The following is a 230686-nucleotide window of genomic DNA, read 5'->3' on the forward strand; positions in this document are numbered from 1 at the left end:
TTTTCCCTGTTCCTTCCAGTGGGCGATTATTCTTCGCAGATCCATGATTGAAGCTGCATCCAGATTAGAAGAGGGTTCGTCCAGGACAAAAATATCCGGTTTCATAATAGAAACCCCTGCACAGGCAATCTTCTGCTTCTCTCCACCTGAAAGCTGAAAAATATTGCGTCCAATCAATTTTTTCAGATGCAGCTCCTGAATTGTAGCCTGCAATCGATCTTTGATTTCTTCCTTTGGCATTCCAAGATTTTCACATCCAAAAGTAATCTCGCTTGTTGTATCTACATTAAAAAACTGTGACCGTGGATTTTGAAAAACACTTCCAACAATTTTTGCTGTATCATACAGTGGCTGCTGCGAAACATTTATCCCATTTATCCATATCTCACCAGTTAATTTTCCTTCATAATAATGTGGAATCAACCCATTGATCATTCGAGTGAGTGTTGTTTTTCCACAACCGCTCTCCCCACATAGCACAATAACCTGACCATCTTCTATCTCCAGATCAATATCCCGGATTCCCACAGAATATTCATTATTTTCTCCATATGTAAATGTTGCATGATCTATTTTTATCATAATGTACTACCTCAAAAAACAATATACTGATGCAAAAAGAACAATATAAAGCATGCAAAGCAAACAACAATGGCACTAAAATCCTGTACATGAAAGCCAATCTCGCAGACATTGGTTCTTCTGACCGGTGCACCAAGTCCCCTTGTTAGAGCTGCTGCAGACAGCTCATCACCAATTTTTATTACGGATACCATCAATGGTATCAGCCGGTATTCAATCATAAGGAATGGATTTTTACCACCAAAACGGATATTTCTCATTTTCATTGCATCCCGGATTGCCTGATATTCTTCCTTGATTGTAGGAAAGAAACGGAAAATAACTGACAACGGTATTATGATTTTTTCTGTGACATGCATCCGCTCCATTGCACTGATAAACTCACTTACAGATGTAGAAGAAATCAGATATGCGCCTGTCATAATTCCCGGTGCAAAACGCGTCATAATTGATGTTGCTGCCAATATCAGAAAAGAAATCATACCACTCCAAACATTCAATGCCAGCCGCTCCAGTACAAAGCATACCGCATAGAGAACTGCATATTTACCGGCTGTTTTGAATTTGTGCTCTGACAAAATCAATGCAAATGGTATAAGGCTTAGTATTGGTTTCACTATATTCATGATTCCATCATTGCTGGTACTGAACATCAATGTTGTAATCGTTATAAGCATAAACAATTTTGTTCTAGGATCTAAAACAATTCCATTTCTGCTGTCAACAGTAGCAGATAATATCTCATCCATTACACGATTCCTGCTTTTACAAAGTGTTTTTTGAGCAACGCTTTTCCAATCATTCCTCCAATGATTGCGCAGATAAAGATACCTGCAATCACAAGAACAATGCTCCACATAGGCATGACAGCCATTACTTTATCTGCATACTCTTTACCAAAACTGGCTGCGAAGCTGGCTCTTGAATCTTCTACCATGAAGTACATTGGAATATATGTACCAACCATCCAGAGACTGAATACTGCATATCCAATCAGGCTCCTTTTAGCACTTTTATAATTGCCAAATTTCAGAATCAAATCTCCCAGCAGCCCAAAGATAAGCCCCAAAGGTACACCCCAATATCCCATTCCGGTAAGTCCCATCAAAAGGCCACTCAGAATTGCCATCAGCGTTACCATACCAAACTTCTTTACCCTTGTCAGGAATAACATAAATGGAATTCCTGTGATCAGTGTCCACAATGCACCAAGAATCGGAAGAAATATCGGAACAAAGCCAATCGGAATTGCCACACAACATCCGAGTACAAAATAAAGGACTGTGAAAAGTCCCAGATTAATCAGGTCCTTCGCCTGTAATTTGTTATTCATACAGAATACCTCCCTTGTATAATTAGCTCTATCTAACTACTCCATAAAATACCATATGTTTTGTTATATCTCTACAACCAAATATCATTTTAGCTCCAAACAGCATTGGGTTTTATTGTTGACTCTGCTCTCTTCAAATCCTATAATATTATCTGTTACAGGGCAAAAGTACTTATATCAGGGAGATCTTCTATGAAAATTAACGACGTGATCAAAAAATGTATCAAAATACCAGGTATATCCATAAAACAGGCTGAATATAGTATGGAGCTTATATTAAATACGAAGGAAGGTAAAGGTTCGATGACCTTTTTTTCACTTTTTCCCGGTCTGTCTCTGGCATATATTTTTATAAATTCTCCAACCTGGACGGCTCCCGACCTTCGATCAGACAGCTCCATTACAAAAGGTCCATTGCTTCTTAACTATTGTGTGACAGGTCGTTGTGAAATGATCCTGAACAACAAAAATTTTGTCTACATCAAAGACAGAGAACTTTCTCTCACAGAATGCTTCGCCCAAAAAGAATATGTTTATCCAAAGCGCATCTATGAGGGGCTTGAATTCTTTATTGATATAGATACATTTACTTTAGAAAATACATGGGTACAAAATGAATTTAGCATTGATTTCAGAAAAATCTCAAAGATGTTTTGTCCTCATGGAAGCACTTATATATCGACAGCGACCCACGAAACTGAGGAAATTCTCAAAAAACTATGGGAATTATATGATTTTCCGGCCTCTTTTGCAGTCATTCAAATGAAAATATATACGCTCGCTTTATTCTCAGTACTACAAAATTTGGAGGCTATCCCTAAGTCTCAGGCCTGCACTTTCTTTACTGAATCTCAGGTTAATATTGCTAAAAAGGTCGAAAATATCATCACCTCAGACCTAAGGCTGCATCATCCTGCGTGGGAATTGGCTGAATATTTTTCTATCAGCGAAACCAGTCTAAAAAATTATTTTCGCGGTGTTTACGGACAGAATATTTCTGTCTATCTGCGTGAAATGCGTATGAATAAAGCAGGCGAACTGCTTGCCTCAACACGACTGTCTGTAGCTGAGATTGCAGCACAGGTCGGATATCTGAATCAGAGCAAATTCGCCTCTGTGTTTAAAAAGCATTTTGGTGTATCACCTTTGGAATATCGCCGCACCAGACATTTAGACTCCTAAACTCTCCATTTTGTTGCCTCTCTTCTTTCAACAATAAAATGACGATAAATCCCATCCTGTCTCACAAGTTCTTCATGTATTCCCTGCTGTACGGTTTTCCATTCTCCAGAGCGAAAATCCGTTCAGCTTTCTGTACTGTTTTTAGGCGGTGTGCAATCATAATAACAGCTTTATCATTTGTCAAGTACCACCCACTGGTCATTAAAATAACAAATTACATATAATCAAACTTCTTCCGAAGATATATTCTGAGTAGCATGATACCCATATTAATGAGTATAAATAGCAAAATCAAATTCACCGGCAGATATTTTCTAGTTACATCCCCAAGCACTGCTATCCCTGAAAGGCTTCCAATCAAAAACATTTGTGAAATTTCGTTCCACATTTTTTTGTATTGTTTTATTGTTTCCATAATTATCACCATTATGATTCCCATTATGAAAAGCACAGCTACGATTGCCAGAATCCTGATAACCCATACTTCCCCACCTGTATATGCTATTTTCTGGTTAAATCCATTATCATAAGTTGGATATACCAGCCATTTACAAAATCGAACATACCACATGAATGGAGCCATAAAAAAATCTATGAAATCATGTTGAAAAGCACCATTCTGTAGAATTGCAAACAGGACTACCGTAATGTATCCCATTCCCCAGAAATATTCTATAGACTTCATGCTTTCCGTTCTGTCCTTTACTTCTTTTTTCGCTTTACGAATTTCCAGCTCAGCACGTTTCTTTTCGTTACGGGCTTTGGATTCTGCCTGCTCTATCTTTTTCTCTGCTTCTTTTTGTTTCTTCTGTGCTTCATCTACTGCTTCAACAGATGATTTATTAACCTGTATCTGCAATTTAGAGTTCTGGTCCCGAACGTCTTTTATTTCTTCTTCGAGCTGCTCTTGCTCGCTCCTGCTCTTCAAGCCGTTTCTGTTCCTCAAATCGTCGTTGTTCTTCTGAAGCGATTGATTCAGCTTCTGCGTTTCGGACAGTTCGGTTGTCAAACGATGAATTTCGTCGTTTAATTTCCGAATTTCGTCTTGCATTTCGTGATTCTCGAAGAATAGCTTCTGTTTTTCCATTTTCAGCTTGTGTGTCCTTTCCTGAAATTTCTGGATAAACTCGTTCATCTTCTGATTTCTCACCTGTAACTCGTCTCTCTCTTCCGTCACTAGCTCCAGTGACGCCGCCTGCTCCTTCGCAAGCTGCTTCCACTTGTCGGTAGTATCCGGCAAGTTCTTCATCTGATCTGCTGTCTCTGTTGGCTGAATCTCTGGCTCTTTTCCTATTTCCATTAAATTCATTCTCTAGTCCCTCCTTGCTGATATCCAAATGAAATGTTTTGAACAGATTACTGTCACGTACTTTCTTTCCCTCTTGGTTCTGAAAAGTAATGTGCTTCCGTTTCTCTGTCCAGTTTACGTTCCATCCGAACTGCTTCATTTTTTCTATAAACTTTTCTTTGCTGATACAATTTTCCAGTGCTTTTAACACTGCCATTGCACAGTCCGCTACAAAGCTATCCTTTACCTGCTGACGGAACAGATTATATTTGTCTTTGCTCCATGCAATGACTTCCCCTTTTTCAATCTGACTTCCATCAAAATGCTTTCCTTTTTCGGCAACGGTCAGTCCTCGTTCCCGGCACATCTGATTGGTAAGCTGTTTCATACGTTCCAGATCTTTTCTGGTGTTATGCAGCTTTCTCCCATCTTCATAACTCACTGAATTAGTAACCAAATGGCAGTGGATATGGTCTTTATCCTTATGCACAGCCACTAAGGTCTGGAATCCACTGAACCAATTTTCTGCAAACTCTTTTCCAAATTCAAATGCCTGCTCCGGGGTGATCTGCTCATCCTTATGCCAGGAAATAATGTTGTGGGCATACATTCTCCCTGTATCTTTATTCCACATCTTCTTTTCTTCCAAAAAGGTTCTGTACACCAGATCATAATTAATTTCATTGTGACAGTACGGGCCTGTTATATAAGTAAGCAGCTCACTTGTCTTGTCCTGTCGTAAAACATATTCAATACAATTTCTCATTGCTCCATGTGTATTTGTCCGCTTATTAATCGTCTTATTAACTGCCATATCCTTTCACTCTCCTTCCGATACTTGAGAATATTTTTATTGAGGAAATACAACATACTGTCGTTTGGGATTTCTCCATCTGTATGCAGTTTTCTTGCAATCTGGTTGATATTTGTCGTAGCTCCCCGGAGCTGACAAAGGATATCCGCAAACATCTGGTTCAGTCTTTTCAGTTCTTCTATTTCCTCTGCCGTTGCTATCTTCAAGTCTGCGATTGCTTTTATCACAACTTCCTGCTGTGTTCTTCCGGATTCTTTAACCTTGCTCTGAAACAAATCGTATTCCTCTTTATTCATCCGTATGGTTACTGTATGATTTCGTTTTCTCATAGGCTTTTGTCTCCTTTCATTGCTTGATTTTCATTCTTTGTTAACAGCCACAGCGTTCTGGCGGCATATTGGTAGGAGATTTATAAGAGAGTGCAACGCTCTCTTATACAGGTGCAGGACAGCGTCCTAGTCAATCAGTAAGTGTTCCGTAGGAATGTCCGGTGGACATTTCGCAGGAATACTTACGCCATTGACGTGCCGGGGTTCCAAGGGGCGGAGCCCTCTGGCAAGTTTAGGAACAGCCCAAAGGCTGGCTCCGGTGCATAGTGGCTTGCCACTTTGCGAAACTTGCCTGTCATCTCCCCACCACTGAATCGACACCCGCCAGGCAATATTTTCCACCCTACATTATCAAATCCAAATGGAGATGACGGTGGGTTTGTGGTGCAGGAGCCGACTGCGGAAGAAAAAGAAAAGCTCCACCTTTCATAGATTTTCCCTTTCTGAAACAGGCTGGTCATGCACCACTCCGATGCGAAGTATCGGACAATCATGTGCCGTATCCGGCACCCTATATCTTTTCTTTGCCTGTTTGTACACCCCTCTCATCTGCAAACACCTTTCTGCCATATTTCCCTGTTATTTCTGTCTTTCTTTTTCTGAACTGCTTTCTATTTCTGCTGAAAGGCATAAAAATAGCAGTCATGAACATTTCTCCAACTCATAATGTCTGAAATGCTATCACTGCTATTGTCTTTTTCTGCTATTCTGTTTTCGTAAAACTATTCTTTACTGTCAGTCCTTTTTCCTGTTACTGCTATTTTATTTTGTCGCAAATTTCAAGCAGGTCATGTAATAAATTCTCCAGTTTCATAAGTCTGCGATGCTGATACCAGATCAATCCTGGCAATCCCGCTGCAAGAAAGAACGAAGCACACAAAATCTTTATTGCCTGTCCTCTGCTGCTTATCCCTCCATATCCAAATCCACATACCAGATTCACGAATAAAACATAGAAATATCCACAAAATAAGACAAACTCAAAAATCCACACCAGCACCTTTTTCACTTTCTCTTTCACTCTGTACTTCTCCCTCCTACATTTTTAAATTCAGTGTAGCGAATTTCCCGCTATATTTCAATAGTGAATATCTCGCTAAGTTATTATTATGCTAGAGGTGAAACACATGTATCAGAGAATACGGGATCTGCGTGAAGATCGTGACCTTACGCAGAAGAATATGGGTGAAATCCTAAATTGCAGTCAGCGTATTTACAGTAATTATGAATGTGGTGATGTCGATATCCCTACTCACATTCTGATTAAACTGGCTGAATTTCATAATACCAGCGTTGATTATCTGCTAAACCTGACAGATGATAAACGTCCTTACCCAAGAAAAAAGAATAGCTCCACTTAAAGCAGTCTGATTTATTTTATGTAAGCCAGACTGCTTTTCTTTTATAATCAGCTAAAAACTGTCTGCAAAATCCAGTGCTGCATCCATATCAGCTTCTTTCTCCCAGTCCAGATTATCTTCTGCGATCTCTTCATCCGTTTTCTCCATTGTTAGTGTTCTGTCTGGCAGATTAATTTCTCCTACCGATTCTTTTACAAACGGTACAAGCATTTCCATCAGATTCTTCGCTATAGCCATCGGGGCAGATTCTTTCACTCCATCCCGGACAGCTGTTTCCACTCTTTCCAGAAAAGCATCTTCCTTTTCTCTGGTTTCCAGATACGGATCTGCTTCATTCCTGTACTCTCTGGAAAAATAATCGTTTAAAGCAACTACAACTGCTCTGGTGTACGATTTATATTTTTCCCTGTCCATCGTCTGCAAATATTCCCATGCCTGCCTGTCCTGTTCATCACAAAGATTCAAACGGATATTTGTGTTGATGATTTTCCGTTCTTTTCTCATACAAGCATCCCTCCGTTTCTCTGGATTTTCCTTACGCTCATTGCTTCATAGCCTTTCGCTGTGGCACAGATGTCCCGTACAATTGTCACCCGGCTCTTGTCATATTCTCCAAAATTCTGGATCATACAACCGCCACCGCCGACCACATACAGACGCATCAGTTCTGGATTATATTCCCGTTCTCTCAGCTTATGAAAGATTTCTTTCGTATAATCTCCGGCAGCTTTACGAATGACTGTCAGATATTTCTCACCAATATCTGCTGTCCCGGTACGGATCACCTGCTCAATCACCAGATCATCCACCACTGTTCCCAGTTCTTTCAACAAAGATTCCCTGACTGCAAGCACACACTGGTGCGTTCCATATTTCTCTGTAAAGCATTTCTTCTCTAATGGACGGGAATTATTGATATACATGATGTTCATAGTCCCGTTTCCAATATCCACAAGCATGTTGATTCCTTTGAAATCCTGTAAACGGTAAAAAGCTGCTGCAAATCCCTGTGGGTAAATATCAGCTCCTGCAAACTCCACACGATATTCTTTATTGCGGAATGTAAAATCCACACATTCATTCTGGAGAAGATATTTCTGGAAATCTTCTTTCTGTATAGCTACCCAGGTAAGTGGAAGTCCGGCTGCAATGTGTACCTTTGCCCGGTTCATACCTTTCCCATCCAGTTCCCTTGCGATAGCCGCCAGTGTCAGCACATAATAGTCCTCGTCCTGCGTTTTCTCTGCACAGAACTCCTTGTGTTCCTCTCCGATCTGGTAATACATGTCATTGTAAACAAGAAGATTATTCTGGAAGATTGGCTCCTTGTCATATCTGGCTACACCGGATGGAAAGCATCTGGTGGCTGTTTTCATGTTTCCATACCCATGATCAATCCCGATCACCATAACTGTCTCATTATTGTTGTTTTTCATCATTCTCATAATCATACCTCATACTTTCTTAATATTTATTTTTGACTTTCTCCCAAATTTGGGAAAAACCTATATTTGTATCAGCTAAAACGTTGATACATGAAAAAGGGCAGTCAGTGTAAAAAAAGCAAAATTTTATGTACTCTGGCAGCTATCTTTGTTATTTCTCCTGCTCCGGTAACATTTCTTTTTGCTTATTTTGCCCTAAATGCCCTTAATTTCCTGATTCATATTTAATTGTAACTGTTTATAATCTATATCTGTTTCTTCAAAAGGTATTCTTTCTTCTGGATCTACAGGACAAAAATCTTCTTCCTTAACTGCAATATCCTGATAATAAAACTCACCATTGTACTGCTTCAGAAGGAAACCTTTATCTGTCATATTTCTGAAAAAGTTGGATTTACCATGCCCCTGTCTGCCATTCTCTTTACAGTATTCCTCATACATATGGAACACTTCACTTCGTTTCAGACGTTTTCCTTTGGCACGCACCAATGACTCATCAATAAAAGCACAGATACTATCTGACGTCCGTTGCACTTCTCTTACACATTCTTTGCTGTGTTCGCTCTCCGTGAACTTTCCCTGTTCGTACAGATTTTTCAATGCAATCATCGCCATATGAATTGCATAATCGGATTCTGCCTGTACCTTTTCCTTTAAGTGCAGATCTTTTTCACCACTTTTTACTACCCGGTTCATATCAAGAATCAGTAGTCTACGGTAAAAAGCATCTGACTTATCCTCAAGATTCTGCGGCATTTCATTGGTAGAAAAAAGCAGCTTCGCATAAGAGTGGAAATGAATTGCATCCTGTCCTTTTTTCTCATAAATCAGTGTGTCCTCACCGACTGCTTTCTTTAATACATCTGTGTTCTCCATTGCTTTGCATGGAATATCTGCACAGGCATTTAACAGCTTTCCATACATTCCAGTCGCATAGAATCGTTTATTTAAATCCTGTAAAGAAATACTGGACATATTGGTGATTCCAACTACATGCTGGATCAGCGATACTGCCACAGACTTTCCGGTTCCACCATTTCCTTTCAGTGTAAGGAATTTCTGAAACTGCGTATCCTGTGTCATGCAGTATCCAAAATACTCCCAGAATGTCTGCTGTTCTTCTTTGTTAGGAAGAGACGATGCCAGATACTTTTTTATATTTTCTCCACCTTGTAACACCTGCTCACAATCTTCTGGATAATAGGGAAATGGTATCTGATTGATTGTCAGATAATCTGGATTGTGTTCCAACATTTCGCCTTTAACCGGATCATAATATCCATTTTTGAAATTGATCCACCGCACAGGTTGTTTATTTAGTTCATATGCCTCTCGGTGAACTTTTGGCTGTGCGATCAGTAGATTATAGATTCTTTTGATCACTCCACTCTGTACCTGATCACGATAGATCAGCTTCTGGATACGGTATTTCATTCTTACCCCATCATGGTCTTCCAGGAAAACACCATGCTCATAATAATACGGTGTGATTCCCACCACAAAAAACTGAACATTCTCCACCAGGTAATCTACAATCTCCATATCCCGGACACCTTTCACATTCCCTTTTGCATCAAATAAGTGAAAACGGCTCAGTTCCGGTTCTTCTTTCGGATCTCGCTCAAACCGAAGAATATACTGTTCCAGTAATTTCTCAACTTCTTTCTGATTATCCAGTTTGCCAAGGTACTCCTTCTCTTTGAACAACTGCCAGCCTGCTTTTCCGTCAAGACCAGCGTCTTTGAAAAATGTCAGTATCTTATCATTTACCCACTTCACCGTACAGGAAGCCACATAATGATAGGCACTCTGACAGCTTCCAGTAAACTGAATAGATCTCATTTCCTCTATAAAGGAATCTGCACTGAAATAATATCCGTCATCTTCCTGCACCAGACAAAGTGCCTGATAACCTGACATCACAATATTCAACGCTATATCCTGATTGTCCACCAAAAAGATATAGGTCTGTGCTGTCCCTTCTGGATTGGTTTCCATATAATGCTTCAAAAACTTCTTGTTCAAACTTATCACTTCCTTTCAGGCAAAGAAAAAGACGCAAGCCATATCTTATGACTCACGCCTTACTTCGCTCACAATATTCTATTTTTATCAGTTACCTGCCAGATTAGTTACTGACAATCCTTATACATAAATCAATTCTTTCAGGATAATCTCTTCTGCAATCGCTCTGTGCTGATTGGCAGCTCTTACCCATGCCATCTGATTTTTCTCCTTATCCGGCAGTGGTTCTTTTTCTTCCAACTGTTTCAGAATCACTTCTTCCCGTTCCCTGGCTGCCTTGTCCACTTCCAGAAGATGCTCTCCAATCGTATCCTGCAGAAGCATCACCTGATAGGTTGAATTTCGATGGTTCTTCAGATAATCTCTGCGTAAGAATCCATATTTGCCAAGCTGCTCCATCTGCTCACCGGATTTATAGGTGAGGTTCGGAATCAGGTATCCATTTACATTTGTATAAGTCAGTTTCATATCCCTATGACCTCTCTTTCGTTTAAACTGTTGTCTGTAACAGAACCAACTGTTCATGTTACGTCATTGCTACAAATCTTTCTTTCCATATCATTTTGAATCCAACCCGGGCAGATTTTCTTCAAAATCATGGTAAAAGTGCTTCGTTTCTGTGTTGGGAAAATGAACGGAAACACTTGATTTTACTGACTTTCTTCAATGTAACCTTATTATAACGTCCTCCCCATACCCTACTGCCTCATTTGGATACTCCTCAAATCCCGGCATCGGCTTAGCCCCTCTTCTCAGATAAGCCTTGACCTTCTCCCCATATAAATAAATATCATTTTCTCTTACAATTCCCCACTCCATTAAAAGTGCCGCACTCCCCGTAACAAACGGTGTGGCAAAGGATGTTCCACTGAATTCTGCAACTCCTCCACCGACAGATACTGTGTTCACATTCACTCCCGGCGCCACAAGGTCTGGTTTGACTGCACTTGCACTTTCTCCGGTCAGTGGTCCACGCCCGGAAAAATCTGCATAGGAAAATGTCAGGCTGTCATATGCTCCCACTGTGATTGCCCGGATTGCGGTTGCCGGATTTGTAAGTGTCGTGCTGCTTACTGGTCTGAGAAATCCGGTTCCCGGATTCAATGTTCCTTCGCCTGGGATCCACATTTCATAATGTCCATCCACAATTTTTCTCGGTGTCAGAACCATTTTCCACACTCCGCTGTTTATATAGCTCCCGCGTGGGAGGAAATCCAGATAGATCTCCTGGTTTGTACTAAATGGACTTGGCTCCCCGTAATATAAAAGTATTTCTGTTGCATCGACAGTAAATCGCTGTGTTCCAAGCTGCTCCTTGACTGGTCCGATACGTGTACCTGTAGGCGATACAATTGAAATATCTATCTGATCTACATATCTTTTCCAAATCTGAGCATTTAACGATGGCTGTTTTTCCTGCACTGCCAGCTCTATCTCCTGCTCTGTATTTGCTCTGACATTTTCTAATAGATTCCTGTTCCCTATATTTTGCTCTTCCACAGTCTTTTCTCGTAATCTCCCCGATGTATGCCCTGCGGTTGCCCCTTCATTTCCAGTTCCGATACAAATGCAGCTCTTCCAGATATTAGAAATGTCATCAATAAATCGCTCTAATAATGACGTTCCGTCTCTGGCTCCGTATGTATTGCCAAAGCTGATATTCACAGCCACCGGCATTCGCAGCTCTTGTGCTTTGCGTATAACATAATCAATTCCCTGCATAAGCTCCGTCGTCCTTGGGAATCCCCCAGACATAGGATTTCCAAGTTTTACTACAATGAATTCGCTTTGAGGGGCAACTCCTGCATAAACACCGCCGCTTCCTCTTCCATTTCCAGCCGCAATAGCGGCTACCGCCGTTCCGTGTCCTGAAATATCACGCGTACGGATAGTTATCGCTCCCTGTGTCACTATATTTTTCGGTGTTATTACATGATAAAAATCTGGAAAAGCAGCATCTATCTCTTCCTTTGTATACTCCACTCCCATTCCATATCCTTTCGGCACATGCTCCCCCTCCACCGCCTTTAATGACTGATCCCACAGATAACGGATTCTTGTTGTCCCGTCTTCATTCCGAAAATCAGGTAGTGTGTAATCAACCCCGGAATCTATGACTGCCACAAGTACTCCCTGTCCCGTAAGCGAAAAACGGGCGTCCTGTACCTCATTGATACAAGACACCCGTTTTCCATTTCGTACCTGGAAAAATAATCGTTTTGGTTTTTCCACATATTCTACTTCTACAATCTGCACCAGATCCGGTATCTGTGACTGACGTATATGAATAATAGCATATTCATTTAACAGCTCTGTGACTCTCTCAGAAATCTGTCGGACTGTCTCCAAATTACCGGAATATTTGATAATCAACTCCCACATCTGGTCCACAGGATTATATCCTACATTCAATTCCTGAGATCGTTCACGTTCACTTTCCGTGGCATTCAATGCCTGATTCAAGAGATTTTCTAATTTCTGACTCTGCATTTCTATTCCCTTAAATGAGCTCAGGCATCAAATATGGTGCCAATTCTACCGGAATAAAATAACCTCGATCATAATGACAACTTGGACATACAGGTGGTGCCATTTTCCCTTTTTGAATATGTCCGCAATTCATACACATCCATTCTCCTCCATCTGGATTTTCAAAATACTGATTTTTTCCAAGCAGTTCTGCAAGCAACGCAAAACGACGTCCATGCACAGCTTCTACCTTTGCGATCATGTCAAATGCTCCTGCTGCCTGGTCAAAACCTTCTTCTTTTGCAATTTTAGCAAATTCCGGATAAACGTCTTCAAACTCCTGCATTTCATTATGCACTGCACTTTTCAGAAGATCTGTCACATTTTCTGCAAGATTTACTGGATACCCGCCACAAATTTCAATCGTCTGCTCTGTCTGACCTCTCAATAATTCATAAAACACTTCCGCGTGTGCCCGCTCCTGATCTGCAGTAAATAAAAAAATCTGGCTAATGGAATACAGATTATCTCGACTCGCCTGCTTTGCCGCAATTGTATAACGATTCCTTGCCTGACTCTCTCCTGCAAATGCCCGCATCAAATTTTCTCTTGTCTTACTTTTACTAAAATCAACAGCCATGGTACATACTCCTTTCTTACTTCTATAAGTAGTATGCTCCATGGCTGTACAATTATTCCTTCTTATTCTCTTTACAGTTCACTATATAAATTCCGGCACACACCAAAATCAATGCTGCCAGACTCCCAACATTAAATGCCTGTTTCACCTCTCCAAGTATCAGTGCTGATAAAATCACGCCACAAAGCGGGTTCACAAATCCAAAGATAGCAACTTTGGAAACATCGTTCCAGGCAAGCAGTACGGACCAGAGCGTATATGCCACTGCCGAAACCATTGCCAGATAAAATATAATTACCACACCCCCTGTAGTAACATTTTCCAGATGTCCACCCATTCCTGCTCCAATCAGCATCAGAACGATTCCACCCATCGTAAACTGCGTTCCGCTCAATACAACCGGTGATACTTTTCTGGAAAAAAGGTTGATCAACACTGTAGAAATTCCATAGGATAGCTGCGCGATCAGAACAAACCCCTCTCCGATCAGCTTAAATCCCATATCCAGAGAGTTCCCCAGCAAATTAATTACCACAACTCCGGCAAATCCCAGAACACATCCTGCAATTTTTCTTCTTGTCATCCGTTCATTTCGAAAAACAAGGCAAGACAACAAAATTGCAATAAAGTTTCCAAGTCCGGTAATGATTCCTCCTTTTACTCCTGATGTATTGGCAACACCTATGTAAAAGAAGAAATACTGTCCTACCGTCTGAGCTAGGCATACCGGAACTGCATATTTTAAAATCTCTTTGTCAGGAATCATCACTTTCTTTTCTCTAATAGATGCAAAAATCAATACCAAAATTCCTGCCAGCGTGAATCGCACTCCTGCAAAGACAATCTGACTTGCAATATCAGAAGAATCTACATGCAGGAAACGATAGCCTGTCTTGATTACCGGAATCGCACTCCCCCACAAAATACAGCATACACACGCAAGAAGTGCTACAATACCTGTTTTTGTTAATATGTTTTGTTTTTGTGTCATTCTCATACTTTTTCCTAATTAAATCCTATAATTCTTCTTGCCACACTGTACGCAAGAGAGGATATCTTTCGTCCGGATCTTCCCGGAATATTCATGGTCTGTCCAAGTATTCCGTAGCGGATCTTCATAAATGTCTTGAAATCCTTCTGTTTCAGATATATCCACAGTTCTTTTTTCTTCTCTAGGTTCTCTGCTTTCTTAGACCGGATACACAAAATAGAAGAAACAGTCATCATGATTGCGAGATAATTAAGCATATAATTTCTCAGTTTCTTACATTTTACATTTTTTAATTGGTACATATCAATCATTGTCTTTGTAACAAAAATCTGCTGATCCAGTCTGGATATCATAACTTTCTCATTGACGGACTGATCTTCTCTTCCAATATAATAACGATAAAAATCTACATCCAGGTAATACACTTTTCGCACAAATGGCAACGGATAATACACATAAATATTATCTACATAAAATGTATGTTTTGGAAGCTCTAACTGGCTGAGCTTAAGCATCGCTGTCCGATAAATAACAGAATGCATCAGAATGTACTGATCCAGATGGAACCGTCCGATTTCTTCCCATTTGAAAATCTTATTCTGCGGAAGCACATTACGGTAGTGAATACATTTCTTATGGGTTGCTCCTACTTTCTCATAAACATAATTGGAAATGAGCATGTCCACCTCTTCATCTTCAGATTCCAGCTTCTTAAGAAATTCCAGAATCTTCCGAAGAGCCTCGGCATCTACCCAGTCATCACTGTCCACAACTTTAAAATACTTTCCGGTGGCATGTGTAAGTCCTGAATTCACAGCATCGCCGTGGCCTCCATTCTCCTTATCCACCGCCTTGATGATCGTCGGATATTTTTCCTCATACTCATGTGCAATCTTAGAAGTATCATCGGAAGATCCGTCATTTACAATTATAATCTCTACATCTTCCCCGCCCACAAGAATACTCTCAATGGCGTGAGACATATATTCCTGTGAATTGTAACTTGGTATTGCAAAAGATATATATTTCATGCATCTTTCTCCTTATATCACATCTTTTTGAATTTATAGTTTCTTTCTTATTATGTCACTACTTACCCAAAGCAGAGCCTTAGGAATCTTTTTTAGTATATAGCATCTGTGCACTTTTTCCAACCAAAATTTTTGTGTCTTTTTTGCAATCTCCTTGTAAAAAATGCTATGATTCGATATAGTAGAGATAAAATTGATAATTTTTCAACAAAAGGAAGGTACACATATGAAAAAGAATCTGATTGTCGGACAATCCGGCGGCCCGACTGCGGTCATTAACGGAAGTCTGTATGGCGTAGTCACTGAAGCCATGAGACACACTGAGGAAATCGACGAAATATACGGTATGATTAATGGAATTGAAGGATTTTTAAACGGACATATGATGGATATGCGTTCACTCATTGAAACGAACGAACTCTCCTTACTCCGTACAACACCCGGCTCTTACCTCGGGTCATGTCGTTACAAGCTTCCCGAAGATTTAAATGATCCTGTTTATCCATTGTTATTCAACAAGTTTACATCGCATGGTATCGGTTATTTCTTCTATATTGGGGGAAATGATTCCATGGATACTGTAAGTAAATTATCCCGATATGCCAAAATGATCAACAGCGATATTCGCTTTATCGGTGTTCCGAAAACCATAGATAATGACCTGGTCCACACAGATCACACTCCGGGATTTGGAAGTGCTGCAAAATATGTTGCTTCCATGGTCCGCGAAGTTGCCATTGATGCAAGTGTTTATGACAACAAAAAATCTGTCACTATTGTAGAAATTATGGGGCGTCACGCCGGCTGGCTCACTGCCGCCAGTGCCCTTGCCCGCAAATATGATGGTGATAACCCACGCCTTATTTATCTGCCGGAAACTGCATTTGACCAGGAAGCATTTCTTAAAAAAGTACAGGAAATGCTGGAAACAACCCCAAACTTAGTTGTATGCATCTCTGAAGGAATTCATGACAAAAATGGAACCTTTGTCTGCGAACTTGCCGGTGATATTGGAACCGATACCTTTGGTCATAAAATGTTGACCGGATCCGGAAAATATCTGGAAAATCTTGTCAAAGAGCGAATCGGCGTAAAAGTCCGCTCCATTGAGTTGAATGTATGCCAGCGCTGCTCCAGCGAATACCTGTCAGCTACAGATTTAAATGAATCTGAAAATGCCGGAATCGTTGGTGTTCAGGCTGCATTAAAAGGAGAGACAGGCAAGATGATCACATTTATCCGAAACGGTGATCTTCCTTACGAGCTCTCCTACGAAACTGCCGATGTAAATGAAATCTGTAACATGGAAAAAGCCGTACCATCTGATTGGATTACCGAAGACGGCTGTGATGTCACAGAAGCATTTATACAGTATGCAAGACCACTGATCCAAGGAAAAGTAGTCTTGCCGGAAGAAAACGGCTTACCGCTTTTTGCTTACCGGAAATAGTTTCCCTACTATAAGGCACAGAATAATCGTGATCAACATATCAGGCAGTGTATTTCCTACCGGCATATCGATATTCATCAGAATTCGATACGCAATAAATCCTATCACCCAGATAATCATATTCGGTACATGCACTGCCTGATTACTCTTATCCAGTTTCAGCAGGAAGAAGTCTGCAATCTGGATTGCAATCATCGGTGCAAATACGGAACCGATGAGATACAGAAAATCTGTAATATTATCCATCGGGTATACAATTGCTGCAATCGTTCCAAGCACAGTTACCACGATTGCCACATGTTTTCCATTCCATTTGTTCACAACGGTTTCACTGGAAATTCCTGCGGAATATGCATCCAGAAATGTTGTTGTAACTGTTGAAAATACGATGATCAGAAGTCCGGCGATTCCAAGACCTGCTTTTAGCATAATCTGTGCAATATCATACTCTCCGGTAATAATTGCTGCTCCCATTCCGATCACATACATCCAGCAGCTTACAATACCATAAGTAATTGCGCTGACTGCTGTTGCTTTTACCGGCTCTTTTGCTTCTCTTGTATAATCACTGATCAGTGGAAGCCAGGATAATGGCATGGCAACGGCAAGTTCAACTGCTGCACCAAATGTCATGCTGTCATCAGATGGTACGCCTGCTCCGCTTCCTGTGAAGATAACTTTGCAAAGAATCAGTGTCAGGATAAATAATGCTGCCATAGCAACCGTGTTTATTTTTCCAAGATTTGTAATTCCAATAACAATCCACAGAATGATCAGCGCTCCGATGACCAGGCACCAAATCCAGCGTCCGGTATTCATGACACCATCTGCTGCCAGTGCACCATCATAAATCATAATTGCCGTCCAGCCCACAAGCTGCAGCACATTTAACACTGCAAACAGAATACTTCCCTTCTGTCCAAAACTCATTTTTACAGTTTCCATTGCACTTTTTCTGACTTTACCACCGATTACACCTGCCAGGAATAACATAAGGCAGCCGATGATATGTCCTACGATAATTGCGAGAAGTCCTTTCCCCATTCCAAGTGGTGCCAGATAAGTTCCGGTCAGAATCTCCGCGATAGAAACGCCTGCTCCAAACCAGATCAGTCCATTTTCAAATAAACCTGTTCTTTTTTCTTCCATGATGTCTTTCCCTCTTTATGCTTCTTTCTTATATTCTCCCGTAATTGCAAATCCGTGATCCATAGGTCCACTTCCTTTTCCGAGATCCAGCATCGCAGCCAGCGCTCCGGAAATATAATCTTTTGCACGCTCTACGGATGTGTCCATATCAAATCCTTTTGCAAGGTTCGATGCAATGGCACTGGAAAGTGTGCAGCCGGTTCCATGTGTATTCGGATTATCAATACGTTTTCCGTTGAACCAACGATAATCACCGTCACGATAAAGCAGGTCATTTGCATCATTCAACTTATGTCCGCCCTTGCAGAGAACTGCGCAGTGGTATGTATCACTGATTTTCTTTGCAGCCTCGATCATATCATCTGCTGAGTGGATCTCCATTTCCGCCAGAACTTCTGCTTCTGGAATATTCGGTGTCAGAACACTGGCAATTGGAAGAAGACGTTTCTTTAAAGTTCCGATTGCCTCATCACTGATCAGCTTCGCTCCACTTGTTGCTACCATAACTGGGTCAACAACGATATTTTCTGCTTGATACTCCTTCAGTTTATCTGCAATTTTCTCAATCAGCGCACTGGAAGATACCATTCCGATCTTCACTGCGTCCGGATAAATATCTGTAAAAATGTTGTCTAATTCCTCACCTAGAAATTCTGGTGTCACTTCCATAATCCCTGTCACACCTGTTGTATTCTGTGCGGTTAACGCTGTGATTGCACTCATAGCATAAACGCCATTTGCAATCATTGTCTTAATGTCTGCCTGAATCCCTGCTCCACCGCTGGAATCACTTCCGGCAATTGTTACTGCTGTTCTCATTGTTTTGCCTTTCCTTTTCTTATCTATTCAAAAAACACATCCGCCTTCAAAAAGCTTTCCATATAAATGTCTGCTTCTTCGCGGATCATTTCCTGATCTTCTTTACTTTCTTCGTCATACACGCCAACCGTATGATATCCTGCCAGTTTTGCTGTCTGGATCGCATACAATGCATCTTCAAAAACATACAGTTCTTCCGGATTCCTGCCTAAAAACCCAGCTGCCATATGATAGATTGCCGGACTCTGCTTTCCAGCTCCTGCCTGCGCGCATGTAAAAATATATTCAAAATATTGACGTATTCCAAGACGTGTAAATGCATGTTCCAGGTGATCTTCATCACTGGCTGTCGCTGCCACGACCGGAATCTTTCTATCTGACATTTTTTGTAGAAATTCTTTTACTCCGGCTTTTAACGGTGCCTCGTAATAATAGAAATCTCTCACTACATCTTTGATCCCCTGACTGATTTCTTCTACAGATTGTTCAAGCCCATAGCGTGTCCGCATATATAATGCAGCCTCCGGGATAGACATATAATAAATCTTCTCGGCAAGTCCAGGCTCTGCTTCAATCTGCTGACTCGCAAGGTATCTCACTCCTGCGTCCTGCCAGATGGACATAGAATCCAGAACTGTCCCGTCTATGTCTAAGATAACACCACCCATATTCTGTACAGGAACTTTTCCACAACATTTCTGCTCTGATGCATTTTTCTCCACGTCAGATTTATTTTCTAACATGCTTTCACCATCTTCTCAGTGGCTGCTTTCAGCTCTTCTGTCGCTTTCTTAATATCCGGTTTTGCGAAAATAGCGCTGATAACTGCGATTCCACAAAGTCCACAGCCTGACAACTCCTGCACATTATCTTTTGTGATGCCGCCAATTGCGATAACTGGAATATCTACAGCCTCACAAATTGCTTTTACCATCTCATGGTCAACTTCTACTGCGTCATCTTTGGAACTGGTCGGAAATACGGCTCCGACTCCAAGATAGTCTGCTCCGCGCTCCTGAGCTAGAAGTGCCTGCCCCACTGTCTGTGCTGAAACTCCGACAATCTTATCTTCACCAAGCTTTGCCCGGACATCTCCTGCTTCCATATCACTTTGTCCTACATGAACTCCGTCCGCGCCAACTTCCAGTGCAAGCTCCACATCATCGTCCAGCACAAACGGTACCTGGTACTTTGCACACAATTCCTTGATTTCCTTTGCCTCCTGAAGAAAAGCATCGTGATCGAGATGTTTCTCACGAAGCTGTACAAATGTGGCTCCACCTTCCAGTGCCTTCTCAACCTGACTGTAAAGTGTCTCTCCATTCAGCCAACTTCTGTCTGTCACTGCATAAAGCAGCAAATCTTTTTTATCGCACTTCATATTTTGCTCCTTCGTCTAACTGCTCTTTTGTCATGTTATAAATAGCATCAATAATTCTATTTCTATAGGTAGAATTACCGTCACCTTTCTGCATGTAACTCCAGCCAATCTCACCGGCAAGTCCCATCGTACAAACTGCCGCTGCTGCCGCCTCAAGCTTCTGCTCAGGATTTGCAACAAGATATGCTGTCATCAGTCCGGATAACTGGCAGCCTGTTCCTGTAATTCTTCCCATTTCCGGACGTCCATTACGGATCACGTAACATTTTCTGCCGTCGCTGACAAGATCAATTGCTCCTGTAATTGCAACTATACTTCCGGATTTTTCAGAAAATGCTTTTGCAAATGTAACTGCTTCGTCCAGATTATCTTCTGTCACTGCGTCAGCTACATCAGCGTCAACACCCTTTGTAGTACCGCTTCCTGCAGCTAATGTCTTGATTTCGGAAATATTTCCACGGATTACATCAAACTTTATTTCCTGCATCAAGTTGACAGCTGTATTCGTTCTAAGAGAACTTGCTCCTGCACCAACCGGATCAAGCAGAACCATGTGCTTTAATTCATTTGCCTTATGACCTGCCGCCAACATTCCTTCAATCGTTCTTACATTCAGCGTTCCAATATTGATGTTCAGGCCTCCACAAATTGCAGTGATATCCTGCACGTCCTGCGGCTCATCTGACATAATTGGGCTTGCACCACACGCAAGAATCACATTTGCTACATCATTGACCGTAACATAATTCGTAATATTATGGACAAGCGGTCCTTTTTCTCTAACGTTCTGTAAACATGTACCTAGCATAATTCTCTCTCCTTTTTGTGTTGTGAACATTCGCTGATTTTTACATTGCTAACATAAATAGCAGATATACCTAATAAAAGATATACCTGCTAACATTTACGCATCTTTTTCCCTACGTTGGCATTATCCAAATCAGGTTGCAGGTCAGGGCATTCAGCCCAATCTCAGCCTGCTTGATACGCAAGCCCCCTGTTGTTCGTTATTCGTTTCATATATATTATACATAATAGACAAAATTTTACAAGTTTATTAATTATAATACACTTTGTTCTTATAGTATATGCATATTTCCTTTGCAATATTCTCAAAAATATTTTTTTCACTTTTACTAATATTTTCTTAACGTATCATGACTGTCATCAGTAGTTTTATCAATCCTCTTTACTACTACATAATATCCGTCATCTCCTGCCGGTATTTTCACGCGGTCACCAACTTTATGTCCAAGTACTGCTTTTCCAAGCGGCGACTCGATGCTGATCAGTCCTGCCAGGGAATTTCCTCGGACACTTGTCACAATCCGGTATGTCTCCACTTCTTCATCATCTTCAAAATAAAGATCCACGGTATTATTAATTCCTATCTCGTCTTCTTTTGAATCATCAGACACAATGTTGGCAGTTTTTAACATTCTCTCTAGATAACGGATACGGCTTTCGTTGCGGTTCTTATCCTGCTTCGCTGCTTTATACTCAAAGTTCTCGCTCAAGTCTCCCTGTGCTCTTGCCTCTTTTACTGCTTCCAGCTCTTTTTTACGGACAACAATCTTTCGGTACTCAATTTCTTCCTTTATTTTCTTTACATCACTTTCTGTCAGTTGTTCTCCCATATGATACAGTCCCTTCTATATTAATTGATAATGTTTCATTGCTTTTTCAATTCCGTCATTCATCACACTGTCCGTCACATATTCTGTATATGGATCCAATACAGAATCATGCTCTTTCATCGCTACTGTATGTGTGGCGTATTCGAACATCGCCAAATCATTGCTGCTATCTCCAAATACATATATCTGATCCATGTCATAGCCAAGATATTTCCTCATATACTCAATCCCGGTCGCTTTTGTATATTGCTTTTGAATACACTCATAACTTCCATGTCTCCGATCGATGACTGCCAGATTGTCACGGACTTCCTCTATGAATTTTACTACATCACTTGTCTGATCAGAGAGTAAGAACATTTTATCATAAATGAATCCGCCATCCTCTATATATTTCTTACAGCCTAATCCCCAGGCTTTTCCCATGCGCTGCCTGATATCTTCGATTTCCGGAAAACGGGAACTATTTTGGGGAAAATATAGATCGTCACTGGCTTCCAGAACTCCTTCCATATGACACTCCTGAATCACCTGTATGTAACGTCTGCATTGCTCCTTGGTCAGTGTACTGTGCATCAGCACATTTCCCTGATAAATGATTTCCGTTCCACAACCGCACACATATCCGTTTACCGGTATGTGCTTCATAGAATCCAATGTATTACAAGATGTACGACCTGTATTGATAAACACAAGATGTCCGTTTTCTCTCGCCTGCTTCAATGCACGAAGTGTACTTTCCGGCACTATCTTCGTCTGTTCGTCAATCAATGTACCATCTACATCAAAAAATAATGCTGCTTTTTTCATCTGTCAAAACTCCCTTATCTCGCAATTCCAAAATACTGATCCACGCCATTGGCAATCCCGGTTACGATCTGCCACTGATATTCGTCTGTCGCCATCTTCTGATCTTCCGTCGGATTACTCATATATCCCATCTCCACAATGGTCGTCGGAACCTGTGCCCAGTTGATTCCACTCATGGTATCTGTCTCCCAGACACGCTCTCTTTTTGCTCCGGTTGCTGCTACCATCTGATCTAAAATATCTGTTGAAAGTGCCTGACTTTGGGAATATAGATTTCCATTGTATGGATTGGAAGCAGTCTGACAGATCGTCATCATGCCATTGGCACTGCTGCTATCTGAACCATTGGCATGGATGCGGATAAATGCATCGGCATTGGCATTGTTTGCAATCTGTGCACGCTCTGCATTCGATACATTTACATCGTTCGTCTCTCGTATCATCAAAACATCATACCCACGGTTCATCAATTCTTCTTTCAGCTTCATAGAAACAGCCAATGTCAGTTCATATTCCTGAAGCCCTGATGTCTTGCCACTTGTCCCGGAAGCCACCTTTGCTTTCATTTCAGAAGAACCTGGACCGACCGGTTCTTTCTCGCTATTCCCCTTTGCCTGATGTCCTGCATCAATCGCAATCAAATGTCCATTTTTCTGCGGCTGTTGTTCATTCGCCTCTTCTGCCTGTGATTGTCCGTCTGGCTGTGAAGCCTGTTCCTGCATATCTGTCTGTTCCTCTTGTATATTGTCTTCTTTTTTATCTTCTATATTTAATACCAGTTTGTCTGGATCTTTTTCCTTTGTCTTCGTTTCTTTTTCTGTTGTCCCACAGCCTGTAAGTACCATAAGCACTACAAGTCCCAGTAACAATACTCTTTTTTTCATATTCCACCTCCGTAAGTACTATTCTACCATAACTTTATTATTTCTTAAGTGGTTTTTTATAAATTTTCGATTTGTTTAAGAGTTTCAACATACTTTCGTCACATTTTCCTCTTATACTAAATGACAGATAGTTGAGAAAGACATCAGCTATCACCCCTCATAGAAGTGCGAAAAGCACTTACTCTCATTCCTTTAGATAACTATAAAACAACGAAGCCCGTTAGCCCTTGTGGTTAGCGGGTTTTCGCTGTTCTGTACTTGTTGCAAAATCCGCTTCGGTCAAATCTCGGTCAAATAATTTTCTAAAGAAATGTTGCACCTTTTCTATTCTCTTTCTTATTCTTGTTCTGATTATATGATTTCCTTATACAAATTCTGTAATTTATCCATTTCCGATTTTGCTTTATCATCTGTGACGTGCGTATACAAATCCAGTGTGATTGCTATGGAATAATGTCCGAGGAATCCTTGTACTACCTTTGCGTCAATCCCGGCTTCAAAACAACGCGTTGCAAAAGTATGACGAAGTGCATGTGGATAAAAATGCGGAATCGGTATAAACACTGTCTTGTTTTTCTCTGCCTGCTTTTTTCGTTCCTTATTGATAGATTTTTCTATCCAGTCTAACGTCACTTGAAAGGTGTGTTCTGTAATCGGTTTTCCGTTCTTTCCAACAAACACAAGATTTTCAAATCCCTCTAATGGTTGCCATTCACTAGCTGACAACTGCATTTCTTTCAACTGAATCCACTGACGTTTTAAAGCCTTATACACACTGTCCTGCATGGGAATCGTCCGTATACTGTTCTTTGTCTTTGGTGTCTGGTACTTGAATACATACTTCTTTGTTTCCTTATCTTTGATATACACCAACGTTTTATTTACAGAAATTTCCCGTTTCCGAAAATCTACATCATCCCATGTAAGCCCAAGCAGTTCTCCGCCACGCATTCCCGTTCCGAGTGCTACCTGTATGAGATTCTCGTGTATTCTCTCCTTTGCGTGTTCCAATACTTCCCGTTGTTCTTTCACAGTCAGTACCCGTATCTGTTTTGTCTTTGTTTTGGGAACTTCCACTCCTGCACATGGGTTGAATGTAAGAATCCTGTTATGCACTGCATATTTGAACATAGCATTGAGAATATTATACACATCCCGTATAGTCTTTGTGCTGTAATCATCATCTGCCATATTCTGAAGCAGACGTTCCAAAATAATCGGATTAAAATCTGCCACACGTTGTTTTCCTATCTGCTTCTTTATGTAACGTCTGTAAAAATCATCATAACGTACTTGTGTACTCTCCTTGATAGTCCGCTTCTTATGGGTATTCAGCCAGATATCAAACCATGTATCCAGAGTGATATTATCGCCCTTTCCTTTCAACCCATGCTTGACTTCATAGCGTAAATCTTCCATTTCTTGAACTAACTTTTTTAAGTCCGCATTATCTTTTGTATACGTTTCTCCTTTGTAATAAAACCGCCCTCTGTAAATTCCGCTTTTTCTCTGCATAATTCCCGGCGGTAATGGATTTCCTTTTAAGTCCTTGCCCAATCTGCACGCTCCTTTCCGTGCAAGGACTATCAGAACTGGTCTGACAGTATTATATGCTTATTTGTGTTTATACTGCAATTACTTCATATTTATTTTTCAGATTATGCCCTTCGTTTTTCTTCAAAAACTGGTCTAAAACCTCAGAGAGTATAAGAATCTTATTTCCAATCCTTATGACCGGAATCTTCTGCCATGTAATCAGCTTTCGCAGATTATTTCTTCCAATTCCCGTATACTCTGACGCTTCATTCACTGTAAGGGCTTTCTTTGTCTGTATCGTGTTCTGTGTATGTTCTGTCAAAGATTCTCCTTTCTTCTTCCCTCAAAAGGAAAGATTTTTTATAGTCCTCATATATGCGTTGTTGTTCTTCGTTCATCTGCCCCCGTTCTATTAGCTGGCGGATATAATCTCTGTTATCCAGTTTTCCGATTTTATCCATTAGCTTTAAAGAGGGCGAAACTGCTACGTTCAGCCACTGCCATGTTCGTTCCAGTGTCTTTTTCTCTGGATTCATGGTCAACTTTATCTTCCCTACATCCTGCATGAGTTCTTCCCACGGGGGATAAGTAGGATAAAGCCGTTTTCTTGTAACCGTGCTGTTTTCCGGCTTCTGTAAAAACCGCACTTTCTCGTTTAATACAGACAACGCAATCCGTGCCACATCCCTGTCTTTCAGAAGTTCTTCTACTAATCTGACCGCTTTTTTGTGCCGGAATCGAAGTTCATATCTGTTCCAGTCCGGGTTGAGTTCTTTTCCGAACTTTTCTGCCTGTTCATATCCCTTTTCATAGAATGTAATCCGAAAATCACTGTGTTTACTGCCGAGATATAGTGTTTTTCCCTGCGCTTCTATTTCATCCTCTTTCAGTCTATCAGAACGATTCTCTGCTGTATCACGCAACTGACTAGATATCAGCCCCTCGTTTTTCAGACGAATCAATTCCGGGATAGACAGATAAGGCTTTGTATCGTCGATTGCCAAGTCTATCCTCGGAAAATTCACCGGGTATCTGCAAACTCTTTCCAGAAAATCAAACCATGTTTCCTTATTCATCATAAGGAAATTTTCATAATTCCTGCACCCCGAACCACTCATAAGAATCTGAAATCCCTCATACTGTGCATTTCCTGTCGGTTTCAGAATCTTGATATTGTCAAATCTTGCTATCAGTTCGTGTCCAGCAATTCCTTTTTCCTTACCATGCAGTTCCATAAAACTCAGTGGAATCCGCAAGATATCTTCTATGATTATGAACACGTCTACACCTTTGACAGTAATCTGACACCAGTCAATCAGTGCTGTCAAATCTTCTTTCTGACGAGTTACCCCCCTGTTAGTATAGGGGGGTTCTGAAATTTTCATTACCTCTGTTATCATCATCCCTGCCTTTCGTAGTATGCCGTGGCTTTCGCCACGTTCCCGGAACTTCCTCTACTCCCTTTGCTCCTTTCACGCTGTACGGAGCAGTCCGCAGAGAATTTCCGGGAACAGTCTCTACACGTTTCCTTTTCCGGTAACAACACGGATACCCTTGCAGGAGATTCTGTCCACCAATACCGGGAAGTTTCCCCTCTGCACATAAGGGGCATATACCGCTTCTTCTAGTTCTACCACTGTGTAAGGCTCTACCTTTGGAAGTTCTGTTGCTTCCAGACGGATATCTACGCTGTTTCCAAGTTTCATGCTTCCGAGGTGAAGTTTCAATGCTTCCACTTCCTCGGTTTTCTTCCGGGTTTCCTTATCATACTTGTAGCAGTAGTCTGCTCCCATGTAACGGAGTTCCCCGAACGCTTCTCTGACCTGTTCTTTTGTCAATGTAATCTGCATGCTACATTTCTCCTTTTTTGAAATCATGGTGAATGAGTGTCTGGTAAGTGTGACAAGTCCTTTTCATATCCACGTCTATATTTATTTCATTACTTTTCTCCTTACCTCTTAACCTCATCATAGACCTGTTTTTTCTTCTTGTCAACAATTATTTTACTTTTTCCCTTACTTTTTATTTTTGTATTTCAAACGCTTAACTATATCTTTTTATAACTTATTATAATTTTACCCTTACATTTATCCTTATCTTGTGTTATGATGAAAACAGAAACGAGGTGTGCATATGTTTGTGAATAAAGAAGCAGTAGGAAAACGAATTTTACAGATACGCAAGAAATACGGTTACAGTATGCAGAAGTTTGGGGAAATCATAGATAATGCCCCGAAAGGCTCTGTAAACAGTTGGGAAAAGGGTGTGAATCTTCCCAATGAGAAACGCTTGAAGCAGATTGCCACGTTGGGCAATATGACGCTGAATGAACTTCTGTATGGTTCATTTAAAGAATATGTAGATATGCTTATCACAGAAAAACTGGGGATTGAACTGCCGGAAGAATTTACCAGAACTTTCTATTCTCTTTTAGAGCAGAACGGATTTACCTACGGGGATGATATCGAGATTGTCCGGCTTGTAAACGGCTTTCTGACTTATCATAACCTTACAACAAAAGAAACCGCCATTTTCTATCAGCCAACTGCATACTCCGGCGATTATTTTGACGGTATCATACAAAAAGCGGATTCTTCCGTTCTGGTCTGCCGGGCATATGCAGATAAGGCAAACAACACCTTACATATCATTCCGGCTTTTGAGAATGGACAGACTGAGGAAGTAGCAGACTTCTTTCATGCACTGAAAAGCATAACCGCTCCACACAACAACAATTATTTCACTTCCGGCTTTCTGACACTCGGACTGGCATTGAGAGATTCCAAAGTAATTATCTATGGAATTGATGAAAAACAGGGAACAACACAGGTAATCCCTTACGAATATGATTGCGAATCAGACGCTTATATCCAGAATGAACATCTGGCATATACCAGACAGGATAGCTTTTTCCGAGAAGCCACGAAAGAAGCGGTCTATCGGAAAATGCAATCCGACAGAAGTAACCCATAAGATAAACAAGAGGACTTGCAAGGTTTGTGACCTTTCAAGTCCTCTTATGTATCATGATGGTATTGGCTGTGTCCGTTCCGTAAAGGACTGCCCTACGGCGTCTCGGCTTCGCCTTGTTCCTTTACCTCACTAATAATAATGTTCTGATAGCAGAACTCTTACTTATACTTTTATCTTACTATTCTTTCAATTTTTACCGTTTCACCATCAATATTATACTTAAAAAAATAAAATTTAATAACATTTCCTTCTGATACTTGTTCTAGATCACCTTTACACTTAGTACAATCTAAACTAACTTTTGTCGTATCAAAAAATAGACTACTTTCTTCCTTCTCATTTAGTTCTATTAAAAGTGTATCAAAAGTTTTCTCTACAACAACCCCACTCAAATGAAACCAATGAGAATTATCATCTCCACTAGAACGCAACTCCATATTTTGACGATTCTCCTTAAAAACATTTCCTTTTACGCCAAGCACAATTAATACTATTGCAAGCAAAAGTATGATTAACAAAATCAATCGTTTCTTATCCATTAAATGTAGTCCCCGATATGTCTGTCCAACTATCAAAATCAAAATTCAAATAACGTACTGTATCCCCCCATCCATCAAATACCATCAATGTATGTACTGTATTTCCAGAATTATATGCTCGCAAAGTTGCATATCCCTCTGCTGCCATTGAATGCCCCGCACGTTCTCCAGTATCACTGCTAATTATACCACAATGGACAACTGCTATATCTCCTCTATCAATGCAATTAGTGAAAAAATTATAATTGGGACTATAGTCAGTATTTTGTGTTACAGAAACATTCTTTCCAGCACAAAAGTCCACAAATCCAGGTCCAATATTGCCAATAGTTGTTGAACCATATGTTATTCCTCCACTCTCCGATGAAACTGTCGTTCCTGTTGAATCCCAAATATCCATATAATCACCTGCAATATCTGTATAATCAACAGCATTATAATATGCACCACATGCTAATAATGCACTAACTGCACATGCATAATGTCCTGTTACACTTTCTATATACGGCTCATTAAAGGAAATAAATTCTTGAAGATGATTTGTTGAAACAAGCGTGTAGTTTTCATAAACTTCATCAATATCTAGCAAAACCTCATCCCAAGTAGCTGGGTCTTTTCCCCTACTCTCATTCAAGGACAGTACTGTTTTTTCTAATGTTTCACCATAATTCGTTCTAATCTTTCCCAAATTATCAACAATACCATATTCAAACGGAGCTATTTTATATATTTCAGAGGTATTTGCTTTTTCACTAAATACATTTGCTTCACTTTGATAAATCACCTCATATGGATTTGCTGAATTATTACCAAATGAGTATTCTGATATCAAAGATTCACACGTAGTATCAAAAACTACATATCCATATGGTTTGTTTTCTAAATTGTAATTTACAATATATCCAATAGCTTGACCTGTTGTATCATAAAATTTTCTCGGATTATTAGCAACAATATTGCTATTTTCTCCTATTCCCTTTGCAAAACGTTCTGCCATCTGTATCGCCAAATCATCCGTAACATTTACAACAGAAGTATTCTCCGATGCATGGACAGGAACTATTGACATAATAGTCAATATAAAGATTGTCAAAAGTGAAGCAAATCGTTTAAAAATTTTTCTCATAAATATCCTTCCTCCTTAGATTATATATTTACTTTAATATTATATCTTATTCCCTATTTTGTCTATATTTTTTTATGTTTATTTCAAATATTTCATTCTATTTTATTTTTATCAAACTATTTTCAAACAAATCCAAACAAAGAATCTCGGGGCAAATTTCGGTCAAATCAGGATAAATAAATATAACACTTTATATGTAAGTCAATTTTAAAAAAGCCTGTAATTCCGGGCTTTACAACACTTTGTAACACAATATAAACCAGTTCGATAATCCCTCATTCCTTTATATAACTATAACAGCACACGAAGCCTCGCCGGGAACGCACCCGCGGGGCTTCGCTGTGTCTAGAACACTCCTTTCATATCTACTCTTTTCAAATTTCCGTAAACCATGTACAATAAGAATAATGGTATTATCATTCATTGAGAGATTTACCAATTCAAGAATGTTAAAGGAGTGTCTATTATGTCTGGGGAACGTAAAAACACTATAACAAAATCTGCAACTGCTAATACTACAACGAAAAAAGGGCTGTCACAGGGACAGGCCGATATTCTGATTGCCATCGTTGCCATGACATGGGGAAGTTCCTATCTGATGATGAAAATCGGGTTGACTGGAATGCCGCCATTCTCTATTATCGCACTGCGCTTTTGCATTGCATTTATTACTGTTGCACTGGTTTTCTTACCGAAAATGAAACTGATGAACCTGCGCACTCTTGGATATGGAAGTATTCTCGGGCTGCTTCTGTTTGGTGTGTTTGCTTTTCTTGTTCCGGGAATGAAATACACGACCGCTTCCAATGCTGGATTCCTGGTTGGTATTGTGTCTGTATTCGTACCGGTAGTACACAGCTTTTTAAAACACAAACTGCCATCCAAACGTACAACTCTTGGAGTCCTTTTGGCTTTACTTGGAATCTGCCTGCTTACATTTCTCTCCACCTTTACAATTAATCTTGGAGATATTTTATGTATCCTCAGTGCATTTTCCTACACCATCCAGATTATTCTGATGGATCATTTTACAAAAGAAACTGACAGCTTTCTTCTTGGAATCTGGCAACTTGGATTTACCGGTCTGTATGGTGTGATCTTTACATTTTTATTTGAGACTCCCTCACTTCCAGGCAGTGGCGCGCAGTGGGGTGCAATTCTTGGTCTGGCGATAATCTGCAGTGCTTTTGGATTTATCGTTCAGCCAGTTGCTCAAGAATACACATCTCCGGAACATACCAGCATGCTTTTCGCACTGGAACCAGTATTTTCTATGATTTTTGCCTATATTTTTCTCCATGAAAAATTATCTCTGCAAGGAGCAATTGGGGCATTTCTGATTATGGTCGGTGTCGTGATTGCTGCAAGCACCCATGAAGAGTGATTACTCCCTCTTTTCCCGGAAATTTGTTTTATTTTCCTATTCAAGAATGCCTCGGCATTCGGTTTAATGCGCAAAAAATGAGATTACAATTAATCTCCAACATTGCACTTCTTGATTATTTATAGTATAATTCTAAGTATACTTATTATTGTACTTAAAAGAAAAAATTTGATCATGGAGGTCATTATGAATAAAAATCAAAAAGACGGCAATTTTGAAGAAAACCTTGGCTCCCGCGTGAAGAAATTACGCCAGGAGATGAATCTGACACAGGCAGAGGTCGCAGATGCCCTGCACGTAACACCAGGATATATCAGCAACGTAGAGAACAATCGTACAGCAATGTCTCTTCGTATCCTGATCTACTATGCAAAGCTTATGAATACAACACTGGATTCTCTTGTTGGTTCTCTGGAGCCTGCTTATAAAGAGAACGCTCTGGACAATGAAGTTATGCATCTTGTAGCTCAGATGAATGATCTGGAAAAACAGAAATTGATCAATACATTAAGAATCTGGATTTAATTTATACTTATTGATTTTATAAGATGCCAGAAATCTGTGTTTTTACCACGCAGATTAACCTGGCATCTTTTTATTGCAATAAGATAAATAATATATAAAACCAACCGGGTATTCTTATAAATTTATTTCATTGCTTCTTTAATCGCACTTAACAGTTCATCATATGTTTCATATGCTGGGATCTGTGGATAGTCTGCTTTGATCTTATCGGTACTTCTGAATAAAAATCCAGCTTTACTAGCCTGAATCATGCCAAGGTCATTATAAGAATCTCCACTTGCGATTGTGTCAAATCCGATAGACTGCAGTGCTTTGACTGTACTGAGTTTCGACTGTTCTACACGCATCTTGAATCCGGTAATCTCTCCATCTTCCGCAACCTCCAGTGTGTTACAGAACAATGTAGGCCATCCTAATTTCTCCATCAGTGGTGTTGCAAACTGTGTAAATGTATCACTGATAAGAATCACCTGACTAAATGTACGGAGCTCATCTAAGAACTCTTTTGCTCCCGGAAGCGGATCGATCTTGGCGATTGTCTCTTGAATTTCCTTCAGTCCAAGACCATGCTCCTTTAAAATGTCAAGACGCCATTTCATAAGTTTGTCATAATCAGGCTCATCTCTTGTTGTCTTCTTAAGTTCCGGAATATTACTTGCCTTGGCAAAAGCAATCCAAATTTCCGGTACTAATACTCCTTCTACGTCTAAACATGTGATATACATCATTCTTTCCTCCTCTTTATATGTCATAAGATGATGTTGAGTACAAAAGCCTTCAATTATATTTTTTTACTCTACACCTTGTGATACCTTGAAATCGCACGAAGCACCTTCTCCATCTCAAATGGCTTCGCCAGATGCTCATTCATACCGGCATTTTTTGCTTTCTGAATATCGTCAGCAAATGCATTTGCTGAAATTGCAATAATCGGTACAGTTGCCCCCCGTGGGTGAGTGCATGTACGAATTCTTCTGGTCGCTTCGAGACCGTCCATGACTGGCATCATAATATCCATCAAAATCAGGTCAATCTCCTGTTCCCTTGATTGTTCAAAGATATCCAGTGCCTCCTGTCCATTTTTTGCAGCTATCACCTGTACTCCTGCTTCTTCCAGAAGATACCGGGCAATTTCCAGATTCAGCTCATTGTCTTCTACAAGCAATACATGCATACCTTCCACATTGGGTGTCTCCGGCTCTGACTGTACACTTGCATTTTCATAATCCTTGTCAATTGCAAATGGAAGAACTAATATAAATGTACTTCCTACATTCTTTTTACTCTTTATCTTAATCGTGCCGCCCAAAGCGTCCACCAGTTTCTTTGCAATTGCCATACCAAGACCGGTTCCTCGATAAACCGTACGCGCTCCTGTATCCTCTTGTGTAAATGTTTCAAAAATATGTTTCTGAAATTCTTCATTCATTCCAATTCCAGTATCCGAGACAGAGAATCGATACACTACATCATCTTCTGTCCGTGATACCATATCTACGCGAAGTGTGATCTTACCATGGATTTTATTATATTTTACTGCATTACTAAGGATATTTGCAAATATCTGCCGGAAATACATCGGACTTCCCACTACATGTGGACATTCAATTTCTGACACTCCACTCTTTTCCAACTCCAGTCCCATTTTCTCTGCCTGGGATTCCAGATCTGTCCAACAGCCTCTAAGTACTTCCCGGATATCAAATGGCTTATGTTCTACTTCCAGCCTGCTTGTCTCCAATTTGTTCATATCCAGCACATCATTTACAAGATGCAGAAGATTACCTGCTGTCACTTTCATTTTTTCATGGCATTCTTTCAATCTTTCTGGATCATCCCAGTTTTTCTCTTCAATATCCAGCATACCCATGATGCCATTGATCGGAGTCCGGATATCATGGGACATTTTCCGAAGGAATTCTGCCTTGGCATCATTAGCAATTCTTGCCTCTTTCAATGCTTTAACCAGCTCTTGCTGATAAGCCAGCTCTTTCTGCTTATAATCATCAATAATCTGCGTCACATATAACACTTCTGTTACGGATTCTGTCGGAACTTTCTCCTGCGCGATAAATAATGCACATCTCCAGATTCCCTGCTTATTCGGATATTCCCGGCTGACAAAGTTCTTCTCTTTTAACCGTTCCCCCAGTGTTGACAAGTCAAAGAACTTTCGCATTTCTTCCTGATAATCTTCATGAATCTGAAATGTACAAAATTCCATCAGCTTTTCAGATGCAATTCCTCTGTCATTTGCAATTTTGTACATTTTATTTGGTTCAGAAATCTGCTCCATATAATCTGTGTTCAGATTTATATTATAGATTGCATAATAAATCTCACTTGTTGCATCTTTTAGACTTCGAAATCGCATTTCCCGCTCGATGTTCTTAGTAATATCCTGATGATAACCACGTATGCAGACTCCGATTCCCTCATAATCTTTCGGCCGCACTCCTCCACATCGGATCCAGATTTTTCCACGAGTCGGATGGTGCCACGGATAAATGACGTCAGCATATCCTTTTTCCAAAGTTTCTTTCACACAGTTGTCCACTTTTTCCGTATATTCCGATGGAATATTGTCTCTCCATATGCGGTAACATTCCTCACTTGTGGTACCTTTCGTCAGCCCCAGAAGCTCACGCATATTTGCATCGGCCTCCATTACCGGTTCTTTTCCCTCTTGCTTAATAATCGACCAGATACCAATCTGTGCTCCGCAAAAGATTTCTTCTATATTCCTGCGGTATTTCTGTCTGGACTTGATAGAGGCCATCTCAAGCTTTGTACATTCTTTCTTGTAAGCATCAACTGCCACTCCGATATAATAGCCCAACAGGGAAAGCAGCCTTCGAATCAGTCTGGATTTCTTCATATCCGGATTATCTACGCCCACAAAACCCATTAATTTTTCATGGACAGAAATTGGAAATGCAATCAGTGTCTGAACATTCTGGAACTTTAAAAGTCCGTATTCCTGGGGCATCTCTGCCTTAATATCTTCCAGTTCCTCAATCAGGATATTTTCCCCCTGCAGGAACAGATGTATCCAGTTCGGCATACTCTCGAATGGAATTCCTTTTAGATTATCAATCTGTGGTGTCACCCCTTCTTTACACCATTCATATGTATTGGTTGTTGTATAATCTTCATTAATTTCAAATACATAGGCACGGTCTGCGCATGTATACTCACCAACTTTGCATAATACGTTATTGATTCCATCGTCGATCAGTTCTGTACTGCTGAGACTTGTAATCAGCTCAAGCATAAATCGTTCCGCTTCCAGTTCTGCGCTTAACTTTCCATTTTCATACAATAATTCCGCTATTGTATGATTCTCTGTCAGACTCATAAGGCCACCTCTTTTCATATCTGGTTATCTGTTTTTGTCTGCACGTGGTCTTTCTTTTCTCATGCACCGTATTCTCTCTTACTTTTATGAATCGGTAAGCTCTTCCAGCATCTGTCGTACTGTCTTTCCATTTCCCGGGTGCCGTTTGTATGGTGCGATTTCCTCCAAAGGCTCCAGTACAAAAGAACGTTTATGCATTTCAACATGGGGAATGCATAAGTCATCCTCCTGACTGATCAGATCATCATAAAAAATGATATCCAGATCCAGCGTTCTTGGTCCCCAGTGAATGATCCGCTCTCTTCCGGCTTCCTTTTCGATCCGGTTCAGTTCTCTAAGGAGTTCCTTCGGATAATAAAGAGTTTTCATTCTCAGACAGCCATTCAGAAAATCCGGCTGGTCTGTCACACCGTACGGTGGGGTTGTAATAAATCCGGAGACTTTTTCCACTTTGCTTGCAGGAAGCGCGTCAATTGCTGACACTGCATCGTCCAGGATTTGTCTGCTGTCTCCCATATTAGATCCGAGGGCAATGTAAGCCGTGTGCCAGCTTCTTGTGATTCTGACGCTGACAGTTTTAAGCGGAAGTCCTACCGGTGCCCATGGTTTCTGGATCTCCAGTGTTACTTTTTCAAGCCCGTCAAACTTCTGAAGCATATCTTCTACCAGTTCTTCGGCCACGCGCTCCAGTAATTTGTATGTATGTGATTTTACAAATTCTGTAATAAATGCACTGACTTCTCCGTAATGGATCGATGCCGTCAGCTCATCAGTCTTTCCGGCTTTTCTTGTGTCTGTATAAAGTGTTGCGGACACGATGAACTTCTGTCCCAGTACATTTTCTTCTGGAAATACGCCGTGATTTGCGAATATTTCCAGACCTTCAATTTTAATCTGATCTAATTCCATCCTCTATACCTCATGGTCACGCATAAGCGCTTTTGCCATCTGAATGGCTCTCTTATTCTTCTTTACATCATGGACACGCACAAATGCACTGCCTTTTTGAACACCGTATACCGTCGTCACGAGTGTTCCTTCTTCCCGCTGATCGACTGGCAGATCCAGTGTCAGACCAATGACGGATTTTCTGGAAGTTCCAAGAAGGATTGGGTAATTGAGCTTCTGCATGATTTCTAATTTGTCAATAATCTCCAGATTCATCTCGTAAGTCTTTCCGAATCCAACTCCTGGGTCCAGAATAATCTTATCATCTGCAATCCCTGCTGCCTTTGCCAGACGTATACACTCCCGCATATCCTCCATAAAATCATCCAGGAAATTGCTATATTCTGTATTGTCACGGTTGTGCATCAGGCAGCAGGCAACGTTATATTTTGCAATGACACCTGCAATCTTCTTGTCGTATTTCAATCCCCAGATGTCATTCACAAGATCTGCTCCTGCCTGAACTGCTGCTTCCGCCACCTTACTTTTATAAGTATCAATGGAAATTGGCACATCAAACTCTTTTTTCAGTTTCTCAATGATAGGAGTCACTCTTGCAATTTCTTCCTCATCCGTGATCATTATATGTCCCGGTCTTGTAGACTCGCCTCCTACATCAATGATGTCTGCGCCGTCCTCGACCATCTGTCTTGCATGCTCCATTGCCTGATCCATGCCATTATATTTTCCACCATCAGAAAAGGAATCCGGTGTTACATTCAAGATTCCCATAACATAAGTTTCATGCTCTACGTCAAATTTCTTTCCGCCAATAATCATATCTTTATCTCCATATTCTTCTCTTCTTCGCTCCAATTACACTGCTCTTTTACCGGACACGCAAAACAATTTCTGGAACGCTTGTCACACTCATAAAATAGTCTTGCCACCTCCGACATGCCGTTACATTTTCTGCGATGTCCGCGCACAGCTTCTAATATCCATGCCCGTTCCGTCTCTGAAAATGCATCATTTTCCGAAAGTGTATCTAAAATCTCGCCTGCGATCTTCTCACCTGCAATTTCGTGAGGAATCTTGTCCGTGTACTGCAAAGCTTTTCCAATGTCATGTAAAATTGCTGCTGTGTAAATTAACTCCTTATCAATGCCAAGACCTGCTTCCAGATTCTTAATATACGCAATCCGCGCTACATCCAAAAGGTGTGTAATCTGGTGACAACAAAATTCACGGTCATGCTCCATTTTTTCATTTTCCCGGTAATACTTCTGATAAAGTGGATGATTCCAGACTGCATTGAGGCGCGGCATCTCTATATACTTTTCCATCAGCATCGCTATCTCTCCAACATGCGGAAAAATCGTTCTTCCAGTGCCGGGTCTGTCTCGAAGACTCCACGTCTTGCCAGCGTCACTGTCTGGCTTCCCGGCTTCTTGATTCCACGCATAGTCATGCACATATGCTCCGCCTCGATCATCACGATTGCGCCTTTTGCCTGCATATGCTCCATCAGCGCATCGGCAATCTGTCCCGTCAACTGCTCCTGAAGCTGCAGTCTTCTTGCAAATACTTCTACTGTTCTTGCAAGCTTGCTCAGTCCTACGACTTTTCCATCCGGGATATATCCGATATGTACTTTTCCGTAAAATGGCAGCAGGTGGTGTTCGCATGTGGAGTAAAATGTAATATCTTTTTCCACAACCATCTCACTGCTGTCTACTGTAAATGTCTTGGACAAATGTGTTGCTGCATCTTCTTCCATGCCGCCGTATATCTCTTCATACATTCTTGCAATCCGGTCCGGAGTGTCAATAAGCCCCTCCCGGTTCACATCTTCACCTATTCCTTCTAATAAAAGCCGAACTGCCTGTTCTACTTTTTCATGATCTATCATTTTTATTCGCTCTTTTCTATTTTTCTATTTTCTTCCACAATCCGCTTCACTTCTCCCAGATAAGAAAGTGAACCACATGCGATGATTACCTGATTATTCATTCCTGCACCACATGCTGCTGTCGCTGATTCCACCGCCGACTGAATACTGTCTTTTGCTTCTGCTTCTTCGCAATATTTTCTGGCACAGTCCGCAAGTTTCCCGGCACTTAAGCTTCTGGCTTTGTTCGGAAGTTCTACAGTGTAAACCTTCTTTGCCAGCGGGCACAGGATACTTGTAATCTTTTCATACTCCTTATCCTGAAATACTCCCATAATAAGCTGGATTTCCTTTCCTTTAAAGTATCGCTCAATGGATGTTCTCAGTTTGATCGCAGCGTCCTCATTATGTGCTCCGTCTATGATAAAAACCGGATTCTTTCTAAGGCAGGTAAATCTGCCTTCCCACACGGTTTTTGCAAGCCCGTCCCGCACTGCTTCATCCGGGATCTCATATCCAAGCGTTCTTAACTGCTTTACAATCTCAAGCGCTGTGGCAAGATTCTCTCTCTGGCACTGCCCCGCAAGATTTGAATGCATCTTTTCAAACTCTTTATAAGAAAATGTGATTCCATCGTAACTGTCCGTCAGAATTTTCATTTTCTTTGGCTCTGCCTCTACATAAGAGCAGTTCTTCTCTTCTGCTTTTTTCTTCAGGACATTTCTCACAACGTCTGTCTGTCTCGCGGATACTACTGCACAACCAGGTTTGATAATGCCCGACTTCGTCCGGGCGATCTCCTCCAGCGTATCTCCAATCACACCAAGATGATCGACGCTGATGGTTGCAAATGCTGCACAGATGGTATTCTTCACAATATTCGTCGCGTCCGTCTCACCGCCAAGTCCGGTCTCAAGTACGACCATGTCGCAATGCATTTTCCGAAAATACAAAAAAGCCATTGCCGTCTCTGCTTCAAATAACGTCGGGAGAGGTTCTCCCTTTGCTTTCAGACTGGCAATCGCTTCCTTTATCTTCTCTACACTCTGTGCAAAATCCAATTCCGAGATCCATGTTCCGTCCACCTGGATTTTCTCCAGATAAGACATAACGGTCGGAGAAACATATCGCCCGGTTCTGTAGCCAGCCTCACTTAATATAGTCGAAGTGTACGCAAGCACAGAGCCCTTGCCATTCGTTCCTGCAATATGTATGAACTTAAGATCGTCCTGTGGATCACCAAGCTCATGCAACAGACCTCGAATCGTATCTAAGCCAAGTACACTTCCGTATTTCGACATCTCGTCCAAATATACCCTTGCTTCTTTGTAGGTCACGTTTTTTGTTCCCTTCTTTTTTATAAAATTTACTATGATATTTACATATTAGACTTATCATACCACTGTAAGCGCCTGATAACAAGCGAATCTTTTCGAAAAAATATACCATAACTTTTTCCATTTGTAATGGTATATTTCATCACCTCAAGATTCCCGAATATCGAATCAGTGTAAGGATTACCTGCACTGCAAAAATCGCCGGAATCCCATACCGGAACTCGTTCTTTCTTGTCTTATGATGGAATACATACATTCCGATCCATGCTCCCACAGAACCACCGATGCATGCAAACCCAAGAAGAGTCTTCTCGCTAGTTCGCCACTCGTCATTCTTCGCTTTCCATTTGTCCTGGCCAAATGCCAGGAATGTAATGATATTAATAACACAAAGATAAATGATAAAATTTTTGTTCATGTTTTTTATAAAAAGACGAAATCCCAAAATTCCGCCCTCTTTTACCTCTCGTAATTCTTATCTGTTTTTATTATTTTACCACATATTCCGTAATCTTTTCAAACAAGATTTCACCATCTCATGGCTGATATATTTTACTACCCTGTCAAACAATTCCCCCGCCCAGATGTATGACACCTGAGAGGGGGATAAAATCTTTTGATATCTGTACCGATACGCCCTTTTGTTATTTATTTTTTTCTTCTTATAACCGTCACACTGATCACAACTGCTGCAATTGCTGCCAGTGCATAAAGCATCGGTCTTGCTTCGTCTCCTGTGACTGCTGCTATCTTGTTTTTCAGCTTATTTAACGGTGTCTTTTTTTCTGATTCATGTCCCTTTCCAGTGCCCGGTGTTCCTTCATTCGGATCTTTATCCTTATCTGGATTTTTTCCCGGATCTTTATCCTTATCCGGGTCTTTGCTTTCGCCGCCGCTGGTATCTTCTGCTGTCTCAATGACCAGTGTCAGATCCTCGCAGACTTCTTCCAGTGTCAGATATCCGTCCTGGAACTGTTCCGTAACGTCTTCCCCGTTCAGAAGAATCCTTGAAACCTTCCATCCTTCTTCCGGTGTGATCCATATCTTCGGCTCGGCAAAACGATCCACAACAAAGTTATCTATGTTGCCTTCTATCTGATCTTCTTCCCCTTCTATCACTACATCTGCGTGACTTTTTTCCACACGGATATTATGGGAGTCTGGCACGGTTGTACTAATGGTGCTCTGGGAATTCGATGAGCTTCCTGCATCTGCTGCCAGAACGGACATGGTCGTAAAAAACATTGCTGCGATTGCAGCCAGCATAGTCATCACTGTCACAAACACTGCCGTTGTAATGCGGACAGTCTTTTTATCCACAATGATATCCAAATTTTCTGTCTTTTTCCTCATATGCACGCCCCCTTACTCACTTTTGTCCATGTATGATATAGTAAATTTCACCGTATCTGCGTACTCTCCGGCTGCCGCCTTCTTCCAGTCTTCTTTTTTACGGCTCCACCATCTTCGATGTGTAAATCGTCTCATCTGTGTCGTTAAGTACGATTTCAAATGTAAAGTAACATGGGTTTCCTTCCGGATTCATCAGGTTCATCTGCACGTCTTTTTTGTCTGCCTCGATCGTAATGGACGGATAGCCCGGTATCCGGATTCCTGTCGGCTTTTCCCCGGTATCGTCTGCCGTCTGGGTCTTCGCATTTGGATCCTGATCCGGCATATTCGCTTTGTACTCTTTCGTACATTTTGCATCTGTATACCAGCCTGCAAATGCATAACCGACTCTTTTTTCCGGATACAGACTTCCAAAACTCCCTGAAGCAGACCGTGATACTCGATAAATGGCTCCATGAATTTGTCAAATCTTGCCCACTCCCATGCCTGGCTCACCGTCTGAATCGCCTCTTCTTGTTCTTTCAGATTGATCTGACACATTGCCTGCACACAGCCCAGATAAATCATGGAGATTGGGTATACTCCGTCTGCCATCAGAAATGCACCCTGCACAACACCTTTTGCCTTAGCATAATCCTGTCTCAGATAAATCTCATGCGCCAGAAGGCTCACCGCAAATAACCGCTGTCCGATTGGCAGATACGGAATGTACTGCTGAAGCGGCGGTGTTCCTTCCTCCGGCGGTATATGAAGAAATATGCTGATTACATAAAATGCGAACAGGCAGGCCGCTTTTACATTCACAGGTGCATCCTCCTGCATTGCCTGGGTCAAACACTGATGTACATCTTCCCTTGTACGCTGTGCTGCCTGAGGATCTCCAAGTGTAAGATTCGCAAATGTGTAAAGCATATCCGCCGATAGCCGGAGCATCACATCATCGTGATCCAGATAATCTTTTACCGTCTCCACACATTTTTCCGCCTGCGCCGAGAAGAAATAATATTCTCCCTGTGCAATCTGCGCCAGTTCCTTATCTTCTATTTTCTCAATTGCTTCTGCTGCTTTTCCCGATTGAAAGGCACTTCCAGCTGATATAACCTTTATCAATGAAACTTTTCTACATAATAATTCTGTATATCTGTTAAAATATACGCCTCATAATATTCTACCGGAATCTCCTGATTGTCTTCCAGACAATAGGAAATCGCTTTAATTCTCAATAAAGGCTGACTTTCGTCCCGTTCCAGCAACCGGCTCACCGACACATCTGCTGTTGTAGCTTCCAGTGTCTGTCTCACCCTGTACATATATGTCCCATAGAATGAACCAAGCACTTCATATAAAGACCGGTTATTGAAGTCAAAAAAATCTAACTTTTCAAATCTTTTTGCCGGTAATACTGCTGTATTTAAACTATACGGAATACCATCTGCATAATAAAGGCTGCGGATTTCAAAAATCTCTTCTCCTTCTTCTATCTGAAGTTTATCTGCCAGATACGTATCTGCTTCTTTTTTTTCTAAAGACAACTGCTTCTTGCCCGGCAACTTTCCTTCGTTCCTTACAGCCTCTGTAAAACTATAGATTCTTGATCTTTTCTGATCTGCCAGTTCTCTCACAAAGCAGCCCTTTCCCTTGATCCGGTACAAGATCCCTTCTGCACACAATTCATCAATTGCTTTTCTCACCGTCACACGACTGACTTTATAACACTGGCACATTTCATTCTCGGATTTGATTACCTGATTGGGTTTTAAAATATTATCTTTGATCTGTTCTTTTATCTCTTGCTTGATTATTTCGTATTTGGTCATCTTACTTTCCACCTGTTCGCCATAAAAAATAACTTTGGCTTATCGTTAACGCAAAAAGCCACAGATCTCATACTCACATGAAATCCATGGCCTTCTTGATCTTTTATTATTTTAACATAAAATCCTCTATTTTTGTCCGTTATTATGCAGTTTCTTTTGCAATTTTTCTCCAGTTCAGGAAACCGTATGTGGAGTTGATGAAGTTGATTGTCTTCATAATGATAATCAGCAGTGCAGAGGAATCTCCCTGCATAAATACCATGATCCACATCACAATTGAAAGTGCATTTACAATTGCCCACATTGCCCACTGCTCTGAGAAACGAAGCAGATACAGGAAACTTGCCACAACCGATACGACTGTTGTCAGAGAATCCATAAATGGAAGATTTCCACCCATCCATTTCAGAATCTGCATGTATCCAAGTACTCCGATAATTGTCACTGCTACTGTTGTGAGCATAATCTTTGGTGTCATCGTACGGAATTTTACTTCTCCACCCTTTGTCATGTTCTTTTTCCATGTGAAGATTGCAATAGCACTGACCGGAATTGAGTAGATTAAGTTGTACATGACCTCACCGTAAAGCGGAATACCCATACAGTTAATCGCATATAATGCACTGTTGATAATTGCAAAATACAGACCGGCAACTTTACCTTTTGCTCCAAGTACCAGGTTCAGACTACTTGTCAACGTCATGACCAGCATAAACAGACTTTCTTTCTGAATTGCCCAGGCTACTGTCTGTACAATCAGTACAAATGCAAGCCATGCTTTTTCTTTCCAGCTCCAATCTGTAAAAAATTCTTTTATTTTATTCATTTTCCCATTCCTCCGAAATCTTCTGAAATTCCTCCAGGTCCATAACCGGTCCGGACGTTCCTACAATTGCCGCTGCCGTACGATTTGCAAGTAATACGGCATCTTCTACTTTCATTCCCTTTGACATTCCTGCAATAATCGCCCCGATATGACTGTCTCCGGCTCCTACAGTGTCCACAACATTGGTCTTAACAGATGCGACCCTTCTCATTTCTTTTCCATCATAGAACAAGGTTCCTTCTGCCCCAAGCGTAACAAATACGAGATTGCCACTCTTCTCATAAAGGGCTCTCACTGCTTCTTCTACATTTTCCTGCTGTGTATAACCCTTTGCTTCTGCTTCATTAATATGTAAGATTGGCTTTAATGCAAAAAGGTTTTCCATTGTTTCAGATTCGATTGCCGTAATCATCGGTCCCGGTGCGAAAAAGATATGCTTTTCTTCCACATTTTCCACTGTTTTCAACCATTGTGAAATGATTTCACCACTTTTTCCACAAACCTGATAGCCTGCGATGTAGATATTCTCATAGTTGTCCATGTCGATTTGCTCAAACCATTCCTTTTTGAAGTGGCATTCCGCTCCCTGCACTGTGATAAATGTTCTTTCTCCATCAGCCTCTACAAGACTCAGGCAATAACCGTTATCCTCTCCCGGTTCTTCAATCATCGGCTCATATCCTTTTTCCTTCATGCCTCTACGGATAATATCTGCAAATGAACCACTTCCCACCGGCACACACAAATCATGTTCACATTTCAGATTTCTCAATGTGTTGGCAACATTGTACGCACAGCCGCCAACTACCGTTTTCGTCTCCTTGCAGGGAATATCCTCCCCACTCTTTGGGAGACGTTCAACCTTCATCATCAGATCAACAATCGCAGCTCCGACTACTAGCGTCCGCATCCCAACAGCTCCCTTCCTTTTTCAAGAATATTGATATACTCCTCAAAATCTGTCTCCGGGTTTTGAACTCTTAAAAGTTCTGTGTACTCTGGATTAATCTTTGAATAACCAACAAATGCCCCACATATAGCTGTTGCCATCGCTCCGATTGTATCTGTGTCACCGCCAAGATTTGCACACATCAGACAACATTTATTTGGATCCTGTGTGTAATATGCAATGGAAACCGCTGCCGGAACAGATTCAATAATTCCAACTCCTGCTCCAATTACATCATAGATTTTCTTAGAAAATGCATCTTCATCGTCTGCATATTCTTTTGCAATCTGAACACCAATCTTTACTCTCTCTGCAAGTCTCGGGCTGAATGTCTCACAACCTTTTTCGTATCCGGCTTCTTCTACAGAAAGAATATCACTTAACACCTGCTCGAAATCATCATTGACAATTGCAGATGCAACACCTTCTGCAATCATAGCTGCTCCGGCGATTGTAACATCACTTGTATGTGTTGTCTTGGAAACTCCGTACACATAATCTATCAGTTCTTTTCTCTGATCTGGTGTAAAGAGGCAGCCGATTGGTGCAATTCTCATAGAACTTCCATTGGATAAAGCTTTGTTCGTTATCGCACTTGCATCTACTCCATCTCGGAAATTCGCCAGTGCAACCTTAGAGGTCGGTCCTAAAATATTATTTTCAAATGCATTCTCTTTTTCAGCCCATTCCAGCATACGCTTTGCTATGTCTGATGCGTCCGGTCTATAATCTGTCGCCTTCAATGAATCCAAAAGAACCATTGCCTGTCCAGTATCATCCGTGAACTGAGCTTTATTATAATTAAATGCAACATCATTCTCTTTGGGTCCGTCAATAAATTCTGTAATCTTTCCGCCAAAGAATTTTCTTGCTCTTTCTCGGCCCCACAATTCTGCCGGCATTCCCATCGCATCACCAAGTGCCATTCCGTATAATGCTCCGGCAATTTTATCTCTTAGTTCCATGTTTCTTTGCTCCTTTCAGATACATCTCGATAGTACAACTTGTATTATTTCTTGTTGCGTTTATTTTATACATATCGGTTATTTATGTCAATATACTTTCATTTTTTTACTACTTTTCAGCACTTTTGTCAATTTTTATTGTTTTTCGAATAAATACAAGTCTGATTTTTTGTCTAAAATAACAACACCGTATCCGGTACTGTGTTTCTATTTCGTAATCTTCAAAAAAGCGCCAGAACCGACATTTGCCGGAACTGGCGTTTCTTAATCCGAGAGCTTATTATACTCCCATTTTATTCTTTTATCATTTTATGAATTATTTTCCTAGGCTGTCACTTTTTTATCTTCCGACTTCTCAAGGAGTTTCTTAATTCCCTGAATTGCTACAAGCACTCCAAGGATTAACAGAAGTACTGCAAAGATAAGCTGCAATGTATTTCCAAAATCCAATCCTGTTGTCATGAATGCCTTTGTAAGTTTTACAATTGTCATTCCAAGTGCCGTAAATGTAACTGCCATCATAAATACCATTGGTCCCCAGAGCATGAATCCCTGACGTTTTGTCTTCTTTAAGAATACTGCGCAGGCTACAAGTGCCAGTACAGATAACAGCTGGTTTGCAGAACCAAACAGTGGCCAGATCTCTGCATATCCGACTTTTGTCAGGAAATAAGCAAGTACCAGTGTAATGATTGTTGCAAAATACTTGTTCGTTACTACCTTTAAGAAAGGACTCATATTCTCATCTTCCACATCTGAATCAATCCAGAACTCCTGGAATGACAGACGTCCGACTCTGGCTACTGAATCCAGAGATGTCAGTGCAAATGCAGATACTGCAAGGTTAATCAGTGTAAATACAAGTGAATGTGGCAGACCGATGGCTGACAGGAAGTTCGCAATTGCTCCTGCAAAAATCTGTGGCTGAGTGGTCAGTCCCTGTGCTGCTGCCTCACCTTTTCCAAATGATGCAACGGCAATCAATGCCAGAACTGCAAGCATACTTTCCATTAACATGGCACCGAATGAAACCGGAAGCATGTTTTTCTCATTTTTAATCTGCTTGGAAGCAGTACCTGATGATACCAGTGAATGGAATCCTGAAACTGCACCACAAGCGATTGTTACAAACAAGATTGGGAACATATACTGCGGATTTCCATTTGCATCCGGTATCGAGAATGCTGTAAATGCTTCAAGATTACATGCCGGATTTGCAACAAATACACCAATAACAGCACCAAGGATCATAAAAATCAACAGATAACTGTTCAGATAATCACGAGGCTGAAGTAATGCCCATACAGGTGTTACACTGGCAATTAAAATATAAGCAAAAATAATAAGATGCCATGTACCAAGGCTTACATAGATTGGGAAGTTAAGTCCAAGTGCAATTGCAACTACCAGTAATATAACTGCTACTGCTGTATTTACCCATTTATTAAATTTTGAATATTTCAAGAAAAATCCAAGTGCCACTGCTTCTATGATGAATAACATAGAGGTTGTTGCAACAGCTCCATTTGCCACTACTTTTGTAACTGCTCCTGATTCACTTGTTGCGAATCCATTAAATGTTCCGGCTACGACATCAGCAAATGCTGCGACAACCAGAATACAGAACAGCCAGCAGAATAACAGGAATAATTTCTTACCTAATTTTCCAATGTACTCTTCAATGATGTAACCAATTGTACGGCCTTTGTTCTTTACAGATGCATACATAGATGCGAAATCCTGAACTGCTCCGAAGAATACACCACCAATTAAAATCCATAAGAGAACCGGAAGCCATCCGAAGATTGCTGCCTGAATTGGTCCGTTGATCGGACCTGCTCCTGCGATTGATGCAAACTGATGACCAAATACTACGTTAGTATCAGCCGGTACATAATCCACTCCGTCTTCTAATTCATACGCCGGAGTTTTTGCATTCGGGTCAATGCCCCATTTGTTTTGGAGATAACGGCCATACAGAAGATAAGCTCCTCCGAGCACTACGATGGCAATTATCATCATAAGTATTCCACTCATAATAATCCCTCTTTCTTTATATTTTGATTATATATTAATCTCAGGAACACCAATCAGCATTTCTGAAATTATTATCGATCTTGCGTATATGTTTCCATACAATAAAAAAACGCCTTCGCTATCCTTTCGGATAACAAAGGCGGATTTATCTTCCGTGGTACCACTTTGTATTACTGCATTTATCACTAACTACAGTCTCTCATCACTGTCATTCTCAAACAGTTTCTTCTGTAACGTGAAGATTACGTCCCTGCTTACTTTAGCTCTGATGTTAAATATGTTAAGTATTTCAGAGGGATGCTCCCGGGTGATATCACAAAATCCGTTCTGTCGCTTCGCACCACCCAACGACTCTCTGAAATCGCGTTCTCTTTTGTGACGTATCCCTTTCACTGCATTTCTTTTCTTTAACTATATTATGTTTTACACTTTTTTGCGTTAAAGCGCAAGAGACTATTTTAACATAATTAACAATAATACAAAGGACTGTTTGTGCAGTTTTTACAATTCCATTTTTTTGATATGAAATCTTGTTATATTTTATTAAATATCTCTACTGCCTTTTGTGCAAAGCGCTTCCCATAAATATTAAAATACTCTTTATAATTTCCCATTCCATTGAACTTTTCCATATTATTATTTACTCCGACCGGTCCAAGATGAATCACTGGCTTTCCACAAGCCATACCGCCTGAATAGCACAGCATTCCCTTTACCATCTCAATTGTCAAAATAGACTGAATGACCTGAGTTCCGCCACCATGTGTGTACTGCTCTGTTGCAAATGCGCCACCCATTTTTCCCGGAAACTCTAACTCTCCTGCTTTTTCAAACAACCAATTATGAATCTGCGGTGTCATCTGTGCCATATATGACGGAGAGCCGACTACGATTCCTTTTGCTTCCTTTACAAAATCTTCATCCACTTTTTCAATAGAAAATGCTCTGGCTTCTACTCCTGAGACTTCATTCATTCCATCGGCAATCCATTCTGCTGCCTGTTTTGTATTTTCAGTTTCTGAGTGGTAAATAACTGCAAGCTTCATAATAATTTCCTCCATCATTTGTGTATCGGTTTATATAGGTTTCATCCCTTGTTCAAACGCCCCCTCAGAGGTCATGTTGCAAGCGAGATGTATGTTTAGAAGATTAAACGTATTTCTTTATTTCTTCGATCACAATTTTCAAAGCTTTGATCCGGGCATATTTCTTATCTACGGATTCCAGAATATGCCACGGTGCGTATTCTGTGTTCGTCTTTTGAAGCATTTCATTCACCGCAACTTCATATTCATCCCATTTTTCCCGATTTCTCCAGTCTTCATCGGTACTCTTCCACTGTTTCTCCGGATTATTTTGCCGCTCTTGAAATCTCGCCAGCTGGGTATCTTTATCGATCTGTACCCAGAACTTAATAATCACAGCGCCCCAGTCTTTTAATTCTTTTTCGAATTCATTGATTTCATTATAGGCACGCTGCCAGTCATTTTCACTGCAGAATCCTTCCAGGCGTTCTACCATCACTCTGCCGTACCAGGTTCTGTCAAATATCGCAATATGCCCACTTTTTGGCAGTCTCGTCCAAAAACGCCACAGATAATGTCTTGCTTTTTCATGCGGTTCCGGGCTGGCAATCGGTTGTACCTCATAACCTCTTGGATCAAGCGCCTCGGTAATTCGTTTGATATTGCCGCCTTTTCCTGCTGCATCCCAGCCTTCATATGTGATAATGACCGGAATCCTTTTCCGATAAAGTTTATTATGCAGTTTTCCTAATTCTATCTGAAGCTGTTTTAATTCTTTCTTGTATTCTTCGTCATTCAGTATTTTGTCCTGCAAATCAATATCTGCAAGACGTGGAATTGGTTCCAGCGGAAATACATTCTGCAAGATTGGCACCGAATGCGCCTGATTCTGCAATGCCACTTCAATGTTGCTCACCAGCGTCTCCATCACCTGCAGCTCTGCCCACTTCTGGTCACCTGCATCAATGATATACCATGGTGCGGAAGATGCATTTGTATCTGACATGTACTTTGAAAATGCCTTTTTGCATTTTTTATAATGTGCATTTTCCCACTGATCGAACAGGGAAACGCGCCATTTTGTATCCTTGTTTTCCAGAAGTTTCTGCTCCCGTTCTTTTTGTTCTTTCTTCTCTATCTGCATAAAAAACTTCAAGACAAGATAACCGTTATCTGTCAGTTGTCTTTCAAAATTGCGGACACTTTCTATACGAGAAGCATATTCTTTTTCATCTGTTTTTCCCTCTAAATGCTCTCTGCAAATCTGCTCCAACCAGCCAGAATCCAGGAATGTGAATTTCCCTGCTTCTGGAATCTCCTTAAAAAATCGATATAAAAATGGATATCTTAGTTCCTCATCTGTCGGCTCGGACATTGTCACGACCTTGAAAAAGCGTGGATCAATATTCCGGATCACCTTCCCAATCGTGCTTCCCTTTCCGGATGTGCCCCAGCCTTCAAAAAGCACAATTACCGGAATCTTATGTTCCTTGATCTTCATCTGTAAATCATACAACTGCTTTCTGGCTGTAGACAAACGAAGCTTCATCTCATCCTTTTCTGGCATACGTGCCGGATTCCAATTCATCAACATATCCGAGTCCTCCTTATTCTTATCCTTATCCTTGTCTCTCTCTGTATCGTCCGATACCGCTAGATTTCATCCATTACTACGTCATTGATTACATCGTACGCATCTTCAAGTGCATCCAATGCTTCCGTCAAAGTATCCGCTTTCTCCTCAGCTCCCTCTTCCTCATACTGATCCAGTACTTCCACAAGCGCATCTTTTACCTCCTGCAGCGCCTCCATGATTTCCTGCAGATTGTCTTCTCTATTTGCCATTGGTAAAATATTTATAATTTTTCCCATGTTATAATCTCCTTTTCCAGACCTTATAATAACTTTTCCGTCCATTCTTTCTCTTTAAATCCCGTCAACACAAGATTTTCTTTCACGATCAATGGTCATTTCACAAGCATTCCGTTTGTCGCCAGAAGCCTCAACTGCTCTTCCTCGCTCATGTCAGGAAGCTTGTCTTTTAATTTTTGCTCTTTATAAAGCATACCACTTGTATTAAAAAACTTCTTTAGCGGTAAATCCCCATTCTCATACCACTGCTTCAGCTCCTCGTAAGTTGGATTCTCCTCCACAATGTGACGCTCCTCATAAGAAATGTGATTGGCATCCAGCCATTTCTTTGCCTTCTGGCAAGTAGAACATTTTGGATAATATAAAAATAACATCTTTTCAATCCCTCCGTAATAATTTTTACTTATTTTTGCTTCTTTCCCAGCTGCCAAAATGCCACCGCACTTGCCGCTGCTACATTTAATGAATCAACGTCATGTGACATCGGAATCTTGACTGTGTAATCACACATCTCAATTGTCCTATCCATCAAACCTTCGCCCTCGGTTCCAAGAATAATTGCCAGCTTCTCTTCCTGCATAAGTTCCGGATTGTCGATTCCGACCGAATCATCTGTCAGCGCAAGCGCTGCAGTCTTATAACCCATTTCCCGAAGTTCTGTAATCGCCTGCCTGGGCCAAAGTATCTCCCGCTGGCAACGCATTTCATTATTGTCCTGAATAAATGTCCACGGAATCTGAAAAACCGTTCCCATACTGACTCTTGAGGCTCTCCTGTAAAGTGGATCACTGCATCCAGGAGTCAGAAAAACTGCATCCATGTTCAAAGCTGCTGCCGACCGGAAAATTGCACCGACATTCGTCGGATTCATTACATTTTCCAAAATGACTATTCTGTCTTTTCCTGCACACATATCCTGATAATTCAAGAGGGGCTTACGCTTCATAGCACACAGCATCCCCCTGGTCAGCTTGAATCCTGTCAATTTTGTTAATACTTCAAACTCCGCTGTAAATATCGGGACATCTGAACCTTCAAACCTCTCCAGAATCTGCCTTGTCTCTTCATTTTCTTTCATCTGATGCTTTTCGACCAGAGCCGATACCGGGATATAGCCCGCATCTAACGCTCTGCCAATTACCTTCGGACTCTCCTCGATAAATAATCCAGCCTCCGGATTGTCCTTATTTATAAGCTGCGCCTCGGTACGTCTCGCATAAATATCAAGCTCCGGTGCAGAAAAATCATTGATTTCTAATATGTTTAGCATTTTGTCTGCAATTCCTTCCCCATACTATTTTCTTCTATATGCTACTGAATTTTTCGAAAAGTGACAGATATTCTTCTTCAACTTCTTCAAATGGACGAACCGTATAATCTAAGTCAATATGTAACTCTGGAATTTCTCCGTATTGTATTTCTCCAAGTAAATGTTCCAAGTCATACCATAGCATTGCATGATCTATTTCTTTGAGTTCTTTCTGTTCTTCCTCCGTCAAATCTGAGCCCAAAAATTTTTCATAAATTATGCCAAGCAAATGTTCTTCCTGCTCCTGATATTCCGGTAGTTCATTCTTAAATGGTGTTGGAACATCGGACATATAGCATTCACTTGCATCATGAAGCAAGCATGCAAGTACCATTCGATTTGACAGACCACGGGCTGCTGCCTCCCTGGCACAGCAAATACAATGCTGTCCCACCGACCAAAATGTCTTTACATGTCCATTTCCACGGCAAATCATTGAAAGTGCATGTGCAATATCCTCAATCCGAATCAACTCCGGATCCGGATTTGTTGGTTCAAAATGTTGCCCTGTGTATGTAGTAATAAATTCACCCATCATTTTCTCCTGTTATTCCATAGCCTCATACTAAAATTATTTTCTATGTACATATGCCTTGAAATCAATCACCTTTGCTGATTTCCCTTTTGGGACAATTCCTAAACGTTCCATGTCTAATTTAGTATCTTTTTTCCATCAGCCACTTGATTCCTTTTGCCAGACGCTTCCCAGAATCCGCAAAATGTCCTCCGGGATTCCATTCCAATACTACCCGCTCGGCAAATGGATCTTCCAGCAACAATTTTTCTTGTTCCCTAGTGCGGTCTCCCACAGTTGCCATTACCGCATTCTTCGTCTTTTCTTCCTTTCCTCCAAGGCTCAAGTATACGCTGCATTTGCGCTTCAATATATGTTCTCTCATGTAAATATCCCAATTCTTGAACCACAGAGAACCAGAACAACACGCGATTCCAGAAAATGTATCGCATTCATATGCCGCCCACAACGCAAATAATCCTGCTAAGGAATAGCCTGCCAGCCAGTGTTCCTGTTCTTTCACATGATATGTCCGGTCAATATATGGGACTCCTTCTTCAAGTAACCACTTCAACGTCCTTGCGCCTTGTCCATCAAATGCTTCCGTTCCAAATGCCGCCGGTGCTTCCCAGGGTGAAAAATCCCGGTTCCAGTCTTCCACCTGAAATGCTACTAAAAGAAATTTCTGTTCCGGCACAAGCTCCATCAAAGCTTCCCAAAAATGTTCTACTTCTCCTCCCTGATGCGGATACATGCCCCAGAAAATAACCGGACCTCCCGATCCATTCTGTACGATATGTAATTGTATATCTGCTACGATTGTCTCTGTCACATTTATCTTCTTCATTTTCATCACATTTCTGATTCCACTGCCATCCTTATCATTTTCTCAAATGACTGCGCAAACCGCTCATCATCTTCCTCAGTACGTTTCTTCGGCCCTTTTATATGATTTTTATGAGAACTTCTTCTCGCCTTCTTATTCAAATGTCGCTCCATAAGCATCTGATCAATATTGTCATTGGTGTACCATTTGCCAGACTGATGAATAGCAAATGCACCCTTTCCCAACGCCATCGCTGCCACTCCATAATCCTGTGAAACCACAATATCTCCCCTGTGACAAATGCTGATCAACTTATAATCAACAGCATCCGCTCCGGCACCCACAACAATCACTTCACTGTACTCAGATGTCAGGACATGATTTGTGTCACATAATAAAGTCACCGGAATGTTGTATTTTTTTGATATGTTCTCAACTATGCTGACCACCGGGCAGGCATCAGCATCAATGAATACTCGCATGTTTCTCTCCTAAAACTCCTAATTTTTCTATTTACAAATAGTGTACAAATATTTATAATAAGACAATAAGATATTAAGTGCTGATAGAATGGTGTCTATATTTAGATGCTTTAATCCTTAGGTAACGATATCCTTTTGCCCATAGAGCCTTTTGCAATGTAACTTCAATTGTTGTATTCTTCCCTCTGATTTTACTCATCGTTTTTCTACGCTGTTCAGTTACATTATTAAAAACTCTTTCTTTTGCTTTCATTTACTTATTTCCCTAACATGTAATTTTTTATATTATACCATAAAACATGTTATAAAATGTATGTATCCTTATTTACACTTTATTGTTCTCTCCATTTTTCAATCATTCTTTCAGCATCTTTCTGACTTACTTCCCCTTCATCATCACTTTTTCCAATACTATCCAAATAAAATGCCGCACAATACTCTTGATTTTTTTTAGATAATCTAAACATCTCACCTGTTGCTTGCGTATTTTGAATTGCATCTAAAATACGTTCTTTTGTTAAATATTTTTCGTATTCCTTAGATACAGCATACTTAATACCGTTTCCAATCCAAGTAAACACTGTACTTTTGAGAAAACATAATATGTGTATATCGTCTTTTAACTCCTGTTGAATTCTTTGCGTCATAAATTGGGAATCAAAATTTTCCATAAGGTATAAAATCATTCTATAATCAAAAAAATCAAAAATACTATTTTCTTTTAATATTGTCTTTACTTTTTGCTTAAATACTTGTTCTACATCTTCTAATTCTTCAATTGATATAATCCTTCCCTTACTTTTTTCCCTTCCTTCTGCCGCTAATCTCCCATAACCCAATTCTATTATATTAATAACATGTGCTATTGACGGTAAAGAATCTAAATCTCCACTATTAATTAATTGTTCTAAAAAGTTCTTTCTATTTACTTTCTCAATTTGTTCGAACAAATCGATAACCATACGCTCTGCATAATCTCTTGAAGATGTCATTAGTAAATTACCCGTAGATTTTTCCTCCAATTTATAAGCACTTTTCAAAATACTTGTAACAATTATTTTTGCTCTTTCTTCTCTAATATTAGGTATCGCAGATTTTATTTCGGATAAAAACGCATAACTTTTTCCTTCCTGATTCAATTCCAAAATATATTTTTCCAGTTCACCGCATCCTAATTTTTGAATCGCCCTTGTAACCTCAAAAGATTTTATATCAATCTCTTCAATATTAAAATCAAAATACCTTTCAAATTTGTCTGGATGTGCAATACGATTGCTCCTCCTAAGCAAATCAGAATCATACCATTCTGTTATTTTCCCAATCTCATCTCCGATATATGGAAAAAGGCATACTAAAATGTCCATTATCTTTTCTGCCTCTTTCTCTTTCCCCACCTTCACTAAAACTCCCTTTAATTCATTTAAATACATATCATACAGTTCTTTTTGTCCTTTATTATTGGCCATATACACTCTTTTGCCACTCAGTTTACCTGTTAAAAAATTTTTATTGTACTTTATCCATTCATAAACAGTTGGATAGTACATTTCTATTACAGATATAACCACCATATCTGTAAAATCTACTTCTGTTCCTATACCAGAAAACTTAAACTGTACCAAATTACACAGTCTATTTACATCTCTCATATTTTTCAACAACGGTATGACACAAGTATCTGCCAATCTCTCCCAATGTTCTAAATTTATTTTTATACCTTCTTGCTCTTTTACTATGTTATATAATCGTTCAAATATAATACCTCTAAATTCAGTCGAACATATATCTGGTATTTGAATTGGCATTTGAATTATTTTTTCCAAATACTCTTCACCACTTCCTTCTTGAATCTTCTCCAATGCTTTTACAACAATCTCTTTATCAAATACCAATAAATATATCATATTAGGGAATTTTGCCACTGACGTAATCAACTGAAAGACTTGTCTTATTTGTTCATTGTTAAGCCTATCAATATCATCTATAACCACTAGAATTCTTTTATTCTGGCCCTTCAACAGCTGAACAACTTTTTCCTTCTGGCACATAATATCATTTTTATCCAAATTATTCTGTATTCGTTTACCTATACCTTTAGAAATTCTTTTCCCCAAAAAAGATATCGCTCCTCCAACATGTGGAATAACTTTCGCAAAATCAAACGCATCTGAATACCGTTCTAAAGCGTTACCTACCTCTTTCAATGTTTTATCTTTTGTCCAATGAAATTGATTTGCCAAATGAACAAAAAACTGTTCTAATAATTGATTTGTACTCGAAAAATTCCAAGGTTCAAAACGAACAATCACTACTTTTTCATTTTCTTTTATTTCCTCAAGAATCATATTTACTAGTGATGTTTTCCCAATTCCCCATTGCCCATACAGTCCAATAGTAAAAGTATCTTGACTATTCAAATTTTCCAAAGATTTAGCCACTAGTTCCGCAAAATACTTTCTTTTTAAAAAGTCTTCCTTTTTGCTTAAAATCGGTTTATCTGAATAATACATTTTTATTACCTTTCTTTTCATATCTAACTTTTAAAATCATATAATATATTTTGAGAATAAAAATGTTTGTAACTTTCTCTTAATATTTATCATTCCAACTCGTAATCATAATTTATTGCCATAAATAGCACTATAATGTCCCAATTTATAATCTCATCAACTTCACCGCGTACCCTCAAATTTCTTTTCCTGGGTAAATTAACCTCTTATTCCCCATACTGCTCTACCAGCCTCTTCGCTTCTCCCCGCATCTCTTCTACAACGTCCTCTGGCGAGAGTATTTTTACCTGTTCGCCTAGTGAAAATACCCAGCCCAGAAACTGCTTGCTGACATGTACATCCACATTTACTGTAAAATGATTTTCGTCTGCTGGTATGAACATAATGTCTTTTCCGAATCGGTCGATGATAACTCCTGCCAGGCGATTATCTACCAGAAGCTTTACAGTCTTTTCTTTTCCGCCGAACATTCCGAAGCTTTTCTTGGTATAATCTGCCATGTCCAGTTGTTTAAAATGTTCTTTTCCCTCGCGTGTTTCTGTGGACATTCGGATATGAAGCATTTTGTCTACGCGGTAATGCTTGATCAGCTCTGCTTCTGAATCATATCCCACGAGATAATAATTTTCATCGTCCCATGAAAGTCCCCACGGGCTGATATGATACCATGCGCCGTCATGCCGAAGCTCCATTTCTTTTTTCACATTCCACTGATAATACTGGAACTTGACTTTCCGGTTCTCGGATATGGCATTATGAATCGCATCGACTGTATAATAAATGCTTTCGTTCATAGCCTTGATTCTGCCGGACACGTAGACTTGCCGCTGCAGCTTCTGCGCATCATATTTACTGACCAGTTTCTCCAGCTTTTTAATCAGTGTATTTGTCTTCTTTTGAGTGACGAATTTCGACGACTGAATTGCATCTACCAGAAGTTTTAATTCCGGAAGTTCAAACGGGCGCTCTACTACGTGATAATGATAACGGTTCCCCACCGGCTCGCCTTCAACTTCTATCCCCAGCTTTTCCAAATCTTTCAAATCATTATAAAGGCTTTTCCTGTCTGCAGTGACTTCGTATTCTTCCAGCTTTTCTTTAATCTCTGGCATTGTGATATAGTGATCTTCATCAGTATTTTCCAACATAATCTGTGCAAGTCGATATAATTTGAACTTCTGATTCTTTCCTTTTGGCATCGCAGTCTTCCTCCTCACCTGATGATAGTTTCATTGTATCACAGGTGGGGAGAATATGGTACAGCTATGTATTTGGTCTGTTGGATTCTTACGCCAGCTTAAGCTCCATACCAGCAAATACTTCTCCAAGTGAACTACTAAGATGTTCGGAAGATTTCTCTGGCATCTCATAACTTACCAGTTGATAATCTGGATTTAATTCTAACTTTTCAATCAGCAGACCTGTATTGACCGCATCGTTTAGCCCATCGTGGAATCTTCCCTCCGGATCTATGTCAGCCCGTCCCAATGCTTCTTCCAGACTCATTTTTCTGGACATCTCATATCTCTTCATAAATATATCCTGATAGTCTACCCATCTGGATTCTTCCATAAAGGACGCAATCTTTTCATCTACAATATTTTTTGCTTTTATCTCATGAAGAATCTGGGCACGGTCACTTCCACTCCAGGCATAGACTTTATACTCTCTGTCACCAATCCAGTTGAGCATATGTAATAACGCTTTCTGAAGTCTCGGCGTATGCTTCACCTGGCCGTTCTTGATACCTGTCAGATTTTCAATAAAATAATCTATCACACCATGTTCTGGGTGTACGAACTGACTGAGTGTTCCAATTCTCTTGAACTCCTCGTCCAGAAGCACCGCACCAATTTGTATCGTTTCATTCGCATATTTGTATCTTTTACTACGATAATCTCTCGGCACCTTGCACATTTCTAAATCAATAACCAGATAATTCATATAACATTCTCCCTTCTGAATCTTACAACATATGGTATTTTACTCAACTTCTCGCTTTTACCTATCATTTACAATATTCTCCCAAAACAGGTGGGGTATAAAATTCACAGCTCCACTTTATTTTCATTTTTTTAAGTTTCGGATTTTTAAACCAATTTTGCTAGTCTTCTATTCCTTACAATTTATATCTTGACTTATTCTTCTTTTTCTATTAGTATAAATATAAGAAATGGGTTTGTTACCGCACAGCTCTAGCTCAAACGGGGTGCTCGTTTCTTTTTTATTTCCCCCATACATAAAAACAAGCTGACCTTTCGGCCAGCTCATTTCTTCTTACTTTTATTATTCTCTTTTAATCCAGTGAGACTACCTTGAATCTATTTCACTGCTCCACCTTCTACAACCAGTTCCTCTTCGTAGTCTTTTCCGTAAGTGTCTACAAGTGTCTCTTCGTAATCTTTGTGGAAGAACTGTTCATCACCAAGTGATTTGATTTCCTCATTTACCCAATCAAGCAATGTATCGTTTCCTTTGGATACTGCCGGTGCGATGGTGTCTTTATTTCCAAGTTCAGAGATTCCAACTGTGTAACCTTTGTTCTGAAGTGCAAATGCGATAACCTCTGTGTTGTCGTTTGCCCATGCTACACCATTTCCATTTTCCAGAGCGTTCTTTGCTGTTGCGTAGGAATCATATTTCTGAAGTGGAATGTCCGGATAATTCTCTGTCAGGTAAGTCTCTGCTGTTGTTCCGGAGATGACGATCATCTGGTCTTTACTGTTCCATTTGTCCAGGCTCTTGATAACGTTGCTGTCCGGAGATACAACTCCAAGTGCTACGTTCATGTATGGAAGTGCGAAGTCTACTTCTTCTGCACGCTCGTCTGTGACTGTGAAGTTTGCAAGGATCAGATCAACTTTTCCTGTCTGCAGATACTCGATACGGTTTGCAGCTTCTGTGGATACAAAGTTGACTTTTACACCGAGATCTTCACCGATTCTGTTCGCGAAGTATACATCATATCCCTGATATTCACCGTTTTCATCAACATATCCAAATGGATTCTTATCGGAAAATACTCCGATATTGATTGTTCCGTCTTTTTTGATTTCATCTAATGTACGATAAACAGTTCCGGAATCTTTTTTTGCTGAGGAATCGCTTCCTTTAGAATCATCGGAGCTTGAGCTTCCGCATGCTACAAGTGCAAATGTACTTGCGACTACGGTTGCCAGTGTAATTAATTTTTTCAGTTTTCCATTTTTCATAATACAAACTCTCCTTGTCTCATTTCTTATATCAAAACTCTTATGAGTCTTGCTTTTTCTAAAAATTTCCTGTTACAGATTGATTCAAATATCTCTCTTTACAGACTCAAATGTAAATGTATTCAAGAATTTCTTCGCCCGATCTGTCTTCGGGTGTTCGAAAAACTCATCTGGTGTTTCATCTTCTTGTATTTTTCCGCCTTCCAGAAATATGATCCGGTCTGCGACAGCTCTGGCGAACTGCATTTCATGGGTAACAATTATCATCGTTCTGCCTTGCGCTGCCAAGTCTAAGATTACGTCCAGTACTTCACGGACCATTTCCGGGTCAAGTGCTGCTGTTACTTCATCGAAAAGTAAGATTTCCGGGTGCATGCACAATGCACGGACAATTGCAACTCGCTGCTTCTGTCCTCCGGAAAGCTCTCTTGGATAACTTCCGGCTTTTTCTTCCAGTCCAACTCTTCTAAGAAGCTTCATGGCTTCTTCTTTCACTTCATCTTTTGAGCGTTTTTGGACTTTCGTAGGTGCCAGTAAAATATTATCTAATACAGTCAGATGTGGAAACAAATCATAGCTTTGAAACACCATTCCTATTTTCTGTCTGAGGCGGGTCAGAGATTTGCTTTTCGGGTCAATGACCTCGTCTCCCAGTTTAACCACGCCGCCCTGGATTGGCTCCAGGGCATTGATACATCGAAGTAATGTACTCTTTCCACAGCCACTTGGACCAACTACCACAATGACTTCGCCTTTCTTTACGTCAAGACTTACATCATCTAAGATGACTTGATCTCCATATTTTTTTATCAGATGTTCTACTGTAAGTAATGTCTCTGCCACAATCTATCACCTCCATCTTCTTTCCAGATATTTTGCAAGCATACTGATTGGCCAGCATGCGAAAAAGTATAATAAAAATACTACAAGATAAATGCCAAATGCAGCATTTGGACTGCTCATTCGATTTGCTTCGATGATCTGCTGTGAGACTTTCAGCACTTCCACCACACCGATCATCAGGATCAGGCTTGTAGTTTTGATCATTCGTGTGATCAGATTGATGGATAGCGGAATGAGTCTGCGAAGTGTCTGCGGAATGATAATGTACCAATAAGTCTGCACTTTGCTCAATCCTAATGCCTCGCTGCTTTCATATTGATGTTTCGGGATACTGATAAGCGCCCCTCTTACCAGGTCACTCATTTCAGCTGCTCCCCAGAATGTAAATACTATAATTGATGCATTTTCTCCTGATAAGTCCCAGCCAAACGCTCGCGTTGTCCCGAAAAATACGAGAAATAACAGTACCATTTGTGGCATGATTCGTACAATTTCCAGGTAAATGCGAAGAATCGCTTTGGTAATTGGATTTTTCCAGGTCATCAAAACTCCCAGTACGATTCCAAGTGGAATGCTTATGACTACGGAAATCAGGCTAATCTTCAGTGCCACTCCAAGTCCTGCCAGCATTCGCATGAAGTTCTGTCCTTTTAATAAAACACTAATCCCCAAATCCGGCATAACGCAGCCTCCTTTCCAAGAGACTTCCCAATATCGAAATTGGAAGTAAGATCAACAGATAAAAGACTACCAGTAAAAACAGGCTTTCTGTTGTCTTGTAATAAAGTCCGATTAAGTCTTTTGCGGTAAACATAAGGTCCATAAGACTGACTGCACTAAAGACACTCGTTTCTTTCAAAAGAAAGATTACATTTGCCATAAAGGCCGGTACACTTATTGAAAATGCCTGTGGCAGTACCACGTACCTCATAACCTGCAGACGGTTCATGCCGAGGCTCAATGCGCTTTCTGTCTGAATTGCTGCGACTGTCTCCAGTCCGCTTCGAAACGCTTCTGCCATATAACTTCCTCCAAGAAATGTCAGTCCTGCGATTCCACATGTCTGCGGATCTGTCTGGATTCCAATCTTTGGAAGTCCATAATATATAAAAAATAATTGTACAAGCAGTGGTGTATTTCGACTGAGTTCGATATAGACCGCTACAATTTGTCTTGCGACCGGTACTTTTTCATATTGGATGATTGCACAGATCAGTCCGACGATAATCGCACAGATAACTCCGGCTAATCCAAGTTTTACAGTCAACAAGGCAGCTCGTTCATACATTGGCAAATATTTGATAATAAAATCCCAGTTCATTGCCTTACCCCTCTCTCACGATTTTTAATCTCTTGCTCCTTTCGATTTCATGAAAGCAATGTTATCACTCTTTTCCTAGTCAGTCAATAGGTTTTGTATGAAATGTTGGATTTTGCCCAAATCTATAATTAATAGCTAGCTATAGATGGCAACTATATCTAGGTAATACATGGTCTTCATCGCTGACAGTGTAACTGGAGTTTTTTGCATTGACATTACCTTATTCCATTATATGTATGCGGTGAAATGTATGTTATGAATACAAAAATAGCCGTCCTAATCTTTTGTGGTCACCTCACAGTCACCTCAAAGTTCAGGAACGGCTATCTCCGTAATAACTAATTATTTATTTCTGCTTTTTTTATAATTCCAACCCCTATTGGATATGGTCCTGTGTGTACTCCAATCGTCGCACCGATCTGATGGATTTCAATCTCTTCGATTCCGAGACGTTCTTTTACGAGATCTTTTAACATCTCCCGGAATTTGACTGCCTCTTCATAATCATAGCCATAGCCGATGCAGAAGCTGTACTCGCCAGGTTTTGCGTTGATTTCATCCAGATAATCTTTTGTCATCTCCACAACCTTTTTCATAGATTTGATGCGGTTTCTTGCGAGTCCGGAACTGAAGATTTCCCCTTCTTTCAATGTGATCATCGGTTTTATCCCCAGTGCACCTGCTGCTATCCCCGCAAGTTTTCCGATTCGTCCGCCATGCCTTAAATAATCAATGCTTCCGATTGTAAAGAAGATCCGGCCGGTCTCACGGATAGGAAGGATTCTTTCAATGATTTCCTCATAATCCAATCCCATGTCACGCATTCTGCATGCCTCCAGTACAAAAAGTCCCTGAAGAACGGTATTGACCGTGGAATCAATAACTGTGATCCTGGCTTCTGGATATTCGTCCTTTACCATCTCTTTTGCAACCGTTGCAGATTGCAGGGAGCCACTGAATTTTGTCGTAATACAGATGCAGATCACCGGAATATTTTCCTTTGCACTTTTTACAAATGTCTGATAAAAATCATCTACTGACGGCATAGATGATTTTGGAAATACATCCGGGTGGTCTACCATTTCCTGATAAAATTCCCGAATTCCAATCTCTTCTATTTCTTTCTGATAAGTCTCACCGTTAAATGATACATAAAATGGTACGACTTCTATATCATGTGCATCTGTGATTTCCTGTGGAAGATCCAGTGATCCGTCACTGACGATCTGAACTTTCTTTTGCATAACTACTACCTCTTATCTCATGAAATTACGATTCTATATTGTTCTGATTTCCTTTGCATACCCCGAAAATATCAGGCTTACAGAATGAATTATTCTAATACATAGTTTCTAATACTACTTCTTATAGAAACGTAAAACAGTATAACACAAAGGCAATATTATGTACACGCTTTTGGCAAATAATTTTCTAAAATTTTAGAATTAAACCGTATGCTTTAAGTTTGGATCTCTTGTCACTTTATACTTGATTTATAAATCTTAAAAATGCTTCTTTTCCTTCTGGTGTCCGTTTGTAAACTCCGGCCTGTTCCAGAACTTTTGAAAAGACAATTCCAGTCTCTTTCTGAACGATTTCTTTTACATTTTCTGCTGTAATTTCGTAGTTCGCTGCAATATCTGCCGCCCACTTCGCATGAGACTTGGTCAGCGAATCTTCTGTCATATCCTCACCGGAAAGGAGTTTTTCTTCCACTGCCTCCAGCTCTTTTTTCAGACGTCCCGGAAGGATTGCCAATCCCATAACTTCAATCAGGCCGATATTTTCCTTCTTAATATGATGGAACTCTTCATGTGGATGATAAATTCCAAGTGGATGATCCGGCGTTGTCAGATTGTTTCGAAGCACCAGATCTAATTCAAAATCTTCTCCTCTGCGACGGGCAATTGGGGTGATTGTATTGTGAGGTTCTCCATCTGTCTCTGCAAGAATCATAGCTGCTTCATCTGTATACCCACGCCAGCTTCCAAGAATTTTATCCGCAAGATCAATTAATCTTTCCGGTTCTTTTGCATTTAAACGAATAACAGACATTGGCCATTTTACAATTCCTGCTTTTACATCTTCGTATCCTTCAAAAGAAATCTCCGTCTCAATCGGTGCGCGTTCCATTGCAAATGTATAATGTCCGCCCTGGAAATGATCGTGCGCCAGAATGGATCCTCCAACAATCGGAAGATCTGCATTGGAACCAACAAAATAATGCGGGAACTGTCTTACAAAATCTAATAACTTCGCAAAGCAGGCTTTATCAATTTTCATCGGTGTATGCACTTTATTAAAACAGATGCAGTGTTCATTGTAATATACATATGGAGAATACTGCAAATACCAGTCAGTATTGTTGATTGTCACTGGTACAATACGGTGATTCTGTCTTGCCGGATAATTGAGTCGTCCGGCATATCCCACATTCTCCTCGCAGAGCATGCAGCGTGGATAATCGGAAGCTGGTTGGTTTCTTGCTGCTGCGATTGCTTTTGGATCTTTTTCCGGTTTTGACTGGTTGATGGAAATGTCAATCTCACCATATTCTGTCTCGGTCTTCCAACGGATATCTTTCGCAACTCTGTCCTTTCGGATATAATTCGTGTCCTGACTGAACTGATAATACCAGTCCGTTGCCCTCTGGGAAGATTCTTCCTGAAGTTGTTGAAACTTCTTCATCACCTGTACCGGTCGCGGTGTCAGGCTGCCCATGAGTTTTGTATCAAAAAGATCGCGGTATACGACTGAATTTTCTTCCAGTACGCCACGCTCATATGCATCATCGATCAATGTGTCCAGTATCTCTGTCAGACCAGCTTCTTTTCCCTTTGCTGACTCTTCCCATGAGAAAGAATCTGCCTGCATAACCTCCAAGATCCGGTTTACTGCCCATACTTTTTCTTCCTGCTCGATCAGCTCTTTCTCCAATGCATAATTCACTAACGCAGTAATTGCTTCATTTCGATTCATCTCATTTCCCCCTCATTCTTTAAAGGATAAGTCCACCAGCCGGACGGATACTCAATACATGACAGCATCCTTCACTCAACATAGTTTCCATCGTTTTCTTAAATTCACACACATCTTCCACCGGGACAAATGCCTGGATTGTTCCGGCAAATCCACCTCCATGTACGCGGCATGCGCCCTTTCCATTCAGCGCTTTCTCAGCCACGGCCAATGCCACTGCCATGTCCTGATGTGTGATGGCTGCTGCCGGTGTAATATTCTGAAGAAGTTCCCATGAAGAACGTCCTGACTCTTTTACAAGATTTAAAAACGCCTCTTTATCTTTCCGCTCCAGTGCATCTGCTTCCTCTGCTGCTCTTCTGTCATCTGCATAGAAATGTAAAGCCCTGAGAACTGCCCTGTCTCCTGCTTCTTTTCTGACCTGTGCCAGATCTGCCAGCAGATCTTCTTCTTTGACTTCGCGAAGTACTTTTTTACCAAAATGCGCTGCCACTTTGCTCATTTCTTCCGGAATAGACGCATATTCATTGGTAAGTGCTGCATGATCCGCACCACAGTCGATGATACAAAGTGCAAGTCCCAGTCCTGTAAGATCCGCATTGATGGATCTTACTATCGGGTTTGCCGGATCTTTAAAATCAATGGCTACTGCATCTCCCACGGAAGAAGCAGTCTGATCCATCAATCCACACGGCTTACCAAAATATTCATTTTCTGCTGCCTGACCGATTTTTGCGATTTCTACTGCATCAAACTTGTCCTGACAAAACAGATGATTTCCCGTTGTTCCAATCAGCACCTCACACGCTGCGGAGGAAGACAGTCCGGATCCAGGCAATACCGTTGATGTCACATACATATCAAAGCCTGCTACCGGATATCCTGCTTTATGAAGCTTGGCCAGCACGCCTCTTATCAGAGAAGCAGTTGTTTCTTTTTCTTCTTCCTTCACTTCCAGATCAGCAAGATTAACACTTGTCATTGGCCAGCCTTCTGACTGAAAATGCACAACACTCGTTCCGTTTAATGCGACACATGCCAGAAAATCCAGATTCACTGCTGCGGCCAGCACTCGTCCATGCTGATGATCGGTATGATTTCCACAGATTTCTGTACGCCCAGGCGCAGAACAAAGTGCGACCATCGTATCTTCTGTTGCTCCAAAGCTCTCCTTAAATCCTTCCATCACATGTGTGGCTCTTTCTCTTGCTGCCTTCAGATTCTCACACCCGGTCTTCAGAAGTGACGCGTCCAAATCTCCATTTTTTACCATCTGATATACATCATTCCACTTTTTCAAAATATAATTCCTTCCTTTCCCTCATAATGATCTATGTTAATATTTAACATGCTTATTTTTTACATGCTTATTTTTTCAGAAAATGTTCCCGGTTCGGGTATTCCTGACGAAATGCCTGAAGTGCCGCCTCCTGTAGAAGAGCAAATTCTTTATCCATGTGCAATGCATGGGGTGCCTGAAATGCAATGGCGCTGATCTGTTCCGCGATTTTTTTCACAACTCCTTCATCCGATAGCTGTCCCATTCCAAACACAAGTGAAGTAAATCCTCTTCCGTCTCTGCTGACTTCCATAAATTTCAAAAAGACATTTTTTAATTCCAGCAGAAGATTTTCTCTTAATTCTTCGTCCAAAGAATCTGCATCTGCCAGACATAATGTACTAATAATCTTTGCTGCCTGTTTTCTTCTTTGTCCGCCAAAATCTAACGATGTGCCTTCTGCCAGACATTTCAGTTCCATCAGGCTTCCTACGAATGCATCTTTTGTCGGTTTTCTCTTTCCATATCTGGCGACCCATAATTTTTTTCGGAACACATCCGCCTGCGTTAATTCATTTTCTGTATTCTGTTTTAGTAATTCCAGCCTTTTTGGCGCATCTGTCTCCTGATAAAATGTCTCGATCCATGCTGCTTCCATTCACTTCTTACCTCGTCTGTCGTTTTATAAAATCTTCCACATTACTGCTGTATACCGGCTGATACTCAGAAACATAATACCTGCCTTCTTTTAACTTGTTTCGGTTCACATCTTCTCCTCGGAAAATCTCTACAGCTAGCTTCGCTATCTGCAACGCCTGATCTTCTTTATCATTATACACTGTTCCCTGCATTTCACCAGTTTTTATTGCTTCCAATGCATCATCTAATCCATCAATACCGAAAATAACCGGCCACTCTGCCTGTTCATATCCGGCTTTTCGATATGCCTCCACAGCTCCAAGTGCCATTTCATCATTGTTAGAAATGACAAGTTCAATTCCATCTTTATACTGACTGATCAGGCGGTTCATCCGGTTTTCGGCCTGTCCCCGGTTCCAATCTGCGAACTGATAACTTAATTTTTCCAGATTTACCTCTTTCTCGATCAATGTTTTTACAGAGAAATCCGTTCTGCTGATTGCATCCTGATGCCCAGCTTCTCCTTCCAACAATACATATTGTATTTCACCATCCTGATTCTTGTCTACTTCCGGATGATTTTTAATATAATCTGCCGCTATCTCTCCCTGCATCACTCCAGATTGTTCTGCGTCACACCCTACATAATACAGGTCTTCCCACTGCATCAAATCCTCCCAGACCGGTTCCCTGTTAAAGAAAATAATCGGGATGTCATTCTGTTTTGCCAGCCTGATAATCCGTGACGGATCAGTTCTGTCTACCAGATTGACGCACAAAACATCACAACCGGCATCAATCATCTCTTCCACTATATCATTCTGATCCTGCTGATCATCATTTCCATTTTTTACAGATACGGTAATCTTCATATCTTCTGTTTCCATAGATTTCAGATTTTCTTTTAGCTTATCTGCCAATGCATTGATAAAAGGATCATCCTGTGTATATGTTACAACACCTACACGCAACACTTTATCAGATTTTATTTTTCCTGATCCACAGCCGGAAATACACAGCATCGCTACCATTACAACAACTGCACAGACACTTTTTTTTCTACATTTTTTACTCATAGGAATATAAAAACCTTTCTATTTCGTCATCTAAAAGCTTAGTATCCTGATCCATAATCTTTACTTCCGTTTCGTGACTTTCCATTTTGTAAAGTCTGTTTTTTAGTTTCTTTGCAATTTCTTCTACACTTTTATATCCTATCTCATATCCATCCAGTACGACAAGCCCTTGTGTCTTTCCGTAATCCTGAAGTGCAATTGCTTTCATACTGCTTCCGATCCCATAAATCTTCGTTCCTGCTCCCTGTTCTTGTGTTTCTTCCTGTGCTTCCTCCTGCGTTTCTTCCTGCGTTTCTTCAAACTGGTCTCCCAGTTGATCTAATGCACCGGGATCTAACACTACCAGCGTATCTACTTTTGGCTGTTCTTTCACTTTCTCGCAGACATCCTGGTCTTTCTCCTGATAATAATGCCATAGGATCTGACAGTCGGAACCTTCCAGTGCATCCGTAAGCCCGCGGACTGCACTGGCTGCCGCTTCCGTATCTTTCCTTCCCACAACAATTCCTATGGTCTGTTTTCTTGAATTTATCTGTCCGCCAATATATTTTCCCATCTCATAGTAATCTGGTGCGACTACCGAAAACTTCGATGTTGCTTCTGCGTCTTCGGTATACAGATCTTCCACGACCAAAATAACCGGAACATCTGAACATTCTTTTGTCAACATCTCTTTTGTATCTGTTCCAGGTGCAGGAAGCACAATAAATGCATCGATATGATTATTTTTCTGCTCTTCGATAGCTTCCTTTTCTGCTTCTGCATTTTCAATATCATCTGTGTTGCAAATGACCAGATGTATATGATTCTCTTTTGCCGACTGCTTCATTCCTTTGATCAGAGAATCCCATCTCTGGTCTCCGGATTCCGGAAGTATTACGGCTACTCTTTTTTCCGGCACGTTCTGAATAAAAATCTTCCACACAAAAAACAGTGCCAATACAAGAAGAATCAATTCCATAGCAAAGAATGTTATTTTATTCTTTTTCATGTGCATTCCCCCTCTGGCTGTATTTTTGCATTTCCAGCTTTTCTGCATTTTCTTTTGTGTATGGGATTGCCGGAATGTGAATAACGACTTTCGTTCCTTCATCAGGTTCACTGTAGACAGTAAGTCCGTATCCTTCACCAAACATCAGTTTAATTCGGGAATGAACATTAATAACTCCGACTCCTGACCCATGTTTTGGAACTTTGTTGTTATCTGTCAAAATATTTTCCAACACTTCTTTGCGCATTCCCATTCCATTATCTTCTATACTAATGTATATATCATTGTCTTTCTTTTCCCCGGATACTACAATTCTTCCATCATCGTCTTCATCCATATGTCCGACTCCGTAATAGATCGCATTTTCCAAAATAGGCTGGATGACCAGCTTTACAATACAGTAATTATAAAGTTCTTCATCTATCTGAAAATCTATCTTAAATCTTTCTTTATAGCGTACCAGTTGAATATTCATATAACTACGGCTATGCTGAAGTTCATCCTTGATCGGAATAATCGTCTTGCCCCTTGACAGGCTGACTCTCAACAGTTTTGCAAGCTCAGAAATCATAATGACCGCTTCTCGATTCTTCTGTGCTTCTACCATCCAGGTGATAGATTCCAACGTATTATAAAGAAAATGTGGATTAATCTGGCTCTGAAGCGCATCCAGTTCACTTTTTCTCCGCTCGTTTTGCTGACGCATAATTTCTTCCATCAACTGTTCGATCTGTTCATATGATTTCTGCACGGAATGTCCAAGATGTCGTACTTCCAAAGATCCCCCGATATAAATATCCGGTTTTTCTCCGGCTTCATAAGCCTTCACAGAAGCATCTAATTCACGGATTGGCTTTGATACTTTCTGGGAAATTAACCGGTTTCCCTCCAAAAGCAGCATCATCAATATAATAATCGTTGTAAAAATATAATATCTGAAGTTGTTAATATTGGCTGTCTGCACACTTTCCGGTATCACACCGATCAGTTTCCAGCCTGTATAGGAAATACTTCCGACAATAACATTTTCTTTACCATTGCCAGACGATATCTCATAGACTCCATCCTCATATCCTGCTGCCTTAAGGCTGTTCTCTTTGAATAATTCACGGTCTATCTCTGCTCTTCTTGGATGGTAGAGAAGTTCCCCGTCCCGATTACAAACATAATAGTAAACTCCGTCCGAAGACTCATTGATCTGCTTTAAAACATTTTCAACAACAGAATATTTCATATCTACCAGAAGCACTCCGCTCCCCGGTCTATCTCCGTCATTAATATCAACCGAACGGCTGAGCGAAATGACTCGATGATACCGATAAGTTCCGTCCTGAAACAAGTTCTGTACATGAGGCATGGAAAAATGAATATTTTCAATCGCATTTTCCGCATTCTGATACCAGTCCTGGTTTTTAATCTCTACATTTTCTTTTTCTAAAGATACCGGCTCTGAAGCAATAAGATTTCCGTCACTTCCATACAATGCCATACTCTGTATCTTATCTGAATTCGTCTCATACAGCAGACTGAATTGCTTTGCAAATTCCTGACTGGAAATATCAAATTCCTGAATAATATTGTAGTTAGCCGCATTAAAAATCTGTCTGATATCTAACAGATCAGAATTCAACCGGTCCACGCTGCTTTCGACCGTTGCTTCCGTATTCGATATAGCGGTATTATCCATTGCCAGTTTGAATCTGTGGTAAAGTAGCAATCCCATTATAGTAATTGTAATCAGTGTCGATGCCATAAGAACAGACATGATAATGGATTGTATGTTAAATCCGCCTTTTCTTTTCTTCACGCTTTCTTTTCCCCTCATATGGATTATTTCTTTAAATGTTCATTCCGATATTTTGAAGGTGACATCCCAAATCTCTTTTTAAAAACATAGCTGAAATAATTTGCATCCAGATATCCTACTTTTTCTGCAATGGTATAACTCTTTTCTGTCGTATTCAGTATCATCTCTGCCGCAATATCCATCCTGTAATCAGTCAGATAAGAAATAAAAGATTTTCCCATCTCCTTTTTGAATATGGAAGAAAAATATGAATTGGAAACTCCAAGTGCTGAACACACATCGTCAAGTGTGATCTCTGACTCCATATATCTTTCTCTCACAATATTCTGAGCCTCTGTCACAAGACGTCTTGACGTACTGTTTCTGGCATTTTTCAACTGTTCGCTGATTTTCAGCGACATACCTATGATCCAGGATGTCAGTGCACTTTCATCCATCTGGGATACTTTTTGATATAAATTCGGTACATTTCCGGACATTTCATTAAAATCCAGTGAATTATTGGAGCAGAATTTAAAGTAGCCGCTTACGATCTCCATGGTAGCAAGATTGTACTGTCCAATCGTCTTTGCATTTTTATGAAGTTTTTCAATCTCTTTTCTGGCCGCTTTCTCAATCTCTTCCTCATCGCCTACATGAATAGCACGAAATAGCTCATGCATTCTCGCTTCTTCCTGCTGCGTCTGGATTTTCGATTCTTTTGGTACGATTTCTCCAATATTGATTGCCCGCTTTGTTCCATACAAAACTCTATAGGAAACTGCTTCTCTGGCGCCTTCGTAGGATGTACTGATATCATAAAGACTTTCACATGTCGTTCCTACTCCTGCTGTGACAACTGCTCCCATAATCCGATAGGCCCATCGACAGAACCTGTCACATTCATCGGTAATCTGAACAAGATTCTCCTCCGTGTCCACTTCCAGTACTAAAACTGTATTACCAAGATAGATAAACTCCTGACACTTCCATTTTTCTGCCAGCCTCTGCTTGATTTCCCGGTCTACCGACATGGACAAAAGCAGCGAATCCATCCCCTCCGGTACATGATTCGCCGAAGTATGAAATACAACACAGCAAAAAAGCGGTCCCTTCATATCGATCTGATATGCTGTCAGAAATCTCTTGTAATCTTCTTCACTCACTCTTCCTTCAATCAGTGAAATCAAAAAATTAGATTTTAATGCCGGGAGCGCTTCCTGGAAATAATCTTCCAGTTTCTTTACATTTAACTTCTCTTCCCGTTCTTTATCTAACGTATCTTTTAACCTTGTCAGACATTCTGATAATTCCACCGCATTGATCGGCTTTAACATATATTCCTTGATCTCAAGATGTACTGCTTCCTTCGCATATTCAAACTCATCAAAACCGGTACAGAGCATAATGTATATATTCGGATAATCCGCACGCACTCTTCTGGCCAGTTCCAGTCCGTCCATATAAGGCATCTTGATATCGGTTAAAACGACATCCGGCTGAAGCTTTTCTATCAATTCTAATGCCTTCACTCCATTTGTCGCGCTTCCTACTACTTCAAACCCTAATTCATTCCAGCGAATCTTTGCTTCCATGACATCAATAACTTCTTCTTCATCATCCACAAGAATTACTTTATATCGTTCCATCTTAATCCCCTTTTTGTCCCTATTTCAAGTTTTTTATCATAAATCGAGAACTTTTAATCCCCATTCATTATATCAAACATTTCCCGGATTCTAAACAATCATTATACAACTGCCAGCGACTTTTATAATATAGCAGGAATTCTCTTAAGACTCCTGTTATATTATAAAAGCCGCCCCTTTCATCTATAAGACGAGCAGGGCAGCTTTCACCTTTTATGTTTACCTGCGTAAACAGCCTTTTTTAACTATTATTTTTTCTGTACATATTTCAGACAGTCAAGTGTAACGGCTGCCAGAATAATGATACCTTCAAAGATAAACTGAAGGTTTGTATCAATACCAAGAATTGTCAGAGAGTATGTCAGAGATGTAAAGATTAATACACCCGTTACAACTCCTGAAATTTTACCGATACCACCAGTAAAGGAAACTCCACCAACTACACAGGCTGCAATAGCGTCCATATCCCAGCCCTGTCCATAAGCTGCACTACCAGATCCAACCATTCGGAGACACTCGAGCCAGGAACCAAATCCATAAAGAATACCTGCCATGATAAATGCTCCCATTGTTACTTTGAATACGGAAATACCGGATACGGTTGCTGCCTCCGGGTTTCCACCGACTGCATAAAGGTTCTTTCCAAATGTTGTCTTGTTCCAGATGAACCATACAACAACTACTGCGATGATTGCCCATAAAATAATCATTGGGAATCTTCCTGCCTTTGGAATAAAGATATTCGGAATTGCCGGATCAATTGCTCCAAAAGAAACTCCCTTTGTTGCATATGTAACAAGACCGAAGATAATCAACATGTTCGCCATTGTTGAAATGAATGGATGCATCTTAAATCTTGCCATAAAGAATCCGGCGATCATAGCAAATACGGTTGTAAGAATGATACATACACCTAATGCTAATAATGCTTTTGGAATTGTTCCCATATTGGAAAAATCAAAAATGTGACCAAATACACCACCGGTGTTAATTCCGTTATGCATAATAATGGTTGCTGTAACCATACCCATACCAACCATACGTCCTACAGAAAGGTCGGTACCTGTTAAGAGGATCAGGCCTGCAACACCAAGTGCGAGGAACATTCGCGGTGAAGCCTGCTGTAAGATATTCAGGATATTCGTTACTGTAAAGAGCTGTGTATTTTTCACAATTGGTGTAATGATACACAGAGCAATAAAGATCAGAATAATTACAATATACAGACCATTCTTATACAGGAACTGTGTCATATTGAATGTATATTTGTAATTTTCAATTTTCTGTGCCTGTTTCTGAGCAAATGTGTATTTTGACATTCTCAGAAGATCAATCAAATGGAACTTATGCATAAATGCATCATGTTTTCTGTCCTTGATTTCCTGAAGTCTGGACTCATGTGCCATCTGCGCATCATATAATTTATTCTTATATGTATACTTCTCTGCTTTGATCTCTTCTGCATCTTTCAGGCTTCCAAGTGCTTTCTTATGCTCTTCCTGAAGCTGTGTTTTAGTTTTTTCAAAGCTGCTGTTCTCTGCTTTCTTCTCAGCTTCACAACTCTTGGCAACAATGTCATAATATTCACTGCTGTAATGCTTGGAAAGATAACCTTCTGCATCTGCAATCAACTTTGTAATCTGCTCTTTATTTGCAGCCTCTGTTGCTTTTGCTTTCTCCAGTTGTTTTTTGCTTTCCTCAATAATCTTGTTCTGCTGCTCTTTTGTTAAATTCTTATTCTCTTTTGCAATTGCAATCTGATTTTTTAAACTATTGACTTTGTCAGATCCTTCTACACGAAGTGCATCGATCTGAGCCTGTATCTTACCAACATATTCGTCAATCGGCTTTAAAAGCTTCGCTTCTTCTTCAGCCGAAATAATTACGTTGTTCTCTGCCATATCTAATACTCCTCTCTGTTACAAATATTTCGCACTGAGTCTCAATAATTCTTCCTGATCTGTCTCTTTTGTATTTACGATTCCGGCCAGACGTCCATTTGACATAACGCCAATTCGATTCGTAATTCCAAGAATTTCAGGCATCTCTGAAGAAACTACAATAATTGTCTTTCCTTGCTTTGCCATATTGATAATCAGTTCATAAATCTCGTATTTTGCACCTACATCAATTCCTCGGGTCGGATCATCCATCATGAATACGCTCGGTGAACGCTCCAGCCATTTACCGAAGATAACTTTCTGCTGATTTCCTCCGGAAAGGCTTGTGATCATATCATCTGGTCCCATACACTTAGTATGCATGATCTTGATCTCCTCTGCGGTCGCACGTACCATTCTGTCATGAGACAATGCAACGCCGCTCTTATAATGACTCATATTGGCAATGGTAGTATTAAATGTAATATCACCTTTTAAGAACAGACCATTGGCTTTTCTTTCCTCTGTAATCAGAGCAAATCCATGATCCATTGCATCTTTCGGAGAGGAAAAGTTCATAACTTTTCCATCATAAATTACATTTCCTTCTGCTCTTGTACGTATTCCGAAGATTGTCTCCAGAAGTTCCGTACGTCCTGCTCCTACCAGACCATAAAATCCGAATATCTCTCCTTTTCTGATATCAAAGGATACATTCTGAATCTTTGGTGCATATTTTGTTGAAAGATTTTGTACAGAGAGAATTTTCTCTCCCGGTTCATTATCTACAGGTGGAAATCTATTATCCAATGAACGGCCAACCATCGCTGCGATCAGCTCATTCATATCAGTATCTTTACTATCCTTAGTCATAACAAGACTTCCATCTCGAAGAACTGATATTTCATCACAAATCTCAAAAATCTCGTCCATCTTGTGTGAAATATAAATCAGTGAAATTCCCTGTGCTTTCAACTGACGCATCATTTTGAAAAGCTTTTCTACCTCTGGTGCTGTAAGTGATGATGTTGGCTCATCTAATACAATCACCTTAGAATGATATGAAATTGCTTTCGCGATTTCACACATCTGGCGCTGTGACACAGACATTTTCTTCATTGGCTGAGTCAGGTTCACAGTTATTCCAAGTTGACGGAACAGATTTGATGTTTCCTTTTTCATTCTTGCTTCATCAACAACTCCAAAAGAGTTTTTTGGATATCGACCAAGAAACATATTGTCGATAACACTTCTCTCCAGACACTGGTTCAATTCCTGGTGTACCATCGCTACGCCATTTTCCAGTGCATCTTTCGGTCCAGAAAAATTCACTTCCCGGCCATCTAATATAATTGTCCCCTCATCTTTCTGATAGGTTCCAAAGAGACATTTCATCATTGTCGATTTTCCGGCACCATTTTCACCCATAAGTCCCATAATGGTTCCAGGTTTGACATTCAGGTCAATATGTTTTAGAACCTTATTTCTGCCGAATGACTTACTCATACCTTTAATCGATAAGATGTATTTATTCTTATCCTCTGTCATAGCCCTGCTTCCTTTTCTTAGCGAAAGAAGGGTATCATCTCTGACACCCCTCTTTGTTTCATTAATTTACTGGTAATCAATCTCTTATTATTTAAGAAGTGATGTATAAGATGATGCATTGTCTGTTTTAACCATGTTAATTGCAAATGCATCGTACTCGCTTGGATTTCCAAGACGGTTTGTGATGTTAGACTCTGTCTGTCCATCTCCACCGATGTAATCAACTGTCAGGTTCAGAAGATCATCATAATTCTCAAGCAGTGGCTGATATGTTGAGCTCAGGAAGTTATCTGATGCATTGTAAATGTCAAGCCATACTTTCTTAGATGGACTCTTAGAAGAATCAAGCTGTTTGGAAACTTTGTCGTAAACCTTTGTTGAATCTGTAAAGTCTTTGTAGTTGTCAGCTGTTACAGCTACGTTTAATGCGTAGTATGATCTGTCCTCTTCACTGTATCTGTAGTCTTCACCTTCTGTCAGGCAGTTACCAGCATCATCTGCTGTACCGATACCTGTATCAACATCTACTCCGTCAAGTGCGTTACGAAGAACTCTCAGTGTCAGGTAAGCCTGTACATCTGCATGCTGTGAAATTGTTCCGCCGTATCCTTCAGCAATTGCTGCTACAGCATCACTGTTAGCATCATATCCGAATGTAGGAACTTTGTTGTCTTTTGCCCAAGCGTTGAACATTGACATTCCCATACCGTCATTGTTAGAAACAACAACATCGATCTGCTCTCCGAAAGAAGCTGACCATGTTCCGATTGCGTTACCAGCTGTAGCTGCATCCCATGTAGCTCCTGCTGAGTTCTTCATCTCCTGAGAAGCAAGCTCACGAATTGTATATGTCTTTCCATTTACATCAAGAGTTGCATCTTTAACAACTTTTGCTTTTCCGTCTACGTTAGTTCCTGCTGGTGTAGAATCAACTTCACCGTTTGCATCAATACCTGTTCCAAGAGCAGAACGAACACCACGTGTACGAGCGATAGAATCGTTATGTCCGATATCACCAATTGCAAGTACATATCCGATTACTCCGTCACCGTTTCTGTCAATCTTGTCTGCATTAGCTTTGATGTAGTCAACAACCATCTGTCCCTGCAGTTCAGCTCCCTGGTTAGCATCAAATCCTACATAGTATGTATCATCATTGAAGTTCAGAGCCTCTTTGTCAAGTTCGCCCGTAGAACTGTTAGATGGCTGACGGTTGAACCAGCAAAGCGGTTTGTCTGCATTTGCTACAGAACTGTCTGATGATCCTGATGATTTAGAATCTCCTGAGGATCCACCACAACCTGCAAGTGATAACGCAAGTGTAGCTGTCATAATTGCTGCTAATACTCTTCTTTTTTTCATTTTGTTTCCTCCCATTTGTTCATTTTGCTTCAATTTTCCTTGAACCAATTAACTAATTCCATTATAATCACTATGCTCTGTTTAGAACATAGAATATTTTTGTATTTATTATCAAATTTCTATGGTAATCAGTGATTTTTTTATGCATTTTCCTTATATCTACTTTTTTCGGCATATTCATCGCAACACCCAAATCTGCACATTTAAAACAAATCTACTGTTTTCATTCAAGCGAAAAGAGCTTCACACACAACTTTCCAGGCTGTGTATGAAGCTCTTTATATTGTATTCTCTTCTATAATTTTATTCGATTACTCCACCGTTGGCCTCGATCAATCCATTAATATAAGCTGTTCCGAGTGCACGGTCATATAATCCGTAACCTGGTTTTCCTGTTTCTCCCCAGATCATACGTCCGTGATCCGGGCGGAAATATCCGTCAAATCCAGTCTCTACCAATGCTTTCACAATTGCATTCATATCAAGAGAGCCATTCTGTGTCAGATGTCCAGACTCTTCAAATGATGTATCCGGAAGGATCTTTACATTTCGGATATGCATAAATCCAATTCGATTCATTGAAGAATATTTGCGTACCATAGCCGGGATATCATTTTTCGGCGAACTCCCCAGGGATCCTGTACACAGGCACAAGCTGTTAGCCGGGCTGTCCACAATAGAAAGATATCGATCCAGATTCTCCTCGCATGTGATCACTCTTGGCAGTCCAAAAATCGGATACGGAGGATCATCCGGATGAAGCGCCATGACAACGCCGCACTCTTCCGCTACCGGAATGACACGTTTCAGGAAATATTCAATGTTTTCCCAAAGCCCTTCTTCTCCTATTTCACCATAGGCACGGATCAATTCACGGACTTCATCCTGTGTATAGCTCGAATCCCAGCCCGGAAGATGAATGTCATCTTTTAATGGGTCCAGACCTTTCATCTGTTCCCAGTACATTACAAGACTTGTGGAACCATCTTCTGCTTCTTTGTCAAGCTGTGTTCTTGTCCAGTCAAATACCGGCATAAAATTATATGTCACACATTTAATCCCGTATTTTGCACATCTGCGGATAGACTCGCAATAATTCTCAATGTGACGGTCTCTTTCCGGTCTTCCAAGTTTGATCTCTTCCGTTACCGGAATGGATTCTACAACATCAAAAATCAATCCATGCTCCCGGCATTCATCTACCAGATGTTTGATACTTTCTTCCGGCCATACTTCTCCCGGTTTTACATCATAGACAGCGGAAACGATGGAACGCATCCCCGGAATCTGACGAATCTTATCTAACGTTACCGGATCACTGTCTCCGTACCAACGAAATGAACTCTTCATTGCATTTTCCTCCTATTCAAGAATGCCTCGGCATTCCTGCTCAGTTATTTTACAGCTTCACTTTTACAACAATTTTCTTCACCGGACACGGACCATTCTTTGTCATACGTCTCGGCGCATGTCCGTCTTCCGGCGGAACAATGGCAAAATCTCCAGCCTTCAGGATTACAGAGCCTGCATCGTCTGGCTCATTGTAGAAAATCAGGTCTCTTTCTGCATCATAGTCCATAGAAGGTGTCAGATTTTTCACCGGCTCATACCCAAAGCATTCTTCTCCTTCTACCACATACTGTACATCAAAATATTCCAGATGACTTTCAAATGCACATTCTTCTACAGTCATAGTTGTATAGCTCTGCACACTTGCATAAACTTCATCTCCATCAATCTCTGTTCTTCCGATCGGAAGTGATGCAAGATCTGTTTCTCTTAAAAATGTAAATGCTTTTTTAAACTTATCACTGAGGTAATCATACTTCTCAGCTAATGTAATATTAGTTGTTAACATTTATTTCCTCCTGCAGTGTTTACTGCTTCTTTGTCATATTCATGATTTCATCGTATAGTCCCCATGCTGCATTCTTATCATAAGAATACACGAGAAGTACATCTAACATATACGGGGACACCTTCAAATCCAGAAGTTTCCCTGCGAATGCCATAGCCGCAATCTCAGAAAGACAGGAAATCGTAGATTTATTGGAAAACGGTTTTCTCCAGAGTTCTACCCTTTCTGTTCTTGTATAGATTTCTTTCACGTGCCGCTCCTCTACTGCATGAAATAATTCATGAGCAAGTAATGTATTGGTAAGATTTTCTCTGCGAAGCAGATCGCATCCACATTCTTCTTCCAATTTTGAAGCTTTATCCACACAATCCGTAAAAATAGTGATCTCATCCGGTTCTACAAATTGAGCAAAAAGTACCAGACCGCCTCCTACCGGGACTTTTGGAGTTTTTACTTTCATCCCAAGTTTTTCAGCTAATTCTCTCGGATTTCTCGTTCCATACTGCCTCGCGATTTTTTCAGCCCACTCTCGACCGCAATCATTCGCTTTGTGCGTATACTGCATTTTCTGCTCGTTACTGAACCTTCCTTCTAAAGGCTCTCTGCTAAATGCATATTTTCCCCAGTCTTCCTCTGTCAAAGCCCCCAGTTTCTCTATCATTTCCGGAAACGGAACTTTGGGATATTCCGGCATAGAAAAGGCAGTACCCTTTCCTGAAAATGCGTCTATAAGTCTGTTCCACTTTTCCTGTCTTCCCATATATTTTATACCTCTGCATCCTTAGATGCCACGGATCATGATTGATCTATAAACTGTTCTTTGCTCCTACGATGATGACATCATCACCTGGATCTATCATCTGCATTTCCACTTCCATCAGCATCATGATCTTATCAAGGTCTACAGAACCTGAGAAATCCATGACACGCGCACCGGCACAAATGTAATAGTCCGGGCGAAGGATTGCGTCCTGCTGATAAATTGCAAGCTCTTCCCATAACTGAGATACGATATTACGATAGCTTCCGGCTTTACAAAGAATTGCTTTTCCGTCATTTCTCTGAACCTTGATAAATCCTTTTTTATCCAGAATACGAACCGGATGTTTTCCTTTTCCTTCTATAGCAAATACATAGAAGTTCTTTGTTGCACATTCTTCATTTACTTCTGATGGAGCAACCTTCAAGTCTTCAGCTGCCAGTTCTCTTGCTTCCTTAGCTGTACACTCTTTTAAAAGGTCCGTTGTCTTAACTTCTGTTGATCCAAGGGCAATGGCTGTCAGTTTTGATGTCTGCGGATCGATCTCAATATGTACATCTACGCTGTCTGCTGCCGCACCACTTTCTACAGCCTTATCAATTGCCTCAGCTTTGATGGAGCGGATATCTTCCGGTGTCGGGTTCGGAACAACACGTTCTACAACGTCTCGTACCATTGCAAGCGCAACTCCGATAGAAGAAATAACTTCTGCATTGTCCGGGATTGAATAGCGCAGTCCCATTTTATCAGAACAGAATCCGATAAGAGCCGCTGCTCCTCCACCAACTCCGACCAGACTGATCTGGTCTTTTTCCAGACGGTATTTGTCAGCCAGATCCATAATGATCGGCTCAATCTTTTCGTAAGCCCTTGTCAGGATCTGAGTTGCAACTTCTTCTACAGTTTTTCCCATGTAATCTGCCAGCGGCTGCATTGCCTTTCTTGCTGCATTCGCATTTCCATATGCAAAATATTCCGGCTTAATAAGACCAAGCACATTGGCTGCACATGTATTCGTAATGGTGATACGTTTTCCATTCTTTAATTCGATTGCGACATAGTCCTCCGGATCTCCTTCTTTCGGGCTGAAGAATACAACTTTCGGATCTACGATTTCTTCTTCCGGTGTAAATACTGCATAATCAAGACCTGCGATATGTGCGGAACGTGGTCCTACATCTTTTACTCCGTTCTTATCTGCACGAACCATACTTCCTCCGGCAACACCGAGAACTCGTACATCTAAGCTGCTGATATATGTACGATGTCCGCCAACTACAGAATAGTCGATAGCAGGACGTCCATCTTTGATAACACCGATATTGGTCGTTGTTCCACCTACTTCAAAGTATACACCATTAGAAGCACGCAGATACATCAGACTTCCCATAACAGATGCGGCCGGACCGGATAACATGGTCAGTACCGGACGTTTTTTCATCTCACTGATCTCCATAACTCCACCGTCACCACGCATGATCATCAGCGGAACTTCAACACCTGCACTCTTAACACTTTGCTCTGTAGAGTTTGCAGTGTTAAGCATTTTCGGAAGAATAGACGCATTGATCGCTGCTGTACGGGTACGTCTTGTCAGTCCGTAAAGTTTTGTGATCTCACTGGCTGCTGTTGCTTCAAGTCCCATGTCTTTTGCAATCTTGCAGATGCCAGTCTCATTTTCCATATCATCTACGCCGAAAGACTCACTGGCAACGATAACCTCTGCGCCATCTCCAACTAAAGATTTAATCGTGTCTGTCACAGCCTGGTCGGACAGTTTTTCATCACAGATGTAACGATTCTTAAGACGGATAAAACGTCCAGACCCAAGATTGATGTCTTTCATATTTGTCTGAGCTTTTGCAATGAGTCCGCCGATTCCTTTCGGACCGACACCAACAACACCAACCTTTGCAACGTCACCTTCGATTAAGGCATTGGTTGCCTGGGTCGTAGAATGTGCTACGAAAATGACATCTTTCGGGTCAATATTATTTTCCCGCAGGCAATTCTGAAATGCTGCTACAACACCGGCTGCTACGCCTGCTTTATCATCGTGAGTTGTCTTTACGGAAGATTTTCCAATTATTTCATGTGTGGCATTGTCAATGGCAACCGCTTTTGTATGTGTTCCACCTACGTCAATACCCATACGTACTTTTCTATCACTCATTTTTTCACGCCCTCCTTAACCGAACATAACATATGTGATCGCCTGCATAATGATACATACAAGCCATGCATATGGCAGTGTCATCTTCAGATGTTCTCTTGTGGATACTTTTGAGTAGCTTACTCCCCATGCAATCCAGCTCTGTGTCATACAGATCGATACATTCATTGTAATAGAAGGAATGACCATCAGTGCATACAGATATGGTGTTGGGAATCCGATTCCTTTCAGGATTCCAAGTGTTGCAGCTCCGCAGCCGAACAGTGTAAATGGTCCACGGAACAGTCCAAGTGGCGCAAGAATTGCAAATACAATGCTGATAACCAGTGTATTATTCGGAATAATATTTCCAAGAAGTGCATTAAAATATGGCACACAAAGCTCTGCTGCTTTGTTGAACATCGGAATCATAAGCAGGAATCCTACCAGCGGTGCAGTGTCAACAACACCATCATAGAAATCCTTATTCAGTACACGGCATGCACCGCGAAATGATGTCAGTTTCTTACATACGAATAATGCGTAGAAACTTCCAATTGTAAATCCAAGAATGATCGGTACATTAAACACTACAAGAAGTACAACCGGAATGATCGGTGCGATCAGAGCAATTGTCGGAACATATCCCGGGCGGGCTTTTCTTGCTGCAGATGCGCTCCATGCATGAACGGTTTTCTTCTTTCTAAGTGTCACAACACACATAACAATTACTACAAGAAGCTGTACTGCAACTCCGATGATTGCCCAGTGAAGACGTGCAGGATCATCATAAGTGATGAGCTGTTTTCCATCTTCTCCAAGGAAGAATCCAAGGAACTGTCCGGTAAGTACCGGATTTAAATACATTCCGGCTCCGACACTCATCATGAAGGATCCGATGGAAAGTGTCTTAGGAATACCAAGACTCATAAGGATTGGAAGAATGATCACTCCAATCGCTACAACGGCACCTGCGCCAAATAATGTTGAAAAGATTGCTGTTGTAACTGTAGAAAGTAATACACAGATGATAACTGGTTTGTCTCCACCAAGCTCAACCGCTTTACGGATCAGTGCATCTGCAATACCTGTCTGAAGAAGAACACGTCCAAACCATGCACCAAATACAACATTTACAAGTACATTTCCCCAGCCTTCCGGACCGGACTGGAAAACTTTTGTAATTGCATCAACAACACTGATATCCGTGATTCCCGGATAAGAACCAATAAATTCCGGATTTGTCGCAAATGTATTTCCAATAAGTGGAAGCACTGTCCAAATAATTGCCATAATCAGCATACCCATCATCAGGTTACCGCCGCGCACTGCGTATACGGCCAACCCTACAAATGAGATGAGCAGCAGGATTCCAATAATATATTCCATGATATTTCCTCCTGTATCAAAGATTCTTTATGATTTCTATAACCTCTTTTAAATTCGAAACTTTCGCATCCCACAGGCCTTCTTCTTTCTTAGGTGCCGGGGACAGATCTGGGATTACAATCGCTTTGCAGCCAGCATTTTTTGCAGCTTTCAGACCATTTGGGCTGTCTTCCAAAACAAGACATTTCTCTGTCGAAACTCCCAGTGCCTCTGCCGCAGCTATGAAGATATCACCGGCAGGCTTCGCTGCCTTCACTTCATCACCGCACACTGATGCACTGAAATATTCTGTTACATTTGCCATATCCAGATAACCCATCGCTTTCTTGCGGTTTGTCGAGGTTGCGAGCGCCGCCGGAATATTTTCTCTTTTCAAATACTCCAGCAGCTCCACCAGCCCTTTCTTTACCGGAAGCCCATTCTTATCGATCCATTCTTTTGCATATACCGTCCGAAGCGTAAATGCTTCATCATACAGCTCTTCACTTCCAAATGCTTCTTTGAAATGTCTTCGCTTTTCTTTTTCTCCGGTTCCGCGAAAAGAAGCGATCAATTCATCTTTCATATGAATGCCAAGCTTTTTTCCTGCATATTTCCAGCCTTCGTATCCGATTCTTTCCGTATCGAACATAAGCCCGTCCATATCAAAAAGTACTCCCTGAATCATTGTTTCTTCCTATTCTATATTTCCTAATTATTATTACATCTTCAGAACAGATTCCCATACTTCTTCAACAACCGGGATTCCCTGTTCTTTGTTCTCTTTGATGTTCTTAAGCTCTAACTCTCCCGGATAAAGAACTTCTCCGTCCTCTTTGATCGGCTCAGAAGATTTCACATCTGCAAGAATCTCATCTACAATTGCATCTGTCTGCTCCACTGTGTTGAACTTTGTAGGATCTACTGCAATCATAATCTGAGTAAGTCCAATCTCGTCACCGAATGTTCCGATTTTTGATACAGAGTTTCCATCTGTAAGAACTGTTGCGATCAGATCCAGCACGATGGAAAGTCCACTTCCCTTCCAGTATCCCATCGGAAGCACACGCCATGTCTTCTCGATTTCTGAAGGGTCTGTTGTGAGTTCTCCCTTTGTATCATATCCTCCCGGCACCGGAAGTTTCAGTCCTTTCAGACGGCAATCTTCAATCTTTCCATAAGAAAACTGAGATACAGCACAGTCGATCATTGCATGTTCCCCATTAGAACGAGGCACTGCCATGATCAACGGGTTATTTCCGATCTTGCGGTTCAGTCCACCCCATGCAGGCATGTTCGGCATTGTATTAGACCAGCAGATTCCGATACAACCATGATCTGCTGCAAGCCAGCCATATGTACCACCACGCATCCAGTGGTTATTATTTCCAAGAGCTACACAACCAATTCCATTCTCCTTCGCAAGTTCGCATGCACGATCCATTGCACGTTTTGCATTCAGAGGTCCAAATCCACGATGTCCATCCCAACGTTCAATCGCTCCCATCTTCATCTCACAAGTTGCTCTTGCATTCGGATCAATCTCACCTTTCTCCAGGTAGCTGACAACTCTTGGAAAACGGTTCAGTCCGTGGGAGTATACACCAGCCAGACTGTTCTGTGCGAAAATGATTGCCGCATTCTCGGCATCTTCATGAGTGAATCCTTTTTTCTCTAATACTCTTGCAAACTCCTGCACCATTACATCATATTGAACTCTCATATTAATCTCCTTTCAATTTTGAGAAAATATTATTGAAAATTTATAGAAGCGCTTTCTTTACTTTTCATTATATTTATTTCACTCGTTTTGTCAATTTCATGCGCATATTTTTATTTTTTTCGGCATTATGTTCAAATTCTAGCATTTATTTTAGTACAAAATAACGATTATTTTTTAACAATCTTTCATATTTATGCAAGCGCTTTCAGTTTATTAAAGATTATGAAGAAAAAAAAAGCAGAGGTACTTTCAGTTTTTCTTTCTGAAAATCCTTCTGCTTTTCATAGCTCTATCTGCAATCTTTCACCTATATCGTCTTTTTTTGTTGTCTTATGTCAGCTTATGTTGTCTTTCCTTCCACCAATTCCGGCTGGATCACACAGGAAGAGTACACATCCGTCTGTTCAATCAAACTTGTAAGGAGCTGCACGCTCATCATCGCAACCATCTCCGGCTTATTGTCAATAGTCGTAAGACGTGGTTCACAGATTCTTGCATATTCTGAATTATTGTACCCGGTAACCGCTACATCTTCCGGTACTCGAAGTCCGGCACGCAATGCCGCTTTCACCGCTCCCGTTGCTGTAATGTCTTCTCCACAGACAATGGCTGTAAATTTCTTATTCTCGGCAATCAGTTTTTCAACCGCTTCGATTCCTCCACCGATACTTCTGTCCGTATCGATCACATATTGCTTCGCGTCACTAACACCGTGACTTTCCAATGCTTTTATAAACCCTTCACTTTTTAACCTGGCACTGACCGTATCCATATCCTTTAGATAGTACATATCAAGGTGCCCTCTTTTTAGCAGATGTTCCACTGCCAGAGAAACGCCATACCGGTCATCAACTAAGACAGAATAGGAATTCGGCAGTTCCAGTTTTCCATTCGCAAGCACTACCGGTGTATTCTTAATCATATTTCCAATTTCATCTTTTTTGCAAAGTGTATTAAAAATTGAACCGACCAGTACGATTCCGTCTACTTTTTTCTCAAGCATTGTCTTTAAATACTTGGCTGTCTCTTCCAACTCACCACCCGTATTACAGATTGCGACCTCGTACCCTCTGTGGCTAAACTCCCGTTCAATTGTATAAACAGTTCTCGCATAATGCGGCACGCGGATATCCACAGTCAGTACTGCAACCGTCTTCATTGTTTTACTTACCATACCACGCGCAATCGCACTGGGCGTATAATCATGCTTGTCCAATATTGCTTCTACTTTTTTTCTTGTAGCAGCATTCACATTCCCTTTGTTATTCATAACACGAGAAACCGTTGATATAGAAACTCCGGCTTCTTTTGCTATATCATATATATTCATCTTTTTCCTCTTTTCACTGCTTTGCATTGCATACCAAGCTCCTATGAAAGCGCTTTTATACTATGAGGATACGTGATTTCAAAGGGATTTGTCAAGAGATTATTGATGAAAGTAATTTTTCAAATTAATTTCGCTATAACACACTAGTCATAAAATCCAAGAACGTCCATGCTGTCTCACTTTTACAACCGTTTTATTCTTACCTCAACTGTAAAATCAATGAATAGAGCAAAAAATGAGACAATCTCATTTTTCAATTACAAAAGAGAGGAGCATTTATATGCCAAAACCAAAGACAGCCACCGGAGAAAAGAACTTAATCAGTAAAAGACTCATCGAGCTTCGTGAGAAAAACCATATGTCCCAGCGGATGCTTGCCCATCAGCTTCAACTGCGCGGCTATGATATGGACAAAAATGTAATTACAAGAATTGAAACAAATAAGCGCTTTGTTACTGATGTTGAAATCAAAGCATTTTCTGAAGTTTTCGAAATATCTTATGAATATCTCATTGATGGAAAAGAAAAGTAATGCGAGTGGCTTCGCATTACTTTTCTTTTCTCTCATATCCATTCTAAGATCAGTGTCCTGATCAAATCAAGTCGAACGTCCGTGAGACTTGGCGCGTGATTCTGGTCAGAAAAGCTGACATATTCCTATCAGAATCACTGCGCATCCTCGCGGATCGTTTATCTCATCACTATACTTTTTAGTATTGGTATTATGGTTCTATTTGGTTTTATATGTGTTCCACTGTCCTAAATCCATAGGCTGTACTGAACGGTGTTATCAATTTGTTATCACATCTCTGTTATCAATCAAAGATTCTCGTGATATCCTGATATCGGTTAACTACACGATAAACCTCTACATATTCTTTACTGATCTTGTAAATAATCACATAATCTTCCCATATCGCATATTTATAATCTGTCCGAAAGCTGACCCGTTTGGAGAGATCCGCCCCCATTCCCGGAAACATTTGAAGATTTTCAAATTTACCATAAATCTCTTTTATCGTCTTCGCAGCATATTCCTCGTTGTCTTCGGCAATATAATCCCGGATGTTCTTCAAATCCTTTGCAACAATCGGATTGATCCGCAGTTTTAACATCTTATTCCCCCACAAGTGCTTTTAATTCATCCAGATCCAGCCAGCCTTCTCCGTCTTTCACCGCTTCTTCAGCTTCCTGCAGCTTCATCAGAAGCTTTTTCTCTGCCCGGTCACGCTCATAATCTTCAATATCCATGACTACGAAACGTCCTCTGCCATTCTTAGTCAGATATACCGGTTCTCCTTTATGACAGTTTTTCAGGACTTCATTATAATTTCTCAAATCAGATACTGGTAAAATATTTGCCATATTCTTTCAGCTCCTTCCTTTGATTTTAAATTGTTTCTGCTACTTTTATTATACACAAAAAGCTGTAAAATTCAACGTAGATTTTTACAGCTTTAATTTTGTCATTCTATATATTTTTATCGCAATCTATTTCAAATATTGAGAAAAAATCGCCTCCAATTCTTTATTTCCTTTCAAAAATTCATACTCTTCTTTATTTTCAATTTCTGTAGCTAATGCACGAACAAAATTATTTCCAACACCTGAAAAAGACTTTCCCTGCACTGTATCCACATATCTGTAATATAAAGGTGATTCCACCATCTTCCATGGCTTCTGTGACTCCATCAGCACTTCTTTTATCAACTGAATACATTTTTCTACATCCTTTCGATACACGGCAATCAATAGATATGGTACTACTTTACCGTAATCCCACAGACCAAATAACGACACCATATGTTCTGTGATTTCGGCAATCTCCTCTGCTTTACAATGATTTCCGGTTTCTTCTTCCATTTCTATCAACTTATACAGATAGTTTTGTATATTCGTAACTGTCTGCATCAGTTTTCCCTCTAAAAAGAACGCTGCAATATCTGTCCCTTCCTGGTGTGCTAGCACCTTCGTTTTCATAATTGTGGCATCTATCACAGTATCTGGAATTTTATCCAAAAAGATATTTGCTTCTTTATATTTTTCCATTTGTATATATTTCGCTGCAAGCATAAAAATACTGGAAATCCTTACCTTTTCATTCGGACTTTCAGCAGTTCGTTCCAGCCATTCAACAATCACATTATTGCATTCCAACTTTTTCTCATCATCGACATCGGATAAAGTTAACGCTGCATTTAAAACAGTAGCAATTGAATAAATCAACGAATCACAATGAGGATATTCCTTTATTTTATTTTTTCCCATCTCAAAAGCTTTTATAAAGCTATCCAATGAAACTTCCGAAAGCTCATTCACAAATTGTCCAATCTCTTTTTCTGTCAATTCTTCACGAAATGAAAATAGTTCATTCATATCAATTTTTAATAATCGAGCAATTGCCGGAAGTAATGATATATCTGGATATGTGTTTCCTTTTTCCCATTTATTTACCGCAGGAGTAGAAACGTCCAAATAATCCGCCACCTGTTCTTGTGTTAATCCCGCAGTTTTCCGATAGTTTTTTATCTTCTCACCAATTTGCATTGTTCCTACCTCCTGTTTATATTCTCATTATAGTATTTCTAATATGTGTTTACAATTGAGCCTTCGTTTAATTATGGCTTCGATTTCTTAACTACCGGTTAAAATCTGCGAGAAAAATGCTCTATTTTATAATTCTACAAATCAAAATATCCTTAAATTTAATTAATTCAAGAATACGTGCATCAGTACTCCAATTAAGAAGCAAATCATCGCTGTAACACCCGCACTGATAATAACCTTTAATATATTTTGATAAGGACGTTTTCCCACTTCAACTGCCTTATGAAGTTCATCCAATTTTTTTCCCTCCGTAAATGCAACAATTTCCTTATAGGTTTGTATATCATTTTTCTTTTTTAGTTTTTCAACCTTTAACGCCCAGTACATTGTAATAATAAATAAAATCCCAAACGGAATATACGCATACCTTCCGAGCCACATAAACAAAGGTACTGCCGATATAATCAACACGGCCAAATGAACTGTATAGATGGAACCATAATAATTAAACTTTTTAATTTCTTGCTCGCTAATAATTTCTTTCATTTTCTCTATATCTCCTTTAATTAATTGATCGAGAGATACATTAAACAATGAACTAAGAAGTAACAAGCTATGAATGTCAGGATAACTCTTTTCGTTTTCCCAATTAGAAATTGTCTGTCTTGTTACATATACCTTTTCTGCCAATTCCTCCTGTGATAGATGAAGCTCTGTTCGGTATTTTTTTATCTGTATACTCAGCTCCATATAATTTCCTCCCTTCGCAAGTAATTTGTTCTCTTGATCTGAGCCAAGAATAATCATTTTTTCATTATCTGTCTATCAAAGATATTTTACTTAACGGAAAACACAATGTCAAAAGAGTTTTACACTACAACACTCATGCCTTTTCAGCAATTTTTATTTTCATCTTTGTAAAGAACAGCCTTTCGATCACCCTTTCTACTCACATATATACCCTCTCTTTCAACACAATTTCTTCTGCACAGGCTTTGATGCTATTCATTAAACCAACCCATTTCATCTGATCCTGCATTTTCATTTGTTCCGTCACACCCTGTTTTTCCGCCATCTGCTTCAGCATAATTTTCACCTGTTCTCTGGCTTCCTGAGCAACTCGATTCAAGTGTGTCGTCAGCTCCCCCGTCATCAATAAATACTGATATCGTGCCGGTCTATGCACTTTCAGAAACTGTTTTCGCAACATTCCGTATTTACCATATGTCGGTTCTTCCTCATTCACTACCAGATCCGGCAGATAATAATCTCCATGCATTGTGTAGCTCAATCTATTACTTTCTTCATAAATATGCTTTTTCATCGTCTCATCTCTCCATTCCTCTGTTCTTTGTTTTATTTTTCTTACGTTGCTGGTTCTCCATCTCACTTTTTCTGGCACCCCAAGCCAATCTTTCGTGAATACTTCCTTTGGGCATTTGCTCCACTTGCCGTTTTTCTTCTAATGCTTTCTGCTCCTGTATATCTTTCTGTACCGCATCCTCTACAACATTTTCTCCAAGAACACGCACTCCCCGGTCACATCTGTCGGAAACGCCCTGCAATTGTTGCTTTTCCTCAGATAACTGCTCTTTTTCTTCTCCGTGCCATGCACCAACATGGACTGAAGACTTCTCCTGCCACCACCGGCTGCTCTTATTATCTGTCAGAATGTATGGAGAAACATTTACCTCGTTTTCTGGAAAATGGAACAACAGCTATCATCTGCAGCCAGGATACCCTTGTGAATGCAGCTCTTATCCAATGCCAACAGCTCGGATATCAGGTTCCTGATGATGTCAGCATTATCGGATTTGATGATCTGCCAATCGCTGCTTATACATCACCTCCACTGGCTACAATCAGACAAGATCGTATTGAACTGAGAAAAAGTGGATTCTTTGCGTTATCCAGTCTTCTTAATGGCGTTTCAATCAGTACATTTTTATTGCATACACAGCTGATTGAAAGGAAATCTACAGGAAATGTTCCTGTAGCATAAAATTGCCTGATTATTTATTGATTGAGCAGACTGATAACAGCTCTATACAACAAAAGGTTAGGAAACTCCCTTTCAGGTGTTCCCTAACCTTTTGTTTGTAACATCGTTTATGTTTCTTTCACACTCCGCTAAATCCATGTACTCGGCTCATTTTTTCTATATTTTAACGGAGACACTCCGTATGTTTTTTTGAAGCTTCTGATAAAATAACTTACATTCTGATAGCCACTGAGCATTGCAACCTCTGTAACTGGAATGTCCGAATTTTGTAACAACTGTTTTGCATGCTCCAACCGCAAATATGTAACATATTTTGAAAGCGTAATATGAAAATGTTCTTTAAAATATTGCGATACATATTTTTCAGAAAGATGGAACTGTTCCCCAAGTTCCTTTAATGATATCTCCCCTGTAAAACTCTGCTGTATGTATGAAATCATCTCTTTTTCTACAGTATTTCTTCCACTTTTATCATTTTCGATTATAAATCCATTCTCCCACATGTGAAGAATAAATTGTAAAAGAATTATTTTTGTCTTTATCTGAACAGCTATTTCCAACTTCTTTTCATCATTTTTTGCCATATATATTTCGGCCAACTGCTCACACAACTCTTTTGCTGCATCCTTGATCCTTGGTCTTATCATCAAATGACCATTTTTTAATGGAGTAAGCAATTTATCATCTAACATGTCATCTGTGCAAAAAGAGATATATTCAAGTGGAAAAAGGAAAGTAAAATAATCCACTTCTCCAGCCTGTGAACCCATGAAATGCAGATTGCCCGGCGACACTACAAAAGCATCCCCGGGGGTTCCAATATAATTTTCTCCTGATATACTTACAGTCAAAAACCCACTTTTTACATATATAATTTCCAGTTCATCATGCCAATGTACCGGTATCTGAAATGATCGTCCCTCATTTTTTATATGATATGTACTAAACGGATCATCCTTTGTACCATGCGGTTTATTTTCCTTTAATTCAAAGTACATAATCTCTCCTATACTTCTATAAGACCTTTACTTTTCCATTTTCCACTCTTCCATCTAAGTACCATTCCCACAGCTCTCGCACATTCGTCACCTGCCATAGCAATATATGATCCTACAGCCAGAAATCCCATATGTATTCCGAGAAAATAAGTTCCGCCAACTGCAAACAAATACATAAATATTGCACCTAGTATAGCCGGGAAAAGTGCGTCTCCACTCGTTTTTAATGCCTGACCATATACAAGGTTTGTTACCCTTCCAACTTCAAGAAAGACATCTACTATTAACAACTTTACCACAAGATTTATCATCTGTGTATCATCAGTAAATATATGCACGATAAAATGTCCTGCCAATGCAAATGTCACGGAAAAACAGGTCGCTGTGATGATACCGTATATCGCAGCTTTTCTCGTTCCCCTGTTACATTCCTCAAACTCTTTTGCTCCAATTCTCCAACCGGTCATAATTGCATTTGCCTGAGCAAGGGCAGCTCCCACACAATATGAGAAATTTGCAATCTGTACAGCATATGAGCGTGCTGTAACATTCATTCCATCCACATCCATCTGATTCATAAAACGCACAATAAAGGTCATTGCGATGTTGTAAAGTGCTGTTTCAAGCGCAGAAGGAAAACCAATCTTAACAATCTGCGCAAATATCTTTCTTGATGCAATTCGCTCAGGACTCTGTTTTGCTTTTATAAGCACAGCCCCCATACCTGCTACAATAATAAGATTTACAACTCTTGAAATAACCGTGGCAACAGCAACTCCCATTACACCCCAGTTGAATACAAATAAGAATACTGAATTAAGTATTATATTGAGAACATTTCCAACAACAGTTCCTATCAAAGAATGTTTTGTATATCCAAACACTCTCAAATAACTGGAGAAAATAGGAATCAGTGCATTTAAAAAACATGCGCCGCCAACAATTCTAAGATATATTTCAGCCGGCTCAAGCAAAGCCGGAGCAATACTTACGATTCGAAGTATCCCACCAGAAAAAGTAGCAAGAATGACAGACATTACGATACCTATCAATGCGTTGAATATAAGTCCAAGTTGTCTTGCCTGATACGCTATCCCCGGTCTTCCGGCTCCGATATTTTGTGACATAACAGCTATCATACCCGACGATATTACGCCGAACATGATAATAAAAACACCTATATATGTATTTGCTGTTCCCACTGCTCCTACAGCCTGGTCGCTTACAGATGATAGCATAAGCGTATCGACCATACCTGAAAGCATATAAAAAAAAGTTTCTAAGCATATTGGCACAGATAACTGTGTTAATGTTTTTCTTTCAGCTGCCATAGTTTTCTCCTCACATACAATTCAAGAATACTATATCAATAATACGATATATTTCTATGTAATTCTTGTATAATATCCTGTGAAAATTGCACTATTTCTACTTTATCTTAAAAAGTACTAGATTGTGTTACTGAAAAATGGACCGCAAAATACCCGAATTCTATGAAACACTGGTATGATAACTGGGATGCAATAACGCCGATTTTCAAGTTTTCACCGGATGTCGGAAAGGTTATTTACACGACCAATGCAATTGAAAGTCTGAATTCTACCTACCGTAAGCTCAACCGTCAGAGAAGCGTATTTCCAAGTGATACAGCACTCCTGAAAGCCCTGTATCTGGCAACTTTTGAAGCCACAAAAAAATGGACTATGAGCATTAGAAACTGGGGACGGGTCTACGGTGAACTCAGCATTATGTATGGGGGACGACTCCAAGAATAACAAAAGCTATATGCATGATGAGAAGGACGTTTTTGACGTCTGCTCTTGACATGTCCGAAATCATGTCGTATATATATAGCAAAAGCTGGAAGCTCTAATTTAGCGCTTCCAGCTCAATCATTATCATAGAAGATTATTATTTACAGACTTTTCTTCATAGTCTCAGCTCCGCCGACTCACGCCTTCACAGGTACGCACAGTTGAAGCTATTATAGACGAATGTAACAATCTATTTAATCAAAAATAACTCTTCTCTCACGTCAAAAAAGGAATGAAAGCTACCAAAACAGTAACTTCCATTCCTTTTTCAATTATCTCACACCAAAATCAGCTCCTCTCTCCGACTTATCTTTTCCCTGTTTTTCTTGAATAATCTTCTTATTGATTTCAAGCCGTTCATGAATGGATAATTTCTTATCTTTTCCATCTACCGTCTGCTTCTGCTGTGCCGTTTTTCTATCTGTCTTTCCTGCCTCCTTAACCACTGCATGGCATCAAGATCGGAGAGATTGACGGAGAACTCTGCCTCCGACTTGACCGGGAACACAGAGAATATCAGCATCTGTTTGAACCTTTTCATGCATGGCAGCAAATGGCTGCAAAACTGGAATCCGGAGAAATCAGCCAGGAAGAATACGATAACTGGCGATATAATTATCCGGAAATGGACACCTCAGAGATTCGGGCAAAGGTTCCGTCTCAGGAACTCTCTGACGAACTCATCAAGGCACTGAAAAAAGAGAATCAATAAAGAAATGCAAAAAAACCTTACTGACTGCTCTTTCCAATTTTGGAAACATCTCATCAGTAAGATTTTTATGTTATAGAAATATAATTTTATTCAAGGAATATTGCAAAAAGTGTTGCCAATCCGTTGCTACAAATTAACGTAATTTGCTTGGAATACGCATAAACATTGGGTTTATTTTTACAAAACCCTACTCAAACTCGCAAAGTCTGGTTTGATTTTGATTATTTCAGTGCAGTTATCTATACCGTTTTGTATTGATAACTCATACTTTTTCCACACGTTATTCTTCGTTTCACATATTTTTAGTACCAATCCAGTACCATTGCTATATTGTCATTATTGTGTGTAGTTCCGGTGGCTTGCAGGTTTGTTTACTATTCACAGAATAAATTTCTGTCGGTTTGCAAGTCCACCTATGGAAACTATAATCTCCAGCCAATATTTCTACAAGAAAACAATCGTGGTACTAATCGTTAGTACCACGATTGTTTTCTATGTACTGAGCAAAATCAATTACCTTTGCTGGCTTTCTCTTAGCAGCAATCCCTAATCGTTCCATGTCTAATTTAAAAAGTTCACTCGGATATCCATACGCATCAAATCCCTCTGGCTGGCAAATATCTCTGTTCAGATACTCACTAAGTTCCCATTGACACTTTGCTTCTTTCTCCAGCTTCTTACCAAAATACTGTGCATCCATTACCATTCTGTTAATGCCACCAACCGATTTCCTACCATGAGTTTTTGTTACAGTTGTATCGCCTGACATTTTAAAATACTGCCCTATCTGTTCCTCGGAATATCCCATTTCCTGCATCACGCCATGAATCACACTGCGGATATACATTGTATAGTAATTCCAGTTTCTTGGTTCAATATCTGTCATTGCTATTGTATAACGATTACTGGCATTCACAATAAACAAGACATTTCTTCCTTTTATTTTCGTCAAATGTGTGTCCCAGCATATTTACTGTCATTCACTTACTTAATTTTCCATTTACCACCATTATCTGGACCTTTTCGTTCTATGATACCTTTATCCTTTAATTCTGATATATATCTAGCAATTGTTCTATCTTTGACATCTAAGGCTATTCTTAATTCATCAATAGAAATATTCGGATTTTCGGAAATCATTTTTAGGATCTCACATGCTTTAGTAAGCTTCTTCTTAGAATACTCTGGCATTAACTGCTTCATTTTTTCTTCCGAAATTTCTATGACATTTTCTATGACATTTTCATTCACCTGTGTTGCATAATTAGTGCCATAATTCAGATTATACAAAGTCAATGTAAAATCATCATTATCTGCATCAAAGACTGGCATCTTGGTCTCATCAAATTCTACTTGTCCCTCATAATCTGCCAATATCTTCTTAAATCCACTACCTCTACGATCCATATATTTTAAACGGCTGAATATATCAGCTAATATCGGATTTCTTCGCTTTGACGGAATTTTCAATAGATTTTTCCCCTCAAGAGATATTCCACTTACCATTCCACCGGGTGAATATATTTCAATTCTATCATCGAACATATCTATATGGACTTCACTACCTATCTCCAGATAATTTCTATGAATCAATGCATTTACTACACCTTCAAGCACTGCTCTATCCGGATAATCAGGCATTTCAATTCTGCCGTCACCAACCTTACGCCATGCTTTCTTGGAATTATTTCTCACAAAATCAGTTCCTGCCTGCAACAATGTGACAAGACTGCCAGTATATTCCTTATCATCAAGTGCATCCACTATTCCTGATGCTTTAGTAAGTCCATTCCATCTTGTACAAAACAATCTGGAATGACGTACCGGTGATTCATCTGCCAAAAGTGCTCCAGCATTCGTTAGATTTCCTTTTTCATCAATCAGCCCAAAAGATTCATAATCTGTATCTTCAAATGTATTCCCCGTTCTCTGTTTATATACTGATTTTAATTTTGTAAATGACATATTGGACAAGACACATTTATTAATATGATTAATAGTGTCCCCCCCAAAAATATGTTTTGTACAGCAGCAACCAATGATACCCCAAAATTAAAATTTTGTACCCAAATCGTACCCATCGCCATCTAAAAAATCCCTACAATGCCCATAAATACAGGCTTTGTAGGGATTTACCTTTTTATTCAAACTCTTCTTTGTAAAGTTGTTATGTGGTGTTTTTCGTTGATTTTTAAGGCAGGAATCAAGGAGTTTTATATGGTTTCTACATATTGCGTAGATTTTCTAGGGATTGTATTGTCATTTTGTTGTCAGTATTTCACTCCCGCTCCTACTTCACAAAGGGACATTATCATAGCCTACCTATTTTTCATTTGTTATCCTATAGATTAGTATCATATTATATAATGAATCCCATAATAATGTTGACTTTCCAAGTTTATCAGGACTATTCCCAAATTGTGCCGAACTTTCCAAAACCGATGTGACAATCTGCTCCTTTTTCTCATCCCATACATTAAACGGAGAAATAGTCCAATCATACCGCCCATCCTTTTCGCACACTAACGCTCTGAATGCTCCAACAACTGGATACATAATTCCTTTTGGTACGGTATAATCCATCTCAACATTCGAAAACATAGATATTTTTTTCACATTATCTTTACCATAATTTGAATACGGCTTGCTTCCATACCTTCTATTAAGTTCCTTAGATACTTTAGCAAAATTAACCTCTATATCATCCCAAAGTTTAAAAATATCTGGAATAATTTTCGTCAATTTCTCAATTACTGCTTTTCTATACTCAGGGTCTTCTTCTTTAACTCCTGGAGGAGACATTTTTAAAAATTTATTCAAACTTGCTGCCTTACCTGTATATGACTGAATAGGATGAGTAGGCGTCATCGGATCATACAATATAGGGTTAAACATATTAATTATAGATATAATTTCTCTAACATCTATAATATTATTAACATCCTTATTTCCCCAGAATTCGTTTTGTCTAAACGAAATTCTATCAAAATATTTTTCACCCTGAATCCTTTGATTTTCAATAATTTTTTTGATGGGGTCAAAAGTACCTCTTAATTCCTCTATAGATTTATCATCAACTGCCACAGAATTATTTCTTGCTTCGGCTAGTTCTTCTATACTGTCAAAACTAGTAATTACCTCTACTTGCACATATTTTTCATATATTGGATTTATCTCTTCCTGATATTTTAATATTTGACGATATGTATGTCCACCATCTACAATACCATGCATATTGGGATTAAGAAACTTAATTGTAGCCATCTTTTCTTTGTTATCAAAAGTTACCTCTTCTGCCGAGAGTAAAATTCCTCTATTTAACACATGAAAATTCTTTTTACTACTACGTAATGATTTTGCAATATCTCTAGCAACATCTGTGGTAAGTTTCTGTTCTCTTGGATTAACCGACAACCACTCCAACCATTCAGAAGGAATATCTGCAACATTAACAAAGAACTGATACTTTGCAGCCATAGCTTTTGAATCATATGGATTGTCAAACTTTTTAAAAGATTTTACTGGAATTGTAATTGTGAGTTCTTTCATAACTCATACCTCCTTAAAATAAAAAATTCGCTCCTGCTGAAAGGTAGCGAAATAGAAGGCACATATGTATCATTTCAATGTGTCACTATCTATATCTTAATTCAGCAGATAATAGAATGTTACAAAGCGTAAAAGCTACACTTTGAACAGACATCTTCAATATATCTCTTTTATCAGTTTCTGTCAAGATATGCAAATAAATTTTATGTTAATTCGGCACAAGCTCTGGTAAAATAAATAAATCATACATCATATCTAATTTATACAATTCCATTAAAAACGAAAGCGGATACTCTGCATCAAATTCTTCCACTGCACTATAAAACCGAACATTTCTCCCCCTAACTGTAATCTCGTATGTTGGAAGACTCTGTTGCAATTCACTCTTCATTAACTCTACATCAATATCCTTATTTATCTTTTTTGCGAACATGACAGCTACTTCATAAGGTGTTTTATTGGTCAAGTATCCCTGCGTTTCCGGAATACCACACAACTTTGTATCATCTAAAAAAACAGGCAACAAATACTCCGTTTCACTATTAAACATTCTTTCATTAATGAATTTAAACTCATGCTTAGTCCAACATTTCTTAACATAGTGCTGCGATATAAAAACAATTGCATATCTCGCTTTATTAGAATATATATCTGCGAGAAAAGTATATAAATCTTTTCCCCATAATACATCTTGCTCATACGAGTCATAAAAGACCTTAATTCCAAGTGCGGTCAATATATCCGCACATTCTTCCACATATTCCCTATCTTCACCAGCAAAAGAAAGTACTACATCATAATAATATTTCATATGTCCATCCCTTCTATCACAAAAATAATTCTAACATTATCCCATTCTCCATATCATCAATACTATAAATCGTATCCAAGACCTCAAATGTTTCCCTCAAATTACCTCTCGCACTTTTCCAACCTATTCCATCCGTAAACCAGACGAATGTAAATCCATCTATAGTATCTGCCTCCTGCGAAAGCATTTTATAACTTCTTGCAGTTTCATTAAGTTTTGAACCACCGCCACCATAGAAGTTTGTTTCAATACCATAAATCATCTTATCCGTCTTGATTACAAAATCAAATCGCTTTGCAGCTTTGCCCTGATTTGAAAGTGCGGATAAATCAATATTCCATTTAGCTTCAATGTCCTTCAAATACATTTCTTTGAAGTAATTCACATTCTTCTTGAATCCTGCTGCCACAATATACTTTTCAACAAAATCTTCCATTTGATGCCCACCACGATTTTTACGTCCATTAGAATCCAATCCTGTTTCAATTCCCAATGCATAATCAACTAAGTTATTCACAAGATGATTTGCAATCATATCAAATAAGCCTGTTTTACGCATAAAAACCTTATATTGCTCTACATCATAATTCATAGTTTTAAAATTATATAAAAATGCACCATCTTCATCCTGTGCATAAATTTCATTGCCACGAACTGCAAGCAATAACGGAACACATTTTAATGTTTCCGGATACTTTTTTACTATCGCTTCAAATTCTTCTTCAATGTTCTTGGAACCAATAAGTGAATTTAATATATTCAATTCCACCTTGATTTCTTCAACATTCTTAACAACCTTCTCAAAATCTATGTAATAATCGTAACTAGAGATACTAGCACGAAACTTACTAAGCCATTCATCAAAATCTCTCATCTATCAATGCTCCTTTATAGTAATATCTATTTTATCCTCAGAAAATTTCCAAATTGCCTTACATGGATTGTACGAACCATCCTCAGCAATTAATCCAGATTCCTTATACAAATCTGTTACACCTGCAAGATATCCTCTATTCTTTGCTACCGTTAATTCTTTAGGTGACAGTCCATTAAATATCACCTTAACTTTATGTGCGTCTTCAGGTAACAGATTTGTAATGGCTTTTGGTAATCTTAATATTCTTGCTCGAATGTCATTAGCCGAAATCTGCTTATCTACGACCAGCTTAACCCCTTCATTTGTTTCATCTATTGTTCCATCTTCTTTTACCAAATCATCTGTTTCATCCTTTAATGCATCCATTGCATTTTTACTGAATACGGGTGTAAATACAAAACCAATCTCGTTATCAATGCAGCTTTCAACAAGTGATTTTCCATCGATAAGAATTATCGGACGTGATGGGTCTGCATCTACAAATTCTTCTGTCTTTTTTGAATAGTTTGCAGTTGTAATAAATATCCCCTTACTACCCGAAGGCATCACGCCTCTAAGTGCCCTGACTTTTTCAATAGGTATTGTCGTTCCAGGTTTATTTCTCTTTGCCTGAACGAAATAATCAACAGCATCTGCCCCAGCAAAGCCACCAACACCATATCTTACAGCCGCCACGTCAATTCCGCCATCCGAAGAACGCTGTGTGACAACAACCTCATCAAGACCAATCTTTTCAAGATACACTTTTAAAAATTCCTCAAATGCATATCCACTTTCAAAATATCTATAAAACTGTTCCAAAAACTCACTTATCTTCTCATCAGATATTTCAATATTCTTTCGCATCTCCGTAAACCTTCTCCAATCTCCTCTTGGATATCTCCAAGTATTCTTCACTTACATCTATTCCGATAAATTTTCGTCCAAATCGTACCGCCTCTACTCCTGTAGTTCCTGAGCCACAAAAAGGATCCAAGATAACTTGTCCTTCCTCCGTCGATGCCAGTACAATTTTTTCAAGCAAATATTTCGGTTTCTGCGTAGGGTGCTTACCTTCTGTTTTCTCCGAAGGTTTCGTCAATGCTCCTGTCCACACATCCTTCATCTGCTTTCCACCGTTCATTTCTTTCATTTTCTGATAATCAAAAAAATGCCGAGACTTCTTATCATTCTTCTTTGCCCATAAAATTGTTTCCGTAGAATGTGTGAAGCATCGACATGCTAAGTTTGGCGGTGGATTTGTTTTCTGCCATGTTATGTTATTGATTATCTTGAATCCTTCTTGCTCCAATGCCATACCAATCGAATATATATTGTGTAGTGTTCCTGATATCCATATTGTGCCATTCGGCTTTAGTACTTTCTTACATAACTTAATCCACTTTCTGTTAAACTTGTGTTTTTCTTCGACGCTGGTTCCACTTTCCGAAAGTTTATCCCATGAGCCTTTATTTACTGAAACCATCTTTCCACCCTGACAGGTAATGCCGTCATTACTCAAAAAATAAGGCGGATCTGCAAATATCATATCAACAGATTCCGGTTCCATTTTTGTTAGAATCTTAAACGAATCACCCACAATTAACTGTGATTCTTCCGTCTCGAAATATAATGGCACTTTCTTTGTGAATAAGTTTTCCATTATCCCGACTCCTTTAATATATCTACTATTTCAATAAAACTTTTTCATACGAATAAGTCTATATTAATTTTGTTTATTACTTTTTCTCACCCCAATTTATTGAACACAAAAAATCTAACAATTTTCCATACTCTGCATTTGAAAAGTCCTCTTTGAAATTAATTTCAATGCTATATTGGGAGCTATTATCATATAATCTCCATATCCAACCATTAGTATAAATCACTTTATCATAAACATCCAAGTAACCTTTATTTTGTGGAGTGGAACATAGCCTATCCGGATTCTTTACATCAACATCTTTGTATTTCACTTCAACGCATCCAAGAATATCATCTGAATCTTGAAAACCGTCGAAGGAATATCCTTTTCTTGTAATAACAAAATCTGGTACTGCAATAGCATCACTAGGTGCTGTTGCCTTATTTATTGTTCTCTTCAACGTTGAAGTATCTACAATAGAATATTTTTCATCATCTAATGTAAGTTCAAATATCTGATACACAATATGGCTGTAGGCATTTTCTAAACAGCTTTTTTCTATTACTTCATTTAATTTTCTAACATACAAATTAAAATTCATTACTATCCTCAATAATTACATATAATCACTTCTTCACCAACCCTGTTGGATGCATCCGAATTAATCATACGCTTAACACTTACAACATCTATTTTGTAGCCTTTGTTCCCATATAGCTCATTTATCAACTCTGTATTATGGTTTGTGAGCATGCAATAGCAATCTCTGGCTGTTAATTCATCATAAAGCTTCGCCAATCGTCTATGGCTTTCTATATCAAATCCCTCTTTGGTATATGATTCAAAAGATGTTGGATTCAATGGTGCATACGGACTGTCGATAAATATAAAGTCACCTTTTTTTGCATCCTTACATGCTACTTCAAAATCACCATCTATAATGGTTACGCCTTGCAAATACTTTGAAGTCTCCATAATAACCTCTTCATCAACAGAAGCTCTGCGACTATTGTTATACGGAACATTAAATAATCCTTTACCATTTACCCGGTACAAACCATTAAAACAATGCTTATTGATAAATACAAACAACGCAGCCAACTCCACATCATATTCTGCTTTCATCAGCTTATCATTGTAATGCTCCCGCAGAGAATAATAGTATTTCTTGCCATCTTCCCACATTTCTTTATCAAGCTTATTTACAGCCCTTAAAAATGCTTCCGGTGCATTACATATCTGCTTATACGCATTTATTAACGCCTTGTTGATATCATTTATCAGAGCATTTGTAGGCAGCAATTCAAATGCAACTGCACCGCCACCTACAAATGGCTCATAATAATCCTTATACTGTTTAGGCATTCTTTCCTTTATCTGTGGAATCAACTGACGCTTACCACCAGCCCATTTCACAAATGGAGCAACACTTGAATTACTCATTTTGATTCCTCTTCTCTATGTCCATAACGGGCAATCTTTTACATATCCATTATACTTACAAACATACAAAATAACAACCAAAACTTTCACTCTTTGTGAATTATCTTACTTCTGAAAAATAAATATGTACTCGTGTGCCAAAAGTAAAAAATTATTATTTTGTGTCTCCCAATAATCAGTAGAACGACAATTGTGCTGTTCTTTAATAATAATCTCTTTATTCACAAATCCTGCCTGTAAAAAGCATTCCATCATACGAAATCCTAAAGGAATTACGTTTCCATATTTTCTTACATCCCCAATCATAACTGCACACATTTTACCTTTTTTCAGAACCCGAAATGATTCCTCTGCTACCTTTTTCATTTCAGATAAAAATTCATCTACAACAAGCAATGAGATATCCCCTTCTATCCCTTTACTGTATTTAATGATATTTGCATATGGTGGATGCATACAAATAAAGTCAATTCGACTATCTTTAATAAAATACAAATCTGTGGCATTCCCATTTCGTGTAAATATTTTTGAATTGGATTCATATTGGAATTGTAAATTTGTTTCAGATATTGAAACAGATTGCGGATTGATGTCAACACCTACCGCATGACGATTGAGTAGCTTTGCCTCAACTAAGGTTGTTCCACTACCCATAAATTGATCTAAGATCCAGTCTCCCGGCTTTGAATAACTAAGTATCAGATTTCTTGGTACATACGGAGACCAATTACCTCTATACTTTCCTGAATGCGTTGCCCAACTTCCTCTGTCCGGAAACGACCAGACTGTTGTTGGTTCAAGCCTAAAATTATTTGGTTGTAAACTTATAAGCCATACCTCCTTCTTTTATTTTGATTTATCTATTGTAACTCAATTTTTCTGGAAAATCCATAGCAATTTTCTTTCACTATAAGTGAATTTGTTTGTACTGTATTTCATGCGATAATATTCACAAATAGTGAAAGAGGTACTGATATGCATTTTGAAAACGATACTGACTTATATCGCGTTATAGGTGCAAATATAAAACATTACAGAGAACAAGCAAAATTAACACAAGTGCAACTTGCAGAGCGGGCAAAGATCAGCATCAGCTATCTATCAAAAATCGAGGCCGCCGGCTGTGATAAGAGTCTTTCTATATCTGTATTGAACCAGATTGCAAATGTACTTAGTGTTGATATTAATGAATTTTTTAAGGAGGTATCCGAATCATGAAACTTATCGAAGCACAGACAAGAATAGAAAAACTTGCCTATATTCCCTTCAAAGAGTATCTGTCCCCTGACCAAGTTCAAGATGCCATGATGAAAATCAATAAAGGGAAGACCGGACAACTTTTGGAATTGACCATAGGATTAAATCTTTCCAATACTACTCTTGATTTTGAAGACGGAGAATTAAAAACCAACAAGTGCGACCGAACCGGCAAGCCATTAGAAACAATGTTTATCACACAAACCGCCTCTATTATCGACGAGTTATTATCCAAACGCAGATTTCAAGACACTAAGTTATATAAAAAATTCCAGCGTTTATTATATGTTCCTATCAGTAAGGATGGAAATCCTGCAGACTGGATGTACTTAGCTCCAATTCAGGTTGACCTATCTCTACCGAAATATCATGTTCTTGCTCAGCAACTTGAAGCAGACTATTACTACATCTGTGACCAGTTAAATCAACAATTATCTGAATCTGTCAGATCGACTTTACATACTGCAAGTGGCGAATTCATCCAAATTCGTACAAAAGATTCAAAACCATATCATCCTATATATTCCAGTATTTATGGTCGTGAAATATCTGATAAAAACAGAGCATTTTATTTCAAAAAAGAATTTATGAAATATATTACATCTATTGAAGATTAATAGGGGCGGAGCCTTAGCTCCACCCTACCTTCCTCTCCCAACATCCTTTACCCTCTCCCCAATCCATTCAAAAAACTTCTCCAGCAGATTCATCCCACCAATCACAAACTGCTTCATAAACGCATACGCCTTTTCCAGCTTATCCTTCAGGCTTCGGTTCTCCTCCCGGAGCATCTGATTCTGATATCTCAACTCTATCACCTGCTCCCTCAGATAATCATCGCCATCTACGGTTTTCAGAAGTTCCTTCTTAAGCCTTTCTGCCTCCTCCGGTTTAATCTGTGCCTGCTCCGTCTGCCACTTTGCGGTGTCCATTATCATCATCCACTTGTCAGCCTCTTTTTGAGCTGCCTCAATTTCCTTTTGTTTATCAGCGAGCTGATCCAGATTATCATAATATTCCAGCCGTAATTCAGAATTCTTTAAGCGTAAATCCGTTGTTTCCAACTGCAATTTCCGAGTTTCAGCCTTGGTATCATCCAGCATCTTTTGAGCTTCGGATTGTTCTTTTCGAATACTGACATGCTTATCCTCTATTTCCTTGTCCAGAGATTCAATCCTTTCCTCTTTTAATTCAAGAACAACTTGTGCACCCTCCAGTTCATCCTCAAGAGCAGCCACTTCCTTCACCCGCTCCTGCTTCTTATAATCCAGTACGGATAAATACTGATTATGCGTGTTTTTCTTCTTCCAGTCAATCCCGTACCGACGCATGATAAGAGCAATATCATCTTTTTCAGCCTCTGCCCACTGCTTCCATTCGGTGTTCCCTTTACCCTCGCTTGCAAATCCTCTGGTAGCAAGTGCTGCCTTAAGGCTCGTCTTTGTTTACAGTCCTCTCTTACAGCCGGATACCCACGGAACGAAATTCAGATGCAAATGCGGTGTTTCCTCATCCAGATGAATATAAGCACCTATCACATATAACTGCGGATTACGATGCTGGAACATTTTTACATAATCCTTCAACACCCACGTTGCAACCTCAGCAGCTGAACTACCCACTCCGGTGTCATCCTTATTGCCAATCTGAACAATCACCTCATAAAATAATTTTTCCTGCTTACTCCGGGATATCTTTTCATAATAACTATTAATCTGCCTGTCCTTGCGTTTCTGCTTTGCATTGTATTCGTCCAACGCCTTGTCAAACAGTTTATGATAGACCTGCTTAATATCCTCGTGGATAAGTGTAACACTATTCTTGGTGCGACTGGCATCCACATTGTCGGCGATAAAGCTTCTTGTGTTGTGTCCGATGGAACCCTTCCCATTCATAAAACTGATTGTTCTTTCCATTGTAAAAATCCTCCTCTTTCGTCATGTATGTAAGCATTTCTTTCGTATCCGTAACGAGTGCCGGATACGGCACGGGATAGTAAATTTCTTTGGGAAGGTTTTGTTACTTTTGTCAAAAGTAACGCAAAAGCACTTTTAACAGCTTCGCCATCAAAAATGCAGACCCGCAAGCGGGTTTTTCGCTCCTCGCCGGAGTGGCTGTACGGCTCTGCGAGCCGGATAAAGCTCCCCTGTGGAAGCTTATGAGCCGCAGATATGCGGCATATCTTTTACCATACACAGCTCTTAATGAAAACTGTTCACCACCTCATGCAGCACTACCTCCTCTGCTATCATTCTTGCATGTGTTCGTAACCGATACATTTCCACAAAAGAATTTGCCTGTTTCGGCTTATGTTCGCTCATCCATTCCTTTTCAATATCCTCCAGCAACTCATAGGCAACATCATTTACTTCTGCTGCCTTATCATGTAATTCGCTAAACCGCACCAGACTTTTGTATCGCTGTGGATACTCCGTCCTTATGTAATCAATCCACATGTGACCATATTTCCCAACATCTGTGTTTTTCTCCTCACCACATAATGCAATCAACGGATAAAAGATGCCGTCCTTTTCTATGTATTTCACACCTAATTTTTCAAATAATGTTTCTTCGCTCATAGCCACCACTTCCTTTCTAAAATATTTTTCTATTCTTCATTCGGTACGGTAAGTTCCTTCATACCTGCTAATGTTCTCGGTTGCTCCTTGAATCCTTCCAGTATTTCCAGCATGGAGCGGATGGGAGTTAGCAACTCCCCATCCATATCCGATGCCTTTTCAATTCTTTCAAGCTCACGCTCTATCTGTTGCAGATTCTTCCGAAATTGCACCAGCATCAACGGATTGCCCGTTGCAACCACCTTCTGATGAAGAACACTCTGGATAATATAATCCTGCTTGGTGCGAAATCCGCTGAGTTTCACCCGGTTATTTAGTTCTTCATTCTCCTCCGGTGACATGCGAAATGCGATTGTCACATTACGCCATCTGTTTTTATCATCTCTATTCTTTTCTGACATTGACCAACGCCTCCCTTTCTGTTTCCAGTTGTGCTGCCATATCCGTCTGCACCATTGGAAATAAATGTGCATAATGATAAGTGATATCTACCGCCTCATGTCCGACTCTTTCCCCTATTGCCAATGCTGAAAATCCTAAATTGAGTAACAGGGAAATATGCGAATGTCGTAATCCATGGATTCGGATTCTTTTCACTCCTGCAAGCTTTGCTCCCCTATCCATTTCGTGATGCAGATAGCTTTTTGAAATGGTAAAAATTCTGTCATCCATCTTGATTCCGTATATGCTTTTTATAAAATCCTCCATCTCTATAGTAAGGAAATCCGGCATGACAATGGTTCTGTTACTCTTTGGTGTTTTCGGGTCTGTAATTACATCTTTACCTTCCAGCCTCTGATATGACTTGTTTATCCGAAGCGTTTTCTTTTCAAAATTGAAATCTGCCGGTGTCAGAGCAAGCAGTTCACCTTCACGAAGGCCTGTCCAATAAAGCATTTCAAATGCATAATACGAAATAGGCTTATCTGCAACACACTCCAAAAATGCCTGAAATTCCTCCTGTGTCCAGAACTCCATTTCCTTATTTTCTTCTTTACCCATGGTTCCTGCTTTTCGTGCCACATTATCTTTCAGACCATACATATTTACCGCATGATTTAATATGGCACTAAGCTGATTATGAATGGTTTTCAGATAGGTAGGGGAGAACAACTCCCCATTATCCTTTTTCAGCTTCATAATCTCATTTTGCCACTGGATGACATCCGAGGTTCGTATATCATCCAGTTTTCTTTTTCCGAAATAAGGCAGAATCTTTGTCTCAATAATGTGCTTCTTTGTCAGGAACGTATTGCGTTTTATTCTCGGCTCCAAATCCGTCAAATAAATATCCACAAAGCTTTGAAAGCTCATACTGATACTCTGATTCTCTTTCAGCTTGAAGTTCCGCTCCCATTCAAGGGCTTCGCTTTTCTTCGCAAAGCCCCTCTTGGTTTTCTGTTTCCTTGCTCCAGTCAAATCCTTATAATAGGTTCTCACCTCCCACATTCCAGTCTTATTATTCTTGATAACCGCCATCTATCCCACCTCCTTATCCGTAGATAGCCCGTAGATTCGTTTCATAAAATACTGTGTACTTACACGCCCTTTTATTGTCACGAATCCATCAGCCTCAAGTTCTGCATTCAGCCGCCGTATCAGCTTATATGCATAGGATAGTGATACGTCTAGCATTTCCATGACATCCTGCGCTGTTAAAAATCGTTTGTTCTCCATAAGCAAATGCCTCCTCTCTTTCGTTTTATAATTCAGTTCATTTCTGAACTGTTTTGATGTGTTTTATATTAACAGTTCACTTTTGTACTGTCAATACTATTTATCAAAAAACATTTCATTTTTGCACTGTTGATGATATAATATACACAGATGCATGTTTTGTACCTCGTGTCTTCGTGCATGCTACAACACTCATTCCACAAATAAGGAGCAGTTAAAATGGGCGAGAAATTTACCAGCCGGGTAGGCTATTTGATTCGAAATTTCAGAATTGCATCTGATATGACGCAAAAGGAATTAGCAGATAAATGTGGATTAAATGAATCTACTATTAGAAACTATGAACTCGGAAACAGATATCCGGATGAAGCAACTTTATTAAATATTGCAAACAATCTGGGGGTCAGCTTTTATGCATTATCTGACCCTGATGTAGCAAATATTTTCAGTGCACTTCATGTGCTGTTTGACATTGAATGGGCATACGGACTACGACCTACTATGAAAGATGGAGAAATATGCTTCAAATTTGAAGAGCGGCTTCCAAGTGCTGGTCCCCGTCCACAGGAAGACCTTAATAACTTCCGAAAGATGGTTGAGTATTGGGCACGTTTACGAGACAAGCTAGAAGATGAAGAAATATCAGAAACGGAATATTATCTCAAAGAGGTAAAGTACCCAATGAACCCAACAGACCCCAATAAAGAGTATACTGTTTCGTTGAATCTTGATGATGACGACCAGCTACTTGTTCAAAATATGGATGAATATGACGATGTAGAAGAAACTGCTGAATTGTTAAAAGACTTGTTTCCGGATTTCTCTTATGTGAAGAGGAAAAGGAAACCGAAGAAAGAGTAGTTCAACCATAATCATAGGAAAGGATTTATTATTATGAGAAGATTTATATATTTAGATACTGATACACTTAATTCATATATTGCACAAATATATGATGGCTTAGTGCAAACACAAGAAACAGAGACTCAATCTAGTCAAGCAACTGATAAGCAATCTGAATATACATCTGACTTAGGAGCAGATGCAGATTTAAAAGTATTTGGAAAAGGCATTGAAGGCAAAATGGATTTTACATATCGCCATTTAAAAGAGACCTCTAACACTGAACTTATTAGCGATGTACAGACTAAGCTTTTACATGACAACGCATTCGAGCAACTCATGAATTATTTAAACAAAAACGAACATTTATCAAATCACAATATTGGTGACTTCATAGAAATCAATGACGAATTTTATATTATGGATTTAGACTATTATAAAAAGATTTTTAACGACAAAAAATTTTTGGATTTTATGAAGAAAAACGACCGCGACAAAATACAAGCCTTGCTTAAAATACAACAAGATATTGAATTAGAGCAGGAAGGCGCTAATTCTAATGAAATCAAGAAAATTTATACTAATCTTGCCAAAAGCAAATGTGCAGAATCTGATAAAGGCTATGATGATACAAAGGACATAATTGAAATGCTTTGCACACTTGTTCCATATCGAAGAACCTTATGTATTGCAGACAATATGGTTGTACTAAATGACAAATATATGCGCGATAGCATTGATATGACATCTTTTAAATTCGGCGGTAAAATCAAAGTTCTTGGATATATCACTAACAAAATAACAACAGATACTAATGACAGTACAAATATTTCTCCATTAGCTCAAGTTGGCATCGGGTTGAACCAAATCATGCTTTCATTCTTTGGTCAACAATCATCCTTAAATATTGTACATCCTATTGCAATATACTACGAATAAAAATGAGATATTCATATGAGATTTTGTGACTTATTTATCAGCTATAAAATTGGATTAAAAAGTATTAAAAGCACTATTCCTTTTACAAAACTTTCCCTTTACCGAAAGATTTTTGTAATCATCCTTTTTGCAAGTGCTATTATTAGTGGTATCTTATTAATTTTTAAGCAAACTTGGGCTTCATATATCCCGATGGCATTAGGTATTATATCACTTATAATTTTCTTTATAATTGATTCCATGAAAAGGAATCTTAAAGTAATGCTTCAGCAACACTATGCCCCTTATTCCGAAAAACGAATGAATATGACCATTAATGTATTAAAAGACTACGGAATAGAAATTCAAAATTTTGACTCACTTGATATGTTAATTGAGGAAGCAAAACAGGCACAAATCCAATGTGACTACATAGCCCCTTTAAAGAAACCATTTAAGACATTAGGTGCAATAATTATTCCTATTGTTGCATTTGTAGCACAAAAGATTGGAAATGCTGCTTCACAAGACGAAATGATTACCATGGCATTACAAGTTATAGTTCTTGTGTTATTAACTTTTTCACTAATTTTCTCATTAACACCAATTATTAAAGATATTCTTTATAGAGATTATAATAAATACGATGATTTTATTTATGATTTGAGACAAATAAAACTTTTCTATGCAAAAAAAAATGCTACATATTCAAATCCGATATGAGCACATACTAATTTCCAAAATTATTGTCATTTGATTGTCACGCAACCAAAAACGAGCCAAGAAACGCCTTAAATTCAGCATTTCTTGGCTCATGTACATTATTCAAACTCCAGACAGACAGTACGGAGTATTAACGCATATAGACGATTTTAAAGGCTTTTTAACCAGTTAAGAGCAACATAGCCACATAATCTAAATTTTAAAAATGCAATAAAAATGCAATGAGTGACACGACTACTTGCTATACTTCCATCGGCTTCTTCTTGATACCAACACTATGAAAAGTCCGATTACAATTAAATATACTTTGAAAGGAAGATCACCATGAATTACAAATTAGAACTCAAACAAATCGTGGAATTTCCACGCTGTCGCATTTACCGTGACTTCATACAAACTTTAATCACTACCAAGAGCATCCGAACTACCGGGGGCTCTTTTCTTTTTTATTATCTGGTATTATGCTCCTATGCAAATTACCGCACATCCTACCGCCGGATGGAACACATTACCTATACCATTGGTCCAGGAGAGTGGATCTGCACAGTCACAGATCTTCAGGAATGGTTTCGCTGCCGTTTCCAACATCAAGCGTTGTCCATCCTTCGATTTTTTGAAGAGCAGAATTACATTACCTACTCTCTTCTCGGCAAAAACCGCCTGGTCAAATTCAAAATATCAGACTGGCCCAAAGACAATACCGTATTGGAATACAACTATCCCTGTAAAAAAGATACAGGGTTTTTCTTTTTCCCGATTGCCAAAGTTCACGAACTAATTGGCATTGGAAAATGCTCGGAAATGGATGTTATTCTGGATCTGTGGATTCATGCAGTTTACAACGATTCCTCTGTCCTGGGATCTGATTCCGGTCCCATTGTCTATTACCGGGATAATACCGGAAATCCCCTTACCAGCTTTAATGAACTGGGTGAAAGGTGGAGTCTGTCAAAGGCATCGGTATCACGACTCTTGAAGAAACTGGAGGAAAAAGAATACATTACACTTATCTCATTTACAGGAAAACACGGAAGCGTAATTTATCTCAACAATTACCTGTCCGTGATGTTTAATATCAGCGACGTTATGATTGACAAGGAGGAGATCGCTATGAAGATGCAATTACCAATCCATGTACCTGAAGAAATCACTATTGAGGATTCTGCTTCTGTTAGCGTTTCAGAAACTGTCACAGACTCACAAATCACCGTTACAAAAAATGATTCCTGCGTTCCAGATTCACACATGAAATTTATCGTGCAAAAAGTCGCAGAACTATTGGATTCACAAGGGATTCCATGTTGCCACTGCTCCAAAACCCGCTATATATTATCTCCATTATCAGCCTGCAAAGATATATTTAATACATTTACTCTAAATATTATCTGTCCCTACGGAAATGCCGCTTATCGGTTTGAGTTGTCCGTAAGTCCAGGGGATGAGTCTGCCCAAAAGATGCCTGCCGTGGCAGAGCCTTCTGCACTGAAAGGGGGGGAATAGACATGGCAAACCGCAATACACAGGGATTTCCTTCACCCGAAGAAGATCCACGTTTTCACGACACCTATCAGTTTTTACGCAGATACCGGGATGCAACCTACAGCCTGAAGGTAGTCGTACACCAGATGGAGCACCAGTTTAAGCTCCAATACGACAATGACATCGACAAATTTCTGGACTCCATCTATGCTGCCGGGGCTGATCTTACCGGAAGCGACATCGAACAACGGGCAAAAAGTATTGCCAGAAGCAACCAGATGCTGAAGCTTTTGGAATCATCCATCGATCTCCTCCGGAACAATCACAAGCATGGGGAACAGTATTACTGGATTCTCTACTACGCTTTTCTCTCTCCACAGGAAATGAAAAATACAGATGAGATATTGGATAAGCTGGCTCACCACATCACCAATATTTCCTACCGCACCTATTACCGGAAACGCAGGGCTGCGATTGAAGCACTCAGTACCATCCTTTGGGGATTTACTGCAAAAGAGACATTGGATACGCTCAACAAGTTCTTTCCAGAGTAATACATATCGCCTATCTCCTCGGCTTTTCGTAATATCATAAAAATGTTATACTAAAAAATGCAAAATATATATTGACTCTCACGGAACGTCATAGCGTACAGTTATCTTATCAGGAACAGGAGGTCAGCAACTATGAGGACAGTCAAAGAAATATCAGAACTTACAGGTATCAGCGTTCGCACGCTTCACTATTACGATGAAATCGGGCTTTTAAAACCAACACAAAAAAGTGATGCGGGATACCGGCTTTATGACGATAGGGCATTGGAAATATTACAGCAGATTCTGTTTTTCCGTGAGTTTGACATTCCTTTGAAAGAAATCAAAGCTGTTCTGGAGAATCCTGCTCTTGAAAGGAACCAGATCTTGCAAATGCAGAGAAAAATGTTGGTAGCAAAGAAAGAACGTATGGAACATCTGATTGCCAGCATTGATGATATCCTGAAAGGAGAGAATAAAATGGATTTTGCGATTTTTAGTAAAACGGAAGTTGAAGAAATGTTCCAAACTATGTTTGAACATATGCCTGACAATATGAAAGAACTTGCTGTAAAAGAGTTTGGAAGCATTGAAGAATGGAAAAAGCATTATATTAAGACAGTTTCATCAGAAGAAATGCAGAAAGGCTATGCTAAAGTTGTTGAGTGGTATGGAGGAAAAGAGCAATTCCTGTCTGTTGCCAACAATCCTATTAGCAAAGAGGCTGCAGAAAGTTACAACCAACAATTTGACAATCTTTTATACAAATTAGCAGCTAAAAAAGTATGTTCACCAGATTCTTCTGAAGTAAGAGAACTTGTTTCCGAATACGGTTTTCTTATGAAACAACTTTCACAGATAAAGAAAGAACACGGTCTGATGGTTGCACAGGCTCAATATTACCGTAATGAAAAAATCAAACCTATGATAGATGAAAAATACGGCAATGGTACAGCCGAATTCTTCGCACAAGCTTTCGAAGCATTTTATAAAGACAAGTAATCATTAGAACTACACAAAAGCACAACAATACACCATGCAGGGAATCAAAATGGTTTCCTGCTTTTTTTATGCCAACCAGTGAAAATGGCACAGAAATGACCTGCTTCTGCGATTGAAGCGTAAAATTACCCATGCTACAATAGGTATTGCTTATAGTTTTCCTTATTTCCAGCACCCATAGATGGTGCTTTTTTTGTACCTGTAAATTCAATCGCTGACAGCAGGTTCTATGTACTTTGTACGTACACTATACTTACAATACCAAACGTATCCTGTACGTACAGCCATATGTATAAAGTTTCCTATTATATATAGAAGGGAGTCAATCATGAAAACAAGGAACGAAATCTATCAAGGAGAGGGAGCCAAGCTCTTACGGTTCATTACCACTTACCATACTCTGAGGTATGACCAGGTTTTACAACTTTTCTCCCGACATGAGCAGTCTATCAAGTCATTGATTACCAGCCTCATCAAACAAGGGCGCATCATTTACGATAAAGAGCATGACCTTCTTTGTGACAGCCAGCAGTCTGCTGAGAATCCTGACTATGCTATAATTACATGCTTCTGGGTACTGCTGGATTTTAAGAAAGGTGTTGTATACCACACCAGTGGCGAATTTCCAATCAAGCTCAATTTCTTTTCGCAAGATGAACAATACGAAATCATCTATATCGGTGAAGAACAGGAGGCTCTGATCAATCATGTGATGGAAAGTATCCCATCACATGGTTCCAAACGCCTGATTGTCTTAGAATCCGAAAGCCAGGCTGCCAAAATCACCATTGATGATGTAGCCGCTTACTGCCTTGTAAATGAATCCGGTGCTGTCAGTTACTACATGAGAAAGTAGGTTATTATGACGCAAAATACACCAACCATTTACCAGCGGCTTGAAAAACTGGAAGGGGAGCTGCAAAAACTGACGAATACCGTTTACGCTCTGAAGGTCACTGATATCCAGAATTATGATAAAAATTTTGAGGAACTGAGCGTCAGTGCTGCTCTTCGGGCGGAGCGGATTGCCTGCCAGATGCGTAACCTTGTCTGTCCGGCTCTCTCCCCAAATCAAGCAGCTTATCTTCCCAAAGCGGCAGATGCACAGGGAATGCGGATTGCAGAACAGCAGGGGATTCTCACCATTACGCTTCCCGGACTGCTTCCGAAACGAAGAGTCCACACAAACACTGCATTTCTCCATGAACCGCTTAATTATATGCTTCGGGAGTATGTAAAACAAAATGCCCTGCCCCTCTATCGTGACTGCGTGATATGTTTCAGTCAAATATATGACAGGGAACTTCCTCAAAGACGTATCCGGGATTATGACAATCTGGAGTTTAAACAGATTCTGGATACACTTTGTACTTATGTTCTGACAGATGACAGCGGCTTTTTCTGTGATTCCTACTACACGACACAGCTTGGCTTAAAGGACTGTACACTGGTATCGGTTATGGAAAAAGCTGACTTTCCGAAATGGCTGCAGAACCAGAAAAATCATCACGAAAGCATGTCGGAAAATCTCCTGACTTCTCAGGCAGAAATCCGACATCGGTAAGAACCACCGCAGGGAACTTTGTTTTCTTGCTTTTTTTATCTCCAAACCACCGGAGATTTACCCAAGTATAGGCTTGCATGGGTAAGAACTGAATTGAGGTGATGCTTATTTGATAAGACCTGACACTACGAAATACCGCTTACTGGAAATGATAGGGATGTGCGGGGAATTTCCCGCAGACCAGCTAAACAGACTCATCCCAAGTGCCTCCTATGCGGAAAAACTCATTACGGATTTGAAGGCGGAACACCTCATCCGTACCCACTACCGGGATGCTCTCAGAGGCTACCGTCTTACAAAAGCTGCGAAAGAGATGCTGTTATCTGTCTCGCCGCTACGCTTCCAGTGCTATCTGACCGGCAATACCGAGACGAACCTCATCCGAAGTGAAGTATCCCGACGTATCCGCTTACATCAGAAAGCCGAAACGTATCTGACACTCCTTCATGCCGGGATTCCCTTTTATCCGGATGTAAAACCTGACATCTTCTGTAATCACCGCGAAGCTGGTTCCATCGGTATGCGAAGCCTTCCTCTTTTTTACGCTTCCAGAGAAATTAAGGAATTGGGCCCGGAGACCACGAAGATTAGGAACTCCCGCAGCATGGGCATCCTGATGGCACCGCAATGTGTCTATGTCCTTTATAACACGGGAAACGGAGTCCTGAAATGGGAATATCGAACGGAAGTCCGCTTAAACGCCTTCCTGCAGCATTACCTGCAAGGCTACCCTTACAACGGACATCCACAGATCCGGGCAATCATGACCGGAACCGACATGGAAATGGCTTTCCGGCTGTTTACCAGTACCGGAGGCTACAAAAAGAGCCTGTTTATGCTGGACACCTCCTTCGAGCATTTCCATTACCTTCCCAATACTCCGGAAGGGGAAGTGCTTTTAAAACTGCTGGTTCACCCTGAGATCATGGAAAAGCTGGACAACCTCCTGCTGTCCGATCTGGGCTGCCGCAGCGATTCAATTCCACTGGAACATGATGCCACGGATGCTTCCGGGAACCCCATCCTTCTTGCTTATGATTTTGACATGCAGCGAATCAACCGGTTCAATACCGGCTTAAATGTATACGGCAGATCCGGGAACCTGATCTGTTTCGATTTTCAGATTCCGGTCCTGAAAAAATACTTAACTGCCACAATCCATTTCTCCAGTATTGACCTTTGCAAATTCAAAAGGGGGTTTTTACATGAACCGTAAATGGTGGAAGCTCATTTATATGCTTCCGATCACCTTCTGCACCCTCTATGCAGGAGGCTATGTTGCTCAATTTATCCGCAACTATCAGACCTGGGAATCTGCCGGCAATTTTGCCGGAAACGGAACTGCCCCGCAGATCCCCTCCCCGCACCCGCTCGCCTGTCTGGATGCCCTGACTGCTTTCCCGTACAATCTGTATGGGATTTTTCTATGTCTGGCAGCTTTTGGACTCCTGACCTTCCTTCTCATGCGTATGGGATTTGACCGAAACGGGGAAATAACAGACCGGGGCCGGAACCTGAATTATTCCACAAAGGGAACCTATGGGACTTCCGGTTTTATGACTTTGGAGGAAATGCATCAGGTACTGGAGCTTACGAATGATGTCAAGAAACACAAGGGAACCATTCTTGGAAAACTGAACGGAAAAGCCGTTTGTCTCCCGAAGGATACCCGCATGAACCGGAATATTGCCGTTTACGGTGCCAGCGGTTCCATGAAAAGCCGGGCCTTTGCACGCAACATGATCTTCCAGTGTGTTGCCCGCGGGGAAAGCCTCATCATCACCGATCCAAAATCGGAATTGTACGAAAGTACAGCCACTTACCTTGAGAATGCCGGATATATCGTGAAATCCTTTAATCTTGTAAACCCGGAAAACTCGGATAGTTGGAATTGTCTGGGTGAAATTGGCGGACAGGAAACCATGGCACAGGTATTTGCTGATGTCATCATCCAGAATACCGGTTCTGCCAAAGGCGATCACTTCTGGGACAATGCCGAGATGAACTTATTAAAAGCTCTGATTCTCTATGTGGATCAGGGATTCCCACCGGAGGCAAAGAATATCGGACAGGTATACAAACTCCTGACCATGAGTTCGGAAAAAGAACTGAACAGCCTCTTTGACCTGCTTCCGGTCTCCCATCCGGCAAAAGTCCCCTACTTCATCTATAAGCAGGCAAGTGACACGGTACGTTCCGGCGTCATCATCGGACTCGGTTCCAGACTTCAGGTATTCCAGAACAAGCTGATCCGCCAGATCACTTCCTATGATGAGATCAACCTGACGCTGCCGGGAAAAGAAAAATGTGCATACTTCTGCATCACTTCGGATCAAGACAGCACTTTTGATTTTCTTTCTTCCCTGTTTATGACCTTCGTATTTATCAAACTGGTCCGTTATGCAGACACCTATGGGGAAGATGGAAAACTGCCGGTTCCGGTACATATCCTGGCTGATGAGCTGGCGAATACGGGAGCAATCCTATCGCTCAACAAAAAGATTTCCGTGATCCGAAGTCGAAACCTCAGTATTTCCTGCATTTTCCAAAACCTGCCTCAGATGCAGAACCGGTATCCCTTAAACCAATGGCAGGAAATCATCGGGAACTGCGACACTCAGCTATTTTTAGGCTGTACGGATGAGGTAACTGCTACATTTATCTCTAACCGCTCCGGTGATGTGACCGTTGGTGTCAGCAGCGAAGCCAAACAATTAAATAGCTGGAGGGTATCCGATTATACACCGGAATACCGCCAGACCAGATCCATCGGGAAACGAAAGCTCTTAACTCCGGATGAGATCCTGCGGCTCCCGCTGGATACTGCACTGATTATCCTGCGTGGTCAGAAGGTACTGCAGGTAGAAAAATACGATTACACCCTGCACCCGGATGCCCAAAAACTCATTCCCCGGAAGGCTTCCGAACATATTCCGGAATGGAGAAAAGGAGCATGTAGTGAAGAATATACGTACACTCCAACTATTCCTGCTTCCCACCCGAAAAAAACCGCTTCTTATGGAAAGCAGAAAAAGAAAAAAGCTGAACCGCACTTTGACCAGCAAAGCGTTTATCAGGAACCTGGCTATCACGATTTCCCGGATGACTTCTCAGCAGATAACTATTCGGATCACACAGACATGGTTCCTTTAGATAAAGATTCTATCATGTCATAATTTGAAAGGAGACACTATGATGCCAAACGAAACAACCAACACACCTATTTTAACTCTGGATTCCGATGCGAAGCTGGAAACAGCCCAGTCCATTTCAGACCTTACCTGGCATGAGATCCAGAATGCCTACCGTACCCGCCGGATCTTAACCGGAATGCTTGGCGGTATCGAGAAAACAGAAAACGGCAGCCTCATTGCCGTGGTTTACTACAAGGATTTCCGTACTGTCATCCCAGTAACTGAGATGATGATCCATCTCATGCAGGATGAAGCACACGATTATGGGGAGCTTGCTCTGCGGCAGAACAAAATCCTCAACAATATGCTTGGATGTGAGATTGATTTTCTGATTAAGGGATTAGATCCGAAGACACGCAGCATTGTCGCCAGCCGGAAAGAAGCGATGCTGAAGAAACGCCAGATCTTCTATCTGGATAAAGATGCTTCCGGAATGCCGAAAGTTTATGAAGACCGTATCGTGCAGGCAAGAGTCATTGCTGTTGCGGAAAAGGTAGTCCGGGCAGAAATTTTCGGTGTGGAAACCTCCATTCTTGCCAGAGACCTGTCCTTCGACTGGATGGGTGATGCCAGAGAACGCTTCCAGGTAGGCGATCACATCCTGGTACGCATCCTGGATGTGCGGGCAGACTCACCGGAGCAGGTCATTGTCCACGCAGATGTCAAAAGTGTGGAAGGCAACACCAGCAAGGAAAACATGAAAAAATGTAAGATTCAGGGAAAATACGCCGGAACTGTGGAAGACATCCATAAAGGCACCGTCTTTGTCCGGCTCTCCATCGGTGTCAATGCCATTGCCCACTCCTGCTATGACAGCCGGACAGTCGGGAAAAAGGATCAGGTATCCTTTGTGGTGACGCATATTGATGAAGAGCGTAATGTTGCCCTCGGCATCATCACCCGCATCATCAAGCAGACCATATAAGGCTTCCACCTTATTTTTAAATAGCTTTTTTTCATATACAGCACCAATTAGTCCAGCAAATACTCACGATACAGCTACATAAGGTGACAGAATAAAGTATTTTTCAGACCATTACCTTATTGTACTGAAAACGGTAACGTGTTATACTGATTCGGTATTACTGAACCGGAAAGACGGATGCATTTCGATTTTGCCCTCTAGTATCCAAGGAGGGTGATGCCCATGAATACAATGGAAGTATTGACTTTACTATTGGTAATTTTTGCGGCTTTGACTTATATAGATCGACATAATAAGAAATAGCATCCACGACCCTAGGAAAGTTTTGGATGCTATGACTTATACATAGAATATAAAATTTAACTGAGGGCATCAGATTTTGCATCTGAATACCTTTCTTGAGTTCATTATACACTGGGGGATTTGAGAAATCAAGTCCCCCTTTTTATTATGACATTGATTAGTATCTGCATTAAACATCAGAAATTTATATTCTTACTCACTGAAACGAATTCTCTCTATCAATGAATCTTTCCTTACTGACTTTGCAATGAATATTGCCAATAACATCTGTATCACAAACAATGTTAAAATTATAATAATAGCTGCTGTTACCGGATAATGGTATGTGCTGATATCAAACATTCCTGTACGCTTTGCATATAAAAACAACGGATATCCTGCAAGACTTCCCACTCCGATACTGATAATAAGAGTGCCTACTGTATAGAATATACCTTCCAACTGGAGCATCTTCATCAACTGACGGTCCGACATTCCGATTGCCTGCATCATGCCAAGCTCCTTTTTTCGCACATGGACACTATTGATCATTGTGTTAATCAAGTTCATAATGCTGATTGCTGCCAGAATGATGATAAATGCATAACATGCACCTCTAGTCATCTGTATGGCATTTTCCCATGTATCGTACTCATTCTTCCAGGTACGCATCTGCAGTCTGCCTGATCCATCCACAATAGCCTGTAGAGATGCTTCCAGTGCCTCATCATAATCCTTATCTGCAATCACCTGAAAATAGCTGGAAGAATTATTTATGGTAAGTTTCTCTGCCCCTTCTTTTGCCATGATAAGACAGTTATAGTTTGTCAGACCTGTTCCATATTCACCAATTGCTGCCACTTCAATCTCTTTTTGAAAGGTATTATCTCCATCATGAATATTGAGTTTCAGCTTATCTCCCACTTTAATATCTGGATACCAGTGAAGTAGCGCGCGGTCCAGAATCACTTTATCCCCGGATTTCAATTCCTCGTATGTGACATTGCCTTCAGTGATTCCTTTTTTCAGCTCTTCTGCGTATTCTTCCGGCACTCCATTGATAAATTCGGTTCCAATTTTTTCTTCAAAAGGTCCTCCTGATACCTTCAACGCGGTAAACACATCTACCCGCTCAACACCGTCAAGCTCCTCTATCTGCTGCTTTAGTCCTTCATTTAATGGATTATTCTTTTGAACCTCCGCCCATTCATATTCAGGATGCTCTTTATTCCCGGATTCCACAATTGGAGAAATCTCATATTGCCCCACAATCGAACTCTTTGCACTTTCCATCGGATTTGCACAAGACAGCACCGTTGCTACCATCATGACAAATATTCCGGTAACGGCCATAGATACAATCGTGATAGTACTCTTCTTTTTATTCTCTGCAAGATTTCTCTTGGTCAGTCGTCCGATATTCAGAAATTGATATCCCTTCCTGCTGCTTTTCTGTCGCTTACTGCCTCCCTGGTAACGCATAGCTTCTATTTCTGATACCTTCGCCGCCATACGCATAGGCTTCATCAGTGACAGATACACTGTACACAGAGTCACTGCAATTGCCAACAGATAAATCCACCAATAATAAAGTTGGACTTCTCCTTTAGCTACAACCTTGTATGCCTCTGTTATAAGTACGTTTGAATCCTTTGCATGTTCTACAAACTGGAGAAGTACAACTTTCACAGCAACTGTTCCGATCAAAAGTCCTATCGGAATGGCAAACAACGCCACTCCCATTCCCTCTCTTAGTACGATTTGTCTAAGCTGCCGTTTCGTAGCCCCGATTGCCTTTAACTTTCCAAATTCCCGAACCCTCTGGTTCATAGATACATAATAAACACTATAAATTGTGATAATGCCCGCCAATACAACAATAAGCATGATTCCTACAATCACCGGAATTGTAGCCGGATCCACATAATTTGCTGCAAGATACTCTTTATTAATATTCATGTCATCCTCGGAAATCCCGAACTGTCTGGCAATATTCTGTATCGTCTCTGTATAATCTGCAGTCGTATTTCCTTTCTGTCCATTCACCTGAAGTAAAAACCGATATTTCACCTGTTCTACCGGTATCTCCGCTTTCAGAAAGGCCTCTGAAACCAATGATGTATATTGTTTTTGTTCTTTGCTGCTCTCATTATCTGCTAAAAAACCACAGATTCGAAAGTCTTTCTCCTTCGTATAATCCAGTCCGTCATCTTTCAGAATCTGATAAGGTACTGTGATAGTGTCACCGATTTTCCCATTCTGTCCTAATGCTTCCAGTATTCCTTTTGAAACCACAATATCATTTTCTTTCTGCGGAAGTTGCCCCTCTTTCAGCTTCACTTTATAAAGTTCCATCCCTGTTCTGTCCATATACATCATGGAAACCGTCGCATCTTCCAGATTCATGTACCCCGCATCGCTGCGGAGTCCGTAAGTTTTCACATCATGATGTGCCGCCAGTTTCATAACTGTACTCTCGTCCACGTTCCGATAAAGGGCATGCCATGTTGGATAAATCTTATTGATTACCGCAAAGTTCACTTCCACCATATCTTTTCCGATTGATGGGATTACGAACAGCAGTAATGTTGTCAGGATAATGGCAATTCCAATCAGTATGTTTTTGCTCTTATAATGCCGCATATTGCAATATGCAACTCTGGTCGTCATCTTCATTATCTTCTCACCGCCTTGCCATCTTCAATGATAATCATTTCATCCGCCATCTGGGCAATCGTTTCATCATGGGTAATCATGATAAGCGTCTGCCCGAAATCCGACACGCAGCTTTTCAATAGGCTCATAACCTCTAGCTCAGTCTGGGAATCAAGGTTTCCCGTCGGCTCATCCGCCAAAATTATCGCCGGTCTTGTCACCAATGCCCTGGCTATCGCAGTTCTCTGTTTCTGTCCACCAGACAAAGCAGACGGCATCGCATCTTTCTTATCCTGCAGTCCGATTTTTTTGAGAATATCTTCCACTTCCCGCGGCTTTACCTTGCGATTATCAAGTCCCAGCGGAAGAACGATATTCTCCCACACATTCAGCGATGGAATCAGATTAAAATCCTGAAAGATAAATCCTATCTTCTTTCTTCGAAACTGTGCCAGTTTATCATCTTTTCGAGAATAGATATCGGTTCCATCAATCCATACTTTGCCGGAATCCGGTCTGTCAAGCCCTCCAATCAGATGCAGAAGTGTAGATTTTCCGGAGCCGGAACGTCCTACGATAGCTGTAAACTTGCCTCTCTCTATCTGTAAACTTGTATGATCCACGGCTCTCACCTGATTCTCGCCTTCTCCATAATACTTTACTAGATCTTCTACTTTTAAAATACTACTCATATCTTCAAGTCCCCTTTCCATTTCATACCCCTACTATAACATTCCTGCATTACAAAACCCTTACAACAACCATAACAGTTTTGTAAGGGTTCCGACTATTCTCCTATTATGAGCGGCAGTGTCACTTTAAATATCATACCTTTCTCAGCCTTTCTTTTGGCTGCTATTGTCCCCCCCTGTTCTTCTATGATCTTTCTGGCAAGATACAGACCGACACCCGCTCCGTCTTTTACCTGTTCCTTTGCTTTCCTTCCCCGGTAAAATCTCTGATAGATCTTATGCAGTTCCTCCGCAGGAATGCCCATTCCTTCATCTTCTACTTCAATAAGCACATTGCTTGCTAGCTCCTGCGTCCTCACTGTAATCGTTGTATGTTCCGGTGAATATTTGACTGCATTCTCAAGGATATTCGTTAATGCTTCTACCGTCCATTTTGAATCATGGTTCACAACTATATCATCATCCATCTCCACCTGAATGGAAATATCTTTTCCTCTTGCCTTCATATAAATCTGACTGACAGCCTCTGTTAGCGTTTTCTTCAGGCTTTCATGAAGCGAATGTATCTGGATCATATGTGTTTCCAGCCTTGAAAGATTTACCAGTTCATTCAAGAGCTGTTCCAGTTTGGTAAGTTCCTGTGATTCCTGCTCCAGAAACTCCCTCTGTTCTTCTCCTGTAACCCGATTTTCTGCCACCAGCTCATGACTCATCCGGAGTGATGCAAGCGGAGTCTTCAACTGATGGGAAATATCTGTAATCAGACTCTTCGTACCATTTTCTTCCTGCTCCAGACGTTCCTTCAAATCTTCGAAATATTGCCCCAGCTCCTTTACAGATTCCCACACCTTTAACCATTGTTCCGATTCTGATGTTTCTTCAGGATATGTTTGGAATTTTCCTTTTCTGAATTCCTGCAGACATTCATATAATTGCTGTAATTGTTCCTCATCACCGTATCTGCTCCAGTTTTTTCTTCGGTCCAGGTACAAGAACAGGCTACATACTATGACTCCCACTAGTAATCCAATTCCCCAGATAATCCTTATAACCACATCTGAAGATCCACTCCCTGAGTGATAACCATAAGTTTCTTCCAGCATCTGTACGACTCTTTCTATCTTCTGATCGTCCCGGTCTCTTATAAAATCTACTGTTCCTGACTTTTCCCAGATTGCAACTATTTCCCCTTCCAGTTCAGGATGTTCTGCAAGGAGCAGTGCTATCTGCGTTGCTTTCGCATTTTCCTCATACTTTGTTATCAGATACATTCCTACTGTAAAAAATACTGCAAAGATTACATATACGATAAAATACCGTTTTAATTTTTGTTTACCTTTCCGGTCCATATATATCCCAGTCCTCTCACATTCGCTATCTCTTCTGTTCCAAGTTTATTCTTCAGTCTGCTTATATTGACAGTAACCGTATTATCATCGACAAATTGACCGTCTATATCCCATACATGCTCCAGGATACTTTCTTTTGAAACAATCTGTCCTGCATTCTCCCAGAGATACAGCAACAGAGAGAATTCTTTCTTACTTAAAGTAACTGGTTCATCCCCTTTATACACCTGCATCGTTTTCATATGCACCGTAATCTCTCCGGAAGACATAATCTGTGCCTGTACCTTAGAAAGCCGTCTCATCAATGCGTTCACCTTCGACACCAAAGCCATCAGTGAAAATGGTTTGGTAATATAATCATCTGCCCCTGTATCATAACCATTTACAATATCTATTTCCTGATCCAAAGCCGTAAGATAGATAAGATATGTATCTCCACCTGCACGTACCATCCTTCCAAAATCCAGTCCTGTACCATCCGGCAATGTAATATCGCTGATAACAAGAGCATAATCTCCTTTTTGAAATGCTTCTTTTGCTTCCTTTATTGTATAAACCTGACGAACCTCATACCCTTCCCGTGAAAGTAACAGGGCAATTCCCCGATTTAGATTCAAGTCATCCTCCAGTAATAATATTTTCTGCATCAAATACTCCACCTCTATTTGTAATAACCTGTTCTTTTATCATATCAGTCCTATCTTTTGTCTACAATAAAAATAAAATTAACATACATACTTTTCCTTCATATGTTCAAGGATTTCACCGGATACTGCTTCAGAAATCGATCAATCCATTTCTGATTGCTTCTCTGTAACATCCGAAGTCTGGATAAAAGCTGTAGACAACTGCAGCTCTATGTTACTAAAGTCCTATCCATCAATACAGGAGTTATAGAATGCCGTGAAGATACCGTCAAATTCCATTTCAATAATATGTAGGCTGTCCATTGTGTGCTCCAGATAAGTCAGTGTTCCTCTATCCAAATCTATACTCGGCTTTCCTAGTGAGTTTGCTATTACATCTGGATTTGTAATTCCAAACATCTCCTTTATATCCGGCATAAGATAATCCACGATATCCGGCAGCCTTTTCTCATACGCCTGTGCCAGTTCAACTGCATGCTTCTCATAATCGGAATGTATACTGTCACAGACAAATTCAATCCCGTTTATTTCCATCTTATAGTAATCATTATTCTCATCATAGACAAACGCTGTACCCTTACTTTTTTTATTTTTTTCCAAAATCCCCATGATATATCTACACTTTCCCGGTTCTTCCGCCATACACAGTCTAAAAAACTGTAACTTAATGCTTACGTTTGTAAAAAATAACTCCTGCCAAAATCAATAAAATAATTCCAACTACAATCATAAAAATAAAATTATCACCATTTAACTTCCCTGCTATGAAAATAGAAGTCGGGCCATCCGCACCACCAATAACAGAAACGGCTGTGTTTTCTTTCTGCTTCAGTACAATGCCAATGACTGCCAATACAATTCCTAAAATTCCGGCTATGATTCCCAGTCGCTTTTTCATTGCTACCACCTCAAATCATTTTTATCTGCTCAATCAAATGTAAATTGTTATGCAAGTATTTCTATGCAAATGAAGCATAGATAACCCATATTTCTGCAAACATTACCAATAAAAGTACACCATCTATCATCCAATTAAACTGAATGTCCGTTAAGAAAGTTTTTGAATGTGTCAGGCAATATTTTACTTTTTCTCGTCCAGTCAAAAAAGTGATAAGCACTTGTAATATAGGAAATAAAAATATTTGTATTTTTCTTCCATAATCATCCGCAATCCCATTTGCAAAATGTACTGGAATAATACTCGGTAAGAAAAATATACTTACAAGAGCAAGCAAAAATCCTATTATACAAATTATCCATGTGAATTTTCTAGTATTGATAAATTTCATAACAATCCTTCTTTCTGCTAAATTCAAGTTTTTCCAATACATAACACGTACTTACATTATACTCCTCACCAATGCAAACCTCAATTTATTCTCCATCCTTTTTCCCGTTATTAAGCTTCGGGCAGTAAAATGCCTTTACTTCCACCCCATCTTCCTCCGACTCAATTTCCACATAATAATCCCGGATAAAGTATCCCGCATTATGCTCCTGAATGGCGTACAGCTCCAATGTCTGAAAATCCACCAGTACCAGATCACGGGGCTTGGGTTTTTGCGTTTCCTCACAGAATACCTCCATGCTTTCCACCAGCTTATCCAGGCATTCCTGACACAGATGGTTCTGTACTTTTTTCACATCGAAGATACTATCTTCCCCGTAATCCACCGATACTTCGGAAATCCCGTAATCCGACATCTGCTCCGTATGGAAAAAGCAGCCGCCTTCTCCTGTCCCGGTATAACCCATATGCCCGTTTCCCTGCGGGCCGGTAAGATTCCCGTCCTCATCATGATTCCGGATATGCATATCCATCACATACCAGTGATTGGTACAGATCACTCCCAGATCGTCAAACTTCCGGAAATAATCCATCATACTCCGTTCATCGCTTCCACACAGCCAGCACTGTTTTGGATCTTTCAGCTTGCTTTCTACTGATTCAGGCACCTTTCTTTCTACCGGGTGATATTCCTGCTCCTGTGTTTTTTCAAGATAACCTGTCAGATCCAGCCGGCTGATTCCCAGTCCGATCAGAATTCCTGACGCACATGCCAATAATCCCACATATCCCTTTTTCATATTATAGTCATCCTTTAAGAATTAGTTTTATAATGCTTTTAGGATTACTATATCAAATCTTGCAATCACTTTCATCATAAATCGCATATTTTTATGTGTTTTATTGCATATACAGCTTTCAAAAAAACTGCCTGCGGCAATTTCGCAGACAGCTTCTATTTCATCATCTCTTCAATTATCACATCCAGCATCCGAAGCACGCTTTCCTGCTTCTTCGGTGTGAGCCTTTCCAGCTTTCCTTCCACTACAGAAGTATGTTCCATTCTGGTAAGAGGAATCACTTCCTTCAGCACTTCATTCGGTTCCGCACCTAATACATTCAACAGCTTTACAAATGTTTCCATCGTAGGTGTTTTCACTTCCCGCTCAATCGCACCCAGATGGTTGGTACTGATATCCACCAGTTCAGCCAGTCTCTCCTGCGTAATTCCTGCCTCTTCCCTGTACCTGCGGATTGCCTTTCCCATTCCTTTCACACGCACACCTCCTCCTTCCAGTATTCACTAACGCTTAAAGCATTAGTCATGTAAATCCAGTATAATTGGTTGCAAATCACGCTTACAGTATCCATAAGGATTGCATTTATAACGCTTTTAGCGTTGGTCACATTTTTGGCACTCCATCGTCTGTAACTGGCACAGTCCTGCGATTGTAGCGGTAATTTACCCATGTTAAAATTGATATTGTCAAAATTATATGCAGAACGAAACGCAGCACTGCCGTATGGGAAGCCTCTCCTGCGGCAAATAAGCTGCGTTTTTTCTGTAAGATAGGAGGATCTTTACAATTTCATACTTTGATTTAGGACGCAGCCTGCATTGACCGGGCTGCGTCCTTTCTTGAGGCAGGAAAACCATAAGCAAAGGCAGGGGAGGTAATTCTCCTGCCGCTCTTATAAAAAGGAGGTACTTTTACGTGAAACACAAACTGAAAAACGCTCCGCCGGACACAAAACGGCATGTCAATTATGGCAGATGCCTGTATGCTGCATTTCTGGCTGTCACAGTCCTCTGCGGATACACACAGCCGGTTTTTGCCGCTACCATCTGGACCAAAGCCAATGAGATCATGAAGGATGTCTATAACCAGATTATCCTCATTTCCACCATTGCTGCAGTCGTAACGGCATCGGTTGCCCTTCTGATGATGAATTTTTCCAAAAGCGGAAAAACCGTGGACGAATCACGTGCATGGCTCAAGCGTATCGTCATTACCTGGGCGATCTTAAACGGGCTTGGCTTTATCATGGCTTACATCACCCCGTTCTTTGCAGGCGGAAAATGGAACGGATAGACGAAAGGAGATGCCACTATGGGAATACTTGACGGAATCGTGGAATGGATTGCCGAACAGGTCATGAACATTCTGGATCTGATCACCACTTCAGTCCTCGGTGCTCTGGGCTGTTCCATGGATACGTTTCTTCGCTACTTTCCTGCTGCCGAGACCATGTATCAGGTCTTTCTGGCACTGGGCATCGGGCTGATCCTCTTAAACTGGGTATGGCAGCTCTTTAAAAATTACTTTATGGGAGCCGGTATCGAAGCGGAAGATCCCATTAAGCTGTCCATCCGTTCCTTCCTCTTTATCTTTCTCACCTTCTATGCGAAAGATATTGTGGATCTGCTCCTGAAGATTTCAGGAACACCGTACAACTGGATTCTGACGGAAGACCTGCCGCCTTTAAAATTTGCGGATTTTAACTCCGTAGTCACAGTCATCCTGGGAGTCTGTGCAAATGGGGCGGTAGCCATCATTGCACTGATTCTGGTACTGATTCTGGCGTGGAACTACATCAAACTGCTCTTTGAAGCGGCAGAACGCTATATTCTTCTGGGGGTACTGGTCTACACAGCCCCGGCAGCTTTTTCCATGGGTGCCAGCCAGTCAACCGGAAATATCTTCAAAAGCTGGTGCCGGATGCTTGGCGGCCAGTTCTTTTTGCTTCTGATGAATGCGTGGTGCCTGCGGCTGTTTACTTCTATGGTCGGCACCTTCCTTGCCAATCCGTTATCCCTATAAGAAAGGAGGACCAAAATGAAACTTAGAAAGAAACTCATACCATTCCTGGTACTAACTGCCTGTCTGGTACTGTTTTGCTCCATGCCGGTCTTTGCAGCGGAGCTTACGGAAGCAGACGTGGAAGCGGCAGTTGCCAGTCAGGGAAAGGAAGCGGTAACCGGAAATGTCTTCGTCTGGTTCCTGTGTGCCATTGCCTTTTTAAAGGTATCCCAGAAAATTGATTCTTTTCTGGCATCGCTTGGCATCAATGTCGGCAATACCGGAGGAAACATGATGGCTGAACTTCTGATTGCAGGACGGAGCCTGACCGGTTCCATGCGTTCCCATGGTGGTGGCGGCTACCACAAAGCCTCTTCTCCCGGAAGTGCGGCTGTCGCAGGAAGCTTCCTATCCGGCGGGCTTGCCGGGGCAGTGGGAAGACAGGTACAAAGAGAAGCGGTCAATTCCGCAACCGGTTATACCGAACACAGCAGTATCGGAAACATGCTCTACCAGTCATCCCTGAACAAAGGCGGAGACTTTGCCAATCAGGTCATCAGCAACATTGCACAGGGAAATTACGGTCAGGTAGGTTCCATCAAGGGAGCAGACGCACAGAAAGCCTTTACTTCCTATATGGGCATCAATCCGGGCGGCGGTTCTTCCTATGATAATGTAGAAATCGGTGGCGGAAGGATCACCGGTACCGAAACCGGAAGCTCCGGAAACCGGGATTTTGCCCTGTACCATGCCGACCAGTATGCAGCTCCTACTCAGGGCTCCTACTCTACGGTACAGTCCGTGGATGGTTCCACCTGGTACAAGCAGTATGCACAGGATACGGTCGAAAAAACACCATATACTTCCGGCAGCGGCAAAGTAGCCTACAATGAATCCATTGTCCAGAAACTGCCGCCAGCCCCACAGCGAAAGGAGCGTATGTAACATGCCAAAAACAGCCTTGATGGGCAGTCCTCTTGCTGTCATCGGTACAGTATTCCGGCACAGGCGCACCCTTGCGAAAACTGGAGCAGCCGTCGGCGGTGTACTGATGCTTCCCATTCTGTTCCTTGTCATGCTTCCGGGACTCGTCTTCGGAGACCTCTCTGAAAATACCGGAGCACTGACCAGCAACACGGTAATCAGTGAAAATATCCGGGCTTCCAATCAGGCAATCGTGGAGGTGCTTCAGGAAAGCCATGATGCACTGCTTGCTAAGATCAATGCGGAAATTGCCAGACTCCCGGAAGGAGATACTGCCTCTATCAGCGATCCTTACGCTTCCAGTATCATCGTAAATGCGAACCAGCTCATCGCACAGTTTTGTGCCAGCCAGGATGACTATAAAAATATAAATATCAGCAAACTCAAAAGCCTGATCCGGGAAAACGAGGACGGGCTTTTTTCTTATGACGTTACTTCAGAAACGGCCACGGTGGAAGTTCCGGCGGAAGAGGAAAATGCACCACCCAGAAAGGTTACTTTTACCCGCCATACCTACACGGTCAGCTATGCCGGAGATGCCTACTTTGCAGATCACGTCTTTCATCTGACCGATAAGCAGAAAAAAACGGCAGACAGTTATGTGGAAAACCTGACCATGTTCTTTGGCGGCTCCGCTTCCGGTCTTGCCATGGCGGTAGGTGTCAGCGATGAGGTGCTGGCTTACCGGGCTACCATCCAGCAGGTCGCACAGAAATACGGCATGGAAGCTTATGTGGAACTCCTCATGGCAGTCATGATGCAGGAAAGCGGCGGGCGTGGAAGCGATCCCATGCAGGCGGCAGAAGGCGGCTTTAATAAGAAATACCCCCATGTCCCCAACGGCATCACCGATCCTGCTTATTCCATCGAATGTGGGATTCAGGAATTAAAGTATGCACTGGATAAAGCAGGATGTACCGGACCTACCGACCTGGACCGCATCAAGCTGGCGCTTCAGGGTTACAATTACGGCTCCGGCTATATCGACTGGGCAATGGAACGTGACGGCGGTTATACCAAAGAAAACGCCATTGCTTATTCGGATATGATGTGTGCCCGTCCGAACTGGCATTATGACCGGTATGGGGACAAGGAATATGTGGAGCATGTTCTCCGGTATTATCAGATTACCAATACCGGCGGAAGCTATCCGGCAAACGGAATGCAGATTCCGCACTATCTCCAGACCGATTACGGGAACATTCCTTATGGCGGCGGCTCCATCGCATCTTCCGGCTGCGGGCCTACCAGCTTTGCCATGATCGCCAGCTACCTGACCGGGAATACCATTACCCCTCCGGATGCGGTGGCATGGTGCGGGAATTCCTATTACAAGCCGGGAGTTGGAACCTACTGGAGCTACTTTCAGGCTGCAGCCAGTCATTTCGGCTGTGGCAGCGTCACACAGACCAGCAATGCCAATACGGTACTTCAGGCACTCTCCGAAGGCTGTCCGGTCATCTCCTCTCAGCGGGCAGGACTTTTCACCAGCGGCGGACACTTCATCGTACTCCGAGGTGTTACGGCAAACGGCAAGGTACTGGTCAATGATCCCAATGACAGTGACGCAAAGAACTATATTAACCGTGAATTTGATATGATGTCGGAAATCCATGCTACGGCAAATGCCTACTGGATCTTCGACAAAAAATAAAGGAGCCATTATGAACAGAACAAAAGTGATTCTTTCCATTTTTCTGATGCTGTTTCTGCTGCTTGCCGGACTGGTTCTCCCCAGTTTCTGGAAAAGCCAGAAAAAAGAAGCTTCCGGAAACAAAGGCAGGGAACCGGCAAAGGAAACAACAGAAACAAATTCTGATACCCCCATGCCGGAATATCTGGATTTTGATGCTTTAAAAGCATTTTTCTCCGACAGCCAGATTGCTTCTCTCAAAGGGCAGTTTCCTGTCTACCTAAAAGAGTATGTCAAAAAAGAACAGACAAGCATCACCTTCCTGCCGGAAAAAACCAGCTACCCTACCGAAACAACCGTCTGCCTGATGTTTTCACTTTCCGATCAGGATACGCTTCCGGTTACCTATCACACCCCGACGGGTGTGTTTTTATTTGGAGAAGACGGGGTACAGGTCTCTGCAGATACGACTGTTTACGAAAAGCAAACCGATGATTCCCTGCCGTCCCTGACTTCGCAGGACATTGAACACCTGCAGGAAGGCGGGTATCCGGATACTTCTGACAGCCCGGAAGCTCCGGACACAGAATCCGGCAGTGCCTCTGTGCCTTCCGAAGATGCGAAAGATACGAAAAAGGAGGTGCAGCCATGACACAGCCAGAAGAAACACCGGTTTCCTTTATCCCTTCCAACTTCATTGAGAAAGGCAAGATCCTAAACGGAACTTTTGACATCCGCAATGCCATAGAAAGCATTGTTCTTTCCCTGGCAATCGGTATCCCTGTTTTCCACCTGCCGCTGTCCCTGACTGCCCGCATCATCATTCTCTGCATGACCGCACTTCCAGCGGCAATGGTAGCCCTGATTGGAATCGGCGGGGAGAGCATCACTGCCTTTTTGATGAATGCCCTGCGTTTTGTAGTGAACCGCAGGGTAATCTGGAGGTCCGACAGTCTTCCGGAAGGAAAGCCACGCAGGAAACCACGTTTCAAAGAGCCAAAGACAAAGAAACACCGGAAAGCAGAAAAAATGGCAGAGCCTTCCAAAGTAATGGCATCGGCTCCCCCACAGTCTGAACCGGACGCACCAGCTCCGCCAAAAAGTAAAAAAAAAGAACACCGGCAGTTTGATACCTCCACCAAGCGGGGCATCAAAAAACAGGCAAAGGAAGATATCCGTTATCTGAAGTGGGAGCAGAAAGAAGCCAGCCGACAGAAAAAAGAGGCGGCGAAACAGATAAAAATACAGAAAAAAACGGAAGCCCGGAGACGAAAGGAGGAAGAAAAACGGGCAGTTTCCGAAAAGCGGGCTGCAAAAAAAGAGCAGAAAAAAAAGGTGGTTTCCAAGGAGGACACCTCATCTGCCACGTCAAAACCCGTTTCCCGGAAAAAGCGAAAGAAAGACCAGACCTTGGAGGATTATCTTCCGGTGGAAAAAATCGCAAACGGAATCGTCTATACCACAGACGGACGGTACGTGAAGATCCTGGAGATTGAACCAATCAACTTTCTGCTTCGAAGTGCCAGGGAACAGCAGGGCATTATCTACAGCTTTATCAGTTACTTAAAGATCAGCCCTGTCAAACTCCAGATCAAGATGATCTCCAAAAAAGCAGACATCAATAAGCATCTGGAGCAGTCCCAGCTGGAGCTGGAGCGGGAAACCGATCCCCACTGTCAGGAACTGCAGCGTGACTACATCCAGTTTGTCCAGAACTTAAGTTCCAGAGAAGCAGTATCCAGACGGTTCTTTCTGATCTTTGAATATGAACCATTCAACGCAAACCGAAAGGAAGAGGAACGGGAAATCCTTGCTGCTCTTGAGACAGCCTCCCAGACCGCCAAAACCTTTCTATACCAGTGCGGGAATGAAGTGGTCTCCCATGACAATGAGGATGAATTTACTACGGATGTTCTCTACACCCTTTTAAACCGTACCCTTTGTACGGAGGTTCCGCTTTCGAACCGGATCAGCACTGTACTGTCCGCCTATACAAAGGAAAATCGCATGGAGGAACTGGATCACATCCGGATCAACGAGTTTCTCGCACCGGAAAGTGTGGATTTCAAGCACTCCCATTATGTGCAGATCAATGGGCTTTACCATTCCTACCTGCTTGTGCCGTCTGACGGCTACAAAAACCGGGTAACTCCCGGATGGCTGTCACTCCTTGTCAATGCCGGGGAAGGGATTGATATTGATTTCTTTCTCCAGAAACAGCCAAAGGACAAGATTCAGCAGCGTCTCGGTCAGCAGATCCGTATCAACCGTTCCAAATTAAAGGATGCGTCCGATACCAACACTGATTATGACGATCTGGATTCTGCCATCCGCTCCGGATATTTTCTGAAGCAGGGACTTGCCAACAACGAAGATTTCTATTACATGAATCTTCTCATCACCATTACTGCTTCCACGTTGGAAGAACTGCAGTGGCGGATTCAGGAAATGAAAAAGCTCCTGATCTCGCAGGATATGAACTTACACTCCTGCTACTTTTTACAGGAGCAGGGATTTTTATCCTCTCTGCCGCTGGCAAATCTGGACAAGAAGCTTTTTAAGCTGTCCAAGCGGAACGTACTGACTTCCGGGGCGGCAAGCTGCTATCCCTTCGTCAGCTACAGTATCTGCGATGATAACGGAATCCTCTTTGGGGTAAACAAGCATAACAATTCCCTGGTCATTGCGGATATCTTTGATTCCAGGCAGTACAAGAACAGCAACATCTGTATCTTAGGCTGTTCGGGAGCAGGAAAGACCTTCACCATGCAGACCATGGCACTAAGGATGCGAAGAAAAGGCATCCAGGTGTTCATCATCGCTCCGCTAAAGGGACACGAATTTTACCGGGCTGCAAGGAATGTCGGCGGAGAATTTATCCAGATCTCTCCTGCCAGTAAGAACTGTATCAACATCATGGAAATCCGGAAGGTAGACAATTCTGTAAATGAACTGCTGGACGGACCGACACTGGATGCCTCCGCACTGGCAGGCAAGATCCAAAGGCTTCACATCTTCTTCAGTCTGCTGATCCCGGATATGTCCCATGAGGAGAAGCAGCTTCTGGATGAAGCCCTAATCAAAACCTATGCCAGAAAAGGGATTACACATAAAAATGAATCCCTGACAGATCCGCAGCATCCGGAGCAGTACAAAAAGATGCCCATTCTGGAGGATGTCTACAATGTCCTGCTGGAAAGCGAGGATACCAAACGTCTGGCTCATATCCTGAACCGCCTGGTTCACGGTTCTGCTTCTTCCTTTAACCAGCAGACCAATGTGGACCTGACCAATAAATATACGGTACTGGATATCTCCGAACTGACCGGTTCCAGCGATCTTTTAACGGTCGGCATGTTCGTTGCCCTGGATTATGTCTGGGATAAAGCGAAGGAAAACCGTACCGAAGAGAAAGCCATCTTTGTCGATGAGGTCTGGCAGCTCATCGGTGCATCCAGCAACCGGCTTGCAGCGGAATTCGTACTGGAGATTGCCAAGATCATCCGTGCTTACTCCGGAGCCGGCATCTTTGCCACACAGGATTTAAACGACTTCTTTGCTCTGGATGACGGGAAGTACGGCAAGGGTATCATCAATAACTGCAAGACCAAGATTATCCTGAACATGGAGGATGAAGAGGCACAGCGGGTGAAGACTATCCTGCATCTATCGGAAACAGAAGTAATGAACATCACCCATTTCCAGCGGGGCAACGGTCTGATCTCAACCAACAACAATAACATCACTGTGGAATTTAAGGCTTCCAATCTGGAAAAGGAGCTGATTACCACAGAGCGGCAGGAGCTTCTGGAAATCCTTGCGAAACAGAAGAAACAGGCTGTGTAACTTTTGGCAGCACTGACGCTGCCCTTTTCATTTGAACTTCAAGAAGGAGGAGACTTATGTTACAGACATACAAATCCTATACCAGACGGACGCTGGCTATGCTGCTGGCAGTCCTTGTCGCAGTCGGCGCATTGTTTTCCGGCAGTTTTCCGGTTCATGCAGCCGACGGCACCATCAGCTATAAGGCAGGTGCCAATATCCCTTACGGCAGCTATTTTACCTCCCGCATGAGCTTTGACGGGAGCAATACTGCCTACTGCGTGGAACCACTGAAGAAAACACCTTCCTCTGGTTCCTATTCCTATGACCTTTTAAGCCAGAACTCCCCGCTCAGAAAAGCGCTCTACTACTTAAACGGCGGTTACGGCTACGATAAAGTCGTCAAGGATAAATATTTCAGTGGCTGGAGTGATGATAACAGCTATGTCATCGGACATCTGGTTGTCGCTTACATCTATGCCGGTAATTCCGCTGACACCGGAGCTTTCCATGGCGCCCCGCAGTCCTATATTGATAAAGCACTGGAAGTAGCCAGTGCCATTCAGGGACTTCCGAACCCGCCGGAAGGCTTCCGGGCATTCATCGTTCCGGGACAGGGCAGCCAGACCATTGCCGGAAGCTGGTATCAGGTTCCAAACGGCTGGATCGAACTGAAAAAATCTTCTGCCAACGGAAGCGTATCGGACGGGAATCCGAATTACAGCTTAAAGGGTGCTGTGTATGGGATCTATCAGGGTGAGAAGCTCATCCAGAAACTGACCACTGATGAAAACGGGTATGCCAGATCCGGCGAACTGGAGGAAGGCGATTATACCATAAAAGAGCTCTCTGCTTCCAAAGGCTACATTGTAGACACCAAAGCTCACAAAGTCACCGTAAAAGCAGAACAGACTTCTGCTGCAAACGTAACAGATATTCCGCAGAATAATCCCATGAATCTGGTGCTTGAAAAGCTGGATGCCGAAACAAAGAAAGCCTCCCCACAGGGAGCAGCTTCCCTTGCAAACGCAGAATTTACAGTCAAGTTCTATACCGAGCAGTCTGACAGTGATCCTGCGGAAGCTGGAAAGAAACCGGCACGTACCTGGGTATTAAAAACAGATGTTTCCGGAAAGATGCATTTTACCAAAGATTCCTTTGTAAGCGGCGATGCCTTTTACTATACCAGTGATGGCAAGACCGTCTGTCTTCCGCTCGGTACCATAACGGTACAGGAAAGCAAAGCCCCTGCCGGATACCAGCTCAATCCAACTGTCTTCGTACAGAAAATTACAGGTGACGGTAAGCAGGAAATGGTTTCGGTATACCAGTCTTCTACCATAGAAGAATCTGTCATCCGTGGCGGAGTGAAGATCCAGAAACGTGACAGCGAGACCGGAGAAGCAAAACCGCAGGGTTCTGCCACTTTGGAAGGTACTGTCTTTGCGATCACTACGTTAAATGAAAATCCGGTATTAGTAGACGGAACATCCTACACGAAAGATCAGGTTGTCCTTACACTTACTGCCGATAAATCCGGTTCTGCTGCAACTGCAAAAGATGCTCTCCCATTCGGACATTACCGTGTGGATGAAACAACTGCACCTTCCGGTTATCTGAACAGCGGAAAGATCTCTGTAGAATTTGACATCACAGAACAGGGAAAAATCGTGGAACTGACTGCAAAAGACAATTCCATCTCCAATCAGGTCATCCGCGGGGATCTGGAATTTGTCAAGATTGCTGACGGCAGCCAGAACCGTCTGGCAAATGTGCCATTTAAGATCACTTCCAAAACAACAGGCGAAAGCCATGTGATTGTGACAGATGCCAACGGTTATGCCAGCACTTCCTCCAAATGGAACAAACATACCGCAAATACCAACCGGGGTGAGTCTTCGGAAGACGGCATCTGGTTCGGCACCTCCAAACCGGATGATTCCAAAGGCGCTCTCATTTACGATACTTACACTCTGGCGGAACAGCGTTGTGATTCCAACAAAGGCATGGATCTTTTAACCTTTGAAGTCAAGGTTTATAAGGATTCTGTTCTGATACAGGTTGGAACTCTGACCGATGATGCCATTGAGATCGGCACGACTGCTCTGGATGCCGAGACCGGTACACACATGAGCCAGCCGGCAAAAGAAGTGACCATTGAAGACGTTGTGGAATACGAAGGACTGAAAAAGGGCCAGAAATACAAACTGACTGGAACCTTAATGGATAAAAAAACCGGGGAACCAATCCTTGTGGATGAAAAACCGGTGATTTCTGAAACTGAATTTACTGCAAAGAAATCCTCCGGCTCCGTCAAAGTAACCTTTACCTTTGATGCAACTTCCTTAAAGGGAAAAACAACCGTTGTCTTCGAGGAATTATATCAGGATGAGATGCAGCTTGCAGTCCATACCGACATCAACGATGAAGACCAGACCATCTATTTCCCGGAAATCAAGACTACTGCGAAAGATGCGGACACGAACTCCAATATTTCCTGTGCAAAGGAAGAAATCACGCTGGTGGATACGGTTTCCTTTAAGGGGCTGGTTCCTAACCAGAAATATGAAGTGACTGGAACTCTGATAGATAAAGAAACAAAGAAACCAGTCGAAGCAGACGGAAAACCGGTGACAGCAAAAGCATCCTTCAAGCCAAAAGAATCCGCTGGTACGGTAGATGTTACCTTTACCTTTGATGCCAGCTCCTTAAAAGGGAAAACAGTAGTTGTCTTTGAATCCCTGGCTTACAAAGACAAGGAAGTTGCCGTACACACAGACATTGCGGATGAAGGACAGACTATTTACTTCCCGGAAATCAAAACCACTGCAACAGATGCTGCTTCCGGCACACACTATGCAAAACCGGAAAAAGAACTGACGCTTACAGACCTTGTGGAATACAAAAACCTGATCCCAGGCAAAGAGTACAAGCTGACAGGAACACTCATGGATGCGGAAACCGAAAAACCTTTCGATGTGGATGGCAAAGCTGTGACTGCAGAAACAAGTTTCACTCCGGAAGAAGCTAACGGCAGCGTAGAGCTTTCCTTTACCTTTGATGCCTCTGCACTTTCCGGAAAAACGCTCGTGGCATTTGAAACAATGACTTTTGAAGATCACGAAGTAGCGGTACATGCGGACATCAAAGATGCCAACCAGACCATCTACTTCCCGGAAATCAAAACCACAGCCAAAGACGGCAGTGACGGGGATCAGGATGTCTCTGCTTCCAAGGAAGCGACTATCGTAGATACGGTCACTTATCATGGTCTGATGCCTGGATCTGAGTACAAAGTCATCGGAACCCTGATGAATAAGGAAACCGGAGAGGCTTTGTTAAAAGACGGAAAACCAGTTACCGCTCAGGCAGAATTTAAAGCAGAAAAAGCTGGCGGCTCTGTGGAAGTTACCTTTACCTTCGACGCTTCTGCTCTTGCCGGACAGGATGTGGTTGTCTTTGAAAAGCTCTACTATACAGACGGAAAAACCGAGCATGAGATTGCTTCCCATGAGGATCTGAAGGATGAAGGTCAGACCGTACACATGACGGAGCTTCCGAAAGAACCGGAGACGCCTCCGGTAGCTCCGCCTGTAAAGACCGGCGATGAGACGCCGCTTCTCCTGTATGCCGGAATCGCCATAGCTGCACTTGCAGGTGCAAGTGTCCTGGGCATCGTTTACTTCAAACGCAAAAAGAAACATCAGTAACTCATAACGAAGACTCCTGCAGGCAGCTCCCACATGGAACTGCCTGCTTCTTTAGTAGGTGATGAATATGAAACACCCCCACTGCAAGACAGATGCCAAGCACATCCGTCATTTTCTGAACCTCTGTGAAGGGAACTGGCACTCCTGTATCTACGTCTGGTGCCGCACTTGTAACGCACAGGAAAGCTGTGAGAACTCTGGCTTTTTATTCCATCCGGATGAAACGGGAAGCCCCTGCATCCTCCCTCTTTCAGATGCAGCGCTTTTGTTTCCCCGGATACCGGAGCCAACCGAATGTACCGGAAGCATGAGCATTGCTGCTTTTACAGAGCTTTATCTGCCCTATCTGGCCGCTCAGAAGCTGCCTTTAAAGCCATGTCCCATTCCGGCACTGCTCCGGCTTCAGGAGAACCAGCAATATGACTGGTAACAAAAAGTTGCACTTTCAGGCTCTTATACGTACAGGATATGTAAAGAAAGGAGGCACTGCCTATGTTAAACGTAATTTCAATCATCCAATGTATCGATCAGGTCTTTACGAACCTGATATTTATTCCCATGATTTTTGTCCTGTATGTGAAATTCCGTCCGAAAAAGCCATGGACCAGAAGGCGCAGGAACACTTACCTGCTCTGTCTGGTACTGATCAGCTTATTCCTGCTACGGATTTTCTGTGAGAAGTTCATCTTTACACCGGTTAATTATCCACGTTTCACAGACAGCGGCTTATTCCCGCTCATCCGAGCAATTTTCTATCCCGGCATCTGAAAAATGGGGATTCGTGCCATTTAGTCCGAATCTGGGATCAGTATCCGCTTGCGTCCTATGGGAATTCATCACCTGCTTACTTACAATATAAGTATACAGTACGTACTGGTTATTCACGTACACGTTACGTATCGTGTATGTACAAGCGAGGTGAAAACAGATGAAGAAACCAAAAATCATCCGCTGCCCTTACTGCGGCGGAACAGCAATATTAAGAGATGCATCCTTTGTATATGGAACGCATTCTCATGGCGGACAGGTTTATGTCTGCTCCCACTATCCATCCTGCAATTCCTATGTCGGGGTACATCCGGGAACCAAGATACCAAAAGGAACGCTCGCCAACCGGGAGCTTCGTCAAAAGCGGATTCAGGCACATCGAATTTTCGATCAGATCTGGCAACAGGGCATCCTTTCCAAACCGGAAGCATATCGCTGGGTGGCAGATAAGTTCTGTCTGACAGATAAGCAGGCTCACATCGGACAGTTCAGCAACTATATGTGCGACCAGCTCATTCGGGAATCCGCAGATGTTTTAAAGAACAACCATATTCCCTTCCGCCTCCGGGCAGCCAGCTGAAAGGCGGTGATTGATGATGACCTTACCACTAAATAAAAAGCAAAAACAACTGGTGGAAAAATCCATGGATCTGGTTCCGATCATGATTCGTTCCATGACCCGCACCGCTGCCTATGTAACTGAGGAAGAACAACAGGAATTATGTCAGATTGGATATCTGGCTTTGTGCCGGTCGGCTGTCGGATTTGAGGAAGGAAGATCATTCCAGCCTTATGCCAAAACTATCATCCGTCATGCCATCTTTGACTACTGGCGGAAAATTGCCCGTGACCGCTCCATGCTCTGTTCTCTGGACGAAGCATCATCTGAAGATGAACATCTCCATTATCGTGATTTGTTTTCCTACGAGGATACACAAACAACTCACCCGGAAAAGGACACAAACCAGACCTTGCTTCTTGAGCATTTAACCCAGCTTGGCACCGGACAGTCCTCAACTATTCAGAAGGGAATTGTAGCCCTCTATCTGCAACAGCAGGGATATACCAGCTTTGACTTGGCAAAACACTACCAAGTACCAGCCAATCGTGTACGGGCATGGCAGAGCAAAGCACGGAAACTATTACAGCAGGATGATGCACTCTATGCACTTCTGACTTAACCTTGAAGGAGGGAACTTTTATGCTGACACTTTATACTGCTGTCGGAACCTTAAAATTTCAAAAAACGACAGGCGGAAAATCCATTCCTCTTGTAATCAACGATGGACAAGAATATGGACTATCGGATGACGAGCTGCTGCTCTGGAGCTGTCTTGCCTTCCAGATTCTGACGCTCCATGAACTCCAGGATGCCTATACCCTGCGCCAGATACAGAAAGAAGGTCCGAAAGGCTTATCCTTCCAACACTATCTGAACCGACTTTCCTTACGCGGTCTGGTTGTAAGCGGAATTGGACTGACAGGGGTGGATGCCTTATATCGCCTTCTCGGCAGTCTGACCATTATTCCCTTGAAGGATACCTTTCCCATCCGGCTCTTTGGCTGCGTTCAGCTTTATCTGGAAGGAACTATTGGTGCAAAAGAGTTTGGCAGATATTTAAAGAAGAAACCCTCTTCACCGATGGAAGATACCATTCTGAAGCTGGCTGATAAGGTATCCCTCACGACCGCTGAGCTTGTCACAAGTATGGAGCAGGAAAAAGTAATCCACAACGAATCGGATATTATGGATGAGTTATACACAGAACCGGAGACAACTTACCAAACACTTGTGGATGATGTCCAGATTCACCATACCCAGTATCCAGTGCTGCAGGCTATTGCTAATTTGTACCTGAATAAACAAATCACATTTCATACATGTTAAAGGAAGGAACCTTATGCCAAAACCATTTTTCACAAAGCTGGTTGCCATCAGTGCAATCGGCTTTTTCTGTGTACTTTTTGGGTGCATCTTCGGGATCGCCACCCATGACCGGCTCTTTATCCTCATGAGCCTCCTCATCGGAATCTGCAGCATCTTGCGTGCACTCAGTTTCTACCACCTGATCCATACACATGCTTATCTGTCACTGGACGTAAGCTGCACGAAACGGGAACAGACACTCTTCGGGAAAAACCAGCAATATTGGTTTGCCAGTGATAACGGAAAGGAATACGCCTTCTCACTGGAAAAGAATATCAAACTCCTAGAGGGACATCGGTATCGGCTGTACTTCCGGAAACCACAGCAGGGAACAGGGCAATCGATGCCATGTGCCGGAGATATTCTCGGATATGAAGAACTCACCGATCAACTGCCGGAACTTCCGGATACATCCGTTTAGATAGAAAATGAGCCGCCCGTACTGCATCACCCCTACAGTTCTGGCGGCTCATTTTATTATAAATAACCTCTCTTATTTCTATCAAACAATAGTGTTTGTATCCGCTTCAATGCCATGAGCATTTGCTCCGGGAATGTCTTAGTTAAACTTGAAAGAATTAGATTTTCATTCTCATTACACAAATATTATTAGATAACCAATTCAGAAATATCAATGCTCGTTTTATAGTTTTGTTTTACTCCGCCAGGAGAAGTAATAAAAATCGTAGCATATTCCCCATTTTCATAAAGGGTAATTTCTTTTATATCTTTTTCTTCATCTTGGTTCGTAGTATCGCAATAAAATTTTATGGTATATTTAGGGTTCATACCTATGCTTTTTTCTGTCTCTTTCCATGATTTTATATTTAAAGCAGAAATAACCTTGTCTATATTATGCTTATCATCATACTTTACCAGCAATTCCTTATTTGCGGCATCATATATCTCTATAACTTTTACACCTTTTACATAATTGTCCATTCTCTGCCTTTTTCCGCCCCGCCAGATACCTGTGCCGGTATTTCAGCTCTGCATACTCTGTGATCCGTTTCATGTAGACTGCATCATAAGCTCCGCCTACAGCACCAACCACCGGAATTCCCTGTAAGAACTTCATATACAGAAGCTCTTTTGACAAAGCTCCCGCCGTTTGTTCGATCTGCTCCTTATCCTGATACTCTTCCGGCAGTATTCCGTTTCTGATAAATTCATTTACTTTCCCGTCAATCTCACAAAGTGTATCCCCATAGGATACTGCTCCCCGGATCAATAATAAGATAAAATATTTTTCTTCCCTGCTTTCATAGCTGTATCCATACTGCAGAGCAGTCTCATAAATATTCTTTAAAATCATCCCTGTAAATACCGGAATATCCGGCAGACCGATTCCCAATACGCCCATCCCGATTCCAGACACACCGGATAGCAGTAAATTCTTTGTTCCCGTATCTCTTGCCTTTTTAGAAAAAGAGCGGAGGGATTTGGAATTCTGCTTTACATCCGCCATATACTGCCGCACCTGATAATCCTGCTCCAGTTTTGTCCGCTGATACGTCTTTTCAATAACCCCGGTTCCTTTCTCGAAAATCAGAGCAAATGCCTTCGCAAAAGCGGTATCCAATGTTTTCTGAAGTTTCGGCGGTATCTTTTCCTCCAGTTTCTGATTCAGAATGCTCTCCCTTTTCTCTGAACGCTTCTGAAGGAATCTCTGCTCCTGTACTTCCAGCTTTTCCCACTCCTTCTGAAGCGGTGTCCTTTTATCAAATAATCGCATCTTAATACACCTCCGCACCAAACGGCATCAATGCCAGTTTCGCCAGTTTAAACTGCTGTAAACCAAACGGGATTCCGATAATCGTCACACATAAAGCTGTACCCAACGCCAGATGCTCCAGTGCAAGAGGCAGACCGGATACAATCAGCCAGATGATATTCAAAAGGAACGAACCAGCTCCGCCACCATACTGCACCTCTTTTCCAAAGGGGAAAAAACTAAGCGCCGCAAATTTAAAACACTGCATCCCCACCGGAATCCCCACAACGGTAATACACCAGAGACAACCTGCCAGACACCAGCTCAGCCCACTGACTGCGCCGCCAAACACAAACCACAACACATTTCCCAGGCATCCCATATGCTACACCTCCCCATTCATCCGATTTTTCACATCAGCAAGTATCTTTTCTATCCGGTTGATGGCATCATCCACCTGTTCTCTTGCATCTGCAATCTTGCTCTGCACCATATAATCTGCCACCAGCCCGTCCAGAAAGAAATCCGCAAAGGAAAGGAAGCTGCCGATTTCCATGCGCAGATCCAAGGAAACCTGCACATCTCTTAATTCTCTCTGAAAACGCTGAATATCGCTTTTCGCCTGTTCCATCAACGCAGCTGCGTCATTCATTTTAGAATGCTTCACAAAGTCACTGATAAAGCCTCCTCCAAGCATATCAAAAATGCCCCAGTTTCTCGCACTTCCCAACTTATCCCTTGCTGCGTAAAGGCTCTGAAGCGCCCGCTCCCCTGCCTGTACTGCTTCCTGCATTTCCCGTTTCATCATTTCGTTACTCATCGTTTATCCTCTCTTTCTTTTTAGCAGACTATTGCGGCAGATTTTCTATATTTCATAATAAAAAAAGACTCCTATCATGACCTCTGCCACAATAAAAGTCTTGCTATCTCATTTGCTACGGGTATCTCTCGATACCGGTTGTCGGTTACAAAACCACCTCTTTCAAGGCGTTCAGCTACTCCCTTTTTTGCTTGAGATGAATATAACATATTGGAAATAATTTGTCAAATCATGCATTTTTCTTTTCCAACCGTTCCGCTTCTCTGGCAAATACATGCGAGATATCAAACAGTTCCGGTACATCTGATATGGTACACACATTCACACAATAATTGAGCCATGGAAATTCTTTTGTCATCTGATAAATAACTGCCATGGCTTTTGCTTCTGACATTGCTTCCACCGAATGATATCCCGATCCCTGAATATGCTCAAATCCGTTTGCTTCAAAAAAGTCCCTTACATCCGCATATGCATTATGCCAGTCACCTTTCGGATAATATTCCTTTAGTGCTTGTGTATTCAGGTCAAAATTGATGCCTTTCCTCTGTAAGCTGTCCATCTGTTAGTTCCTTATAAAGTCTGTAATCAGGTTCTCCTTTTCTGTTCCGTTATACCAGAAACACTCTAACAAATTCTCTGCAATTCCTACGGAGTTTTTCAACTGAAAGATTGCTGCCCAGAATCTTCCATAGTCCTGCTTGCGTCCCCGGTCAAGATAAATCCTGCTTCCAAGGGCTTTGACTGCACAGCTTAAATCCTCCTGCTCAAAAATCTGATCTGCCTGTTCACACATCTGATTTACCGTTTCCGGAGCGAGCTTGCTTGTATCAAATTTAAGTTCTACTTTATACATTATACTCATCCTTTCATACAACAAATGACTGAGTGACTCTTCTCTTTCTACTGTAATTCTACCATGAAACCTATATAAAGTCATTCCCCATTTTCACTTGCTTTAATATAAATTTTTCCTTTTATTTTGGAAACACAATCTCCACACAGAACTCATTCCCTTCTATCCGGGCGCTGATTTTCCCATCCATACGAAGTACCAGCTCTTTCGCAATTGATAAGCCGAGACCGCTGGAAGTCTTACTGCGTGCTTCATCCGCTTTATAAAACCGTTCAAACACCTGATCTACATTTATTTTTTCCACATGACATACTTGATTTTTTATCTGTATCCGGATGTTGTTTTCAACTTCTTCCAGTGAAATACTGATTTTCTTCTCCCCGTGATCCAGTCCGTTTTTTATGATATTCTGAAAAATTCTCTGGATTCCCTGTTCATTTCCGTTCATAAACAGCAGTTTATCTGTAATCTGTATCTCCGGTTCAATTCCTCTGCCCGTCCATTCATCGTAGTAGGAAAATATGGTATCTTTCAAAATCTTGTTGATACAGCAGGATGACATTTCCAGATGAAAAGAATCGTTTTTAAGTTTTGTAAAAGTAAATAATTCTTCCAGCATTTCTTTCAGGCTGCCGATTCTCTCCTGTATGATCTTCATATACCGTCTCTGCTCTTCCTGGTCTTCACAGGTTTCCATTAACTGAAAATATCCGTCAAGGGATGTCAAAGGAGTACGGATATCATGTGAGAGATTTGTATATGTATCCGAAATCATCTCCTCTTTCTTCAAGTATTCCTTCTTTTCCCTTCGCTTCAGTTCCAGCCATTCGTTTAAAACATCTGCCAACTCACCAATGCCTCCAAAATCCATTTCTCTGGTAATCAGCATGTTGCTGTCGTGCTTCATCAGAAACGACAACTGGCGGCAGATGTCTTTCACCTGCCGCTGGTATTTCCAAAATAACATTCCTTGTACCAGTATCACTGCTATCAATAGCACGAACCCTAGTTTTATCATTTAGATATCTCTCTTTCTGAATACCCATGCTGTCAGTAATGTAACCACGATTCCGAACGCCGCCGCAATCACAACTGCCGTCAGGCATTCCTTATTGGTCGGTGACATGGATAAAAGTGCAATCTTTCCTGTCACTGTATATTTCAAAATCTGGAAATTCTCCACACCTGCCTTCTGGATCAAATGATTGATCACTCCGTATAAGACAATCATGGTATTCATGCACAGGCAGATAACAATCGTCATGCTGAACACGTTGCTGTTCAAAACCACCGCAATCGCCATACTGATTAGTACCAGTGCATAATGAAGCAAAATCTGAATACCAAAGTATCTCAGCAACTCGCTTCCATTCCCCCACTCCAGATATCCGAAGTACATCTGCTGTGCAATAATCTGAATGATGAAATAAAGCAGCATGGTAACAGTCGTATACACAAACAACACGGAAGCTTTGGAAAAGATCAGGTTTCTCCGGCTCCTTACCTGCCCGCCGATATTTTTAATATAACCGCTTCCTATATCTGCACTGGAAAACAGCACTGTAAAAATCACCAGAAACAACGCCACAAACTTCGCCTGCAGGTTTGCATATACCTGATCAAAGACCGTTACTTTTTCTCCCGGCTGTGTCGGCAGGAATACGGACATTCCCATATTGATGGTTTCTGGTTTCACTGTTTCTGCAATGTTTTCTGTCTGCTGTTGTTCCGCTTCCTTGTTCATCGTATCAATATCCAGTTTCGACATGGATGTGGAGAAGAATATAGCTGCCGCCATCACAATCCATACCACATACATACTTTTTGTCCGGACCATCCGGTACAGATCCATTTTTATCATATTAAGCATTTTGATTCCCTCCTGTCAGATTCAAGAAATAGGTTTCCAGTTCTTCACTGGTAATGGAAATTCCATTGACCAAAATTCCTGCTTTTGCCAGTTCCATATTGACATTGGCGCTTTCATTCAATCGTTCAAATATATGGATATGGCTCTTATCTGTAACCTGATAGTTGGTAAATCCCATTCTGTCCAGAATCGGGACTGCCTGCTCCGGATGGATTAACTCTATTTCAATCCGTTCACTGCAGCGTTTCATCAGTTCTTCGCTTGTCAGCTCCTGCAGAAGACTTCCATTATGGATAATTCCATAATCCGTTGCAATCTTAGATAATTCCTCTAAAATATGACTGGATGTCAAAATCGTCATATTCCGTTCATCTCGCAGTCTCTGTATGGTATCACGCACCTCTGCAATTCCCTGGGGATCAAGCCCATTGATCGGTTCATCAAGGACCAGGAGATCCGGCTCCCCGACCAGTGCCAGCCCGATTCCGAGACGCTGCTTCATTCCAAGGGAAAAATGTTTCGTTTTTTTCTTTCCGACACCTTCCAGTCCGACCGTCTCTAAGATATCTTCGATGTATCCCTTTTTCCGAATACCAAACAATTCACATTTTATTTTCAGGTTTGTATATGCATTCATGTTGCCATACAGCCCCGGTGCTTCAATCAGACACCCCACACGAGAACGAATCCTCTCCAGTTCTTTTCCTTTACACCCGAACATCTCAATCTCTCCGGCTGTCGGTCTTGCAAGTCCACTGATCATCTTCAGGCAAGTCGTCTTTCCCGCACCGTTCCGTCCGATAAATCCATAGATAGCACCCTTTTTTATGTGAAGGTTTACTTTATCCACTGCCTTATGATGACCATACTGCTTCGTCAATCCATTTGTACTTAATAACAATTCACTCAATGCTTTCATCTCCTTTTCTTATCTGCTGTTATCATATCGGATAAATCCTAATCAAACGCAAATAAATAGTAAAAAAAGAGTAAAGATTAAGAATGCAGACGGTAGCCGATTCCCCATACGGTATCAATATATTCCTCCTGCGTTACTGCTTTTATCTTTTTCCGGATATTGCTGATATGTACATCCAGTGTCTTTGTCTCTCCCATATAGTGTTCATCCCACGCATATTCAAAAATCTCTTCTTTGCTGAAGACCTGTTTCGGATGCTCCAGTAAAAGCTCCAGAATTGCAAATTCCTGCTTTGTAATTTTGGGAAGCAGCACTCCGGCAATCCGGACTTCAAAGCGCTCACGGTCCAGTTCCAGGTTTTTATATGACACGCTTTTATGTTCCGGCTCCTGCTGCATATGGCGGAGCTGAACCTGAATCCGGGCAAGCACCTCCTGTATCTCAAACGGTTTTGTAATGTAATCATCTGCCCCACTGGTAAGAAGCCCGATTTTTTCATCCAATCCGTCTTTGGCTGTCAGGACAATAACCGGCGTATTGCCCTGTTTCCGAATCTGGGCAAGCACCTCTTCTCCTGAAATTCCCGGAAGCATCAGATCCAATAGAATCAAAGAAAAGCCCGCCTTATCCATCTGGAACAGCATCCTCGCTTCCGTCCCGGAAAAAGCCTGTACCGTCTCATACCCTGCTTTCTGTAATGCCGTATATAAAAGATTATTGATATCCGTATCGTCTTCTACAATCAGAATTCTGTTTTTCTGCTCCATTTTTCTCATCCTTCCATTTTCCGATTTAAACAATATTATATTGCACTTTTATAACTATGTCCAAAATTCTTTTGATATTATCCTTCCACCTCGTCTACATATGCTATATATAGTTCTAATTCTTTTGACATATGCTATATCTTGTGTTAATATAATCTTGTATTTAAGTTTTTGTGCTGTCCCGTCATGGGAGTCTGGACCATTCATCCAGAAGCATATGCAGTTTAAGTTTGGAAAATCGTGTCATTATACTGCCGTTTTATACGGTGCTATAATGGCACTTTTTTTATTTTAATCTATTTTAACGCCCAAAGAGGCAGAAAGGAGAATTTTTATGTCAGCAATTTTAACAATTTTAGGGAGGGCCACAAGAGATCCTGAGATGCAGCAAGGAAAAAATTCCGGTACGGAATATGTTTCTCTGGACATTGCAGTTTCACAGCGAGGCCAGGATGGAAAGGAAGAAACCATTTACTATCAGTGCTATTTTAACAAGTTCCTTGCAGAACGCTTAGCAAAAGCAGGCGTAAAGAAAGGAACCGGGCTGATGATCTATGGTGATCTGGAGCTTCATCCGTTCATTTATCAGAAAGGAAAGAATGCGGGGCAGGCAAATGCCGGTCCGAGGATCAATGTCAAGGACTGGCACTTTGTACCATCCAACCGTTCTGACAGCAATACCGGACATCCGGGTGCAAACCAGAACAGCCAGCCGAATGGTGGTGCGGCAACGCCCGGTGCAGCCGGCAATGGCAGCTACCCAATGCAGGGAAATCCCAATGGCAGCTACCAGAATCAGGCAATGCCTGGCGGCTATCCACAGCAGGGAATGGCTCCTGCTAACGGTGCCTACACGCCTCCTGCAAATGGCGGACAGTATCAGGCTCCGCCAAACGGAACCGGTCAGCCACAGAGCAGCTACCCGCCGCAGGGCAGTTATACCGGAATGCCAAATTACGGAGGTATGCCGGGCAGTCAGCCAACTGACGGCTTTCAAAATGTGCCGGAACAGATGGCATCCCAGTTGCCCTATTAACTCTCAAGGAACCCTATGTTGAGGAATTGCATTTATCATCTTTGTGATGATGCAGTTCCTCTTTTTCATGTCCGGAAGCGGCGATTTCCCATCCAGCTTCCGGGCTTGTCTAAGAATCATGAATCAGAAAGGAATCAGCTCATGAAAAAATCAAATCGAAAAAAATTCTTACAGTTTGTCGTGCTTGTACTGTTTCTTGCAGCACTTTTCGTACCACAGGATGCCAACCGGCTTCTGATTGCAGGCATTGCCCTGATCGGTATCGGAGTCACGCTGTTCAGTTATCTTCTCCCGCTTTTCACGGAACGCCTGAAAAACAGGGAGCATAAGCTACGAAAACGCCCAGAAAGAACTCGTCATCTGGAAGGAACACCTGATCTGGAAACCATTCTCTGGAGACAGATCAAATTCCAGATTACCGGAAAGCTCAAGGAAGCCTTCCCGGATGCCACATGGGATTTTGTGAAAGAACCACCGCTCTCCCAGATACTGGATGGGGAACCATTACGGATTCGCACACGGAATACCGGAAGTTATAATTTTGCGGAAATTCTCATGGATGCCCGTGGCAGTCTGACGCTTCAGATGATGACCATTGAATCCTTACATAAAAAGGAACCGTCAGAAGGAAATCCGGATTCCAGACCAGCCGTTAATCCCAAATCATGGTATTCCCTGATTGGGAAACCGCTACTGATGGAATTGGTCGGTGACTTACAGGCAAGGGGCTATGAAAAGCTGTTTATCAACGAGCAGGGAGATGTCTATATTCTGAACGGCACTGAACCGGAAGTCCGGGGAAAGCTGGAACATTTCCCGCCCAAAGATTACTGGGGCGAATTGACGGAGATTTTTACTGAAGATGAATTGACCACAGAAGAGACCGAGCAGGCACTGGAACTGTCCTGGATCTCATAAGAAGGAGGAACGAATCATGGCAAATAACATCGTAGCAACCTGGGGGTTCAAACGCAAACTCCCGGAACCATTTGAGGATTATACGGACCATGCAATCTTTGATGACATTGCATCCAAATACTGTACTCAGCCACGGAAAAAATCCACGCTTCATGCAGCTACCCTGCGGGCAGTCCTTGCTTATCTGGAGCTGGAAAACCCGGTTGGCAGTACCCCGCCGGAAAAGCTTGGGGCGGTCGGTACCCAATCCAACAATTTTGTTGTGGCGGAATATCCGAGCAAAACCGGTGATCTTCAGGTGGTTGTCTACAACCAGCTAAACGGAAAGTTTTACGGAGGCTGCTATACTCCTCCGCCGGATGTGGAAAGCACACCGGAAAAATACGAATTTAAAGACTCCAAACAGTCCGGTGCGGCTCTGCTGTTCGCACTGATGCCGGTTTTTCTGGCAGATGAAGAGTGTAATGAAAAGTATCAGGAATTAAAAGCGCACCGGGACAACGGTTATCCCGATCTGGACGCCGCTGCGGAAACAGCAGCCGTTCTCTGCGACAACATTTACCGGAGAACCCGCTATGCATCAGGTCTCCCGACCGGTGGTGTTAAGATTGACCTTCCGGCAAACGGCGTATTGTCGCTGATCAAACCGTTAAATATCCAGAAGGGGGTCTATGCACCAACCGAAGTGCTCCATGGAGACTTTCAGGTGTTACGTCCAGGAAGTGGATTTAAGAAAGCACAGGCAGCCATTTCCAGAGATGATTTTGTTGGGAAATTTATCCTGACCGCATCCCGAAGGCTGTCTCCGGAAGAGGAGGTATCTGTTCCGACATTGGCAGAGTGGTACATCATCCCTCCGGAAATCAAACGGATCTGCGAACACGCAAAACTGACAACGGATACCACACAGCCGATGCGGAATTTTCTTTTACGGGGACCGGCAGGTACCGGAAAGACCGAAGGAGCCAAAGCCATTGCTTCCGCACTTCACCTTCCTTACCGCTGCATTACCTGTTCCGCAAATACAGAGGTATTCGACCTTTTAGGTCAGATTCTTCCGGATGTGGACGGAAAACGCACCCGGCTTCAGCGGCAGTACCCGTCTTTTCAGGAAATCCAGTTAGATCCCTCCGGTGCCTATCAGAAGCTGACCGGAAACTATGATGAAGAAATTTCTGCCGAGGACACCTACCAGAAGCTGATCGATACGATTTTTGATGAAATGCACAGCTATTATAAGGAACACACCTCCGGACAGAACTTCCAGTATGTGGATACGCCTCTAGTCGAAGCCATCCGCTATGGGTATATTCTTGAGATACAGGAGCCTACGGTCATTGCTAATCCCGGTGTACTGGTTGGACTTAACTCCCTTTTAGACCGCTGTAACAGCGTATATCTTCCAAACGGAGAAACCATCCACCGTCATCCGGATACGACCATCGTAATCACCACAAACAATGACTATGCAGGCTGTAAACAGATGAACCAGTCTGTCATTTCCCGAATGAACCTTGTGATTGATCTGGATGAACCGGATGAGGATACACAGGTAGAACGTGCCATGGCTGTTACCGGATGCAAGGATGCAAAAACGGTACGTCTGATGACACGCATTGTCAAATCCATGGCTGTCTACTGCCGGGAAAATCTCATTACAGATGGCTGCTGTGGCATGAGGGAGCTGATTTCCTGGGTGCAGTCCTACATGGTCTGCGGGGATATCCGGGAAGCGGCCCGTTACACGGTGCTTGCCTCTGCCTCTGCCGATGCTGAGAACCGTACGGAAGTGGAAGAAAGCTGTCTGGATACTGTGCTTGCTGCGTAGGACACGCCTATGAGAAAAGCAGCACTCACAGAAGCCCAGATCCGAAAGCATCTGGCAGATAATCTGTCTTATCTCCGGCAAGCCAAAACACCGAAGTTATCACAAAAGGCAGTTGCCAGAATCTTAAATCTTCCCCCGAAAACCATTATGAATTATGAAAATGCAAACTCCTCCCCGATGGCTTATGCCGTCCTTCGCCTTGCTGTGTATTACGGCTGCACGATGGAGGAACTGCTGACAAAAAATCTAAGAAAAGAAAGGAAGAATATCACGTGAATCACAGCCAAAGAAATTTAAAGAAACTAATCCGGGCAAAAGAGGATTCCATTGCGGATGAGGAGTTATTCCTCTCCGCTGCCTATCAGAAGTACCAGACCTCCCTTGCCAGAGCCGTTACCGGACGTTACCGGTATGGACTGCAGGTACTGCTGGACTGGGACATTTCCGAACAGGCAGGCGTTGCATATACCGACAATTATAAGGTACATCTCAACGCAGCGAACCCGATCACCCAGTCTTTCCCCACCCGTTTCTTACGTTCCCAGAGCCTGACAGGGCTCACCGGGCATGAAGTGGGGCACTTACTCTATTCTGATTTCACAGCCCACGCTGTTCATCTGAGGAGTCTGGAAAACGGTTCCTTCTATCCGAAGGAGCCGGAGCTATCCCTTCCAGCTTATCAGACAGCACTGGAGGAGATCAAAGAAGTGTTAGAAGAAAAGGACAAAGCCGGATGCCTGACACTGGCACGATGCGCCGCAACTTTTCAAAACATTCTGGAAGACATCCATATTGAAGACCGTATGTGTGAGGAATTCCACGGCACCTTCCGACAGGGGATTGAACTCAATAACCTGCGTATGTCCGAACAGATTCCTTCCATACAGGAACAAATTGACAAAGAATACCAGCCATTTTCCATCATTGCCAACCTGATCCTTTCCTATTGCCGGACCGGAAACATCAACAATCCCACCGGCTATCAGGGGGATTATCTGGATACCATTTCCGATTGTACCGATCTTCTGGATACGGCAATGGAATCGGAAAAAGGCACTGACCGGATGCTGGTTTCCAATGCGCTCTTAGCCCTGACCTGGAACTATATCCAGCCGCTCATCGAAAAAACACGGGAGGAATTGGAAATGCATGGCGAGGATTCCGCTGCCGATGCTCTGGAAGATCTTCTAGGGGATGAAGTCAGCAGCGGCGCTCCTCTTCCGACCGGAAAAAGCGGTGCCATTCCAAAGAATATCAAACCAGCTTCCCCAAAAGGAAGCGGGAATGATGAGGGCAATGCTCCTTCCGGTCCACGTACCAAAGAGGATGCTATAGAGGAAGCCAAACAGGTGCTTTCGGAAGAAGGCGGGCGCATCGCTCTTACAAAGACCAATACCATTCTGGATGAAAACAACCCCGGCGTCACTTATGTCAGTCAGTATCAGGGCAGCGGCTATGAGCATGCTGCAGAGGATCTGTTCCGGATCTTGAACGATGTGGCTGCAGAAAAGGTGCAGGAAGACTGTCAGACGGAACTGACCGAGGAACTGCAGAAAACAGCCAATGATATTCATTACGGCAATGCCCATGCAGGCATCCATGTTACCATCCATCGCCTGACCAGTGTTTCCGATTACCTGAAGAATGAATACCAGACAGTTGCTCCCCCGCTCCTGCGGGCTTCCAAAAAGCTGCAAAGCACCATCCTGCCGCTTTTGAAAGAAGAACAGCAAGGCGGAAAGCAGAAGAATCTCCTGTTTGGAAAACGTCTGGACTCCCATGCTCTCTATAAGACAGACGGAACCATCTTTACCAGAACCAGACTTCCAGGAGAGGAAAAACGTCTGGCTGTTGCCCTCCTGATTGACGAGAGTGGTTCGATGGGTTGGGGTGACCGGATGACACATGCAAGAAAGACTGCCATTGTCCTTTATGATTTCTGTAAAAGCCTCGGTATCCCTATCACCATTTACGGGCATTCCACGGATGCAGGCGGCGTTGCTCTTTACTCCTATGCAGAATTTGATTCTGTGGACAATGAGGACTGTTACCGGCTGATGGATATGTGCGACCGCAACGGGAACCGGGACGGCGCAGCTCTCCGCTTCGTAGCAGAGCATTTGTGCACACGCCCGGAGCTTCAGAAGCTGCTGATCCTGATTTCTGACGGTCAGCCAGCCGATTACGGCTACAGCGGAACGGAAGCAGAGGCAGATCTGCGGGGCATCAAGAAAGAATACGAAAAACGGGATGTCATCCTGTTTGCGGCTGCCATTGGTGACGATAAGGAAAATATCCGCAGGATTTACAAGGACGGATTCCTGGATATCACGAAACTGGAAGAGCTTCCAAAGAATATGGCACAGCTTGTCAAACAGCATCTCAAATAAAGGAAGGTGAATACTCATGAATGAAACTTATCAAAACCGGATTACCGACCAGATCTGCAAGATCCAGAATGACCGGGCACTCATTGCCTTTTATGACCGGCTCCGCTACGCACCACTCGGCAACTATGCACAGCTACATGCCAAAGGGGAATATCAGGAAAACGGGCATAAAGTACATTCTTTAATCTGCATCACCATTCAGGATTATTCCAACGGTACCGGAGACCGGAATATCATCACCCGTTTCAACCTGGCACCGGAACAGATCCAGTTCCTCTTAACCCGGATCACTTCCGGTTTTCAGGAATTTGAATGGAGCCAGAGCAAGATCTACGGCAATCCCGATCAGAACGGTTATTCCACAGCCCAGATGTTTTATATCTCCAGACATCCCTATGATTCCAAAGGGCAGCCTATGAAAAGCCCATGGAAAATCCAGATTGTAAATGGGAAAGGCATCAAAGCACAGAATAAGAACGGTGGTTCCTACATGCAGCCACGCAGCTTCCAGTCCGAAAAGACGACAGCCATCCAGCTTACCGACATGGATCTGTTCACGCTTCTGAAGCGGACGGATTCCTATATTTCCAACTGGGAAACGGTGATTGCTGCATCACTGATCAATAACGGAAAACGGATGCTGGCAGACCAGCAGAACAGTCAAATGCAACAGACAGCACAGGCTCCGCCTTACGCTGCCTAAATTTTCAGAAGAGAAGCGGTACTTTACTGCTTCTCCTCTTTTTAAGAAAGGAGACTTTAGTTATGAATATTGCACTCATCCGGACCATGGACTCTCAGGGGCGTATCGTCATCCCTGCAGAAATCCGGAAACAAATGAAGCTCTCAGACGGAGATGCACTGGAACTGGAAAATGTGGGAATGGAGCTGCTTTTACGCAAATGCCCTACCCACTTAAACGGAAAAGAGGAAATGGCTTCCTATCTTTCCGTCCTCTACAGTGTCATCCACTGTGGTATCGCAATTTGCAGTGAGGCTCACATACTCGTATCTGCGGGCATCTATCTTCCGGAAGGCACTCCCGTTACAGAAGAACTCGCCGAATTGGTTGCGGACGGCCAGGAACTGATCTCTGCTGAGAACTGCCCTGTCTACCCGGTATCCAACACCCGTCAACCGGTTTGTGCTTTTTTCCCGATTTTAAGGGAAGACAGAGAGCCGCTGGCACTTCTTCTCTGTTCCAGAACCGGACAGCATTTATCCGAGATGGAATTGGGATGCGCTAAACTGGTCGCTGCCGTAATTGCAAACAAAATTAAGTAAGGAAAGGAGCGTGAAATCAATGAAGAATACAAATATAACCTTACACACCACCCAAAAGAAAGAATATGTCCTCACCGGAATCCTGTCCCTGCCCCTCCATCTGGGAGAACGGGCGTGGATCTATAGTTATAACCAGACCTTTGCTACCAGTCCGGTGCAGAGTATTCTGGAAGTATCCGAAAACGGTGTGGTATTTGAGACCTGCAACAGTATTTACCGTCTCAGCTACACCCGTGTTCCGATGGAGCTGGAGGCGATGTGTGCTTGACAAGAATGGAAGAACTGGAGAGCTGCCTTTCGGGGCTCCTCTCCACCTTAAAGAAGAACCGGGAACATGTGCCTCTGGAAGTGCTGAAGACACAGTATAAGCAGCCGTATGAAGAACTGGTCAGAAACATCAACCTGACCGCTTCTGCCTATGCAAAATCTGTGCTGCTCCACCGGCTGGTCCTGAATCCGGATGCAGATGTGGAGGAACAATGTACCGTCATCAACCAGATGATACAAACTTCCGGGATGCTGAAGAAAATCAGCTCCTGCATGTCCAAAACCTATGATGTAGGACAGATATATCCTCTGATACTGGAACTACGCCATATGGTCGAACAGGCACTCTGGCCCTATGTGAATCAGGCAACTTGTCTGGTCGCAGATCTGGATGATATAGAAAAAGAACCGACAATTTACAATTTTTTGACACATGAAGTTTATGAAAATGATACCTGGATTCACCGAGAAATCGACCTGCGCTGGAAACTACTGGTACATCTTACTCCCGAACAAAGAGAATCCGTACCACCAGCCAATCATAGTATGAATGGAGGAATTTACCATGAAAGAACAACCATCTAATCCTTGCGAGAAAGTCTCATTTATTTTGACCTATGACCAGCTTGAAGCTGCTTATAACATCTACCGGGAACAATTTATTTCCTGCGACTTCATCCGCCGCTCCATGGAACGTCTGGAGGAAAGAATCGGACTCTGCAACCTTCCATATGAAACGCTGCGTGATGATCCAAGCCTTCTTCATGAAGCATACCTGCAGTTTCTCCGACTGGAAGACTGCAATGTGGCTTATAACGACACGCTGGAGCAGGTAATTGATGCAATCGAACAATGGCTTGCCTCTGGCACCTTATCCCCTGTAAACCTTACGGTTTCCAACCAGAATATGGGTGAAACTTTTGGAACGGAGGTGGATGTGTAATGGCAAATATCTGCTGTGATGATGTGATCTTTTATACAGAAGGAAATCCGGAAGGACTATATGACTTGTGGGAGGACCTGGAAACCTACATCATTCTGAACCAGAATCCTGATTTATGCTGGATTGGCAATTTATTTTCCCACAAGAAAATAGATTCCACCGGAATATCTCTTCGTGGAAATGTCAGCTACATGGAATGGAATGATACGTATATTCTACTTTCTTTAGAGACAGCATGGACTCCACTTTATGAAGCATATCAGGCGATAGCCGCTGCATATCATGTTCCCTTTGTGATGCAAAGCATAGAACCTGGAGAACGAATTTATTATAACACGGATGAAGCACACCTATTTTTCCCTGACCGATATTGTGTCCGCTTATATGAAGAAAGCCTATTGACTCCATGTGGCTTAATAATCGGAGAAAAGCTGGAAGACGGTGAACCATTTGAAACGGAAACAGACGTATTAGAACGATTCAGAGATTGCGGATATCCAGCAGCTACACTAAAAGAGTTGGAGCTCATGTTCGATGCGGATGAACTTATTATTTTTGAATTTACAAATCCATATTTGGATCTGGAGCAGAAAAATGCTTGTGCATGAAACTTCTCCCCTCCACACCAAAGACGATTATCATCAGATTTAAAGGAGGAACACCATGACTGATTTGGAACTGGATGTCTGGGATGCATGGCTCAGGGAACGTCAGGAACATCTGGAAGAAACCCTGTCCAATATCTCACCATCGGAAGAACCCTGCAGATATTACCTGCTAACCGGATATATTCAGGGAATGCTAGAAGCTCTTACCATGCTTACGACTGTTGAGGATGGGAAACGCTTCAAGATCAAACTGGAGCAATTTCGCCAGAATCTGCTCCTCTCTGGAGATTACGATGCTACCGGTAACTATAAACAGGCAGTGAAGAAAACTGCTGTTTAAATACTTCGAGCCGCCCAATCGGACGGCTCTTTTTATGCCCGAAAACGGTAGCCTACACCACGTATCGTTTCTATGTAGTGCGGTTCTTCCGGATTTTCTTCTATTTTCTTTCTCAGATTCTTGACTAACCCATAGACACGGTTATCCACTTCTGACTCCACATCCTCATAAATATGCTGGTAAATCTGTTCTTTTGTAAATACCCGATTGGGGGATAAGGCCAGATAAAAAAGCAGGTCATATTCATGTCTGGTAAGTTCCACAACCTTACCATCTTTGATTACGCTCCGCTGAAGCTGGTCTATTTCCAAACCTTGGAATGTCAACTTTTCAGAATTTGTAATCTCCATAACTTCTAACGTACTTTCGCAGGCTAGAACTGATTTAATTTTATTCAGGATTCCCTCTTCGGAATCAGAAATGGTAAGAATCATCACTTTCCCATAACATCACCTGCTTTTCTTAGCATTTAGCTTTCACTCCTCATTAACAATGTTTATCGATTGGTTACATAGATATATGCATCTTCCAAAGTTACGTCACAAGCTATACATCCACTTTCTGACGGCATATTCTCCCCTAACAGTCTTAATCTAATTCCTTCCTCCGTATACTGCTTACTGGAAATATGATATTTTCTTTCTAATTCTCTTGCAAGGCTTTCGTCCTCTGTACAGCATTCCCATACATGCCCTCTTGCCTTATTCAATAATTCCCTCATTGTTCCTGTATAAAGGAATCTACCTTTTTTCATAACCGCAAGCTGATTACAGGTTGCCATCAGATCCTCCACCACATGCGTTGAAAATAATACGGTGCGTTCTTCTGCAAAATCTACCAGTAAATTACGGATACGGATGCGTTCCTCCGGATCGAGCCCTGTTGTTGGTTCATCCACAATTAAAAAATCCGGCTCATGGAGTAATGCCTGCACTAATCCAACTCTTCGCTTCATTCCACCTGAAAGCTGCCGCATTTTCTTTTTCTGATGGTCTGCAAGACTGGTCTTCTCCAGATAGTAATCAATCCTTTTCTTGCTTTCTCTTTTCTCAATTCCAGCCAGATCTCCCATATACTCCAGACATTCTCGAACAGTCAAAGACGGATACAGATCAATTTCCTGTGGCAGATACCCAATCTTTTTCTGTATCTTTTCGTAATTTGCTTCGCAATATAGCGTACCATCTAACAGAACTTTTCCACTTGTGGGTGCAAGCACCGTTGTAAGCACCCGCATCAACGTTGTTTTTCCTGCACCATTTTCACCTAACAGACCAAATATCCCATGTGGGATTTCCAGATCCACATGATCTACCGCTGTCACTCCATTTTTAAATGTTACTGTTAAATCGTCTATTCTTATACTCATAATCTTACCCTCTCTTCTTTAATATCTTAGGAACAAATGCAAGCATCATCCCCGCAAATACCACGCACAGCACCTTCCCGCCAAGCCATCTCCACTCTGTCAGCTTACCGAAATCACAAGTTCCGTAGGAAAATGGTCCCCAGTTTTTCAAAAACTGAGTTGCCTTTCCGGAAATAGAGAAAAACCAGAAAAGCAGCACGACACCCATACCAATCCATCTGTTTCGAACCAGATTGCTGACAGTTACGGAAAGCACACTCCAAAACAAAACAGTTCCGGGAATCGCAATACAATAAATTCCAAACAAGGCACCGCCATCTAATTCTTCTGTCAGATTCACCGGTTTCTGCCAATAAAAGAGTCCATATGCCAACAAACTGATTCCAATCAGATAAGCTACCTGCACAAATAGTCTTTTATAAACTACCCCTGCCTGCTTTTTTAGATTATAAAGGCAGAATACTTCCGAGCGTTTGCTCTGCACTTCCACCAGATAAGTATCTGCACAGAAAACGACTGCCAGAAGCGAAACAGCTCTTTCTACTGCCTGCCCGATTTCATTCGCATATACAACAGGCTGGATTGCACTCAATATCACAACAAAAGCGATTGAATATGCAATTTTATAATATGGCATACATATTTTTACTTCTTTCTTCAATATACTCTCCTCCTTTTCCACATCCACACCGCTATAAACATGAGCAGTATGGATGCTGCCACAAGAAGCAGTTGATTGAGATATACCTGATGTGGCAATTCCGTTTCAAAAAAATTCCCCGGAAATCGAACCATAATAGAGAATGGTCTTGCATGACACTGTCCTTTGCTATCCCATGTCAGCATATTAGAATAAATGATATAAAGAACCAGCGCCGGAACCGCTGGAAGCGGATTCTTAAACAGCAGCGCTGTAACCGCATACACACAGCAGATCATCAGGATGTTCGGCAGGACATACAGGATCGAATTCTGAACAAAATCCAGTATGTTCATAGCAAATCCTGATTTTACTGCCGTGGCGTAACACAAAATGATAAATACGATATTCATAATGACCAGTGCCGCCGTCATAATGAGAAATCCACTGCTTATTTTCCCGGCAATATATTGAAAAGCCGTCATCGGTTTGGTGTGCAGCAATTCATAAGTATTTTTCCTCATATCCTGGAAAAATAAAAACGCCAGCAGAACCGTTGCAAAGAATGCCATATGCAGGCTTGCAAAATCTGTAAATTTTCTTCCGAAATAATAGGAGAATGGATGTTTCTCAAGATTTTCTCTGATATACCGGTTGACTTCCTCCGGGCTTCCCTGATACCATGAAACGTCCTCATACACATAATTGGCACCATTAAAGTGGTATTCCGTTTTCAGATACTGACACGCCTCCGTAATCTTCATCTGTTTCATCTCAGATATCACTGCCTCCGCCTCTACTTCCGACATGCCAAACCCATTCTCTGTGTCCTGAAGTATCTTTACAATCTCTTTCTCCCACAGTTCTCTCTCCTTATCCGGTGTTGCCGGAATACATCCCTCCATAACATCCCCATCGGAGGCCATTTTTACCTTCCTGAAGGTTTCATCCGACTTCACGTAATGAATGGACAGATAGGGTGCAAGTGTCTGGTACATACTGATTAAAACAACAATCAAACCGATCCAGAATATCGGATTTTTAAGATAATTTTTCAGATTCCTTTTTATGATTGCTTTCATAAGTCATCCCGCCTTTCTTTTTTCTACAAACAGCATAGCCTACAAATCACAACAAAAAAACAACAGCCATTTATTTCTGCTGTTGTTCTTCTAATACATAATTTTTAAACACTGCCTCAACTTCCGCACCGCCATCTGCTACATTTTTTATCAGCAGTTTCCCACCATGCCGTTCGCAGTAGATACGGCTGATATACATACCCATTCCAAAATGCTTTAAGTCATCCTGTGGATTCTCATGATAAAACGCCTGTGTCACCCTGTCGATATTTTCCTGAAATCCAATTCCGTCATCCCTGATACTCATTTTCAGATATTGGGGTGTCACTGTCAGCTTCAGCCTAACTTCCTGATTGGCATAGCGGAATGCGTTAGCCAACAGATTATCCGCTACTTCCATGATGATTTCCTCATCCGCAGTCAGTATTTCAGATTCTCTCACTGTCGTCACTGTAAAATTCTTTTCTGATTTTTCCACCACGACTTCTGCCAGAGCTTCTATCTGGTTTATCAACTGCCGGATATCTACCACGGAACAGTTTAATTCCCGTTCTTCCAATTTCGTCATCTTCCTCATACTATCAATAAAATGGTTCATCCGTTCAATCTGAAGCATACCGCCCCTTAACATCTCCATCATTTTCTCTTGATCAAGCATATCTTCCGGAACAAATTCCAAAAGCATTTCCTGATATCCCCGCATGATTGCAAGCGGCGAGCGGATATCATGGGCAATCGCTGCACGCAGTACCCGCTCATCTTCGATCATCTGCCAAAGTCTACGGTTATTTTCTTCCAACTGCCCACGCATCCTTTCAAATTCCCTGCACAGCATCCCCATCTCGTCCTCGTTCTCATAAGCCATATGAAAATCCAGATCTTCCTCCGCAATCATCTGTGATGCCATCTTCAGTTCCTGAATCGGTCTCTTTAATTTATTTTTGTAAAACAGGCTGACCGCAATTCCACATCCGGCAAAAGAAAAAAGCAATACTCCGTACGTCCGAAGGAAATCACAGGTTTCTGAAATATGCCAGTCCATTCTGCTCATTTTACTCTGATTCGGTCTCGGTACCACTACCTCAAAATTTTCATTGCGGTCATTCATTGCCTGATAATACTCGTCCTGATCCACGTACTTCCACCAGACCTCCTCCTGTATCTGCCCGGCAATCTCAATAATTGACACAGAAAGAAAAAAAGTGACAATCAAGCTGAGTATCGTATATAAAACCATTGTCTTTTTCAAGGATAAATTTCTTATCTTTTCCATCGATACCCCATCCCCCATACTGTCTCAATGTATTCTGTCTGCGTATATTCCGCCAGTTTCTTTCTCACTCTCCGGATCAGTTCCGTAACAACACGGCTGTCACCTTCCGCATCATAACCACACACCTTTTCGTATATCCGCTCCCTGTCAAAAACCTGTCCTGGATTCATGGACAAAAACTCAATGATTGCATATTCCAGCTTCGTAAGCTCCAAATCATTTTCACCGATCTGAACCCTCTTTGCTCCATAATCAATACTGAGGTCTCCGTGGAATCTGTATTCAGACTTCCCTTTATGACGCTCCTCACGCTTCAAATGTGCAATAATACGAGCATCCAGTTCTTTCAGACTAAACGGCTTCAGTATATAGTCATCCCCACCGGATAAAAGCCCGTTTACCCTGTCCTGCTCCTCCACTTTTGCCGTCAGGAAGATAATGGGACAAGTTACTTTGCCCCGGATACGTCTGCATACTTCTAATCCGTCTATTTTAGGCATATTGATGTCCAGCAAGATAATATCCGGTTTCTTATGGATTTTTTCCAAAGCATCTGTGCCATCTTCTGCCATCATTACATCATATCGTTTGATTTCAAAATAGTTCTTTAACATCTTTAATAATTCGATGTCATCATCCACGATCAAAATTCTATATGCCACTTTTATCACCTCGTTTTATCAGTATACAACGAAAAAAACAATAAATAAACAACAAGAGAAACACTTCGAGCCGCCCATTGCCGGACGGCTCCTTTTATGCCCGAAAGCGATAACCAACACCACGTATCGTTTCTATGTAGTGCGGTGTTTCCGGATTTTCTTCTATTTTCTTTCTCAAGTTCTTAATCAGACCGTAAATTCGGTTATTCACTTCTGACTCCGCTTCCTCATAGATATGCTGATAGATCTGTTCTTTCGTGAATACCCGATTAGGAGATAAAGCAACCACAGCGATTTGCTTCAAAAGTCTCTTTCGCCTGGTATACCGTTTATAACTTCTCATGTTTATCACCTTCAATCTGCTTTCAAATTTAATAATCTATATTTTATGACAATTCAGCATATAGAAAAGTTAGTTATTCGTGAAAATTATTTTTAAATTTAGAACTTGCATAACCACTACGATGTAAAAACAGTTTAGAGGCATTTATGACAGAGATTGATTTTATCTGGTTTTCGACTTTCTCCACGAAAGTGGCAAAAAATACCTGGCTACGAATTCCTTCGCTTAGGGCAAATCTGAAATCCTGAACGCTTTTATTCCTGTAGCCGACAAATTTGTCATCAACATAAGGCAAAAGCTTCATTGAGGAATCTATTTCATTTGACATATACTACATCTAGTGTTATACTGTTCTTATATCAATTATTTGTGTCAATCCGGAAAGGATTTATCACACGCAGTTTAGGTTTGAAACGTAGTCAGGAGTTTTCCTATGCCCAACAAGCAGCAGGGACTTCTGGCTTTTTTTATTTTGCAGGAAACTGCATCTATTTTGAGAATGAACATAAGCGTCATTCTCTTTTTTTATGCCTGAACGCAGGGAAAGGAGGATTACGGAAACAAATGATTCCGGAACTGGCACGCCACAAAAGAAAGGAGACTCTATGTCAGTCAAAAGAATTAAGAATCTTGTAAAACAACTCAATGAATACCGTCATGCCTACTACAATCAGGATGCCCCTCTGGTATCTGATGCCGAGTATGACCGACTCTTTGACGAACTGAAGGAACTGGAGGAACAGACTGGTTTCATCCTGTCAAATTCTCCGACACAGACGGTTGGATATTATCCGGTCAGTGAACTTGCCAAAGTCACCCATCCGATTCCACTGCTCTCGCTTGAGAAAACAAAACTGATTTCAGAGCTTTTAGATTTCATGAAAGGACAGGAAGTTCTCTTTATGCTGAAACTGGACGGTTTGACTACCAAACTCATTTACGAAGATGGCAGACTGATTCAGGCTTCTACCCGTGGAGATGGTGAAGTGGGGGAAGATATTACACACAATATCCCGGCATTTTTAAATGTACCGCTTACCATTCCACACAAAGAACGTCTGGTCATTACCGGTGAGTCTTTTATACCAACCAATGATTTTGAACGTCTGAAAGATACTCTGCGTGATGGAAATGGAAAACCTTATAAAAACGGACGTAATTTTGCTTCCGGATCAGTACGAAGTCTTGATCCGAAGAACTGTATCGGACGTTGTGTTCGCTTTCTTCCGTTCAATGTATTAGAAGGAATGGAGGATGTTCCCTTCCCGGACAGCAGAGCCTGCAAATTAGAAGGTTTAACACACCTGGGCTTTGGTTACTGCCCGTTTTTCTCAATTTCAGGAACCGGACTTTCAAAAGAATATGCGGAGAAATTCATTCAGGAATTGGTATCCACAGCAGCAAATTTACATCTTCCTATCGATGGCATTGTCATGATTTTTGACAGTCTCAGCTACTCCAAAAGCTGCGGAAAAACCGGACACCACTATAAGGACGGCCTCGCCTATAAGTTTGAGGATGATACCTACGAAACTTTCTTGCGTGAAATTGAATGGACACCGACCAGATTCGGAGAGATTGCTCCGGTCGGCATCTTCGATACCGTGGAGATTGACGGCTGTGATGTTTCCAGAGCTTCCCTTCATAATCTGACCTTTATCAAAAATCTGGAGCTTGTACCCGGATGCCGGATTCTTGTTTCCAAACGAAACATGATCATCCCACATATAGAGGATAATCTGGATCGTGGAAGGTATACCGACATCACGCCTCCGGTCTGCCCTTGCTGTGGTTCCAAAACCAGAACCTACAGCCGTAAGACCAGCGACGGTCGCACCGTAGAAACTCTGCATTGTGATAATCCGCAGTGCGACAGCCAGATCACAAGAAGGTTTGTCCATTTTGCCAGCAAGAAGGCAATGAACATCGAAGGACTGTCAGAAGCCACTTTAGAAAAATTCCTGAATCTGGGCTATCTGCACTCTTTTCAGGACATCTATCATCTGGAGGAACACCGGGAAGATATTGTGGCACTGGACGGATATGGTGAGAAATCTTTCGACCGCTTGTGGGAATCCATCAACGCCAGCCGGAGGACCAGCTTTGTCCGCTATCTGGTTTCCATGGATATTCCTATGATCGGCAGAACCAAAAGCCGGATTCTGGACACCGTATTTTCCGGAAATTTAACTGCATTTGAACAGGCGGCTGTCGGAGATTACGACTTCACTCAGTTAGAGGATTTTGGCGAAATCTTAAATCACAACATCCATTCCTGGTTTGCAGATGAAGCAAATCTTGATTTATGGAAAAACTTACAGAACGAATTCACATTTGAACAAAGAAAGGAAGAGACCATTATGACAAAAGAAAACAAATTTACAGGATGTACCATCGTAGCAACAGGGAAACTGGAGCATTTTACCAGAGACGGTATCAACGATAAGATTCTGGAGCTTGGTGCCAAACCTGGCAGCTCTGTAACAAAGAAAACCGATTACCTGATCTGCGGGGAAAAAGCCGGCAGCAAACTGGCAAAAGCCCAGAGCCTTGGTATTCCAATTCTTACAGAAGCTGAATTTTTGGAGATGATTGCATAACCATCTCTGCAATAGATGAGAATTATTTTGAGGTGTGGCTGAAAGGCCGCACCTCTTTTACAAAGGAGGAATTTATAATGAATCAAACAAATACAAGCAAGCGCATACCTACACAGATCAATGAATTTCGGGGAGATTATGCTTTTCTAAGCAATTTCTATCCGGCACCGGTCTCTTACATGGGACAAACCTATGCAAATAATGAAGCTGCTTTTCAAGCGCAGAAAACACTCTCTGCGAGAGAGCAACGCAAATTCTGTATTTTTCGGATGCATAATCCTTCTGATGCAAAGAAACTCGGCAGAGATCTTACATTACGCCCGGACTGGGAAAAAGTGAAAGTCCGGCTCATGTATGAAATCTGCATGTGCAAATTCATGCAGAACCCGGAACTCCGGGATAAACTTCTTGCAACCGGAGAGTCCACACTTATTGAAGGAAACAACTGGGGTGACTATTTCTGGGGCAAAGTCAATAACTGCGGAGAAAACCAGTTAGGAATCATCCTGATGGATGTACGTGCGAAGCTGCAGTGGAATGCAGAAACAGCGCCCAATAATATACCTCAATGTCTGCAATAAAGGAAAGGATGGTCTAATAGAATGAATGAAAATGCAAAAACAAAATTAGTGCTTGAGTATACTGGCATGGATGATTTTTCCTGTCCGGTATATAAGGACCAATTCGGAAAGTTGTGGAAGGATATTGACCTTGGCAAAGAGCCTGAACCGAATCTTTATTCTTTATCTTTTAACCATATTGATGGAGAACCTTCCCATCCCATACAGCAGGAGTACACATTTCATCCGGCTCCGTATCAAAGAAGTTCCTATGAATTCGAGTACCGGATGTTAAGTAAATTACAGTCTGACTGTGAATACTATCTGGGCTACGGAAATCGCAGTCCGTCTATCCTATGCAATCATAGCGTTCAAAACCATATTGCCCGTATGAAAGAATTATGGAATGGTTTTCCCACAGATCAGAAACCGGAATGGCTGACCTGGGAACAGCTTCTTCAGTACGAAAAAGTAATGACAGAAACCGGAATACCCGTGAAGAACTGCTCAGACTAGACAATTCATCATTTATCAGAAATTACCCTCTATATTATCCATTCATATTTTGATATAATAGGAACAGTTGAAAGAAAGGAGCATTTCCCATGTATCTGAAAAGAAAAGTTTACGATCAGCTTCTGGATTGGAAAAACGATACCGTCCACAGCACCTTGGAAGTGAATGGTGCCAGACAGGTCGGAAAAACATATATTATCAATAAATTTGCGGATGAGAACTTCAGGCACAAGATCTACATTAACCTGTTTGATTTGTCCGGCAAACAATTTATGGAATGTTACAAAAAAGCCACAGACTGGACTCCCGGTACAAAACGACCGGAGCAGCCGCTTCACGATGCTTTTAAACTCTTCGATCCGGATTTTGAAGATACCAACGATACAGTCATCATTATTGATGAAATTCAGGAATCCTCAGAGATATTCAACCGTATCCGAGAATTTACCCGCTATTTTCAAGCGCATTTCATTGTAACTGGAAGTTATCTGGGACGTGTACTGGAACCGGAATTCAAATTCTCCAGTGGAGATATTACCAGTATCCGTATTTATACCCTTTCCTTTAAAGAGTTTTTGGAAGCATTGGATGACCAGCTTTTTCAGAAGTATCTATCACTTCCACTGGATCATGCAGATGACACCGTACCGGAACTATATGACGAATTAAAGAATGTTTACGACATCTATAGACAGATTGGCGGCTATCCAAAGGTTGTGGAAACATACCTTAACACAAAAGACGTGGAAGCAGCTCAAAAAGAGCTTGTTAGAATCATCCGCATTTTCTTAAACGAATCTATGCGGTACTTTGATGACATCACAGATATTAGTGTTTTTACCAACATCTTTTTAAGCATCTGCCGTATTCTGCTTCGTGAAAAGAAAGGATTAGATGAGGACAGTATAAGTGAAGAACTGCAAAAGCTCGTTACAAAGAATTACTCCAGTAATCTTTCTAAAGCAACCTGCTATCGTGCTATCAACTGGCTTTACCATTCTGGAATCATCGGTTTCTGTGGCAAAATCACAGAACTGGACATCTTGAATTTCAAACCGGGAAGCCGCTGCTTCTTCATGGATCTTGGAGTTGCATATTATTATCTCTCCAGAACTGGTGCTACTGTATCAACTATGGATGGCTCATTGAACGAAAACTATGTTTACATTAACTTGTCCAAACGCCAGGAATTCCCGGAAGAAATTATCTTTGAGACACCGGCTTTTGCTACTTATAAAGGTGGTGAAATTGATTTTGTAGCTCAGACATTGAAAACTCACATCCGCTATCTGATTGAAGTTAAAGCCGGTAAGGGAACTGCATCTACTGCCTTGAAGGCATTGGAACAGGGGAAGGCCAATAAACTACTATATCTGAAAGGTGATACCAAAGGCGGAACCGTTGGAAACGTACAAACACTTCCTATCTATCTGCTAGAACAATATCATTTTTAATCAAAGAAAGAATACTTCGAGCCGCCCATCCGGACGGCTCTTTTCATCTATATTCTTGTATATTTATTTTACTAACAGCGCATCATTCTTTGAAAGAAGATATATACAGTATTGATTCATACTGATGCCTTCTTTTTTTGAGTGTTCCGCCAGATCCCGGTGTAAGCTGCGTGGCATCCTTATTTTAAACTGTCCCGAATACTCTTCCAGGCTTCCCGGTTCGTGAATCTCAATCCCTTCTTCCAGTGCAGCTTCTAACCATGCTTTTTTTGCATCCGCTGCATTTTCAACTGCCCTTTCTATCGTCTCTCCACAGGTGATGCATCCCGGCAGTTCCGGATAAGAAACCACAAATCCACCTTCATCCTTATCTTCCACAATTTCCATGCGATAGGACATTGCCAAATAATCATTCAGTGTCTTCATCGTTTTTCGCCTCACTTTCTACAATCTGCTTTACCATTTCAACATAAATTTTCTTGATTGGTTCGTGTTTCGGTATTGTTATCGGCTGGCATCCCGCTTTACGGAATGTATAATGGCTGCTCCCACTTCTCGGAGCATTTATCTCATATCCATAACTTTCTAATACTTTTCTTAGTTCATCAAAACGAAGGTCTTTCGATAATGAGCAAATTCTTGTCAATAGTTTATCCCATTTCGACATCTTTAATGCCTCCTATCTATAGTATATGTGGTGTCATATGTGGTGTCAATCTGTTTTTCATCTTTCTTGGTCAAATAAGGCTGCAGCTCTTTCTTAGCAGCCGTCACAAATTCTTCTTTTCTCGAACTTACCATATAAATCTTCCAGAGCATCAGATTCAGCTTTTCCGCATCCACTGCTTTGCATTTCTTTTTAATCATGCGGATAAACGGATAGATTACCGTATCCGATAACTTGTTCCCAGCAATCAACATCGTTCCATCCGTTCCATATACCTCATACAGACATTCCAAAATACTCCCCAAATCTGTCACCAATCGGAATGCCGGCTTTTCATATTTCTTTTTAGCTTCCATCATATGCTCCTCCTACATTCGAACCGTCAGTCCACTGAGACTCGTCTTAGGAAGCCCTACCAGATACCAGTCTTCATCCATTTCAATCCGAACCGGAATCCATGCATCCTTTACCTTCACATCAAAACATTCTCCGCAATGAAGACCTCCATAATAAGATTCAATCCCAAACCGGATATCAAATCTTCCCATTGATGGATCATAAATTAAAGTACCTATTCTCTTTTCACTCATATTTCTTTCCTCCTGAAATTCTTTGGTCTATATAAGTAATAGGACTTTAATTTGCAGAATTTGAAAGTTCCGGGTATTTTTCATAAAAAGTTTTTCGATAGCGATAAAAAGTTGAGTGCGTCATTCCCAAATTTTTACGAAGCTGTGTAGGTGTCGTTTCTCCAGAAACTACGCTTTGAAAGTTCTCATCAAAAGTTTCCTGCTTCATCACACTTGGTCTTCCATAATCATCCCATTCGCCCCGCAATTTCTTCGCTTCTATCCCTTCCCGCTGTCGCTTCTCCTTTTTCTCCAGCTCTGCCTGCGCCATAGAAGCATAAAGCTCCAGCATCATGTTATTGATTGTTTCCAGCATCATCCTTGCCATCGCATTATCCATCACAGATAAATCCATAAGCGTAGTCGGCAGTTCCAGAACCATAAGCCGCACTCCCATGTTCTTAATCCGCTGGATCTGTTGCATGGTGTCATACTTGTTTCTTCCCAGTCTGTCCAATTCTGTAACAATCAAAATATCTCCCGGCCGCAGGACATCCTCCACTAAAACGGTATATCTCGGACGATTAAAATTCTTCCCTGTCTCCTGATCCGTAAAAATATTCGTAAGTGCCATCTCATGCTCGTTACAGTACCGCTCAATTTCCTGTATGCCACGGTCAAGATGCTGCTCCTTTGTACTGGTACGGTGATATCCATATATCTGCATCCACATTTCTCCTTTCCATGTCCCAAAATATCCACACTTTTATTGGTATATTTCAAAACTGTGTGTGTAACCTTTTTGAAATATAATCCCTCTTTCCGGAACGTACTTCTAAAATGTATACATTTTGGGATATGTTTCTTTTCTATTTCTGTACGTACCAGAGCCGAAAAGTGCAACAAATATGACAAAAAACTCCCAGAGGATGTTACTCCCCTGAGAGTGGTTGAAACTTATAGCCCACACCTCGGACGGTGCGGATGTAATTCCAGTTCCGTGAATCTACTTTTAACTTTTTACGAAGCTGGCTAATGCAGCACATAACCGCATTAGCACAGTCAATCGGTTCTTCCTTCCAGACATTACGATAAATCTCCTCGTGAGAGAATACCCAGCCAGGATGTTCTGTTAGATATTTTAGTACCGTAAATTCTTTCAGACTCAATTCAATCTTTTGATCATTCATAAAAACAGTATGACAGCGAATATCTATCTGTAGGTTTTTGTCTTTGTAATGCAATTTACTTTCCTCCTAATCTGTTTCACCTTATCACAGCTAATCTAAAATGCTATTATTAGACTGCCAAAACTCAAATTCAAAACCAGAGCAATGCTTTACCTGCAAATAGTCTGGTAATAGACCAGTAGAATCGCAATAGCTGCAAGAGCCAGAAACGGCAAACACATAATTACCGGGGCAGAGTGAAGTGATAAATAAGAACCACTGATTTTTTAGCATTTCAGCCGGATATACAAGCCATCCCCATAGATTGGTGACCGTTACTGTTAAAATTACAGCACTGCCTATATATGTGGCAGCTCCTTTCCGGGTAAAGTTAAAGTCGCAGACCTTTACGACCTACGGCTTAATAGTACGAAAAGACATTAACTTTTCTGTAAAAGAATTTGATGTACTTTATATGCTATATTCTAATCCAGGGATGGCTTTTACTAAACAACAGATTTATGAAGCAGTTTGGCATGAAAAAGCAAATGGTTATTTCCACGCCGTGGAAAACACTATTTTTCAAATACGCAAGAAGATAAAAAAGTATTCCAGCGACAAGAATTACATAAAAACAGTAGTTGGATATGGGTATAAATTTGAAGTTTAATCTGCAGGATATAAGGAGCACCGGGTTTGAGGGAGATTCCCCACTAAGAAAATTTCTATGTTCTGGCTACAAAGCCGGAACATAGGTCGGCATCCATCCCTGTTTCTTCCCAATCCTGCAGACCTAATAAGAAATCAGCTAGTGACTTCTTCATCAAAAGTCTTTTTTTAGAGAAATAATCCATTTTTCAATAGCATCCGCCAAAACTATCTGCTGTTGCAATACTGCCATACCAGTCTTAGGGATTTCCGGATCATTCTCTTTCTCTCGAAGATTTTCCTCCAGATAAGTTTTTAATATTTCAATATTTTCCTCAATACTGGCAATACATGATTGTTGACTTTCAGGCGGTAACTTATCCAAATTTACAATTACTGCATTAAAATCTAAAAAAAAGTGAATGGGTTTAGAGGCTGTTTCCATCATAAGCTTTACAAATTCTTTTTCGCCTTCATCTGTTAATGAATAAACTGCTTTTTCAGGCATCTTACCTTCTTTCACAATTTCTCCTTTAATGAAGCCTTTTTCCTCCAACTGAATTGCTTTTTTGTAAATGGATGGTGTACTGATTTTTACCCATTTTGATATATTACGATATTCCACTAATTTTTGAATATCATAGGCTCCCATCGGTTCCTTTTTCAATATTCCTAACACAATTAAATCTATTGTAGCCATAGTTCACCCACTTTCTATATCCACGAAAGCTATAAAATACTTACGGTTATATATACTGTAATTTATAGTATTTGATTTTATACCTCTTGTCAAGGAAATTGCAGGATACACGCTTGACAACTACTATAAATTATAGTAGTATTCTCTCACGTAGTATACTATAATTTATACTACTATAATTTATATTCTTAATTGAAAGGAGTATTTGAAATGAACAAGAATAACAACAAAATGGATTTATTAGGAAATGCACCTGTTCCCCAAGCACTAATGGCTCTTGGTATACCGATAATGATTGGTATGCTTATTAACGCTCTCTACAATTTGGTGGATGCTTATTTCATAGGAGGACTTGGCGAGAGTCAAATGGGTGCAATTTCCATTGCGTTTCCTTTAGGACAAGTAGTTGTTGGTTTAGGTCTGATGTTTGGCAATGGTGCCGCCTCCTACTTATCAAGACTTTTAGGGCGAGGAGATAGGGAAGCTGCAAGTAAAGTCGCCAGTACTGCATTATACAGCAGTGTTTGTATTGGCGCAGTTATTATTATCGGAACTGCAATTTTTTTGAAACCTATTTTAACCATGTTAGGTGCAACAGACACGATTATGCCATACGCCCTTTCTTATGGAAGAATCTATGTTATTTCATGTATTTTCAATGTATTTAATGTAACGATGAACAATATCGTTGCAAGTGAAGGCGCCGCAAAAACAACTATGTGTGCATTATTATTAGGAGCTGTATTGAATATTGGTTTAGATCCTATTTTCATCTATACTCTCGACATGGGGGTTGCTGGTGCGGCAATCGCTACAGCAATTTCTCAAATGGCTTCTACTCTTGTATATTTAATTTATGCATTACAGAAAAAAAGCGCTTTTACATTTTCCATTAAGGAATTTTGTCCTTCTAAGCAGATCATAACTGAAATTCTGAAAATCGGTATACCCACATTGACTTTCCAGCTTCTTACAAGCCTTTCTATCGCATTCATAAACCGGGAAGCTAATATCTATGGAGATGCTGTTATCGCCGGAATGGGCGCTGTTACAAGAATCACTTCAATGGGAACTCTGGTTGTGTTCGGCTTCTTAAAAGGTTTCCAACCAATTGCCGGCTTTAGCTATGGTGCCAAAAAGTTTGATCGGCTCAGGGAAGCAATTAAAACTTCTATCTTATGGTCAACAATATTTTGTGTAGTTGTGGGATTGACAATAGCCCTATTTTCCACACAGATTATTTCGCAATTTACAGAAGGCAATACAGAGATGATTTCTGTAGGTCAAAAATCGCTAATGGCAAATGGATTTTCCTTCTTCGTATTTGGATTTTACACAGTGTATTCTTCTCTGTTTCTTGCACTTGGAAAAGGCACCGCCGGATTCGTTCTTGGGGCTTGCCGACAAGGTATTTGCTTTGTTCCGATCATTCTGTTGCTCCCATCATTCTGGGGCATAAATGGAATACTATATGCACAACCGATTGCCGATGTAATTTCTGCTATTGTTACTGTGTTTATGGCTCTACATCTTCATAAAGAACTGGCAACAACAAAAGAGCATTAAAGCATCAGGCAACATAATAGATCAACACCGTCTGCCGCTTCGAACTGAGGCAATATCACCCTTCAAAAAACAATCACTCCCAGAGGATGTTACTCCCCTGAGAGTGATTGCAGCCTTTGTTTAAGATAACTTACTCAATTATCTGGAATCTCTGGATACACTGAAGCAATGTACTTACCAGTTCCTGATACAGATCTTCATCAAATCTGCCATTCACAATCGCATTCTTAATTAAAAGCGGCTTATATATCTCTAAAATCTTCAGTACCGCATCTGCATTTCCTTCTTTTGCCTTTAAAAGTAATCGTTCAAAATTCATTAGTTTTCACCTCCCATCACCTTGCGGATCTTCCGGATTGCATAATAATAAATACCCTTGCATCGCTCCTCTGATAACCCGTTTAGCCTGCTCATTTCCTCAAAAGTACGTTCTTCAAACACATGCTGGTAAATCAGCTTCCGTTCTTCATCCCGCAGCGTATGAAGCGCTTTCATCAGTCTTTCATCTGACATCTTATTCCATTCTGGATATTTCCCCTGTGCCTCCTGCAATAAAAGCTGCTCCCTCGTTTGGTTCTCCAGCAATTCTTCGATTACAATTCTTGCCTCCATCTGTCCAATATCCTCCAACAGTTCTTCTGCATCAGCCATCTGGATTTTCTTCTCCAGATAATCATGTCGTTTTCCACGGACAAACTGTATCAGATATGCTGTAAAGTGATTTTGTATCTTTGATCCTGTATATGTTTTTTTGTTCATTTGTTTTATCCTCCGAAATTTTTTATCACGTTCCAAAAAATTCCGAGGATGGCGGTGAGCGGCAACAAAACGTGACACTGCCTTCATTTTTTCGAAAAAAAGAAAGGCTGGACCACTCTATTCGTAGTCCAGCCGATACTTCTCTTTCTATGTAATTGTGTAGGATATGCGATGATAGTATCTCATATACTGCATATTCTAACTTCTCTCCGACACATTGTATGGATAAGATTTTTTTAACAGATTCAGTTCCTCTTTGGCTTTTATCTTATGCTGTCCATTCATGTCTGTCGTACTTACTTCCATGTTTCTCTATTTGTGCATGTGTTATCCTGCTTATCATAACGCACTTTAACGCATTTCGTATAGTGTTAATCTACGATAAAATATATGCATTAAGTGAGGTGATATAGATGGTGAAAAAATTATTGGGAGATGCAGTCAGGGAAGAACGTCTCCGCCGCAATCTTTCGCAAAACAGCCTTGCGGAACAGGCAAAGATTTCTTTACGGACTGTCTCTGATATTGAAAACTATATTGGCAATCCACAGTTGGAAACACTTTATGCCTTGGCAACTTACTTACATATTTCCATAGATGCTATATTTTCTAACCAGAAAACGAACCCGGATTCTACCATGCAGCAAATCATGGCAGAACTAAATTCCTGCCCGGAGGAGCAGAAACAGCTTGCCCTTTCTACACTGCGTGGACTTCTGGATGGATTCAAGAACCTAAGTTAAGGCTCTCCCGTATCCTTCATCATCTACACATTATACAAAGACAATCTGTGAGTAATCTGTGAATAGTCTGTGAGTTTTCTGTCTATTCCCATTCTGATACAAAGAACAGGAGAGTACACTGCCATAAGCATGTGTATCTCTCCTGCTTTTTTATGCCCTGCGAAATGCACTGATAGCATCCACTACATTCTGTCTCATAGTCTGATCCATCCGCAGCGGTTCTTCTTCCATCAAATCAACTTCTGTGGGCATTTCTCTATTTATCTTAGAAACGTCCTGCCCTTCCAATACCTTTCTTACTTCTTCCCGGATGATTTGCTGCATCATTGGCCGGAGCATATCCGGTTCCATGCTTATACTGCCATTACCTGTCTCATCCGTTCTTCCCGTATATGCCAGAATTGCCGCAACGATCAGTTTTGCTTTTTTCTCTGTCGTATTCAGAAGTTCTGTCACATACACGTGATCTGGATCCGACTTATCAAAACCAATAGTGAATACAAACGGATTTTTCTTTCCCATAAAATCACACTCCAGCCTGTGTCATGCGATACAAAAGATCATATCCATCGGCATTTGCTTTCATATCCCGGATAAAGGTATGTTTTCCCAACCGGTCTGCCTGCTCCAGAAATCGTTCCAGAAGCACTGCTCCGCCGCCGATAAACACCGTATAAGTAGATTTTGTATCAATGCCCCGCTCTCGGATGCTGTTCAGAAGATCGGTAACAAAATTCTGAACCATGGTTTCTACTGCCTGTACAACAGCTTCCTCATAATACTGCGTTTTTCCCTTGATGATACTGTCGATATCTGCCTCCTCCAGAAGCATGTCATATTCACTGTTAATACTGGAAATGATATCGTTATACATGGTAATCACACCTTTTTCCAGAGAATCACAATAATCCATATCCGGTCTGCCACTTCTCATCAGAAGATAATCAGAAGTAAATCCGCCAATATCAATCCCTACGACTTTCGGAATCTCACGGATTTCCATCATCCTCGTCATCATGGCTGCATAATCCTGCGGAAACGCCATTACATTCTGTATACAGAGGTGATAGACTTTATCGTTGAAGCACAGTTCCTGCACCTTCCCGTCCCCTTTGAAATAGCGTTCATATCTCTCACAAAGCTCTGCAAAATGCTTCGGCGGAAGCCCAATCGGAAGTTCCACCTGAATGACATCCTCCGGCTGGATCTGGCTTTTCTGCTCCAGCTCCATTGCAATGGCAAATAAAGTCAGAATCCAGAATCGGTTCCGGCTGTCCTGCGTCTTGTCCCTCTGGTACGGAATCCGCTTCTCACTAAGGGTATAATACTTTCCCTGATATTTCAGATACTTCTCTCCCCTGGCAGGCTTTTTATCCTGTTCCGTCAGTCCTGTGGTAAAGATAAAATGACAGGTTTTCATGTTCCGGTTCCCGTGATCCACGGCTACTCTTAATTTTTTAATCATAATGATTTCACTCCTTTGTATTTGATACTTATTCTGTACGTAGGAGGTACCTAGAGTGCAACTCTTTATAATCCATTTTCTTATTTTACCAATCAAAAAATTCAAAAAACAAAAATTAAAAATTATCTTTTTTAATTTTTTAAATAAATGCAACCGTTACAATATTTACTGTGTATCTTATTACAAAGGGAACCTTGGAAAGGAGTCGTGTACATATATGAAGGCTTATAAAAAAATAATCAGTTTTATCCTAACACTCGTTATGATGCTGTCGCTAAGTGTTAATGTTTTTGCAGCAGAGCCGCTTACAGATGACCCTAATATGATTGAATGGAAGTACACTGTGTTTGCTAACGAAAGCCTGCAGAAAGTTGTTGAAGAAGGTGTTATTCCAAATGCATATGCCCGATATACTTGGCGCGGAATCACATTGAAAAATGGCGAAGTCGCCATATTAACACCATCAAATAACAGTATGGGACTTTATTGTAATAGCGGCAGATACATAACTATAAATTACACTTTGAGCCGTTCTGCTTTTCATCGTTCAAGAGTACGCGCATACGTAGCTGGACCTTCATCAGAATTTGTGCGTGAGATTACAGCAAGTGGTTTGCGTTCAGGATTTACGACACAGGCAACAGATTACTATTACGGCATGGTAACTAATCTGTCCTCTGATGCCTTTACAATCAAATCATTTTCTATTACATTTTAATAGTGGAAAATATTTCAAGTGCTGGTGAGTACTTATCCTGATTTTAATTGAAGCTTTTTAACTTGGTTTCTCGGTTCCCTTTTTTGAAAATACACATTCCCATTATTAAACCACTGCTATAGTATTCACTGAATTTATGAGGTAGAAGCATGTTATTTAACATAGATGAGAAACAACTGATGCTCGAACTAAAAAATAAAGATGAGCGCGCTTTAAAAATATGTATGAACAAATACTACAGATATGTTGTATACATAGTCGAGAATATTATTGGAAGTGCTTTGCCATATGAAGACAAGGAGGCGGTCGTGTCTAATGTTTTTGTAGCTCTATGGAATTACAGTGCAGATTTAGATACAGATAACTACAGCACATTCAAACCCTATTTAGGAACAATCGCAAGAAACATGGCAAAAAACGCATTACGAAAAACCTCTAAGATGCATTTTGAAAATTACGAAGATGCGTTTCAGGTTGGAACGAACGAACATATTGAATACGGGCCGTTAAAAGAAGAAGTAATCAAATGCTTAAAAGAAAGCATATATGAACTATCAGTTGACGAAAGAAAATGTTTTATCTCGTACTACTATTACACTAAGACAATCGCTGTAATAGCAGAAGAAACCGGATTAAAAGAATCTACAGTAAAATCCAAACTGTTACGCGGACGTAAAAAATTAAAACTAAAAATGGAAAAGAAGGGATTTAGATATGAAGACTGTAAAATTTTCTTTGAATGAGTTAATGAGTGAAATTGATGAATCTTTTATTGAGGAAGTGTATTTTCATGATTGCAATAAAATACTGAAAAAATATTCCAAACAAAAGATACGTCAAAATGTATTTTGTAAAACAGCTTCAAAACATAAGCCTTTAAAGTTCACTTATAGAACTGCAATTATTGTAACTGTGGTTTCAGTGTTTTTGTGTATGCCTGTATATGCTGCAATCAGTCATCTGTTAACATCGGCTTTAATTGATGACAGCAATCGACATTTAATCGGGACAGAAACCAATGATAGAAGCTACATCATATTAAAAGACGGTGTATATACCAATGAAAAGGGGAAAGTTGTTGATATTGAGGAATTAGCCAAATCTTCATCAGAATTTCCTGAAAGCAGAATTGTTAAAAGCAGTCTGATGCCTAATTTCATACCATCATCAATAGTAGAGATTCCTACTGATAAATCAGATGAAATGTATATCATTCCAGAAATAATTCTAATCAACAATTCACTTTGTGTACTTACACAAGACAATGGAAAGGGATGGGAACTAACTGATAAAGATAATATAGTCATTTCGTTTGATAAATATAAATCAGACATTACAGTATCCCAAGATTTGATTATCGGTTATGTAAAAGACGGGATAATGTATGAAGGAGAAGTGTTCGATGAACTGAGTGGAAAATATAGTTTCTCACCAGATGAAAAAGGGGAATATTTTTTCTATCTGCTTAGCGGAAGTTCCGATTATCTATCTCTTAAAAGCGGTAATCTGGAGGTAAATTAAATGTTGCTTTTGCGGGACTTCAGCATACCAATTAACTTTAGTATAAGGACAGGAAGACCTCTTCCGTACAGGAATAGGTCTTCTTGCTGTCTCCGTGCATGCTTTAAAGTATAAATAGGCTTTAATCTGGATACAATTTCAACTGCATCGTTGATACACGCTGTGTTTATCTCGTTTACTGTATCATTCATAAGAATTTAATTGGTTATGTTTATTGTGATGATAGAGTAGCCTTTGTTTTGAACATCTTCCTTGAAAGATTTGTAAACGATACTGTAGATTATCATATTCATTATGTCGGCGTAGATTCTTTAGATGAAGAATGTATTGAATGCAGAAAATACTCTGATTATTGTGAACATATTTTACCTGCTTTCTGGATAGATGACGATTTTTGTGAATAATGAAACACTGGTGTTTGGTTATTCAAAATTTAAGCTGATAGATACTGGTGTTAAGTATATTAATCCGAAGCATTTTTCCGTAAAAAACTTTGTAAAGTATTGCAGATTCAATAAAGAGTGAAATTACAGTAAAATAAAAGATAGTTTTTTCGTTCCTTTGTTATGCCATTGTTCTACGCCGGAATCTTTTCTGCCATCTCCGGCAGGCACTTCTCAAATAATTCCCGATATCTTCGATACCCTTCATCCCGGAGTGGACCTTGCAGTGATGTCAGAGACCAAAGGAGAAGCTCTTCCTCTTCCACAGCATACGGAGAGGTATAGACAAATTTTTTCCCGTCAAAATGCGGTTTTGATAACTTCAGTATTTCCGTAATCTCTCCTTTTGTTTCCGCCTGCATAATCATTTCCACTTTCTTCCGATGGAACTCGCAGACGATGCTCTCCAGAAATCCCTGCTTCAGATAAAATTCCGCCCTTCTATAAAGTTTTACAAGAGCCTCCACTCTTTCATCAAATAACTTGTCCTTTTCACTGACTATCATCTGTGCCAGTGCGTTTGCATGTTCCATAACCAATGCTGTTCCCATTACATTTCCTCCCATAATAAAAGCTGGCATAAGAAATTTCTTCTCACACCAGCACGATTCTTTTATTCCTCTGTGATGATCTCACTGCTTAATTTTCCATGTACCAGATAGCGATAATTCCGTCTGGAATTGACACAGGTAGACAGCGTAACTATCCGATCCGTTGCCGACAGCTCGGTGCCGGTATCATAATCCCTATAAGAAGACACCGTATCCAGAAACGTCTGAAAATCTTCCGCTTCCGGGAAATGATACCTATATCCCTCACTTCCGGTTCTTCCCGCATAGCAGGAAAAGATACGATACTTGAGGATCTTGTCCGGCAAATAGAGATAAAACTCCGGATGTTGTTCAAATAGCTCTTTGTCTTGGTACTTATCCAGAGTTCCGAACATGCTCCCGTTTTTCATATTATGCCCGTACACGATCGTATTCTGATCCGTAAAGTCCGGCTGATTATGGCAGTCCACAAAGATGCTCCCGTTGATATTGGATTCTCCCGAAAAAAGGTGATGAAGATAATATGCATTATCTTTCCCCTGTACCACCGGATAACTAATATCCAGTGCCGGAATCTGAATCCACGCTATGACATCCGGATTAACCGCTTTTAAACCTGCAAAATCAATTTCTAGATACCTATTCTTAGGTTCCTCCTTTTCTTTCTCAGACTCCGGTGATTCTTCTTCCTCTGGTTCCTGAACATATTCCTGCAGTTTCTCGTAACTTACGTCCCCTTTCTGATACTTCAGATAAGCACCAAAGAGTTTTCCTGCCGCTGCGAGAAAAACAAGCAACAGGCAGATAATGAGTCCTGCAAGAACCGTATTTCCTTTTTTTCTCATGATTGTTCTCCTTTCGGAAGAGCCGAAGTCTGTGCCCCGGTTCCTTCCTTCTGTTTGATGGCGGCTAAATAGTCATCAATCCCCTTGTGTTTCCCGTTCCACTCCCCGCTCTCGTCCATATCCCAGACCATCCGGTTCATCGGCAGGGAAAGCTCCCGGCAGATTTCATAGACCTTATTGCAGCCGTTCTGGATAATCCTCCGTTTCTCCGCCTTATGCTGGCAGATAACAGGGGAACGCTCAAAACAGACCGCACACTTACTGTCATGCTTATTGCAGGCTACTTTCATCTTCTTATCCATGTCATACGCCTCCAAAAGCTGTTTCATCCCATATCCTTTCATCCGCTCCAGCACCGGTTTCAGATTCCGGTACTGGTTCACTCCGGCAACGCACACAAAGGTAGCGCCGGACAGATAATGGGCTATGGTCCCTTTTAAGGCTCCTTCGGTCAGATAGACACGTTCTGCGGCAAGATCACCGATCACATGTACCGGACTTCCGGAGGAAACTCCCTGGTCATAATTGACACTGGACAGCCAGATATATTTTTTCGTGTCAGTCACATGATCTACCCGGATCTGAAAACCCTGGATGAACCCGTCCAAAGAAACTATGGGAATCAGGATTCCTGAGTTTTCTGCTTTGAAGTTAATCGTCCAGTTTCCGTCTGTATCCCGGTAGAATCCCGGCACGCCTTTCACCATATATCCTTCTTCTGCCAGCCTTTTGACCAGCTTCTTCATTCCAAACAGCGGGACACTCCGGTAACGCTGTGCTTCGATCTGTTCCGGTTTTAATCCTCGTCTTTGCAGATCCTCCTGATGCTTCCTGTTAAGCGTGAGCATGGACAGCATTCTCTGATACGTCCGGTGGATTTCCTCTATGGGTGCAAGCTCTGCCGTTGCCTTTTCTTCCTGTACCGGCGTTGCTTTGATATAATCCGTCCGGTATTCTCCTTTTCCTAATGCTTCCCGGATCTGCTGATTTGCTTCGGAGAGTGTAACATTGTGCAAATCCGCATAAAGCTTCAGCATCCCCCCGGACGCATCACAGCGGTTGCACCGGAATACATTCTTTTCCACATTGATATTCAGTTTTCCATGCGTCTCTCCACAAAACGGGCAGTCATAATAGTTTCCCCGCCGCTTTCTGAGATGCAGCACCTGCACCACATCCAGTATTCCATAATCAAACCCAGACATATCATAATACATCCCGGTCTCTTCCTCCTTTCCCCCGCAGAAAAAAGCTCTCTGCGGGGTTCTTCCTTAACCAGCCATCGGCATTGCTTTTTGTAAAATTACCTTTGCTGCCGCCGGAACCAGATTGTTCGGTCCGGAATATTGCTCGGCAAACCACTGGATCGTTGACGGGCTTTCAACTGCCACCTGTCCCATGGTCTTTCCGCCGTATTTTCCCTTTCCCGGAATCACAGTCCCGACTGCCATTTCATAGTTCATGTGTTTCATCAGTTCTTCTACCGGAAGGGACGTATCCAGATTCTGTAATGCTCCCTGCAGCATCTGTCCGGTCTTTGGCGGCGTAGAGGCAGCCGGAGCGGAACCGTAGCCAGGCATTTGTCCACTGCCATGGTAAATGGTGCTTCCCGCCGCCTGTGCCTGCTGATAGAACTGATTCATCATCTGCTGGCCTGCATATTCCGGCTGACCTGGCATCTCTCCATAAGTTGGCATAGGGGCATTTGGCATGACACCCGAATCCGGCATGGCTGCATTTTCCATGGCACCTGAATCCGGCATCTGTGGATTCTGATATGGAATTCCGGCATCTACCTGTGCAGGATCATTTTCCTCTCCCACATCCGCAAACTGCACACCATATCCGGCATCCGATAATGCCCTTCCTACGGCTGCTGTTTCTGCCATTTCCAGAAATTTGTCTCCAAACTTCGGGTCATCGCTCCGGAATTTCTGCGAAAAGGAATTGGCTACATAATTGTCTTCCTGATCACATTTATCCAGATAGATACGTGCTTCCACAACTGCCATGTTCTCTGTGAAAGTGATAATCCGGCTGATGATCTTTCCTGCCGGATTGACCAGACGAAACCATAGCTTCCGGTATTTCACATCCAGATAAAGCTGCTCCTCCTGCCCTTCTTCTCCAATCTTTCTTGCCAGTTCCATCGGATGGAAGCCATCCACACGGTTCAAAGCGGCAACTGCCTCTGATTTCTTATACAATAATTCTTTCATTCTCTGCTCCTTTCATTTAGAAAAGCAGACGTTCCCCTATATAAGAGTAATAGTCCGCTTATTTCAAAAATTGAAAAATATTTTTAAACAACAAGTTTTAACTGCTCCATTTCCGGTTTCTGTTCACTCTGATACTGATCGTAATACTGTACGATCCGCTCACTCAGAATGGTGTTCCTTGTCCCGCTGTCATCCGTATGGATTGCCTGACAGACTGCAGCCCATTCCCCTACCAGATAAACCTTGCTTTTCGCTCTGGTCACTCCGGTATAGAGAATATTGCGCTTCAGCATCATATAAAAGGCTTTTACCCAAGGGATGATGACAACCGGACATTCGGAACCCTGTGCCTTATGGATGGTTGTTGCGTTAGCATGTTCGATCATTTCCATCTGGTCAGCTTCATATTGCACCTGCCGCCCATCCGGGAATCCGATCACTGCCCTGGCATTTCCATCCTCATCCGTGATACAGTCCAGTATCCTGCCCAGATCGCCGTTACTCGCCATCTCGGTATTTTTATTCTGTAAAATCTTATCGCCAACCCGGAACACCTGACTGCCGATATGCAGTTCCTTCTTCCCTGCGATTGGCGGATTTACAAAATCCTCCAGAGATTTGTTCAATTCATCCACTCCGGCAGCACTGCGTTTCCGATACGGAGTCAGGATCTGTACCTGATCCATGCCGTTTTTTGCAATCTCGTCCAGATAAATCCTCCGGACAATCTCTGCCGCTTCATCTGCTCCTTTACAGGCAATGAACTGAAAATCCTCCCCAAAGCTCAGATTAGTCTTATTCTCCTGCATCAGTTTTGCATTATAAGGTATGCTGCTCAAAGCGCCCTGCCGGTAAACCAGATCCAGTACCGTGACCGGAATCAGCCCGCAGGCAATCAGTTGCCGGAACACATCCCCGGCTCCTACGGATGGAAGCTGGTTCTTATCCCCGACTAAAAGGACTCTGGCATGTCTGCTAACCCGCCGGAAAAATTCATAGGCAAGATGCATGTCCACCATGGACACCTCATCTACATTTAGAAATCCGGCAGACAGGTACTCAAAATCCGGTTCAAAATCCGTATCATCTCCCAAAAGCCCCAGGGCCAGATGCATCGTGGATGCATTTTCACAGCCGGTACTCTCCACCATACGTCTTGCCGCACGTCCGGTCGGAGCCATAAGCTGTACCTCTGACCTGCATAACGCCTGATGGATATAGAGAATCACCTTGAGAACCGTTGTCTTTCCGGTTCCGGGACCTCCGGTAATAATACTGATGGGATGTGCAAACACCATCCGCACTGCCTGTTTCTGTGTTTCTGACAGCGTGATCCCCAGTGTCTTCTGTGCCTTTTCCAGCTCCGGTTCAATGGACAGCAAAACCGGCTTCTCCAAAAGCCGTCTGGCTATCATGGAAGCGGTCTGTGTTTCTTCTTCATACTGCCGGATAGAATAGATCCGTTCTTCCTCCACAACAATGCTTTTTTGCAGCACCAGCCGGTAAAGCACCTGACTGACATCCTGCTCCGATACTGCCATGACCTGCAGATCCCGGTTCAGCATTTCCAGTGCTTCCCTGATAACCTCCTGACGCTGCTTAAACAGATGTCCTTCTTTCATTGCCTGATTCATGATATGTCCGATGCACCCGGATATCCGCATGGGATCATTGAGTGCACAGCAGCACTGTCTTCCGATCGCATCCACAGTCAGAAACCCGAAGCCTTTGACTGCACTCAGCATGTAAGGGCGGTGCCGGATAATATCCACCGATTCATTTCCGAATTTCTTCAGAATCATATTCACTTTTTTGGGTGTTACCTTAAAAGGCGCCAGAAACGTCATCAGTTCCCGGAACACCTGGTTTTTTCCATAGGACTCCACAATAGCAGCCAGCTTCTTCTCGGAAATTCCACGGATCTTCAAGAGTTCCTGCGGGTTGTTTTCCATGATTTCCAGTGTCTGAAGCCCAAACTTCCGGAAAATAGTATCTGCCATCTTGGGACCGATACCTTTGATTGCACCGGAAGAAAGGTATCCTAAGATACCCTCCTTTGTCCGTGGTACAACCTCCATGAAATTTTCCACCTGATACTGAGTTCCATGCTCTCCGCTCTCCCATCTGCCTTCCATCTCAAGCTCAATCTCGTCTGTAAGCGGAAGACCGAATCCAATCGCTGAGAAGCCGATGATATTCCGGGATGCCAGATATTTGTCTCTGGCTGACAGGGGGACAGACGTATCCTGTGTGGTGAATATGGCAATCGTATACCCATTCTCCTCATTCTGGAAAATCTTATGTTTAAATCTGCACCTCATTGTTTATATCCCTCCAGCTTTTTATCCGCATCCGTTCATTTGGTTTTCTCATTACGCCGCCTCCTTCTTAATTCGGAAAGTACGGCTCTCCGTTGTTTTTGTATATTCCTCATAGATATCCGGATGCTGGTTTTTCAGCTTCTCCATCTGGTCTTTCCCAACCGAAGTACGTCTGGTCGGATTATAGGTAATACGGTAACGGTTCGTACCGTCCTCCAGCACTGCCTTGCAGCCCTGCCCCAGCTGTTCCACAAAAGGAACACTGATTGCCCGCTGTTCTGCTTCGATTTCCTTTTTCCGTTTTTCCAACTGTGACTTTTCCTCCGAAAGGGTAAGATACTTCTCAAGATTTTTTGATTCCAGACCGGAAAGCACAATTTCCGGAATAGATTTGTCTGCAAAACCACCATAATTACGGATATTTGCCAGAACCAGATCGGAATTCCCGTTATGCGGCGGTACTACATTTTTCAATACATGTTCCTGCCAGAAATACGTTTCCTGATCAATGATGTCTTCTTCCTCAATCAGATCACGCTCAATGGTGCGATACACAAACTCATTCTCGTTATTTCCATACAGGCATGCGATAAAGGCTTTCTGCATATTCATCACAGACAGATAATGCCTTACCTGCAGCACATAATGAGCTGGAATACCCTCATCAGCCCACTTATCTTTCGCATTATAATTGCAGGTTTTACATTCCAGAATCGCAAATGTCCCATCCGGCATACGAACAAAAAAATCCACATCTGCAAGCATGAACGGATATAATGGATGCCGGAACATGACACGTACCGGAAATACTTCCAGTCCGGTCTTTTTGGAAAAGATTTCTGCCACCAGATCTTCCAGCCGGTGTCCGACTTCCTTGGCAACCCAGTTGCTTTCCTCTTCCTCCTGAATGACCGGCTGCACACCTGTTTTGTTGTAAAACAGATCCCGGATAGTGGCAAATGGAGAGATCCCCATGATTGCCGCTACATCACTGCCGCCGATTCCTTTTTTGCGGTATTCCAACCAGTCTTCTCTTGACAGGTTACTGATATCCACAACCTTTTCCGGTGTATACTCTGCTTTGTTATTCATTCCAATTCCTCCTAACATTTGACTGCTCCATAAACGTCATATTTTTTCCAGTCTTTTATAAGCGCCTTCGTAATATCCTCCTCCAGCTTCAGGATGCCCTGTCCGGACATTCCTTCACAGGCTGCAAAAAAGGAGGCTTCATTCATGGCATAATAAAGATCATGTGCCGTACAGGCACCTTCCCCGTTCTGGGATACAAATAGCTCCACCACCTCATTCCGGATCTTCTGTTTAATGCCAAGTTCCTTCATCAGCAGCTTCAGGCAGTTCACCGGATTACGGATCTCAATGTCCATAAGCTGAGTAAGATTCTTCATCGCATCCACATAGCGGGCGCATACCTGCTCCAGATTTTTCCGGAAGTCCAGAATCGTTGCCCCTTTATCGTGAGCCAGCTTGATTGGACTTCCCAGACTGATAACGCCGTTTGGTCCGTCTGTCAAAAGCATCGGATACAGATTTGCACCGCTCGCTGCCACGTCAGATGTGGTAAAACGAAGTGCCGGTGACAGGATCTTCTCATCCATTCCGTGTGCATCCAGTGCTTTTCGGTAAGTATCCAGAAGTTCCTGACTTCCTCCGAGCTTCCACATGGCAGATACAATGGAATGGTCATAGATACCAGAGCCCTCCATGTAAACACTGCCTTTGAAATTCAGATTCAGATATTCGCAGGTTGTCTCAAACATGGCTTTCATATCAAGGATGCAATAATCATGTTTATCCCCGCCATGTACTGCGGAAACCTTTCCGTCCGCAATCTTAATCAGGGCATCCCCTTTTGCAACCCGCAGGCAGTAATTGACTACCTTCGCATATGTTGCCTTATCCAGCTTGCGAAGCCCGTCTCCATTGACACCTGCGCGGCTTAAAATGGTGCGGATGGCACAGTCACGTACCGGATAGGATTCTCCTCTCATTTTCAGTACAAGCTGCGTATTCTTCTCTGTATCCTCCAAAATTTCTTCCATGGATGCATCTGCCGCATCCAGATTTTGAGCCTCCTTTTCCAGTGGTGCCAGCCGTAACGTATTCGTTGGCTTTCTGATCCATTTGGCATTTCTTCCTCTCTCTGCCAGAAACTCCAGCAGATCTTTTACTTCTGCAAAGGATCTCTCAAATCCATCTGCATACACTCTTGCTTCATTCATGTTCTTATTCCACCTTTCTTAAAATAATATTTATCCATCAACAGCCGAAGCTGGTTGTGGCATGCAACTATGCCGAAACCTAAATGTAAGCACAAAAAAAGAATGAAAAGAGAGTCTTTTCTCTGTTCATTCTTAAAAGTCTGGTTTCTTCCTGAAAAAACAAAAGTGCCACGCAGCCAAAAAAGGCATACCGTGACACTCACTACAAACATAAACTACTTATGCCAGGAATCAGCTCCTGCTGTTTCCTGTAAGTTTGGAGATTCTTATGAATCCCGAAACTCCCCAAAAAGGGTGTGCATAAAATAAACTATATCAGTATACTAGCACAAGATATTCCTCATGTCAATTCAGGCTTATACTATATATGGTGTTTATATTTGTTCAAAATACTACATCTATTTTTCTACTACGAATTCAATCTTCTCTTTCAGATACTCCCGGCAGCCAAACCGAACCGTTCCACACTGCTTTGACTCCTCTTTCGCCTTTTCATTACAGCAGTCCAAGTAGGGACAATCGTTACATTGATTCCGCAGTGCTTCCTTCGCCCATTCAATTTCCTGCTCATTTCCTATAATCCGCACAGACATCCACTTCCTTTGCTATCATCATACCCCAAAATCCATTTTCTATCATCCATAATTTCTTTTTTTGTATCATTTTAGTAAATTACGGTTATATTACGGAATAATCACTATATTTCAAATATATCTCTATTTTATTCCGTAATTTGCTGTAAGTAAATAGTTTAAAATGTGGAAGAGAGGTGTAAATGTATGGATAAAAACTTTATTGGAGAACGCATCAGCGAACTGCGTTTAAAGAAAAATGTATCTGAATATCAGATGAGTCTGGATCTTGGCAAAAATAAAAGCTACATCCAGTCCCTCACTTCCGGACGTTCTCTGCCTACCATGCAGAGCTTTCTGGATATCTGTGACTATCTGGAAGTCACTCCTCAACAGTTCTTCGATTCAGAGCTGCACAATCTTCCTCTGATTGACAAAGCAACTGATCTGATGAAACAACTCGATGACGAGGATATGCTTGCGCTCATTTCCATGCTGAATCGTCTGGCTCTAAAACGCAAATAGATTTCCGTGGCTGCCAAATCAAGGCAGCTTTTATTTTTATCATTTTTTCTTAAAATTTTTCAATCTTAAAGAAAAGCCCCCTATTCCTTAATTGAATGGGTAATATATCCATTCGCCGTACCTTGAAAACAAAAGAAATCTTTCGGGAGATTGATATAGGTGACTGCAGATAGTTTGCATCTTCGCACGCCTGCAGCTTAATAGTTACAAAGTAACACCGTTTTACGTGGCCGGAACGGGCATAGGAACTGGCTTCTGAAAGAATAACATAGACTTTTGGGATTTTAGCTTATAGCGCTTTTATTAGAGAACTTTTACTCAAAATTTGATATAATAATAGACAGGTATCAAGTTGATTCCCTGTCTGTGGAAAGGAGATTCATGATAACTGTAACAAAAAGGGATTTGATTGAATTAGGCTACGGTCCTTCCTTTGCTGCTGATATTATCAAAAAAGCAAAGGAACTTATGGTAGAAAAGGGGCATACCTATTATCAATCCAGAAAATTAGACAGGGTTCCAAAAGAAGCCGTTGAAGAATTATTAGGGATTACTTTGCCCGATAAGCAAGAATGATCGTGCTTTTTGCATTTTAGTAAGGAGTGAAATCATGGCAAAAGATCCAATTAAAAAAGCAGAAAACGGCACTTATTATTTTCGAGCCAACCTCGGATATCATCCTGTAACCGGAAAACAGATTCAAAAATACCGCAGCGGATTCTCAACAAAAAAAGAAGCCCGTGCCGAGTATTCCAAATTGATTCTTGCATCAACGGAAGAATTAGCTGATAAGAAGGAAGACATTACCTTCAAAAAGTTTATTGAAGAAATCTATCTTCCGTGGTACAAAACTCAGGTGAAAGAAAGTACCTACAAGAATCGTTACTCGACCATTCAAAAACACTTTGCCTATTTCTACAAGAAGAAAGTGTCCGAAATAGAAGCGATAAATGTACAGACCTGGCAGCTCAAGTTGGCAAAACAATTCAGTCCAAACTATGTACGCATTGTTCAGGGAATGTTATGTTTAGCTTTTGACCGGGCGATTATCCTCGGACTTGCAAAGAAGAATCCTGCCCGCATGATCGGCAATATCAAATCTAAAAAAGTAAAGATCGACTTCTGGACTTTGGAGGAGTTTCAGAAGGTAATATCCCTGCTGTACAAAGGTGACTACTACGAGCACTATCTCTTCATCTCGTTCTGGCTTTTATTTATGACTGGAATGCGTATTGGAGAGGCTGCCGCCTTACAGTGGGATGATATTGATTTTGAAACAGGTATGCTGATTATTAGTAAAACACTGTACTATAAAACAATGAATGACTACAAATTCGTTGAACCTAAGACGCAGGCAAGCAACCGTACCATTTATATTGATGCTGATACCATCAAGGAATTACAAGAATGGAAGGCGGTCCAGGCAAAGGTTTTACCAAATTGTGGATTCGTACTGAGTTATAACAGTACACCCACCAGCAAAACAACGCTTCCAAGAGCATTAGAGAAATTGGCAAATTTAGCTGGTGTCCACAGAATCAAAATTCATGCCCTGAGACATTCGCATGCTTCCCTGCTTATCAGCATGGGCGAAAATCCACTGCTGATTAAAGAGCGTCTTGGACATGAAAAAATACAGACGACACTAGGAACTTATGGTCATCTGTATCCAAACACCAATATTGAGATTGCAAAGAAGCTGACCGGGGTTCTCAGCTACCAGTCAGCTTCTCAAAGTATTGCTAATTATACCAGTAATCAGCATACTGCAATGTATCACAAAGAAATATAAAAATGCAATGATAATGCAATTTCAAACACCCAAAGCCGCAAAGCCCCGTGGTTACGGGCTTTGTAGCCCAGCGTCAACTATTCAAACTCGATCGTTCCAGGTGGCTTACTCGTCAGATCATAGAATACTCTGTTGACTCCTTTCACCTCGTTTATAATTCGGTTCATGACTTTATTCAATACTTCGTATGGAATTTCTGCTGCCTCGGCTGTCATGAAATCGATTGTCTTTACAGCTCTAAGCGCTACTGCATAATCATATGTTCTGAAATCTCCCATAACTCCTACACTTCGCATATTTGTAAGTGCTGCAAAGTACTGGTTAATATCACGATCAAGTCCAGCTTTTGCAATCTCTTCTCTGTAGATTGCATCAGCGTCCTGAACAATTCTTACTTTCTCAGCTGTTACTTCTCCGATAATTCGGATTCCAAGTCCCGGTCCTGGGAATGGCTGACGAAATACCAGGTTTTCTGGAATTCCAAGTTCAAGCCCAGCTTTTCTTACCTCGTCCTTAAACAAGTCGCGGAGCGGCTCGATGATTTCTTTGAAATCAACGTAGTCCGGAAGCCCTCCTACGTTATGATGAGATTTGATAACTGCGGATTCTCCGCCAAGTCCACTCTCTACAACGTCCGGATATATCGTTCCCTGTGCCAGAAAATCTACTGCACCGATTTTCTTTGCTTCTTCCTCAAAGATACGGATAAATTCTTCACCGATAATCTTACGTTTTGCTTCAGGCTCTGTAACTCCTGCCAGTTTATCATAATATCTCTGCTGTGCATTGACACGGATAAAGTTCAGATCAAACTGACCATTCGGTCCGAATACTCCTTCAACTTCATCTCCTTCATCTTTACGCAGAAGACCATGATCTACAAATACGCATGTCAACTGCTTTCCGATTGCTCTGGATAACAGACCTGCTGCAACAGAAGAATCGACTCCTCCTGATAATGCCAAAAGCACTTTTCCATCTCCGACTTTCTCACGGATTTCTTTGATCGTATTCTCTACAAATGCATCCATCTTCCAGTCTCCGGCGCATCCACAGACACCAAGAACGAAGTTGGAAAGCATCTTTGTTCCTTCTGCTGTATGAAGTACCTCCGGGTGGAACTGAATCGCATACAGATTCTTATCTGCATTCTCTGCTGTTGCTACCGGGCAGTCTGCTGTGTGTGCAGAAATTTCAAATCCCGGTGCTATCTGAGAAATATAATCTGTATGGCTCATCCAGCAGATAGTCTTCTCAGATACATCTTTGAACAACTTAGATTCGGTCTTGTCAACCAGAACCTCTGTTTTACCATATTCACTGACCTCAGCCTTCTCGACTTTTCCGCCAAGCACGTGCATCATAAGCTGTGCACCATAGCAAAGTCCAAGTACCGGAATTCCCATCTCGAATAATTCTTTTGAACAGGTCGGTGCTCCTTCTTCATAGCAACTGTTCGGTCCGCCAGTTAAAATGATTCCCTTAGGATTCATTTCTTTTATCTTCTCAAGATCTGTCTTATAAGAATAGATTTCGCAGTACACATTGCATTCTCTGACACGTCTTGCAACTAACTGATTGTACTGTCCGCCAAAATCAATGACAATTACTAATTCTCTCTTCACAAGATTTTCCTCCTAAATTAAATACGCTAATAAAATACGCTAGTTTTATTATAATGTACGTCTGTCACCTTGACAAGCAACTTTCTAGCATTCTCTATGTATTTCCACATTTTTCTGAAATTCTCTTTTAAATTCTCTAAAATTTTTTCACATTTTATAAATAATGACTCTGCTTCTACCAAATTTTTTCTTACCTGAATGGCATATAGCAATATCTAACTTACAAGTGCATGCTTTTTCCACTTTCCGCTAAAATAACGGATTCCAAATAATAGTGAACGAAATGCCCAATCGATAATCATAGCTACCCAGACTCCAAAAACTCCAAGCCCAAGATTTTTCCCGAGAATATAACTGGCTCCTACTCGAAAAATCCACATAGATACTGTAGAAATAATCATACATGCCTTTGCATCACCGCAAGCTCTGAATGTTGCCGGCAATGTAAATGATTCGGCCCAAATCAATATTGCACAGCAGCCATGGAACCAGATAATGTGTCTCGTAGCCTCAGATGCAGCTTCTGAAAGATTGTACACTTTTAAAATAAATGGCAATGTTATAAATACAATAAAAATTGTGATTGCCATTCCTATGTGCGTAAGCAGAATTAGTTTTTTATTGTAATATTTTGCCTGTTCATAATCTCCTGCCCCAACACACCTCGCAATTACTGTAGTTACTGCCAGACAGATTGCCTGTCCCGGCAAAATAGAAAATAATGTAATGACATTGCTGACTGCATTTGCTGCAATCGCATAAGTTCCGAATGTGGATACCAGACTCAGCACCAGAACTTTTCCAAGCTGGAACATACTATTTTCCAATCCATTTGGAATTCCCACGCTTAATATTTTCCTGATCATGCTCCAATCCGGATTGAAACGAAATGTTCGTTCCAGATGTAGCGTCCATTTATCCTTTAATAATAGTTTTATTATGATAAATGCTGCCACAAATCTGGACACTAACGTTGGAATCGCAACACCTTCTGTTCCACAATGAAACCCGTAAATTAAGATTGCATTTCCACTTACATTGATTGCATTCATAAGCAATGACACCTTCATGGACACTTCTGAATTTCCCATTGCGCGAAATATTGCTGCCCCACCATTGTACAATGCGATAAATGGAATAGATGCTGTCACGATCAGAAGATAAACATCTGCATGATGCATAACATCTGCCTCAATCTGTCCGAATACACCATGCAAGATCCAGTATTTGCACGCATATACAAACGCTGTAATAACAAGGGAAATAAATCCCATAGACCACATGAGCTGTGTCGTAGACTTACATGCCTGTTCTTTATTTTTCTGTCCAAGGTACTGTCCTGCAACAACAGCACCTCCTGTTGCCAGTGCTGCAAATATATTAATCAGAAGGACCATAATCTGGTCTACCAACGAAACACCAGACACCGCTGCTTCACCAACATTTGCAACCATAATGGAATCTGCCATTCCAACCAGCACTGTTAAAAGCTGCTCAATAATTAATGGTACAATTAAAGATACCAGAGCCTGATTATCAAACAGATAATGACTCCGGTCAACATTACATTTTTTCATAATTCAAAAAACTCCTCACCGCACCTATTATACGACGAGAAGTTTTTCCCCACAAGATTAATTTTCTTTTGATCTTCTATCATTAGATCTTCATTCATAAATATCCTGATGACTGCTTATGCTGCAAAGTACTCTGAAATTTCATCAAACAGATCCTGGCAGTTTTCATCGTAAACTTTTAACTCAATTTCTTTGTTGAGTCCCAGATTCATCAGACCTAAAAGTGACTTTGCATCTACAACGGCGCGTCCGCTTTCCAGATCCATGTCGTAAGGGTACTTTTCAACTGTTCTGACAAAATTCAGAACGTCTTCAGGGCTCGAAAATATGATTGTTCTCTGACTCATAATGTCATACCTCCTTTGCTGTGCTAAATGTTAGCACAATCGGAGACGAAAAAAAAGAGACAATTACGCCAAAATGTTAGCTTTCAAAATCCCCTTGTATGCACAAATTCGACATTTTTAACAGTATCTTAACACTGCTTAATGCTGTCTTAGCATGTGTTGATGAAGATACTTCTCTTTCGTAGCAAGTCCACCGCGGATATGCCTTTCTGACTTGTTCTGATCCAATACCTTTCTGGCCTCCCCCGCCAGTGCTGGATTGATCTGAAGTAGACGCTCTGTGACGTCCTTATGTATCGTGCTCTTGCTCATTCCAAATTTTTTCGCAGTCTGCCGGACAGTTGCTTTATTTTCGATAATATAATATGCGATTTCCACCGCCCGCTCTTCAATATAATCCTTCATAGAAAAACCCCTGCATAGTTTGTTTTTTTACAATCTATGCAGGGATGAGGAGATGTATGTCTGATGTTCTTATGAGTTATTTATAGCAATTAATTAATTCTTGCATATTTAATATATTCTTTTTTATTCCAACTTCTTGTGCAATTTGCGTGCTCAGTGGCGGTTTTACATATGCTTCTTGCAATTTATCTTTTTGATAAAAAATATCTTCTTTCTTTCCATCTGCAATCACATTTTTATGAGCCATTACAATAATTCTTTCAAAGTTTTCAGCTACATATTCCATATCATGTGAAATAGTGATAACTGCCTTTCCTTTACTTTGCAGATAATCCATAACTTTCCGAAGTTGTGCACATCCCCATAAATCCTGTCCGGCCGTTGGCTCATCTAAAATCACATAATCAGGACTAACTGCCACAACAACTGCAATTGTAAGGAATTTTCGTATAGGAAGCGGAATATCAAATGGATGCATTTCCAAATACGGTCTGATTCCCGTTACATCTATCGCTTCCTCTCTTCTACGTTTTATTTCTTCCTCTGACAATTTCCAATAGCGTAATACATACTCTATTTCTTTTATTACATCATCATTAAATATCTGATCATTGGGATTTTGAAATACATATCCTACATGTGGAGCTGTCTGAGCTGTTGTCTGATTTTTTGTATTAATCCCATCAATAATAATTTCGCCTGAAGTAGGCTTGTATATATTATTCATTAATTTTACGGTCGTAGATTTTCCTGCCCCGTTTTGACCAATAATAGCAACTCTTTCCCCTTTTTCAATTTTCATCGAAACATTTTCGACTGCTGTCACCGTACTTCCAGGATATGTATAGCTTATATTTTTCACTTCAATTGCCATATTCTCTATACCTCCCTTTCTTTCAAGAGTTCTATTGCTTCTTTTTTATTAATCGGAATATTTCGAAGTGGTATTCCCTCTTTTTCCATATTTATAGCTAAACTGACTGTCTGCGGTATTCGCACCCCTTTTTCTCTGAGTATTGGATTTGCAAGCACTTCTCTCGTATCACCCTGAGCAATAATTCGTCCTTCTGCCATTGCAATAATTTCATCACAATATTCAGCAAGTAAATCAATTTTGTGCTCTGCAATAATAACTGTTTTTCCCTGATTTTTTAATGCAGAGATAATCTCAAATACATCATTTGTACTGCTTGGATCGAGTTGGCTGGTCGGTTCATCAATAACAATAATATCAGAATTTAAAGCTAATACTGATGCAAATGCTACTCTTTGACATTGCCCACCTGATAACGCCAATGGATTTTTCTGAAGTAGTGATTCTACATTTACCATTTTTGAAATTTCAAGAATTCTTTGAATCATTTCTTCTGTTTCTACTCCCAGATTTTCCAATCCCATTCCAATTTCTTCAAAAACTGTCTCCTTTATTCCGCTTACCTGTGCAAATGGATCCTGGAACACATACCCAATCTGAATACTTAATTCTTCATCTTCCCATTCTCTTGTGCTCTTTCCATTTACAATCACATCACCTTTTAATATTCCGCCATAAAATTTCGGGCATAACCCTCTCATCAAATTGCAGAAGGTTGTTTTTCCTCCCGCATTAGGCCCTATGATTCCGTAACATTTTCCACTTTCCAATTTACAATTCAAGTGCTTTACAGCTGCTTTATTTGTTAATGGATATGCATATGAAACATCTTTAAATTCTATACATACACTCATGGTTTCTACCTCCTACAAGTACTTTTTGCATACAAATGTTCCTACAATACAAATTACAACTGCCAACACTGCTACCAGTTTCTCAACAAACTTTGCTGGAGTAATTCTTCGAAGTGCTGTGTGTTTTCCATTTGCTGCAAAGGCTCTCGCATCCATTGCCAATGTCTTATCTTCAATTCCTGTCATAGAACTTATAATAACCGGAAATAATACTGGTAAAATTGATTTCATCTTCACAATAAAACTTCCTTCTGTTTCGATTCCTCTTGCTCTCTGACTTTCTCTGACATTATTCAATTTATCTTTGATAGATGCGATTCCCGAAAATGTAGACAATACCATAAAGGTTGCAGAAGGAGACATTCCTTTCTGCTCAAGACAATAGCATAAATCTCTCATTTCCGTTGTCATAAAAAATACTAAAAAGATTCCAAGAAAACCTTCTATCATAAATATTAAATCCAGACAGCTAATCAAAGCCGCCATCGGAACTGCTTTTCCAAAAAGATAGAACGCAGCCGGCCCCGGATCTCCCAAATGCACATACAATCTGACAATAACTGTAAACAGACAACCTACCACAAACATAATCCCTATTGTCGCAAAATATTTTTTATATATTGGAGTTGTCATTGCAATGACGCTTGCAATCAAAAAAATTACCAGTCCTACCTGCCATTTAAAAACAAACAATGACATAAATCCTAATGCAAGGCAAAATATCATTTTTGTGATTGGATGAAATCTGTACCACCAGTTCTCCTGCTTTTGATCCTGTCGGAAACTATCTATAAATTCTTGATTTGTCATATTTTCTATTCCTCCCCAAAATCAATATCCTCTTCTCTGTATTGTTTTCGCGTCACATATTTCCCATAAGGAAGTTTTATTAAAAATCGGTCTGGTAATGATCGAATAATCAAATATACCAGAAGCAGGCAGACACCTTTGTCAATACAATCAAACAGCAGCTGGCCAATAGCCATAGCAAAATACTTTGGTACTCCTGCATTATAAAGCGGAATTCCTACAAAAACACTGGCAAGATTTCCCCAGAAATCTCCACCCATTGCCAGGAAAATAATACTTCCACTTAACCATCCACCGATAAATCCATAGATTGGTGTACACAGCAATGTTTTCGGAAGACTTGTAAAAATTCTTCTTTTCGTCAAATAGCCTGAAACAACTCCAAATCCAATATTCAGAGGCATCATCACTATCATTACAGGATTTTTGATTACATTTACCAGATTCGACAATAATCCTACGATAGCTCCCGGGCCCGGGCCACAAATGGCTCCCACCAAAATCGTTCCAATAGAATCTCCCAGAATCAACATTGTTGTTGAATATAGAACTGTATATGCCAGCATATTAATTGCCACTGCAAGTGGAATTAATAACTTTGTCATATTATCCATCCGTTTCTTATTTTTCTTTTTGGCTCTCATACATTCATCCCCTTGTTCTTCCTAATCAATTTTTTCATATTCATCCAAAGTTTCTTTCATAATTTCAATATATAATTTTTTATCTAAATCCATAGCGACTTTTGTATCTTTTGGATGCCCCAAAGGTGTATACATTGTCAAAGGTACAACCCTTCCTCTGCAAATATCACTTTTAGTTTCTATAAAAATATTGTGCCGTTCGTATGTAAAAATTTCTGGTGTTGCAAGTCCTAATGTTGCAATTGCCGGTCCATAATAAATGGGCTCTCCTGGTTTATGCGACATTCCACTCATAGCAAACGCTGTGGTATATGGACCGTTTGCCCCATGTACGATCTGACCAATTTCAGAATTTGCCAATGCTGATTTTAGCTCGACATTATATCCATACATTTCCATTCGAATACCACTTTGAAAAACTGCTCTTGCAGCCTCCGGATCTGTTGCCATATTTGCTTCAACAACTGCGGAGACATCTCCGAAATCATAACTTCCACCTACAAATACCACTTTTTTGATAAGTTCACATATATCAGGGTATTTAAAAATTGCCAATGCTAAATTAGTCATAGGTCCATAACATAAGACAACTAAATTCCCCTCGGCTTCTTTCGCTTCTTTATAAATACGATCCCATGCCGGCATTTCATCCATTGACTGACCTTCCGGAAATGGCAATCCACATTTTCCGTCTGGGAGATAATGCGTCTGTACCGGTTTTTTCTTTTTCAAAACACATCTTTCACTTCCCTTAGATACACTACATGATAATCCGGCCATCTTTACAAAACCCGGTACATTTTTAAATGCATCTTCAGGATTATTATTTTTTCCTCCACATACTGTAACAGCTTTTACATCTAAAAATCGTTTCGCCAGTACCAATCCCCAAAAACTGTCTAACTGGCCATCTGTATCTATTAATACTGGATCTTTAAACATTTTTTTCTTCCCCCTTCTCGTACTTTTTACATGCATCAAGCATCAATTCAATAAAACGATCTCTGTCCGAAGATATACCCACCGACACATTTGGCTCTTTTCCTTCTACTCCGTGACAGTCAGCAACGGTGCTTCCCATGGTAAATTCACCAGTCAAATCTATCTCAACATGCATTTCTTTTAATTCAAAAATAGTCGGATCAATCAAATATGCAATCGTGCATGCATCATGTACTGGCACTCCACACCAGCCTATCATTTCAAATCCTCTACCGAAAAAATCGGCAAAATCTGCAATTAAAGTTCCTACCTGTCCTGTTTCACGAAACTTTTCCTTTTCATCAAATCCAATCGTTGTATAATTGGTAACATCCAGTCCCATCATAACAATTGGAATTCCAGAAGTATAAACAATATCTGCTGCATAAGGATCAACCATAATATTAAATTCTGAAGCTCCACGGCCACTGCAGCCACTGACAATCGAGCCTCCCATAAGCACAATTTTATCTATTTTTTCAATTAAATGCGGATAACATAAAATCAACGTTGCGACATTTGTAAGTGGACCGGTCGGTACAATCACAATCGGAGTGTCACTTTTTTCTAATTGCTGTGCCATAAATTCAACTGCACTCATTTCCTGCATCGGTGCTACAGGTTCAGGCAATTCTGGTCCATCTATACCACTGTCTCCATGTGCAATTCCAGCTGTATAAATCGGAGTTAAAAGCGGTGCTTTCCTGCCTTGTGCAATTGGAATATCTCTTCTCCCCAAAAACTCACATACACTTCTTGCATTCTTTGTTGTCTTTTCTATAGTTTGATTTCCACACGCTGAAGTAATCCCTAATACATTCAATTTTTCAGATGACAAAGCCAAAATAATAGCCATCGCATCATCATGCCCTGGATCACAATCCATAAGTACTGGTATTTTTTTCACTTTTTTACCTCCTTGTTATTAATAGTTCTCTTTTGAAAATCCCTTAAAAAAGTATCTAAATCTTCCTTTACTATATTTACCGTAATCTATAGCTTCTACCGGGCAATAATTCAAACAAGCCATGCACAAATAACAGTCTTCCTTTATCCAAACCGGTTTACCATCCTGAATTTCTATTGCCTTTGCAGGACACTTCCGTTCACATAATCCGCAGCCAATACATTCATCTGAAACATGATATGCAGCTGTTTTTCTCCACTCTCGGTTAAATACCGGAGCCATTTCATAAGTGCGGGTCTTAGCATCTTCCCCCATCTTCACATCAAACTCTTCTTCTTTTTTGGCTATTTTTTCTTTTACCTGATCAAGTCTTTTCCTTGCTTCTTCTAATTTCACCATAGAACTTTCCTTTGTATCTATGATGTGATCCGTAATAGGGTAATTATCCGGCATTACAATCCCATAACCACTTTTTAATGGAATAATCTCCGAAAAATGCTGAAGTGCCATTCCTGCAACATTACTGAATGTACAGACCGCAAATGTAAAAGCTGTTTCTGATACTTTTATTTTCTCAGCAAATTGCAACATAACTTCAGGTGCTGCCCATGCATATACCGGAAATGTAAAGCCTACATATTCTTCATTTTCCAAATGAATCTGATTAATATCAGCTGCTATAATATCCACAGCCTCTGTACCGATATAATTCGCAATCTCTTCTGCAATTGCTTTAGAATTTCCCGTCCCCGAAAAGTAAAAAATCATTATATCCTCCTTATCTTTCTCGGCAAATACTTTATAATCTAAAGTATTTGTCTAAAAAATATTGCATAATTTCTAACAATCTTATAAAATAGAACCAGGAAAAAATTATGCAAATAGCAAAAATATATTTTAGTATCTAAAATAATTATAGCATATATGCACTGCTTGTCAATTATTTAAATGGATTTTATATTGTTTTTGCACAAAGAAGGGACAGTTACATGGAAAACAAACTCAATCTTACCAGACAAGTTATTTTAGCAACACGCAATGCAACCTTGGCCTATCACAATTATATGTATACAGATCGTGAATATGTAAAGGGTCACAAACTTTATCTTCGCGAAATGCATTTTTTACTTTTTGTAGGGATATCTAAAGAATTAACTATGAGTGAAATCGCTGAAAAAATGAATATAACCCAAGGTGCCGCTACTCAAATTGCCGGACGCCTTTTGAAGAAAAAACTTATTGAAAAAAAGAAGAATCTTGAAGATAAACGCTATTTTATCATCTCACTTTCTCCTGACGGCGAAAATGTATATCAGCAATACTTAGAATATGACAAAATTCGAAACAAAGAAATTGCTGATTGCTTAGAACGACATTTCACCGACAAAGATATCGAATTAATCCTGCGCTACGAAAATCTAATTCAGGATATATGCGCCGGAAAACTTGATTAACATCAGTATGTAAATATATTCTAAATTCTAAGAGAGTGTAATCAGTAATTCCCATGTCCTTGCTGATTACACTCTTTTAAGAGTCTTTTATTTCGTCATTACCTTCGTTAAATATCGCTATTTTTGAAAAACTTCAATAATCCGGTTCACGGCTTTTTCCAACACACTTCGGCTGACTCCTGCACAAATCCGATAACTATAGTTTCCCTTTCCCGGAGCCGCCTTAATTCCTCTTGACAGCATCACGTTTGCTTTATCTATGATCCGACTTCGTACCTCTTCTTCCGACATTCCACATTTTTCAAAATCAACCCAGATAATATAGCTTCCTTCCGGCATAGTACATTTTACTCCTGGTATATTTCTTCTCAATCTCTCAACCGCCCATTTAAGATTATCATCCAGATACTCTCTCAATTGTATCAGCCAGTTTTCACATCTTGTATATGCAGTCTCCACAAGCACAATATCAAATGGTGATGCAGATGCTCCTAGACATTTCTGAACATATTTTTCTTTCATTTCTATATCTTCAAAAATAATATTGGTAATATAAAGACCTGCAAGATTGAATGTTTTACTGAGTGAAGTCAGTGTCACAATCTTTTTATAATCACATATAGAAGCAACTGGTATATATTTCTGATTTGTTCGCATCAAATCACAATGTACATCATCGGACCATATAAAGAGATTATGTTTTCTGCAGATATGTACGACCCGATTCAATTCTTCTTTCTTCCAAGCTCGTCCTATTGGATTATGTGGATTACATAATAAAACTGCCTTATTTTTGCTGTCTGACGCAAGTTTTTCCAGTTGTTCAAAGTCAATTGTATAATACGGCTCGTCATTACATTTCAACCAACAATACTGTGCTGTTCTGCCCGTAAAATCAATTGCATCTCTAAAACCCGAATAGACGGGAGGCATAATAATAATCCCATCTTCTTTTTCAGTAAATGTCTGAATCAAGTTTACAATTCCTGTAATAGTTCCACGTTCCAATATAATCTGTTCTTTTTCCATTTTCCAGCTGTTATATTGAAAAAACCAACTTTGAATCGCCTTATAATAATCATCATCCACTATGCTTGTGTAACCATAAATCCCACGTGCAACCACCCGCTCCATTGCTTTTATGATTTCCGGTGCACACTTGAAATCCATATCTGCATTAAAAAGCGGAATCGTCTCTTTATCATATCTTGTCGTGTATCCCCTTTTTAAAAGTTTTGCTCCGCAATCCCATTTACTTGAGTCAGTACCATGTCTGTCTATTACTTGATCAAAATCATATTTCATTTATTTTCCCCTTTTACATAGCATCATAATATATTCTCAGAAAATGAATCAGAGAATTTTCATCTTCCATTCCCATCGTCTCCAATGATGAATGCATGGATAAAATCGGAACCCCTATATCTGCTGTTTTCACACCAAGAACACACGATATAATCGAGCCAAGTGTTCCTCCTCCACGTATATCTGCATGATTCATATATTTCTGAAATGGTATATTTTCTTTTCTACATAATTGTTGAATCATTCCACTCATTGTACTGTCCGTAGCATAAGCCTGTGATGATGCCTGTTTTATACAAAATCCTCTGTTCAGAATGCACATGTGTTCTTTATCATAATGCGTTGCAAAAACCGGATGAAATCCATGGGCAGCATCTACAGATATAATATTGCTTTTTAATAACTCTTTATCATATTGTAATTCATTACATCCAAGTCCCTCATATATTAATTTTAATATTGTAGATGTCACACGTGAAAATGCCCCGTTTTTTGAAATATTTCCTACTTCTTCATTATCAAATATAACTGCTGCACTAATTCCCGTCTCATTTTCAGTCCCAGCAATTGCCTGTATAATCCCATATGTACCGGTCTGATTGTCCAATCTTGGTGATGCCAAAAGTTCCTCTTTCATTCCAATTATTTCACTCTTTGCGTAATGGTAAACATACAATTCATAGTCCAGAATATCTTCCGGTTCAACTTCTAATTCATCTGCAACCATTTTTTCAAACATTTTATCAGACATTTCAGTATTCTCTGTAATTGCAAACAGTGGAATTCTTTTTGAATTCTTCTCCTGATATTCATAATCCTCTTTTGTAAAATGAACCGCCAGTCCAGGAATAATTGCAATCGCGCGTTCCATATCAAGTATTCTCACATCTACCTTTTTATCATACTTTGATTTCAAGCAAACCCTTCCGGCAACTGACAGTGGTCTATCTATCCATGATGTAAAATTAGCCCCTCCATATCCTTCCGTGTTCAGGAAAACATACTGCCCCATCCGCTTATCTTTTCCCGACCTGATACGAAAACATGGAGAATCTCCATGAGCAGCTGCAAGCTTGAAGCCCTGTCCTTCGCTCCACATTGTTCCAACAGAAAATGCAAATAGATAACTATCATTGAATTTCCAATAATATTTTCCACCTTTTTTTAACTTCCACTTCGACTCTGTATTCAATTCACAGAAGCCATTCTGATTCAATATTTTTTCACTGTTCAATACACAGTGAAACGGTGTGACAGATTTTTCTAGATATTCACAAAACTTTTGATTTTCCTGCAAGCTACCCAATGCTCTTCCTCTGCTTTTCTCCATTCCGGCCGTTTCCTTTCACATTCTTCTGTTCTATGCTGACAACGTTTTCTATACGGACATCCCGTATCCATTGTCGTTCTTTCTATATTATTCTTAATATCATCTTGTTCCTTACATTCTTCTTTTCTTCCCTTGCTTTCAGATGACTCCTCTATATTTGTTTTTCTTATATTTGGAATTGCACGTAATAATTCACGGGTATATGGATGAAGCGGCTGTTCAAATAATTTGTCACTTCTTGCATACTCGACCATTCTTCCATTATACAAAACCAGAATCCAATCTGATATATAGCGAACAACATGAAAATCATGAGATATGAACACATATGAGATCCCCTTTGTTTCCTTAATCTCCAAAAATAGTTTCATAATCTGACTTTGTATAGAAACATCCAACGCTGAAACAACCTCATCACAAATAACCAGTCCTGCATCTGCCATAAGCGCTCTGGCAATTCCGACTCTTTGCCGCAATCCGCCTGATAATTCTTTTGGATAACAGTATCTATAGGCAGGATCCAATCTTGCCTGACTCATACACATTTCTATTTTCTTCTGCCGTTCTTTTGTATTTTTCTTTTTGTATCTGTGCTTTGCATCATAAGGTTCCGCAATCAAATCTTCTACTTTCATTTTGGGATTCAATGAAGAATATGGATCCTGAAAAATAATCTGTGCTTTTTCTGCATATTGAATATTTCCATCACTCTTCGTTTGAATTCCGCATATCAACTGTCCAAGAGTCGTTTTCCCACATCCTGACTCCCCTACAATTCCAATCGTTTCTCCCTTTCTTAATTCAAACGAAATATCTTCCAATGCCACAAATTTTCTGCTTTTTTCCAGCAATTTTTCTCCGGGCATCTTATAATATTTTTTTAAATCAGAAACTTTCAATATTATTTGTTCATTAATTTTATCAGATAAAATATCCGATTCTTCATTTTTTTCTTTCTGCATAGCCATCGCATCGCAAATAAGACGCTTTGTATATTCATTTTTCGGGCAAAACAGAATCTTTTTTTCTCATCGCTTTCTACAATCTTCCCATGATGCATCACTGCAATCTGATCAGCAATCTGAGCCACAACACTCATGTCATGTGTAATAAAAAGAACTGCCATCTCTTCTTGTACACATAAACTTTTTATCAATTTTATAATCTGATCCTGCACAATTACATCTAACGCCGAAGTAGGTTCATCACAGATTAAAAGTGATGGTTTATTAATCATAGCCATGGCAATCATAATTCTCTGACGCATTCCCCCAGATACTTCATGTGGATATGCATACAATGTTTTTTCAGCATGTTTTATTCCAACCTTTTCTAGAAGCTGAATGCTTTTCTCTCTGACTTTCTGTTTTTCAAGCTTTTGATGTAATCGCATAGCGCGTGCCATTTGTACTCCAATTGTAATCACTGGATTCAAACTGGTCATGGGTTCTTGAAAGACCATTGCTATTTCATTTCCTCTTCTTTTTTGCATTTCCTTTTCTGAAAGTTCTGCCAAATTTGTCCCATTTACCAATATTTTTCCACCAAGAATCATCCCTGTCGTTCCGTGAAACAGCTGCATAATCGAAAATGCAGTCACACTTTTTCCTGAACCACTTTCTCCCACAAGGCAGAGGACCTCACCTTTCTTTATCTGGAAGGAAATATTTCTTACAACCTCACGTTTTTCTTCTTCTCCAAACCCAACCCGTAAATTTTCAACTTTCAGCACTGCTTCATCATTCAAATACATCTCTCAGACCATCTCCAATCAAAGTAATCCCTACTGTCGTTACTGCAATAAAAAGTCCCGATAAAATTACAATATGAGGCCCACTGTTCATATATTCCAGACCGGAAGATAGTATGGATCCCCATTCTGGAATTGGTGGTTGTACCCCGATTCCCAAAAAGCTCAGACCAGAAGATGCAAGCAGTGTATCTGCCAAATAAAATGCACCATTTGTAATCAAAACTCCAGCTGCATTCGGTATAATATATTTTAAAATGATATTTCCGGTCGACACCCCGCTGACTTTCGCAGCTTTCACATAATCTCTTTCCGTTACGGAAATCACGGCTCCTCTTGTAACTTTTGCATATCCCGGGATGTTCCCCACTGTTACAGCAAAAATCAAATTAGGAATAGAAGATCCAAGAATAGCCACAATTAACATTGCCTGCAAAACAAATGGTACACAATAAAGAACATCTAAAATACGCATGACTGCATTATCAAATATTCCTCCGATATATGCACACGCAGCTCCTAAAATACAACCGATCATCATTCCGGCAAATGTGGCAGCTACTCCTATTCCAAGAGATACTCTTGCTCCATAAATCAACCTTGCGAACAAATCTCTTCCAAGATTATCTGTCCCACAAATATGACTCAGAGAAGGGGATTGCAATTTATTCTTTACATCTTGAGCCAATACCTTATCGTAACCAATATACAAATCTGCAAATATAACCAAAATTAACAGCAACACAATAATTACAAATCCTAGCACCGACATTTTATTTTTTGAATATTTCTTCCACATTTTTTTCATAGCAACCCTCTATTTTTCTATTTTTACTGCAAGACGCGGATCAAAAATAATATATAAAATATCTACCAACAGCTGCACTAAACAAAAAATTACAGATATAACTACAGTAATTCCACAAACAAGGGGAACATCTCTCGTCTGAATCGCTGTCAGCATCAAGGTCCCGATTCCCATTAAGGAAAATACCTGCTCAATAATCAATGTTCCACCCATCAGCCCGGTAAATCCATAACCAATAATTGTAATAATCGGAAGAAGTGCATTCTTCATCGCATACTTCCAGATGATACTCCATTCCCCTTCTCCTAAAGCCCTAGCTGTTCGTATATAATCTTGATTCATAACATCAAGCAAAACAGCTCTTGTCTTTTTCACAAGCGGACCAAATGTGATGATAACCACCGTTGCAACCGGAAGTACATAACCCGCTACTGAATTTCCCATATCATATACGGAGAAAAAACGGAGTTTAAAACAAAAAATCAGAAGGAGAACTACACCTAGCCAGTAGGATGGAATTGCTGAAGTAAAACCTGCTACAGTTGAAATAACAGCATCTATTTTACTGTCTTTATTTTTTACACAAACAATTCCCAAAAATACAGACAATATGGAATCTATAACAACCGTAGTCAGCGCTACTATAAATGTGGTTGGTATTCGAGAGCATATTTTTTCCCATACACTTACCCCATATTTGTATGAAGTCCCCAAATCTAACCTTGTAAACACTCCTATTATATATTCGAAAAATCTCTTCAGAAATGGTTGATCATATCCAAGTGAATGATTCAAAATCTGCACTTGCTCCGGGGAAGCATTCATGCCCAAAATCAAGCGCCCCGGATCTCCTGGAGCAAGTTCTATAAATAAATTTATTAAAAATATAATTCCTATAATTGTAGCAATTGAAGCTAAAATTCTTTTTATAATATACTTTAGCATTTTTTCACTCACCAATATTGTTTTATCACAAACAGTTTTTCTTGATAGTTAATTTTCTGGAATATAGTCTAATATGCCGCCCCTGTACAGAGACGGCATATTTCCAAAATTCATACCCGTTATTTATTTCCAGCCCCATTCATCAAAACGATAGAAGCAATTGTACATAATTGTACAGTCGAGGTCTTTATTATATGCATGGAATTTTACATCATTACTCAGCTTGATTACAGGCACTTCATCCTGCAGCAATGTCACAATATTTCTTGTTACATCTAATCGCTTTGCCGCATCTGTTTCAGCAAGTGCCTCTTCTGTCATATTATCTAAATCCGCATTTCCATAATTTGCATAGTTATAATTTCCAATCAGTTTCGTATTTAATACTTTTGTCAATCCCGTAATCTGATCTCCAAAATTAGCATAACTTGTTACAATAGAATAATCCCCATTGTTAATGTCTTTAAACGCTGCACTCTGTTCTTCGATTGCAATTTCAACATTTACTCCAACCGCTTTTAAATCTTCCTGAATGCTCTGAGCAATCTCTGAGTCAATTCCATCATACATGATAATGTATTTTCCCAAATCAAGCGTATCTGTATATCCAGCTTCTGCCAAAAGTTCTTTTGCTTTATCTGGATCATATTTATAATCTGTAATTCCTTCTACTGCTTTATCATAGTCTTCCATTCCATTTGGAACCGGATAAGAATCAAGGTAAGTCATAGTTTCGCTTAAATCTGCTATCTTTTCGCGATTGATCGCATAGCTGATTGCCTGACGTACACGCTTATCTTTTAATACTTCATTCTGACAATTAAAGAAGAAATATTCACATCCAGCTGCAATATCCTTATCTTCACGAATTGTAATATTGTCTTTATCTGCTTCTTTAATTTTCTCATATGCCTCACCTGTAAGACCAGAAAAATCAATATCGCCATTTAAAATAGAATCTGCCAGCACAGAATCATTTACAACCTGTACTTTTACATTTTTAATTGCGGGTTTTTCTTTCCAATAATTATCGTTAACAGTTAAGAGCATATATTTTCCTTCTTTATACTCTTTCAAAACATATGGTCCACATCCAATTGGATTCTCGTTATATCCATCTGGATCTTTTTCATATGCACTTTTTTCTACAACACGAATTTTTGCCAAAATCCATGGCGCATTCGTAACAACTGAATTACCATACACTGTGACTGTCGAATCATCTGTAGCCTCTACTTTTTCAACAAAAGTGTAATCTTTTGAACGATATTCTGAGTCTACATATTGCTGGATTGAGAAAACAACATCTTCTGCTGTCACATCATTTCCATCTGAAAATGTTACTCCTTTTTGAAGATGGAACGTTACATTTTTCCCATCCTCAGATACATCATAGCTTTCTGCTACCAGGGGTTTCATCTCATCAAATGTCTTATCCGATTTCATAATCGGCTGAAGAACATTTAACCATACGCAATCATCTATAACTCCTATACTGTTCCATGGAACAAATCCTTCGTGATCGTCGGAATCTACAGCCACTACAACGGTATCTTTCTTTCCATTTTGTTCTTCACTTTTTTCGCTGATGTTATCAGCTTTTTTTCCACAGCCCGTAATGACACCAATTGCCATCACCACTGCGAGTATCAGCGCAACTCTCTTTTTCATTCTTACTTTCCTCCTCGGTATTTTTCTTTAGAATAAATCTCATAACATCTTTCGTCAACAGACTTTCCATCTCTTTCAAAATCCGTTGTTTTCCGTAGTTAATTATGTTTTTCTTAATTTTCTTCAATAGTTATTTATTAATATAATAATTATATCTCTTTATTGATTTTATCTATTCGCTTTTTGTTCTAAAAAAATGTACACTAAAATTATATAATCTAACAAAGGAGAACCGCTATGACTTTCAAACAGCTACAAATATTTCTTACAATCGTTGATACCGGGAATTTTAAAACAGCTGCAAAGAAATTATTTATGAGTGCACCTTCTGTTTCCACTCACGTCACTGCTCTAGAAGATGAAATTGGTTGTAAATTATTTGAACGTAAGCACTCTGGCACAAAGCTCACTACCGAAGGAATGAAGATGTGCAACTACGCCCAGACACTTCTAAAAACACAATCAACTATGTTGACAGATATAAAAGGAATTTCTTCTGATGCTCCGATTAATATTCAGGCCGGAATAACAGAAGCCGCCATGGCATATTTTATCACAGATATTCTTCCTCATTATTTCCCAAATAATATTAATCTTTATTTTTCAATCCATCAAATGACCCATGAACAGATTGAGAAAGCATTACTTGCCGGTGAAATTGACACCGGAATTTCCTGTGCCCCTTGCAAATCCACCCATTGTGTAAATTCTATTGATAATGTTGATTCACTTATTATGCTGATTCAGACAGATTACTACCAATCACTTATTAAGGAAGATTCTTCATTTGATCTGCGACAATTACTGTTAAACACTCCGATTATACTTCCTTCTTTCCAATCAGAATTACGCCAGTATGTAGAGCATTTAATCTATGACTGCAATTTGTCTTTATCAGATATTTCAATTGCTGCTGAATTGGACCGCGGCGAAATCATCCTGATGATGGTTGCACAAAAAACCGGGGTTAGTTTTATCAAAAAGAGTTCCTTAAAACTTTATGATATCAATCTTTTTAAAAATCAGGTGTCCGCCGTCGAACTTCCAGTTTCAACAGAAGTAGCGACTTACATCATCAAAAAAGAAGGTTATCATTTCCCTAGAAAAATGCAGATTTTCTGTATGAACAAATCAAAAGAAATGAACTGACTACACTACAATCCTTCATAGAAAAACCCCTGCATAGTTTGTTTTTTTACAATCTATGCAGGGATGTGGTGATGTATGTCTGCTTCACTCTTTCCTAGAAAAATACACCTTTCACGAATATCTCGATTCCGATGCCAATCAGAATCACTCCACCTAAGACATCTGCTTTTCCGGCCAGCTTCGTTCCTAATGTCTTTCCAAGATATAAGCCTGTCTCACATATCGCAAATGTCACAACTGCAATAATAATGGAACAGACTAGCGCCATAACAAATCCATAATCTGCAATAGTAAATCCTACAGATAATGCATCAATGGATGTTGCAATTCCCTGCAGCATCAATACTGCGAAACTTAATTTTTTTACTTCTTCAATTTCTTCTTCGCCTTTAACTGATTCCCATATCATGCTTCCGCCAATATAAAGCAATAGTATTAATGCGATCCAAGGGATACATTTCTGAAACTGACCAAATAGCTGCACAATTGTATGTACGCAAATCCAACCCACCATAGGCATCAGAAACTGAAAAAATGCATACACTCCTGCAATATAGGCCATACGAGATTTCTTCATCTTTTTTTCATTCATTCCATTCGCAAGTGACACAGAAAATGCATCCATTGCCAACCCCACTCCCAAAAGAGCGCTGTTCATAAAAAACAAAAAATTCCAATCCATCGTTCATTTCCTCCTAAAACAAAGAATGTGCCTTGGTACATTCTGGTGCCTGCGGCGGTCGCTTGCGACATCATCATTGTACGCCGCAGTGCGCATCCTGCCGGAGGCTTTTTTATATAATAGGAAATGCAATTTCCTATTATATAAAAACCAGGTACAGCTGTCTGCCATACCTGGTCAATACTTCCATATAAAGAGAGTCCACGTATAAGCTTTACAGCCATACGTGAGTCTCACAAATTAAAACAAGCCAGATCTAAAAGATCAGTATGTTGACTTGTTGCGTTCAGAATCCGTTTTCATCTGATATACGCCTGCTACTCCCTCACAAATCATAATCTTTTACAAGGAGACACGATAACATAATTGATAAATTTTGTCAATAAGCGTGTCGTTTATTGACAGAATTTATTTTCTGCAATTTATTTTCTAATGCTTTATTTTCTGAACTTATTTTCTGAAGACATTTATGAAGCTATCCCTTTTTTCCATATACGAACTTCAAAGCCAGTGATTCTTTCGGGCATGATGCCACACATTTTCCACATCGGATGCACTCTGCAGAATTGGGATTCTTCACTGGATCTACATCCATCGGACATATGTTATGACATTTTCCACAGGAGGCGCAAGTTTTTTTATTGCATTCCATATGGTAAATGCTGACTTTATTCAGTAGTCCGTAGATTGCTCCAAGTGGGCACATGACTTTACAGAAAAACCGGCAGACAGACAGGCAGCCGATTAAGGTTATGATCAAAATACATGCTTTCACAGAAAACAGCGCTCCCAGTGTTGCGCGTAACTCCGGGTGCGTACTTAAAAGTGGAATTCCACCTTCCAGCGTTCCTGCCGGGCAAATGTATTCGCAAAACGCCGGGCTGCTCATTCCCAGCTCATTGACCATCGTAACCGGCATGATAACGACAAACACTGCCAGCAGCACATATTTTACATAAGTAAGCCATTTCCATAATTTTTTCTTTGGAAATGGAATCTTGTAGATCAGTTCCTGAATCAGACCAAACGGGCAGAAAAAACCACAAATTGCTCTTCCAAACACTACTCCAAGTGCCAATACAAAACCTATCACATAAAAACTAAGCTTGAAATTCATAGAACCACTGACTGCCTGCATAGCTCCAATCGGACAGGCAAGTCTTGCAGCCGGACAGGAATAACAGTTCATTCCGGGATTGCAGAACTGTTTCCAGCTTCCTTTGTAAATCTGACCTGATACGAAATTTCCAATATATGTATTCGAGTAGCCAAATGCCGCTACTTGAACAATTTTTCGTTTCATTTCCTGATTAATCTTCATATCACTTATCCTAACCCAATACATTCCAGGCAGATATTCACCGTCTTATTAAATATGATAGCTGTTTCTCCCCGGCTAACACCATATATAATCATAACTGCCGCCACACAGAGGCCTAATACCTGCACTGCAATCTTGTTATTTCTGCTCATTCAAATAATCCTCTACATGCTGTTTGTATTCTTCTACCTTCGCACCTACAACAGCTTCTCCTACAACTTTTCCGTTTTTATCAATAAATACTGTTGTCGGAACGCCTGCCAATTTATTAATGAACTGGTCAAATGCTCCCGGTGCAATAACATTTTCATAAGTTACACCCGTTTTTTCCACAATCTGCTGTGCCAGTGCATATTCGTCAGAATCTACAGTTTCTACATCTACGATTGCTCCAAGCATCTGTACGTTGTCAGGCATTTCCTCATTCCACTTTGCAAGTTCCGGCATCTCATTGATACAAGGATTGCAGAATGTTCCCCAGAAATTCACGACTGTTAAATCTGCCTGTGAAAGGATATCATTGGTGACTGTATTGCCTTCCAGATCTGTCGTAGAAAATACATTTACAGCAGACGGAAATGAAGCATTATTTCCCATAGTTGTAACAATCGAATTCACTTGTCTCTTCTCCTTATTCTTGGAACCACATGCGACCAGACTAACACAGAGCGCAGTGATCAGCAGTATGGAACATAATTTTTTCATTTTACAAATTCCCTTCTTTAATCAATCGGCTCTATCTCTGAAGATTCCGAGAATAATAACAAAAAAGAAAATTAGTCTGTTAAGAAATCTTTTCATCTCCGCAAAGATTTCTTGCAAAGCGTACTATAAAAACGCTCACATCTCATATTGAGGTCTGAGCGTTTTTACTATATCATCTACTATACCTTTTACTGCGCTTTAAATTTCGTACCTACCGGAACTCCTTCGATAATATTATAGAGTGCTGCCGGGTTCTTTCCATTCGTAATAATGGTGTCGATTCCCTGCGAAGTTGCAAGTGCTGCTGCCTGGAGTTTTGTACGCATTCCTCCTGTTCCGCGTCTGGATCCCGCACCTCCGGCAAGCTTGTACACTTCGTCGTCAATCTTATCAATCTCTTCAATCAGCTTTGCATCTGGATGAAGTCTTGGATCACAATTGTAGAATCCATCAATATCTGAAAAAATCACTAATTTGCTTGCGCGGCACAGAACCGCTACTACAGAAGAGAGCATATCGTTGTCTCCAAAAAGTCGGTCATTAGATTCAATCTCCGTATAGCTTACAGAGTCATTTTCATTTACAATTGGAATGACTCCCATCTCTAAAAGTGCGTCAAATGTATTAATCAGATTGTCTTTTTTCTCTTCCTGTTCAATATCTTCAGCATTCAGAAGAATCTGACCGATCGTCTTATCATAATCTCCGAAGAACTTATCATACAGGAACATGATACTGCACTGTCCAACTGCTGCGGCTGCCTGTTTGTGGCGCATACTTGTCGGCTGAGTCTTCATTTTTAATTTATTTCTTCCAACTGCAATTGCACCGGAAGATACAAGGATCACTTCATATCCCATATTCTGGATATCTGACAGCACACATGCCAGTCTGTCAAAACAACGAAGGTCACTCTTTCCAAGCTCATTTGTAAGTGTTGATGTACCAACTTTAACAACAATTCTGTTCTGATAAGGTTTCATAATAAAAGTCCTCGCTCTCTCTTGCATTTCATCTTCGTTTAGTTTACCATAGAGCTATAGATTACAAAAGCGTATCTTTCTCATATGTATCATGAGTTTTTCTCATATATTGATATTTATACATAATTAATCAAAACACTGTACAATGCGTGTCCATAAAACCGGTTCTCGAAGGCACGCTCGCGCTACAGCAAATCTATACTTCGCGACGCATCATTATGATAAAGATACCGTCCTGACTTTTTCAAATTGAAAGGAGGATTTTTAAGTAATCGATAACATTGATATTAGTGATTAAATGTGTTAAAATGTGCTCATGGAGGTATTGCTATGAACACATCGAATATCACTAATTATAAACCAAAAGATTTTGCTGAATTATTAGGTGTCTCTGTGAAAACATTACAGCGTTGGGACAGGGAAGGAACGCTAAAAGCGAATCGAACTCCAACTGACAGGCGTTATTATACCTACAACCAATATCTTCAATTCAAAGGCATAGATACAGAGAATGATACTCGACAAGTTGTTATTTATGCAAGAGTTTCTACAAGAAATCAAAAGGATGATTTACAGAATCAAGTATCGTTTTTACGTCAATTCTGTAATGCCAGAGGAATGATTGTAGACCAATGTATTGAAGATTATGGCAGTGGTTTAAACTATAACCGTAAAAAGTGGAATCAGCTGTTAGATGAAGTAATGGAACAAAAAATTAAAACCATCATAGTTACACATAAAGACAGATTTATCAGATTTGGATATGACTGGTTTGAAAAATTCTGTATGAAGTTCAATACAACTATAGTAATAGTGAACAATGAAGAACTATCACCGAAAGAAGAACTTGTACAGGATATTGTATCTATACTTCATGTTTTTTCCTGTAGATTGTACGGACTTCGTAAGTATAAAAAACAAATAGAAAGGGATAAAGAGATTGCTAAAGAGCTTCAAGACGGAAATCAACCCAACTGAAGAACAGAAAGCCCGAATCCGCAAGACGATAGGCACTTGCCGATATGTTTATAACTTCTACCTTGGTCACAACAAAGCCCTGCATGATGATGGTGAAAAGTTTATGACTGGTAAGAGCTTTAGCCTATGGCTTAACAACGAATACATTCCAGATAATCCTGACAAAACATGGATCAGGGAAGTGTATTCAAAAGCCGTAAAAAAGTCTATCGAAGATGGATGTGCTGCTTTTACAAGATTTTTTAAACATCAGAGTGATTTTCCTAAATTTAAAAAGAAAGGTAAATCTGATGTGAAAATGTATTTCGTCAGAAATAACCCAAAGGATTGTCAATGCGAAAGGCACAGACTTAAGATTCCAACTCTGGGCTGGATCCGTATCAAAGAAAAAGGATATATCCCAACAACAAAGGATGGATATATGATTAGAAGTGGTACAGTGTCTGTTAAGACTGACAGATTTTATGTTTCTGTTCTTGTAGAGATTCCCGATGTCAATATTAACAATAACTTAAACGAGGGAATCGGTATAGACCTTGGGCTAAAAGATTTTGCTATTATTTCAAATGGAAAGACATACAGGAACATCAACAAATCGGCAGGATTAAAGAAACTTGAAAAACAACTGATCCGGGAACAGAGAAGTCTTTCCCGAAAGTATGAAAATTTAAAGAAAGGAGAGTCCACTCAAAGAGCAAATATACAGAAACAAAAGCTTAAGGTACAAAAACTTCATCATAAAATGGATAATATCCGTACTGATTACATTAACAAGACAATCGCTGAGATAGTGAAAACCAAACCGTCTTACATAACGATTGAAGATTTAAATGTAAAAGGAATGATGAAAAACAGGTGTCTTTCAAAAGCTGTTGCATCTCAGAAGTTTTATGAATTTAGAAAAAGGCTTAAAGCCAAGTGCGATGAAAAAGGCATTGAATTAAGGGTAGCAGATAGATTTTATCCATCTTCAAAGACATGTCACCATTGTGGTTCTATCAGGAAAAATTTAAAGCTTTCAGATAGAATTTACAGATGTGAATGTGGCTATGTTGCAGACAGGGATCTCAATGCGGCACTTAATTTAAAAGATGCTAAAACTTACAAGATTGCATGATTAAAAGCAAATGTAAGTATGTACCGAAGGCTATTTCGGGAATTAACGACTGTGGAGTGTACAAGAACCTGTGAGTAGCGTATTGCCTGCAATCGTCAAAACATACACAATGAAGCAGTAAGAAGTATTCGTGAGGACTTCAATTTCTCGATGTGTTTGAGTATATTTAAACATATTTTGAGTGGCAGCCCATATGGACGTCAACATACAAAAATACCAGGCCTTTCTTAAGGCTGTTGAATATGGCAGTTTCACAAAAGCTGCCGAAGCACTCTCCTACTCCCAGTCCGGGATCAGCCGGATGATTGGAGATCTGGAACAGGAATGGAATATTATTCTTCTGGAACGCGGCAGGGGTGGTGTCCGTCTGACTTCTGATGGACTGAGACTTCTTCCTTACGCACAGAATGTCTGTGCCGAATATAAAAAGCTGCAGATGCAGGTGGATGAGCTCCATGGCCTGCAGTCTGGTCTGATTCGAATTGGTACATTTTCCAGTGTTGCCACACATTGGCTGCCGAATATAATCCAACAGTTTCAGAAAGATTTTCCGAATATTGATTTTGAACTTCTACTCGGTGATTACGCCGAAATTGAAAATTGGATTGTTTCCGGCCGGGTGGACTGTGGATTTTTACGCCTCCCGACAATAAATCCTGAACTGGAAACTATTTTTTTAGAAGCGGACCCGCTGATGGCTGTTATACCTGAACATCATCCACTGGCAGACTGTAAAAAATTCCCCGTTCAAGAACTGGTATCTGCTCCATTTCTCCTTCTTTCCAGAGGAGCTAATTCTGATGCCACAGACATCTTTAGTAATTGTGGGTTGAATCCGAAGGTACATATTATGACATGGGATGATTACGCAATTATGTCCATGGTCGAAAAGGGGCTTGGCATCAGTGTGCTTCCACAACTGATTCTGCAACGAATCCCTTATCACATTCTTACAAAAGAATTAGATGTTCCGGCTTACCGCCGTGTAGGGCTGGCTCTTAGAAGCAAGAAAACCGCTTCCCTTGCGGTAAAGCGGTTTCTCGAATATCTGCAGTACAGATAATTATTTTTCCATATTTTTAAAACTGATAAAATGATAACTCTCTAAAATCTGAAAATATTTCACAATTCTTGGATACAGCGGCTCTGCTGCTTCTCCAAAATGTTCTTTCTGAAGGGCGGCCAGTTCCATCACTGTCCGCTCCCCGTCGATCAACGGCCACAGATAACTTCCCTGCACATCCAGATGAACTTTCGTCGTCTGTGGTCTTCGGAAATATGTCTGTGCGATCCGATTGAAAAAGCCTTCATTCTTCACTTCTAATACAACCCGTTCCCGGCGGTCTATATGCCAGCCAAGTTTTTCCGGTCTCACCGGAATCAGGTCAAGATAATTAATCTGCTGCTTATTTTTCTTATTCTTTTTCATTATTTCTCTTTACTCTTTTTCCAAAGAGAGAATTTCAGAAGGCATAAGATCATGATAACCATCAGTACAACTCCACCGATGTTACCAAAGTTTACACTTTCTCCGATACTTACGTTAATTCCAAATACTGCGAAGATTGCAAGCAGGATTCCTACAAGTCCTTCTCCTGCGATCATACCTGCACAATACAGTGTTCCGTCTGTTGTCTGCTTTGTCTTTGTCTCCTCGTCAACATTTTTACGACGATCCATGAACATACGAACAACACCACCGATCATGATGGATGCATTCAGGTAAATTGGAAGATACAGACCGATAGCAAATGGCATAACCGGTACTCTTAAGATCTCAAGTGCAATTGCTAAGAATACTCCGATAAATACCAGGTTCCATGGAAGGTTTCCACCCATGATTCCCTCTACGATCATCTTCATCAGTGTTGCCTGTGGTGCCGGTACTTCTGCTCCGCCGTATCCCCATGCTGCATTCAGAAGATAAAGAACTCCTCCGATTGCAAGACCAGATACAACAACTCCGATAATTTCACCCATCTGCTGTTTCTTAGGTGTTGCACCAAGCAGGTATCCTGTCTTCAGATCCTGTGATGTATCACCGGCGATAGCTGCTACGATACAGATAACTGATCCGATTGCAATAGCTGCTGTCATACCGTCGATTCCTGTCTTACCGCTTGCTTTGATTGACATTGTAGCAATCAGAAGTGTAGCGATAGCCATACCGGAAACCGGGTTGTTAGAACTTCCTACAAGACCTACCATACGGGAGGATACAGTTGCAAAGAAGAAACCAAATACTACGATAATTGCTGCTCCAAGTAATGTTACCGGAATTGCAGGCACTACCCAGATGATAAGAATCATAGCTACGATTCCGAACAGGATCATCTGCATTGGAAGATCCTGAGCTGTACGAGCTGTATTGGTATTCTTTCCACCTTTCATGCTCTTAATAGAGTCACGGAATGTTGTAATGATCAGTGGCAGAGATTTGATCAGGGAGATAATTCCTCCTGTAGCGATTGCTCCTGCACCGATATATTTTACATATGTACTCCAGATTTTTGCTGCCCCGCCAGCTGCATAAAGATCAGCAATTGTTGTTCCTACATCCGCCGGATAAAGCCATGTATCTGGTCCGAACAGACAAATCAGAGGAATGATCACCATCCAGCCAATTACAGATCCTACAAACATGTAGGAAGCGATCTGTGGTCCTACGATATAACCAACACCGAGAAGTGCCGGATATACTTCCATACCAATCTCACCTTTGAATGACTTAAATGCAAATGCTACGTCAGACGGAAGTACTTTCAGTCCGTCTACAACGAATTTAAATGCTGCTGCGAGTCCCATACCGGAGAATACTGTTGAAGCATTGGCTCCTCCTTCTTCTCCTGCCAGAAGTACGTCTGCACAAGCAGTTCCCTCTGGGTAAAGCAGTGTCTCATGCTCTTTTACGATCAGCGCATTACGAAGTGGTACCATGAAGAGTACTCCAAGGACTCCACCACAAAGTGCGATCAGTGTAATCTCTACAAGACTTGGCATATCACACAGGCCCTCTTCTGCCCAAAGGAACAGAGCCGGCATTGTAAAGATGGCTCCTGCTGCCAGAGACTCTCCGGCGGAACCGATTGTCTGAACCATGTTGCTTTCCAGAATGGAATTACGCTTCATGATCACGCGGATCACTCCCATAGAGATAACTGCTGCCGGAATAGACGCAGATACAGTCATACCTACACGAAGTCCTAAATATGCGTTTGCTGCACCAAAAATTACAGCCAGAAGCATTCCCATTACAATGGAAGTTACTGTAAGCTCTGGCATAACCCTATCGGCCGGGATATACGGTTTAAACTCATTCTTTTCGTTCATTTCCCTCTCACCTTTCTTCTTGAGTTTACACGCCCTTCCATGAGCGTGCTTTCTTTATTATACCTAAATAATGCATATAACTCAAGCTTATATTACATTTCTACTTGTGCAATTTTATACATATATTAGTATAATTTTCCAATTATTCTATTAAAAGTACAAAAAAGGCACCGATGAATCATATATTATCTGATTAATCAGTGCTTTCTTGTCAATTGTCTAATGGCATTAATCCTTGATTGATGTATTTTATTCTTTCGTTATATTTATTTTCAATCTCCGATTGATTCATTTTATTCTTAATTATCTGTTTTCTGGATACAGTTATCTACCAGCCAGTCTTTTACCAGATCTGTGAGCATTGCCTCTTTTAAAGTATCTTTTGAATATGCCTTTTCCATGGCGTCACCATCTTCGAATCCATATGTCTTAGCATACTCTTTTAACATCTTCTTGTATGTCTTGTCATCTAATTTAATCTTCTCTTTGTCTGCAATAGCCTCAGCAATCATGGTCTGCTTCTCAGACTCCTGAGCTGCCTCTTCCACTTTCTGCTCAAAACTCTCTACTGTATACTGGCCAGAAGATGTAATGTAAGTCTCATAATCAGTTCCCTGACTCTCTGCGTAAGATTTGTAAGAATCAATCAGAGAATTCTTCATCTCGTCAATCTTCTCCTGTTGTTTCTTAGAGTACTTCTGAACAGTTGTGTTATCTACGACTGCCTGCCATGCCTCTGATTTCAAAGTACTGTCATAGTCTTCCTGCTTCTGATCTTCCAGTGTCTTTTTAATCTCTTTCTTATATTCTTTTACAGTCTTAGAACTTTTAGAATTATTCGCAACCCACTCGTCTGTCAGTTCCGGTACATTCTGCTCTGAGATAGAATTTACAGTAATCGTAAACTGACATGCTTTTCCTGCAAGATCTGTTGACTGATAATCATCTGGGAATTTCCCGTCCCATACAAACGTCTCTCCCACATTATGTCCGATGATGCTGTCTTCAAATCCATCGATCATCGTTCCAGAACCCAGTTCCAGTGAATAGCTATCAGAAGAGCCTCCGTCAAATGCTTCTCCGTCAATGGTTCCTACAAATGCGATATCTACAGTATCTCCCTTCTGTGCTGCGCGGTCTGTCACTTCTGTTGTCGTTGCAGAGCTTGTAAGCTGAGACTGAATATACTGTTCTACATCGTCATCTGTCACTTTTTCCGGTTTATCTGCTGCGCTTACTTCTACGCCTTTATACTGTGTGATCTTCAGATTGTCTGTCTCTAATCCTTTACTTGCCTGACATCCTACAAGAATCATGGAAGCTGCAAGTGTTGCACAGAAAAGTGCTGCTAATCTCTTCTTCATCTTCTTACCCCTTTAAAACTTCGTTTTATAATTTAAAATTACTTTTCACGCTCGGAAAAACGCTACTTCTAGTTATAACACATTTCCCAAATGTTGCAAATACTTTTCACATATATTTCATAATTGCACGCGCAGTAACTGACGTTTTTTCTTGCACTTCCAGTTAAAGAATGATACAATGTGATTTGTGTAAATGACATTAGATAAATATAGGAGGGTTACTCGTGAGTACATTATCGATTGTTTTACTGGTAATTTTAGTCGTACTGATAATCGCTTGTGTTGTGCTGTATTTCCTGGGTAAGAAAGCTGAAAAAAAACAGGCTGAACAGCAGGAGCAGTTAGATGCTGTTGCACAGACAGTATCTATGCTGATCATCGATAAGGGCAAGATGAAGTTAAAAGATTCTGGTCTTCCACAGATTGTCATCGACAATACTCCAAAGTATCTCCGCCGTTCTAAAGTTCCGGTTGTCAAGGCGAAAGTCGGACCGAGAATTATGACACTGATGTGTGATGCTCAGATTTATCCGCTCATTCCTGTTAAAAAAGAAGTAAAAGCAACAGTAAGCGGTATCTACATTACCGGCGTTAAGGGCGTGCGTGGTGCACTGGAGACACCAGAGAAGAAAAAAGGATTTTTTGCCAGATTTAAAAAAGATAAAAAATAAAGCATAAAAAATAAAATCCAAAAAAAGAGGCTGTTTTTCACAGCCCCTTTTTTATACTCATTTTTTTATCCTTCTTATTCATTCGCTTCTATCAGAATGCGGATATCGCAGTCTGCGGCCTTGTCTCCATTAATATCCAGAGAATATCTGACCTGAAGTTCGATGCGCTCCTCTTCAATCTGTATATCCATACCTTTCGTATATGTGCCAAGAAGCAGATCTCCGTATGGAGTCTGATATGGAGTCACATTAATCTTATCGGTCTCAAATACCATATGCGAATTAGTAATTCCGCTTTTTGTAATATCTAAAAGCTTTCCTTCATCAATTTTGATCCGATTCTTGATCGTCCCCGGAATTCCCTCTACGACCTCATCATAAACTATGTAATGTTTCCCATTTTTCAGATAATAGGTGGCAGGAGTTGTCACCTCTATGGAGTTGGCCTCATTACTGTTCTCCTCCTGCACCATCATCACGCTGTCATCATAATGAAGTCCGGATATTGTAACTAATACATTTTTCGTCATAAATCTTTACCTTTCCTCATTCTCGAAGTCCGGCGGACATCATCACTTCTATTCCTGCCGGCTTTACAGAGAAAGCTTCTTGGAAATCTCGTACTGATATGCAGGGATTCCTTTCTGCATTCCAAGTGCTTCCTCAATATCAAAATCTACATATTCACCGTGTCTGTAACCTACGATACGGTTTGTCTTTCCTTCTAATAGAAGATCTACTGCCATGGATCCCATGATAGATGCATATACACGGTCTTTACATGTCGGGCTTCCACCACGCTGCATATGTCCAAGGATAGTTGCTCTTGTCTCCATGCCTGTTCTTTCTTCGATTGTCTTTGCAAGATTCACAGAATCACCAACACCTTCTGCATTGATGATAATGTAGTTCTTCTTACCTCTTTTTTTAGACTCTTTTATATCATCGATAATATCATCAATATCATATCCTTCTTCCTCAGGAAGGAGAATACGTTCAGCTCCATTTGCAATACCGCACCACAGAGCCAGGTATCCGGCATCACGTCCCATAACTTCAATAATAGAACATCTGCTGTGTGAAGTAGAAGTATCACGGACTTTATCAATTGCCTCCATAGCTGTATTTACCGCTGTGTCAAATCCGATCGTATACTCTGTACAATCGATATCAAGGTCGATGGTTCCCGGAACTCCGATCGTATTCACTCCAAGATATGCAAGCTTCTGTGCTCCACGGAAAGATCCGTCTCCTCCAATTACTACCAGACCATCAATTCCATACTTTTTACAGATAGCTGCTGCTTTCTGCTGACCTTCTTCTGTAATCATCTCTTTACAACGGGCCGTCTGAAGAATTGTACCTCCACGCTGAATAATGTCTGATACATCTCCTGCGTCCAGATCGATGATTTCCTCATTGAGAAGTCCCTTATAACCTTTTCTGATGCCTCGTACTTTCACACCTTTTCCAAGTGCAGTTCTGACAACAGCACGAATTGCCGCGTTCATTCCCGGAGCATCTCCTCCACTTGTCAATACACCTATTGTACGAATGATTCTTTCTGCCATGATTCTTCTCCTCCATCGTAGAGTTGCTTTTCACTTCTTTGATCAGCAACATATTTATTTCGTTATTTATTTAACCCTTCACGCTACATTGTATATGAATTGCCTTAGCTTTTCAATGGTTTTTCCACCACTTTTACGCAAGATTCACCAAAATAATTCATAAGCCTGCTTAGCAATCCAGGTTCTATATTCACATTTCGGTTAGATGGAAGGCGTTTTACCGCCCGCTCTGCCTTACAATATACTATAACTTCATCATTTCCATCAGAAGATGCAAGCATATCATATAGCATCTTCTCTCCCTGAAGAAATGTTTCTTTATCCGGATACTGGATCCAGAGTTCCTGTTTCTTCTGTCCAAATGGAATAACTTTCTCACAGATCAGTTTGCTGGAGGCTTCATCCTCTTCTGACACCCGTCCCTTAACAAAGACAACATTTTCCTCTTCCAGATATTGATGATAGCGCTCATAATCTCTTGGGAATACAACGACTTCTACTGATCCCATAATATCTTCGATCGTCAGGAAACACATGGTCTTATTATTCTTCGTGTATTTGATTGTCTTGCTCGCAATGATTCCACCAATGATCTCTGCTGCGCCATCACTGACTCTTGAAAATCCCAATTCCTCATCAAACTGGAAATCCTGTGTCGTTTTGGAAATGCCTTTTCTCCACTGCTCCTCGTACTCTTCCATCGGATGTCCGCTTAAGTAGATTCCAAGCACTTCTTTTTCGAAAGCAAGTTTCGTAGACTTCTCGTATTCACCTACATTTGGCAGCGGAATATCGAACTCGGATTTCTGTTCTTCTCCTACAATATCAAAAAGAGTCATCTGACCTGTCATGGAATTTTTCTTCTCCCGGTTCACCTGGTCGAGAATCTGTACATAGATGACCATGAATTGCTTTCTTGTTCCTCCAAGTTCGTCAAATGCACCGGATTTGATAAAGTTCTCAATCGTTCTCTTATTGATATCTTTTCCTGACATCCGCTCAATGAAATCTTTCAGATTCTTAAACTCTCCGTTTGCTTTCCGCTCTGCAACAATTTCTTTGATGACTGGTCTGCCGATGCTCTTGATCGCTGCCAGTCCGTACCGGATACTTCCATTATCTACAGAAAAGCTGCTGTAACCATGGTTAATGTCCGGCGGCAGAATCTTGATTCCCATCTGGCGGCAACTGTAAATGTACTCGGCTACCTTTCCTGGATTATCAATGACTGAGGTCATAAGAGCTGCCATATACTCTACTGGATAATAATATTTGAGCCATGCTGTCTGGTAAGAAACGACCGCATATGCTGCCGCATGGGATTTGTTAAACGCATACTTGGCAAAATCTGTCATTTCATCATAAATCTTATTGGCAGTCTTCTCGTCAATACCATTTGCAATACAGCCTGGTACACCTTCCTCTGGATTTCCGTACACAAAATTCTGGCGTTCCTTTGCCATGACATCGGCTTTCTTCTTAGACATAGCGCGGCGCACAAGGTCGCTTCGTCCAAGTGTATATCCTGCCAGATCACGCACAATCTGCATAACCTGCTCCTGATAGACGATACAGCCATAAGTTGGCGACAGGATCGGCTCTAGCTGTGGGCAGTCATAGGTGATCAGCTCCGGATGTTCTTTTCCTTTAATATACTGAGGGATAAAATCCATCGGCCCCGGACGATACAGAGAAATTCCGGCGATAATATCTTCCAGACTCTGCGGTTTCAGCTCTTTCATAAAGTTCTTCATTCCTGCGCTCTCTAACTGGAACACACCGTCTGTCTTTCCCGTTCCAATAGAATCCAGTACTGCTTTATCGTCAAAATTAATCTTGTTAATGTTGATCTCTTTTCCGGAACTGTAGCTTGCAAACTTCTCTGCATCCCGGATCACCGTCAAGGTGCGAAGCCCCAGAAAGTCCATTTTCAAAAGTCCCAGCTCTTCCAGCGTGGTCGCTACGAACTGAGTCGTTACAGATCCATCTGATCCAAGTGACAGCGGCACATATTCTTCTACCGGCTTCTGGCTGATAACAACTCCGGCTGCATGCATGGAAGTATGTCTTGGAAGTCCTTCCAGACGCATGGACATGTCAATCAGTTCTTTTACCTGTGGGTCTTCCTCATAGGACTTTCGAAGTTCTGAACTGGTCTTGAGTGCCTTATCCAAAGTAATATTCAGCTCCTTCGGAATAAGCTTCGCTATATTATCTACAAATGCATACGGCAGATCCATCACACGTCCTACATCCCGAATCACACCTCTGGCAGCCAGTGTACCAAATGTGACGATCTGAACGACTCGGTCTGCGCCGTACTTTCTTCCTACATAGTCGATCACTTCCTGACGCCTCTCGTAACAGAAATCCACGTCAATATCGGGCATGGACACACGCTCCGGATTCAGGAAACGTTCGAACAGAAGCTGGTATTTAATCGGATCAATACTTGTAATCTCCAGACAATACGCCACAATACTTCCGGCACCGGAACCACGTCCCGGTCCGACCATAATCTTCTGTGACCTTGCATAGTGAATAAAATCCCACACAATCAGGAAATAATCGACATAGCCCATCTTGTGAATAACTGACAGTTCATAGTCCAGTCTGTCTTTCAAATCCTGTGAAGGATTCGGGTAACGTCTTTCCAGCCCTTCGTAACACAATTTGTTCAAATATTCCCAGGAGGAAAGTCCATCCGGAACATCGTATTTTGGAAGTTTGGTCACACCAAATTCGATTTCCACGTCACAACGGTCTGCAATCTTCTGTGTGTTCTCAAGAGCCTGCAATGCATATGGGAACAGCTTCTTCATTTCCTCTTCTGACTTGATATAATACTGTCCGCCCTCATAGCGCATACGATCCTCGTCTGCCAACTTCTTACCTGTCTGGATACAGAGCAGAATATCGTGTGCCCGCGCATCTTCTGCATAAGTATAATGTATATCGTTCGTTGCTACCAGTTCAATTCCCGTCTCCTGTGACATGCGCATCAATGCCTGATTGACCGTCTGCTGCTCCGGAATTCCATGATCCTGCAGCTCCAGGAAAAAATTCCCTTTTCCAAATATTTCCTCATACCTAAGAGCTGCTGCTCTTCCTTCACTGTACATGCCTCTTGTGATATTTTTCTGAACCTCACCTGCCAGGCACGCGCTAAGCGCAATGATTCCTTCGTGAAATTCCCTCAAAAGCTCCAGATCCACACGTGGTTTATAATAATATCCTTCTGTGTAACCACGAGATACAATTTTCATCAAATTGTGGTATCCTTCATCATTTTCTGCCAGAAGAACCAGATGATAATATCTGTCATCTCCGCTTCCTACAGCCTCTTTGTCAAACCTGGATCCTGGTGCCACATAAACTTCACAGCCAAGGATCGGCTTGATTCCCTGAGCACGGGCAGCACGGTAAAAGTCGATCACGCCGAACATACAGCCATGATCAGTAATTGCCACGCTGTTCATTCCAAGCTCTTTGACCCGCGCCACACACTCTTTAATTTTATTGGAGCCGTCCAGCAGACTGTACTCTGTATGAACATGTAAATGTGCAAAGCTCATATATTTTTCTCCCTTATTTTCCTTATCTTAGCATTCGAAAAATGCCCTTGCATTCTTGCTGCTCTGATACAGATAGAAAAGAAAGCGCTGACAGACTTTTTCGCCCGCCAACGCTAATACTCTCATCAATACTTCATTCTCTCTTCTGATCCTAGCCGTTAATCATATAGGAAATCAGCCTGTCGATGTCTTCTTTTTCATGTGCGACGATTTCCATTTCCGGAATCTCTCCATTTGAAAAGATGGTCGCGAGTGATACATACTGGGATAATTTTGATTTTAAATTCAGTCTGTCTCCCTCACCAGTAACAAGCTCAACTTTTCCTTTACAACCGTCGATTGCTTTAAAAAATCCTTCGATATCTGTAATATTCTGTACTTTCATGCGCTCGCGCTCCTTTCAAAGTTTATCACGCCCCCATTATACCTTATTTGTGCAGAAATTCAATAGATTTTTCGGTAATAATGACTTTGTTTTCCTTTAAAAGACGTCCTACTGCACGTTTAAATGCATTTTTGCTCAGTCCCAGTTCATTTTTAATTTTTTCCGGATCTGCCTTGTCTGTAAATGGCAGTTTTCCCCCGTGCTCTTCCATCCGTTTTACGATCAGCTCTGCATCTGCATCCATCTGGATAAATGCTTTCTCACGCACACTTAAGTCCAGCTTTCCATCTTCACGTACCTTTATAACTCTTGCATGGACTTTATCCCCAACCTGAAGATGTCCGCCGTACGCTTCACGCTTCGGGATCAGTGCAGAATACTTATTGTCTACTGCTACAAAAACTCCAAAGTTATCGCTTCTCTCATAGACGATTCCTTCTACATGATCGTCTTTCTTATACGGAGAGTCTGTCTCTAATTTTTCATAAACCTTCATAGTCGCACATAATCTCTCGGACTTGTCCACATAAAGCGTAACCAGCACCTGATCTCCTTTTTTCACCTTAGCAGTCTGCTCTTTGAATGGAAGTAGCAGGTCTTTCGGCAGTCCCCAGTCGAGAAATGCTCCAATCTTTCCGGTATCTTTCACTGTCAGAACAGCCAGTTCACCCAATGTGATCTTTGGTTCTGCTGTTGTTGCAATCAATCTGTCGCTGGAATCCTTGTAAAGAAATACTTCCACCGGATCTCCAATCTCAATTTCTTTTGGTACTTCTTTCTTTGGAAGCAGTACACGTTCCTCACTTGTTCCAAGATATATTCCAAAATCAACTGTCTTTACAACTGTCAGCATTCTTCGTTTTCCGAGTTCTTCGATTAACTTCATCTGTCTTATCCTTTCTCTCTACAATCATCTATCATCAGCCTATTTTATGTAAATGCCCTTACACCCATGCAAATTCTACTGCTGCATACAATTCTCCTTCTGTCGTACACAGTTCCACAACTGTCCGGCCATCTCTGTCACCTGTCCTGGGAACAATCATATCCCCCAGCACTGCTGATTTCTTATATTCCACCCGCACCTGACGGATTACTCTCTCTTGATCCAACATTTCCATAGCCATCTGTACATACTGGCAATTATTTACATGTTCATTCGTATCAATATGGTATCTGCGCACCGGAAACGGCTCCAGACTCATACATTCTTCCGGCAGTGCAATTTTTCTGGATTCATAGTCCATCTCCAGCGGTTCACACTGTCCATAGGCATCCAGTTCTTCCTGATCTGGTCTTACCGGACGCCCCTTTTCTACATCCATATATACCCAGACTGACTGTGCGTACGCAGCCTTTTCTCCATTCTCATCTGTCATACAGAAGTTGCGCTCTGCAAGCATTCCCTTGAACTTTGAAGCCCATGTGCTGACCTGGATCTTATCATTCATTTTCGGATAATGATCGATTACGATCTGCCAGTAAGTCAGAATCCACGCTTTTTTCTTTTTTGAAAGTACGTCCAGACCGACTCCGATATCTTCTGACTGAAATGTACTGCAATCTTGAAAATAATTGATGATCGATGGAACTGTAATCTTTCTTGTGTGGTCGATCTCGCTGAAGCGGACGCGGCCGTCAATCATGTATTTATACTCCTTCTTTGGCACTTGCAACGTAACTCCTTTCCACTGTAATGACACACTGATATCTTGGATCTACAATCTGTAAAACTCCCATAATCGCAGACCGGATATGATCCTGTTTTTTCTGATCATATTCAAATGGTACGACCAGATCAAAAATCAGATTGATCTGATCCGTTCCGGGAACCATTCGAAAGTCATGGATACTAAGCTTAGGATCCATCGCCCGCAGCACCTTCTCGACTTTCTCCTTTGCCTCCAGCACATGCTCGTCTTTTGTCTCTACAGGATCCATATGTATTACGAGCATAATCCCAAGCTGTTCTAATGCTTCTCGCTCCACCCGGTCGATAACCTCATGGGATGTCTCAATATTCACATCATTCGGGACCTCCGCATGAATGGATGCCATGCTCCTTCCTGGTCCGTAATTATGTACGATCAAATCATGGCTTCCAAGAATCCCGTCATATTTCTCCACAAAGTCACTGATCTGCTTATAGACCTGTGGGTCCACCGGTGCCCCGATCAATGGCTCCAGCGTATCTTTTGCGATTCCGATACCGGCCCACATAACGACTAACGATACACCAAGTCCTACATATCCGTCAATATTAATTCCTGTAAAATAAAAAAATAATACTGAAGCGATAGTCGCCCCCGTTGTAATCACATCTCCCATGGAATCTGCTGCAGTCGCCATCATAACCTGGGAATTGATACGTTTTCCAAGATTTTTATTAAACACTCCCATCCACAGCTTCACTGCCACTGACAGAAATAATATGAGCATAGATACCGCCTGGAAATGTAACTCTTCCGGTTCCCTGATCTTCGCAATAGCGCTTTTAAAAAATGTGAATCCAACTTCCATTACAAGAAAGGCCACGATCAGCGCCGCAATATATTCAATTCTTCCATGTCCGAACGGGTGCTCCTTATCTGCCGGTTTTCCTGCCATCTTCACCCCGATCAGACTGATGATCGAAGAACCTGCATCAGACAGGTTGTTAAATGCATCTGCCATAACAGAAATACTGTGAAGCAGATAGCCAATCAGCCATTTTGCCGCAAATAGCAATATATTACAAAAGATGCCTGTCACGCTTGCCAGCACTCCATATGCTGTACGCACAGACACCTTACTCGTATTCTCATAATCTTTTACAAAATGTCGTACAAGAAACTCTGTCATCTCATACTCTCCTAATCTCCGAAGAAAAACCATTTCACCTTAAGTTCTTTATTATCCGTAAGCAGTTGATATTCCTCATCAGTAAGCACCCCTTTAAGGTCTTCTTTCCCTTCATCACTCACCACCGCACAAGTCTTGTCCAGAAAACAGAGATTTGGATATAACACACACCACCAGTTATGTCCGGCCGCCTCACCCAATGTGATCCTCAGCGCCTCATACTCGCCTTGTGGAAATGTCATATCTCCGTATTTTTTTTCTGGGAAGCAGCACTTCGTCACGTGCGCATCTGCCTGATAATCCATGCCTTCCCGTTCAAGCACCTCGTCAGCCACCAGGATCAGATCATTTAAGTGAGACTCTGCCCATTTCTTCGTTGCCTGTGCAGAATTTTTATGAATGCCTGGATTCATCTGCTCCGCCTGATCCATTGTCACTGCGTGATCCATCTGGTTTGTGGTACCTGGCATCTCAGATGTCATATAGGCAATCACTGCGTCCCGGACTTTTAGCTTCACCCGCTGGTCTTTTTCACTGTCACTGTTGGCCAGCACATGAAAACGAAAGACTTCATCTGCAATCCCCCGCTGCGTCTCGCAGATTTTCTTATCCACCAAAGCCACGCGCCATGCAGTAAAACTCCACATCCATCCAACTGCTATACAAATACCAAGTATACCACAAATCAGATGCTTTGTCCCGATTTTATTTCTCAACAGATCCCATAACTTTCGCATATCTATGTACCTCCTGCAATCACTCAAACATTTAAATTGAATTTATACAGAAAGTATGGACAGATATCCGTAGATTATACAGGTATCTGCTAATTATTCTTCGTTCTGATCTTGTCCGTCACCGCAGATACCTGATTATCAATATGCTGACATGTAACTGCTGTTGCTTCTACTTTTTCTCTTCTCTTGATATGGTACACGATCTCTTCGTGTTCCTGGGTCAATTGCTCGTGCACATCTGGGTTCTTCAAATATTCTACACGATAGCGGTACATCTGTTCTCTTAATTTATTCAGCAGATGAATCAGTTTCTGATTATCCGTTGCCATATAGATCACATCATGGAATCGCACATCTGCCTCTGCTACTTCTGTGATGTCTTTACTTCTTTTCAGGACTTTTTTAAAATTCTCTCCGGCCTTTTCCAATTCTTCCAACTCTTCCTGAGTGATCTTCTCACATGCGAGCTGCACTGCCAGTTCTTCCAGTGCTTTTCTGACTTCCAGCACATCTCGCAGGCTTTTCTCCGTAATGTCCGCCACTTCCGCACCTTTTCTCGGAATCATAATGACCAGACCTTCCAACTCCAGCTTACGGATTGCCTCACGGATCGGGGTACGGCTCACACCCAGTTTATTTGCAAGCTGGATTTCCATCAATCTTTCACCCGGTTTAAACTCTCCTCGAAGGATTGCCTGTCTGAGTGTATTGAATACCACATCCCTGAGCGGAAGGTATTCATTTTCATTGACTTTCAAATTTTGCTCCATGCTTTCTACTTCCTCCTTGCCTGGTGTATACTCGTTACATATACCTGTTTTGCCAGTTTCTGTTCCTTTATCTTC

250 protein-coding genes, 4 pseudogenes and 1 other annotated feature (2 of these 255 only partly in view) are annotated in these 230686 nt (G+C 41.0%); of the genes and pseudogenes, 67 read left to right on the plus strand and 187 right to left on the minus strand.

Annotated features, from left to right (window positions below):
- The 3 genes in view from NQ560_RS12070 to NQ560_RS12080 are tightly spaced (at most 11 nt apart) and all read right to left on the minus strand, a layout consistent with a single transcriptional unit that may run on beyond the window.
- Nucleotides 1-582 carry the start of an ABC transporter ATP-binding protein gene (locus NQ560_RS12070; RefSeq protein WP_005333781.1) on the minus strand. The gene continues 909 nt to the left of window position 1, outside the view, so 582 of the gene's 1491 nt are visible here — the first part of the coding sequence; it begins with the start codon at nucleotides 580-582; its stop codon lies off the left edge, out of view.
- Between the two features lie 11 nt (nucleotides 583-593).
- Nucleotides 594-1331, minus strand: a complete 738-nt coding sequence (locus NQ560_RS12075; protein ID WP_005333779.1) for an energy-coupling factor transporter transmembrane component T — start codon at nucleotides 1329-1331, stop codon at nucleotides 594-596.
- Nucleotides 1331-1915, minus strand: coding sequence for an MptD family putative ECF transporter S component (locus NQ560_RS12080; protein ID WP_005333775.1), 585 nt, complete (start codon nucleotides 1913-1915; stop codon nucleotides 1331-1333). Before NQ560_RS12080 ends, NQ560_RS12075 begins: the two co-directional genes overlap by 1 nt.
- A gap of 192 nt (nucleotides 1916-2107) precedes the next feature.
- Here NQ560_RS12080 and NQ560_RS12085 point away from each other — a divergent pair, with 192 nt between their 5' ends.
- Nucleotides 2108-3097: a helix-turn-helix domain-containing protein gene (locus NQ560_RS12085; RefSeq protein WP_005333772.1), complete on the plus strand. Its 990-nt coding sequence runs from the start codon at nucleotides 2108-2110 to the stop codon at nucleotides 3095-3097.
- Nucleotides 3098-3311: 214 nt separating this feature from the next.
- On the opposite strand, the gene NQ560_RS12090 is transcribed toward NQ560_RS12085, so the two are convergent.
- The 5 genes from NQ560_RS12090 to NQ560_RS12110 all read right to left on the minus strand — a co-directional run bounded on the left by NQ560_RS12090 (nucleotide 3312) and on the right by NQ560_RS12110 (nucleotide 6549).
- On the minus strand, nucleotides 3312-4025 hold the full coding sequence (locus NQ560_RS12090; RefSeq protein ID WP_242981852.1) for a DUF6040 family protein: 714 nt from the start codon (nucleotides 4023-4025) through the stop codon (nucleotides 3312-3314).
- On the minus strand, nucleotides 3958-5199 hold the full coding sequence (locus NQ560_RS12095) for a relaxase/mobilization nuclease domain-containing protein (protein WP_233420476.1): 1242 nt from the start codon (nucleotides 5197-5199) through the stop codon (nucleotides 3958-3960). The genes NQ560_RS12090 and NQ560_RS12095 overlap by 68 nt, the downstream gene beginning before the upstream one ends.
- Nucleotides 5148-5528, minus strand: a complete 381-nt coding sequence (locus NQ560_RS12100; RefSeq protein ID WP_172675350.1) for a plasmid mobilization protein — start codon at nucleotides 5526-5528, stop codon at nucleotides 5148-5150. Before NQ560_RS12100 ends, NQ560_RS12095 begins: the two co-directional genes overlap by 52 nt.
- A 511-nt stretch (nucleotides 5529-6039) precedes the next feature.
- Nucleotides 6040-6174 carry a hypothetical protein gene (locus tag NQ560_RS12105; RefSeq protein WP_015540887.1) on the minus strand — a complete coding sequence of 45 codons (135 nt, stop codon included), beginning with the start codon at nucleotides 6172-6174 and terminating at the stop codon, nucleotides 6040-6042.
- Between the two features lie 111 nt (nucleotides 6175-6285).
- Nucleotides 6286-6549, minus strand: a complete 264-nt coding sequence (locus NQ560_RS12110; RefSeq protein ID WP_005333764.1) for a hypothetical protein — start codon at nucleotides 6547-6549, stop codon at nucleotides 6286-6288.
- Between the two features lie 106 nt (nucleotides 6550-6655).
- Between NQ560_RS12110 and NQ560_RS12115 the strand changes: the two genes are divergently transcribed.
- Nucleotides 6656-6889 carry a helix-turn-helix domain-containing protein gene (locus NQ560_RS12115; protein WP_015540886.1) on the plus strand — a complete coding sequence of 78 codons (234 nt, stop codon included), beginning with the start codon at nucleotides 6656-6658 and terminating at the stop codon, nucleotides 6887-6889.
- Between the two features lie 51 nt (nucleotides 6890-6940).
- Here the strand turns inward: NQ560_RS12115 and NQ560_RS12120 are convergent, their stop codons facing one another.
- The 8 genes from NQ560_RS12120 to NQ560_RS12155 form a co-directional block, all read right to left on the minus strand.
- Complete coding sequence (locus NQ560_RS12120) at nucleotides 6941-7393, minus strand: hypothetical protein (RefSeq protein ID WP_005333760.1); 453 nt, start codon at nucleotides 7391-7393, stop codon at nucleotides 6941-6943.
- Nucleotides 7390-8334, minus strand: a complete 945-nt coding sequence (locus NQ560_RS12125) for a ParM/StbA family protein (RefSeq protein WP_040015520.1) — start codon at nucleotides 8332-8334, stop codon at nucleotides 7390-7392. Before NQ560_RS12125 ends, NQ560_RS12120 begins: the two co-directional genes overlap by 4 nt.
- A gap of 195 nt (nucleotides 8335-8529) precedes the next feature.
- Nucleotides 8530-10368 carry a DNA primase family protein gene (locus NQ560_RS12130; RefSeq protein ID WP_233420475.1) on the minus strand — a complete coding sequence of 613 codons (1839 nt, stop codon included), beginning with the start codon at nucleotides 10366-10368 and terminating at the stop codon, nucleotides 8530-8532.
- 111 nt (nucleotides 10369-10479) lie between these two features.
- The gene (locus NQ560_RS12135) at nucleotides 10480-10827 is read right to left on the minus strand and encodes a TnpV protein (protein ID WP_040015519.1); all 348 of its coding nucleotides are present in this window, start codon (nucleotides 10825-10827) and stop codon (nucleotides 10480-10482) included.
- A gap of 195 nt (nucleotides 10828-11022) precedes the next feature.
- Nucleotides 11023-12849, minus strand: a complete 1827-nt coding sequence (locus tag NQ560_RS12140) for a S8 family peptidase (protein WP_005333753.1) — start codon at nucleotides 12847-12849, stop codon at nucleotides 11023-11025.
- 10 nt (nucleotides 12850-12859) lie between these two features.
- Complete coding sequence (rbr, locus tag NQ560_RS12145) at nucleotides 12860-13468, minus strand: rubrerythrin (protein ID WP_040015518.1); 609 nt, start codon at nucleotides 13466-13468, stop codon at nucleotides 12860-12862.
- A 52-nt stretch (nucleotides 13469-13520) separates the two neighbouring features.
- A complete protein-coding gene (locus NQ560_RS12150; RefSeq protein ID WP_118447600.1) occupies nucleotides 13521-14459 on the minus strand; it encodes a DMT family transporter in 939 nt (312 codons plus the stop codon).
- 14 nt (nucleotides 14460-14473) lie between these two features.
- Nucleotides 14474-15490, minus strand: coding sequence for a glycosyltransferase family 2 protein (locus tag NQ560_RS12155; RefSeq protein ID WP_005333747.1), 1017 nt, complete (start codon nucleotides 15488-15490; stop codon nucleotides 14474-14476).
- A 226-nt stretch (nucleotides 15491-15716) separates the two neighbouring features.
- On the opposite strand from NQ560_RS12155, the gene NQ560_RS12160 reads away from it, so the two are divergent.
- A complete protein-coding gene (locus tag NQ560_RS12160) occupies nucleotides 15717-16940 on the plus strand; it encodes a 6-phosphofructokinase (protein ID WP_005333740.1) in 1224 nt (407 codons plus the stop codon).
- On the opposite strand, the gene cytX is transcribed toward NQ560_RS12160, so the two are convergent.
- From cytX to NQ560_RS12220, 12 genes are all read right to left on the minus strand, one after another.
- Nucleotides 16914-18089 carry a putative hydroxymethylpyrimidine transporter CytX gene (gene cytX / locus NQ560_RS12165; protein ID WP_005333738.1) on the minus strand — a complete coding sequence of 392 codons (1176 nt, stop codon included), beginning with the start codon at nucleotides 18087-18089 and terminating at the stop codon, nucleotides 16914-16916. The genes NQ560_RS12160 and cytX overlap by 27 nt on opposite strands.
- A 15-nt stretch (nucleotides 18090-18104) precedes the next feature.
- Nucleotides 18105-18908, minus strand: coding sequence for a bifunctional hydroxymethylpyrimidine kinase/phosphomethylpyrimidine kinase (gene thiD, locus NQ560_RS12170; RefSeq protein WP_005333737.1), 804 nt, complete (start codon nucleotides 18906-18908; stop codon nucleotides 18105-18107).
- Between the two features lie 23 nt (nucleotides 18909-18931).
- Nucleotides 18932-19651, minus strand: a complete 720-nt coding sequence (locus NQ560_RS12175; RefSeq protein WP_005333736.1) for an HAD family hydrolase — start codon at nucleotides 19649-19651, stop codon at nucleotides 18932-18934.
- Nucleotides 19645-20289: a thiamine phosphate synthase gene (gene thiE, locus NQ560_RS12180; RefSeq protein WP_005333734.1), complete on the minus strand. Its 645-nt coding sequence runs from the start codon at nucleotides 20287-20289 to the stop codon at nucleotides 19645-19647. The genes NQ560_RS12175 and thiE overlap by 7 nt, the downstream gene beginning before the upstream one ends.
- The gene (gene thiM, locus NQ560_RS12185; protein ID WP_040015517.1) at nucleotides 20276-21097 is read right to left on the minus strand and encodes a hydroxyethylthiazole kinase; all 822 of its coding nucleotides are present in this window, start codon (nucleotides 21095-21097) and stop codon (nucleotides 20276-20278) included. Before thiM ends, thiE begins: the two co-directional genes overlap by 14 nt.
- Nucleotides 21098-21425: 328 nt before the next feature.
- Entirely contained in the window at nucleotides 21426-21926 is a 501-nt protein-coding gene (locus NQ560_RS12190) for a GreA/GreB family elongation factor (protein ID WP_005333729.1), read from the minus strand.
- Between the two features lie 15 nt (nucleotides 21927-21941).
- Nucleotides 21942-22736, minus strand: a complete 795-nt coding sequence (locus tag NQ560_RS12195; RefSeq protein WP_005333727.1) for a Cof-type HAD-IIB family hydrolase — start codon at nucleotides 22734-22736, stop codon at nucleotides 21942-21944.
- Between the two features lie 14 nt (nucleotides 22737-22750).
- Nucleotides 22751-23620, minus strand: a complete 870-nt coding sequence (locus tag NQ560_RS12200; RefSeq protein WP_005333725.1) for an N-acetylmuramoyl-L-alanine amidase family protein — start codon at nucleotides 23618-23620, stop codon at nucleotides 22751-22753.
- 351 nt (nucleotides 23621-23971) lie between these two features.
- Nucleotides 23972-25177, minus strand: a complete 1206-nt coding sequence (locus NQ560_RS12205; RefSeq protein ID WP_009244191.1) for a tyrosine-type recombinase/integrase — start codon at nucleotides 25175-25177, stop codon at nucleotides 23972-23974.
- Between the two features lie 67 nt (nucleotides 25178-25244).
- Entirely contained in the window at nucleotides 25245-25478 is a 234-nt protein-coding gene (locus NQ560_RS12210) for a helix-turn-helix domain-containing protein (protein WP_154268922.1), read from the minus strand.
- Nucleotides 25423-26541, minus strand: coding sequence for a replication initiation factor domain-containing protein (locus NQ560_RS12215; RefSeq protein WP_226853028.1), 1119 nt, complete (start codon nucleotides 26539-26541; stop codon nucleotides 25423-25425). The genes NQ560_RS12210 and NQ560_RS12215 overlap by 56 nt, the downstream gene beginning before the upstream one ends.
- A 132-nt stretch (nucleotides 26542-26673) precedes the next feature.
- On the minus strand, nucleotides 26674-27006 hold the full coding sequence (locus NQ560_RS12220) for a hypothetical protein (RefSeq protein ID WP_009244196.1): 333 nt from the start codon (nucleotides 27004-27006) through the stop codon (nucleotides 26674-26676).
- Between the two features lie 283 nt (nucleotides 27007-27289).
- Between NQ560_RS12220 and NQ560_RS12225 the strand changes: the two genes are divergently transcribed.
- Nucleotides 27290-28129 (plus strand): helix-turn-helix domain-containing protein, encoded by an 840-nt coding sequence (locus NQ560_RS12225; RefSeq protein WP_005333717.1) that lies wholly within the window; start codon nucleotides 27290-27292, stop codon nucleotides 28127-28129.
- 170 nt (nucleotides 28130-28299) lie between these two features.
- Here the strand turns inward: NQ560_RS12225 and NQ560_RS12230 are convergent, their stop codons facing one another.
- Nucleotides 28300-28668, minus strand: a complete 369-nt coding sequence (locus tag NQ560_RS12230) for a hypothetical protein (RefSeq protein ID WP_004844112.1) — start codon at nucleotides 28666-28668, stop codon at nucleotides 28300-28302.
- Nucleotides 28661-29794 carry a hypothetical protein gene (locus NQ560_RS12235; protein ID WP_004844113.1) on the minus strand — a complete coding sequence of 378 codons (1134 nt, stop codon included), beginning with the start codon at nucleotides 29792-29794 and terminating at the stop codon, nucleotides 28661-28663. The genes NQ560_RS12230 and NQ560_RS12235 overlap by 8 nt, the downstream gene beginning before the upstream one ends.
- Nucleotides 29795-30260: 466 nt before the next feature.
- Here NQ560_RS12235 and NQ560_RS12240 point away from each other — a divergent pair, with 466 nt between their 5' ends.
- Nucleotides 30261-31178 carry a DMT family transporter gene (locus NQ560_RS12240; RefSeq protein WP_005333714.1) on the plus strand — a complete coding sequence of 306 codons (918 nt, stop codon included), beginning with the start codon at nucleotides 30261-30263 and terminating at the stop codon, nucleotides 31176-31178.
- A gap of 186 nt (nucleotides 31179-31364) precedes the next feature.
- The gene (locus NQ560_RS12245; protein ID WP_005339999.1) at nucleotides 31365-31703 is read left to right on the plus strand and encodes a helix-turn-helix domain-containing protein; all 339 of its coding nucleotides are present in this window, start codon (nucleotides 31365-31367) and stop codon (nucleotides 31701-31703) included.
- 122 nt (nucleotides 31704-31825) lie between these two features.
- Here the strand turns inward: NQ560_RS12245 and thrH are convergent, their stop codons facing one another.
- The 50 genes and pseudogenes from thrH to NQ560_RS12495 form a co-directional block, all read right to left on the minus strand.
- On the minus strand, nucleotides 31826-32428 hold the full coding sequence (gene thrH, locus NQ560_RS12250; protein WP_040015516.1) for a bifunctional phosphoserine phosphatase/homoserine phosphotransferase ThrH: 603 nt from the start codon (nucleotides 32426-32428) through the stop codon (nucleotides 31826-31828).
- 71 nt (nucleotides 32429-32499) lie between these two features.
- Complete coding sequence (locus tag NQ560_RS12255) at nucleotides 32500-35061, minus strand: response regulator (protein WP_154104229.1); 2562 nt, start codon at nucleotides 35059-35061, stop codon at nucleotides 32500-32502.
- A gap of 84 nt (nucleotides 35062-35145) precedes the next feature.
- Nucleotides 35146-35970 (minus strand): 2-amino-4-hydroxy-6-hydroxymethyldihydropteridine diphosphokinase, encoded by an 825-nt coding sequence (gene folK, locus NQ560_RS12260; protein ID WP_005333706.1) that lies wholly within the window; start codon nucleotides 35968-35970, stop codon nucleotides 35146-35148.
- A 3-nt stretch (nucleotides 35971-35973) separates the two neighbouring features.
- On the minus strand, nucleotides 35974-36789 hold the full coding sequence (gene folP / locus NQ560_RS12265) for a dihydropteroate synthase (RefSeq protein ID WP_005333704.1): 816 nt from the start codon (nucleotides 36787-36789) through the stop codon (nucleotides 35974-35976).
- Complete coding sequence (locus tag NQ560_RS12270) at nucleotides 36786-37301, minus strand: HD domain-containing protein (RefSeq protein ID WP_005333703.1); 516 nt, start codon at nucleotides 37299-37301, stop codon at nucleotides 36786-36788. Before NQ560_RS12270 ends, folP begins: the two co-directional genes overlap by 4 nt.
- 2 nt (nucleotides 37302-37303) lie before the next feature.
- Nucleotides 37304-37861 (minus strand): GTP cyclohydrolase I FolE, encoded by a 558-nt coding sequence (gene folE / locus NQ560_RS12275; protein WP_005333701.1) that lies wholly within the window; start codon nucleotides 37859-37861, stop codon nucleotides 37304-37306.
- A 2-nt stretch (nucleotides 37862-37863) separates the two neighbouring features.
- Entirely contained in the window at nucleotides 37864-39177 is a 1314-nt protein-coding gene (locus NQ560_RS12280; RefSeq protein ID WP_005333699.1) for a bifunctional folylpolyglutamate synthase/dihydrofolate synthase, read from the minus strand.
- A gap of 142 nt (nucleotides 39178-39319) precedes the next feature.
- Nucleotides 39320-39622: a DUF1294 domain-containing protein gene (locus NQ560_RS12285; RefSeq protein WP_154104228.1), complete on the minus strand. Its 303-nt coding sequence runs from the start codon at nucleotides 39620-39622 to the stop codon at nucleotides 39320-39322.
- A 203-nt stretch (nucleotides 39623-39825) separates the two neighbouring features.
- Nucleotides 39826-40530 (minus strand): hypothetical protein, encoded by a 705-nt coding sequence (locus tag NQ560_RS12290; protein WP_005333697.1) that lies wholly within the window; start codon nucleotides 40528-40530, stop codon nucleotides 39826-39828.
- 334 nt (nucleotides 40531-40864) lie between these two features.
- A pseudogene (locus tag NQ560_RS15885) lies at nucleotides 40865-40990 on the minus strand (hypothetical protein); the annotation flags it as partial.
- 646 nt (nucleotides 40991-41636) lie between these two features.
- A complete protein-coding gene (locus NQ560_RS12300; RefSeq protein WP_005333695.1) occupies nucleotides 41637-42347 on the minus strand; it encodes a GntR family transcriptional regulator in 711 nt (236 codons plus the stop codon).
- A 142-nt stretch (nucleotides 42348-42489) separates the two neighbouring features.
- A complete protein-coding gene (gene pnuC, locus NQ560_RS12305) occupies nucleotides 42490-43173 on the minus strand; it encodes a nicotinamide riboside transporter PnuC (protein WP_005333694.1) in 684 nt (227 codons plus the stop codon).
- Nucleotides 43166-44083 carry a PfkB family carbohydrate kinase gene (locus NQ560_RS12310; protein ID WP_005333693.1) on the minus strand — a complete coding sequence of 306 codons (918 nt, stop codon included), beginning with the start codon at nucleotides 44081-44083 and terminating at the stop codon, nucleotides 43166-43168. The genes pnuC and NQ560_RS12310 overlap by 8 nt, the downstream gene beginning before the upstream one ends.
- Nucleotides 44071-45087 carry an ADP-ribosylglycohydrolase family protein gene (locus NQ560_RS12315; RefSeq protein WP_005333691.1) on the minus strand — a complete coding sequence of 339 codons (1017 nt, stop codon included), beginning with the start codon at nucleotides 45085-45087 and terminating at the stop codon, nucleotides 44071-44073. Before NQ560_RS12315 ends, NQ560_RS12310 begins: the two co-directional genes overlap by 13 nt.
- A 324-nt stretch (nucleotides 45088-45411) precedes the next feature.
- Nucleotides 45412-47124: a carbon starvation CstA family protein gene (locus NQ560_RS12320; RefSeq protein ID WP_005333689.1), complete on the minus strand. Its 1713-nt coding sequence runs from the start codon at nucleotides 47122-47124 to the stop codon at nucleotides 45412-45414.
- 132 nt (nucleotides 47125-47256) lie between these two features.
- Nucleotides 47257-47526 (minus strand) — a binding site (T-box leader).
- 131 nt (nucleotides 47527-47657) lie between these two features.
- Nucleotides 47658-48170, minus strand: a complete 513-nt coding sequence (locus NQ560_RS12325; RefSeq protein ID WP_117495266.1) for a flavodoxin family protein — start codon at nucleotides 48168-48170, stop codon at nucleotides 47658-47660.
- A gap of 103 nt (nucleotides 48171-48273) precedes the next feature.
- Nucleotides 48274-49743 (minus strand): polyphosphate:AMP phosphotransferase, encoded by a 1470-nt coding sequence (pap, locus tag NQ560_RS12330; protein WP_040015514.1) that lies wholly within the window; start codon nucleotides 49741-49743, stop codon nucleotides 48274-48276.
- Between the two features lie 59 nt (nucleotides 49744-49802).
- Nucleotides 49803-50021 carry a hypothetical protein gene (locus tag NQ560_RS12335; RefSeq protein WP_040015542.1) on the minus strand — a complete coding sequence of 73 codons (219 nt, stop codon included), beginning with the start codon at nucleotides 50019-50021 and terminating at the stop codon, nucleotides 49803-49805.
- Nucleotides 50022-50044: 23 nt separating this feature from the next.
- Nucleotides 50045-50395, minus strand: a pseudogene (locus NQ560_RS12340) (arsenate reductase family protein).
- Nucleotides 50396-50424: 29 nt separating this feature from the next.
- A complete protein-coding gene (locus NQ560_RS12345) occupies nucleotides 50425-51291 on the minus strand; it encodes a TrmH family RNA methyltransferase (protein ID WP_005333678.1) in 867 nt (288 codons plus the stop codon).
- 34 nt (nucleotides 51292-51325) lie between these two features.
- A complete protein-coding gene (locus NQ560_RS12350) occupies nucleotides 51326-51865 on the minus strand; it encodes a hypothetical protein (protein ID WP_040015513.1) in 540 nt (179 codons plus the stop codon).
- A 121-nt stretch (nucleotides 51866-51986) separates the two neighbouring features.
- A complete protein-coding gene (locus tag NQ560_RS12355; protein WP_233420474.1) occupies nucleotides 51987-52691 on the minus strand; it encodes an alpha/beta hydrolase in 705 nt (234 codons plus the stop codon).
- A 5-nt stretch (nucleotides 52692-52696) separates the two neighbouring features.
- Nucleotides 52697-53152, minus strand: a complete 456-nt coding sequence (locus tag NQ560_RS12360) for a YaiI/YqxD family protein (protein ID WP_005333664.1) — start codon at nucleotides 53150-53152, stop codon at nucleotides 52697-52699.
- Nucleotides 53153-53225: 73 nt separating this feature from the next.
- Nucleotides 53226-53405, minus strand: a complete 180-nt coding sequence (locus tag NQ560_RS12365) for a PDDEXK family nuclease (RefSeq protein ID WP_005333663.1) — start codon at nucleotides 53403-53405, stop codon at nucleotides 53226-53228.
- A gap of 79 nt (nucleotides 53406-53484) precedes the next feature.
- Nucleotides 53485-55683 (minus strand): KAP family P-loop NTPase fold protein, encoded by a 2199-nt coding sequence (locus NQ560_RS12370; protein ID WP_005333662.1) that lies wholly within the window; start codon nucleotides 55681-55683, stop codon nucleotides 53485-53487.
- Nucleotides 55684-55868: 185 nt separating this feature from the next.
- On the minus strand, nucleotides 55869-56861 hold the full coding sequence (locus NQ560_RS12375) for a helix-turn-helix transcriptional regulator (RefSeq protein ID WP_005333661.1): 993 nt from the start codon (nucleotides 56859-56861) through the stop codon (nucleotides 55869-55871).
- Nucleotides 56862-56949: 88 nt separating this feature from the next.
- Nucleotides 56950-57606 (minus strand): 3'-5' exonuclease, encoded by a 657-nt coding sequence (locus tag NQ560_RS12380; protein WP_005333660.1) that lies wholly within the window; start codon nucleotides 57604-57606, stop codon nucleotides 56950-56952.
- A 377-nt stretch (nucleotides 57607-57983) separates the two neighbouring features.
- The gene (locus NQ560_RS12385) at nucleotides 57984-58874 is read right to left on the minus strand and encodes a transporter substrate-binding domain-containing protein (RefSeq protein ID WP_005333658.1); all 891 of its coding nucleotides are present in this window, start codon (nucleotides 58872-58874) and stop codon (nucleotides 57984-57986) included.
- 84 nt (nucleotides 58875-58958) lie between these two features.
- On the minus strand, nucleotides 58959-59717 hold the full coding sequence (locus NQ560_RS12390; protein ID WP_005333657.1) for an amino acid ABC transporter ATP-binding protein: 759 nt from the start codon (nucleotides 59715-59717) through the stop codon (nucleotides 58959-58961).
- A gap of 6 nt (nucleotides 59718-59723) precedes the next feature.
- Complete coding sequence (locus NQ560_RS12395; RefSeq protein ID WP_005333655.1) at nucleotides 59724-60398, minus strand: amino acid ABC transporter permease; 675 nt, start codon at nucleotides 60396-60398, stop codon at nucleotides 59724-59726.
- Nucleotides 60379-61038, minus strand: a complete 660-nt coding sequence (locus NQ560_RS12400) for an amino acid ABC transporter permease (protein ID WP_005333654.1) — start codon at nucleotides 61036-61038, stop codon at nucleotides 60379-60381. The genes NQ560_RS12395 and NQ560_RS12400 overlap by 20 nt, the downstream gene beginning before the upstream one ends.
- Nucleotides 61039-61376: 338 nt before the next feature.
- A complete protein-coding gene (locus tag NQ560_RS12405; protein ID WP_005333653.1) occupies nucleotides 61377-62282 on the minus strand; it encodes a DegV family protein in 906 nt (301 codons plus the stop codon).
- A 238-nt stretch (nucleotides 62283-62520) separates the two neighbouring features.
- A complete protein-coding gene (gene galT, locus NQ560_RS12410; protein WP_005333652.1) occupies nucleotides 62521-64017 on the minus strand; it encodes a UDP-glucose--hexose-1-phosphate uridylyltransferase in 1497 nt (498 codons plus the stop codon).
- Between the two features lie 19 nt (nucleotides 64018-64036).
- Entirely contained in the window at nucleotides 64037-65317 is a 1281-nt protein-coding gene (locus NQ560_RS12415) for a galactokinase (protein WP_005333651.1), read from the minus strand.
- A gap of 67 nt (nucleotides 65318-65384) precedes the next feature.
- Nucleotides 65385-65954, minus strand: a complete 570-nt coding sequence (locus NQ560_RS12420; RefSeq protein ID WP_005333650.1) for a DUF6553 family protein — start codon at nucleotides 65952-65954, stop codon at nucleotides 65385-65387.
- Nucleotides 65955-65961: 7 nt separating this feature from the next.
- Nucleotides 65962-67011 (minus strand): galactose ABC transporter substrate-binding protein, encoded by a 1050-nt coding sequence (locus NQ560_RS12425; RefSeq protein ID WP_005333649.1) that lies wholly within the window; start codon nucleotides 67009-67011, stop codon nucleotides 65962-65964.
- Nucleotides 67004-68002 (minus strand): substrate-binding domain-containing protein, encoded by a 999-nt coding sequence (locus NQ560_RS12430; RefSeq protein ID WP_005333648.1) that lies wholly within the window; start codon nucleotides 68000-68002, stop codon nucleotides 67004-67006. Before NQ560_RS12430 ends, NQ560_RS12425 begins: the two co-directional genes overlap by 8 nt.
- Complete coding sequence (locus NQ560_RS12435) at nucleotides 67989-69827, minus strand: cache domain-containing sensor histidine kinase (RefSeq protein WP_005333647.1); 1839 nt, start codon at nucleotides 69825-69827, stop codon at nucleotides 67989-67991. Before NQ560_RS12435 ends, NQ560_RS12430 begins: the two co-directional genes overlap by 14 nt.
- A 5-nt stretch (nucleotides 69828-69832) precedes the next feature.
- The gene (locus tag NQ560_RS12440; protein ID WP_005333645.1) at nucleotides 69833-71437 is read right to left on the minus strand and encodes a response regulator; all 1605 of its coding nucleotides are present in this window, start codon (nucleotides 71435-71437) and stop codon (nucleotides 69833-69835) included.
- 248 nt (nucleotides 71438-71685) lie between these two features.
- Nucleotides 71686-73338, minus strand: coding sequence for a galactose/methyl galactoside ABC transporter permease MglC (locus NQ560_RS12445; protein WP_005333643.1), 1653 nt, complete (start codon nucleotides 73336-73338; stop codon nucleotides 71686-71688).
- An 18-nt stretch (nucleotides 73339-73356) separates the two neighbouring features.
- On the minus strand, nucleotides 73357-74865 hold the full coding sequence (locus NQ560_RS12450) for a sugar ABC transporter ATP-binding protein (RefSeq protein WP_005333629.1): 1509 nt from the start codon (nucleotides 74863-74865) through the stop codon (nucleotides 73357-73359).
- 87 nt (nucleotides 74866-74952) lie between these two features.
- Nucleotides 74953-76227 carry a substrate-binding domain-containing protein gene (locus NQ560_RS12455; protein ID WP_029731177.1) on the minus strand — a complete coding sequence of 425 codons (1275 nt, stop codon included), beginning with the start codon at nucleotides 76225-76227 and terminating at the stop codon, nucleotides 74953-74955.
- Between the two features lie 303 nt (nucleotides 76228-76530).
- Entirely contained in the window at nucleotides 76531-77577 is a 1047-nt protein-coding gene (gene uxuA, locus NQ560_RS12460; protein ID WP_005333619.1) for a mannonate dehydratase, read from the minus strand.
- Nucleotides 77578-77626: 49 nt separating this feature from the next.
- Complete coding sequence (locus NQ560_RS12465) at nucleotides 77627-78085, minus strand: NanQ anomerase/TabA/YiaL family protein (RefSeq protein ID WP_005333617.1); 459 nt, start codon at nucleotides 78083-78085, stop codon at nucleotides 77627-77629.
- 19 nt (nucleotides 78086-78104) lie between these two features.
- Entirely contained in the window at nucleotides 78105-78845 is a 741-nt protein-coding gene (locus NQ560_RS12470) for a hypothetical protein (RefSeq protein WP_005333615.1), read from the minus strand.
- 46 nt (nucleotides 78846-78891) lie between these two features.
- Nucleotides 78892-81018 (minus strand): hydantoinase/oxoprolinase family protein, encoded by a 2127-nt coding sequence (locus tag NQ560_RS12475; protein WP_005333613.1) that lies wholly within the window; start codon nucleotides 81016-81018, stop codon nucleotides 78892-78894.
- A gap of 15 nt (nucleotides 81019-81033) precedes the next feature.
- Nucleotides 81034-82386 (minus strand): hypothetical protein, encoded by a 1353-nt coding sequence (locus tag NQ560_RS12480; RefSeq protein ID WP_005333611.1) that lies wholly within the window; start codon nucleotides 82384-82386, stop codon nucleotides 81034-81036.
- Nucleotides 82387-82402: 16 nt separating this feature from the next.
- Nucleotides 82403-83053, minus strand: a complete 651-nt coding sequence (locus NQ560_RS12485; RefSeq protein ID WP_005333610.1) for an HAD family hydrolase — start codon at nucleotides 83051-83053, stop codon at nucleotides 82403-82405.
- Between the two features lie 33 nt (nucleotides 83054-83086).
- Nucleotides 83087-84088, minus strand: coding sequence for a 3-dehydro-L-gulonate 2-dehydrogenase (yiaK, locus tag NQ560_RS12490; RefSeq protein ID WP_005333608.1), 1002 nt, complete (start codon nucleotides 84086-84088; stop codon nucleotides 83087-83089).
- 340 nt (nucleotides 84089-84428) lie between these two features.
- Nucleotides 84429-85418 (minus strand): LacI family DNA-binding transcriptional regulator, encoded by a 990-nt coding sequence (locus NQ560_RS12495; RefSeq protein WP_022278841.1) that lies wholly within the window; start codon nucleotides 85416-85418, stop codon nucleotides 84429-84431.
- 280 nt (nucleotides 85419-85698) lie between these two features.
- On the opposite strand from NQ560_RS12495, the gene NQ560_RS12500 reads away from it, so the two are divergent.
- The gene (locus NQ560_RS12500) at nucleotides 85699-85950 is read left to right on the plus strand and encodes a helix-turn-helix domain-containing protein (protein ID WP_005339884.1); all 252 of its coding nucleotides are present in this window, start codon (nucleotides 85699-85701) and stop codon (nucleotides 85948-85950) included.
- Nucleotides 85951-86233: 283 nt separating this feature from the next.
- Here NQ560_RS12500 and NQ560_RS12505 read toward each other — a convergent pair whose 3' ends face one another.
- From NQ560_RS12505 to NQ560_RS12530, 6 genes are all read right to left on the minus strand, one after another.
- Entirely contained in the window at nucleotides 86234-86533 is a 300-nt protein-coding gene (locus NQ560_RS12505) for a type II toxin-antitoxin system RelE/ParE family toxin (protein WP_005333604.1), read from the minus strand.
- Nucleotide 86534: 1 nt separating this feature from the next.
- Nucleotides 86535-86783, minus strand: coding sequence for a type II toxin-antitoxin system prevent-host-death family antitoxin (locus NQ560_RS12510; protein WP_005333597.1), 249 nt, complete (start codon nucleotides 86781-86783; stop codon nucleotides 86535-86537).
- Between the two features lie 126 nt (nucleotides 86784-86909).
- Nucleotides 86910-87965, minus strand: a complete 1056-nt coding sequence (locus tag NQ560_RS12515) for a helix-turn-helix domain-containing protein (RefSeq protein WP_005333592.1) — start codon at nucleotides 87963-87965, stop codon at nucleotides 86910-86912.
- Nucleotides 87966-88127: 162 nt separating this feature from the next.
- Nucleotides 88128-88715 (minus strand): helix-turn-helix transcriptional regulator, encoded by a 588-nt coding sequence (locus tag NQ560_RS12520; RefSeq protein ID WP_040015510.1) that lies wholly within the window; start codon nucleotides 88713-88715, stop codon nucleotides 88128-88130.
- Between the two features lie 199 nt (nucleotides 88716-88914).
- Nucleotides 88915-89289 carry a TnpV protein gene (locus NQ560_RS12525; protein ID WP_005333590.1) on the minus strand — a complete coding sequence of 125 codons (375 nt, stop codon included), beginning with the start codon at nucleotides 89287-89289 and terminating at the stop codon, nucleotides 88915-88917.
- Nucleotides 89290-89293: 4 nt separating this feature from the next.
- Nucleotides 89294-89680, minus strand: coding sequence for a hypothetical protein (locus tag NQ560_RS12530; protein WP_005333589.1), 387 nt, complete (start codon nucleotides 89678-89680; stop codon nucleotides 89294-89296).
- Between NQ560_RS12530 and NQ560_RS12535 the strand changes: the two are divergent.
- Nucleotides 89566-89967 (plus strand): annotated as a pseudogene (locus tag NQ560_RS12535) (substrate-binding domain-containing protein); the annotation flags it as partial. The gene NQ560_RS12530 and the pseudogene NQ560_RS12535 overlap by 115 nt on opposite strands.
- A 128-nt stretch (nucleotides 89968-90095) precedes the next feature.
- Here NQ560_RS12535 and NQ560_RS12540 read toward each other — a convergent pair.
- Complete coding sequence (locus tag NQ560_RS12540) at nucleotides 90096-90965, minus strand: AraC family transcriptional regulator (protein WP_005333587.1); 870 nt, start codon at nucleotides 90963-90965, stop codon at nucleotides 90096-90098.
- 8 nt (nucleotides 90966-90973) lie between these two features.
- Nucleotides 90974-92296 carry an MATE family efflux transporter gene (locus NQ560_RS12545; RefSeq protein ID WP_005333586.1) on the minus strand — a complete coding sequence of 441 codons (1323 nt, stop codon included), beginning with the start codon at nucleotides 92294-92296 and terminating at the stop codon, nucleotides 90974-90976.
- Between the two features lie 117 nt (nucleotides 92297-92413).
- Here NQ560_RS12545 and NQ560_RS12550 point away from each other — a divergent pair.
- A pseudogene (locus NQ560_RS12550) lies at nucleotides 92414-92740 on the plus strand (transposase); the annotation flags it as partial.
- Between the two features lie 311 nt (nucleotides 92741-93051).
- On the opposite strand, the gene NQ560_RS12555 reads toward NQ560_RS12550, so the two are convergent.
- The gene (locus NQ560_RS12555) at nucleotides 93052-93225 is read right to left on the minus strand and encodes a hypothetical protein (RefSeq protein WP_005333583.1); all 174 of its coding nucleotides are present in this window, start codon (nucleotides 93223-93225) and stop codon (nucleotides 93052-93054) included.
- A gap of 107 nt (nucleotides 93226-93332) precedes the next feature.
- Between NQ560_RS12555 and NQ560_RS12560 the strand changes: the two genes are divergently transcribed.
- The gene (locus NQ560_RS12560; protein ID WP_005333581.1) at nucleotides 93333-93491 is read left to right on the plus strand and encodes a hypothetical protein; all 159 of its coding nucleotides are present in this window, start codon (nucleotides 93333-93335) and stop codon (nucleotides 93489-93491) included.
- 466 nt (nucleotides 93492-93957) lie between these two features.
- Here the strand turns inward: NQ560_RS12560 and NQ560_RS12565 are convergent, their stop codons facing one another.
- The 10 genes from NQ560_RS12565 to NQ560_RS12610 form a co-directional block, all read right to left on the minus strand.
- Complete coding sequence (locus NQ560_RS12565; protein ID WP_422698333.1) at nucleotides 93958-94461, minus strand: DUF6933 domain-containing protein; 504 nt, start codon at nucleotides 94459-94461, stop codon at nucleotides 93958-93960.
- Nucleotides 94462-94475: 14 nt separating this feature from the next.
- Nucleotides 94476-95456 carry an ATP-binding protein gene (locus NQ560_RS12570; protein WP_005333577.1) on the minus strand — a complete coding sequence of 327 codons (981 nt, stop codon included), beginning with the start codon at nucleotides 95454-95456 and terminating at the stop codon, nucleotides 94476-94478.
- Between the two features lie 357 nt (nucleotides 95457-95813).
- Complete coding sequence (locus tag NQ560_RS12575) at nucleotides 95814-97040, minus strand: AIPR family protein (RefSeq protein ID WP_005333574.1); 1227 nt, start codon at nucleotides 97038-97040, stop codon at nucleotides 95814-95816.
- A 208-nt stretch (nucleotides 97041-97248) separates the two neighbouring features.
- Nucleotides 97249-97851, minus strand: a complete 603-nt coding sequence (locus NQ560_RS12580; protein ID WP_005333573.1) for a TIR domain-containing protein — start codon at nucleotides 97849-97851, stop codon at nucleotides 97249-97251.
- A 16-nt stretch (nucleotides 97852-97867) separates the two neighbouring features.
- Nucleotides 97868-98725 carry a type II restriction endonuclease gene (locus tag NQ560_RS12585; RefSeq protein ID WP_005333570.1) on the minus strand — a complete coding sequence of 286 codons (858 nt, stop codon included), beginning with the start codon at nucleotides 98723-98725 and terminating at the stop codon, nucleotides 97868-97870.
- A 3-nt stretch (nucleotides 98726-98728) separates the two neighbouring features.
- On the minus strand, nucleotides 98729-99574 hold the full coding sequence (locus NQ560_RS12590; protein ID WP_005333569.1) for a restriction endonuclease: 846 nt from the start codon (nucleotides 99572-99574) through the stop codon (nucleotides 98729-98731).
- Nucleotides 99558-100370 carry a DNA-methyltransferase gene (locus NQ560_RS12595; RefSeq protein ID WP_005333568.1) on the minus strand — a complete coding sequence of 271 codons (813 nt, stop codon included), beginning with the start codon at nucleotides 100368-100370 and terminating at the stop codon, nucleotides 99558-99560. The genes NQ560_RS12590 and NQ560_RS12595 overlap by 17 nt, the downstream gene beginning before the upstream one ends.
- Nucleotides 100371-100446: 76 nt before the next feature.
- Nucleotides 100447-100953, minus strand: a complete 507-nt coding sequence (locus NQ560_RS12600) for a hypothetical protein (RefSeq protein WP_005333567.1) — start codon at nucleotides 100951-100953, stop codon at nucleotides 100447-100449.
- 8 nt (nucleotides 100954-100961) lie between these two features.
- Nucleotides 100962-101795 carry a DNA adenine methylase gene (locus NQ560_RS12605; protein WP_005333566.1) on the minus strand — a complete coding sequence of 278 codons (834 nt, stop codon included), beginning with the start codon at nucleotides 101793-101795 and terminating at the stop codon, nucleotides 100962-100964.
- A 105-nt stretch (nucleotides 101796-101900) separates the two neighbouring features.
- Nucleotides 101901-102623 carry a TRM11 family SAM-dependent methyltransferase gene (locus NQ560_RS12610; RefSeq protein WP_081445670.1) on the minus strand — a complete coding sequence of 241 codons (723 nt, stop codon included), beginning with the start codon at nucleotides 102621-102623 and terminating at the stop codon, nucleotides 101901-101903.
- 147 nt (nucleotides 102624-102770) lie between these two features.
- On the opposite strand from NQ560_RS12610, the gene NQ560_RS12615 reads away from it, so the two are divergent.
- Nucleotides 102771-103013 (plus strand): helix-turn-helix domain-containing protein, encoded by a 243-nt coding sequence (locus NQ560_RS12615; RefSeq protein WP_005333564.1) that lies wholly within the window; start codon nucleotides 102771-102773, stop codon nucleotides 103011-103013.
- Entirely contained in the window at nucleotides 103010-103669 is a 660-nt protein-coding gene (locus tag NQ560_RS12620; protein WP_005333563.1) for a MutH/Sau3AI family endonuclease, read from the plus strand. The genes NQ560_RS12615 and NQ560_RS12620 overlap by 4 nt, the downstream gene beginning before the upstream one ends.
- Before the next feature lie 24 nt (nucleotides 103670-103693).
- Here the strand turns inward: NQ560_RS12620 and NQ560_RS12625 are convergent, their stop codons facing one another.
- From NQ560_RS12625 to NQ560_RS12650, 6 genes are all read right to left on the minus strand, one after another.
- Nucleotides 103694-104383 (minus strand): hypothetical protein, encoded by a 690-nt coding sequence (locus tag NQ560_RS12625; RefSeq protein WP_005333562.1) that lies wholly within the window; start codon nucleotides 104381-104383, stop codon nucleotides 103694-103696.
- Nucleotides 104384-104497: 114 nt separating this feature from the next.
- A complete protein-coding gene (locus NQ560_RS12630; RefSeq protein WP_005333561.1) occupies nucleotides 104498-104968 on the minus strand; it encodes a plasmid recombination protein in 471 nt (156 codons plus the stop codon).
- 285 nt (nucleotides 104969-105253) lie between these two features.
- Nucleotides 105254-105631: a TnpV protein gene (locus NQ560_RS12635; protein WP_005333559.1), complete on the minus strand. Its 378-nt coding sequence runs from the start codon at nucleotides 105629-105631 to the stop codon at nucleotides 105254-105256.
- Between the two features lie 29 nt (nucleotides 105632-105660).
- Nucleotides 105661-106032, minus strand: a complete 372-nt coding sequence (locus tag NQ560_RS12640; protein WP_005333557.1) for a plasmid mobilization protein — start codon at nucleotides 106030-106032, stop codon at nucleotides 105661-105663.
- Nucleotides 106016-107110, minus strand: a complete 1095-nt coding sequence (locus NQ560_RS12645; RefSeq protein ID WP_005333556.1) for a site-specific integrase — start codon at nucleotides 107108-107110, stop codon at nucleotides 106016-106018. The genes NQ560_RS12640 and NQ560_RS12645 overlap by 17 nt, the downstream gene beginning before the upstream one ends.
- Entirely contained in the window at nucleotides 107111-107308 is a 198-nt protein-coding gene (locus NQ560_RS12650; RefSeq protein WP_005333555.1) for a hypothetical protein, read from the minus strand.
- A 219-nt stretch (nucleotides 107309-107527) separates the two neighbouring features.
- On the opposite strand from NQ560_RS12650, the gene NQ560_RS12655 reads away from it, so the two are divergent.
- From NQ560_RS12655 to NQ560_RS12705, 11 genes are all read left to right on the plus strand, one after another.
- Nucleotides 107528-108169 carry a helix-turn-helix domain-containing protein gene (locus NQ560_RS12655; protein WP_005333554.1) on the plus strand — a complete coding sequence of 214 codons (642 nt, stop codon included), beginning with the start codon at nucleotides 107528-107530 and terminating at the stop codon, nucleotides 108167-108169.
- A 33-nt stretch (nucleotides 108170-108202) separates the two neighbouring features.
- Nucleotides 108203-109090 (plus strand): DUF6414 family protein, encoded by an 888-nt coding sequence (locus tag NQ560_RS12660; RefSeq protein WP_005333553.1) that lies wholly within the window; start codon nucleotides 108203-108205, stop codon nucleotides 109088-109090.
- A 15-nt stretch (nucleotides 109091-109105) separates the two neighbouring features.
- Entirely contained in the window at nucleotides 109106-109792 is a 687-nt protein-coding gene (locus NQ560_RS12665) for a hypothetical protein (protein ID WP_005333552.1), read from the plus strand.
- Between the two features lie 324 nt (nucleotides 109793-110116).
- The gene (locus tag NQ560_RS12670; protein WP_023921589.1) at nucleotides 110117-111292 is read left to right on the plus strand and encodes a MarR family transcriptional regulator; all 1176 of its coding nucleotides are present in this window, start codon (nucleotides 110117-110119) and stop codon (nucleotides 111290-111292) included.
- A gap of 2 nt (nucleotides 111293-111294) precedes the next feature.
- On the plus strand, nucleotides 111295-111825 hold the full coding sequence (locus NQ560_RS12675) for a hypothetical protein (protein WP_005333547.1): 531 nt from the start codon (nucleotides 111295-111297) through the stop codon (nucleotides 111823-111825).
- A gap of 132 nt (nucleotides 111826-111957) precedes the next feature.
- On the plus strand, nucleotides 111958-112806 hold the full coding sequence (locus tag NQ560_RS12680) for a MerR family transcriptional regulator (protein WP_005333545.1): 849 nt from the start codon (nucleotides 111958-111960) through the stop codon (nucleotides 112804-112806).
- Nucleotides 112807-113134: 328 nt separating this feature from the next.
- A complete protein-coding gene (locus tag NQ560_RS12685; protein ID WP_005333543.1) occupies nucleotides 113135-113662 on the plus strand; it encodes a DUF5697 family protein in 528 nt (175 codons plus the stop codon).
- 6 nt (nucleotides 113663-113668) lie between these two features.
- Complete coding sequence (locus tag NQ560_RS12690) at nucleotides 113669-114370, plus strand: DUF6100 family protein (protein WP_005333541.1); 702 nt, start codon at nucleotides 113669-113671, stop codon at nucleotides 114368-114370.
- 157 nt (nucleotides 114371-114527) lie between these two features.
- Entirely contained in the window at nucleotides 114528-115586 is a 1059-nt protein-coding gene (locus NQ560_RS12695) for a hypothetical protein (protein ID WP_226861986.1), read from the plus strand.
- Nucleotides 115576-117546, plus strand: coding sequence for a VirD4-like conjugal transfer protein, CD1115 family (locus tag NQ560_RS12700; protein WP_005333539.1), 1971 nt, complete (start codon nucleotides 115576-115578; stop codon nucleotides 117544-117546). Before NQ560_RS12695 ends, NQ560_RS12700 begins: the two co-directional genes overlap by 11 nt.
- A gap of 16 nt (nucleotides 117547-117562) precedes the next feature.
- On the plus strand, nucleotides 117563-118489 hold the full coding sequence (locus tag NQ560_RS12705) for a S1 RNA-binding domain-containing protein (protein WP_005333538.1): 927 nt from the start codon (nucleotides 117563-117565) through the stop codon (nucleotides 118487-118489).
- 495 nt (nucleotides 118490-118984) lie between these two features.
- Here the strand turns inward: NQ560_RS12705 and NQ560_RS12710 are convergent, their stop codons facing one another.
- The 9 genes from NQ560_RS12710 to NQ560_RS12750 all read right to left on the minus strand — a co-directional run bounded on the left by NQ560_RS12710 (nucleotide 118985) and on the right by NQ560_RS12750 (nucleotide 126669).
- Nucleotides 118985-121447: an ABC transporter permease gene (locus tag NQ560_RS12710; protein ID WP_005333537.1), complete on the minus strand. Its 2463-nt coding sequence runs from the start codon at nucleotides 121445-121447 to the stop codon at nucleotides 118985-118987.
- Entirely contained in the window at nucleotides 121447-122118 is a 672-nt protein-coding gene (locus NQ560_RS12715; RefSeq protein ID WP_172676439.1) for an ABC transporter ATP-binding protein, read from the minus strand. The genes NQ560_RS12710 and NQ560_RS12715 overlap by 1 nt, the downstream gene beginning before the upstream one ends.
- Before the next feature lie 95 nt (nucleotides 122119-122213).
- Entirely contained in the window at nucleotides 122214-123467 is a 1254-nt protein-coding gene (locus NQ560_RS12720) for a sensor histidine kinase (RefSeq protein WP_005333534.1), read from the minus strand.
- The gene (locus tag NQ560_RS12725; protein WP_005333533.1) at nucleotides 123440-124114 is read right to left on the minus strand and encodes a response regulator transcription factor; all 675 of its coding nucleotides are present in this window, start codon (nucleotides 124112-124114) and stop codon (nucleotides 123440-123442) included. The genes NQ560_RS12720 and NQ560_RS12725 overlap by 28 nt, the downstream gene beginning before the upstream one ends.
- A 225-nt stretch (nucleotides 124115-124339) precedes the next feature.
- On the minus strand, nucleotides 124340-124723 hold the full coding sequence (locus NQ560_RS12730; RefSeq protein WP_226850873.1) for a hypothetical protein: 384 nt from the start codon (nucleotides 124721-124723) through the stop codon (nucleotides 124340-124342).
- A gap of 55 nt (nucleotides 124724-124778) precedes the next feature.
- A complete protein-coding gene (locus NQ560_RS12735; RefSeq protein ID WP_005333531.1) occupies nucleotides 124779-125012 on the minus strand; it encodes an LPXTG cell wall anchor domain-containing protein in 234 nt (77 codons plus the stop codon).
- Nucleotides 125013-125073: 61 nt separating this feature from the next.
- Nucleotides 125074-125403: a DUF1648 domain-containing protein gene (locus NQ560_RS12740; protein WP_022415592.1), complete on the minus strand. Its 330-nt coding sequence runs from the start codon at nucleotides 125401-125403 to the stop codon at nucleotides 125074-125076.
- A gap of 85 nt (nucleotides 125404-125488) precedes the next feature.
- Nucleotides 125489-126202, minus strand: a complete 714-nt coding sequence (locus NQ560_RS12745; protein ID WP_005333529.1) for a hypothetical protein — start codon at nucleotides 126200-126202, stop codon at nucleotides 125489-125491.
- A 155-nt stretch (nucleotides 126203-126357) separates the two neighbouring features.
- Nucleotides 126358-126669, minus strand: coding sequence for a helix-turn-helix domain-containing protein (locus tag NQ560_RS12750; RefSeq protein ID WP_179960461.1), 312 nt, complete (start codon nucleotides 126667-126669; stop codon nucleotides 126358-126360).
- Nucleotides 126670-127117: 448 nt separating this feature from the next.
- On the opposite strand from NQ560_RS12750, the gene NQ560_RS12755 reads away from it, so the two are divergent.
- From NQ560_RS12755 to NQ560_RS12815, 13 genes are all read left to right on the plus strand, one after another.
- Nucleotides 127118-127495: a hypothetical protein gene (locus NQ560_RS12755; protein WP_005333524.1), complete on the plus strand. Its 378-nt coding sequence runs from the start codon at nucleotides 127118-127120 to the stop codon at nucleotides 127493-127495.
- 18 nt (nucleotides 127496-127513) lie between these two features.
- Complete coding sequence (locus NQ560_RS12760) at nucleotides 127514-128224, plus strand: hypothetical protein (RefSeq protein ID WP_005333522.1); 711 nt, start codon at nucleotides 127514-127516, stop codon at nucleotides 128222-128224.
- 15 nt (nucleotides 128225-128239) lie between these two features.
- Nucleotides 128240-129148, plus strand: a complete 909-nt coding sequence (locus NQ560_RS12765; RefSeq protein WP_005333520.1) for a hypothetical protein — start codon at nucleotides 128240-128242, stop codon at nucleotides 129146-129148.
- 1 nt (nucleotide 129149) lies between these two features.
- Nucleotides 129150-130841 (plus strand): lysozyme family protein, encoded by a 1692-nt coding sequence (locus tag NQ560_RS12770; protein ID WP_005333517.1) that lies wholly within the window; start codon nucleotides 129150-129152, stop codon nucleotides 130839-130841.
- A 10-nt stretch (nucleotides 130842-130851) separates the two neighbouring features.
- Nucleotides 130852-131472: a DUF5038 domain-containing protein gene (locus tag NQ560_RS12775; RefSeq protein ID WP_023921583.1), complete on the plus strand. Its 621-nt coding sequence runs from the start codon at nucleotides 130852-130854 to the stop codon at nucleotides 131470-131472.
- Nucleotides 131469-134666 carry a TraG/VirB4 family ATPase gene (locus NQ560_RS12780; protein ID WP_005333511.1) on the plus strand — a complete coding sequence of 1066 codons (3198 nt, stop codon included), beginning with the start codon at nucleotides 131469-131471 and terminating at the stop codon, nucleotides 134664-134666. Before NQ560_RS12775 ends, NQ560_RS12780 begins: the two co-directional genes overlap by 4 nt.
- 56 nt (nucleotides 134667-134722) lie before the next feature.
- A complete protein-coding gene (locus NQ560_RS12785; protein ID WP_023921579.1) occupies nucleotides 134723-138355 on the plus strand; it encodes a VaFE repeat-containing surface-anchored protein in 3633 nt (1210 codons plus the stop codon).
- 67 nt (nucleotides 138356-138422) lie between these two features.
- A complete protein-coding gene (locus tag NQ560_RS12790; protein WP_040015509.1) occupies nucleotides 138423-138785 on the plus strand; it encodes a hypothetical protein in 363 nt (120 codons plus the stop codon).
- Between the two features lie 62 nt (nucleotides 138786-138847).
- Entirely contained in the window at nucleotides 138848-139123 is a 276-nt protein-coding gene (locus NQ560_RS12795) for a hypothetical protein (protein WP_008373818.1), read from the plus strand.
- A gap of 160 nt (nucleotides 139124-139283) precedes the next feature.
- Nucleotides 139284-139703: a DUF3268 family zinc-finger domain-containing protein gene (locus NQ560_RS12800; RefSeq protein WP_005333505.1), complete on the plus strand. Its 420-nt coding sequence runs from the start codon at nucleotides 139284-139286 to the stop codon at nucleotides 139701-139703.
- Between the two features lie 13 nt (nucleotides 139704-139716).
- Entirely contained in the window at nucleotides 139717-140304 is a 588-nt protein-coding gene (locus NQ560_RS12805; RefSeq protein ID WP_005333504.1) for a sigma-70 family RNA polymerase sigma factor, read from the plus strand.
- Between the two features lie 20 nt (nucleotides 140305-140324).
- Nucleotides 140325-141011 carry a hypothetical protein gene (locus NQ560_RS12810; protein ID WP_005333502.1) on the plus strand — a complete coding sequence of 229 codons (687 nt, stop codon included), beginning with the start codon at nucleotides 140325-140327 and terminating at the stop codon, nucleotides 141009-141011.
- A gap of 13 nt (nucleotides 141012-141024) precedes the next feature.
- Complete coding sequence (locus tag NQ560_RS12815; protein ID WP_005333500.1) at nucleotides 141025-141471, plus strand: hypothetical protein; 447 nt, start codon at nucleotides 141025-141027, stop codon at nucleotides 141469-141471.
- Nucleotides 141472-141659: 188 nt separating this feature from the next.
- Here NQ560_RS12815 and NQ560_RS12820 read toward each other — a convergent pair whose 3' ends face one another.
- From NQ560_RS12820 to NQ560_RS12865, 10 genes are all read right to left on the minus strand, one after another.
- Complete coding sequence (locus NQ560_RS12820) at nucleotides 141660-141992, minus strand: DUF5301 domain-containing protein (RefSeq protein ID WP_005333498.1); 333 nt, start codon at nucleotides 141990-141992, stop codon at nucleotides 141660-141662.
- On the minus strand, nucleotides 141949-142785 hold the full coding sequence (locus tag NQ560_RS12825) for an EcsC family protein (RefSeq protein WP_005333496.1): 837 nt from the start codon (nucleotides 142783-142785) through the stop codon (nucleotides 141949-141951). The genes NQ560_RS12820 and NQ560_RS12825 overlap by 44 nt, the downstream gene beginning before the upstream one ends.
- A gap of 1 nt (nucleotide 142786) precedes the next feature.
- Complete coding sequence (locus tag NQ560_RS12830) at nucleotides 142787-143146, minus strand: YccF domain-containing protein (protein ID WP_005333494.1); 360 nt, start codon at nucleotides 143144-143146, stop codon at nucleotides 142787-142789.
- A gap of 3 nt (nucleotides 143147-143149) precedes the next feature.
- Nucleotides 143150-143584: a hypothetical protein gene (locus NQ560_RS12835; protein ID WP_005333491.1), complete on the minus strand. Its 435-nt coding sequence runs from the start codon at nucleotides 143582-143584 to the stop codon at nucleotides 143150-143152.
- A gap of 229 nt (nucleotides 143585-143813) precedes the next feature.
- The gene (locus tag NQ560_RS12840) at nucleotides 143814-144146 is read right to left on the minus strand and encodes a hypothetical protein (protein WP_005333489.1); all 333 of its coding nucleotides are present in this window, start codon (nucleotides 144144-144146) and stop codon (nucleotides 143814-143816) included.
- Between the two features lie 3 nt (nucleotides 144147-144149).
- A complete protein-coding gene (locus NQ560_RS12845; protein ID WP_022415108.1) occupies nucleotides 144150-144440 on the minus strand; it encodes a hypothetical protein in 291 nt (96 codons plus the stop codon).
- Nucleotides 144441-144561: 121 nt separating this feature from the next.
- Complete coding sequence (locus NQ560_RS12850) at nucleotides 144562-145458, minus strand: sensor histidine kinase (RefSeq protein WP_005333486.1); 897 nt, start codon at nucleotides 145456-145458, stop codon at nucleotides 144562-144564.
- Nucleotides 145459-146310, minus strand: coding sequence for an ABC transporter permease (locus NQ560_RS12855; RefSeq protein WP_005333484.1), 852 nt, complete (start codon nucleotides 146308-146310; stop codon nucleotides 145459-145461). It abuts the gene before it with no gap.
- Complete coding sequence (locus NQ560_RS12860; RefSeq protein WP_005333483.1) at nucleotides 146303-147229, minus strand: ABC transporter ATP-binding protein; 927 nt, start codon at nucleotides 147227-147229, stop codon at nucleotides 146303-146305. The genes NQ560_RS12855 and NQ560_RS12860 overlap by 8 nt, the downstream gene beginning before the upstream one ends.
- A gap of 77 nt (nucleotides 147230-147306) precedes the next feature.
- Nucleotides 147307-148005: a response regulator transcription factor gene (locus NQ560_RS12865; protein WP_005333481.1), complete on the minus strand. Its 699-nt coding sequence runs from the start codon at nucleotides 148003-148005 to the stop codon at nucleotides 147307-147309.
- A 325-nt stretch (nucleotides 148006-148330) separates the two neighbouring features.
- Between NQ560_RS12865 and NQ560_RS12870 the strand changes: the two genes are divergently transcribed.
- From NQ560_RS12870 to NQ560_RS12925, 12 genes are all read left to right on the plus strand, one after another.
- A complete protein-coding gene (locus NQ560_RS12870) occupies nucleotides 148331-149032 on the plus strand; it encodes a single-stranded DNA-binding protein (RefSeq protein ID WP_005333477.1) in 702 nt (233 codons plus the stop codon).
- 141 nt (nucleotides 149033-149173) lie between these two features.
- Nucleotides 149174-149950: a hypothetical protein gene (locus NQ560_RS12875; protein ID WP_022415111.1), complete on the plus strand. Its 777-nt coding sequence runs from the start codon at nucleotides 149174-149176 to the stop codon at nucleotides 149948-149950.
- A 16-nt stretch (nucleotides 149951-149966) separates the two neighbouring features.
- Nucleotides 149967-151778, plus strand: a complete 1812-nt coding sequence (locus NQ560_RS12880; RefSeq protein WP_005333473.1) for an AAA family ATPase — start codon at nucleotides 149967-149969, stop codon at nucleotides 151776-151778.
- Between the two features lie 9 nt (nucleotides 151779-151787).
- Nucleotides 151788-152054: a helix-turn-helix domain-containing protein gene (locus tag NQ560_RS12885; RefSeq protein ID WP_005333471.1), complete on the plus strand. Its 267-nt coding sequence runs from the start codon at nucleotides 151788-151790 to the stop codon at nucleotides 152052-152054.
- On the plus strand, nucleotides 152051-154168 hold the full coding sequence (locus NQ560_RS12890; RefSeq protein ID WP_005333469.1) for a vWA domain-containing protein: 2118 nt from the start codon (nucleotides 152051-152053) through the stop codon (nucleotides 154166-154168). Before NQ560_RS12885 ends, NQ560_RS12890 begins: the two co-directional genes overlap by 4 nt.
- Nucleotides 154169-154184: 16 nt before the next feature.
- Nucleotides 154185-154871 carry a hypothetical protein gene (locus NQ560_RS12895; RefSeq protein WP_005333468.1) on the plus strand — a complete coding sequence of 229 codons (687 nt, stop codon included), beginning with the start codon at nucleotides 154185-154187 and terminating at the stop codon, nucleotides 154869-154871.
- Between the two features lie 62 nt (nucleotides 154872-154933).
- The gene (locus NQ560_RS12900; RefSeq protein WP_005333466.1) at nucleotides 154934-155452 is read left to right on the plus strand and encodes an AbrB/MazE/SpoVT family DNA-binding domain-containing protein; all 519 of its coding nucleotides are present in this window, start codon (nucleotides 154934-154936) and stop codon (nucleotides 155450-155452) included.
- 19 nt (nucleotides 155453-155471) lie between these two features.
- Nucleotides 155472-155720, plus strand: a complete 249-nt coding sequence (locus tag NQ560_RS12905; RefSeq protein ID WP_005333464.1) for a hypothetical protein — start codon at nucleotides 155472-155474, stop codon at nucleotides 155718-155720.
- A gap of 5 nt (nucleotides 155721-155725) precedes the next feature.
- Nucleotides 155726-156304, plus strand: coding sequence for a hypothetical protein (locus tag NQ560_RS12910; RefSeq protein ID WP_005333462.1), 579 nt, complete (start codon nucleotides 155726-155728; stop codon nucleotides 156302-156304).
- Entirely contained in the window at nucleotides 156285-156662 is a 378-nt protein-coding gene (locus NQ560_RS12915) for a hypothetical protein (RefSeq protein WP_005333460.1), read from the plus strand. The genes NQ560_RS12910 and NQ560_RS12915 overlap by 20 nt, the downstream gene beginning before the upstream one ends.
- Nucleotides 156662-157270: a hypothetical protein gene (locus NQ560_RS12920; RefSeq protein WP_005333458.1), complete on the plus strand. Its 609-nt coding sequence runs from the start codon at nucleotides 156662-156664 to the stop codon at nucleotides 157268-157270. The genes NQ560_RS12915 and NQ560_RS12920 overlap by 1 nt, the downstream gene beginning before the upstream one ends.
- Before the next feature lie 55 nt (nucleotides 157271-157325).
- Nucleotides 157326-157610, plus strand: a complete 285-nt coding sequence (locus NQ560_RS12925) for a hypothetical protein (protein WP_005333456.1) — start codon at nucleotides 157326-157328, stop codon at nucleotides 157608-157610.
- Between the two features lie 32 nt (nucleotides 157611-157642).
- On the opposite strand, the gene NQ560_RS12930 is transcribed toward NQ560_RS12925, so the two are convergent.
- The 8 genes from NQ560_RS12930 to NQ560_RS12965 all read right to left on the minus strand — a co-directional run bounded on the left by NQ560_RS12930 (nucleotide 157643) and on the right by NQ560_RS12965 (nucleotide 163307).
- Nucleotides 157643-158044: a winged helix-turn-helix domain-containing protein gene (locus NQ560_RS12930; protein WP_005333454.1), complete on the minus strand. Its 402-nt coding sequence runs from the start codon at nucleotides 158042-158044 to the stop codon at nucleotides 157643-157645.
- A gap of 62 nt (nucleotides 158045-158106) precedes the next feature.
- Nucleotides 158107-158979 (minus strand): ABC transporter ATP-binding protein, encoded by an 873-nt coding sequence (locus NQ560_RS12935; RefSeq protein ID WP_005333452.1) that lies wholly within the window; start codon nucleotides 158977-158979, stop codon nucleotides 158107-158109.
- 4 nt (nucleotides 158980-158983) lie between these two features.
- Nucleotides 158984-159640, minus strand: a complete 657-nt coding sequence (locus NQ560_RS12940; protein WP_022415113.1) for a hypothetical protein — start codon at nucleotides 159638-159640, stop codon at nucleotides 158984-158986.
- Nucleotides 159637-160701 carry an ABC transporter permease gene (locus NQ560_RS12945; RefSeq protein WP_005333443.1) on the minus strand — a complete coding sequence of 355 codons (1065 nt, stop codon included), beginning with the start codon at nucleotides 160699-160701 and terminating at the stop codon, nucleotides 159637-159639. The genes NQ560_RS12940 and NQ560_RS12945 overlap by 4 nt, the downstream gene beginning before the upstream one ends.
- Before the next feature lie 70 nt (nucleotides 160702-160771).
- Nucleotides 160772-161974 carry a HAMP domain-containing sensor histidine kinase gene (locus NQ560_RS12950; protein ID WP_005333442.1) on the minus strand — a complete coding sequence of 401 codons (1203 nt, stop codon included), beginning with the start codon at nucleotides 161972-161974 and terminating at the stop codon, nucleotides 160772-160774.
- Entirely contained in the window at nucleotides 161962-162636 is a 675-nt protein-coding gene (locus NQ560_RS12955; protein WP_023921570.1) for a response regulator transcription factor, read from the minus strand. The genes NQ560_RS12950 and NQ560_RS12955 overlap by 13 nt, the downstream gene beginning before the upstream one ends.
- Before the next feature lie 94 nt (nucleotides 162637-162730).
- Nucleotides 162731-162979 (minus strand): winged helix-turn-helix domain-containing protein, encoded by a 249-nt coding sequence (locus NQ560_RS12960; protein ID WP_005333437.1) that lies wholly within the window; start codon nucleotides 162977-162979, stop codon nucleotides 162731-162733.
- A gap of 73 nt (nucleotides 162980-163052) precedes the next feature.
- Nucleotides 163053-163307, minus strand: a complete 255-nt coding sequence (locus tag NQ560_RS12965; RefSeq protein ID WP_005333435.1) for a hypothetical protein — start codon at nucleotides 163305-163307, stop codon at nucleotides 163053-163055.
- Nucleotides 163308-163584: 277 nt separating this feature from the next.
- Here NQ560_RS12965 and ligA point away from each other — a divergent pair, with 277 nt between their 5' ends.
- The 4 genes from ligA to NQ560_RS12985 all read left to right on the plus strand — a co-directional run bounded on the left by ligA (nucleotide 163585) and on the right by NQ560_RS12985 (nucleotide 168109).
- Nucleotides 163585-165579: an NAD-dependent DNA ligase LigA gene (gene ligA / locus NQ560_RS12970; RefSeq protein ID WP_040015507.1), complete on the plus strand. Its 1995-nt coding sequence runs from the start codon at nucleotides 163585-163587 to the stop codon at nucleotides 165577-165579.
- 77 nt (nucleotides 165580-165656) lie between these two features.
- The gene (locus NQ560_RS12975; RefSeq protein WP_023921566.1) at nucleotides 165657-166160 is read left to right on the plus strand and encodes an NADAR family protein; all 504 of its coding nucleotides are present in this window, start codon (nucleotides 165657-165659) and stop codon (nucleotides 166158-166160) included.
- A gap of 21 nt (nucleotides 166161-166181) precedes the next feature.
- Entirely contained in the window at nucleotides 166182-166655 is a 474-nt protein-coding gene (locus NQ560_RS12980) for an LPD11 domain-containing protein (protein ID WP_005333427.1), read from the plus strand.
- Between the two features lie 89 nt (nucleotides 166656-166744).
- A complete protein-coding gene (locus NQ560_RS12985) occupies nucleotides 166745-168109 on the plus strand; it encodes an ATP-binding protein (RefSeq protein ID WP_005333425.1) in 1365 nt (454 codons plus the stop codon).
- Between the two features lie 63 nt (nucleotides 168110-168172).
- Here the strand turns inward: NQ560_RS12985 and NQ560_RS12990 are convergent, their stop codons facing one another.
- The 6 genes from NQ560_RS12990 to NQ560_RS13015 form a co-directional block, all read right to left on the minus strand.
- A complete protein-coding gene (locus tag NQ560_RS12990) occupies nucleotides 168173-168535 on the minus strand; it encodes a type II toxin-antitoxin system HicB family antitoxin (protein ID WP_005333424.1) in 363 nt (120 codons plus the stop codon).
- Entirely contained in the window at nucleotides 168519-168776 is a 258-nt protein-coding gene (locus NQ560_RS12995) for a type II toxin-antitoxin system HicA family toxin (RefSeq protein WP_005333422.1), read from the minus strand. The genes NQ560_RS12990 and NQ560_RS12995 overlap by 17 nt, the downstream gene beginning before the upstream one ends.
- 2 nt (nucleotides 168777-168778) lie before the next feature.
- Complete coding sequence (locus tag NQ560_RS13000; protein WP_005333420.1) at nucleotides 168779-169135, minus strand: hypothetical protein; 357 nt, start codon at nucleotides 169133-169135, stop codon at nucleotides 168779-168781.
- Between the two features lie 9 nt (nucleotides 169136-169144).
- Nucleotides 169145-169366 carry a DUF5348 domain-containing protein gene (locus NQ560_RS13005; protein ID WP_005333419.1) on the minus strand — a complete coding sequence of 74 codons (222 nt, stop codon included), beginning with the start codon at nucleotides 169364-169366 and terminating at the stop codon, nucleotides 169145-169147.
- A gap of 46 nt (nucleotides 169367-169412) precedes the next feature.
- Nucleotides 169413-170072 (minus strand): recombinase family protein, encoded by a 660-nt coding sequence (locus NQ560_RS13010; protein WP_040015506.1) that lies wholly within the window; start codon nucleotides 170070-170072, stop codon nucleotides 169413-169415.
- 205 nt (nucleotides 170073-170277) lie between these two features.
- A complete protein-coding gene (locus tag NQ560_RS13015) occupies nucleotides 170278-170589 on the minus strand; it encodes a winged helix-turn-helix domain-containing protein (protein WP_023921561.1) in 312 nt (103 codons plus the stop codon).
- A gap of 292 nt (nucleotides 170590-170881) precedes the next feature.
- On the opposite strand from NQ560_RS13015, the gene NQ560_RS15795 reads away from it, so the two are divergent.
- Nucleotides 170882-171184: a winged helix-turn-helix domain-containing protein gene (locus NQ560_RS15795; protein WP_226861513.1), complete on the plus strand. Its 303-nt coding sequence runs from the start codon at nucleotides 170882-170884 to the stop codon at nucleotides 171182-171184.
- Nucleotides 171185-171337: 153 nt separating this feature from the next.
- On the opposite strand, the gene NQ560_RS13025 is transcribed toward NQ560_RS15795, so the two are convergent.
- Nucleotides 171338-171862: a PadR family transcriptional regulator gene (locus NQ560_RS13025; RefSeq protein WP_005333410.1), complete on the minus strand. Its 525-nt coding sequence runs from the start codon at nucleotides 171860-171862 to the stop codon at nucleotides 171338-171340.
- A gap of 210 nt (nucleotides 171863-172072) precedes the next feature.
- Here NQ560_RS13025 and NQ560_RS13030 point away from each other — a divergent pair, with 210 nt between their 5' ends.
- Nucleotides 172073-173428 carry an MATE family efflux transporter gene (locus tag NQ560_RS13030; RefSeq protein WP_005333407.1) on the plus strand — a complete coding sequence of 452 codons (1356 nt, stop codon included), beginning with the start codon at nucleotides 172073-172075 and terminating at the stop codon, nucleotides 173426-173428.
- 130 nt (nucleotides 173429-173558) lie between these two features.
- Here NQ560_RS13030 and NQ560_RS13035 read toward each other — a convergent pair whose 3' ends face one another.
- A complete protein-coding gene (locus NQ560_RS13035; RefSeq protein ID WP_005333406.1) occupies nucleotides 173559-173747 on the minus strand; it encodes a helix-turn-helix domain-containing protein in 189 nt (62 codons plus the stop codon).
- Nucleotides 173747-174187: a sigma factor-like helix-turn-helix DNA-binding protein gene (locus tag NQ560_RS13040; RefSeq protein WP_023921559.1), complete on the minus strand. Its 441-nt coding sequence runs from the start codon at nucleotides 174185-174187 to the stop codon at nucleotides 173747-173749. The genes NQ560_RS13035 and NQ560_RS13040 overlap by 1 nt, the downstream gene beginning before the upstream one ends.
- 413 nt (nucleotides 174188-174600) lie before the next feature.
- On the opposite strand from NQ560_RS13040, the gene NQ560_RS13045 reads away from it, so the two are divergent.
- Nucleotides 174601-174930 (plus strand): helix-turn-helix transcriptional regulator, encoded by a 330-nt coding sequence (locus NQ560_RS13045; RefSeq protein ID WP_005333402.1) that lies wholly within the window; start codon nucleotides 174601-174603, stop codon nucleotides 174928-174930.
- 150 nt (nucleotides 174931-175080) lie between these two features.
- Here NQ560_RS13045 and NQ560_RS13050 read toward each other — a convergent pair whose 3' ends face one another.
- Both NQ560_RS13050 and NQ560_RS13055 read right to left on the minus strand, forming a co-directional pair.
- Complete coding sequence (locus NQ560_RS13050) at nucleotides 175081-175452, minus strand: hypothetical protein (RefSeq protein WP_005333400.1); 372 nt, start codon at nucleotides 175450-175452, stop codon at nucleotides 175081-175083.
- A 4-nt stretch (nucleotides 175453-175456) separates the two neighbouring features.
- Nucleotides 175457-176395, minus strand: a complete 939-nt coding sequence (locus NQ560_RS13055) for a ParM/StbA family protein (protein ID WP_020436706.1) — start codon at nucleotides 176393-176395, stop codon at nucleotides 175457-175459.
- A 217-nt stretch (nucleotides 176396-176612) separates the two neighbouring features.
- On the opposite strand from NQ560_RS13055, the gene NQ560_RS13060 reads away from it, so the two are divergent.
- The 3 genes from NQ560_RS13060 (at nucleotide 176613) to NQ560_RS13070 (ending at nucleotide 178634) form a co-directional block, all read left to right on the plus strand.
- Entirely contained in the window at nucleotides 176613-177113 is a 501-nt protein-coding gene (locus NQ560_RS13060; RefSeq protein ID WP_021650057.1) for a hypothetical protein, read from the plus strand.
- Between the two features lie 149 nt (nucleotides 177114-177262).
- Nucleotides 177263-177856 carry an RNA polymerase sigma factor gene (locus NQ560_RS13065; RefSeq protein WP_005333389.1) on the plus strand — a complete coding sequence of 198 codons (594 nt, stop codon included), beginning with the start codon at nucleotides 177263-177265 and terminating at the stop codon, nucleotides 177854-177856.
- Complete coding sequence (locus NQ560_RS13070) at nucleotides 177828-178634, plus strand: hypothetical protein (RefSeq protein ID WP_005333388.1); 807 nt, start codon at nucleotides 177828-177830, stop codon at nucleotides 178632-178634. The genes NQ560_RS13065 and NQ560_RS13070 overlap by 29 nt, the downstream gene beginning before the upstream one ends.
- A gap of 577 nt (nucleotides 178635-179211) precedes the next feature.
- Here NQ560_RS13070 and NQ560_RS13075 read toward each other — a convergent pair.
- From NQ560_RS13075 to NQ560_RS13110, 8 genes are all read right to left on the minus strand, one after another.
- The gene (locus NQ560_RS13075) at nucleotides 179212-179658 is read right to left on the minus strand and encodes a hypothetical protein (protein WP_005333384.1); all 447 of its coding nucleotides are present in this window, start codon (nucleotides 179656-179658) and stop codon (nucleotides 179212-179214) included.
- A gap of 32 nt (nucleotides 179659-179690) precedes the next feature.
- Nucleotides 179691-180473, minus strand: coding sequence for a class B sortase (srtB, locus tag NQ560_RS13080; RefSeq protein ID WP_005333383.1), 783 nt, complete (start codon nucleotides 180471-180473; stop codon nucleotides 179691-179693).
- On the minus strand, nucleotides 180470-181690 hold the full coding sequence (locus tag NQ560_RS13085; RefSeq protein WP_005333381.1) for a CHC2 zinc finger domain-containing protein: 1221 nt from the start codon (nucleotides 181688-181690) through the stop codon (nucleotides 180470-180472). Before NQ560_RS13085 ends, srtB begins: the two co-directional genes overlap by 4 nt.
- A 54-nt stretch (nucleotides 181691-181744) precedes the next feature.
- Nucleotides 181745-182692, minus strand: coding sequence for a hypothetical protein (locus NQ560_RS13090; RefSeq protein ID WP_005333375.1), 948 nt, complete (start codon nucleotides 182690-182692; stop codon nucleotides 181745-181747).
- A gap of 83 nt (nucleotides 182693-182775) precedes the next feature.
- Nucleotides 182776-185013: an SF1B family DNA helicase RecD2 gene (gene recD2 / locus NQ560_RS13095; RefSeq protein WP_005333356.1), complete on the minus strand. Its 2238-nt coding sequence runs from the start codon at nucleotides 185011-185013 to the stop codon at nucleotides 182776-182778.
- Nucleotides 185014-185064: 51 nt separating this feature from the next.
- Nucleotides 185065-186123 carry a YqaJ viral recombinase family nuclease gene (locus tag NQ560_RS13100; protein ID WP_005333354.1) on the minus strand — a complete coding sequence of 353 codons (1059 nt, stop codon included), beginning with the start codon at nucleotides 186121-186123 and terminating at the stop codon, nucleotides 185065-185067.
- Complete coding sequence (locus NQ560_RS13105; RefSeq protein ID WP_005333353.1) at nucleotides 186117-187256, minus strand: hypothetical protein; 1140 nt, start codon at nucleotides 187254-187256, stop codon at nucleotides 186117-186119. Before NQ560_RS13105 ends, NQ560_RS13100 begins: the two co-directional genes overlap by 7 nt.
- Before the next feature lie 398 nt (nucleotides 187257-187654).
- Nucleotides 187655-187843 (minus strand): 2-ketoisovalerate ferredoxin oxidoreductase, encoded by a 189-nt coding sequence (locus NQ560_RS13110; protein WP_425458801.1) that lies wholly within the window; start codon nucleotides 187841-187843, stop codon nucleotides 187655-187657.
- Between the two features lie 192 nt (nucleotides 187844-188035).
- Here NQ560_RS13110 and NQ560_RS13115 point away from each other — a divergent pair, with 192 nt between their 5' ends.
- From NQ560_RS13115 to NQ560_RS13125, 3 genes are all read left to right on the plus strand, one after another.
- Entirely contained in the window at nucleotides 188036-188353 is a 318-nt protein-coding gene (locus NQ560_RS13115; RefSeq protein WP_005333350.1) for a helix-turn-helix domain-containing protein, read from the plus strand.
- Nucleotides 188354-188734: 381 nt separating this feature from the next.
- Nucleotides 188735-188929, plus strand: a complete 195-nt coding sequence (locus NQ560_RS13120; RefSeq protein WP_005333349.1) for a DUF3173 domain-containing protein — start codon at nucleotides 188735-188737, stop codon at nucleotides 188927-188929.
- 34 nt (nucleotides 188930-188963) lie between these two features.
- A complete protein-coding gene (locus tag NQ560_RS13125; protein WP_005333347.1) occupies nucleotides 188964-190145 on the plus strand; it encodes a site-specific integrase in 1182 nt (393 codons plus the stop codon).
- 77 nt (nucleotides 190146-190222) lie between these two features.
- On the opposite strand, the gene guaA is transcribed toward NQ560_RS13125, so the two are convergent.
- The 11 genes from guaA to NQ560_RS13180 all read right to left on the minus strand — a co-directional run bounded on the left by guaA (nucleotide 190223) and on the right by NQ560_RS13180 (nucleotide 199937).
- On the minus strand, nucleotides 190223-191770 hold the full coding sequence (guaA, locus tag NQ560_RS13130) for a glutamine-hydrolyzing GMP synthase (RefSeq protein ID WP_005333345.1): 1548 nt from the start codon (nucleotides 191768-191770) through the stop codon (nucleotides 190223-190225).
- A 215-nt stretch (nucleotides 191771-191985) separates the two neighbouring features.
- Entirely contained in the window at nucleotides 191986-193347 is a 1362-nt protein-coding gene (locus NQ560_RS13135; RefSeq protein ID WP_005333340.1) for an MATE family efflux transporter, read from the minus strand.
- A 116-nt stretch (nucleotides 193348-193463) separates the two neighbouring features.
- Nucleotides 193464-193694: an HPr family phosphocarrier protein gene (locus tag NQ560_RS13140; RefSeq protein ID WP_005333338.1), complete on the minus strand. Its 231-nt coding sequence runs from the start codon at nucleotides 193692-193694 to the stop codon at nucleotides 193464-193466.
- Nucleotides 193695-193832: 138 nt separating this feature from the next.
- On the minus strand, nucleotides 193833-194099 hold the full coding sequence (gene spoIIID, locus NQ560_RS13145) for a sporulation transcriptional regulator SpoIIID (RefSeq protein WP_005333337.1): 267 nt from the start codon (nucleotides 194097-194099) through the stop codon (nucleotides 193833-193835).
- 76 nt (nucleotides 194100-194175) lie between these two features.
- Nucleotides 194176-194973 (minus strand): energy-coupling factor ABC transporter ATP-binding protein, encoded by a 798-nt coding sequence (locus tag NQ560_RS13150; RefSeq protein ID WP_005333336.1) that lies wholly within the window; start codon nucleotides 194971-194973, stop codon nucleotides 194176-194178.
- A gap of 5 nt (nucleotides 194974-194978) precedes the next feature.
- Nucleotides 194979-195827 carry an energy-coupling factor ABC transporter ATP-binding protein gene (locus NQ560_RS13155; protein ID WP_005333335.1) on the minus strand — a complete coding sequence of 283 codons (849 nt, stop codon included), beginning with the start codon at nucleotides 195825-195827 and terminating at the stop codon, nucleotides 194979-194981.
- A 12-nt stretch (nucleotides 195828-195839) separates the two neighbouring features.
- Nucleotides 195840-196637 (minus strand): energy-coupling factor transporter transmembrane component T family protein, encoded by a 798-nt coding sequence (locus NQ560_RS13160; RefSeq protein WP_005333334.1) that lies wholly within the window; start codon nucleotides 196635-196637, stop codon nucleotides 195840-195842.
- A gap of 5 nt (nucleotides 196638-196642) precedes the next feature.
- Nucleotides 196643-197281, minus strand: coding sequence for an ECF transporter S component (locus tag NQ560_RS13165; protein ID WP_005333332.1), 639 nt, complete (start codon nucleotides 197279-197281; stop codon nucleotides 196643-196645).
- A gap of 21 nt (nucleotides 197282-197302) precedes the next feature.
- Complete coding sequence (locus tag NQ560_RS13170; protein WP_005333330.1) at nucleotides 197303-198223, minus strand: nucleoside hydrolase; 921 nt, start codon at nucleotides 198221-198223, stop codon at nucleotides 197303-197305.
- Nucleotides 198216-199169, minus strand: a complete 954-nt coding sequence (locus NQ560_RS13175) for a nucleoside hydrolase (RefSeq protein WP_005333327.1) — start codon at nucleotides 199167-199169, stop codon at nucleotides 198216-198218. The genes NQ560_RS13170 and NQ560_RS13175 overlap by 8 nt, the downstream gene beginning before the upstream one ends.
- Before the next feature lie 18 nt (nucleotides 199170-199187).
- The gene (locus NQ560_RS13180) at nucleotides 199188-199937 is read right to left on the minus strand and encodes an EFR1 family ferrodoxin (protein WP_005333326.1); all 750 of its coding nucleotides are present in this window, start codon (nucleotides 199935-199937) and stop codon (nucleotides 199188-199190) included.
- A gap of 221 nt (nucleotides 199938-200158) precedes the next feature.
- Between NQ560_RS13180 and NQ560_RS13185 the strand changes: the two genes are divergently transcribed.
- The gene (locus NQ560_RS13185) at nucleotides 200159-200623 is read left to right on the plus strand and encodes a MarR family transcriptional regulator (protein ID WP_005333325.1); all 465 of its coding nucleotides are present in this window, start codon (nucleotides 200159-200161) and stop codon (nucleotides 200621-200623) included.
- A gap of 117 nt (nucleotides 200624-200740) precedes the next feature.
- Here the strand turns inward: NQ560_RS13185 and NQ560_RS13190 are convergent, their stop codons facing one another.
- The 7 genes from NQ560_RS13190 to NQ560_RS13220 form a co-directional block, all read right to left on the minus strand.
- Nucleotides 200741-201928 (minus strand): MalY/PatB family protein, encoded by a 1188-nt coding sequence (locus NQ560_RS13190; protein ID WP_005333323.1) that lies wholly within the window; start codon nucleotides 201926-201928, stop codon nucleotides 200741-200743.
- Nucleotides 201929-201941: 13 nt separating this feature from the next.
- Nucleotides 201942-203258, minus strand: coding sequence for a M18 family aminopeptidase (locus tag NQ560_RS13195; protein WP_052302921.1), 1317 nt, complete (start codon nucleotides 203256-203258; stop codon nucleotides 201942-201944).
- Complete coding sequence (locus NQ560_RS13200) at nucleotides 203192-204220, minus strand: oligopeptide/dipeptide ABC transporter ATP-binding protein (RefSeq protein ID WP_005333320.1); 1029 nt, start codon at nucleotides 204218-204220, stop codon at nucleotides 203192-203194. The genes NQ560_RS13195 and NQ560_RS13200 overlap by 67 nt, the downstream gene beginning before the upstream one ends.
- Complete coding sequence (locus NQ560_RS13205) at nucleotides 204160-205011, minus strand: ABC transporter ATP-binding protein (RefSeq protein WP_154104224.1); 852 nt, start codon at nucleotides 205009-205011, stop codon at nucleotides 204160-204162. Before NQ560_RS13205 ends, NQ560_RS13200 begins: the two co-directional genes overlap by 61 nt.
- Entirely contained in the window at nucleotides 204998-205816 is an 819-nt protein-coding gene (locus NQ560_RS13210) for an ABC transporter permease (protein ID WP_005333316.1), read from the minus strand. The genes NQ560_RS13205 and NQ560_RS13210 overlap by 14 nt, the downstream gene beginning before the upstream one ends.
- 9 nt (nucleotides 205817-205825) lie before the next feature.
- Entirely contained in the window at nucleotides 205826-206761 is a 936-nt protein-coding gene (locus tag NQ560_RS13215; protein WP_005333314.1) for an ABC transporter permease, read from the minus strand.
- Nucleotides 206762-206884: 123 nt separating this feature from the next.
- Nucleotides 206885-208432 (minus strand): ABC transporter substrate-binding protein, encoded by a 1548-nt coding sequence (locus NQ560_RS13220; RefSeq protein WP_005333312.1) that lies wholly within the window; start codon nucleotides 208430-208432, stop codon nucleotides 206885-206887.
- 237 nt (nucleotides 208433-208669) lie between these two features.
- Here NQ560_RS13220 and NQ560_RS13225 point away from each other — a divergent pair, with 237 nt between their 5' ends.
- Complete coding sequence (locus NQ560_RS13225; RefSeq protein WP_005333310.1) at nucleotides 208670-209581, plus strand: LysR family transcriptional regulator; 912 nt, start codon at nucleotides 208670-208672, stop codon at nucleotides 209579-209581.
- 94 nt (nucleotides 209582-209675) lie between these two features.
- Here the strand turns inward: NQ560_RS13225 and NQ560_RS13230 are convergent, their stop codons facing one another.
- The 5 genes from NQ560_RS13230 to proB form a co-directional block, all read right to left on the minus strand.
- Nucleotides 209676-210263 (minus strand): manganese efflux pump MntP, encoded by a 588-nt coding sequence (locus NQ560_RS13230; RefSeq protein WP_005333308.1) that lies wholly within the window; start codon nucleotides 210261-210263, stop codon nucleotides 209676-209678.
- A 475-nt stretch (nucleotides 210264-210738) separates the two neighbouring features.
- A complete protein-coding gene (locus tag NQ560_RS13235) occupies nucleotides 210739-211584 on the minus strand; it encodes a 4Fe-4S binding protein (RefSeq protein ID WP_040015504.1) in 846 nt (281 codons plus the stop codon).
- Nucleotides 211585-211589: 5 nt separating this feature from the next.
- Nucleotides 211590-211736, minus strand: coding sequence for a CD1871A family CXXC motif-containing protein (locus NQ560_RS13240; protein ID WP_005333303.1), 147 nt, complete (start codon nucleotides 211734-211736; stop codon nucleotides 211590-211592).
- Nucleotides 211723-212289 carry a TlpA family protein disulfide reductase gene (locus tag NQ560_RS13245; RefSeq protein ID WP_005333301.1) on the minus strand — a complete coding sequence of 189 codons (567 nt, stop codon included), beginning with the start codon at nucleotides 212287-212289 and terminating at the stop codon, nucleotides 211723-211725. Before NQ560_RS13245 ends, NQ560_RS13240 begins: the two co-directional genes overlap by 14 nt.
- 188 nt (nucleotides 212290-212477) lie before the next feature.
- A complete protein-coding gene (gene proB / locus NQ560_RS13250; protein ID WP_040015503.1) occupies nucleotides 212478-213272 on the minus strand; it encodes a glutamate 5-kinase in 795 nt (264 codons plus the stop codon).
- Nucleotides 213273-213617: 345 nt separating this feature from the next.
- On the opposite strand from proB, the gene NQ560_RS13255 reads away from it, so the two are divergent.
- From NQ560_RS13255 to NQ560_RS13265, 3 genes are all read left to right on the plus strand, one after another.
- The gene (locus NQ560_RS13255; protein WP_167532497.1) at nucleotides 213618-214250 is read left to right on the plus strand and encodes an IS607 family transposase; all 633 of its coding nucleotides are present in this window, start codon (nucleotides 213618-213620) and stop codon (nucleotides 214248-214250) included.
- Nucleotides 214204-215367: an RNA-guided endonuclease InsQ/TnpB family protein gene (locus NQ560_RS13260; protein ID WP_040015501.1), complete on the plus strand. Its 1164-nt coding sequence runs from the start codon at nucleotides 214204-214206 to the stop codon at nucleotides 215365-215367. The genes NQ560_RS13255 and NQ560_RS13260 overlap by 47 nt, the downstream gene beginning before the upstream one ends.
- 193 nt (nucleotides 215368-215560) lie before the next feature.
- A complete protein-coding gene (locus NQ560_RS13265; RefSeq protein WP_005333292.1) occupies nucleotides 215561-216430 on the plus strand; it encodes a LysR family transcriptional regulator in 870 nt (289 codons plus the stop codon).
- Here NQ560_RS13265 and NQ560_RS13270 read toward each other — a convergent pair whose 3' ends face one another.
- The 3 genes from NQ560_RS13270 to tig form a co-directional block, all read right to left on the minus strand.
- Entirely contained in the window at nucleotides 216431-216796 is a 366-nt protein-coding gene (locus NQ560_RS13270; protein ID WP_005333290.1) for a PqqD family protein, read from the minus strand. It lies immediately after the preceding gene.
- On the minus strand, nucleotides 216796-218697 hold the full coding sequence (locus NQ560_RS13275) for an OPT family oligopeptide transporter (protein ID WP_005333288.1): 1902 nt from the start codon (nucleotides 218695-218697) through the stop codon (nucleotides 216796-216798). The genes NQ560_RS13270 and NQ560_RS13275 overlap by 1 nt, the downstream gene beginning before the upstream one ends.
- 299 nt (nucleotides 218698-218996) lie before the next feature.
- Nucleotides 218997-220061, minus strand: a complete 1065-nt coding sequence (gene tig, locus NQ560_RS13280) for a trigger factor (protein WP_005333286.1) — start codon at nucleotides 220059-220061, stop codon at nucleotides 218997-218999.
- 224 nt (nucleotides 220062-220285) lie between these two features.
- Here tig and NQ560_RS13285 point away from each other — a divergent pair, with 224 nt between their 5' ends.
- Nucleotides 220286-220732, plus strand: a complete 447-nt coding sequence (locus NQ560_RS13285; RefSeq protein ID WP_005333284.1) for a hypothetical protein — start codon at nucleotides 220286-220288, stop codon at nucleotides 220730-220732.
- A gap of 74 nt (nucleotides 220733-220806) precedes the next feature.
- On the opposite strand, the gene NQ560_RS13290 is transcribed toward NQ560_RS13285, so the two are convergent.
- The 10 genes from NQ560_RS13290 to ispE form a co-directional block, all read right to left on the minus strand.
- On the minus strand, nucleotides 220807-221262 hold the full coding sequence (locus NQ560_RS13290) for a YwiB family protein (protein WP_005333282.1): 456 nt from the start codon (nucleotides 221260-221262) through the stop codon (nucleotides 220807-220809).
- 63 nt (nucleotides 221263-221325) lie between these two features.
- On the minus strand, nucleotides 221326-222303 hold the full coding sequence (gene pfkA, locus NQ560_RS13295; RefSeq protein WP_005333280.1) for a 6-phosphofructokinase: 978 nt from the start codon (nucleotides 222301-222303) through the stop codon (nucleotides 221326-221328).
- A gap of 104 nt (nucleotides 222304-222407) precedes the next feature.
- On the minus strand, nucleotides 222408-225878 hold the full coding sequence (locus NQ560_RS13300) for a DNA polymerase III subunit alpha (protein WP_005333270.1): 3471 nt from the start codon (nucleotides 225876-225878) through the stop codon (nucleotides 222408-222410).
- Nucleotides 225879-226029: 151 nt separating this feature from the next.
- Complete coding sequence (locus NQ560_RS13305; protein WP_005333269.1) at nucleotides 226030-226263, minus strand: hypothetical protein; 234 nt, start codon at nucleotides 226261-226263, stop codon at nucleotides 226030-226032.
- A 43-nt stretch (nucleotides 226264-226306) separates the two neighbouring features.
- The gene (locus NQ560_RS13310; protein ID WP_005333268.1) at nucleotides 226307-227149 is read right to left on the minus strand and encodes a CvfB family protein; all 843 of its coding nucleotides are present in this window, start codon (nucleotides 227147-227149) and stop codon (nucleotides 226307-226309) included.
- Between the two features lie 58 nt (nucleotides 227150-227207).
- Entirely contained in the window at nucleotides 227208-227909 is a 702-nt protein-coding gene (locus tag NQ560_RS13315; RefSeq protein ID WP_022278517.1) for an acyl-[acyl-carrier-protein] thioesterase, read from the minus strand.
- Nucleotides 227910-227913: 4 nt separating this feature from the next.
- A complete protein-coding gene (locus NQ560_RS13320; RefSeq protein ID WP_040015500.1) occupies nucleotides 227914-229104 on the minus strand; it encodes a cation diffusion facilitator family transporter in 1191 nt (396 codons plus the stop codon).
- A gap of 11 nt (nucleotides 229105-229115) precedes the next feature.
- A complete protein-coding gene (locus NQ560_RS13325) occupies nucleotides 229116-229841 on the minus strand; it encodes a stage II sporulation protein R (protein ID WP_005333265.1) in 726 nt (241 codons plus the stop codon).
- A gap of 89 nt (nucleotides 229842-229930) precedes the next feature.
- Nucleotides 229931-230611: a GntR family transcriptional regulator gene (locus NQ560_RS13330; RefSeq protein WP_005333264.1), complete on the minus strand. Its 681-nt coding sequence runs from the start codon at nucleotides 230609-230611 to the stop codon at nucleotides 229931-229933.
- 5 nt (nucleotides 230612-230616) lie between these two features.
- A protein-coding gene (gene ispE, locus NQ560_RS13335; RefSeq protein WP_005333263.1) for a 4-(cytidine 5'-diphospho)-2-C-methyl-D-erythritol kinase crosses the window boundary here: on the minus strand, nucleotides 230617-230686 show its end. 806 nt of this gene lie beyond the right edge of the window; 70 of the gene's 876 nt are visible here — the last part of the coding sequence; its start codon lies off the right edge, out of view; the stop codon is at nucleotides 230617-230619.

The sequence above is a fragment of the Dorea formicigenerans genome (assembly GCF_025150245.1).
In the GTDB taxonomy this organism is placed as follows: domain Bacteria; phylum Bacillota; class Clostridia; order Lachnospirales; family Lachnospiraceae; genus Dorea; species Dorea formicigenerans.

What these genes read in the sequence shown, in the direction of transcription:
- NQ560_RS12075 (WP_005333779.1), bottom strand. Translation starts at nt 1,331, where the DNA reads ATGGATGAGATATTATCTGCTACTGTTGACAGCAGAAATGGAATTGTT.
- NQ560_RS12080 (WP_005333775.1), bottom strand. Translation starts at nt 1,915, where the DNA reads ATGAATAACAAATTACAGGCGAAGGACCTGATTAATCTGGGACTTTTC.
- NQ560_RS12085 (WP_005333772.1), top strand. Translation starts at nt 2,108, where the DNA reads ATGAAAATTAACGACGTGATCAAAAAATGTATCAAAATACCAGGTATA.
- NQ560_RS12095 (WP_233420476.1), bottom strand. Translation starts at nt 5,199, where the DNA reads ATGGCAGTTAATAAGACGATTAATAAGCGGACAAATACACATGGAGCA.
- NQ560_RS12100 (WP_172675350.1), bottom strand. Translation starts at nt 5,528, where the DNA reads ATGAGAAAACGAAATCATACAGTAACCATACGGATGAATAAAGAGGAA.
- NQ560_RS12105 (WP_015540887.1), bottom strand. Translation starts at nt 6,174, where the DNA reads ATGACTGCTATTTTTATGCCTTTCAGCAGAAATAGAAAGCAGTTCAGA.
- NQ560_RS12115 (WP_015540886.1), top strand. Translation starts at nt 6,656, where the DNA reads ATGTATCAGAGAATACGGGATCTGCGTGAAGATCGTGACCTTACGCAG.
- NQ560_RS12120 (WP_005333760.1), bottom strand. Translation starts at nt 7,393, where the DNA reads ATGAGAAAAGAACGGAAAATCATCAACACAAATATCCGTTTGAATCTT.
- NQ560_RS12125 (WP_040015520.1), bottom strand. Translation starts at nt 8,334, where the DNA reads ATGAGAATGATGAAAAACAACAATAATGAGACAGTTATGGTGATCGGG.
- NQ560_RS12135 (WP_040015519.1), bottom strand. Translation starts at nt 10,827, where the DNA reads ATGAAACTGACTTATACAAATGTAAATGGATACCTGATTCCGAACCTC.
- NQ560_RS12140 (WP_005333753.1), bottom strand. Translation starts at nt 12,849, where the DNA reads ATGCAGAGTCAGAAATTAGAAAATCTCTTGAATCAGGCATTGAATGCC.
- rbr (WP_040015518.1), bottom strand. Translation starts at nt 13,468, where the DNA reads ATGGCTGTTGATTTTAGTAAAAGTAAGACAAGAGAAAATTTGATGCGG.
- NQ560_RS12150 (WP_118447600.1), bottom strand. Translation starts at nt 14,459, where the DNA reads ATGACACAAAAACAAAACATATTAACAAAAACAGGTATTGTAGCACTT.
- NQ560_RS12155 (WP_005333747.1), bottom strand. Translation starts at nt 15,490, where the DNA reads ATGAAATATATATCTTTTGCAATACCAAGTTACAATTCACAGGAATAT.
- NQ560_RS12160 (WP_005333740.1), top strand. Translation starts at nt 15,717, where the DNA reads ATGAAAAAGAATCTGATTGTCGGACAATCCGGCGGCCCGACTGCGGTC.
- cytX (WP_005333738.1), bottom strand. Translation starts at nt 18,089, where the DNA reads ATGGAAGAAAAAAGAACAGGTTTATTTGAAAATGGACTGATCTGGTTT.
- thiD (WP_005333737.1), bottom strand. Translation starts at nt 18,908, where the DNA reads ATGAGAACAGCAGTAACAATTGCCGGAAGTGATTCCAGCGGTGGAGCA.
- NQ560_RS12175 (WP_005333736.1), bottom strand. Translation starts at nt 19,651, where the DNA reads ATGTTAGAAAATAAATCTGACGTGGAGAAAAATGCATCAGAGCAGAAA.
- thiE (WP_005333734.1), bottom strand. Translation starts at nt 20,289, where the DNA reads ATGAAGTGCGATAAAAAAGATTTGCTGCTTTATGCAGTGACAGACAGA.
- thiM (WP_040015517.1), bottom strand. Translation starts at nt 21,097, where the DNA reads ATGCTAGGTACATGTTTACAGAACGTTAGAGAAAAAGGACCGCTTGTC.
- NQ560_RS12190 (WP_005333729.1), bottom strand. Translation starts at nt 21,926, where the DNA reads ATGGGAGAACAACTGACAGAAAGTGATGTAAAGAAAATAAAGGAAGAA.
- NQ560_RS12195 (WP_005333727.1), bottom strand. Translation starts at nt 22,736, where the DNA reads ATGAAAAAAGCAGCATTATTTTTTGATGTAGATGGTACATTGATTGAC.
- NQ560_RS12200 (WP_005333725.1), bottom strand. Translation starts at nt 23,620, where the DNA reads ATGAAAAAAAGAGTATTGTTACTGGGACTTGTAGTGCTTATGGTACTT.
- NQ560_RS12215 (WP_226853028.1), bottom strand. Translation starts at nt 26,541, where the DNA reads ATGAAAATTTCAGAACCCCCCTATACTAACAGGGGGGTAACTCGTCAG.
- NQ560_RS12220 (WP_009244196.1), bottom strand. Translation starts at nt 27,006, where the DNA reads ATGCAGATTACATTGACAAAAGAACAGGTCAGAGAAGCGTTCGGGGAA.
- NQ560_RS12225 (WP_005333717.1), top strand. Translation starts at nt 27,290, where the DNA reads ATGTTTGTGAATAAAGAAGCAGTAGGAAAACGAATTTTACAGATACGC.
- NQ560_RS12230 (WP_004844112.1), bottom strand. Translation starts at nt 28,668, where the DNA reads ATGGATAAGAAACGATTGATTTTGTTAATCATACTTTTGCTTGCAATA.
- NQ560_RS12235 (WP_004844113.1), bottom strand. Translation starts at nt 29,794, where the DNA reads ATGAGAAAAATTTTTAAACGATTTGCTTCACTTTTGACAATCTTTATA.
- NQ560_RS12240 (WP_005333714.1), top strand. Translation starts at nt 30,261, where the DNA reads ATGTCTGGGGAACGTAAAAACACTATAACAAAATCTGCAACTGCTAAT.
- NQ560_RS12245 (WP_005339999.1), top strand. Translation starts at nt 31,365, where the DNA reads ATGAATAAAAATCAAAAAGACGGCAATTTTGAAGAAAACCTTGGCTCC.
- thrH (WP_040015516.1), bottom strand. Translation starts at nt 32,428, where the DNA reads ATGTATATCACATGTTTAGACGTAGAAGGAGTATTAGTACCGGAAATT.
- NQ560_RS12255 (WP_154104229.1), bottom strand. Translation starts at nt 35,061, where the DNA reads ATGAGTCTGACAGAGAATCATACAATAGCGGAATTATTGTATGAAAAT.
- folK (WP_005333706.1), bottom strand. Translation starts at nt 35,970, where the DNA reads ATGGAATTAGATCAGATTAAAATTGAAGGTCTGGAAATATTCGCAAAT.
- folP (WP_005333704.1), bottom strand. Translation starts at nt 36,789, where the DNA reads ATGATTATTGGCGGAAAGAAATTTGACGTAGAGCATGAAACTTATGTT.
- NQ560_RS12270 (WP_005333703.1), bottom strand. Translation starts at nt 37,301, where the DNA reads ATGCTGATGGAAAAGTATATAGAGATGCCGCGCCTCAATGCAGTCTGG.
- folE (WP_005333701.1), bottom strand. Translation starts at nt 37,861, where the DNA reads ATGATAGATCATGAAAAAGTAGAACAGGCAGTTCGGCTTTTATTAGAA.
- NQ560_RS12290 (WP_005333697.1), bottom strand. Translation starts at nt 40,530, where the DNA reads ATGAGGAAAAAGACAGAAAATTTGGATATCATTGTGGATAAAAAGACT.
- NQ560_RS12300 (WP_005333695.1), bottom strand. Translation starts at nt 42,347, where the DNA reads ATGACCAAATACGAAATAATCAAGCAAGAGATAAAAGAACAGATCAAA.
- pnuC (WP_005333694.1), bottom strand. Translation starts at nt 43,173, where the DNA reads ATGAATAAAATAAAAGAATTTTTTACAGATTGGAGCTGGAAAGAAAAA.
- NQ560_RS12310 (WP_005333693.1), bottom strand. Translation starts at nt 44,083, where the DNA reads ATGCGGACGCTAGTAGTCGGAGCTGCGATTGTTGATCTGATGATGAAG.
- NQ560_RS12315 (WP_005333691.1), bottom strand. Translation starts at nt 45,087, where the DNA reads ATGGAACTAAGAGATAAAATTGCCGGAGCATTATACGGAATGGCACTT.
- NQ560_RS12320 (WP_005333689.1), bottom strand. Translation starts at nt 47,124, where the DNA reads ATGAGTGGAATACTTATGATGATAATTGCCATCGTAGTGCTCGGAGGA.
- NQ560_RS12325 (WP_117495266.1), bottom strand. Translation starts at nt 48,170, where the DNA reads ATGAAGCTTGCAGTTATTTACCACTCAGAAACTGAAAATACAAAACAG.
- pap (WP_040015514.1), bottom strand. Translation starts at nt 49,743, where the DNA reads ATGTTGATGAATTGGAATCCGGCACGTATGCCAGAAAAGGATGAGATG.
- NQ560_RS12335 (WP_040015542.1), bottom strand. Translation starts at nt 50,021, where the DNA reads ATGGGAAAAATTATAAATATTTTACCAATGGCAAATAGAGAAGACAAT.
- NQ560_RS12345 (WP_005333678.1), bottom strand. Translation starts at nt 51,291, where the DNA reads ATGCTAAACATATTAGAAATCAATGATTTTTCTGCACCGGAGCTTGAT.
- NQ560_RS12350 (WP_040015513.1), bottom strand. Translation starts at nt 51,865, where the DNA reads ATGGGTGAATTTATTACTACATACACAGGGCAACATTTTGAACCAACA.
- NQ560_RS12355 (WP_233420474.1), bottom strand. Translation starts at nt 52,691, where the DNA reads ATGAAGAAGATAAATGTGACAGAGACAATCGTAGCAGATATACAATTA.
- NQ560_RS12360 (WP_005333664.1), bottom strand. Translation starts at nt 53,152, where the DNA reads ATGCGAGTATTCATTGATGCTGATGCCTGCCCGGTGGTCAGCATAGTT.
- NQ560_RS12365 (WP_005333663.1), bottom strand. Translation starts at nt 53,405, where the DNA reads ATGAAAGCAAAAGAAAGAGTTTTTAATAATGTAACTGAACAGCGTAGA.
- NQ560_RS12370 (WP_005333662.1), bottom strand. Translation starts at nt 55,683, where the DNA reads ATGAAAAGAAAGGTAATAAAAATGTATTATTCAGATAAACCGATTTTA.
- NQ560_RS12375 (WP_005333661.1), bottom strand. Translation starts at nt 56,861, where the DNA reads ATGCCAAAAGGAAAGAATCAGAAGTTCAAATTATATCGACTTGCACAG.
- NQ560_RS12380 (WP_005333660.1), bottom strand. Translation starts at nt 57,606, where the DNA reads ATGAATTATCTGGTTATTGATTTAGAAATGTGCAAGGTGCCGAGAGAT.
- NQ560_RS12385 (WP_005333658.1), bottom strand. Translation starts at nt 58,874, where the DNA reads ATGAAAAATGGAAAACTGAAAAAATTAATTACACTGGCAACCGTAGTC.
- NQ560_RS12395 (WP_005333655.1), bottom strand. Translation starts at nt 60,398, where the DNA reads ATGCCGGATTTGGGGATTAGTGTTTTATTAAAAGGACAGAACTTCATG.
- NQ560_RS12400 (WP_005333654.1), bottom strand. Translation starts at nt 61,038, where the DNA reads ATGAACTGGGATTTTATTATCAAATATTTGCCAATGTATGAACGAGCT.
- NQ560_RS12405 (WP_005333653.1), bottom strand. Translation starts at nt 62,282, where the DNA reads ATGCAAAAGAAAGTTCAGATCGTCAGTGACGGATCACTGGATCTTCCA.
- galT (WP_005333652.1), bottom strand. Translation starts at nt 64,017, where the DNA reads ATGAATCGAAATGAAGCAATTACTGCGTTAGTGAATTATGCATTGGAG.
- NQ560_RS12420 (WP_005333650.1), bottom strand. Translation starts at nt 65,954, where the DNA reads ATGGAAGCAGCATGGATCGAGACATTTTATCAGGAGACAGATGCGCCA.
- NQ560_RS12425 (WP_005333649.1), bottom strand. Translation starts at nt 67,011, where the DNA reads ATGAGTAAAAAATGTAGAAAAAAAAGTGTCTGTGCAGTTGTTGTAATG.
- NQ560_RS12430 (WP_005333648.1), bottom strand. Translation starts at nt 68,002, where the DNA reads ATGAAAAAGAATAAAATAACATTCTTTGCTATGGAATTGATTCTTCTT.
- NQ560_RS12435 (WP_005333647.1), bottom strand. Translation starts at nt 69,827, where the DNA reads ATGAGGGGAAAAGAAAGCGTGAAGAAAAGAAAAGGCGGATTTAACATA.
- NQ560_RS12440 (WP_005333645.1), bottom strand. Translation starts at nt 71,437, where the DNA reads ATGGAACGATATAAAGTAATTCTTGTGGATGATGAAGAAGAAGTTATT.
- NQ560_RS12445 (WP_005333643.1), bottom strand. Translation starts at nt 73,338, where the DNA reads ATGGCAGAGAACAACGTAATTATTTCGGCTGAAGAAGAAGCGAAGCTT.
- NQ560_RS12450 (WP_005333629.1), bottom strand. Translation starts at nt 74,865, where the DNA reads ATGACAGAGGATAAGAATAAATACATCTTATCGATTAAAGGTATGAGT.
- NQ560_RS12455 (WP_029731177.1), bottom strand. Translation starts at nt 76,227, where the DNA reads ATGAAAAAAAGAAGAGTATTAGCAGCAATTATGACAGCTACACTTGCG.
- uxuA (WP_005333619.1), bottom strand. Translation starts at nt 77,577, where the DNA reads ATGAAGAGTTCATTTCGTTGGTACGGAGACAGTGATCCGGTAACGTTA.
- NQ560_RS12465 (WP_005333617.1), bottom strand. Translation starts at nt 78,085, where the DNA reads ATGTTAACAACTAATATTACATTAGCTGAGAAGTATGATTACCTCAGT.
- NQ560_RS12470 (WP_005333615.1), bottom strand. Translation starts at nt 78,845, where the DNA reads ATGGGAAGACAGGAAAAGTGGAACAGACTTATAGACGCATTTTCAGGA.
- NQ560_RS12475 (WP_005333613.1), bottom strand. Translation starts at nt 81,018, where the DNA reads ATGAGTGATAGAAAAGTACGTATGGGTATTGACGTAGGTGGAACACAT.
- NQ560_RS12480 (WP_005333611.1), bottom strand. Translation starts at nt 82,386, where the DNA reads ATGGAATATATTATTGGAATCCTGCTGCTCATCTCATTTGTAGGGTTG.
- NQ560_RS12485 (WP_005333610.1), bottom strand. Translation starts at nt 83,053, where the DNA reads ATGATTCAGGGAGTACTTTTTGATATGGACGGGCTTATGTTCGATACG.
- yiaK (WP_005333608.1), bottom strand. Translation starts at nt 84,088, where the DNA reads ATGAGAGTTCAATATGATGTAATGGTGCAGGAGTTTGCAAGAGTATTA.
- NQ560_RS12495 (WP_022278841.1), bottom strand. Translation starts at nt 85,418, where the DNA reads ATGAATATATATGATATAGCAAAAGAAGCCGGAGTTTCTATATCAACG.
- NQ560_RS12500 (WP_005339884.1), top strand. Translation starts at nt 85,699, where the DNA reads ATGCCAAAACCAAAGACAGCCACCGGAGAAAAGAACTTAATCAGTAAA.
- NQ560_RS12505 (WP_005333604.1), bottom strand. Translation starts at nt 86,533, where the DNA reads ATGTTAAAACTGCGGATCAATCCGATTGTTGCAAAGGATTTGAAGAAC.
- NQ560_RS12510 (WP_005333597.1), bottom strand. Translation starts at nt 86,783, where the DNA reads ATGGCAAATATTTTACCAGTATCTGATTTGAGAAATTATAATGAAGTC.
- NQ560_RS12515 (WP_005333592.1), bottom strand. Translation starts at nt 87,965, where the DNA reads ATGCAAATTGGTGAGAAGATAAAAAACTATCGGAAAACTGCGGGATTA.
- NQ560_RS12520 (WP_040015510.1), bottom strand. Translation starts at nt 88,715, where the DNA reads ATGGAGCTGAGTATACAGATAAAAAAATACCGAACAGAGCTTCATCTA.
- NQ560_RS12525 (WP_005333590.1), bottom strand. Translation starts at nt 89,289, where the DNA reads ATGAAAAAGCATATTTATGAAGAAAGTAATAGATTGAGCTACACAATG.
- NQ560_RS12540 (WP_005333587.1), bottom strand. Translation starts at nt 90,965, where the DNA reads ATGTACTTTGAATTAAAGGAAAATAAACCGCATGGTACAAAGGATGAT.
- NQ560_RS12545 (WP_005333586.1), bottom strand. Translation starts at nt 92,296, where the DNA reads ATGGCAGCTGAAAGAAAAACATTAACACAGTTATCTGTGCCAATATGC.
- NQ560_RS12560 (WP_005333581.1), top strand. Translation starts at nt 93,333, where the DNA reads ATGGCTGCAAAACTGGAATCCGGAGAAATCAGCCAGGAAGAATACGAT.
- NQ560_RS12570 (WP_005333577.1), bottom strand. Translation starts at nt 95,456, where the DNA reads ATGTCATTTACAAAATTAAAATCAGTATATAAACAGAGAACGGGGAAT.
- NQ560_RS12575 (WP_005333574.1), bottom strand. Translation starts at nt 97,040, where the DNA reads ATGAAAGAACTCACAATTACAATTCCAGTAAAATCTTTTAAAAAGTTT.
- NQ560_RS12580 (WP_005333573.1), bottom strand. Translation starts at nt 97,851, where the DNA reads ATGAAATATTATTATGATGTAGTACTTTCTTTTGCTGGTGAAGATAGG.
- NQ560_RS12585 (WP_005333570.1), bottom strand. Translation starts at nt 98,725, where the DNA reads ATGAGAGATTTTGATGAATGGCTTAGTAAGTTTCGTGCTAGTATCTCT.
- NQ560_RS12590 (WP_005333569.1), bottom strand. Translation starts at nt 99,574, where the DNA reads ATGCGAAAGAATATTGAAATATCTGATGAGAAGATAAGTGAGTTTTTG.
- NQ560_RS12595 (WP_005333568.1), bottom strand. Translation starts at nt 100,370, where the DNA reads ATGGAAAACTTATTCACAAAGAAAGTGCCATTATATTTCGAGACGGAA.
- NQ560_RS12600 (WP_005333567.1), bottom strand. Translation starts at nt 100,953, where the DNA reads ATGAATTTTAATTTGTATGTTAGAAAATTAAATGAAGTAATAGAAAAA.
- NQ560_RS12605 (WP_005333566.1), bottom strand. Translation starts at nt 101,795, where the DNA reads ATGAGTAATTCAAGTGTTGCTCCATTTGTGAAATGGGCTGGTGGTAAG.
- NQ560_RS12615 (WP_005333564.1), top strand. Translation starts at nt 102,771, where the DNA reads ATGCATTTTGAAAACGATACTGACTTATATCGCGTTATAGGTGCAAAT.
- NQ560_RS12620 (WP_005333563.1), top strand. Translation starts at nt 103,010, where the DNA reads ATGAAACTTATCGAAGCACAGACAAGAATAGAAAAACTTGCCTATATT.
- NQ560_RS12625 (WP_005333562.1), bottom strand. Translation starts at nt 104,383, where the DNA reads ATGCGTCGGTACGGGATTGACTGGAAGAAGAAAAACACGCATAATCAG.
- NQ560_RS12630 (WP_005333561.1), bottom strand. Translation starts at nt 104,968, where the DNA reads ATGGAAAGAACAATCAGTTTTATGAATGGGAAGGGTTCCATCGGACAC.
- NQ560_RS12635 (WP_005333559.1), bottom strand. Translation starts at nt 105,631, where the DNA reads ATGAGCGAAGAAACATTATTTGAAAAATTAGGTGTGAAATACATAGAA.
- NQ560_RS12640 (WP_005333557.1), bottom strand. Translation starts at nt 106,032, where the DNA reads ATGTCAGAAAAGAATAGAGATGATAAAAACAGATGGCGTAATGTGACA.
- NQ560_RS12645 (WP_005333556.1), bottom strand. Translation starts at nt 107,110, where the DNA reads ATGGCGGTTATCAAGAATAATAAGACTGGAATGTGGGAGGTGAGAACC.
- NQ560_RS12650 (WP_005333555.1), bottom strand. Translation starts at nt 107,308, where the DNA reads ATGGAGAACAAACGATTTTTAACAGCGCAGGATGTCATGGAAATGCTA.
- NQ560_RS12655 (WP_005333554.1), top strand. Translation starts at nt 107,528, where the DNA reads ATGGGCGAGAAATTTACCAGCCGGGTAGGCTATTTGATTCGAAATTTC.
- NQ560_RS12660 (WP_005333553.1), top strand. Translation starts at nt 108,203, where the DNA reads ATGAGAAGATTTATATATTTAGATACTGATACACTTAATTCATATATT.
- NQ560_RS12665 (WP_005333552.1), top strand. Translation starts at nt 109,106, where the DNA reads ATGAGATTTTGTGACTTATTTATCAGCTATAAAATTGGATTAAAAAGT.
- NQ560_RS12670 (WP_023921589.1), top strand. Translation starts at nt 110,117, where the DNA reads ATGAATTACAAATTAGAACTCAAACAAATCGTGGAATTTCCACGCTGT.
- NQ560_RS12675 (WP_005333547.1), top strand. Translation starts at nt 111,295, where the DNA reads ATGGCAAACCGCAATACACAGGGATTTCCTTCACCCGAAGAAGATCCA.
- NQ560_RS12680 (WP_005333545.1), top strand. Translation starts at nt 111,958, where the DNA reads ATGAGGACAGTCAAAGAAATATCAGAACTTACAGGTATCAGCGTTCGC.
- NQ560_RS12685 (WP_005333543.1), top strand. Translation starts at nt 113,135, where the DNA reads ATGAAAACAAGGAACGAAATCTATCAAGGAGAGGGAGCCAAGCTCTTA.
- NQ560_RS12690 (WP_005333541.1), top strand. Translation starts at nt 113,669, where the DNA reads ATGACGCAAAATACACCAACCATTTACCAGCGGCTTGAAAAACTGGAA.
- NQ560_RS12695 (WP_226861986.1), top strand. Translation starts at nt 114,528, where the DNA reads ATGTGCGGGGAATTTCCCGCAGACCAGCTAAACAGACTCATCCCAAGT.
- NQ560_RS12700 (WP_005333539.1), top strand. Translation starts at nt 115,576, where the DNA reads ATGAACCGTAAATGGTGGAAGCTCATTTATATGCTTCCGATCACCTTC.
- NQ560_RS12705 (WP_005333538.1), top strand. Translation starts at nt 117,563, where the DNA reads ATGATGCCAAACGAAACAACCAACACACCTATTTTAACTCTGGATTCC.
- NQ560_RS12710 (WP_005333537.1), bottom strand. Translation starts at nt 121,447, where the DNA reads ATGAAGATGACGACCAGAGTTGCATATTGCAATATGCGGCATTATAAG.
- NQ560_RS12715 (WP_172676439.1), bottom strand. Translation starts at nt 122,118, where the DNA reads ATGAGTAGTATTTTAAAAGTAGAAGATCTAGTAAAGTATTATGGAGAA.
- NQ560_RS12720 (WP_005333534.1), bottom strand. Translation starts at nt 123,467, where the DNA reads ATGGACCGGAAAGGTAAACAAAAATTAAAACGGTATTTTATCGTATAT.
- NQ560_RS12725 (WP_005333533.1), bottom strand. Translation starts at nt 124,114, where the DNA reads ATGCAGAAAATATTATTACTGGAGGATGACTTGAATCTAAATCGGGGA.
- NQ560_RS12730 (WP_226850873.1), bottom strand. Translation starts at nt 124,723, where the DNA reads ATGGGGATTTTGGAAAAAAATAAAAAAAGTAAGGGTACAGCGTTTGTC.
- NQ560_RS12735 (WP_005333531.1), bottom strand. Translation starts at nt 125,012, where the DNA reads ATGAAAAAGCGACTGGGAATCATAGCCGGAATTTTAGGAATTGTATTG.
- NQ560_RS12740 (WP_022415592.1), bottom strand. Translation starts at nt 125,403, where the DNA reads ATGAAATTTATCAATACTAGAAAATTCACATGGATAATTTGTATAATA.
- NQ560_RS12745 (WP_005333529.1), bottom strand. Translation starts at nt 126,202, where the DNA reads ATGAAAAAGGGATATGTGGGATTATTGGCATGTGCGTCAGGAATTCTG.
- NQ560_RS12750 (WP_179960461.1), bottom strand. Translation starts at nt 126,669, where the DNA reads ATGGGAAAGGCAATCCGCAGGTACAGGGAAGAGGCAGGAATTACGCAG.
- NQ560_RS12760 (WP_005333522.1), top strand. Translation starts at nt 127,514, where the DNA reads ATGGGAATACTTGACGGAATCGTGGAATGGATTGCCGAACAGGTCATG.
- NQ560_RS12765 (WP_005333520.1), top strand. Translation starts at nt 128,240, where the DNA reads ATGAAACTTAGAAAGAAACTCATACCATTCCTGGTACTAACTGCCTGT.
- NQ560_RS12770 (WP_005333517.1), top strand. Translation starts at nt 129,150, where the DNA reads ATGCCAAAAACAGCCTTGATGGGCAGTCCTCTTGCTGTCATCGGTACA.
- NQ560_RS12775 (WP_023921583.1), top strand. Translation starts at nt 130,852, where the DNA reads ATGAACAGAACAAAAGTGATTCTTTCCATTTTTCTGATGCTGTTTCTG.
- NQ560_RS12780 (WP_005333511.1), top strand. Translation starts at nt 131,469, where the DNA reads ATGACACAGCCAGAAGAAACACCGGTTTCCTTTATCCCTTCCAACTTC.
- NQ560_RS12785 (WP_023921579.1), top strand. Translation starts at nt 134,723, where the DNA reads ATGTTACAGACATACAAATCCTATACCAGACGGACGCTGGCTATGCTG.
- NQ560_RS12790 (WP_040015509.1), top strand. Translation starts at nt 138,423, where the DNA reads ATGAAACACCCCCACTGCAAGACAGATGCCAAGCACATCCGTCATTTT.
- NQ560_RS12795 (WP_008373818.1), top strand. Translation starts at nt 138,848, where the DNA reads ATGTTAAACGTAATTTCAATCATCCAATGTATCGATCAGGTCTTTACG.
- NQ560_RS12800 (WP_005333505.1), top strand. Translation starts at nt 139,284, where the DNA reads ATGAAGAAACCAAAAATCATCCGCTGCCCTTACTGCGGCGGAACAGCA.
- NQ560_RS12805 (WP_005333504.1), top strand. Translation starts at nt 139,717, where the DNA reads ATGATGACCTTACCACTAAATAAAAAGCAAAAACAACTGGTGGAAAAA.
- NQ560_RS12810 (WP_005333502.1), top strand. Translation starts at nt 140,325, where the DNA reads ATGCTGACACTTTATACTGCTGTCGGAACCTTAAAATTTCAAAAAACG.
- NQ560_RS12815 (WP_005333500.1), top strand. Translation starts at nt 141,025, where the DNA reads ATGCCAAAACCATTTTTCACAAAGCTGGTTGCCATCAGTGCAATCGGC.
- NQ560_RS12820 (WP_005333498.1), bottom strand. Translation starts at nt 141,992, where the DNA reads ATGGACAATTATGTAAAAGGTGTAAAAGTTATAGAGATATATGATGCC.
- NQ560_RS12825 (WP_005333496.1), bottom strand. Translation starts at nt 142,785, where the DNA reads ATGCGATTATTTGATAAAAGGACACCGCTTCAGAAGGAGTGGGAAAAG.
- NQ560_RS12830 (WP_005333494.1), bottom strand. Translation starts at nt 143,146, where the DNA reads ATGGGATGCCTGGGAAATGTGTTGTGGTTTGTGTTTGGCGGCGCAGTC.
- NQ560_RS12835 (WP_005333491.1), bottom strand. Translation starts at nt 143,584, where the DNA reads ATGAGTAACGAAATGATGAAACGGGAAATGCAGGAAGCAGTACAGGCA.
- NQ560_RS12840 (WP_005333489.1), bottom strand. Translation starts at nt 144,146, where the DNA reads ATGGACAGCTTACAGAGGAAAGGCATCAATTTTGACCTGAATACACAA.
- NQ560_RS12845 (WP_022415108.1), bottom strand. Translation starts at nt 144,440, where the DNA reads ATGTATAAAGTAGAACTTAAATTTGATACAAGCAAGCTCGCTCCGGAA.
- NQ560_RS12850 (WP_005333486.1), bottom strand. Translation starts at nt 145,458, where the DNA reads ATGATAAAACTAGGGTTCGTGCTATTGATAGCAGTGATACTGGTACAA.
- NQ560_RS12855 (WP_005333484.1), bottom strand. Translation starts at nt 146,310, where the DNA reads ATGCTTAATATGATAAAAATGGATCTGTACCGGATGGTCCGGACAAAA.
- NQ560_RS12860 (WP_005333483.1), bottom strand. Translation starts at nt 147,229, where the DNA reads ATGAAAGCATTGAGTGAATTGTTATTAAGTACAAATGGATTGACGAAG.
- NQ560_RS12865 (WP_005333481.1), bottom strand. Translation starts at nt 148,005, where the DNA reads ATGAGAAAAATGGAGCAGAAAAACAGAATTCTGATTGTAGAAGACGAT.
- NQ560_RS12870 (WP_005333477.1), top strand. Translation starts at nt 148,331, where the DNA reads ATGTCAGCAATTTTAACAATTTTAGGGAGGGCCACAAGAGATCCTGAG.
- NQ560_RS12875 (WP_022415111.1), top strand. Translation starts at nt 149,174, where the DNA reads ATGAAAAAATCAAATCGAAAAAAATTCTTACAGTTTGTCGTGCTTGTA.
- NQ560_RS12880 (WP_005333473.1), top strand. Translation starts at nt 149,967, where the DNA reads ATGGCAAATAACATCGTAGCAACCTGGGGGTTCAAACGCAAACTCCCG.
- NQ560_RS12885 (WP_005333471.1), top strand. Translation starts at nt 151,788, where the DNA reads ATGAGAAAAGCAGCACTCACAGAAGCCCAGATCCGAAAGCATCTGGCA.
- NQ560_RS12895 (WP_005333468.1), top strand. Translation starts at nt 154,185, where the DNA reads ATGAATGAAACTTATCAAAACCGGATTACCGACCAGATCTGCAAGATC.
- NQ560_RS12900 (WP_005333466.1), top strand. Translation starts at nt 154,934, where the DNA reads ATGAATATTGCACTCATCCGGACCATGGACTCTCAGGGGCGTATCGTC.
- NQ560_RS12905 (WP_005333464.1), top strand. Translation starts at nt 155,472, where the DNA reads ATGAAGAATACAAATATAACCTTACACACCACCCAAAAGAAAGAATAT.
- NQ560_RS12910 (WP_005333462.1), top strand. Translation starts at nt 155,726, where the DNA reads ATGGAAGAACTGGAGAGCTGCCTTTCGGGGCTCCTCTCCACCTTAAAG.
- NQ560_RS12915 (WP_005333460.1), top strand. Translation starts at nt 156,285, where the DNA reads ATGAAAGAACAACCATCTAATCCTTGCGAGAAAGTCTCATTTATTTTG.
- NQ560_RS12920 (WP_005333458.1), top strand. Translation starts at nt 156,662, where the DNA reads ATGGCAAATATCTGCTGTGATGATGTGATCTTTTATACAGAAGGAAAT.
- NQ560_RS12925 (WP_005333456.1), top strand. Translation starts at nt 157,326, where the DNA reads ATGACTGATTTGGAACTGGATGTCTGGGATGCATGGCTCAGGGAACGT.
- NQ560_RS12930 (WP_005333454.1), bottom strand. Translation starts at nt 158,044, where the DNA reads ATGATTCTTACCATTTCTGATTCCGAAGAGGGAATCCTGAATAAAATT.
- NQ560_RS12935 (WP_005333452.1), bottom strand. Translation starts at nt 158,979, where the DNA reads ATGAGTATAAGAATAGACGATTTAACAGTAACATTTAAAAATGGAGTG.
- NQ560_RS12945 (WP_005333443.1), bottom strand. Translation starts at nt 160,701, where the DNA reads ATGAAAGCAATCATAAAAAGGAATCTGAAAAATTATCTTAAAAATCCG.
- NQ560_RS12950 (WP_005333442.1), bottom strand. Translation starts at nt 161,974, where the DNA reads ATGGAAAAGATAAGAAATTTATCCTTGAAAAAGACAATGGTTTTATAT.
- NQ560_RS12960 (WP_005333437.1), bottom strand. Translation starts at nt 162,979, where the DNA reads ATGAGAAGTTATAAACGGTATACCAGGCGAAAGAGACTTTTGAAGCAA.
- NQ560_RS12965 (WP_005333435.1), bottom strand. Translation starts at nt 163,307, where the DNA reads ATGTCAAATGAAATAGATTCCTCAATGAAGCTTTTGCCTTATGTTGAT.
- ligA (WP_040015507.1), top strand. Translation starts at nt 163,585, where the DNA reads ATGTCAGTCAAAAGAATTAAGAATCTTGTAAAACAACTCAATGAATAC.
- NQ560_RS12975 (WP_023921566.1), top strand. Translation starts at nt 165,657, where the DNA reads ATGAATCAAACAAATACAAGCAAGCGCATACCTACACAGATCAATGAA.
- NQ560_RS12980 (WP_005333427.1), top strand. Translation starts at nt 166,182, where the DNA reads ATGAATGAAAATGCAAAAACAAAATTAGTGCTTGAGTATACTGGCATG.
- NQ560_RS12985 (WP_005333425.1), top strand. Translation starts at nt 166,745, where the DNA reads ATGTATCTGAAAAGAAAAGTTTACGATCAGCTTCTGGATTGGAAAAAC.
- NQ560_RS12990 (WP_005333424.1), bottom strand. Translation starts at nt 168,535, where the DNA reads ATGAAGACACTGAATGATTATTTGGCAATGTCCTATCGCATGGAAATT.
- NQ560_RS12995 (WP_005333422.1), bottom strand. Translation starts at nt 168,776, where the DNA reads ATGTCGAAATGGGATAAACTATTGACAAGAATTTGCTCATTATCGAAA.
- NQ560_RS13000 (WP_005333420.1), bottom strand. Translation starts at nt 169,135, where the DNA reads ATGATGGAAGCTAAAAAGAAATATGAAAAGCCGGCATTCCGATTGGTG.
- NQ560_RS13005 (WP_005333419.1), bottom strand. Translation starts at nt 169,366, where the DNA reads ATGAGTGAAAAGAGAATAGGTACTTTAATTTATGATCCATCAATGGGA.
- NQ560_RS13010 (WP_040015506.1), bottom strand. Translation starts at nt 170,072, where the DNA reads ATGCAGATATATGGATATCACCGTACCAGTACAAAGGAGCAGCATCTT.
- NQ560_RS13025 (WP_005333410.1), bottom strand. Translation starts at nt 171,862, where the DNA reads ATGGCTACAATAGATTTAATTGTGTTAGGAATATTGAAAAAGGAACCG.
- NQ560_RS13030 (WP_005333407.1), top strand. Translation starts at nt 172,073, where the DNA reads ATGAACAAGAATAACAACAAAATGGATTTATTAGGAAATGCACCTGTT.
- NQ560_RS13035 (WP_005333406.1), bottom strand. Translation starts at nt 173,747, where the DNA reads ATGAATTTTGAACGATTACTTTTAAAGGCAAAAGAAGGAAATGCAGAT.
- NQ560_RS13040 (WP_023921559.1), bottom strand. Translation starts at nt 174,187, where the DNA reads ATGAACAAAAAAACATATACAGGATCAAAGATACAAAATCACTTTACA.
- NQ560_RS13045 (WP_005333402.1), top strand. Translation starts at nt 174,601, where the DNA reads ATGGTGAAAAAATTATTGGGAGATGCAGTCAGGGAAGAACGTCTCCGC.
- NQ560_RS13050 (WP_005333400.1), bottom strand. Translation starts at nt 175,452, where the DNA reads ATGGGAAAGAAAAATCCGTTTGTATTCACTATTGGTTTTGATAAGTCG.
- NQ560_RS13055 (WP_020436706.1), bottom strand. Translation starts at nt 176,395, where the DNA reads ATGATTAAAAAATTAAGAGTAGCCGTGGATCACGGGAACCGGAACATG.
- NQ560_RS13060 (WP_021650057.1), top strand. Translation starts at nt 176,613, where the DNA reads ATGAAGGCTTATAAAAAAATAATCAGTTTTATCCTAACACTCGTTATG.
- NQ560_RS13065 (WP_005333389.1), top strand. Translation starts at nt 177,263, where the DNA reads ATGTTATTTAACATAGATGAGAAACAACTGATGCTCGAACTAAAAAAT.
- NQ560_RS13070 (WP_005333388.1), top strand. Translation starts at nt 177,828, where the DNA reads ATGAAGACTGTAAAATTTTCTTTGAATGAGTTAATGAGTGAAATTGAT.
- NQ560_RS13075 (WP_005333384.1), bottom strand. Translation starts at nt 179,658, where the DNA reads ATGCCAGCTTTTATTATGGGAGGAAATGTAATGGGAACAGCATTGGTT.
- srtB (WP_005333383.1), bottom strand. Translation starts at nt 180,473, where the DNA reads ATGAGAAAAAAAGGAAATACGGTTCTTGCAGGACTCATTATCTGCCTG.
- NQ560_RS13085 (WP_005333381.1), bottom strand. Translation starts at nt 181,690, where the DNA reads ATGTATTATGATATGTCTGGGTTTGATTATGGAATACTGGATGTGGTG.
- NQ560_RS13090 (WP_005333375.1), bottom strand. Translation starts at nt 182,692, where the DNA reads ATGAAAGAATTATTGTATAAGAAATCAGAGGCAGTTGCCGCTTTGAAC.
- recD2 (WP_005333356.1), bottom strand. Translation starts at nt 185,013, where the DNA reads ATGAGGTGCAGATTTAAACATAAGATTTTCCAGAATGAGGAGAATGGG.
- NQ560_RS13100 (WP_005333354.1), bottom strand. Translation starts at nt 186,123, where the DNA reads ATGTTAGGAGGAATTGGAATGAATAACAAAGCAGAGTATACACCGGAA.
- NQ560_RS13105 (WP_005333353.1), bottom strand. Translation starts at nt 187,256, where the DNA reads ATGAATGAAGCAAGAGTGTATGCAGATGGATTTGAGAGATCCTTTGCA.
- NQ560_RS13115 (WP_005333350.1), top strand. Translation starts at nt 188,036, where the DNA reads ATGGATAAAAACTTTATTGGAGAACGCATCAGCGAACTGCGTTTAAAG.
- NQ560_RS13120 (WP_005333349.1), top strand. Translation starts at nt 188,735, where the DNA reads ATGATAACTGTAACAAAAAGGGATTTGATTGAATTAGGCTACGGTCCT.
- NQ560_RS13125 (WP_005333347.1), top strand. Translation starts at nt 188,964, where the DNA reads ATGGCAAAAGATCCAATTAAAAAAGCAGAAAACGGCACTTATTATTTT.
- NQ560_RS13135 (WP_005333340.1), bottom strand. Translation starts at nt 193,347, where the DNA reads ATGAAAAAATGTAATGTTGACCGGAGTCATTATCTGTTTGATAATCAG.
- NQ560_RS13140 (WP_005333338.1), bottom strand. Translation starts at nt 193,694, where the DNA reads ATGAGTCAGAGAACAATCATATTTTCGAGCCCTGAAGACGTTCTGAAT.
- spoIIID (WP_005333337.1), bottom strand. Translation starts at nt 194,099, where the DNA reads ATGAAGGATTATATTGAAGAGCGGGCGGTGGAAATCGCATATTATATT.
- NQ560_RS13150 (WP_005333336.1), bottom strand. Translation starts at nt 194,973, where the DNA reads ATGGCAATTGAAGTGAAAAATATAAGCTATACATATCCTGGAAGTACG.
- NQ560_RS13155 (WP_005333335.1), bottom strand. Translation starts at nt 195,827, where the DNA reads ATGAGTGTATGTATAGAATTTAAAGATGTTTCATATGCATATCCATTA.
- NQ560_RS13160 (WP_005333334.1), bottom strand. Translation starts at nt 196,637, where the DNA reads ATGACAAATCAAGAATTTATAGATAGTTTCCGACAGGATCAAAAGCAG.
- NQ560_RS13165 (WP_005333332.1), bottom strand. Translation starts at nt 197,281, where the DNA reads ATGAGAGCCAAAAAGAAAAATAAGAAACGGATGGATAATATGACAAAG.
- NQ560_RS13170 (WP_005333330.1), bottom strand. Translation starts at nt 198,223, where the DNA reads ATGTTTAAAGATCCAGTATTAATAGATACAGATGGCCAGTTAGACAGT.
- NQ560_RS13180 (WP_005333326.1), bottom strand. Translation starts at nt 199,937, where the DNA reads ATGATTTTTTACTTTTCGGGGACGGGAAATTCTAAAGCAATTGCAGAA.
- NQ560_RS13185 (WP_005333325.1), top strand. Translation starts at nt 200,159, where the DNA reads ATGGAAAACAAACTCAATCTTACCAGACAAGTTATTTTAGCAACACGC.
- NQ560_RS13190 (WP_005333323.1), bottom strand. Translation starts at nt 201,928, where the DNA reads ATGAAATATGATTTTGATCAAGTAATAGACAGACATGGTACTGACTCA.
- NQ560_RS13195 (WP_052302921.1), bottom strand. Translation starts at nt 203,258, where the DNA reads ATGGAGAAAAGCAGAGGAAGAGCATTGGGTAGCTTGCAGGAAAATCAA.
- NQ560_RS13200 (WP_005333320.1), bottom strand. Translation starts at nt 204,220, where the DNA reads ATGCAGAAAGAAAAAAATGAAGAATCGGATATTTTATCTGATAAAATT.
- NQ560_RS13205 (WP_154104224.1), bottom strand. Translation starts at nt 205,011, where the DNA reads ATGTATTTGAATGATGAAGCAGTGCTGAAAGTTGAAAATTTACGGGTT.
- NQ560_RS13210 (WP_005333316.1), bottom strand. Translation starts at nt 205,816, where the DNA reads ATGAAAAAAATGTGGAAGAAATATTCAAAAAATAAAATGTCGGTGCTA.
- NQ560_RS13215 (WP_005333314.1), bottom strand. Translation starts at nt 206,761, where the DNA reads ATGCTAAAGTATATTATAAAAAGAATTTTAGCTTCAATTGCTACAATT.
- NQ560_RS13220 (WP_005333312.1), bottom strand. Translation starts at nt 208,432, where the DNA reads ATGAAAAAGAGAGTTGCGCTGATACTCGCAGTGGTGATGGCAATTGGT.
- NQ560_RS13225 (WP_005333310.1), top strand. Translation starts at nt 208,670, where the DNA reads ATGACTTTCAAACAGCTACAAATATTTCTTACAATCGTTGATACCGGG.
- NQ560_RS13230 (WP_005333308.1), bottom strand. Translation starts at nt 210,263, where the DNA reads ATGGATTGGAATTTTTTGTTTTTTATGAACAGCGCTCTTTTGGGAGTG.
- NQ560_RS13235 (WP_040015504.1), bottom strand. Translation starts at nt 211,584, where the DNA reads ATGAAGATTAATCAGGAAATGAAACGAAAAATTGTTCAAGTAGCGGCA.
- NQ560_RS13240 (WP_005333303.1), bottom strand. Translation starts at nt 211,736, where the DNA reads ATGAGCAGAAATAACAAGATTGCAGTGCAGGTATTAGGCCTCTGTGTG.
- NQ560_RS13245 (WP_005333301.1), bottom strand. Translation starts at nt 212,289, where the DNA reads ATGAAAAAATTATGTTCCATACTGCTGATCACTGCGCTCTGTGTTAGT.
- proB (WP_040015503.1), bottom strand. Translation starts at nt 213,272, where the DNA reads ATGAAACCTTATCAGAACAGAATTGTTGTTAAAGTTGGTACATCAACA.
- NQ560_RS13265 (WP_005333292.1), top strand. Translation starts at nt 215,561, where the DNA reads ATGGACGTCAACATACAAAAATACCAGGCCTTTCTTAAGGCTGTTGAA.
- NQ560_RS13270 (WP_005333290.1), bottom strand. Translation starts at nt 216,796, where the DNA reads ATGAAAAAGAATAAGAAAAATAAGCAGCAGATTAATTATCTTGACCTG.
- NQ560_RS13275 (WP_005333288.1), bottom strand. Translation starts at nt 218,697, where the DNA reads ATGAACGAAAAGAATGAGTTTAAACCGTATATCCCGGCCGATAGGGTT.
- tig (WP_005333286.1), bottom strand. Translation starts at nt 220,061, where the DNA reads ATGAAGAAGAGATTAGCAGCACTTTTCTGTGCAACACTTGCAGCTTCC.
- NQ560_RS13290 (WP_005333282.1), bottom strand. Translation starts at nt 221,262, where the DNA reads ATGACGAAAAATGTATTAGTTACAATATCCGGACTTCATTATGATGAC.
- pfkA (WP_005333280.1), bottom strand. Translation starts at nt 222,303, where the DNA reads ATGGCAGAAAGAATCATTCGTACAATAGGTGTATTGACAAGTGGAGGA.
- NQ560_RS13300 (WP_005333270.1), bottom strand. Translation starts at nt 225,878, where the DNA reads ATGAGCTTTGCACATTTACATGTTCATACAGAGTACAGTCTGCTGGAC.
- NQ560_RS13305 (WP_005333269.1), bottom strand. Translation starts at nt 226,263, where the DNA reads ATGAAAGTACAGAATATTACAGATATCGAAGGATTTTTTAAAGCAATC.
- NQ560_RS13310 (WP_005333268.1), bottom strand. Translation starts at nt 227,149, where the DNA reads ATGAAGTTAATCGAAGAACTCGGAAAACGAAGAATGCTGACAGTTGTA.
- NQ560_RS13315 (WP_022278517.1), bottom strand. Translation starts at nt 227,909, where the DNA reads ATGATTGACGGCCGCGTCCGCTTCAGCGAGATCGACCACACAAGAAAG.
- NQ560_RS13320 (WP_040015500.1), bottom strand. Translation starts at nt 229,104, where the DNA reads ATGACAGAGTTTCTTGTACGACATTTTGTAAAAGATTATGAGAATACG.
- NQ560_RS13325 (WP_005333265.1), bottom strand. Translation starts at nt 229,841, where the DNA reads ATGCGAAAGTTATGGGATCTGTTGAGAAATAAAATCGGGACAAAGCAT.
- NQ560_RS13330 (WP_005333264.1), bottom strand. Translation starts at nt 230,611, where the DNA reads ATGGAGCAAAATTTGAAAGTCAATGAAAATGAATACCTTCCGCTCAGG.